211 protein-coding genes, 4 tRNA genes and 1 other RNA gene (1 of these 216 cut by a window edge) are annotated in these 224632 nt (G+C 73.4%); 93 read left to right on the top strand and 123 right to left on the bottom strand.

What is annotated here, in order from left to right; genetic code table 11:
• Nucleotides 1–55 precede the first annotated feature (55 nt).
• Nucleotides 56–664, bottom strand: a complete 609-nt coding sequence (locus tag L6241_RS08915; protein ID WP_201466199.1) for a DsbA family protein — start codon at nucleotides 662–664, stop codon at nucleotides 56–58.
• Nucleotides 665–786: 122 nt separating this feature from the next.
• Between L6241_RS08915 and pepN the strand changes: the two genes are divergently transcribed.
• From pepN to L6241_RS08900, 3 genes are all read left to right on the top strand, one after another.
• Nucleotides 787–3345 (top strand): aminopeptidase N, encoded by a 2559-nt coding sequence (gene pepN, locus L6241_RS08910; protein ID WP_368245825.1) that lies wholly within the window; start codon nucleotides 787–789, stop codon nucleotides 3343–3345.
• A 61-nt stretch (nucleotides 3346–3406) separates the two neighbouring features.
• On the top strand, nucleotides 3407–4291 hold the full coding sequence (locus tag L6241_RS08905; RefSeq protein WP_368245823.1) for a mechanosensitive ion channel family protein: 885 nt from the start codon (nucleotides 3407–3409) through the stop codon (nucleotides 4289–4291).
• Nucleotides 4292–4362: 71 nt separating this feature from the next.
• Nucleotides 4363–4767, top strand: a complete 405-nt coding sequence (locus L6241_RS08900; protein ID WP_251718475.1) for a globin — start codon at nucleotides 4363–4365, stop codon at nucleotides 4765–4767.
• Nucleotides 4768–4843: 76 nt separating this feature from the next.
• Here the strand turns inward: L6241_RS08900 and L6241_RS08895 are convergent, their stop codons facing one another.
• A complete protein-coding gene (locus tag L6241_RS08895; RefSeq protein WP_368246071.1) occupies nucleotides 4844–5779 on the bottom strand; it encodes an NADP-dependent oxidoreductase in 936 nt (311 codons plus the stop codon).
• A 109-nt stretch (nucleotides 5780–5888) separates the two neighbouring features.
• Between L6241_RS08895 and L6241_RS08890 the strand changes: the two genes are divergently transcribed.
• Together L6241_RS08890 and L6241_RS08885 are read left to right on the top strand one after the other, a co-directional pair.
• Nucleotides 5889–7592: a glycoside hydrolase family 13 protein gene (locus tag L6241_RS08890; RefSeq protein WP_368245821.1), complete on the top strand. Its 1704-nt coding sequence runs from the start codon at nucleotides 5889–5891 to the stop codon at nucleotides 7590–7592.
• Complete coding sequence (locus tag L6241_RS08885; RefSeq protein WP_368245820.1) at nucleotides 7592–8410, top strand: glycerophosphodiester phosphodiesterase; 819 nt, start codon at nucleotides 7592–7594, stop codon at nucleotides 8408–8410. Before L6241_RS08890 ends, L6241_RS08885 begins: the two co-directional genes overlap by 1 nt.
• A gap of 122 nt (nucleotides 8411–8532) precedes the next feature.
• Here the strand turns inward: L6241_RS08885 and L6241_RS08880 are convergent, their stop codons facing one another.
• The 3 genes from L6241_RS08880 to L6241_RS08870 are packed head-to-tail and all read right to left on the bottom strand — an operon-like array spanning nucleotide 8533 to nucleotide 10442.
• Nucleotides 8533–9321: an inositol monophosphatase family protein gene (locus L6241_RS08880; RefSeq protein ID WP_224766880.1), complete on the bottom strand. Its 789-nt coding sequence runs from the start codon at nucleotides 9319–9321 to the stop codon at nucleotides 8533–8535.
• Between the two features lie 21 nt (nucleotides 9322–9342).
• On the bottom strand, nucleotides 9343–10002 hold the full coding sequence (locus tag L6241_RS08875) for a hypothetical protein (protein WP_368245818.1): 660 nt from the start codon (nucleotides 10000–10002) through the stop codon (nucleotides 9343–9345).
• Entirely contained in the window at nucleotides 9999–10442 is a 444-nt protein-coding gene (locus L6241_RS08870; RefSeq protein WP_368245816.1) for an acyl-CoA thioesterase, read from the bottom strand. Before L6241_RS08870 ends, L6241_RS08875 begins: the two co-directional genes overlap by 4 nt.
• 117 nt (nucleotides 10443–10559) lie before the next feature.
• Between L6241_RS08870 and L6241_RS08865 the strand changes: the two genes are divergently transcribed.
• From L6241_RS08865 to L6241_RS08850, 4 genes are all read left to right on the top strand, one after another.
• Nucleotides 10560–12722: an ATP-dependent DNA helicase RecQ gene (locus L6241_RS08865; RefSeq protein WP_368245814.1), complete on the top strand. Its 2163-nt coding sequence runs from the start codon at nucleotides 10560–10562 to the stop codon at nucleotides 12720–12722.
• A 770-nt stretch (nucleotides 12723–13492) separates the two neighbouring features.
• Nucleotides 13493–14935, top strand: coding sequence for a PLP-dependent aminotransferase family protein (locus tag L6241_RS08860; protein ID WP_123090960.1), 1443 nt, complete (start codon nucleotides 13493–13495; stop codon nucleotides 14933–14935).
• A gap of 34 nt (nucleotides 14936–14969) precedes the next feature.
• Nucleotides 14970–15923, top strand: coding sequence for an acyl-CoA thioesterase (locus tag L6241_RS08855; protein WP_368245812.1), 954 nt, complete (start codon nucleotides 14970–14972; stop codon nucleotides 15921–15923).
• Nucleotides 15916–16596, top strand: a complete 681-nt coding sequence (locus tag L6241_RS08850) for a GNAT family N-acetyltransferase (RefSeq protein WP_368245810.1) — start codon at nucleotides 15916–15918, stop codon at nucleotides 16594–16596. The genes L6241_RS08855 and L6241_RS08850 overlap by 8 nt, the downstream gene beginning before the upstream one ends.
• A gap of 94 nt (nucleotides 16597–16690) precedes the next feature.
• Here L6241_RS08850 and glgX read toward each other — a convergent pair whose 3' ends face one another.
• The 3 genes from glgX to L6241_RS08835 all read right to left on the bottom strand — a co-directional run bounded on the left by glgX (nucleotide 16691) and on the right by L6241_RS08835 (nucleotide 21780).
• On the bottom strand, nucleotides 16691–18835 hold the full coding sequence (gene glgX, locus L6241_RS08845; protein WP_123090962.1) for a glycogen debranching protein GlgX: 2145 nt from the start codon (nucleotides 18833–18835) through the stop codon (nucleotides 16691–16693).
• A 133-nt stretch (nucleotides 18836–18968) separates the two neighbouring features.
• Nucleotides 18969–20378, bottom strand: a complete 1410-nt coding sequence (locus tag L6241_RS08840; protein WP_123090963.1) for an MFS transporter — start codon at nucleotides 20376–20378, stop codon at nucleotides 18969–18971.
• 34 nt (nucleotides 20379–20412) lie between these two features.
• Nucleotides 20413–21780, bottom strand: a complete 1368-nt coding sequence (locus tag L6241_RS08835) for a nitrate/nitrite transporter (protein ID WP_252974892.1) — start codon at nucleotides 21778–21780, stop codon at nucleotides 20413–20415.
• A gap of 244 nt (nucleotides 21781–22024) precedes the next feature.
• Between L6241_RS08835 and L6241_RS08830 the strand changes: the two genes are divergently transcribed.
• From L6241_RS08830 to L6241_RS08785, 10 genes are read left to right on the top strand one after another with little or no spacing between them, the layout of a single operon-like run.
• The gene (locus tag L6241_RS08830; protein ID WP_068273757.1) at nucleotides 22025–22804 is read left to right on the top strand and encodes a metalloregulator ArsR/SmtB family transcription factor; all 780 of its coding nucleotides are present in this window, start codon (nucleotides 22025–22027) and stop codon (nucleotides 22802–22804) included.
• The gene (locus L6241_RS08825; protein WP_368245809.1) at nucleotides 22801–26544 is read left to right on the top strand and encodes a nitrate reductase subunit alpha; all 3744 of its coding nucleotides are present in this window, start codon (nucleotides 22801–22803) and stop codon (nucleotides 26542–26544) included. The genes L6241_RS08830 and L6241_RS08825 overlap by 4 nt, the downstream gene beginning before the upstream one ends.
• A gap of 1 nt (nucleotide 26545) precedes the next feature.
• Nucleotides 26546–28216: a nitrate reductase subunit beta gene (gene narH / locus L6241_RS08820; protein WP_368245807.1), complete on the top strand. Its 1671-nt coding sequence runs from the start codon at nucleotides 26546–26548 to the stop codon at nucleotides 28214–28216.
• On the top strand, nucleotides 28216–28995 hold the full coding sequence (gene narJ, locus L6241_RS08815) for a nitrate reductase molybdenum cofactor assembly chaperone (protein WP_368245806.1): 780 nt from the start codon (nucleotides 28216–28218) through the stop codon (nucleotides 28993–28995). Before narH ends, narJ begins: the two co-directional genes overlap by 1 nt.
• Nucleotides 28992–29741, top strand: a complete 750-nt coding sequence (narI, locus tag L6241_RS08810) for a respiratory nitrate reductase subunit gamma (RefSeq protein ID WP_229300801.1) — start codon at nucleotides 28992–28994, stop codon at nucleotides 29739–29741. Before narJ ends, narI begins: the two co-directional genes overlap by 4 nt.
• A gap of 50 nt (nucleotides 29742–29791) precedes the next feature.
• Nucleotides 29792–30946 (top strand): ThiF family adenylyltransferase, encoded by a 1155-nt coding sequence (locus L6241_RS08805; protein ID WP_368245805.1) that lies wholly within the window; start codon nucleotides 29792–29794, stop codon nucleotides 30944–30946.
• A gap of 11 nt (nucleotides 30947–30957) precedes the next feature.
• Complete coding sequence (gene glp, locus L6241_RS08800) at nucleotides 30958–32181, top strand: gephyrin-like molybdotransferase Glp (protein ID WP_368245803.1); 1224 nt, start codon at nucleotides 30958–30960, stop codon at nucleotides 32179–32181.
• Nucleotides 32178–32669, top strand: coding sequence for a cyclic pyranopterin monophosphate synthase MoaC (gene moaC, locus L6241_RS08795; RefSeq protein WP_368245802.1), 492 nt, complete (start codon nucleotides 32178–32180; stop codon nucleotides 32667–32669). Before glp ends, moaC begins: the two co-directional genes overlap by 4 nt.
• On the top strand, nucleotides 32666–33571 hold the full coding sequence (locus L6241_RS08790) for an NTP transferase domain-containing protein (RefSeq protein WP_368245801.1): 906 nt from the start codon (nucleotides 32666–32668) through the stop codon (nucleotides 33569–33571). The genes moaC and L6241_RS08790 overlap by 4 nt, the downstream gene beginning before the upstream one ends.
• Nucleotides 33568–33810: a MoaD/ThiS family protein gene (locus tag L6241_RS08785; RefSeq protein ID WP_201466156.1), complete on the top strand. Its 243-nt coding sequence runs from the start codon at nucleotides 33568–33570 to the stop codon at nucleotides 33808–33810. Before L6241_RS08790 ends, L6241_RS08785 begins: the two co-directional genes overlap by 4 nt.
• Here L6241_RS08785 and moaA read toward each other — a convergent pair whose 3' ends face one another.
• Genes moaA through L6241_RS08770 form a run of 3 tightly spaced genes read right to left on the bottom strand, consistent with a single transcriptional unit; the run spans nucleotide 33811 to nucleotide 35743 of the window.
• The gene (moaA, locus tag L6241_RS08780; protein ID WP_229300799.1) at nucleotides 33811–34800 is read right to left on the bottom strand and encodes a GTP 3',8-cyclase MoaA; all 990 of its coding nucleotides are present in this window, start codon (nucleotides 34798–34800) and stop codon (nucleotides 33811–33813) included.
• Nucleotides 34794–35228: a molybdenum cofactor biosynthesis protein MoaE gene (locus tag L6241_RS08775; protein ID WP_068273737.1), complete on the bottom strand. Its 435-nt coding sequence runs from the start codon at nucleotides 35226–35228 to the stop codon at nucleotides 34794–34796. The genes moaA and L6241_RS08775 overlap by 7 nt, the downstream gene beginning before the upstream one ends.
• On the bottom strand, nucleotides 35225–35743 hold the full coding sequence (locus L6241_RS08770; protein WP_368245800.1) for a molybdenum cofactor biosynthesis protein B: 519 nt from the start codon (nucleotides 35741–35743) through the stop codon (nucleotides 35225–35227). The genes L6241_RS08775 and L6241_RS08770 overlap by 4 nt, the downstream gene beginning before the upstream one ends.
• Nucleotides 35744–35863: 120 nt before the next feature.
• On the opposite strand from L6241_RS08770, the gene L6241_RS08765 reads away from it, so the two are divergent.
• From L6241_RS08765 to L6241_RS08755, 3 genes are all read left to right on the top strand, one after another.
• The gene (locus L6241_RS08765) at nucleotides 35864–36217 is read left to right on the top strand and encodes a helix-turn-helix transcriptional regulator (RefSeq protein WP_123090974.1); all 354 of its coding nucleotides are present in this window, start codon (nucleotides 35864–35866) and stop codon (nucleotides 36215–36217) included.
• On the top strand, nucleotides 36214–36714 hold the full coding sequence (locus L6241_RS08760; RefSeq protein ID WP_368245799.1) for an SRPBCC family protein: 501 nt from the start codon (nucleotides 36214–36216) through the stop codon (nucleotides 36712–36714). Before L6241_RS08765 ends, L6241_RS08760 begins: the two co-directional genes overlap by 4 nt.
• Nucleotides 36715–36918: 204 nt before the next feature.
• Nucleotides 36919–37800 (top strand): homocysteine S-methyltransferase family protein, encoded by an 882-nt coding sequence (locus tag L6241_RS08755; protein ID WP_368245798.1) that lies wholly within the window; start codon nucleotides 36919–36921, stop codon nucleotides 37798–37800.
• A 113-nt stretch (nucleotides 37801–37913) separates the two neighbouring features.
• On the opposite strand, the gene L6241_RS08750 is transcribed toward L6241_RS08755, so the two are convergent.
• Nucleotides 37914–39068, bottom strand: a complete 1155-nt coding sequence (locus tag L6241_RS08750; RefSeq protein WP_368245797.1) for an acyl-CoA dehydrogenase family protein — start codon at nucleotides 39066–39068, stop codon at nucleotides 37914–37916.
• Nucleotides 39069–39158: 90 nt separating this feature from the next.
• Here L6241_RS08750 and L6241_RS08745 point away from each other — a divergent pair, with 90 nt between their 5' ends.
• The 3 genes from L6241_RS08745 (at nucleotide 39159) to L6241_RS08735 (ending at nucleotide 42082) form a co-directional block, all read left to right on the top strand.
• A complete protein-coding gene (locus L6241_RS08745; RefSeq protein WP_068273728.1) occupies nucleotides 39159–39773 on the top strand; it encodes a TetR/AcrR family transcriptional regulator in 615 nt (204 codons plus the stop codon).
• A gap of 46 nt (nucleotides 39774–39819) precedes the next feature.
• Nucleotides 39820–40458, top strand: a complete 639-nt coding sequence (locus L6241_RS08740; protein ID WP_368245796.1) for a hypothetical protein — start codon at nucleotides 39820–39822, stop codon at nucleotides 40456–40458.
• 166 nt (nucleotides 40459–40624) lie between these two features.
• Nucleotides 40625–42082, top strand: coding sequence for a PepSY-associated TM helix domain-containing protein (locus L6241_RS08735; protein ID WP_368245795.1), 1458 nt, complete (start codon nucleotides 40625–40627; stop codon nucleotides 42080–42082).
• Between the two features lie 106 nt (nucleotides 42083–42188).
• Here L6241_RS08735 and L6241_RS08730 read toward each other — a convergent pair whose 3' ends face one another.
• Nucleotides 42189–42620, bottom strand: a complete 432-nt coding sequence (locus L6241_RS08730) for a hypothetical protein (protein WP_354587790.1) — start codon at nucleotides 42618–42620, stop codon at nucleotides 42189–42191.
• A 101-nt stretch (nucleotides 42621–42721) separates the two neighbouring features.
• On the opposite strand from L6241_RS08730, the gene L6241_RS08725 reads away from it, so the two are divergent.
• The 3 genes from L6241_RS08725 to L6241_RS08715 are packed head-to-tail and all read left to right on the top strand — an operon-like array spanning nucleotide 42722 to nucleotide 48498.
• Nucleotides 42722–43420 carry a hypothetical protein gene (locus L6241_RS08725; RefSeq protein ID WP_148041522.1) on the top strand — a complete coding sequence of 233 codons (699 nt, stop codon included), beginning with the start codon at nucleotides 42722–42724 and terminating at the stop codon, nucleotides 43418–43420.
• Complete coding sequence (locus L6241_RS08720; protein WP_368245794.1) at nucleotides 43420–44991, top strand: DNA polymerase Y family protein; 1572 nt, start codon at nucleotides 43420–43422, stop codon at nucleotides 44989–44991. The genes L6241_RS08725 and L6241_RS08720 overlap by 1 nt, the downstream gene beginning before the upstream one ends.
• 21 nt (nucleotides 44992–45012) lie before the next feature.
• Nucleotides 45013–48498, top strand: a complete 3486-nt coding sequence (locus L6241_RS08715; protein WP_368245793.1) for an error-prone DNA polymerase — start codon at nucleotides 45013–45015, stop codon at nucleotides 48496–48498.
• A 35-nt stretch (nucleotides 48499–48533) separates the two neighbouring features.
• On the opposite strand, the gene L6241_RS08710 is transcribed toward L6241_RS08715, so the two are convergent.
• On the bottom strand, nucleotides 48534–49910 hold the full coding sequence (locus L6241_RS08710) for an APC family permease (protein ID WP_368245792.1): 1377 nt from the start codon (nucleotides 49908–49910) through the stop codon (nucleotides 48534–48536).
• 166 nt (nucleotides 49911–50076) lie between these two features.
• Here L6241_RS08710 and L6241_RS08705 point away from each other — a divergent pair, with 166 nt between their 5' ends.
• On the top strand, nucleotides 50077–51126 hold the full coding sequence (locus tag L6241_RS08705) for an SGNH/GDSL hydrolase family protein (protein ID WP_368245790.1): 1050 nt from the start codon (nucleotides 50077–50079) through the stop codon (nucleotides 51124–51126).
• A 30-nt stretch (nucleotides 51127–51156) separates the two neighbouring features.
• Here the strand turns inward: L6241_RS08705 and L6241_RS08700 are convergent, their stop codons facing one another.
• On the bottom strand, nucleotides 51157–52251 hold the full coding sequence (locus tag L6241_RS08700; RefSeq protein ID WP_368245788.1) for a CdaR family transcriptional regulator: 1095 nt from the start codon (nucleotides 52249–52251) through the stop codon (nucleotides 51157–51159).
• A 186-nt stretch (nucleotides 52252–52437) separates the two neighbouring features.
• Here L6241_RS08700 and L6241_RS08695 point away from each other — a divergent pair, with 186 nt between their 5' ends.
• Both L6241_RS08695 and L6241_RS08690 read left to right on the top strand, forming a co-directional pair.
• On the top strand, nucleotides 52438–53814 hold the full coding sequence (locus tag L6241_RS08695) for a GntP family permease (RefSeq protein ID WP_368245787.1): 1377 nt from the start codon (nucleotides 52438–52440) through the stop codon (nucleotides 53812–53814).
• An 11-nt stretch (nucleotides 53815–53825) separates the two neighbouring features.
• The gene (locus L6241_RS08690) at nucleotides 53826–54965 is read left to right on the top strand and encodes a glycerate kinase (RefSeq protein ID WP_368245786.1); all 1140 of its coding nucleotides are present in this window, start codon (nucleotides 53826–53828) and stop codon (nucleotides 54963–54965) included.
• A gap of 10 nt (nucleotides 54966–54975) precedes the next feature.
• Here the strand turns inward: L6241_RS08690 and L6241_RS08685 are convergent, their stop codons facing one another.
• On the bottom strand, nucleotides 54976–55581 hold the full coding sequence (locus L6241_RS08685) for a pentapeptide repeat-containing protein (protein WP_368245785.1): 606 nt from the start codon (nucleotides 55579–55581) through the stop codon (nucleotides 54976–54978).
• A gap of 35 nt (nucleotides 55582–55616) precedes the next feature.
• Here L6241_RS08685 and L6241_RS08680 point away from each other — a divergent pair, with 35 nt between their 5' ends.
• Nucleotides 55617–56681, top strand: coding sequence for an SRPBCC family protein (locus L6241_RS08680; protein WP_368245784.1), 1065 nt, complete (start codon nucleotides 55617–55619; stop codon nucleotides 56679–56681).
• An 18-nt stretch (nucleotides 56682–56699) separates the two neighbouring features.
• A complete protein-coding gene (locus L6241_RS08675) occupies nucleotides 56700–57008 on the top strand; it encodes a DUF1731 domain-containing protein (RefSeq protein ID WP_368245782.1) in 309 nt (102 codons plus the stop codon).
• Nucleotides 57009–57086: 78 nt separating this feature from the next.
• On the opposite strand, the gene ettA is transcribed toward L6241_RS08675, so the two are convergent.
• The 4 genes from ettA to L6241_RS08655 form a co-directional block, all read right to left on the bottom strand.
• The gene (ettA, locus tag L6241_RS08670; protein WP_191682323.1) at nucleotides 57087–58769 is read right to left on the bottom strand and encodes an energy-dependent translational throttle protein EttA; all 1683 of its coding nucleotides are present in this window, start codon (nucleotides 58767–58769) and stop codon (nucleotides 57087–57089) included.
• Between the two features lie 53 nt (nucleotides 58770–58822).
• Nucleotides 58823–59359: a single-stranded DNA-binding protein gene (locus tag L6241_RS08665; RefSeq protein WP_068273702.1), complete on the bottom strand. Its 537-nt coding sequence runs from the start codon at nucleotides 59357–59359 to the stop codon at nucleotides 58823–58825.
• Between the two features lie 122 nt (nucleotides 59360–59481).
• Nucleotides 59482–61122, bottom strand: coding sequence for a GTPase (locus tag L6241_RS08660; RefSeq protein WP_368245780.1), 1641 nt, complete (start codon nucleotides 61120–61122; stop codon nucleotides 59482–59484).
• Nucleotides 61119–62840 carry a dynamin family protein gene (locus tag L6241_RS08655; RefSeq protein WP_368245778.1) on the bottom strand — a complete coding sequence of 574 codons (1722 nt, stop codon included), beginning with the start codon at nucleotides 62838–62840 and terminating at the stop codon, nucleotides 61119–61121. Before L6241_RS08655 ends, L6241_RS08660 begins: the two co-directional genes overlap by 4 nt.
• A gap of 187 nt (nucleotides 62841–63027) precedes the next feature.
• On the opposite strand from L6241_RS08655, the gene L6241_RS08650 reads away from it, so the two are divergent.
• Complete coding sequence (locus tag L6241_RS08650) at nucleotides 63028–63975, top strand: cold-shock protein (protein WP_368245776.1); 948 nt, start codon at nucleotides 63028–63030, stop codon at nucleotides 63973–63975.
• A gap of 192 nt (nucleotides 63976–64167) precedes the next feature.
• On the opposite strand, the gene L6241_RS08645 is transcribed toward L6241_RS08650, so the two are convergent.
• A tRNA-Arg gene (locus L6241_RS08645) sits at nucleotides 64168–64241 on the bottom strand.
• A 62-nt stretch (nucleotides 64242–64303) separates the two neighbouring features.
• Between L6241_RS08645 and L6241_RS08640 the strand changes: the two genes are divergently transcribed.
• Complete coding sequence (locus tag L6241_RS08640) at nucleotides 64304–64984, top strand: 4'-phosphopantetheinyl transferase superfamily protein (protein ID WP_368245774.1); 681 nt, start codon at nucleotides 64304–64306, stop codon at nucleotides 64982–64984.
• A 29-nt stretch (nucleotides 64985–65013) separates the two neighbouring features.
• Here the strand turns inward: L6241_RS08640 and L6241_RS08635 are convergent, their stop codons facing one another.
• Nucleotides 65014–66312, bottom strand: coding sequence for a PrsW family intramembrane metalloprotease (locus tag L6241_RS08635; RefSeq protein ID WP_368245772.1), 1299 nt, complete (start codon nucleotides 66310–66312; stop codon nucleotides 65014–65016).
• Between the two features lie 243 nt (nucleotides 66313–66555).
• Between L6241_RS08635 and orn the strand changes: the two genes are divergently transcribed.
• Complete coding sequence (orn, locus tag L6241_RS08630; RefSeq protein WP_083968574.1) at nucleotides 66556–67200, top strand: oligoribonuclease; 645 nt, start codon at nucleotides 66556–66558, stop codon at nucleotides 67198–67200.
• An 84-nt stretch (nucleotides 67201–67284) separates the two neighbouring features.
• On the opposite strand, the gene L6241_RS08625 is transcribed toward orn, so the two are convergent.
• Nucleotides 67285–67360 (bottom strand) — tRNA-His (locus tag L6241_RS08625).
• 115 nt (nucleotides 67361–67475) lie between these two features.
• Between L6241_RS08625 and L6241_RS08620 the strand changes: the two genes are divergently transcribed.
• From L6241_RS08620 to L6241_RS08610, 3 genes are all read left to right on the top strand, one after another.
• Nucleotides 67476–68306, top strand: a complete 831-nt coding sequence (locus L6241_RS08620) for a copper resistance protein CopC (protein WP_368245770.1) — start codon at nucleotides 67476–67478, stop codon at nucleotides 68304–68306.
• Nucleotides 68307–68373: 67 nt separating this feature from the next.
• A tRNA-Lys gene (locus tag L6241_RS08615) sits at nucleotides 68374–68449 on the top strand.
• Nucleotides 68411–69559, top strand: a complete 1149-nt coding sequence (locus L6241_RS08610) for a GDSL-type esterase/lipase family protein (RefSeq protein ID WP_368246070.1) — start codon at nucleotides 68411–68413, stop codon at nucleotides 69557–69559. The genes L6241_RS08615 and L6241_RS08610 overlap by 39 nt, the downstream gene beginning before the upstream one ends.
• A gap of 85 nt (nucleotides 69560–69644) precedes the next feature.
• On the opposite strand, the gene L6241_RS08605 is transcribed toward L6241_RS08610, so the two are convergent.
• Both L6241_RS08605 and bcp read right to left on the bottom strand, forming a co-directional pair.
• A complete protein-coding gene (locus tag L6241_RS08605) occupies nucleotides 69645–69914 on the bottom strand; it encodes a DUF3618 domain-containing protein (protein WP_068273690.1) in 270 nt (89 codons plus the stop codon).
• Between the two features lie 54 nt (nucleotides 69915–69968).
• The gene (bcp, locus tag L6241_RS08600) at nucleotides 69969–70445 is read right to left on the bottom strand and encodes a thioredoxin-dependent thiol peroxidase (protein WP_368245768.1); all 477 of its coding nucleotides are present in this window, start codon (nucleotides 70443–70445) and stop codon (nucleotides 69969–69971) included.
• A gap of 88 nt (nucleotides 70446–70533) precedes the next feature.
• Between bcp and L6241_RS08595 the strand changes: the two genes are divergently transcribed.
• From L6241_RS08595 to L6241_RS08580, 4 genes are read left to right on the top strand one after another with little or no spacing between them, the layout of a single operon-like run.
• Nucleotides 70534–71235: an energy-coupling factor ABC transporter permease gene (locus L6241_RS08595; RefSeq protein WP_191680539.1), complete on the top strand. Its 702-nt coding sequence runs from the start codon at nucleotides 70534–70536 to the stop codon at nucleotides 71233–71235.
• The gene (locus tag L6241_RS08590) at nucleotides 71232–71567 is read left to right on the top strand and encodes a PDGLE domain-containing protein (protein ID WP_252974926.1); all 336 of its coding nucleotides are present in this window, start codon (nucleotides 71232–71234) and stop codon (nucleotides 71565–71567) included. Before L6241_RS08595 ends, L6241_RS08590 begins: the two co-directional genes overlap by 4 nt.
• Nucleotides 71568–72347 carry a cobalt ECF transporter T component CbiQ gene (gene cbiQ, locus L6241_RS08585; RefSeq protein WP_368245766.1) on the top strand — a complete coding sequence of 260 codons (780 nt, stop codon included), beginning with the start codon at nucleotides 71568–71570 and terminating at the stop codon, nucleotides 72345–72347.
• The gene (locus L6241_RS08580; protein WP_368245764.1) at nucleotides 72344–73108 is read left to right on the top strand and encodes an energy-coupling factor ABC transporter ATP-binding protein; all 765 of its coding nucleotides are present in this window, start codon (nucleotides 72344–72346) and stop codon (nucleotides 73106–73108) included. Before cbiQ ends, L6241_RS08580 begins: the two co-directional genes overlap by 4 nt.
• Nucleotides 73109–73215: 107 nt before the next feature.
• Here L6241_RS08580 and L6241_RS08575 read toward each other — a convergent pair whose 3' ends face one another.
• Nucleotides 73216–73473 carry an OsmC family protein gene (locus tag L6241_RS08575; protein ID WP_368245762.1) on the bottom strand — a complete coding sequence of 86 codons (258 nt, stop codon included), beginning with the start codon at nucleotides 73471–73473 and terminating at the stop codon, nucleotides 73216–73218.
• A 234-nt stretch (nucleotides 73474–73707) separates the two neighbouring features.
• On the opposite strand from L6241_RS08575, the gene L6241_RS08570 reads away from it, so the two are divergent.
• Nucleotides 73708–73789, top strand: a tRNA-Leu gene (locus tag L6241_RS08570).
• Between the two features lie 9 nt (nucleotides 73790–73798).
• Here L6241_RS08570 and rdgB read toward each other — a convergent pair.
• The 6 genes from rdgB to clpS form a co-directional block, all read right to left on the bottom strand.
• On the bottom strand, nucleotides 73799–74431 hold the full coding sequence (gene rdgB, locus L6241_RS08565; RefSeq protein WP_251718523.1) for an RdgB/HAM1 family non-canonical purine NTP pyrophosphatase: 633 nt from the start codon (nucleotides 74429–74431) through the stop codon (nucleotides 73799–73801).
• The gene (gene rph / locus L6241_RS08560; RefSeq protein WP_368245760.1) at nucleotides 74428–75198 is read right to left on the bottom strand and encodes a ribonuclease PH; all 771 of its coding nucleotides are present in this window, start codon (nucleotides 75196–75198) and stop codon (nucleotides 74428–74430) included. The genes rdgB and rph overlap by 4 nt, the downstream gene beginning before the upstream one ends.
• Nucleotides 75199–75547: 349 nt before the next feature.
• Entirely contained in the window at nucleotides 75548–76324 is a 777-nt protein-coding gene (locus L6241_RS08555) for an MBL fold metallo-hydrolase (RefSeq protein WP_368245758.1), read from the bottom strand.
• Entirely contained in the window at nucleotides 76321–77124 is an 804-nt protein-coding gene (gene murI, locus L6241_RS08550) for a glutamate racemase (RefSeq protein WP_068273673.1), read from the bottom strand. The genes L6241_RS08555 and murI overlap by 4 nt, the downstream gene beginning before the upstream one ends.
• 10 nt (nucleotides 77125–77134) lie before the next feature.
• The gene (locus tag L6241_RS08545; RefSeq protein WP_123091006.1) at nucleotides 77135–77815 is read right to left on the bottom strand and encodes a DUF2017 domain-containing protein; all 681 of its coding nucleotides are present in this window, start codon (nucleotides 77813–77815) and stop codon (nucleotides 77135–77137) included.
• Nucleotides 77815–78105: an ATP-dependent Clp protease adapter ClpS gene (clpS, locus tag L6241_RS08540; RefSeq protein WP_224767016.1), complete on the bottom strand. Its 291-nt coding sequence runs from the start codon at nucleotides 78103–78105 to the stop codon at nucleotides 77815–77817. Before clpS ends, L6241_RS08545 begins: the two co-directional genes overlap by 1 nt.
• A gap of 23 nt (nucleotides 78106–78128) precedes the next feature.
• Here clpS and L6241_RS08535 point away from each other — a divergent pair, with 23 nt between their 5' ends.
• The 9 genes from L6241_RS08535 (at nucleotide 78129) to L6241_RS08495 (ending at nucleotide 90156) form a co-directional block, all read left to right on the top strand.
• On the top strand, nucleotides 78129–79454 hold the full coding sequence (locus L6241_RS08535) for a nicotinate phosphoribosyltransferase (RefSeq protein WP_368245756.1): 1326 nt from the start codon (nucleotides 78129–78131) through the stop codon (nucleotides 79452–79454).
• 22 nt (nucleotides 79455–79476) lie between these two features.
• Entirely contained in the window at nucleotides 79477–80049 is a 573-nt protein-coding gene (locus L6241_RS08530) for an isochorismatase family protein (RefSeq protein ID WP_368245754.1), read from the top strand.
• Between the two features lie 180 nt (nucleotides 80050–80229).
• On the top strand, nucleotides 80230–81609 hold the full coding sequence (locus L6241_RS08525; protein ID WP_123091010.1) for an MFS transporter: 1380 nt from the start codon (nucleotides 80230–80232) through the stop codon (nucleotides 81607–81609).
• Between the two features lies 1 nt (nucleotide 81610).
• A complete protein-coding gene (locus L6241_RS08520) occupies nucleotides 81611–83797 on the top strand; it encodes a molybdopterin oxidoreductase family protein (RefSeq protein ID WP_368245752.1) in 2187 nt (728 codons plus the stop codon).
• Complete coding sequence (locus L6241_RS08515) at nucleotides 83794–85254, top strand: FAD-dependent oxidoreductase (protein ID WP_368245751.1); 1461 nt, start codon at nucleotides 83794–83796, stop codon at nucleotides 85252–85254. Before L6241_RS08520 ends, L6241_RS08515 begins: the two co-directional genes overlap by 4 nt.
• A 67-nt stretch (nucleotides 85255–85321) precedes the next feature.
• Nucleotides 85322–87892: a nitrite reductase large subunit NirB gene (gene nirB / locus L6241_RS08510; protein ID WP_191564717.1), complete on the top strand. Its 2571-nt coding sequence runs from the start codon at nucleotides 85322–85324 to the stop codon at nucleotides 87890–87892.
• Complete coding sequence (gene nirD, locus L6241_RS08505) at nucleotides 87889–88275, top strand: nitrite reductase small subunit NirD (protein WP_191564718.1); 387 nt, start codon at nucleotides 87889–87891, stop codon at nucleotides 88273–88275. Before nirB ends, nirD begins: the two co-directional genes overlap by 4 nt.
• Before the next feature lie 4 nt (nucleotides 88276–88279).
• A complete protein-coding gene (cobA, locus tag L6241_RS08500) occupies nucleotides 88280–89041 on the top strand; it encodes a uroporphyrinogen-III C-methyltransferase (protein ID WP_368245748.1) in 762 nt (253 codons plus the stop codon).
• On the top strand, nucleotides 89038–90156 hold the full coding sequence (locus L6241_RS08495; protein WP_368245746.1) for a uroporphyrinogen-III synthase: 1119 nt from the start codon (nucleotides 89038–89040) through the stop codon (nucleotides 90154–90156). The genes cobA and L6241_RS08495 overlap by 4 nt, the downstream gene beginning before the upstream one ends.
• 24 nt (nucleotides 90157–90180) lie before the next feature.
• Here L6241_RS08495 and L6241_RS08490 read toward each other — a convergent pair whose 3' ends face one another.
• Both L6241_RS08490 and L6241_RS08485 read right to left on the bottom strand, forming a co-directional pair.
• Nucleotides 90181–91419, bottom strand: coding sequence for a homogentisate 1,2-dioxygenase (locus L6241_RS08490; RefSeq protein WP_191564720.1), 1239 nt, complete (start codon nucleotides 91417–91419; stop codon nucleotides 90181–90183).
• 106 nt (nucleotides 91420–91525) lie between these two features.
• Entirely contained in the window at nucleotides 91526–92197 is a 672-nt protein-coding gene (locus L6241_RS08485; RefSeq protein WP_201466061.1) for an IclR family transcriptional regulator, read from the bottom strand.
• A 117-nt stretch (nucleotides 92198–92314) separates the two neighbouring features.
• On the opposite strand from L6241_RS08485, the gene L6241_RS08480 reads away from it, so the two are divergent.
• Both L6241_RS08480 and fahA read left to right on the top strand, forming a co-directional pair.
• Nucleotides 92315–93154 carry a hypothetical protein gene (locus tag L6241_RS08480; RefSeq protein ID WP_368245744.1) on the top strand — a complete coding sequence of 280 codons (840 nt, stop codon included), beginning with the start codon at nucleotides 92315–92317 and terminating at the stop codon, nucleotides 93152–93154.
• Nucleotides 93151–94350: a fumarylacetoacetase gene (gene fahA / locus L6241_RS08475; RefSeq protein WP_368245742.1), complete on the top strand. Its 1200-nt coding sequence runs from the start codon at nucleotides 93151–93153 to the stop codon at nucleotides 94348–94350. The genes L6241_RS08480 and fahA overlap by 4 nt, the downstream gene beginning before the upstream one ends.
• 51 nt (nucleotides 94351–94401) lie before the next feature.
• Here fahA and L6241_RS08470 read toward each other — a convergent pair whose 3' ends face one another.
• Nucleotides 94402–95190, bottom strand: coding sequence for an RDD family protein (locus L6241_RS08470; protein WP_368245740.1), 789 nt, complete (start codon nucleotides 95188–95190; stop codon nucleotides 94402–94404).
• A gap of 70 nt (nucleotides 95191–95260) precedes the next feature.
• Here L6241_RS08470 and L6241_RS08465 point away from each other — a divergent pair, with 70 nt between their 5' ends.
• Nucleotides 95261–96304, top strand: coding sequence for a saccharopine dehydrogenase (locus L6241_RS08465; RefSeq protein ID WP_368245738.1), 1044 nt, complete (start codon nucleotides 95261–95263; stop codon nucleotides 96302–96304).
• A 6-nt stretch (nucleotides 96305–96310) separates the two neighbouring features.
• Here the strand turns inward: L6241_RS08465 and mnhG are convergent, their stop codons facing one another.
• The 7 genes from mnhG to hppD form a co-directional block, all read right to left on the bottom strand.
• Nucleotides 96311–96670, bottom strand: a complete 360-nt coding sequence (gene mnhG / locus L6241_RS08460) for a monovalent cation/H(+) antiporter subunit G (protein WP_068273640.1) — start codon at nucleotides 96668–96670, stop codon at nucleotides 96311–96313.
• On the bottom strand, nucleotides 96667–97032 hold the full coding sequence (locus tag L6241_RS08455; RefSeq protein ID WP_368245736.1) for a monovalent cation/H+ antiporter complex subunit F: 366 nt from the start codon (nucleotides 97030–97032) through the stop codon (nucleotides 96667–96669). Before L6241_RS08455 ends, mnhG begins: the two co-directional genes overlap by 4 nt.
• Nucleotides 97029–97595 (bottom strand): Na+/H+ antiporter subunit E, encoded by a 567-nt coding sequence (locus L6241_RS08450; protein ID WP_229300762.1) that lies wholly within the window; start codon nucleotides 97593–97595, stop codon nucleotides 97029–97031. Before L6241_RS08450 ends, L6241_RS08455 begins: the two co-directional genes overlap by 4 nt.
• Nucleotides 97592–99331 (bottom strand): Na+/H+ antiporter subunit D, encoded by a 1740-nt coding sequence (locus tag L6241_RS08445; RefSeq protein WP_368245734.1) that lies wholly within the window; start codon nucleotides 99329–99331, stop codon nucleotides 97592–97594. Before L6241_RS08445 ends, L6241_RS08450 begins: the two co-directional genes overlap by 4 nt.
• Nucleotides 99328–99831: a Na(+)/H(+) antiporter subunit C gene (locus tag L6241_RS08440; protein ID WP_068273633.1), complete on the bottom strand. Its 504-nt coding sequence runs from the start codon at nucleotides 99829–99831 to the stop codon at nucleotides 99328–99330. Before L6241_RS08440 ends, L6241_RS08445 begins: the two co-directional genes overlap by 4 nt.
• Nucleotides 99828–102740 (bottom strand): Na+/H+ antiporter subunit A, encoded by a 2913-nt coding sequence (locus L6241_RS08435; RefSeq protein ID WP_225213066.1) that lies wholly within the window; start codon nucleotides 102738–102740, stop codon nucleotides 99828–99830. Before L6241_RS08435 ends, L6241_RS08440 begins: the two co-directional genes overlap by 4 nt.
• Nucleotides 102741–102850: 110 nt before the next feature.
• On the bottom strand, nucleotides 102851–104089 hold the full coding sequence (gene hppD / locus L6241_RS08430; protein WP_368245731.1) for a 4-hydroxyphenylpyruvate dioxygenase: 1239 nt from the start codon (nucleotides 104087–104089) through the stop codon (nucleotides 102851–102853).
• Between the two features lie 107 nt (nucleotides 104090–104196).
• Here hppD and L6241_RS08425 point away from each other — a divergent pair, with 107 nt between their 5' ends.
• A complete protein-coding gene (locus L6241_RS08425) occupies nucleotides 104197–104682 on the top strand; it encodes an Lrp/AsnC family transcriptional regulator (RefSeq protein ID WP_123091026.1) in 486 nt (161 codons plus the stop codon).
• A gap of 4 nt (nucleotides 104683–104686) precedes the next feature.
• Here the strand turns inward: L6241_RS08425 and L6241_RS08420 are convergent, their stop codons facing one another.
• The 7 genes from L6241_RS08420 to ssrA all read right to left on the bottom strand — a co-directional run bounded on the left by L6241_RS08420 (nucleotide 104687) and on the right by ssrA (nucleotide 111822).
• Nucleotides 104687–106447 carry a DEAD/DEAH box helicase gene (locus L6241_RS08420; RefSeq protein ID WP_368245729.1) on the bottom strand — a complete coding sequence of 587 codons (1761 nt, stop codon included), beginning with the start codon at nucleotides 106445–106447 and terminating at the stop codon, nucleotides 104687–104689.
• A gap of 135 nt (nucleotides 106448–106582) precedes the next feature.
• A complete protein-coding gene (locus L6241_RS08415) occupies nucleotides 106583–107572 on the bottom strand; it encodes a zinc metalloprotease (RefSeq protein ID WP_368245727.1) in 990 nt (329 codons plus the stop codon).
• A 140-nt stretch (nucleotides 107573–107712) separates the two neighbouring features.
• Entirely contained in the window at nucleotides 107713–108012 is a 300-nt protein-coding gene (locus L6241_RS08410) for a DUF3039 domain-containing protein (RefSeq protein ID WP_251718545.1), read from the bottom strand.
• A gap of 43 nt (nucleotides 108013–108055) precedes the next feature.
• On the bottom strand, nucleotides 108056–108610 hold the full coding sequence (locus tag L6241_RS08405) for a YqgE/AlgH family protein (protein ID WP_368245725.1): 555 nt from the start codon (nucleotides 108608–108610) through the stop codon (nucleotides 108056–108058).
• Between the two features lie 10 nt (nucleotides 108611–108620).
• The gene (locus L6241_RS08400) at nucleotides 108621–110741 is read right to left on the bottom strand and encodes a DEAD/DEAH box helicase (protein WP_368245724.1); all 2121 of its coding nucleotides are present in this window, start codon (nucleotides 110739–110741) and stop codon (nucleotides 108621–108623) included.
• Nucleotides 110742–110948: 207 nt separating this feature from the next.
• Nucleotides 110949–111341 (bottom strand): VanZ family protein, encoded by a 393-nt coding sequence (locus L6241_RS08395; protein WP_251718548.1) that lies wholly within the window; start codon nucleotides 111339–111341, stop codon nucleotides 110949–110951.
• 115 nt (nucleotides 111342–111456) lie between these two features.
• Nucleotides 111457–111822: a transfer-messenger RNA gene (ssrA, locus tag L6241_RS08390) on the bottom strand.
• Nucleotides 111823–111979: 157 nt separating this feature from the next.
• On the opposite strand from ssrA, the gene L6241_RS08385 reads away from it, so the two are divergent.
• A complete protein-coding gene (locus L6241_RS08385) occupies nucleotides 111980–112150 on the top strand; it encodes a CsbD family protein (protein WP_068273614.1) in 171 nt (56 codons plus the stop codon).
• Between the two features lie 90 nt (nucleotides 112151–112240).
• Here L6241_RS08385 and smpB read toward each other — a convergent pair whose 3' ends face one another.
• The 19 genes from smpB to L6241_RS08290 form a co-directional block, all read right to left on the bottom strand.
• Entirely contained in the window at nucleotides 112241–112720 is a 480-nt protein-coding gene (gene smpB / locus L6241_RS08380; RefSeq protein WP_236571966.1) for an SsrA-binding protein SmpB, read from the bottom strand.
• A gap of 97 nt (nucleotides 112721–112817) precedes the next feature.
• Nucleotides 112818–114179, bottom strand: a complete 1362-nt coding sequence (locus tag L6241_RS08375) for a peptidoglycan DD-metalloendopeptidase family protein (protein ID WP_368245721.1) — start codon at nucleotides 114177–114179, stop codon at nucleotides 112818–112820.
• Nucleotides 114180–114268: 89 nt separating this feature from the next.
• Nucleotides 114269–115177 (bottom strand): permease-like cell division protein FtsX, encoded by a 909-nt coding sequence (gene ftsX / locus L6241_RS08370; RefSeq protein WP_251718551.1) that lies wholly within the window; start codon nucleotides 115175–115177, stop codon nucleotides 114269–114271.
• On the bottom strand, nucleotides 115174–116040 hold the full coding sequence (gene ftsE, locus L6241_RS08365) for a cell division ATP-binding protein FtsE (RefSeq protein WP_251718552.1): 867 nt from the start codon (nucleotides 116038–116040) through the stop codon (nucleotides 115174–115176). The genes ftsX and ftsE overlap by 4 nt, the downstream gene beginning before the upstream one ends.
• Nucleotides 116041–116173: 133 nt before the next feature.
• Entirely contained in the window at nucleotides 116174–116635 is a 462-nt protein-coding gene (locus tag L6241_RS08360) for a hypothetical protein (RefSeq protein WP_368245719.1), read from the bottom strand.
• A gap of 644 nt (nucleotides 116636–117279) precedes the next feature.
• On the bottom strand, nucleotides 117280–117579 hold the full coding sequence (locus L6241_RS08355; protein ID WP_252974954.1) for a hypothetical protein: 300 nt from the start codon (nucleotides 117577–117579) through the stop codon (nucleotides 117280–117282).
• 318 nt (nucleotides 117580–117897) lie between these two features.
• A complete protein-coding gene (locus tag L6241_RS08350; RefSeq protein WP_251718556.1) occupies nucleotides 117898–118257 on the bottom strand; it encodes a hypothetical protein in 360 nt (119 codons plus the stop codon).
• A 7-nt stretch (nucleotides 118258–118264) separates the two neighbouring features.
• Nucleotides 118265–119473: a WXG100 family type VII secretion target gene (locus L6241_RS08345; protein ID WP_368245716.1), complete on the bottom strand. Its 1209-nt coding sequence runs from the start codon at nucleotides 119471–119473 to the stop codon at nucleotides 118265–118267.
• The gene (locus L6241_RS08340) at nucleotides 119470–120348 is read right to left on the bottom strand and encodes a hypothetical protein (protein ID WP_368245714.1); all 879 of its coding nucleotides are present in this window, start codon (nucleotides 120346–120348) and stop codon (nucleotides 119470–119472) included. The genes L6241_RS08345 and L6241_RS08340 overlap by 4 nt, the downstream gene beginning before the upstream one ends.
• Before the next feature lie 144 nt (nucleotides 120349–120492).
• On the bottom strand, nucleotides 120493–121605 hold the full coding sequence (gene prfB, locus L6241_RS08335) for a peptide chain release factor 2 (RefSeq protein WP_252974957.1): 1113 nt from the start codon (nucleotides 121603–121605) through the stop codon (nucleotides 120493–120495).
• A gap of 40 nt (nucleotides 121606–121645) precedes the next feature.
• Entirely contained in the window at nucleotides 121646–122869 is a 1224-nt protein-coding gene (locus tag L6241_RS08330) for an AI-2E family transporter (RefSeq protein WP_368245712.1), read from the bottom strand.
• A 141-nt stretch (nucleotides 122870–123010) separates the two neighbouring features.
• A complete protein-coding gene (locus L6241_RS08325; RefSeq protein ID WP_368245710.1) occupies nucleotides 123011–123310 on the bottom strand; it encodes a hypothetical protein in 300 nt (99 codons plus the stop codon).
• Nucleotides 123307–123789, bottom strand: coding sequence for a pilus assembly protein TadG-related protein (locus L6241_RS08320; protein ID WP_368245709.1), 483 nt, complete (start codon nucleotides 123787–123789; stop codon nucleotides 123307–123309). Before L6241_RS08320 ends, L6241_RS08325 begins: the two co-directional genes overlap by 4 nt.
• Nucleotides 123786–124265, bottom strand: a complete 480-nt coding sequence (locus L6241_RS08315; protein WP_368245707.1) for a TadE/TadG family type IV pilus assembly protein — start codon at nucleotides 124263–124265, stop codon at nucleotides 123786–123788. Before L6241_RS08315 ends, L6241_RS08320 begins: the two co-directional genes overlap by 4 nt.
• On the bottom strand, nucleotides 124262–124648 hold the full coding sequence (locus L6241_RS08310; RefSeq protein ID WP_368245705.1) for a TadE/TadG family type IV pilus assembly protein: 387 nt from the start codon (nucleotides 124646–124648) through the stop codon (nucleotides 124262–124264). Before L6241_RS08310 ends, L6241_RS08315 begins: the two co-directional genes overlap by 4 nt.
• Nucleotides 124645–124866, bottom strand: coding sequence for a hypothetical protein (locus L6241_RS08305; protein WP_068274296.1), 222 nt, complete (start codon nucleotides 124864–124866; stop codon nucleotides 124645–124647). Before L6241_RS08305 ends, L6241_RS08310 begins: the two co-directional genes overlap by 4 nt.
• A 58-nt stretch (nucleotides 124867–124924) precedes the next feature.
• Entirely contained in the window at nucleotides 124925–125878 is a 954-nt protein-coding gene (locus L6241_RS08300; RefSeq protein ID WP_251718564.1) for a type II secretion system F family protein, read from the bottom strand.
• Nucleotides 125875–126735 (bottom strand): type II secretion system F family protein, encoded by an 861-nt coding sequence (locus L6241_RS08295; RefSeq protein ID WP_123091041.1) that lies wholly within the window; start codon nucleotides 126733–126735, stop codon nucleotides 125875–125877. Before L6241_RS08295 ends, L6241_RS08300 begins: the two co-directional genes overlap by 4 nt.
• Nucleotides 126732–127961, bottom strand: coding sequence for an ATPase, T2SS/T4P/T4SS family (locus L6241_RS08290; RefSeq protein ID WP_251718565.1), 1230 nt, complete (start codon nucleotides 127959–127961; stop codon nucleotides 126732–126734). Before L6241_RS08290 ends, L6241_RS08295 begins: the two co-directional genes overlap by 4 nt.
• A gap of 180 nt (nucleotides 127962–128141) precedes the next feature.
• Here L6241_RS08290 and L6241_RS08285 point away from each other — a divergent pair, with 180 nt between their 5' ends.
• Both L6241_RS08285 and L6241_RS08280 read left to right on the top strand, forming a co-directional pair.
• Nucleotides 128142–132239 (top strand): FtsK/SpoIIIE domain-containing protein, encoded by a 4098-nt coding sequence (locus L6241_RS08285; protein ID WP_368245704.1) that lies wholly within the window; start codon nucleotides 128142–128144, stop codon nucleotides 132237–132239.
• Between the two features lie 224 nt (nucleotides 132240–132463).
• Complete coding sequence (locus L6241_RS08280) at nucleotides 132464–132829, top strand: hypothetical protein (RefSeq protein ID WP_368245703.1); 366 nt, start codon at nucleotides 132464–132466, stop codon at nucleotides 132827–132829.
• Between the two features lie 140 nt (nucleotides 132830–132969).
• On the opposite strand, the gene L6241_RS08275 is transcribed toward L6241_RS08280, so the two are convergent.
• On the bottom strand, nucleotides 132970–133383 hold the full coding sequence (locus L6241_RS08275; RefSeq protein ID WP_368245702.1) for a hypothetical protein: 414 nt from the start codon (nucleotides 133381–133383) through the stop codon (nucleotides 132970–132972).
• A 405-nt stretch (nucleotides 133384–133788) separates the two neighbouring features.
• On the opposite strand from L6241_RS08275, the gene L6241_RS08270 reads away from it, so the two are divergent.
• Complete coding sequence (locus L6241_RS08270) at nucleotides 133789–134037, top strand: WhiB family transcriptional regulator (RefSeq protein ID WP_068273570.1); 249 nt, start codon at nucleotides 133789–133791, stop codon at nucleotides 134035–134037.
• Between the two features lie 78 nt (nucleotides 134038–134115).
• Here L6241_RS08270 and L6241_RS08265 read toward each other — a convergent pair whose 3' ends face one another.
• From L6241_RS08265 to L6241_RS08225, 9 genes are all read right to left on the bottom strand, one after another.
• On the bottom strand, nucleotides 134116–135576 hold the full coding sequence (locus L6241_RS08265; RefSeq protein ID WP_368245701.1) for a sensor histidine kinase: 1461 nt from the start codon (nucleotides 135574–135576) through the stop codon (nucleotides 134116–134118).
• The gene (locus L6241_RS08260; RefSeq protein WP_368245700.1) at nucleotides 135573–140357 is read right to left on the bottom strand and encodes an NAD-glutamate dehydrogenase; all 4785 of its coding nucleotides are present in this window, start codon (nucleotides 140355–140357) and stop codon (nucleotides 135573–135575) included. Before L6241_RS08260 ends, L6241_RS08265 begins: the two co-directional genes overlap by 4 nt.
• 86 nt (nucleotides 140358–140443) lie before the next feature.
• Nucleotides 140444–140935: a DUF2505 domain-containing protein gene (locus L6241_RS08255; protein ID WP_068273563.1), complete on the bottom strand. Its 492-nt coding sequence runs from the start codon at nucleotides 140933–140935 to the stop codon at nucleotides 140444–140446.
• A 4-nt stretch (nucleotides 140936–140939) separates the two neighbouring features.
• The gene (locus L6241_RS08250) at nucleotides 140940–141437 is read right to left on the bottom strand and encodes a hypothetical protein (protein ID WP_252974977.1); all 498 of its coding nucleotides are present in this window, start codon (nucleotides 141435–141437) and stop codon (nucleotides 140940–140942) included.
• Entirely contained in the window at nucleotides 141434–141736 is a 303-nt protein-coding gene (locus L6241_RS08245) for a hypothetical protein (protein ID WP_368245699.1), read from the bottom strand. Before L6241_RS08245 ends, L6241_RS08250 begins: the two co-directional genes overlap by 4 nt.
• 65 nt (nucleotides 141737–141801) lie before the next feature.
• Entirely contained in the window at nucleotides 141802–142218 is a 417-nt protein-coding gene (locus tag L6241_RS08240; RefSeq protein ID WP_251718574.1) for a hypothetical protein, read from the bottom strand.
• Nucleotides 142215–143639, bottom strand: a complete 1425-nt coding sequence (locus L6241_RS08235) for a wax ester/triacylglycerol synthase family O-acyltransferase (protein ID WP_368245698.1) — start codon at nucleotides 143637–143639, stop codon at nucleotides 142215–142217. The genes L6241_RS08240 and L6241_RS08235 overlap by 4 nt, the downstream gene beginning before the upstream one ends.
• 29 nt (nucleotides 143640–143668) lie before the next feature.
• Nucleotides 143669–144964 carry a CpaE family protein gene (locus tag L6241_RS08230; protein ID WP_368245697.1) on the bottom strand — a complete coding sequence of 432 codons (1296 nt, stop codon included), beginning with the start codon at nucleotides 144962–144964 and terminating at the stop codon, nucleotides 143669–143671.
• Complete coding sequence (locus L6241_RS08225) at nucleotides 144961–145641, bottom strand: hypothetical protein (RefSeq protein WP_368245696.1); 681 nt, start codon at nucleotides 145639–145641, stop codon at nucleotides 144961–144963. The genes L6241_RS08230 and L6241_RS08225 overlap by 4 nt, the downstream gene beginning before the upstream one ends.
• Nucleotides 145642–145818: 177 nt before the next feature.
• Between L6241_RS08225 and L6241_RS08220 the strand changes: the two genes are divergently transcribed.
• Nucleotides 145819–146031 (top strand): helix-turn-helix domain-containing protein, encoded by a 213-nt coding sequence (locus L6241_RS08220; RefSeq protein WP_368245695.1) that lies wholly within the window; start codon nucleotides 145819–145821, stop codon nucleotides 146029–146031.
• 31 nt (nucleotides 146032–146062) lie between these two features.
• Here the strand turns inward: L6241_RS08220 and L6241_RS08215 are convergent, their stop codons facing one another.
• Complete coding sequence (locus tag L6241_RS08215; RefSeq protein WP_368245694.1) at nucleotides 146063–146605, bottom strand: hypothetical protein; 543 nt, start codon at nucleotides 146603–146605, stop codon at nucleotides 146063–146065.
• Between the two features lie 186 nt (nucleotides 146606–146791).
• Here L6241_RS08215 and L6241_RS08210 point away from each other — a divergent pair, with 186 nt between their 5' ends.
• A complete protein-coding gene (locus L6241_RS08210; protein WP_368245693.1) occupies nucleotides 146792–147616 on the top strand; it encodes a LysM peptidoglycan-binding domain-containing protein in 825 nt (274 codons plus the stop codon).
• A complete protein-coding gene (locus L6241_RS08205; RefSeq protein WP_368245692.1) occupies nucleotides 147613–148143 on the top strand; it encodes an Rv3235 family protein in 531 nt (176 codons plus the stop codon). Before L6241_RS08210 ends, L6241_RS08205 begins: the two co-directional genes overlap by 4 nt.
• Nucleotides 148144–148172: 29 nt before the next feature.
• Here L6241_RS08205 and secA read toward each other — a convergent pair whose 3' ends face one another.
• Nucleotides 148173–150971 (bottom strand): preprotein translocase subunit SecA, encoded by a 2799-nt coding sequence (secA, locus tag L6241_RS08200; protein WP_251718762.1) that lies wholly within the window; start codon nucleotides 150969–150971, stop codon nucleotides 148173–148175.
• A 183-nt stretch (nucleotides 150972–151154) separates the two neighbouring features.
• Here secA and L6241_RS08195 point away from each other — a divergent pair, with 183 nt between their 5' ends.
• Entirely contained in the window at nucleotides 151155–152291 is a 1137-nt protein-coding gene (locus L6241_RS08195) for a GNAT family N-acetyltransferase (protein ID WP_251718580.1), read from the top strand.
• On the opposite strand, the gene L6241_RS08190 is transcribed toward L6241_RS08195, so the two are convergent.
• The 15 genes from L6241_RS08190 to L6241_RS08120 form a co-directional block, all read right to left on the bottom strand.
• Nucleotides 152210–153490 (bottom strand): winged helix-turn-helix domain-containing protein, encoded by a 1281-nt coding sequence (locus L6241_RS08190; RefSeq protein WP_368245690.1) that lies wholly within the window; start codon nucleotides 153488–153490, stop codon nucleotides 152210–152212. The two genes, L6241_RS08195 and L6241_RS08190, sit on opposite strands and share 82 nt — an antisense overlap.
• Nucleotides 153487–154185: a response regulator transcription factor gene (locus L6241_RS08185; protein WP_251718582.1), complete on the bottom strand. Its 699-nt coding sequence runs from the start codon at nucleotides 154183–154185 to the stop codon at nucleotides 153487–153489. The genes L6241_RS08190 and L6241_RS08185 overlap by 4 nt, the downstream gene beginning before the upstream one ends.
• A 76-nt stretch (nucleotides 154186–154261) precedes the next feature.
• A complete protein-coding gene (raiA, locus tag L6241_RS08180) occupies nucleotides 154262–154927 on the bottom strand; it encodes a ribosome-associated translation inhibitor RaiA (RefSeq protein WP_368245689.1) in 666 nt (221 codons plus the stop codon).
• 160 nt (nucleotides 154928–155087) lie between these two features.
• On the bottom strand, nucleotides 155088–155828 hold the full coding sequence (locus tag L6241_RS08175) for a ComF family protein (RefSeq protein ID WP_191563015.1): 741 nt from the start codon (nucleotides 155826–155828) through the stop codon (nucleotides 155088–155090).
• A gap of 129 nt (nucleotides 155829–155957) precedes the next feature.
• Nucleotides 155958–157751: a GerMN domain-containing protein gene (locus tag L6241_RS08170; RefSeq protein ID WP_368245688.1), complete on the bottom strand. Its 1794-nt coding sequence runs from the start codon at nucleotides 157749–157751 to the stop codon at nucleotides 155958–155960.
• On the bottom strand, nucleotides 157748–159448 hold the full coding sequence (gene mtrB, locus L6241_RS08165) for an MtrAB system histidine kinase MtrB (RefSeq protein ID WP_368245687.1): 1701 nt from the start codon (nucleotides 159446–159448) through the stop codon (nucleotides 157748–157750). Before mtrB ends, L6241_RS08170 begins: the two co-directional genes overlap by 4 nt.
• A 2-nt stretch (nucleotides 159449–159450) precedes the next feature.
• Nucleotides 159451–160128, bottom strand: a complete 678-nt coding sequence (gene mtrA / locus L6241_RS08160; RefSeq protein WP_368245686.1) for an MtrAB system response regulator MtrA — start codon at nucleotides 160126–160128, stop codon at nucleotides 159451–159453.
• Nucleotides 160129–160260: 132 nt separating this feature from the next.
• The gene (gene ahcY, locus L6241_RS08155; protein WP_068273525.1) at nucleotides 160261–161694 is read right to left on the bottom strand and encodes an adenosylhomocysteinase; all 1434 of its coding nucleotides are present in this window, start codon (nucleotides 161692–161694) and stop codon (nucleotides 160261–160263) included.
• 214 nt (nucleotides 161695–161908) lie between these two features.
• The gene (locus L6241_RS08150; RefSeq protein WP_368245685.1) at nucleotides 161909–162208 is read right to left on the bottom strand and encodes a GNAT family N-acetyltransferase; all 300 of its coding nucleotides are present in this window, start codon (nucleotides 162206–162208) and stop codon (nucleotides 161909–161911) included.
• A 54-nt stretch (nucleotides 162209–162262) separates the two neighbouring features.
• Nucleotides 162263–163258, bottom strand: a complete 996-nt coding sequence (locus tag L6241_RS08145; RefSeq protein WP_251718588.1) for a DUF808 domain-containing protein — start codon at nucleotides 163256–163258, stop codon at nucleotides 162263–162265.
• 94 nt (nucleotides 163259–163352) lie between these two features.
• Nucleotides 163353–164774 (bottom strand): mycothione reductase, encoded by a 1422-nt coding sequence (locus L6241_RS08140; protein ID WP_368245684.1) that lies wholly within the window; start codon nucleotides 164772–164774, stop codon nucleotides 163353–163355.
• Entirely contained in the window at nucleotides 164775–165950 is a 1176-nt protein-coding gene (locus L6241_RS08135) for an SIS domain-containing protein (RefSeq protein WP_368245683.1), read from the bottom strand. It abuts the gene before it with no gap.
• 10 nt (nucleotides 165951–165960) lie between these two features.
• A complete protein-coding gene (locus L6241_RS08130) occupies nucleotides 165961–166161 on the bottom strand; it encodes a Trm112 family protein (RefSeq protein ID WP_068273517.1) in 201 nt (66 codons plus the stop codon).
• A gap of 45 nt (nucleotides 166162–166206) precedes the next feature.
• Nucleotides 166207–167637 (bottom strand): phosphomannomutase/phosphoglucomutase, encoded by a 1431-nt coding sequence (locus L6241_RS08125; RefSeq protein ID WP_368245682.1) that lies wholly within the window; start codon nucleotides 167635–167637, stop codon nucleotides 166207–166209.
• 43 nt (nucleotides 167638–167680) lie between these two features.
• A complete protein-coding gene (locus L6241_RS08120) occupies nucleotides 167681–168088 on the bottom strand; it encodes a DUF3499 domain-containing protein (RefSeq protein ID WP_191681278.1) in 408 nt (135 codons plus the stop codon).
• A 102-nt stretch (nucleotides 168089–168190) separates the two neighbouring features.
• Between L6241_RS08120 and L6241_RS08115 the strand changes: the two genes are divergently transcribed.
• Complete coding sequence (locus tag L6241_RS08115; RefSeq protein ID WP_224766748.1) at nucleotides 168191–168592, top strand: metallopeptidase family protein; 402 nt, start codon at nucleotides 168191–168193, stop codon at nucleotides 168590–168592.
• Between the two features lie 7 nt (nucleotides 168593–168599).
• Here L6241_RS08115 and L6241_RS08110 read toward each other — a convergent pair whose 3' ends face one another.
• The 3 genes from L6241_RS08110 to L6241_RS08100 are packed head-to-tail and all read right to left on the bottom strand — an operon-like array spanning nucleotide 168600 to nucleotide 173393.
• A complete protein-coding gene (locus L6241_RS08110; protein ID WP_368245681.1) occupies nucleotides 168600–170030 on the bottom strand; it encodes a DUF5719 family protein in 1431 nt (476 codons plus the stop codon).
• The gene (locus L6241_RS08105; protein WP_368245680.1) at nucleotides 170027–173116 is read right to left on the bottom strand and encodes a glycosyltransferase; all 3090 of its coding nucleotides are present in this window, start codon (nucleotides 173114–173116) and stop codon (nucleotides 170027–170029) included. The genes L6241_RS08110 and L6241_RS08105 overlap by 4 nt, the downstream gene beginning before the upstream one ends.
• Nucleotides 173117–173126: 10 nt before the next feature.
• On the bottom strand, nucleotides 173127–173393 hold the full coding sequence (locus L6241_RS08100) for a WhiB family transcriptional regulator (RefSeq protein WP_068273506.1): 267 nt from the start codon (nucleotides 173391–173393) through the stop codon (nucleotides 173127–173129).
• A gap of 262 nt (nucleotides 173394–173655) precedes the next feature.
• On the opposite strand from L6241_RS08100, the gene L6241_RS08095 reads away from it, so the two are divergent.
• Nucleotides 173656–174555 (top strand): 2-phospho-L-lactate transferase CofD family protein, encoded by a 900-nt coding sequence (locus tag L6241_RS08095; protein ID WP_368245679.1) that lies wholly within the window; start codon nucleotides 173656–173658, stop codon nucleotides 174553–174555.
• A 119-nt stretch (nucleotides 174556–174674) separates the two neighbouring features.
• Here the strand turns inward: L6241_RS08095 and L6241_RS08090 are convergent, their stop codons facing one another.
• From L6241_RS08090 to L6241_RS08065, 6 genes are all read right to left on the bottom strand, one after another.
• On the bottom strand, nucleotides 174675–175592 hold the full coding sequence (locus L6241_RS08090; protein ID WP_229300720.1) for a DNA-3-methyladenine glycosylase: 918 nt from the start codon (nucleotides 175590–175592) through the stop codon (nucleotides 174675–174677).
• 2 nt (nucleotides 175593–175594) lie between these two features.
• Nucleotides 175595–176482 (bottom strand): methyltransferase domain-containing protein, encoded by an 888-nt coding sequence (locus tag L6241_RS08085; protein WP_368245678.1) that lies wholly within the window; start codon nucleotides 176480–176482, stop codon nucleotides 175595–175597.
• Nucleotides 176475–177509 (bottom strand): lysylphosphatidylglycerol synthase domain-containing protein, encoded by a 1035-nt coding sequence (locus tag L6241_RS08080; protein ID WP_368245677.1) that lies wholly within the window; start codon nucleotides 177507–177509, stop codon nucleotides 176475–176477. The genes L6241_RS08085 and L6241_RS08080 overlap by 8 nt, the downstream gene beginning before the upstream one ends.
• Nucleotides 177506–179422: a glycosyltransferase gene (locus L6241_RS08075; RefSeq protein ID WP_368245676.1), complete on the bottom strand. Its 1917-nt coding sequence runs from the start codon at nucleotides 179420–179422 to the stop codon at nucleotides 177506–177508. The genes L6241_RS08080 and L6241_RS08075 overlap by 4 nt, the downstream gene beginning before the upstream one ends.
• 3 nt (nucleotides 179423–179425) lie before the next feature.
• The gene (locus L6241_RS08070) at nucleotides 179426–180517 is read right to left on the bottom strand and encodes a glycosyltransferase family 2 protein (protein ID WP_225212872.1); all 1092 of its coding nucleotides are present in this window, start codon (nucleotides 180515–180517) and stop codon (nucleotides 179426–179428) included.
• A 73-nt stretch (nucleotides 180518–180590) separates the two neighbouring features.
• Nucleotides 180591–182732: a hypothetical protein gene (locus tag L6241_RS08065; RefSeq protein ID WP_368245675.1), complete on the bottom strand. Its 2142-nt coding sequence runs from the start codon at nucleotides 182730–182732 to the stop codon at nucleotides 180591–180593.
• A gap of 50 nt (nucleotides 182733–182782) precedes the next feature.
• On the opposite strand from L6241_RS08065, the gene L6241_RS08060 reads away from it, so the two are divergent.
• Nucleotides 182783–183523 carry a TIGR03089 family protein gene (locus L6241_RS08060; RefSeq protein WP_368245673.1) on the top strand — a complete coding sequence of 247 codons (741 nt, stop codon included), beginning with the start codon at nucleotides 182783–182785 and terminating at the stop codon, nucleotides 183521–183523.
• A 37-nt stretch (nucleotides 183524–183560) separates the two neighbouring features.
• On the opposite strand, the gene L6241_RS08055 is transcribed toward L6241_RS08060, so the two are convergent.
• Nucleotides 183561–185132 (bottom strand): peptidoglycan-binding protein, encoded by a 1572-nt coding sequence (locus L6241_RS08055; protein ID WP_368245672.1) that lies wholly within the window; start codon nucleotides 185130–185132, stop codon nucleotides 183561–183563.
• Nucleotides 185133–185401: 269 nt separating this feature from the next.
• Here L6241_RS08055 and L6241_RS08050 point away from each other — a divergent pair, with 269 nt between their 5' ends.
• Complete coding sequence (locus tag L6241_RS08050) at nucleotides 185402–186223, top strand: CoA transferase subunit A (protein WP_251718601.1); 822 nt, start codon at nucleotides 185402–185404, stop codon at nucleotides 186221–186223.
• Nucleotide 186224: 1 nt separating this feature from the next.
• Nucleotides 186225–186863 (top strand): 3-oxoacid CoA-transferase subunit B, encoded by a 639-nt coding sequence (locus L6241_RS08045; RefSeq protein WP_368245671.1) that lies wholly within the window; start codon nucleotides 186225–186227, stop codon nucleotides 186861–186863.
• 176 nt (nucleotides 186864–187039) lie between these two features.
• Here L6241_RS08045 and L6241_RS08040 read toward each other — a convergent pair whose 3' ends face one another.
• Nucleotides 187040–189166, bottom strand: a complete 2127-nt coding sequence (locus L6241_RS08040; protein ID WP_368245670.1) for a cell wall-binding repeat-containing protein — start codon at nucleotides 189164–189166, stop codon at nucleotides 187040–187042.
• A gap of 72 nt (nucleotides 189167–189238) precedes the next feature.
• Nucleotides 189239–190231 (bottom strand): glycosyltransferase family 2 protein, encoded by a 993-nt coding sequence (locus L6241_RS08035; protein ID WP_308222048.1) that lies wholly within the window; start codon nucleotides 190229–190231, stop codon nucleotides 189239–189241.
• A 69-nt stretch (nucleotides 190232–190300) separates the two neighbouring features.
• On the opposite strand from L6241_RS08035, the gene L6241_RS08030 reads away from it, so the two are divergent.
• Nucleotides 190301–191785, top strand: a complete 1485-nt coding sequence (locus L6241_RS08030) for an LCP family protein (protein WP_368245669.1) — start codon at nucleotides 190301–190303, stop codon at nucleotides 191783–191785.
• A 101-nt stretch (nucleotides 191786–191886) separates the two neighbouring features.
• On the top strand, nucleotides 191887–192735 hold the full coding sequence (locus tag L6241_RS08025) for a 3-hydroxybutyryl-CoA dehydrogenase (RefSeq protein WP_068273482.1): 849 nt from the start codon (nucleotides 191887–191889) through the stop codon (nucleotides 192733–192735).
• 126 nt (nucleotides 192736–192861) lie between these two features.
• On the opposite strand, the gene L6241_RS08020 is transcribed toward L6241_RS08025, so the two are convergent.
• Together L6241_RS08020 and L6241_RS08015 are read right to left on the bottom strand one after the other, a co-directional pair.
• Entirely contained in the window at nucleotides 192862–193731 is an 870-nt protein-coding gene (locus tag L6241_RS08020; protein ID WP_308222049.1) for an MFS transporter, read from the bottom strand.
• On the bottom strand, nucleotides 193728–194306 hold the full coding sequence (locus L6241_RS08015; protein WP_368245668.1) for an MFS transporter: 579 nt from the start codon (nucleotides 194304–194306) through the stop codon (nucleotides 193728–193730). The genes L6241_RS08020 and L6241_RS08015 overlap by 4 nt, the downstream gene beginning before the upstream one ends.
• Before the next feature lie 85 nt (nucleotides 194307–194391).
• Here L6241_RS08015 and L6241_RS08010 point away from each other — a divergent pair, with 85 nt between their 5' ends.
• Entirely contained in the window at nucleotides 194392–194850 is a 459-nt protein-coding gene (locus L6241_RS08010; RefSeq protein ID WP_123091119.1) for a MarR family winged helix-turn-helix transcriptional regulator, read from the top strand.
• 56 nt (nucleotides 194851–194906) lie between these two features.
• Here the strand turns inward: L6241_RS08010 and L6241_RS08005 are convergent, their stop codons facing one another.
• Nucleotides 194907–195173 carry a metal-sensitive transcriptional regulator gene (locus tag L6241_RS08005; RefSeq protein ID WP_368245667.1) on the bottom strand — a complete coding sequence of 89 codons (267 nt, stop codon included), beginning with the start codon at nucleotides 195171–195173 and terminating at the stop codon, nucleotides 194907–194909.
• 123 nt (nucleotides 195174–195296) lie between these two features.
• On the opposite strand from L6241_RS08005, the gene L6241_RS08000 reads away from it, so the two are divergent.
• From L6241_RS08000 to L6241_RS07985, 4 genes are all read left to right on the top strand, one after another.
• Nucleotides 195297–196670, top strand: a complete 1374-nt coding sequence (locus L6241_RS08000; protein ID WP_368245666.1) for a rhodanese-like domain-containing protein — start codon at nucleotides 195297–195299, stop codon at nucleotides 196668–196670.
• Nucleotides 196671–196711: 41 nt separating this feature from the next.
• Nucleotides 196712–196891: a hypothetical protein gene (locus tag L6241_RS07995; protein WP_191564565.1), complete on the top strand. Its 180-nt coding sequence runs from the start codon at nucleotides 196712–196714 to the stop codon at nucleotides 196889–196891.
• A gap of 125 nt (nucleotides 196892–197016) precedes the next feature.
• Nucleotides 197017–197823 carry a sulfite exporter TauE/SafE family protein gene (locus tag L6241_RS07990; RefSeq protein WP_368245665.1) on the top strand — a complete coding sequence of 269 codons (807 nt, stop codon included), beginning with the start codon at nucleotides 197017–197019 and terminating at the stop codon, nucleotides 197821–197823.
• A gap of 38 nt (nucleotides 197824–197861) precedes the next feature.
• On the top strand, nucleotides 197862–198440 hold the full coding sequence (locus L6241_RS07985) for a rhodanese-like domain-containing protein (RefSeq protein ID WP_252975012.1): 579 nt from the start codon (nucleotides 197862–197864) through the stop codon (nucleotides 198438–198440).
• A gap of 3 nt (nucleotides 198441–198443) precedes the next feature.
• On the opposite strand, the gene L6241_RS07980 is transcribed toward L6241_RS07985, so the two are convergent.
• Nucleotides 198444–199622: an acyl-CoA dehydrogenase family protein gene (locus L6241_RS07980; RefSeq protein WP_368245664.1), complete on the bottom strand. Its 1179-nt coding sequence runs from the start codon at nucleotides 199620–199622 to the stop codon at nucleotides 198444–198446.
• A 135-nt stretch (nucleotides 199623–199757) separates the two neighbouring features.
• Nucleotides 199758–200933, bottom strand: a complete 1176-nt coding sequence (locus L6241_RS07975; RefSeq protein WP_268884180.1) for a nucleotide sugar dehydrogenase — start codon at nucleotides 200931–200933, stop codon at nucleotides 199758–199760.
• A gap of 117 nt (nucleotides 200934–201050) precedes the next feature.
• Between L6241_RS07975 and L6241_RS07970 the strand changes: the two genes are divergently transcribed.
• On the top strand, nucleotides 201051–201506 hold the full coding sequence (locus tag L6241_RS07970) for a CoA-binding protein (RefSeq protein ID WP_368245663.1): 456 nt from the start codon (nucleotides 201051–201053) through the stop codon (nucleotides 201504–201506).
• 21 nt (nucleotides 201507–201527) lie between these two features.
• Here L6241_RS07970 and purE read toward each other — a convergent pair whose 3' ends face one another.
• Nucleotides 201528–202007: a 5-(carboxyamino)imidazole ribonucleotide mutase gene (gene purE / locus L6241_RS07965; RefSeq protein ID WP_368246067.1), complete on the bottom strand. Its 480-nt coding sequence runs from the start codon at nucleotides 202005–202007 to the stop codon at nucleotides 201528–201530.
• Between the two features lie 25 nt (nucleotides 202008–202032).
• Nucleotides 202033–203205, bottom strand: a complete 1173-nt coding sequence (locus L6241_RS07960; protein WP_368245661.1) for a 5-(carboxyamino)imidazole ribonucleotide synthase — start codon at nucleotides 203203–203205, stop codon at nucleotides 202033–202035.
• A 39-nt stretch (nucleotides 203206–203244) separates the two neighbouring features.
• Between L6241_RS07960 and L6241_RS07955 the strand changes: the two genes are divergently transcribed.
• Nucleotides 203245–203775, top strand: coding sequence for a GtrA family protein (locus tag L6241_RS07955; RefSeq protein ID WP_368245660.1), 531 nt, complete (start codon nucleotides 203245–203247; stop codon nucleotides 203773–203775).
• Here the strand turns inward: L6241_RS07955 and L6241_RS07950 are convergent.
• Genes L6241_RS07950 through L6241_RS07935 form a run of 4 tightly spaced genes read right to left on the bottom strand, consistent with a single transcriptional unit; the run spans nucleotide 203765 to nucleotide 207438 of the window.
• Nucleotides 203765–204778, bottom strand: coding sequence for a HAMP domain-containing sensor histidine kinase (locus L6241_RS07950; protein WP_354587685.1), 1014 nt, complete (start codon nucleotides 204776–204778; stop codon nucleotides 203765–203767). The genes L6241_RS07955 and L6241_RS07950 overlap by 11 nt on opposite strands.
• Nucleotides 204778–205449, bottom strand: coding sequence for a response regulator transcription factor (locus L6241_RS07945; protein WP_068273459.1), 672 nt, complete (start codon nucleotides 205447–205449; stop codon nucleotides 204778–204780). Before L6241_RS07945 ends, L6241_RS07950 begins: the two co-directional genes overlap by 1 nt.
• A gap of 47 nt (nucleotides 205450–205496) precedes the next feature.
• Nucleotides 205497–206615: an adenylate/guanylate cyclase domain-containing protein gene (locus L6241_RS07940; RefSeq protein ID WP_251718613.1), complete on the bottom strand. Its 1119-nt coding sequence runs from the start codon at nucleotides 206613–206615 to the stop codon at nucleotides 205497–205499.
• 16 nt (nucleotides 206616–206631) lie between these two features.
• Complete coding sequence (locus L6241_RS07935) at nucleotides 206632–207438, bottom strand: biotin--[acetyl-CoA-carboxylase] ligase (protein ID WP_368245659.1); 807 nt, start codon at nucleotides 207436–207438, stop codon at nucleotides 206632–206634.
• Nucleotides 207439–207461: 23 nt separating this feature from the next.
• Here L6241_RS07935 and L6241_RS07930 point away from each other — a divergent pair, with 23 nt between their 5' ends.
• Together L6241_RS07930 and L6241_RS07925 are read left to right on the top strand one after the other, a co-directional pair.
• Nucleotides 207462–209096 (top strand): acyl-CoA carboxylase subunit beta, encoded by a 1635-nt coding sequence (locus L6241_RS07930; RefSeq protein ID WP_368245658.1) that lies wholly within the window; start codon nucleotides 207462–207464, stop codon nucleotides 209094–209096.
• A complete protein-coding gene (locus L6241_RS07925) occupies nucleotides 209093–209326 on the top strand; it encodes an acyl-CoA carboxylase subunit epsilon (RefSeq protein WP_068273451.1) in 234 nt (77 codons plus the stop codon). The genes L6241_RS07930 and L6241_RS07925 overlap by 4 nt, the downstream gene beginning before the upstream one ends.
• A 72-nt stretch (nucleotides 209327–209398) precedes the next feature.
• On the opposite strand, the gene L6241_RS07920 is transcribed toward L6241_RS07925, so the two are convergent.
• Nucleotides 209399–210328, bottom strand: coding sequence for a hypothetical protein (locus tag L6241_RS07920; protein WP_368245657.1), 930 nt, complete (start codon nucleotides 210326–210328; stop codon nucleotides 209399–209401).
• Between the two features lie 158 nt (nucleotides 210329–210486).
• On the opposite strand from L6241_RS07920, the gene L6241_RS07915 reads away from it, so the two are divergent.
• The 3 genes from L6241_RS07915 (at nucleotide 210487) to L6241_RS07905 (ending at nucleotide 213779) form a co-directional block, all read left to right on the top strand.
• On the top strand, nucleotides 210487–211155 hold the full coding sequence (locus L6241_RS07915; protein WP_368245656.1) for an MOSC domain-containing protein: 669 nt from the start codon (nucleotides 210487–210489) through the stop codon (nucleotides 211153–211155).
• Between the two features lie 10 nt (nucleotides 211156–211165).
• Nucleotides 211166–212857 (top strand): DUF885 domain-containing protein, encoded by a 1692-nt coding sequence (locus tag L6241_RS07910; protein WP_368245655.1) that lies wholly within the window; start codon nucleotides 211166–211168, stop codon nucleotides 212855–212857.
• 70 nt (nucleotides 212858–212927) lie between these two features.
• The gene (locus L6241_RS07905) at nucleotides 212928–213779 is read left to right on the top strand and encodes a hypothetical protein (RefSeq protein WP_368245654.1); all 852 of its coding nucleotides are present in this window, start codon (nucleotides 212928–212930) and stop codon (nucleotides 213777–213779) included.
• Between the two features lie 78 nt (nucleotides 213780–213857).
• Here L6241_RS07905 and L6241_RS07900 read toward each other — a convergent pair whose 3' ends face one another.
• Nucleotides 213858–215126 carry a lipase family protein gene (locus tag L6241_RS07900; protein ID WP_368245653.1) on the bottom strand — a complete coding sequence of 423 codons (1269 nt, stop codon included), beginning with the start codon at nucleotides 215124–215126 and terminating at the stop codon, nucleotides 213858–213860.
• Between the two features lie 115 nt (nucleotides 215127–215241).
• Here L6241_RS07900 and L6241_RS07895 point away from each other — a divergent pair, with 115 nt between their 5' ends.
• The 3 genes from L6241_RS07895 to L6241_RS07885 all read left to right on the top strand — a co-directional run bounded on the left by L6241_RS07895 (nucleotide 215242) and on the right by L6241_RS07885 (nucleotide 216691).
• Nucleotides 215242–215868 (top strand): nucleoside triphosphate pyrophosphatase, encoded by a 627-nt coding sequence (locus L6241_RS07895; RefSeq protein WP_368245652.1) that lies wholly within the window; start codon nucleotides 215242–215244, stop codon nucleotides 215866–215868.
• A gap of 65 nt (nucleotides 215869–215933) precedes the next feature.
• Entirely contained in the window at nucleotides 215934–216383 is a 450-nt protein-coding gene (locus tag L6241_RS07890; RefSeq protein ID WP_368245651.1) for a hypothetical protein, read from the top strand.
• Complete coding sequence (locus tag L6241_RS07885) at nucleotides 216380–216691, top strand: transcriptional regulator (protein WP_068273435.1); 312 nt, start codon at nucleotides 216380–216382, stop codon at nucleotides 216689–216691. Before L6241_RS07890 ends, L6241_RS07885 begins: the two co-directional genes overlap by 4 nt.
• Nucleotides 216692–216722: 31 nt before the next feature.
• Here L6241_RS07885 and L6241_RS07880 read toward each other — a convergent pair whose 3' ends face one another.
• A complete protein-coding gene (locus L6241_RS07880) occupies nucleotides 216723–218297 on the bottom strand; it encodes an acyl-CoA carboxylase subunit beta (protein ID WP_368245650.1) in 1575 nt (524 codons plus the stop codon).
• Nucleotides 218294–219496, bottom strand: a complete 1203-nt coding sequence (locus tag L6241_RS07875; RefSeq protein ID WP_368245649.1) for an acyl-CoA dehydrogenase family protein — start codon at nucleotides 219494–219496, stop codon at nucleotides 218294–218296. The genes L6241_RS07880 and L6241_RS07875 overlap by 4 nt, the downstream gene beginning before the upstream one ends.
• 71 nt (nucleotides 219497–219567) lie before the next feature.
• Here L6241_RS07875 and L6241_RS07870 point away from each other — a divergent pair, with 71 nt between their 5' ends.
• The 4 genes from L6241_RS07870 to L6241_RS07855 all read left to right on the top strand — a co-directional run bounded on the left by L6241_RS07870 (nucleotide 219568) and on the right by L6241_RS07855 (nucleotide 222653).
• Nucleotides 219568–219990, top strand: coding sequence for a MerR family DNA-binding transcriptional regulator (locus L6241_RS07870; protein ID WP_157090042.1), 423 nt, complete (start codon nucleotides 219568–219570; stop codon nucleotides 219988–219990).
• A 114-nt stretch (nucleotides 219991–220104) separates the two neighbouring features.
• Nucleotides 220105–220896 carry a hypothetical protein gene (locus L6241_RS07865; protein ID WP_368245648.1) on the top strand — a complete coding sequence of 264 codons (792 nt, stop codon included), beginning with the start codon at nucleotides 220105–220107 and terminating at the stop codon, nucleotides 220894–220896.
• Between the two features lie 151 nt (nucleotides 220897–221047).
• Complete coding sequence (locus tag L6241_RS07860; RefSeq protein ID WP_368245647.1) at nucleotides 221048–221839, top strand: hypothetical protein; 792 nt, start codon at nucleotides 221048–221050, stop codon at nucleotides 221837–221839.
• Nucleotides 221840–222014: 175 nt separating this feature from the next.
• A complete protein-coding gene (locus L6241_RS07855; RefSeq protein ID WP_368245646.1) occupies nucleotides 222015–222653 on the top strand; it encodes a class F sortase in 639 nt (212 codons plus the stop codon).
• A 12-nt stretch (nucleotides 222654–222665) separates the two neighbouring features.
• Here the strand turns inward: L6241_RS07855 and L6241_RS07850 are convergent, their stop codons facing one another.
• Nucleotides 222666–223643 carry a PfkB family carbohydrate kinase gene (locus L6241_RS07850; protein WP_368245645.1) on the bottom strand — a complete coding sequence of 326 codons (978 nt, stop codon included), beginning with the start codon at nucleotides 223641–223643 and terminating at the stop codon, nucleotides 222666–222668.
• A 36-nt stretch (nucleotides 223644–223679) separates the two neighbouring features.
• On the opposite strand from L6241_RS07850, the gene L6241_RS07845 reads away from it, so the two are divergent.
• Both L6241_RS07845 and L6241_RS07840 read left to right on the top strand, forming a co-directional pair.
• Nucleotides 223680–224585, top strand: coding sequence for an AAA family ATPase (locus L6241_RS07845; RefSeq protein ID WP_368245644.1), 906 nt, complete (start codon nucleotides 223680–223682; stop codon nucleotides 224583–224585).
• Nucleotides 224572–224632, top strand: the start of a protein-coding gene (locus tag L6241_RS07840; RefSeq protein ID WP_368245643.1) for a VWA domain-containing protein. It continues 1451 nt past the right edge of the window; only the first 61 of its 1512 coding nucleotides appear in the window; its start codon is at nucleotides 224572–224574; its stop codon lies off the right edge, out of view. The genes L6241_RS07845 and L6241_RS07840 overlap by 14 nt, the downstream gene beginning before the upstream one ends.

The raw sequence follows: 224632 nt of genomic DNA, 5'->3' as shown, positions 1-224632 counted from the left end.
GGTGATGCCTCTCGGGTGGGTGCTGCTGGGTGGTGAGGTCCGGGAGCGGACCGGGTCAGACGTCGAAGATCGGGTCGCGGGTGCGCGAGCGCTTGAGCTCGAAGAACCCGTCGGTGCCCGCGACGGCCACGCAGCCGTCCCACAGCCGGCCGGCGGCCTCCCCCTTCGGGGCGGGGCTGACGACCGGGCCGAAGAAGCTCGAGCCGGCCACGGTGATCGTCGGGGTGCCGACGTCGTCGCCGACGAGCTCGCTCACCGCCTGCTTCTTCGCGCGCAGGACGTCGTCGAGCGACTCGTCCTGTGCGGCCTCGAGGAGCGAGGCCGGCAGCCCGACCTGCTCGAGGGCCTCGGCGGTGATCGCGTCGAAGTCGCTGCGGCCCTGGTGGTGGATGCGCTCGCCGAGGGCGTCGTACAGCGGCTTGGCGACCTCGTCGCCGTGCGCGTCGAGCGCCTTGGCCAGGACACGCGACATGCCGTGGATGCGCTCCTGGAACTCGCGGTAGCCCTCGGGGATGTCGCGGCCCTCGTTGAGCGCCCACAGGCTCATCTGCCGCCAGTGGACGTCGACGTCGCGGACCTGCTCCACCTCCATCATCCAACGGGAGGCCATCCATGCCCACGGGCACGCGGGGTCGAAGTAGAAGTCAACGCTCTCGGTCGCCATGGCGGCATCCTGGCAGAAGCCCGGGCCGGTCCGCCCCGCAGGCCCTGTGTCAGCATGAGGAGGATCACCCGACGGCGCCGTGACCCGGCCGCCGTCCCCAGGACGACACCGATGGAGGCCCCGTGCCCGGCACGAACCTGACCCGCGAGGAGGCCGCGACCCGCGCCGGCCTCGTCCGGGTCGAGAGCTATGACGTCACCCTCGACCTCACCGTGTCCGAGGAGACCTTCGCGACGACGTCGACGATCACCTTCTCGGCCACGACCCCGGGCGCCGAGACCTTCGTCGACTTCATCGGCGAGTCGGTCGACGCGGTGACCCTCAACGGCACGACCCTCTCCCCCGGCGAGCTGTACGCCGACTCCCGCCTGCGCGTGCCCGGCCTGGCCGAGCACAACGTGCTGACGATCGAGGCGACCGGGCGCTACATGCACACCGGCGAGGGGCTGCACCGCTTCGTCGACCCGGTCGACGGCGAGGTCTACCTCTACACGCAGTTCGAGGTGCCGGACAGCCGGCGCATGTACCCGGTCTTCGAGCAGCCCGACCTCAAGGCCTCCTTCACCTTCGACGTCACCGCGCCCGCGCACTGGGTGCTCATCTCGAACTCCGCGACGCCGGAGCCGTCGCCCGTGCGCGAGGGGGTCGCCCGCTGGGCCTTCCCCGCCACCGAGCGGATGAGCAGCTACATCACTGCCCTCGTCGCCGGGCCCTACGACGTCGTGCGCGACAGCGTGACCACCCGCGCCGGTGAGGTGCCTCTTGGCATCTTCTGCCGCCGCTCGCTGAGCGCCCACCTCGACGCCGACCACCTCTTCGACCTGACGAAGGCCGGCTTCGCCTTCTTCGAGGAGGAGTTCGACCAGGCCTACCCCTTCCACAAGTACGACCAGGTCTTCACCCCCGAGTACAACGCCGGGGCGATGGAGAACGCCGGCTGCGTGACGCTGCACGAGATGTACGTCTTCCGCTCGAAGGTCCCCGACAGCCTCGTCGAGCGCCGCGCCCTCACCGTGCTCCACGAGCTCGCCCACATGTGGTTCGGCGACCTCGTGACGATGAAGTGGTGGAACGACCTCTGGCTCAACGAGAGCTTCGCCGAGTGGGCGAGCACGACCTGCCAGGCCGAGGCCACCCAGTGGGCCACGGCGTGGACGACCTTCTCGACGCACGAGAAGTCGTGGGCCTACCGCCAGGACCAGCTGAGCACCACCCACCCGATCGTCGCGCCGATCCGCGACCTCGCCGACGTCGAGGTCAACTTCGACGGCATCACCTACGCCAAGGGCGCCTCGGTGCTCAAGCAGCTCGTCGCCTACGTCGGCCGCGAGGCCTTCCGCGACGGGCTGCGCGCGTACTTCGCCAAGCACGCGTGGAGCAACACGACCCTCGGCGACCTCCTCGACGAGCTCGAGGCCACCTCGGGCCGCGACCTGCGCGCGTGGTCGGCGCTGTGGCTCGAGACCGCCGGTGTCGCGACCCTGCGCCCCGTGGTCGAGGTCGACGACCGTGGCGCGATCACCGCGGCGCGCGTCGAGCAGGCCGTCACCGACGAGCACCCGACCCTGCGCCCGCACCGGCTCGCGATCGGCTGCTACGACCTCGTCGACGGCGTCCTCACCCGCACCGAGCGCATCGAGCTCGACGTCGACGGGGCGGTGACCGAGGTGCCCGCGCTCGTCGGCCGCCAGCAGCCCGACCTGCTCCTCGTCAACGACGACGACCTCGCCTACGCGAAGATCCGGCTCGACGCCCGCTCGCTGGCGACCTTCCGCAGCAACCCGCGCGCCTTCGCCGACTCGCTGCCCGAGTCGCTGTGCCTCGCGAGCGCGTGGGACATGACGCGCGACGCCGAGCTGCCCGCCCGCGAGTACGTGCCGATCGCCCTGGCGGCCCTCGAGGGCCAGGACGACTCCACCCTGCTCAAGACGCTCCTGCAGCAGCTGCGCACGGCGGTCCTGTCCTACTCCGACCCGACCGTGCGGGCCGAGCTGCGCACCCAGGTGCGCGACCGGCTCGAAGAGCTGGCCCGGACCGCCGAGCCCGGCAGTGACGCCCAGCTCCAGCTCGTCACCGCGGTCGCCGACCTCACCGCCCCCGGTGACGACACGACCTTCGTCGCCGGTCTGCTCGACGGCTCGCAGGACGCGCGCGGCCTGGCCGTCGACACCGACATGCGCTGGACCCTGCTCACCGCCCTCGTCGCCGCCGGCGAGCGCACCGCGCAGGACGTCGACGCCGAGGCCGGTCAGGACAACACCGCGACCGGTCGCGAGCGCGCCGCCCGGGCCCGGGGCGCGGCCCCGACCCCGGAGGCGAAGGAGGCCGCCTGGCACGCCGGTGTGGAGGACGCGACGACGTCGAACTCCGTCGTCGACGCCCACGCCCTCGGCTTCGGCCGGGTCGGCGACCCGGCGCTGCTCTCCCCCTTCGTCGCCCGCTACCACGACGCGCTGACGCGCGTGTGGTCCGAGCGCACGCACGCGGTCGCCGAGAGCATCGTCGTGCTCTTCTACCCGATGGCCCTCGCCGGCCCCGAGCTGCTCGCCGCCTCCGACGCGTGGCTGGCCGAGCACCCCGACGCCCCGGCCGGGCTGCGCCGCACCCTCACCGAGCAGCGCGACGCCGTCGCGCGCGCGGTGGCGGCCCAGCAGCGCGACGCGCAGAGCACGGGGGCCTGATCTGGTGCGGACGAGCTCGACCCTGTCCCCCGTCAGCGAGGGCGCGAGCAGCATGGCGGCGGTGACCGCCCAGGACGCCTGGGGCTGGATCTCCGGCGTGCCGCTGCAGATCCTCGTCACCGTCGTCGCCGCGGTGGTCGCCCGGGCCGTGCTGCACCGGGCGATCCGCGGCTTCGTCGACACGACCGTCTCGCGTCGCGAGGGCCGCATCGTCGACCGCGGGCGCTCCGCCGTCGGCATGGTGGCGACGAAGGCCGGCATCAACACCGAGCGGCACCGTCAGCGCACGCTGACGCTCGGCTCGTTGCTGCGCTCGGTCGTCACCTTCGTCATCTCGCTCATCACCCTGCTCACGGTGATGGCGCTCCTCGGCATCCCGCTCGCGCCGCTCCTGGCGTCCGCGGGCGTCGGCGGTGTCGCGCTCGGCTTCGGCGCGCAGAGCCTCGTCAAGGACTTCCTCTCCGGGGTCTTCATGATCCTCGAGGACCAGTACGGCGTCGGCGACCTCGTCGACACCGGCGAGGCCGTCGGCACCGTCGAGGAGGTCACCCTGCGGATCACCCGGCTGCGCGACGCGCAGGGGGTCGTCTGGTACGTCCGCAACGGCGAGATCATCCGCATCGCGAACCGCTCGCAGGGGTGGTCGACCGCGACGGTGGACCTGCCCTTCTCCTACCGCGAGGACGTCGACCGGGTGGGTCGGATCATCCGCGAGGCGATCTCCGGTCTCGAGGACGAGCCGGAGTGGTCCGGCGCGGTGCTCGACCCGCCGCAGCTGCTCGGCGTCGAGTCGATCACCGGCGGCACGGTGACGATGCGCGTCCTCGCGAGGTGCGCGCCCGACGAGCACTGGGGCGTCCAGCGCGAGATCCGGCGCCGGGTCAAGGACGCCTTCGACCGCGAAGGGGTCAAGGGCCCGCCCTTCCCCCCGGTCGCCACGGTCTGAGCACGGCGCAGCTCGGGCACGGCACGGGGGCGGGCTCGGCCCGCCCCCGTGCCGCCTGAGAGACTGGACGCATGTTCGTCCAGCCCGGCGAGACCTTCTACTCCCAGGTCGGCGGTCACGAGACCTTCGTCGCCCTCGTCCACGCCTTCTACGAGGGGGTCCGTGAGGACCCCGAGCTGCGCGCCCTCTACCCCGAGGAGGACCTCGGTCCGGCCGAGGTGCGCCTGCGGATGTTCCTCGAGCAGTACTTCGGGGGGCCCTCGACGTACAACGAGCTGCGCGGGCACCCACGCCTGCGGATGCGGCACGTCGACTTCGCCGTGACGCTCGACATGCGCGACCGCTGGTTGCGCCACATGTACGCGGCGATGGACCAGGTCGACCTGCCCGAGGCGCACGCCGAGCAGATGCGCGACTACTTCTTCCGGGCCGCGCACATGCTCGTCAACTCCGACGGCGAGGGCAACCGGCTGTGAGCACGACGCGGTCCTGAGCACGACGAAGGGGGACCCCCGACCGGCGGGTCGGGGGTCCCCCTTCGTGCGTGGTGGGTCAGGCGACGACGGCGTCGCTCACCGAGAGGACGATCTTGCCCGCGGCCGAGCCGTCACGGCTCGCGGCGAAGGCGTCGGCGGTCTGCTCGAAGGGGACCACCCGGTCGACCTCGACGTGCAGACGCCCGGCGGCGACCTCGTCGAGCAGACCGGCCAGCCGGGGGCCGTCGGGGCGCACCCAGACCCAGCGGCCGCCGTGCTCCTCGACCGAGGCGTCCGCGATCGAGGCCAGCCGTCCGCCGTCGCGACGCAGCGCGAGGCTGTCGTCGAGGACCCCGCCGACGAGGTCGGCGACCGCGTCGACCCCCTCGGGCGCGAGCTCGCGGACGCGCTCGACGAGCCCGTCGCCGTACTCGACCGGCTCGACGCCGAGCGCGCGCAGCCGCTCGTGGTTGCGCGCCGAGGCGGTGCCGATGACCCGGGCGCCGGCCGTGACGGCGAGCTGCGAGAGCAGGTGACCGACACCGCCGGACGCGGCGTGGACGAGGACGACGTCACCCGAGCCGATCTCGAGGGTCTCGAGGACGCGCTGGGCGGTCAGGCCCGCGAGCGGCAGCGCCGCGGCGTGGTCGTCGCTCACGGCGTCGGGCACGGCCGCGACGTCGTCGACGGCGACGGTGACGTACTCGGCGAAGGTACCGCCGGAGACGACCTGCTTGCGCGCGTACGCGGCGACCCGGTCGCCGACGGCGTGCTCGGGGGTGTCGGGGCCGACCGCGTCGACGACGCCCGCGACGTCCCAGCCGGGCACGACCGGGAAGTGGGCGTCGAGCATGGGGTCGAGCCCGCCGGACATGATCTTCCAGTCCACGGGGTTGACGCTCGCCCGGGTGACGCGGATGCGGACCTCGCTCGGTCCCACCTTCGGCACCGGTCGCTCGGTGAGCTGCAGGACGCTGTCGTCGCCGTACTGGTCATAGGTGATCGCTCGCATGCTCATGCCAACCCGGCGCGGGGCCGAGCCATTCCGCACTGCCGCGCGGGCCCCGCGAAGGGGGGACGCCCTTTTGCGCCAACGGGTCCCGCGCTGCGACGATCTGCGCATGACTGCGTCCCCGACGACGACCCTGCAGACCACCCCCCTGCACGCCGGCGCCCCGGCCGACGCCGCCTGGTGGCGCGACGCCGTGATCTACCAGGTCTACCCCCGCAGCTGGGCCGACGGGGACGGCGACGGCATCGGGGACCTCGCGGGCATCACCGCCCGCCTGCCCCACCTGCGCGCCCTCGGCGTCGACGCGGTGTGGTTCTCCCCCTTCTACGTCTCGCCGCAGCGCGACGCCGGCTACGACGTCGCCGACTACCGCGACATCGACCCGCTCTTCGGCGACCTCGACGACGTCGACGCGATGATGGCCCGCGCGGCCGAGCTCGACCTCAAGGTCGTCGTCGACCTCGTGCCCAACCACACCTCCGTCGACCACGCGTGGTTCCAGGCCGCGCTGGCCGCCGCGCCCGGCTCCCCCGAGCGGGCCCGCTACATCTTCCGCGAGGGGCGCGGCGACGGCAGCGAGGCGCCGAACGACTGGACCTCCGTCTTCGGCGGGCCCGCGTGGACGCGCGTCACCGAGGCCGACGGCGAGCCCGGCCAGTGGTACCTCCACCTCTTCGACACCGGCCAGCCCGACCTCGACTGGACCAACCCGCAGGTGCGCGCGGAGTTCGAGTCCGTGCTGCGCTTCTGGCTCGACCGGGGCGTCGCGGGCTTCCGCGTCGACGTCGCCCACGGCCTCGTCAAGGCCGAGGGGCTGCCAGACTACGCGCCGCGCGAGCACATGCTCCAGCAGAACAACACCGCCGACAGCCCGTACTGGGATCAGGACGGCGTGCACGAGATCTACCGCGACTGGCGCCGGGTGCTCGACTCTTACACCGAGGGGCCCGAGCGGATCCTGTGCGCCGAGGCGTGGGTGCGCCCGCCGGAGCGTCTCGCCCGGTACGTGCGCCCCGACGAGATGCACCAGGCCTTCAACTTCGACTTCCTCGACACCCGGTGGGACGCCGGCGCCCTGCGCGAGGTCGTCGAGACCTCGCTGCGGGTCTACGACGAGATCGGCGCGCCCTCGACGTGGGTGCTGAGCAACCACGACGTCGTGCGTCACGCGAGCCGCTTCGGGCTGCCGCAGGACGGCCCGCGGCCCAACGGCATCGGCGCCGAGGACCCCCAGCCCGACGCCGAGCTCGGTCTGCGCCGGGCCCGCGCCGCGACGACGCTCATGCTCGCGCTGCCCGGCGGGGCGTACGTCTACCAGGGCGAGGAGCTCGGGCTGCCCGAGCACACGAGCCTGCCCGACGAGTACCGCCAGGACCCGACCTTCCGCCGCACCGGCGGCGAGGAGCTCGGTCGTGACGGCTGCCGCGTGCCGATGCCGTGGGAGGGCGACGCCCCCGGGTACGGCTTCGGCCCGAGCGGGCGCACGTGGCTGCCGCAGCCGCCGACCTACGGCGAGCTCGCCGTCGACCGCCAGACCGGCGTCGAGGGCTCGACCCTCGAGCTCTACCGCCGGCTGCTGTCGGTGCGCCGCGAGCGCGCCCTCGGCCGCAGCTCGCTCGCCCACGTCGACGGGCTCGGCGAGGACGTCGTCGCCTTCGTCGTCGGCGAGAGCACGCTCGTCCTGGCCAACCTCGGTGACGCGCCCGTCGCGCTGCCGGCCGGCGCCGAGGTGCTCGTCGCCTCCGGGCCGCTCGCCGACGGCCAGGTCCCGAGCGACACGGCCGTGTGGGCCGCCCTGGCGAGCGAGGTCTGATGCTCTCGGCCCGGGTGGCCCGACCGGCGTCGGACTACCCGTACTTCCAGGCGCGGACCCCCATCGGGCTCGCGCACCGAGGTGGGGCCGGGTACGAGCCGAACGTCGGGCGCGAGAACACCGCGGCAGCCTTCGAGGAGGCGGTGGCCATGGGCTACCGCTACCTCGAGACCGACGTGCACGCGACGTCCGACGGGCGGCTCGTCGCCTTCCACGACGCGGTGCTCGACCGGGTGACCGACGGGGTCGGCTCGCTCGCCGAGCTGCCGTGGTCGCGCGTGAGCCGGGCCCGCACGCCGGCGGGTGACGCGGTGCCGCTCATGGACGAGCTGCTCGAGCGCTTCCCGACGACCCGCTTCAACATCGACGTCAAGGCGCCCGGCGCGGTTGCGCCGCTCGCCGAGGTCGTGCGCCGCCACGGGGCGATCGACCGGGTGTGCGTCGGGTCCTTCTCCGACGAACGGCTGCGCGCGGCGCGTCGCCTGCTCGGCCCGCGCCTGGCGACGTCGGCCGGCCCGGCGGGTGTCGCCGGCATGCGGCTGCTGCCCGGGGTGCTCTCGCGCCTGCTCCACTCCCCTGCGCAGGCGCTGCAGATCCCCGTCCGGCACCTCCTCGGGCGCCGCCCGATCACCCTCGTCACCCCGGCGCTGCTGCGCGCGGCCCACGCGACCGGCAAGCACGTCCACGTGTGGACGATCGACGACGCCGACGAGATGCACCGCCTCCTCGACCTCGGCGTCGACGGCATCGTCAGCGACCGGATCGAGGTCCTGCGCGACGTCCTCGCCGAGCGCGGCACCCCCCTCGCCGACGACTGACGGACGGGCTCGCCCCCCTTCGCACTTTCCCGCCCAGGGCGGGAAAGCTCGACCTCGGGAAAGAAATGTTCTTGCCCGAGGTCGAATGTTCCCGCCCTGGGCGGGAAAGCTGGGGCGGCGCGTCAGCGGGTGAGGGCGGAGAGGACCTGCTCGACGGCGGTGGGGCGGCCGGCGACGCTCCATGTCGTGCCGCGGACGTCGACCTGGGCCGTGCGCCCGCCCGCGCCGAGGACGAGGGCCTCACCGGGCAGCCAGTCCCACGCGGGCACGAGGGGCTGCGCCCACACGCCGACGCGGCCGGCGGCGACCGCGGCGAGGTCGCACGATCCTGACCCGAGCATGCGCACCGTCGCCGCCCCCTCGCACGCGGCGAGCCACGGCTCGCGCAGGGAGGGGTCGGCCAGGCGCGTCGGGTGGAGGTAGGTCGCGAGGCACACCTGATCGAGCGGCAGGTCGACGAGGGCCTCCAGCGGTGCGCCGTCGAGGCTCGTCGGCAGGTCGCGCCCTCCGAGCCACCGCTCACCCGTCACCGGCTGGTGCACCGCGCCGAGCACGACGCCCGTGTCGTCGCGCAGCGCGAGCGCGCTGCACCAGTAGGCCATCCCGGCCAGGAAGTTGTACGTCCCGTCGACGGGGTCGATGACCCAGGTACGCCCGCTGCGCGAGGGCGCCTCCGCGCCCTCCTCGCCGACGACTCCGTCGTCGGGCCGGAGCCGGGCCAGGACCGAGACGACGAGCTCCTCGGCGGCGTGGTCGGCGGCCGTGACGACGTCGGAGACCGACGTCTTGCGGGCGCCGGTGAGGCCCTCCGCACGCATCGCCGCGGCGAGTGCGCCGGCCCGGTCGACGAGCTCGGCGGCCAGGGCCGCGTCGTCGAGGTCAGCGGGGACGGTCGTGGGGTCGGTGCTCACGGGACCAGCCTACGAAGGGGGTCAGCGCGCGAGGACGTAGCCGGCCCGGGAGGTGAGCCGCACCCACGGGCCCTGCCCGTGGACCGTCACCGGGTCCTCGCCGAGGAAGCCCAGGACGTGCATCCCGAAGGCTGCGCCCGCCGGGACCGACGCGCCGTCAGACCCACCGGGGACCTCGACGCGACGACCCCAGACGCGCGAGCGCAGGTCGGCGACGGCGCTCGAGCCCGCGCCCTGCGGGGTGCCCGTCGCGACCTCGACGATGCCGGCGGTGGCGGTGTCGTACAGCCGCGAGGCGGAGAGCGACCCTACCGGCTCCCAGCCCCCGCGGGGCGGGCTCACGGCCGCCCACGACGCGGCGACGGTCGTCGGCGGCACGGGGAGCTCGGCGGACCCCGTGCCGCTGCGGGCCAGCCGGTCGGTGAGGGCGGCGAGCGCGACGACGGTGTCGAGGGGCTCGGGAGGTGCCCCGAGAGGCAGGGTGCGCAGGCCGAGCACGAGGCCCGCACGGGTCAGACCGGCCCCGGGCAGCACGCACGTCCACACGGCGAGGACGCCGGCGTCGCCCGCGGGCAGGGCCTGCAGCCGGGCGGCGCCGTCCTCGTCATGACGCTTCGCGCGGCCGACGTAGGTGGCCAGGTCGGCGCCGACCTGCTCGTCGGCGAGCACGAGGGCGCTCATCGCCGGCCCCGCAGCGCGACGGGGGCCTCGAGCTGCGCGCGCAGGGCGTCGCGCTCGGTCTGCGGAAGTCGTCGGGGCCGCTCGGTGGCGAGGTCGAAGGCCGCGAGCGCCGTCTCGGCCCGGGCGTACACCGCGTCGCCGACGTCCTCGGGGTCACGCACCTCGTAGCCGACCTCGAAGCTCGCGCCCCCGATCTGGCTCACCCGCAGGTCGATGCGCACGGGGGCGAGGCGGTAGACGAGCGGGCGCAGGTACTCGATCTCCTGGCGCGCGACGATGACCCCGCCCTGGAGCATCTCCTCCGACCCCGACCCGAACCACTGCGCGAAGGCGGTGATCCGCGCCTCCTCGAGCAGGCGCAGGTACTGGACGTTGTTCACGTGCCCGTACGCGTCCATGTCGCTCCAGCGAAGGGGGACGAGGGTCGTGGTGATCGGCATGGCGCCATCCTCCCAGCCCGGCAGGGAGCCCGGCGGCGCTGCCCAGCGGGAGCCGGGCAGCGGTGCCCGGCGGTCGCCCGGGCGGCGGCGTCGCACCCCTCGCCTACGGTGGAGGACATGAGCTCCTCCCCCGCTCCCGCCGACCTCACGAGCACCGACGGCACGCACGTCGACGTCGACCCCCAGGTCGCGCAGGCCGCCCGCGCCGCCCTGCGCCGTCTCGTCGGGCGCGAGGACGTCGACTTCCGCGACGGGCAGCTCGAGGCGATCGCCGCCCTCGTCCAGCACCGGCGCCGGGCGCTCGTCGTGCAGCGCACCGGGTGGGGCAAGTCGGCGGTGTACTTCGTCGCCGCCTCGCTCATGCGCGCCCGGGGCGCGGGCCCGGCGCTCATCGTCTCGCCCCTCATCGCGCTCATGCGCGACCAGGTGGCGGCCGCCCACCGCGCCGGGGTGCGCGCGGTGTCGATGAGCTCGGCCAACGCCCAGGAGTGGGACGACGTGCGCTCGGCGCTGGCCGCCGACGAGGTCGACGTGCTCCTCGTCAGCCCCGAGCGGCTCAACAACCCCCGCTTCCGTGAGGAGCAGCTGCCCGACCTCGTGCGCCGCTGCGGCCTCGTCGTCGTCGACGAGGCGCACTGCATCTCCGACTGGGGCCACGACTTCCGACCGGACTACCGGCGCATCGCCGACCTGCTCGAGCGCCTGCCGCAGGACACCCCGGTGCTCGCGACGACCGCGACCGCCAACGCGCGGGTCGTCGCCGACGTCGCCGAGCAGCTCGGGGCCGGGGGCCACGACGTGACGACGGTGCGCGGGGCGCTGGCCCGCGACTCCCTGCGCCTCGGCGTGCTGCCGGTCGCCGGTCCCGACGAGCACCTCGCCTGGCTGACGACGCACCTGCACGACCTGCCCGGCAGCGGCATCATCTACACCCTCACGGTCTCGGCCGCCGAGGACGTCGCCCGGGCCCTCGGCGACGCCGGCCACACGGTCGCCGCCTACACCGGCCGCACCGATGCCGAGGACCGCGCCCGGCTCGAGGAGGCGCTGCGACGCGACGACGTCAAGGCCCTCGTCGCGACGAGCGCGCTCGGCATGGGCTTCGACAAGCCCGACCTCGGCTTCGTCGTGCACCTCGGAGCACCCTCGTCGCCGGTCGCCTACTACCAGCAGGTCGGTCGTGCCGGCCGCGCCACCGACCGCGCCGACGTCGTGCTCCTGCCCGGCCACGAGGACAGCTCGATCTGGAGCTACTTCGCCTCTGCGTCGATGCCGCGCGAGGACCAGGCCGAGGTCGTCCTGCGCACCCTCGCCGAGGCCGGCCGCCCCCTCTCGACCGCCGCGCTCGAGACCGCCGTCGACATCCGACGCACCCGTCTGGAGCTGCTGCTCAAGGTCCTCGACGTCGACGGCGCCGTGAGCCGTGTCCAGGGCGGGTGGATCAGCACCGGGCAGCCGTGGACCTACGACGGCGAGCGGTACGCCCGGGTCGACCAGGCCCGTCGCGACGAGCAGGACGCGATGCGGCGCTACCTCACCCTGACGACCTGCCGGATGGCCTACCTCCAGGCCTGCCTCGACGACCCGAGCGCGCAGCCGTGCGGGCGGTGCGACGTGTGCGACCCCGGCTGGGTGCCGCAGGGCGTCGCCGCCGACGCCCGCACGAGCGCGAGCCAGGCGCTGCAGCGTCCGGGTGTGCCGCTGGACCCGCGGGTCTCGTGGCCGACCGGGATGCCGCGGCTCGGCGTCGAGGTCAAGGGCCGGATCCCGGCCGAGGAGCAGGTCGAGGAGGGCCGGGCCCTCGCCCGCACGACCGACCTCGGGTGGGGGCCCCGGGTGCGCGAGGTGCTCGCCGCGCCCGACGCGCCCGTGCCCGAGCCGATGACCCGCGCGCTCGTCCAGGTGCTCGCCGCGTGGCCGTGGGCGCAGCGCCCGGTCGGCGTCGTCGCGATGCCCTCGCGGCGTCACCCCCTGCTCGTCGGGTCGGTGGCCGAGCACCTCGCGCAGGTCGGCCGGCTGACGATGCTCGGCACCCTCGACCTCGTCGAGGACGGACCGGTCGGCGAGCCGGGGGGCAACAGCGCCTTCCGGCTCGCCGGGGTGTGGGACCGCCTCTCGGTCGGGCCCGAGCTCGCCTCCGCCCTAGCGACGGCAGGCGGCCCCGTGCTCCTCGTCGACGACGTCGTCCACTCGCGCTGGAGCCTGACCGTCGCCGGCCGGCTGCTGCGCCGCGCAGGTGCCGAGGCCGTCCTGCCCCTCGCCCTCGGGCTCGAGGGCTGAGGCGACCGGCTCGAGCGGGGCGTCGGCCGGCTGGGCGCCCGCGTGCGCAGGACAGCGCCGTGACGCCGACAGGTCGACGGTGACGAAGGGCAGGAAGAGCTGGATCGTCGGTCCGATGAGGACCGCGTAGAGCACGGTGCCCAGGCCCACGACCCCGCCGAGCAGCCAGCCGAGCGCCAGCACGGTGAGCTCGAGCGAGGTGCGCACGAGGCGGATCGACCCGCCGGTGCGCCGGGCGATGCCGGTCATCAGCCCGTCGCGCGGCCCGGGGCCGTACTGGCTGCCGATGTAGAGGGCCCCGGCGAAGCCGTTGACGAGGATGCCGCCGAGGAGCAGGACCCACCGCCACACGAGGCCGTCGGGGGTGTCGAGCAGCGACAGGGTCACGTCGGTGGCCAGGCCTATGACGACGGCGTTGGCGACCGTGCCCAGCCCCGGCCACTGGCGAAGGGGGATCCACAGCACGAGCACGAGGACCCCGACGCCGATGACGATCGTGCCGAAGCTCAGACCCGTGAGACGGCGCACGCCGTCGTGGAAGACGTCCCAGGGGTCGAGGCCGAGCTCGCTGCGCACGAGCATGCCCATCGCGGCGCCGTAGAGGGCCAGACCGACGAAGAGCTGCGGCAGCCGCCGGGCGGTCTGCCCGGCACGGAGCTGCTCGAGAGGGGTCATCGCCTCGAGGGCGACACGGCGTGGTGCGTTCATGACACCGATGGTGCCGTGCCGACCCCTGCCGCAGAAGAGCCAATCATGACAAAGTGGCTCGTATGACCCGCACGATCTCTCCCACCCGGCTGGCGACCCTGCTCGGCCGCGCACCGGAGCGGCACCCCGCCTACCGCTCCGTCGCCGAGGCCCTGCGCCTGCTCGTCGACGACGGCCGGGTCCCGGCCGGCACGCGGCTGCCCAGCGAGCGCGCACTCGCGGAGACCGTCGGGGTGAGCCGGGCGACGGTCACGCGGGCCTACGCCCTGCTCACCGAGCAGGGGTACGCGAGCTCCCGGCGCGGGTCCGGCACCGTCACCGACCTGCCCGACGCCGCGAGCCGCGACGGCCGTGGCGCCCTCATGCCGCGCATCGAGGGCGGCGACACCGGCGTCGTCGACCTCACCTGCGCCGTCATGCCGCCCCCGGTGCAGATGCACACGGCCTACGAGCAGGCCCTCACCCGCTGGCCGACCTATCTCCAGGGATCGGGCTACTACCCGCTCGGGGTGCCCGCCCTGCGCGAGGCCGTCGCCGCGCGGTACACCCAGCGCGGTCTGCCGACGAGCGCGGACGAGGTGATGATCACCAGCGGCGCGGTGGGTGCCCACGCCATCGCGTCGCGCGCCTTCCTCCGGCCCGGCGACCGGCTGCTCCTCGACAGCCCGACCTACCCCAACGGCATGGAGGCCCTGCGCGCCGACGGCGCCCGGCTCGTCGCCATGCCCGTCGACGAGACCGGCTGGGACCTCGACGCCTGGGAGGCCGCCCTGCCGCGCACCGGCGCCCGCGCCACCCTGCTCCTGCCCGACTACCAGAACCCCACCGGCCACCTCATGGGCGAGGGCGAGCGCGCACGGCTGGGTCGGGCGCTCACCCGCCACGACGTGCTGGCCGTCGTCGACGAGACCCTCGTCGAGACCCGGGTCGACGGGCCGGGGGTGCCCTCCCCCTTCGCCGCTCACCACCGCCGCACGATCACCCTCGGCGGCGCGAGCAAGAGCCACTGGTCCGGCCTGCGGGTGGGCTGGCTGCGGGCGCCCGCCCGTCTCATGGGGCCGCTCGCCGCGGCGCGCACGACACTCGACCTCGGCTCCCCCGTGCTCGAGCAGCTCGCCCTGCTCGAGCTCATGGCCCACGACGACGAGATCACCGCCTCGCGCGCCGAGGTCGCCCGCTCCCGGCGCGACACGCTCGTCGCCGCCCTGCACGAGCACCTGCCGCAGTGGCGCACCCGCGTCCCGCACGGCGGGCTGTGCCTGTGGGTGACCCTGCCCGAGCCGGTGTCGACTCCCTTCGTCGTCGCCGCGGAGCGGCACGGGGTGATCCTCGCCCCCGGGCCGCGCTTCGCCCCCGAGCCCGGTCTCGAGCGGCATCTGCGCATCCCCTTCACCCTGCCCGAGCCGACCCTGCGCGACGCCGTGCACCGGATGGCCCGCGCCTGGGCCGAGCTCGACCCGGGGGCGCACGCCCGCCACGACCTCGCCACCCCCCTCATCGCCTAGTCTTCGCCCAGCGCCCCCGACCCGAAGGACCCCCGTGACCGACCAGCGTCCCCTCGCCGAGCGTCAGGCCGCCACCCTGCGCGAGCTGCTCGACGTGCTCACCCTGCGCCCCCTCGGCAGCGCCCGCATCGAGGTGACCGGCATCGACGGCGAGCGCTCGACGAGCCTGGGCACCGAGGGCGCCGACGTCTTCGAGGGCGCGAGCATCAAGCAGCCGCACAACCGGGTCTTCGGCGGCCAGGTGCTCGCCCAGGCCCTCGTCGCGTCGAGCCTCAGCCTGCGCGAGGAGCACCCGCAGCGCCTCCCCCACTCCCTGCACGCGTACTTCATGCGCGCCGGCGACGACACGATGCCCATCCGCTTCGTCGTCGAGCGGATGCGCGACGGCCGCTCCTTCTCCACCCGCCGCGTCCACGCGATCCAGCACGGCCGCCCCATCCTCTCGCTCACCGCGTCCTTCCAGGACCCGGCCGGCGGGCTGGACCACCAGGACCCGATGCCTCAGGTGCCCGGACCCGACAGCCTGCCGTCGATGAACGCCGTCTACGACCAGTACGACGTCCCGCAGGCCAAGCGCCTGGCCGAGCGCCCCTTCGACCACCGCTACCCCGCCGGCGACCTCGCCGGGCCCGCCCACGAGCCGGGCGAGGCGGTCCAGCAGGTGTGGGTGCGGATGATCTCCGAGCCCGTCGAGGACCCCTACCTGCGCTCCGCGCTGCTCGCCTTCGTCTCCGACTTCAGCCTCCTCGAGCCGGTGCTGCGCCGGCACGGCCTCGCGTGGGGCGACCGCCGGCTGCGCCCGGCGAGCCTCGACCACGCCATGTGGTTCCACCGCGACGTCGACCCGACGCAGTGGATGCTCTACGACCAGACCTCGCCGTCCGCGCAGGGCGGGCGCGGGCTCGGGACCGGCCGCTTCTTCACGCAGGACGGCCGGCTCGTCGCCTCCGTCGCGCAGGAGGGCATGATGCGGGTCAAGGGTGAGTGAGCCCGTCGGCCCGTCGCTGCCGGGCTGGACCCCACGCGAGCCGCTGCGCCCGCAGCGTCTCGCCGGACGCACCGTGACGCTGCGCCCGCTGCGCGTCGACGACGCCCCCTCGCTGTGGTCCGCCCTCGGCGGCCCGGCCGCACCCCCGAGTCTCTTCACCTACCTCAAGAACGACCCTCCCAACGACGAGGACGAGCTGCGGGCCGTCCTGCAGGACGCGCTCCGCGCGCCCGCGTCCTGGGCCCTGGCGATCTGCCGCGACGACCTCGTCGTCGGCATGGCGAGCTATCTGCGCACCGACACCGCGGCCGGCAGCGTCGAGGTCGGCAACATCCTCTTCGCCCCGCCGCTGCAGCGCACGACCGCCGCGACCGAGGCGATGCACCTCATGGCCGAGCACGCCTTCGCCGCCGGCTACCGGCGCTACGAGTGGAAGTGCGACTCGCTCAACGCGCCCTCGCGCGCCGCCGCCACCCGGCTTGGCTTCACCCTCGAGGGCACCTTCCGCAACGCGCTCGTCTACAAGGGGCGCAGCCGCGACACGACGTGGTTCTCCATCACCGACGACGAGTGGCCCGCCGTCCGCGACGCCCACCGCCGGTGGCTCGACGAGGCCGTCGCCGGCTCGCCCCGCACCTCGCTCACCGAGCTCACGGCGGCCCTGCGCCCGTAGCGCTCGACCGGCCCGGACGACGCGGCACGCCTCGCGCCCGGACGACGAAGGGGGTCCCGACCGGCTGGTCGGGACCCCCCTTCGTGCCCTCGGGTCAGCCGAGCGGGTTGGCGCCGGTCGGGGTCACCCCGGCGTCGCGCCGGTTGCGCAGCACGACGACGCTGCGGCCGTCGACCTCGACCTGGGCGCCGGCGTCGTGCTCGCCGCCGTCGACGACGTCGGCCGCCGTGTCGATGACGCAGACCCAGCACTGGCCGTACGCCTCGCCGGGGAGCGTGAAGGTCACCGGGTCGGGGCTGGAGTTGAAGAGCATGACGAAGTCGTCGTCGACGAGCGGGTTGCCCCGCTCGTCCGGCTCGGGGATCGCCTGGCCGTTGAGGAAGACCATGATGGCCCCGGAGGCCGAGTCACCCCACTCCTCGTCACCCATGTGCTGGGCGTCGGGACGGAACCACTCGATGTCGCCGATCGCGGACTCACCGCCGTGGTCGGCCCGGCCGGCGAAGAAGCGCCGGCGACGGAAGACGGGGTGCTCGCGGCGCAGCGAGACGACCGCGCGGGTGAACTCGAGCAGCTCCTGGTCGGGCAGCTCGAGCTCCCAGTCCATCCACGAGGTCTCGTTGTCCTGGCAGTAGACGTTGTTGTTGCCGTCCTGGGTGCGACCGAGCTCGTCGCCGTGGGCGATCATCGGCACGCCCTGGCTGAGGAGCAGGGTCGTGAGGATGTTGCGCTGCTGGCGGGCGCGCAGGGCGAGCACCTCGGGGTCGTCGGTCGGCCCCTCGACGCCGCAGTTCCACGAGCGGTTGTGGCTCTCGCCGTCACGCCCGTCCTCGCCGTTGGCCTCGTTGTGCTTGTCGTTGTACGAGACGAGGTCGCGCAGGGTGAAGCCGTCGTGGGCGATGACGAAGTTGATCGACGCGAAGGGGCGGCGGCCCGAGTGCTCGTAGAGGTCAGAGGACCCGGTCAGCCGCGAGGCGAACTCGCCGAGGGTCGCGCCCTCGCCGCGCCAGTAGTCGCGCACGGTGTCGCGGTACTTGCCGTTCCACTCCGTCCACAGGGGCGGGAAGTTGCCGACCTGGTAGCCGCCGTCACCGATGTCCCAGGGCTCGGCGATGAGCTTGACCTGGCTGATGATCGGGTCCTGCTGGATGAGGTCGAAGAAGGCCGAGAGCTTGTCGACCTCGTGGAACTGCCGGGCCAGCGTCGCCGCGAGGTCGAAGCGGAAGCCGTCGACGTGCATCTCGGTGACCCAGTAGCGCAGGCTGTCCATGATGAGCTGGAGCACGTGCGGGCTGCGCATGAGCAGGCTGTTGCCCGTGCCCGTCGTGTCGTAGTAGTGCTGGGGGGCGTCGTCGACGAGGCGGTAGTAGGACGCGTTGTCCAGACCGCGGAAGGCCAGGGTCGGCCCGAGGTGGTTGCCCTCGGCGGTGTGGTTGTAGACGACGTCGAGGATGACCTCGATGTCCGCCTCGTGCAGCGCCTTGACCATCGTCTTGAACTCGGTGACCTGCTGGCCGCGCCCGCTCGAGGCGTAGCCGTTGTGCGGGGCGAGGAAGCCGATGGTGTTGTAGCCCCAGTAGTTCGACAGGCCCTTGTCCTGCAGGCCGGTGTCGTTGACGAACTGGTGCACCGGGAGCAGCTCGATCGCGGTGACCCCGAGGTCGGTGAGGTGGCCGATGATCGCCGGGTGGGCGATGGCCGAGTACGTGCCGCGGATCTCCTCCGGCACGTCGGGGTGAGTCATCGTCAGGCCCTTGACGTGGGCCTCGTAGATGACCGACTCGTGGTACTCGTGGCGCGGCGGGCGGTCGTGGCCCCAGTCGAAGAAGGGGTTGATGACGACGGAGAGCATCGTCTTGCCGGCGCTGTCCTCCTCGTTGCGCACCGAGGGGTCCTCGAAGTCGTAGGAGAAGAGCGCCGGGTCGGTGACGACCTGGCCCTCGATCGCCTTCGCGTACGGGTCGAGGAGCAGCTTGCTCGGGTCGCACCGGTGGCCCTGCTCGGGCTCGTAGGGCCCGTGGACGCGGTAGCCGTAGCGCTGGCCGGGCTGGACCTGCGGCAGGTAGCAGTGCCAGACGAAGGCGTCGACCTCGGTGAGCTCGACGCAGGTCTGCTCGCCGTCGTCGTCGATGAGGCAGAGCTGGACGCGCTCGGCCACCTCGGAGAAGACGGCGAAGTTGACTCCTGACCCGTCGTACGTCGCTCCGAGGGGGTAGGGGGCGCCGGGCCATATCTCCACGCGTGTCTTCTCCTGTGCTGTTGCGGTCGGGGTCGAGGACGCCCTGAGCCTACGGTGCGCAGGCCCCGATCCCGACGACAAGGGCCGCCCGTGCGCTCCCGCACGGACGGCCCCTGCCCCCTGTCCTGCCAGGTCAGCTCTTCTTCGGCGCCCCCGGGCGGGCGTATCGCCACCACGTGATGGCGATGCACATCAGCGCCCAGGCGATGCCGATGCCGTAGAAGGCGAGCGCCCCGAAGGTCGTCACGCCGACCCCGAAGAAGAAGGGCCCGAAGGCCGCGATGGCGGCGGTCCAGCCGATGACGCCACCGGCCTGACGGCGCTCGAAGATCATCGGCATCTGCTTGAAGGTCGAGGCGTTGCCGATGCCCGAGAAGAGGAAGATCGCGAGCATCCCCCACAAGAACTTCGTGAAGCCTGCCTCGAGGGTGGCTGCCGAGGTCGTGTCGGGGGTGAGGGCCGTCATCGTGAAGGCGATCGAGGCGACGAGGCCGATGCCGGAGACGAGCGTCCAGACCGCCCCGCCCATCCGGTCGGTGAGCGGCGCGAAGAGCACGCGCGCGCCGGCGCCGACGAGCGGGCCGAGGAAGACGTACTTGACGACGTCGGGCACCTCGTAGCCCGGGACGAGGAGCTGGGCGCTGGCGCCCGCCCCGGTGACGATCGCGTCGTTGCCGCTGCCGTAGAGGTTGGCCATGAGGAGGCCGAACTGCGCCGACAGGCCAGAGAAGGTGCCGAAGGTCATGATGTAGAGCAGCGTCATCCACCAGGTGTCCTGGTTGCCGAAGATGTCGAACTGCTGACGGATGTTCGCCTGCACCGGCACCGAGCGCAGCATCGTCCACGCGAGGACGGCGCCGAGCACCATGAGCGGGATCCACACGAAGGCGGCGTTCTGGAACCACACCTGCGTCGGCTCCTTGCCCGGCGCCGAGAGCATCTGGCTGCCGCCGAAGATCGCCAGACCGCTGAGCGCGATGAGGTAGGGCGTGAGCAGCTGCACCAGCGAGACGCCGAAGTTGCCCAGCCCGGCCTGCAGCCCCAGGGCGGTGCCCTGCATCCGCTTCGGGAAGAAGTAGCTCGTGCTCGGCATGAAGCCCGAGAAGGCGCCGCCGCCGATGCCGGCGAGGAAGGCGAGGGTCATGAGCTCCCAGTACGGCGCGGTGGGCTGCTGGACCCGCACGCCCCAGCCGAGCGTGGAGAAGACGAGGAGCAGCGTCGTGAGCGCGACCATCTTGCGGGTGCCCATGATCGGGGGCAGCACCATCCACACGAGCCGGAAGAGCCCGGCGGCCAGACCCGGCATCGCGGCCATCCAGTACAGCTGCGAGGCGCTGAGGTCATAGCCGAGCGCCGTGAGCTTGGGGATGATCGCGCTCGGCAGGAACCACGCGACGAAGGCGAGGGTGAGGCAGAAGGTCGTGATCCACAGGGTGCGCCAGGCCAGCGGCTTGTCCCAGCTCTGCTCGTCCTCGGGATCCCAGGACTGGAGCCACTCGCCTCCGGTGCGACCTGCTCGGGCGGTGGGGGTCGTGCTGCTCATCGGTGGTGTCCTTGTCTGCGCGAAGGGGTGAGGATCAGCGGGTGGCGAGGGCGCCCTGCGGCGCCTCGAAGTGGTCGGCGAGCTCGGGCGACTCGTCGTGGAGCATCCGTACGACCGTGAGGTGCATCCACGCGAGGCAGACGGCCGTGAGGACGAAGACGACGAAGAAGGTGCTCGTCGGGAAGCCGCTCCACTGCTTCGTGTAGGCGAAGAGCAGCGGCAGGAAGAAACCCCCGAGCCCGCCGAGCATCCCCACGAGCCCGCCAACCGAGCCGACGTTGTCGGGGAAGTACTCGGGGATGTGCTTGAAGACGGCGGCCTTGCCGATGCCCATCGCGCACCCGAGGAGCACGAGGAGGGCGGTGAAGGGGGCGATGCCCAGGCCGTAGGCGAGGTGCTCGCTCGTCGAGCCGTCGGCGTGGACGACGACGAGGTGCCCGTTCGGCATCATGAGGACGCCGCTCGCGAGGAGCATGACGACGAAGGTCGCGTACATGACCCGCCGGGCCCCGACCCGGTCCGAGACCCAGCCGCCGAGCGGGCGAAGCAGCGAGGCCGGGAAGATGAAGAGCGCGGTGAGCAGGGCTGCCGTGCGCAGCTCGACCCCGAAGGTGGTCACGTAGTAGTGCGGCATCCAGGCCGAGAGCGCGACGTAGGCGCCGAAGACGGCGGCGTAGTAGAGGCTGAAGCGCCACACCCGCAGCTCGCGCAGCGGGGCGAGCATCGCCCGCAGCGGCTTGCCCTGGCCGGCCATCCGGTCCTGCCGGGGCACGACGAGGTAGGTGAGCAGCGCGACGACGACGAGCGCGACCGAGTAGATGGCCGGGATGACCCGCCACCCTCCCTCGACCACGCCGAGATAGGTCGCCCCGGCGGTGGCCGTGAGCAGGCCGGGGGCGAGGACGAGCAGCAGCTTGGTGACCGACGCGCCGACGTTGCCCGCACCGAAGACGCCGAGCGCGAAGCCCTGGTGCTCCTTGGGGGTCCACGCCGAGTTCCACGCGACGCCGACGCTGAAGAGGTTGCCGGCGAAGCCGACGAGGAAGGCGAGGACGAGCAGGGTGGCGTAGCTGCCCGCCTGGGTGACGAGGAAGCACGGGATCGCGGTGAGCAGGAGCATCGCGATCGTCACGACCCGGCCGCCCACCCGGTCGGCGAGCATGCCGGCCGGCAGGCGCCACATCGAGCCGTTGAGCACCGCGACCGCGGAGATCCACGCGAGCTGGGGCTCGCTGAGACCGAGCTCGGCCTGGATCGGCACGCCGAGGACGCCGAACATCAGCCACACCGCGAACATCAGGGTGAAGGCCGTGCTCGACATGACGAGCACGCGGGTGGCCCCGCGGTAGCCGGCGCCGCCGGTCTGCATGGGTGCCGGACGTGCTGCTGGCGCTGCCGCCATGGGTGCTCCTCGTGAGCCCGGACGCCCTCTCGGACGTCTCCTTTTTAATCGCTTAAAAATGACCCTACACCCGGCGCAGACCCCCTTCGACCACGTCTACGACGGCCCGGTCGCAGATGGTTGAACGCGTGACAAACCCTGCCGTAGCAGGGAATTACGACCTCTCAGCGTTGCCAAATAGGGCCGCGGTCGACGCGCCGGACCAGGTGTCCGGTCATTGCTTTTTATCTGCCAGACTGAGCGCGTGAACGTCACCCGACTCCCGTCCCAGCCCCCGGTCCCGCCGGGGGACGAGGGCGCCGGCCTGCTCCGGTCGGCGGTGCGTCGCGACATCGTCGACACGCTCGCCAACCTCGAGCCCGCCGTCCGTGAGGACGGCCTCACCGCCAAGGAGCTCGGCGAGCTCGTCGGCCTGCACACGACGACCGTGCGCTTCCACCTCGACCAGCTCGTCGGGGCCGGCATCCTCACGAGCCACTTCGTGCGCTCCTCGGGCGCCGGACGCCCGAGCAAGCGCTACGCCGTCGCGCCGGGCGAGCTCGAGCCGACGGAGGACGCCGAGGGCTACAAGGTCCTCGCGGGTCTGCTCGCCGAGATGTTCGTGCGCAGCGACGGCGCGCCGATGACGCCCGAGGAGGCCGGCGCGGCATGGGCGCACACCCACGCGCCGTCGCTGGTGCACCACTCCCCCTCGAGCGAGCCGGCTCGCAGCCCCGGGGTGTGGCTGAGCAAGGTCGGCCTGATGATCGACGTCCTGCGCGAGTGGGGCTACACCCCGAACCTGCGCACCGACAGCTCCGGGCGCACCGCCGAGGTCACCCTCGAGAGCTGCCCCTTCCTCTCGCTCGCCCGCACCAACCCCGAGGTGGTGTGCGGGGTCCACCGAGGACTCATGCGCGGCACCCTCGAGGTCTTCGGCGAGACCGAGACCGAGCTCTCGCTCGAGCCCTTCGTCGAGCCCCACCGCTGCCTGGCCCACGTGACGACCCGGGCCCCCTTCTCTCGATCTGGAGGCACCGCATGACCCCTTCGCCCACGCCCTCGACCCCGACGCCCCCGCGCTCGGCCGGTCTCGACGGCCCGATCTCCGAGGCGCTCGTCGGCACCCGCCGCTTCTTCACCCGGGCCGGCATCTCGCCCGACCAGCGCGCGATGTTCGTCGAGGGCGGGCGCAGCGGCGACTCCTTCTACCGCGACCGCTGGAGCCACGACAAGGTCGTGCGCAGCACCCACGGCGTCAACTGCACCGGGTCGTGCTCGTGGAAGGTCTACGTCAAGGACGGGATCATCACGTGGGAGGCGCAGCAGACCGACTACCCGAGCACCGGGGCCGACCGTCCCGAGTACGAGCCGCGCGGGTGCCCCCGCGGTGCCGCCTTCTCCTGGTACACGTACTCGCCCACCCGGGTGCGCTACCCCTACGTCCGCGGCGTGCTGCTCGAGATGTACCGCGAGGCCCGGGCCCGCTACGGCGACCCCGTCGTCGCGTGGGGCTCGGTCGTGCAGGACGAGGAGGCCGCCCGACGCTACAAGAGCGCGCGCGGCAAGGGCGGTCTCGTGCGGGCCACGTGGGAGGAGGTCACCGACATGGTGGCCGCCGCGTACGTCTACACGATCAAGCGCTGGGGCCCGGACCGGATCGCCGGCTTCTCCCCCATCCCCGCGATGTCACCGGTCAGCTACGCCTCCGGCGCCCGCTTCAACGAGCTCATCGGTGCGCCGATGCTCTCCTTCTACGACTGGTACGCGGACCTGCCCAACGCCTCGCCGCAGATGTTCGGCGACCAGACCGACGTCCCCGAGTCGGGTGACTGGTGGGACGCCGGGTACCTCATCATGTGGGGCTCGAACGTCCCGCTCACCCGCACGCCGGACGCGCACTGGATGGCCGAGGCCCGGTACCGCGGTCAGAAGGTCGTCGCGGTCGCCCCGGACTACGCCGAGAACGTCAAGTTCGCCGACGAGTGGGTCGCCGCCGCGCCCGGCACCGACGGCGCCCTCGCGATGGCGATGGGGCACGTCGTGCTCAAGGAGTACTTCGCTGACCGCCAGGTCGACTTCTTCACCGAGTACAACCAGCAGTACACCGACCTGCCCTACCTCGTCAGCCTCGAGGCGGTCACGACGGACGGCGCGACCTCCTACCGCCCGGGCAAGTTCCTCGTCGCCGGCGACATCGACTGCGCCGAGAGCACGAGCGAGAACGCCATGTGGAAGACGGCGGTCATCGACGAGCGCACCGACGAGGTCGTCATCCCCAACGGCTCCATCGGCCACCGCTTCGGCGACGAGGGCGCCGGCCGGTGGAACCTCGAGCTCGGCGACATCCGCCCCCGCCTGTCCCTCTACGGGTCCCCCGACGCGGTCGAGGTCGAGCTGCCCCGCTTCGACAACGTCGCCGGCGCTGTGCGCGAGGAGCGCCGCGGCGTCCCGGTGCGCCGGGTCGGCGACCACCTCGTGACGACCGTCCTCGACCTCATGCTCGCCCAGTACGGCGTCGCCCGCGACGGCCTGCCCGGCGCCTGGCCGACGGGCTACGACGACCCGGGGGTGCCGGCCACCCCCGCGTGGGGCGCCGAGATCTCCGGGGTGCCGGTCGAGCAGATCGTCCGGCTGGCCCGCGAGTGGGCGCAGAACGCGATCGACACGACCGGTCGCGGGATGATCCTCATGGGCGCCGGCACCAACCACTGGTACCACTCCGACCAGATCTACCGCGCGATGCTCGTCCTCACGACGATCACCGGCTGCCAGGGCCGCAACGGCGGGGGCTGGGCGCACTACGTCGGGCAGGAGAAGGTCCGCCCGATCATGGGCTTCCAGCACATGGCCTTCGCGCTGGACTGGATGCGCCCGCCGCGCCACATGAACCAGACGGCGTACTGGTACGTCAACACGAGCCAGTACCGCTACGACACCTTCACCGCCGACGAGGTCAACGGCAGCACCGGCGTCTTCGCCGGCCGATCGACGATGGACCTGCTCGTCCAGTCGGCCCGCCTCGGGTGGACCCCCTCGTACCCGCAGTTCGACCGCAGCTCGCTCGCCGTCTCCGACGAGGCGAAGGAGGCCGGGGTGCCGGTCGGCGAGTACGTCGCCTCCGCGCTCAAGGCCGGCACCCTGCGCCTGGCCGTCGAGGACCCCGAGGCCCCCGACAACCACCCCCGGGTCCTCTCGCTGTGGCGGGCCAACCTCTTCGGCTCCTCGGCGAAGGGCAACGAGTACTTCCTCAAGCACCTCCTCGGCACCGACAACGCCGTGCGTGCCGCCGAGGCGCCCGAGTCGATGCGCCCCGAGGGGGTCGTCTGGCCCGAGCGGGCACCGGAGGGCAAGCTCGACCTGCTCCTGACCCTCGACTTCCGGATGACGAGCTCGACGCTGCTCTCCGACGTCGTCCTCCCGGCCGCGACCTGGTACGAGAAGCACGACATCAACACGACGGACATGCACCCCTTCGTGCACTCCTTCAACCCCGCGATCGCTCCCCCGTGGCAGTCCAAGAGCGACTGGGAGACGTGGAAGACGATCGCCAAGCGCTTCTCCGAGCTCGCCGTCGACCACCTCGGCACCCGCACCGACGTCGTCGCCAAGCCGCTGTGGCACGACACCCCCGAGGCGATGGCGACCGTGCACGGCCGCGTCCAGGACTGGGCGAAGGGGGAGTGCGACCCGGTCCCCGGGAAGACCATGCCGGTCCTCGTCGAGGTCACCCGCGACTACCCCGCGACCTACGAGAAGATGACCTCGATCGGCCCGCTCATGGAGAAGGCCGGGATGCTCACCAAGGGCGTGCGCTACGAGGTGGGGCGCGAGATCGACCTGCTGCGCGGGCGTCACGGAGTCGCCCGCACGGGCGCCGGGGCCGGCCAGCCGCGGATGGAGACCGACATCCAGGTCGCCGACGCGATCCTGCACCTCTCGGGCGTGAGCAACGGCCACCTCGCCACCCAGGGCTTCCGCTTCCTCGAGAAGCGCACCGGGACCCAGCTGCACGACCTCGCGTCGGAGCACGAGGGCAAGCAGATCACCTTCGCCGACACCCAGGCCGCGCCGGTGCCGGTCATCACCTCGCCGGAGTGGTCGGGCAGCGAGTCCGGCGGACGGCGCTACTCCCCCTTCACCATCAACATCGAGCGGCACAAGCCCTTCCACACCCTCACGGGTCGCCAGCAGATGTACGTCGACCACGACTGGATGCTCGGGATGGGCGAGGCGCTGCCGGTCTACCGGCCACCGCTCGACATGACCCGGCTCTTCGGCGAGACCCCGCTCGGCGAGCAGGTCGAGGAGGAGGGCCGCGGCATCGCGCTGTCGGTGCGCTACCTCACCCCGCACAACAAGTGGTCGATCCACTCCGAGTACCAGGACAACCTCTTCATGCTCAGCCTGAGCCGCGGCGGTCAGACGGTGTGGATGTCGGATGTCGACGCGGCGAAGATCGGCGTGCGCGACAACGACTGGATCGAGGCGGTCAACCGCAACGGCGTCGTCGCCGCCCGGGCCGTCGTCAGCCACCGGATGCCCGAGGGCACGGTCTACATGCACCACGCCCAGGACCGGCTCATCGACGTGCCGCTCACGGAGACCGACGGCAAGCGGGGCGGCATCCACAACAGCCTCACGCGGATCCTGCTCAAGCCGAGCCACATCATCGGCGGCTACGCGCAGCTGTCCTACTTCTTCAACTACATCGGCCCGACGGGCAACAACCGCGACGAGGTCACGACGATCCGCCGCCGCACCGACCAGGACGTGGAGTACTGACATGCGAGTCATGGCCCAGATGGCGATGGTGATGAATCTCGACAAGTGCATCGGGTGCCACACGTGCTCGGTCACCTGCAAGCAGGCGTGGACCAACCGAGCCGGCACCGAGTACGTGTGGTTCAACAACGTCGAGACCCGGCCCGGTCTGGGCTACCCCCGCGGGTACGAGGACCAGGACGAGTGGAAGGGCGGCTGGGAGCGCGCCGCCAACGGCCGGCTGCGCCTGCGCGCCGGCGGGCGGCTGAACAAGCTGCTCAACATCTTCTCCAACCCCAAGATGCCGAGCATCCAGGACTACTACGAGCCCTGGACCTACGACTACGAGACCCTCCTCGACGCCCCGGCGCAGAAGACCTTCCCCGTCGCCCGCCCCTACTCGCTCATCTCGGGCAAGGCGATGAACGTCTCGTGGTCGGCGAACTGGGACGACGACCTCGGCGGCAGCATGGAGCACGCCGTGAAGGACCCGATGCTCAAGGGCATCGAGGACAAGGTGAAGTTCGAGTTCGACCAGACCTTCATGTTCTACCTGCCGCGGATCTGCGAGCACTGCCTCAACCCCAGCTGCGCGGCGTCCTGCCCCTCCGGCGCGATCTACAAGCGCGAGGAGGACGGCATCGTCCTCGTCGACCAGGACCGCTGCCGCGGCTGGCGGATGTGCGTCACCGGCTGCCCGTACAAGAAGGTCTACTTCAACCACAAGACCGGCAAGGCCGAGAAGTGCACCTTCTGCTACCCCCGGGTCGAGGTCGGCATCCCCACGGTGTGCGCCGAGACCTGCGTCGGGCGGCTGCGCTACATCGGGATCATGCTCTACGACGCCGACCGCGTCCTCGACGCGGCCTCGGTGGAGGACGACCACGACCTCTACGAGGCGCAGCGCTCGGTCTTCCTCGACCCCTTCGACCCCGAGGTGCAGCGCGAGGCCGAGCGGGCCGGCATCCCCGGTGACTGGGTCGAGGCCGCGAAGGCATCGCCCGTGCGGCGGCTCATCATGGACTACAAGGTGGCCCTGCCCCTGCACCCGGAGTACCGCACGATGCCGATGGTCTGGTACATCCCGCCGCTGTCGCCCGTCGTCGACGTCGTCGCCGAGACCGGGCACGACGGCGAGGACGCGGACAACCTCTTCGCCGCCATCGACACCCTGCGCATCCCCGTCGAGTACCTCGCCAACCTCTTCACCGCCGGCGACGTCCGGCCCGTCGACGAGGTCCTCAAGAAGCTCGCGGCGATGCGCTCCTACATGCGCGACATCAACCTCGGGCGTGACCCGCGCGGTGAGATCCCCGCGGCCGTCGGGATGGAGGAGGAGGAGATGTACGAGATGTTCCGCCTGCTCGCCCTGGCGAAGTACGACGAGCGCTACGTCATCCCCACCGCCCACGGCGAGCAGGCGCACGGGCTCGAGGAGCTCGCGACGGACTGCGCGGTCTCGGGCTACGACACCGAGCTCGACGACCTCTCCGGCCCCTTCGGCGAGGGATCCGGGCGCGGTGGCACGACCCCGGTCGCGGTCGAGAACTTCCACATGCTCGCCGAGCGCCAGACCTCCGACCAGCTCGTCGGCGGCGGCAGCAAGTCCGGGCGCGTCAACCTCCTCAACTGGGACGGCAAGGGCACCCCCGAGGGCATGTTCCCCACCCGCGGGTCGGGTGAGCGGCCGTGATGCCCTGGCGGCGCCACCGCCGCAGCGCGCCTGCCCTCGACGAGCGCGCCCAGGCCGACGCGTGGCAGATCATCTCGCTCCTCCTCGACTACCCCGACGAGCGCCTCCTGACGCTCCTGCCCGTCCTGCGGGAGAGCGCGAATGGGTTGCCCCCCGGCGTCGGCGACCGCCTCACCGGCGTCGTCGACCACCTCGAGGGCACCCCTCTCGGCGAGCTCCAGGCGCAGTACGTCGACACCTTCGACGTCACCCGTCGGTGCGCCCTGCACCTCACGTACTTCTTGCACGGGGACACCCGCAAGCGCGGTGCCGCGCTCGTGCAGTTCAAGCAGGCCTACCGCCGCGCGGGCGTCGAGCTCGCCGACGAGGGCGCGGAGCTGCCCGACCACCTGTGCGTCGTCCTCGAGCTCGGCGCGACCGTCGACGCGGCCACCGCGTGGCGGCTGCTCAACGACCACCGCGTCGGCGTCGAGCTGCTGCACACGGCGCTCAAGGGCAAGGCCTCGCCGTGGCTGCCCGTCGTCCAGGCGCTGCGCGCGACCCTGCCCGCGCTCGGCGACGACGACGAGCAGGCCCTCGCCCGGCTCATCGCGCAGGGCCCGCCCCAGGAGGACGTCGGCATCGACCAGTCCCCCTACACCCACGACCCGGCGGTCGAGGAGCACCTCGCGCGCACCTCGGGCACCACCTGCGGCAGCGCCGCCGCGGACCCCCTTCGCCCCACCCCGCCGCAGGCGCTCACGCCCGGCCCGACCATCCCCGTAGGAGCACCCCGGTGAGCACCTTCCTCTGGGTCATCGTCCCGTACCTCACCCTCGCGACCTTCGTCGTCGGGCACGTCTGGCGCTACCGCTACGACAAGTTCGGGTGGACCACCCGCTCCTCGCAGCTCTACGAGGACCGGCTGCTGCGGATCGGCAGCCCGCTCTTCCACTTCGGGATGCTCGGGGTCGTCGCCGGCCACGTCATCGGCCTCGTCATCCCGAAGGTCGCGACCGACGCGCTGGGCATCAGCGCGCACACGTACCACGTCGTCGCGCTGGCGGGCGGCATCCCCGCGGGGCTGGCCGCCGTCGCCGGGCTCGTCATCCTCGTCTACCGCCGCCGCACCACCGGGCCGGTCTTCAGCGCGACGACGCTCAACGACAAGGTCATGTACCTCTTCCTCGGGCTCGTCATGGTCCTCGGGATCTGGAACACGATCGCGGGCTCGCTCCTGCGCTTCGGCGGCGAGTACGACTACCGCGAAGGGGTGTCGGTGTGGTGGCGCAGCATCTTCACCTTCGCGCCCGAGCCCGATCTCATGGCCGCCGCACCGCTCGGCTTCCAGCTGCACGCGCTCACCGCGATGATCCTCTTCGCGATGTGGCCCTTCACCCGGCTCGTCCACGTCTTCAGCGCACCGATCGGCTACCTCACCCGGCCCTACCTCGTCTACCGGTCGCGCGACAGCCGTCCGGGCCGCGGCACGGGCAGCCGGGCACCCCGCCGCGGGTGGGACAAGCCCGAGCTGACCCGCCGCTGATCACCACCCCGAGCAGCGCGACGCCCCCCGAGACGACGTACCGTCGACCCATGCCCTTCCCCGCCCTCGTCGAGCCAGGACCGCCCCTGAGCCCGGACCAGCTGACCCGGTACGCACGGCACCTGCTGCTGCCGAGCATCGGCGAGACGGGCCAGCGCCGGCTGCTCGCGGCCCGGGTCGCGGTCGTCGGCGCGGGCGGCCTGGGCTCCCCCGCCCTGCTCTACCTCGCGGCCGCCGGGGTCGGCGCGATCACCGTCGTCGACGACGACTCCGTCGACGCGACGAACCTCCAGCGCCAGGTCATCCACGACGCGATGTCGGTCGGCCTGTCGAAGGTCGAGAGCGCCGTCGACCGCGTGCGCGGGCTCAACCCCGACTGCGACGTCGTCGGACGGCACGTGCGCATCACCGACGAGAACGCCCGCGAGGTCCTCGCCGGGCACGACCTCGTCCTCGACGGCAGCGACAACTTCGAGACGCGGTACGCCGTCGACGCCGCCTGCGCCGAGCTCGGCGTGCCGCTCGTGTGGGCCGCCGTGTACCGCACCGCCGCGCACGTGACGACCTTCTGGACCGCTGCGCCCGAGGGGCTGCCCGCGGTCGGCCTGCGCGACCTCTTCCCGGACCCGCCCGAGCCGGGGTCGGTCCCGGCCTGCGGCGACGCCGGGGTGCTCGGTGCGCTCGTCGGGCAGATCGGGTCGATGATGACGAGCGAGGCGATCAAGCTCGTCACCGGGTCCGGGGAGCCGCTGCTGGGCCGCGTCCTGTACGTCGACAGCATGGCGAGCACGCAGCGCTCGATCCCCCTCGCCCCGTCGGGTCGGTACGACGCCGCGGTGCGGCGGCCGGCCGCCCCCGCTCCCCCGGCCGCGCCGGAGACGACGACCGTGAGCGCGACCGCCCTCGCCGCCCTCGTCGAGGCGCCGGGCTCCCCCTTCGTCCTCGACGTGCGCGAGCCGGCCGAGATCGCCTTCGGGATGGTCCCGGGCTCGGCGCACATCCCCCTGGCCACCCTGCGCGACGGCGACCCCGACGCGCTCGGCGTCCCGCGCGACCGCACCGTCGTCCTCGTGTGCAAGGCCGGGCCGCGCGCGACCCTGGCCGCCGCGACCCTGCGAGCCCACGGCTACGAGCAGCTCGAGGTGCTCGATGGCGGCATGCTCGCGTGGGTCGACGAGGTCGACCCCTCCCTCCCCCGCTACTAGGAGCAGGCACCGTGAGCACCACCCGCGAGCTGTTGACGCTCGAGCAGTACGTCGCCGAGGTCCTGCGCCTCGTCCCCGGCCCGACCTCGGTCGAGGTCGTCGCGCTCGACGACGCCCACGGCCGCGTGCTCGCGGGCGCGGTCACCGCGCGCGGCCAGGTCCCCGCCTTCGCCAACTCGGCGATGGACGGCTACGCCGTGCGCTGGGCGGACGTCGCGGACGCGCCCGTCGATCTCGCCGTCGTCGGCGAGGTGCCCGCGGGCTCGCCGCACGACCCGGCGATCGGGCCGGGCGAGTGCGTGCGGATCATGACCGGCGCACCCGTGCCGGGCGACGCCGACACGATCGTGCCCGTCGAGCTCACCGACGGCGGCGAGCAGCGGGTGCACGTCACCGCAGCCCCCGAGCGCGGGCAGGGCGCCCACGTCCGTGGGGCCGGCGAGGACCTCCGGGCCGGCGACCTCGTCGCCGAGCCCGGCACCACGCTCACCGCACGGGTCCTCTCGTCCGTCGCTGCCGCCGGGCACGCCGAGGTGCCGGTGCGCCGCCGACCGGTCGTCGCCGTCGCCGCGACCGGCGACGAGCTCGTCGCCCCCGGTGCCGAGCTGGGGCGTGGTCAGGTCTACGAGTCCAACGCGACGCACCTCGCGGCGACCGCCCGCGAGCAGGGCGCCGACGTCGTCGTGCCGCCCACGGTGCGCGACGACGCCGCCCTCGTCGTGCGGGCCCTCGACGAGCTCGCCGCGCAGGCCGACGTCGTCGTCCTCACCGGTGGGGCGAGCGTCGGCGCCTACGACGTGGCCCGCGACGTGCTCACCGAGCACGCGGGCGCGACCTACCGTCACGTGCGCGTCCAGCCGGGCAAGCCCCAGGGCTGGGCGCTCTGGCAGGGCACCCCGGTCGTCGCGCTGCCGGGCAACCCCGTGAGCGCGGCCATCTCCTTCGAGGTCGTCGTGCGGCCGCTCCTCGACGCGCTGCTCGGCCGGGCGCCGCGCCCGACCACCCGCGCCGTCGCCGCGACCGGGTGGCGCTCGCCGCCCGGTCGGCGCCAGCTCGTCCCGGTGCGCATCACCCAGGGCGAGGACCTGCGCCCTCTCGCCACCCCGTCGCACCGCCGGGGGTCGGCGTCGCACATGGTGACCTCGCTCGCCGGTGCCGACGCGCTCGCCGAGGTGCCCGAGGAGACCACCGAGGTCGCCGCGGGCGACCTCTTGACGATCAGGAGCCTGGCATGAGCCACCCCCTCACCCATCTCGACGAGGGCGGGCACGCCCGCATGGTCGACGTCACCGAGAAGTCGCCGACCGTCCGGGCCGCGACCGCCGCCGGGTCGGTGCGGGTCTCGCCGGAGGTCGTCGCCCTGCTGCGCGACGGCGCCGTGCCGAAGGGGGACGTGCTCGCCGTCGCCCGCGTCGCGGGCATCCAGGCCGCGAAGAAGACCCCGGAGCTGCTCCCCCTGGCCCACGTCATCGGCGTGCACGGGTGCACCGTCGACCTGACGATCACCGACACGGGGGTCGACGTCGTCGCGACGGTGCGCACCGCCGACCGCACCGGTGTCGAGATGGAGGCGCTGACGAGCGTGAGCGTCGCCGCGCTCGCCGTCGTCGACATGGTCAAGGGCGTCGACCGCACCGCCCGCATCACCGACATCCGCGTGCTGAGCAAGCAGGGCGGGCGCTCCGGGTCGTGGACCCGCCCCGAGACGCAGGACCACGCATGAGCGCCGTCGAATACGACGTCGTCGTCGTCGCCGGCGGCGCCGGCTCGCGCCTCGGAGGAGCGGTCAAGGCGGACCTCACGGTCGACGGCGAGCGCCTGCTCGACCGCGTCCTCGCGGCGACCGGGTCGGCGTCGACCCGCGTGCTCGTCGGGCGGGGCATCGACGCCCCCGACGACGTGGTGCGCACCCTCGAGGACCCCCCGTCCGGTGGCCCGGCGGCCGGCACCGACGCCGGGCTGCAGGCCGTGACGAGCCCCGCGCGGTGGACCCTGCTCCTCGCGAGCGACCTCGCCGACCCCGCCGCCGGCATCGCCACCCTGCTCGAGGCGGCGGCCCGCGCGGACGAGGACGGAGAGGACGACGTCGACGGCATCTGCCTGGCCGGTGACGCCGAGCACCCGCAGTGGCTCTTCGGCATCCACCGCACGGCGGCGCTGCGCGGCGCGGTCGAGTCTCTCGACACCGTGCGCAACCGCTCGATGAAGGCCCTGCTGTCCTCGCTGCGCCTCACCACCGTCGCCGTCGACCCGGCCGCGGTCGCCGACATCGACACCCCGACGGACGCCCGGACCTGGCAGGCGCAGCGCCCGGCTGACGCCCCCCGCGAGCCACGGCTGCGGGGCGACGCCGCGACCGTGCAGCGCTGGCGGCAGTGGGTCGAGTTGGCCTGCGAGGCGGTCGCGGTCGACCCCGACCTCGTCGACGTCGCCGGCATCCACATCCTCACCAAGCAGGTCGCCCACGGCTACGACCGGCCGCTCGCGCCCGTGTCGTCCTACGTCCTCGGCCTGGCCGTCGGTGCGGCGCAGGCGCGCGGTGAGGAGGTCGACCAGGTCGCCCTGCGGCGGGCCATCGTCGCGACGATCGAGCAGGCACCCCCGGTGCCGGAGGAGCAGTCATGAGCGTGCAGGTCAGATGGTTCGGCGGGGCGGCGGAGGCCGCCGGCGTCGAGGAGGAGCAGGTGCCCGAGGGCCCGCTGTCCGCGGTGCTCGCCGCGACGGTCGAGCGTCACGGCGACGCCGTGGCGCGCGTGCTGCCGCGGTGCGCGGTGCTCGTCGACGGGCGCAACGCCCAGGGCGAGGACCCGCAGGTGCCGACCGGCTCGGTCGTCGACGTGCTGCCCCCCTTCGCCGGGGGCTGATCAGCCGCCGATCGCGCTCATCGGGCGCGGCGGCTGGAGGAAGCCGGGCTCGTCGATGCCGTGACCGGGGCGCTTGCCCGCGAGGCACGAGTGGAGCAGCGCGGTGACCTCCTCCTCGGAGGAGCCGTCGCGAAGGGGGGTCCTCAGGTCGGTCTCGCCGCGGGCGAAGAGGCACGAGCGCAGCTGGCCGTCGGCGGTGAGGCGCAGCCGGTCGCACGCCCCGCAGAAGGGCATTGTCACCGACGCGATGATCCCGACCGTGCCGGGGCCGCCGTCGACGACGAAGCGCTCGGCCGGGGCCGCCCCGCGACCGGGCATCTCGACGAGGTCGAAGTCCTCGCGCAGCCACCCGAGGATCTCGGCAGCGGTGATCATCTCCGAGCGCTGCCACGTGTGACCGCCGTCGAGCGGCATCTGCTCGATGAAGCGCAGCTCGTAGCCGTGGTCGAGGGCCCACCGCAGCAGGTCGCCGGCCTCGTCGTCGTTGACGCCGCGCATGAGCACGGTGTTGATCTTGATGGGGGCGAGGCCGGCCGCGTCGGCCGCGGCGATGCCGGCCATCGTGTCCTCGAAGCGGTCGCGCCGCGTCATCGAGGCGAAGCGGTCCGCCCGCAGGGTGTCGAGGCTGATGTTGACCCGGGCGAGGCCGGCGTCGGCGAGGGGCTGGGCGAGCTTGGGCAGGCGCAGGGCGTTGGAGGTCAGCGAGACCTCGACCGGGCCGTGCTCGCCGCTCATGGCGGCTACACCGCGGACGACGTCGACGACGTCGGGGCGCAGCAGCGGCTCGCCCCCGGTGAGCCGGACCTCGGTGATGCCGGCCGCGACCGCGACCTCGATGACGCGCAGGAGCTCGTCGGTCGTCAGCAGGTCGGGGGTGGGCAGCCAGGGCATGCCCTCGGCGGGCATGCAGTAGGTGCAGCGCAGGTTGCACCGGTCGGTGAGCGAGACCCGCAGGTCCCGGTGGACGCGTCCGTGGCCGTCGGTCAGCACGAGAGCCCGCTCCACTGGTGGCTGCCGTCGACCTCGTGCTGCTTCTTCCAGATCGGCACGCCGTGCTTGACCGCCTCGACGACGTCGCGGCACAGGGTGATCGCGAGGTCGCGGTGCGCGCTCGCGACGAGCACGACGAGGGCGAGGTCGCCGACCTCGAGGTGGCCGACGCGGTGCACGGCGACGACCTGGGCCTGGCCGTCGGGGTCACCGGCGGCGACCGCGGCGGAGACGACGTCGTCGATGACACGGCCCGCGTCGGGGTGCGCGGAGTAGTCGAGCGAGACGACCTCGCCGGACGCCTCCGGGTCATGGTCGCGGACCTGCCCGACGAAGGTGGAGACAGCCCCGTGCGAGGGACCGCCCACCTCGGCCATGAGGGCCGTCAGGTCGATCGGGTCGGTCGCGATCTGGGCGCGCCAGGTCATCGGTGATCGCCTCCGTGGAGCTGGTCGAGCAGGTGGGCCAGCAGCGGGACGACGACCTCGAGGCCCTCGCGCACCGCCTTCGGGCTGCCGGGCAGGTTGACGACGACGGCACCGGGGTGGTCTGCCGTCGCGTGGACGACGCCGGCGAGACCACGGGTGAGGACGGCGTGCGGGGTCTTAGTCGCGCCGTGGGCGCGGATCGCCTCGGCGACGCCGGGCAGCTCGGCGTCGAGGACCTCGCTCGTGCCCTCGGGCGTGCGGTCGCGCGGGCCGACACCGGTGCCCCCGGTCGAGACCACGACGCGCACCCCCTCGGCGAGCACCCGCCGCAGCTCGTCGCGCACGCTGTCGGCGCCGTCCGGCACGACCGAGGTCGTCACGACGAAGCCGGCGCCCTCGAGGGCCTCGCGACCGGCCGGACCGGACAGGTCCTCGCGCTCACCACGGGCCGAGCGGTCCGACACGGTGAGGACATGGGCGCCCACGGGCGCGGTGGTCGGGGCTGGCTGCGTCATCACCCCCATCCTCTCACCACGCCCTGCGGTCCCGACGCCCCCTGGGGGGTGCGGGGACGGGAGCCGGCGGGACCGGACCAGTCGTTGACCACCTGGTTAATCAACCGCTAGGTTAAGCACATGGCAGACGAGCTGAGCACCACCTTCGCCGCCCTGGCCGACCCGACCCGGCGCGCGATCCTCACGCGCCTGGGCGACGGCGAGGCCACGGTGAGCGAGCTGGCGCAGCCCTTCGCCATGTCCCTGCCCGCCATCTCCAAGCACCTCTCGGTGCTCGAGCGGGCCGGGCTGATCTCGAAGACCCCCGACGCGCAGCGACGCCGCTGCCGCCTGGAGGCCACCCCGCTGCAGGACGCGACGACGTGGCTCGAGCTCTACCGGGAGCACTGGGAGCGACGGCTGGACGACCTCGGCGACTACCTCGCCACCATGAGCACGCCCTCGACGCAGGGCACCACCCAGGAGAAGCCATGAGCACTGCACCCCGAGGCGCCCGCGAGCGCGCCACCGTCACCACCGACGGCCCGGAGCTGGTCGTCACCCGCACCTTCGACGCCCCTGCCGATCTCGTCTTCGAGGTCATGACGACCCCCGAGCACGTGCGGCGGTGGTGGGGCGCCGGCCACGGCGAGGTCACCGTCTGCGAGATCGACCTGCGCGAGGGCGGGGCCTGGCACTTCGCCCAGCGCGCCGGCTCCTCGGGCGAGGAGGTGTCCTTCTCCGGTCACTACCGCACGATCGAGCGACCGGGCCACCTCGTGCACACCGAGCGCTTCGACAACCTCGAGTCGCCCTACTCGCTCGTCGACACGACGTACACCGAGAGCGAGGGACGCACCCACCTGCGCGCGGTCATCACCTACGACTCCCCCGAGACCGTGCAGATGGTCGTCGAGTCGGGCATGGAGGGCGGCCTCCAGAGCTCCTACGACGCGATCGACGACGTCCTCGCGGAACTCTCCTCCCGTTAGCCCCGTCGATGGTCGAGGTGCGAAGGCCCCCCAGGGCCTGAGCCTCGAGACCACCGCCGCGAAGGGGGACCGCTCCCGTCACGGGGGTGGCCCCCTTCGCCCGCCGAGCGGGACACTGCCTGGTCGGGGGGCCGACGGGGAGGGGATCGCCATGCGCACGTCAGCGACGGGGGTCTGGAGACCGACCTCATCTACCACCACGGGGTGGACCTGCCGCACTTCGCGGCCTACGTGCTGCTGCGCGACGCGCACGGCCGCGACCTGCTCCGGCACTACTACGAGGGCTACGCGCAGGTCGCGGAGCGGCACGGCGTCGGGCTGCAGCTCGAGACGCCGACCTGGCGGGCGAGCAGCGACTGGGGAGACCTCCTCGGCGACGACGCGTCGGCCCTCGCCGCCGCCAACGCCGACGCGGTCGCCCTGCTGCGCGAGATCGGCGAGCAGTGGTCCGACCGCGTCCCGGCCGTGCGGGTCGTGGGGCAGCTCGGCCCGAGGGGCGACGGCTACCGGCCGGGGGCACGGGTCGACCCGGACGAGGCCGCGGAGTACCACCGCCCGCAGGTCGCGGCTCTCGCTGGGGCGGGCGCCGACCACGTCGAGGTGCTCACGCTCACCGACGTCGGCGAGGCCGTCGACGTCGTGCGCGCGGCGCACGACGTCGGGGTGCCCGTGTGGGTGGGCTGGACCGTCGAGGTCGACGGGCGCCTGCCCGGTGGGACGAGCCTGCAGGAGGCGGTCGAGGCCACCGACACCCAGGCCGCTCCGGACGCGTACATGGTCACCTGCGCCCACCCGCGGCACGTCGCCGCCGGGCTGAGCGGGCCGTGGGACCGCGTGCGTGGGCTCACGGTCAACGCCTCCGAGCGCAGCCACGAGGAGCTCGACGCGATGACGAGCCTCGACCCCGGCGACCCGGCCGAGCTCGCCGCGGCCCACGTCGAGCTCGAGCGCTCGCTGCCGGCGCTCGAGGTCGTCGGGGGTGCTGCGGCACCGACGCGACCCACGTCGGCGCGATCTGGGCCGCTCGGACGGGGGGCTGCCCCCCCTTCGCCGGTGATTCGAAGAAGGACCGTCACCTCGAGGTGACGGTCCTTCTTCGAATCAGGGGACCTGCTACAGCCCGAGTCGTTGCGGGCTCTTCGTCGACTCCGGCTCGGCCGCGGGCTCGTTCCTCGCCCACGACCTCCCCTGCGCCCTCCTCAGAGCCCGAGGTCGCGGCCGATGAGCTCCTTCATGATCTCGTTCGTGCCGGCCCAGATCTTGTGGACGCGGGCGTCGCGCCAGGCGCGGGCCACGCGGTACTCGGTCATGAAGCCGTACCCGCCGTGCAGCTGGACGCACTCGTCGAGCACGCCGCACTGGACCTCGGCGGCCCACCACTTGGCCTTCGCGGCGTCGACGGCGGTGAGACGGCCCTGCGCGTGCGCGGTGACGCAGTCGTCGACGTAGGCCTGCGTGACCTCGACCTTCGTCACGAGCTCGGCGATCTTGAACTTGTTGTGCTGGAAGGTGCCGATCGGCTGGCCGAAGGCCTTGCGCTCCTTCGTGTACGCGATCGTCTCGCGCAGGATCTGGTCGGCGCCGGCGATGTTGGCGATCGCGTTGCCGAGGCGCTCCTGCGGCAGCTTCTGCATCATCGCGACGAAGCCCATGCCCTCGGGGCCGAGGAGGCGGTCGGCGGGCACGCGCACGTCGTCGAAGAAGAGCTCGGAGGTGTCGGACTCGGGCTGACCGATCTTGTCCAGCGGGTTGCCCTTGGTGAAGCCCGCGTCGCCGGCCTCGAGGACGAAGAGCGAGATGCCCTTGGCCCCCTTCGTCGGGTCGGTCCGCGCGGCGACGACCGCGAGGTCGCACTGGTGGCCGTTGGTGATGAAGGTCTTGCTGCCGTTGATGACCCAGTCGCCCGAGCCGTCGTCGGCGCGCACGGCGGTCGTCTTCAGCGCGGCGAGGTCGGAGCCGCCGGAGGGCTCGGTCATGCCGATCGACAGGATCGTCTCGCCGGTGACGACCGTCGGCAGCCAGCGCTGCTTCTGCTCCTCTGTGCCGAGCGCGACGAGGTACGGCGCGGTGATGTCGGAGTGGATGCCGAAGCACGACGCGGTCGCGGCGTTGAAGGCCGCGAGCTCCTCGGCGAGGACGGCGTTGAAGCGGTAGTCGTCGATGCCCGCGCCGCCGAACTCCTCGGGGATCGTCAGGCCGAAGAAGCCCTGCTTGCCCGCCTCGAGCCACACCTCGCGCGGGATCCGGTGCTCGCGGATCATCTCCTCCGCACGGGGGACGAGCGTTCGTTCGACAAACTCCTTGACGGAGGCGCGGAAGGACTCGTGGTCCTCGTCGTAGATGTTGCGGGGCATGCCTGATGGCCTCTCGCTCGCGGTGGTCGGGACGCGCCCAGCATGGCTAAGCGCTTGCTTAGCGTAGGCGTCGCCGGGCATGCTGGGCAAGTGACGAGCACCTCATCCGCGACGCCGTCGAGCGAGTCGCCCACCGTGTCCCGCCTCTACGAGGCGGCGGCAGATGCCTTCGGCGCGAAGGGGTTCCACGCGACGACGACCCGAGACATCGCCTCTCGGGCCGGGCTGTCCCCCGCGGGCGTGTACGTCCACTTCGCCTCGAAGGAGGACCTGCTCTACCAGCTCTCCCGCGAGGGGCACACCGTCGCCCGCGACGCGCTGGCCCGCGCCGCCGCGCGCTCGAGCGCCCCGGCCGAGACGCTCCGCTCGATGATCGGCGCCTTCGCCCGTTGGCACGCCGAGCAGCACCAGGTGGCTCGGATCGTCCAGTACGAGTTCCGCCACCTCTCCCCCGAGCACCAGCACGAGGTGCTCACCCTGCGTCGTGAGATCGACGCGGTCGTGCGCGGGGTGGTGGACGAAGGGGTGGCCTCGGGCGACTTCGAGGTCGAGGACACCCACGCGGCCGCGCTCGCGCTGCTCTCGCTCGTCGTCGACGTCGCCCGCTGGTACCACCCGGGCGTGCAGCAGACCCCGGAGCAGATCGAGCAGACGTACGGCGCGCTCGCCCTCCGGCTCGTCGGCGCCTCGCCCCACCCGGGCTGATCGCGCCCGACCGGCGCGCCCGGCCCACCTCTGCCATCATCACCGCATGACCAGCCGGGGCGGCGCGATCGCGCGCGGGAGCGCGGCCGCCGCGCTCGCCACCGCGGTCGCCCTGTGCTCGCACGTCCTGGCCGGCGGCGCCGTGCCGCACGTGCTCGGGGTCGTCGTCCCGCTCGCCCTCGCCGTGCCCGCGTGCACCCTGCTCGCCCGGTGGCGCCCGGCCCTGCCGCGCCTGGGCTCCTCGGTGGCCGTGAGCCAGCTGCTCTTCCACACCCTCTTCTCGCTCGGCGCGGCCCCGGGCGGTGCCGGGCACCTCGAGCACGTGCGCCAGACCGGGCACCTCGGCCAGCTCGGGCTCACCGCCCAGGGCGAGGCCCTGCTCACGACCACGGCCGGCGCGCACACGATGCCCTCGAGCACGATGTGGCTCGCGCACCTCGTCGCGGCCGTCGTGACGACCGCGGCGCTGCACCGCGGCGAGGAGGTCTCGCGCCGGCTGCACGTGCTCGCCCTGGCGGTCGCGGCCTTCCTCGCCCCTCCCGCCCCGGTGCACCTCGCCCGACCTGGCACCGACGTGCGACCGGCCCCCGCGCCCCGCGCGCTGCCGACCGCCCGGCTCGTCGAGCTCGCGCAGGAGATCAGCCGCAGGGGCCCGCCGTCGGGCCTCGCCGACTCCTTCGCCTGACCCCCGCCTCCGGCGAGGGGTCGTCGGCGACACCTGCCGTGCCCAGCATGGACGGCCGGTCTCGCCACCCGCGCACCGCGACGGCCTCTCGTCGCGCGAGCGCTCCCCCTTCGTCATCGCGCCGACCCGGCAGCCCGGGCGGCGACGTACCAGGAAGCGACCCCCCATGTCGACGACCACGTCGAGCACGACCTCCCCCACCCCACCCCTGCCATCTGCCGCGCCACCCGGGCGCGACCGCGCCGCACGCGGGTGGCTGCCGCAGCTGCTGCTGCGCCTGCACTTCTACGCCGGGCTGCTCGTCGGCCCCTTCGTCCTCGTCGCCGCGCTCACCGGGGCGATCTACGCGCTGACGCCGAGCATCGAGCGCGTCGTCTACGCCGGGCAGCTGAGCACCGACGGCACCGGCGTGCACCGACCCCTCTCCGAGCAGGTGGCGACGGCCCAGGCGTACACGGGCGGCGAGCGCGTCGCCGCCGTGCGCCCCGCCCCCGACGCCGGGTCGACGACGCGGGTGATGTTCGACGACCCCGGTCTCGGCGAGAGCGAGAGCCGGGCGATCTTCGTCGACCCGTACACGAACGCCGTGCGCGGCGATCTCACCGTCTACGGCACGAGCGGCGCGCTGCCGGTGCGCACCTGGGTCGACCAGCTGCACCGCGGGCTGCACCTCGGCGAGCCCGGACGGCTCTACAGCGAGCTCGCCGCCTCGTGGCTGTGGGTCGTCGCCCTCGCCGGTCTCGGGCTGTGGCTGCGCCGGCTGCGGCGCACCCGCCGGTTGCGCGAGATGTTCCTGCCCCCGCGCGGGCGCGCCGGCTACCGGCGCACCCGCGACCGGCACGCCGCGGTCGGCGCGTGGGTGCTCGTCGGGGCGCTCGGGCTCTCCGCGACGGGCATCACGTGGTCGCAGCTCGCCGGCGAGCAGGTCACCGACCTGCGTGCACAGCTGGGCTGGTCGGCGCCGGCCCTCGACACCGAGCTGTCGGGCGGGACGGCCGCAGCGGGTGCGCACCACGCGGGCCACCACGGCGACGGCGGGTCCGGTGAGGCCCCGCGCGTCGCGCCGGTGAGCTTCGACGCGGTCCTCGGGGCGGCCCGGCAGGCGGGCATCGACGCCGGCCAGGTCGAGGTCTCCGCCCCGGCGGCGGAGGGCAGCGCGTGGGTGGTCTGTGAGATCCGGGCCGCCTACCCCACCGAGGTCGACACCGTCGCCGTCGACGGCGACACCCTCGAGGTGACCGACCGGGTGACCTTCGCCGAGCACCCCTTCGTCGCCAAGCTCGCTCGCTGGGGAATCGACCTGCACATCGGCGCCCTCTTCGGCGTCGCCAACCAGGTGGCGCTCTTCGTCCTCGCGTGCGGCATCGCGGCGAGCGTCGTGTGGGGCTACGCGATGTGGTGGCGACGGGGGACCACCCGGCCCGGACGGGTCGGCGGACGCGCCCCGGCGCGCGGCGCGCTCGCCCGGGCCCCGTGGTGGGGGCTCGTGGGCGTCGCGGCGGTGGCCGTCGTCATCGGCCTGGCCCTGCCGCTCGTCGGGGTCTCGCTGCTCGTCTTCGTGCTCGTCGACTCCGGTCGGGGGCTGCTCGCCCGGCGACGAGAGGTCGGCGCGGCCGCAGGCTGAGCCCCTCCCCCTTCGCACAGCTCGGTCCGGTGAGCGCGGATCGCCGCTACGTCATCGGCGTGACGGCGATTCGTGCTCACTCGATGGAGGCCAGATGTGCCGACGCTCAGTCGAGGAGGAGGACCGCGCCGGCCACGGCGACGAGCGCACCGGCGGTGCGCACGTGGTCGGCGCGGGCCAGCCGGCGCAGCAGACGCGCACGCTCCTGCTCGTCGGGCCCCCGGCCCAGACGACCGTGGGTCGGGGCCGCGACGAGCGCCGTCGTGACGACCGCGACGAGCGTCCCGGCAGCCGCGAGCCAGCCCGCCGCGACGGCCGGGTGCGCGACGAGCTGCCACGCGACGACGAGGACGAGCGGCGGGTAGATCACGGCGACGACCGGGGTGATCCGGCGCGAGTGGGCGGCGTGGGCACCGGCCCACCGCTCGTGCCCGACCTCGGCGAGCGCCGGGTAGACGACGCGGTCGACCGTCAGCTGGAAGCCGAGGTGCGCACCGGCGAGCAGCACGAGCCACGGGGTCGGCTCGAGCAGGCTCATCGGGGCGTCCGCAGGGGCATGGCTGGAGGCTATCCGGCCGCTCGGCGCACGGAGTGGACGCGAGGTTGACCACGCCAGTCGAACAGGTGTTCGATGACGTCATGCCCGAGATCGACATCGCCGCCCTGAGAGACCGGGTGCGTGCGATGGAGCGTACGACGAGCACCCGAGAGCCGCTCTCGCGCTCCGCGGTCGTCGACGCGCTCGTCCCCGGCGGGCTCGTCGCGGGCTGCACCTACGCGGTGCACGGCTCGCACACCCTGCTCCTCAGCCTCCTCGCCGGCGGCTCGGCGCAGGGCCGCTGGTGCGGGCTCGTCGGGCTGCCCGACCTCGGCGTCGAGTCGGCCCGCGGGCTGGGTCTCGACCTGGAGCGCACCCTCGCCGTGCCCTCCCCCGGCGAGACCTGGGTCGAGACGACCGCGACCCTCGTCGAGGCCCTCCCCCTCGTCGCCGTCCGCCCGCCGCACACGCCGTCGCGCGCTGACGTCACGCGGCTCTCCGCCCGGCTGCGTGCCCGCTCCGCCGCCCTCGTCGTCCTGCTCGACGACGCCCCCGGCGAGCAGACCCGGTGGCCCGGGGTCGAGGCGAGCGTGCGCGTGCTCTCGCAGTCGTGGACCGGTCTGGCCGACGGCCGCGGTCGGCTGCTCGGCCGCGAGCTCGTCGCCGAGGTCCGCCCGCGCAGCGCCCCCGTCCGTCAGGTGGCGCTCGTCCAGCGGCCCGACGGCCTCGTCGGCCTGCCGGGCGCGAGCGACGACGCCACGCGGCGCGACCGGCGCGGGCTGCTCGAGGCGGCCAGCTGATGGCCCGCGCCGCCGTGCGCACCGGCACGACCGCGCTCGCCGCCGGCGGCCGACGGCTCGTCCTGTGGTGCCCCGACTGGCCGGTCCGCGCGGCCGTCTGGGACGCGGGCGAGGGCTCCCCCCTTCGCCTGAGCGAGCCGATCGGGCTCGTGGCGAAGGGGGAGATCCACGCCTGCTCCGCCGCGGCCCGCGGGCTCGGCGTGCGGCGCGGGCTGCGCGTGCGCGAGGCGCAGTCGCGCTGCCCCGAGCTGCTCACCCTCACCCACGACCCGGGCGCCGACGAGCGGCTCTTCGCCAGCCTGCTGCCCGACCTCGAGGAGGTCGTCGCCGGGGTCGAGGTCGTCCGTCCGGGCACGGCGACCCTCGTCGTCGACGGCCCGGCCCGCTTCCACGGGGGCGAGGTGCCGGTCGGGGCGCTGCTGTGCGAGCGGCTCGTCGGGCGCGGCGTCGACGACGTGCGGGCCGGTGTCGCCGACACGGTCTTCGCCGCCGAGCAGGTCGCCCGCGTCACCGGGGCCCAGGACTGCGCGGCGCTGCCCGGCGAGCAGACCGCCGACTTCCTCGCGCCGCTGCCCGTCACCGCCCTCGGCGAGCCCGATCTCGCCGACCTGTGGCGCCGTCTCGGGCTGCGCACCCTCGGCGACCTGGCCCTGCTCGACGAGGCCGACGTGCGGGCCCGCTTCGGCGAGCGCGGGGTGCGCTGCCACCGCACGGCGCGGGGTTTCGAGGACGCGACCTTCCTGCCCCGGCGGCCACCGGCGACCCATGAGGAGAGCGCGCACTTCGAGCACGCGCTGCGGCGCGCCGAGCAGGTCGTCACCGGTGCCGGCGCGGCCGCGCAGCGGCTCGTCGACTCCCTCGAGCGCGAGCACCTCGTGTGCACCGCGGTGTGGGTCGAGGTCGTCACCGACTCCGGGCGCACGCTCCAGCGACGCTGGGCCCATCCCCGGTTCTTCGACGCCGCGGCGCTGCTCGACCGGCTCGCGTGGACCCTCGACGCCGAGGCCCCCGGCGCCCCGGTGAGCGAGGTGCGTCTCGTGCCCGACGAGACCGCCGACGTCACCGCCGTCGCCGACGGGCTGTGGTCGGACCCGGCCGGCGAGCAGGTGCGCCAGGCCGCCTCGCGCATCCAGTCCGCCCTCGGGCACGACGCCGTCGGTCGGCCCGAGCCCGTCGGCGGGCGGGGGCCGGCCGAGCGGCAGCGGCTCGTCCCGTGGGGCGTGGCCGCGCCACGTGTCGACGACGCGCCCTGGCCCGGGCACCTGCCGGCGCCCGCGCCGGCGAGCGTCTACACCGCCCCCGCCCCCGCCGAGCTGCTCGACCGCGGCGGCCATCTCGTCGGTGTCACCGAGCGCGGGGCCGTGAGCGCCTCGCCCGCCACGGTCCGGGCGACCCCGGGCGGCCCGGCCCGTCCGGTCCAGGGGTGGGCCGGGCCCTGGCCCGCCGACGAGCGCTGGTGGGCGCCCGACGGGCGGCGCACCGCGCGCCTGCAGGTCGTCGACGTCACCGGTCAGGCCTGGCTGCTCCTGCACGCCGACGGGCAGTGGTGGACCGAGGCCCGGTATGACTGACATCTCGCCCGAGGTCTCCTGATGGGCTGGCACAACCCCCAGCAGAGCTGGTCGCAGCTCGAGCGGGTCCTCTCCGACACCCGGCTCACCCGCGAGGGCCTGCCGTGGCCCGACGGCGGCGACGCGCCGGGGTGGTCGCGCAAGCGCGAGGCGTACACCCCTCCCCCGCGCATCGCCCGGCCCCGTCCCGGGTCGACCCGGCCGTACGCCGAGCTGCACGCGCACTCGCACTTCTCCTTCCTCGACGGCGCGAGCAGCCCCCAGGAGCTCGTCGAGGAGGCGGTGCGGCTCGGGCTCACGGGGCTGGCCGTCACCGACCACGACGGGCTCTACGGCGCGGTGCGCCTCGCCGAGGCCGCCGAGAGCCACGACCTCGGCACGGTCTTCGGCGCCGAGCTCTCCCTCGGGCTGCCCGAGCCGCAGGCCGGGGTCGCCGACCCCGTCGGCGAGCACCTCCTCCTCCTCGCCCGCGGGCCCGAGGGCTACCACCGCCTCTCCGCCACCCTGACGACCGGGCAGCTCGCCGGAGAGAAGGGCCGGCCCGTGCACGACCTGCGCCGGGTCGCCGACGAGCTGGCCGGTCATGTCGTCGTGCTCACCGGCTGTCGCAAGGGCGCGGTGCGCCGGGCCCTCGCCGGACCGGGCGGGGGCGGGTCCCCCGTCGGCCCCCTCGACCTCGACGCCGCCGAGCGGGCGCTGCGCGCCCAGCAGGAGACCTTCGGGCACGACGCCGTGCTCGTCGAGGTGAGCCATCGTGGGCTGCCCGGCGACGACCACCTCGCCGACGCCCTCGCCGAGGTCGCCCGTCGGGCCGGCGCCCCGGTCGTCGCGACGACGGGGGCGCACGTCGCCCGGCCCGACGCCGCCCGGCTCGCCCAGGTCGTCGCCGCGGTGCGCGCCCGGCGCAGCCTCGACGAGCTCGACGGCTGGATCGCCGGCACCGGCGCGGCCCACCTGCGCTCCGGCGAGGAGATGCACCGGCTGCTCGGGCACATCCCCGGCGCGATCGAGCTCACCGTCGACGTCGCCGCCGAGTGCGCCTTCTCGTTGCGCCGGGCCACCCCGCGGCTGCCGCAGCACCACGTGCCCGAGGGCCACACGGCGATGTCGTGGCTGCGCGAGCTCGTCGCCCGGGGCATGCCGCGGCGCTACCCCCACGCGACCGCCGCCCACCACGAGCGGATCGAGCGCGAGCTCTCGGTCATCGAGACCAAGGACTTCGCCGGCTACTTCGTCATCGTCCACGACATCGCCGCCTTCGCCCGCGAGCAGGGGATCCTGCACCAGGGCCGCGGCTCGGCGGCCAACTCCGCGGTCTGCTACGCCCTGGGCATCACGGCGATCGACTCGATCTACTACGACCTGCCCTTCGAGCGCTTCCTCGCGACGACCCGCGACGAGGAGCCCGACATCGACCTCGACCTCGACTCCGACCGCCGCGAGGAGGTCATCCAGTGGGTCTACGCCCGCTACGGCCGGGTCAACGCCGCGCAGGTCGCCAACGTCATCACCTACCGCCCCCGCTCGGCGGTGCGCGACGTCGCCAAGGCGCTCGGCCACTCGACGGGCCAGCAGGACGCGTGGAGCAAGACCATCGACGGGTGGGGTGAGGTCCTCGACGGCCACCACGACATCCCCGCCCCCGTCGTCGAGCTCGCCGAGGAGCTGCTCGGCGCCCCCCGCCACCTCGGCATCCACTCCGGCGGCATGGTGCTCACCGAGCGACCGGTGAGCGAGGTCTGCCCGATCGAGCCGGCCCGGATGGAGGACCGCACCGTCCTGCAGTGGGACAAGGACGACTGCGCGTGGATGGGACTGGTGAAGTTCGACCTGCTCGGGCTGGGGATGCTCGGCTGCATCCAGCACACCTTCGACCACCTGCGTCACCACCTCGGCGAGCAGTGGAGCCTCGAGCGGATCACCAAGGAGGAGGCGGCCGTCTACGACATGCTGTGCCGCGCCGACTCCATCGGCGTCTTCCAGGTCGAGAGCCGGGCGCAGATCGGCACGCTCACCCGGCTGCTGCCGCGCCGCTTCTACGACCTCGTCGTCGAGATCGCGCTCATCCGGCCCGGCCCCATCCAGGGCGGCGCGATCCACCCCTACATCCGCCGGCGCACCGGTGCCGAGCCGGTCACCTACCTCCACCCGAAGCTCGTGCCGGTGCTCGAGCGCACGATGGGCGTCCCGCTCTTCCAGGAGCAGCTCATGCAGATGGCGGTCGCCGTCGGCGGGTGCACCGGTGACGACGCCGACCTGCTGCGCCGGGCGATGGGCTCCAAGCGGGGGGTCGAGAAGATCGCCAGCCTGCGCGAGCGGCTCTACGAGGGCATGGCCGCCAACGGCATCACCGGCGAGGTCGCCGACGACATCTACGCCAAGATCGAGGCCTTCGCGAACTTCGGCTTCGCCGAGAGCCACGCCCTGTCCTTCGGGCTGCTCGTCTACGCGAGCAGCTGGCTCAAGCTGCACTACCCCGCGGCCTTCCTCGCCGGGCTGCTGCGCAGCCAGCCGATGGGCTTCTACTCGCCGCAGACCCTCGTCGCCGACGCCCGCCGGCACGGCGTCGAGGTCGCCCGCCCGTGCCTGCTCGCCTCCTCGGTCCACGCCGATCTCGAGGCGGGCGGCGAGGTGCCCCGGTGGGCGGGTGAGGAGGACCTGACCGGCGAAGGGGGACCCGCCCCTGCCGGCGGGTACGTCCGCCCGAGCGGGATGGAGAGCTGCCTCGAGCGCGAGCAGCCGGCGATCCCTCCCTTCGACCCCGACGCCCCCGAGCCCGGTGCGGCCCACCGGCGCGACGCCCACCTGCGGGTGCGGCTCGGGCTGAGCGACGTCACGGGCATCGACGTGCCGACGGCGGAGCGGGTCGTCGCCGAGCGCGAGGCGAACGGCCCCTTCGTCTCGCTCGTCGACCTCACCCGGCGGGTCGAGCTCACCGCGCCGCAGGTCGAGGCGCTGGCGACGGCCGGGGCCTTCGACGCGCTCGGGCTGACCCGTCGCCAGGCGCTGTGGGGCGCCGGGGCGGCGGCGCGCGAGCGGCCCGGCCAGCTCGAGGTCGTCACCCCCCACGTCGGGGCGCCGGAGCTGCCGGAGATGAGCGCGCGCGAGAGCACCGTCGCCGACCTGTGGTCGACGGGCATCGCGACGGGCGACCACCCGATCGCGCACGAGCGCGGCTTCCTCGACAGCATGGGGGTGCTCTCCGCGCAGGAGCTGCGCACCGCCGAGAGCGACCAGCGGGTCACGGTCGCCGGTCTCGTCACCCACCGTCAGAGGCCCGCGACCGCGCAGGGCGTGACCTTCCTCAGCCTCGAGGACGAGACGGGGATGATCAACGTCATCTGCTCGGTCGGGGTCTTCCGCCGCTACCGACCGCACTCGCGCACGGCCTCCGCGCTGCTCGTGCGCGGCACGCTCGAGCGGCGCTCCGGCGCGATCAACATCGTCGCCGACCGGCTCGAGCGCCTGCCGGTCGCAGCAGCCACCCGGTCGCGGGACTTCCGGTGACCGGGTGGCCGGGTGCTGCTCGGAGAGGGCCGGGCCTAGACGCGGTCCTCCATGCTGCCCTCGGACGTGACCTCACGCTTGCGCGTGGCGCGGGCGACGAGGAAGAGCACGACGCCGACGACGAGGTAGCCGGCACCGACGAGCCAGACCGTCGACTCCATCTGGGTCAGCAGGAGCAGGCTGGCGAGCAGGGCGAGGACCGGCACGACGCTGGGGATGGTGAAGTGGTCGTGGTCGACCGGGTCCTTCTTCTTGAGGACGAGCACCGAGACGTTGGCCGAGATGAAGACGAGGACGAGCAGGAGCACCGTCGTGTCCGCGAGCTGGCTGACGTCGCCGATCATGCTCATGGCCATCGTCGCGCCGCCCACCACGAGGATCGCGACCCAGGGGGTGCGACGGCCCTCGAGCACCTCGCCGAAGACGCTCGGCAGCAGGCCCACCTCGGCGAGCCCGTAGGTCGCGCGGCTGGCCATGACCATGAAGAGCAGCGCGCCGTTGGTGATCGCGACGAGCGCGATCGCCGAGAACAGCCAGGACGGGACGCCGATGCCCGATGCCTTGACGACCTCGAGCAGCGGTCCGGTCGACTCCGCCATCGTCGTGGGGTCGACGACGATCGCCGCTCCGAGCGCGATGAGCAGGTAGACCGTGGCGGCGGTGAGGATCGCGCCGAAGAGGGCCCTCGGGTAGGCCCGGGTCGGCTCCTTGACCTCCTCGGCCATGTTGGCGGCGGCCTCGAAGCCGAGGAAGGAGAAGAAGGCGGTGATCGACGCCGCGAAGGCCCCGCTCAGCAGCGGCGTGTCCGAGGCCGGGGTGAGGATGCGGCTGGGGTCGCCGTCGCCGCTGCCGAAGACGATCGCCGCGAGCACGATGACGAGGACGAGCCCGGAGACCTCGATGCAGGTGAAGACGACGTTGGCCGACAGCGACTCGCGCACCCCGCGCAGGTTGACCGCGATGAGGACAGCGAGGAAGACCAGCCGCACCGGGATGGCGACCGACGAGGGCAGGCTCTCGTCGCCGAAGAACGAGGCGAGGTAGTCGCCGGCGAAGGCGTTGGCCAGCGCCGCCGACGTCGTGATGCCCGAGGACAGCATGAGGAAGCCGATGATGAAGGTGACGAAGGGCTTGTCGAAGGCACGGTCGGCGTACCGCGAGGCTCCTCCGGCGTGGGGGTACTTCGTGATGAGCTCGGCGTACGTGCCGGCCGTGAGCAGCGCCAGCACGAGCGCGATGACGAGCGGGAGCCAGAGCATCCCGCCGACATCGGTGGCCATCGTGCCCACGAGCGTGTAGATGCCGGCACCGAGGGTGTCACCGACGATGAAGAAGAAGAGCAGCGTCGTCGTGATGCTGCGACTGAGCCTGGTGTCGTGCTCGGAGCTGTCCGGGGCTGTCGTCGTCGCCATCGGGCGAGCATGGCAGAGCGGAGCGCCCTGATCCGGGTCGCGAAGGGGGGTCGATGAGGTCACGGTATGGGGCCGGTCACGACTTCACCCGGACTTGGCAAGGGCTCGACCGCAGCCGCCGGGGCTGCCCTACGGTGCGACGGAACCCCGCGTCGAAGGAGATGCCGTGCGCCCTGTCCGTACCCTCGCCACGCTGGCCAGCCTCACCCTCGTGAGCACCCTGGCCGTCACCGACGCCGGGGCCGCGGCCACCGGTGGCTACGTCGCCCTCGGCGACTCCTACTCCTCGGGCACCGGCACGCGCGACTACCTCGCCGACGGCACGTCGTGCCAGCGCTCGGCCCGGGCCTACCCCTCGCTCATCGCCTCGGCGCGCGGTCTCGACCTCAACTTCCGGGCCTGCTCGGGGGCGACGACGGCGGACGTCACGAGCACCCAGCTCTCCGCGCTCAGCACGACGACGAGCCGGGTGAGCATCTCCGTCGGCGGCAACGACGCGGGCTTCGCCGACGTGCTCACCGAGTGCGCGCTGCCGGCCTGGGCGAGCAGCTGCAACGCCGCGATCGACAAGGCGACGACCTTCATCAACGGCACCCTGCCCGGCCGGCTCAGCACGCTCTACGGCTCGATCCGCGCCAAGGCCCCCGACGCCACCGTCGTCGTCGTGGGCTATCCCCGGATCTTCATGGGCGAGGACTGCAACGCCCTCACGTGGTTCTCCGCCACCGAGCAGAGCCGCCTCAACGCGACCGCCGACCTGCTCAACTCGCGCATCCGCACGGCGGCGAGCGCGCGGGGCTTCGCCTTCGCCAACCCCACGAGCGCCTTCACCGGTCACGCCGTGTGCGACGACGTCGAGTGGCTCAACGGGCTCTCCAGCCCGATCAGCGAGAGCTACCACCCGAACGTCGCGGGCCACCGCAGCGGGTACACCCCGCTCGTCAGCACGCCGCTCACCGGCACGACGGTGCGCGCCACCAGCACGACCGTGCAGCGCGCCGACTTCCTCGCCGGCGAGCAGGCGCAGCGCCAGCGCGGCTATGCCGAGCAGGACCGCACGATCACCCCGAAGCGGATGCGGCTGCCCGACCTCGACTCGCCGAGGGTGCGCCGGGCCGCCGAGCGCGCCGGTGTCGACCTGGGCTCGCGGCGCAGCATCGACGCCGCCGACCGGACGTGGTCGGCGCGGCAGTCCGCAGCGCTCGTGCGCCGCTGACCGCTCCCTCCCAGGTCGAGACCACGCCCCTCAGCTCGAGACGGGTCCCTCGTCGAGCAGCGGACCGAGGTAGAGCTGGAGCAGCGACGGCACGCGCCGCACGTCGAGCCCCGTGATCGTCTCCACGCGGGACAGCCGCAGGCGCAGGGTGTTGCGGTGCACGTGGAGGTCCGCCGCACACCGGGCGACGTCGAGGTCGTGCGCGAGCCACGAGCGCACCGTGCGCTGCAGCTCGCCGTGGCGGTCCTGCTCGACGAGGCGTCGCCACGGCGCGGCGACACCCGCGCCGCGCCAGTCGCCCCGCAGCCCGACGAGCAGGGCGAGGAGGGCGAGGTCCTGGGGGTCGTAGCCCCCGCCCGGCAGGGTGGTCACCCGCAGGGACTCGTGCGCGGAGACGAAGGCGCGGTGCACCCCTTCGCCACCGCTGTGCTCCTCTCCCGTCACGACGGCGGTGCCCGCCAGGGCCCCGAGCGCCGCGACCGGTGACGGACCCGCCGGCCACCACACCGCGAGCTCCTGGTCGCCGACGGCGCCCACCCGCGCCGCGCCCGCCTGCTCCGGCAGCAGACCGGCGACCCTGCGCTGGAGCGCGAGGAGGTCGACATGGGCCTCGCCCGTGGGTCGCAGGACGGTGCACCTGCGGGGCACGGCGAGGTCCCAGCCGAGCGCCTCGGCCATCTCGGTCGTCGCGTCCGCGTCGAGCAGGCCGCCCGCGGCCGCGACGAGGAAGTCCTCGCGCCGGCGCTCGCGCCACCGACCGACCTCGAGCGCCGCCGCCTGCTCGACCACGAGCTCGGCGGTCACGCGGATGAGGTCGCCGAGGACCTCGACCTCCTGGGGCGGCCCGGAGATGCCGACGACCCCGACGACGGCGCCGCGGTGGTGCAGGGGCAGGTTGACCCCCGGCTGCACCCCGCGCAGCAAGAGCTCGTGGACGTCGTCGATGACGACCGTGCGGTCCTGCTCCGCGGCGAGCAGCGCGCCCTCGTGGCGGGCGTGCACCCGCTCCGGCTGACCACTGGCGAGGATGACGCCCCGCTCGTCCATGACGTTGACGTTGCGGTCGACGACCGCCATCGTCCGCTCGACGATCCGGGCGGCGAGGGCCGCGGTCAGCGTGGTCACGAGGAGACGCTAGCCGTCCGGTGTGCAGATGCATCGCGAAGGGGTCATCAGGTGACCGATCCCTGTGCAGTCGACCATGGTCGAGGCGAGCGGTGTCCGCCACGCTGTCCGGGTCCGGTCATTCGGACGTCCCGACGCCCGCCGTGCCCCACGGCCCGGGCGCGACTCAAGGCAAGGAGGCCTCCCATGGTCGACGTCGTCATCCTCGTCGGCGTGGTCGTCGCGCTCGTCGTGGCCGCCAGCGTGCTCAAGCTCCACCCCTTCCTCGCGCTGCTCCTCGCGGCCCTGCTCGGCGGGCTCGCCTTCACGCTGCCGCTCCCGCCCGTCGGTGAGGACCCCGGGCTCATCGGGATCATCAGCACCGGCTTCGGCACGACCCTGGGCAACATCGGTCTCGTCATCGCGCTCGGCACGATCATCGGGGTCGTCCTCGACACGTCGGGTGCCGCCATCACGATGGCCGACCTCGTCGTGCGCAAGATCGGCGAGAAGCACCCGACGATCACCGTCTCGGTCATCGGCTACATCGTCTCGATCCCCGTCTTCTGCGACTCCGGGTACGTCATCCTCAACTCGCTCAAGGAGTCGATCGCCACCCGGGCGCGCACCTCGCCGGTCGCGATGTCCGTCGCCCTGGCCACCGGCCTGTACGCGACGCACACCCTCGTGCCGCCGACCCCCGGACCGATCGCCGCGGCCGGCAACCTCGGTCTCGAGAGCCAGCTCGGGCTCGTCATCCTCGTCGGCCTGCCCATCGCCGCGGTCTCGGCTGTCGCGGGCAACCTGTGGGCGACCCGCTTCCGCCACGAGACCCCGGACGGCGTGAGCTCGGCCGAGGTCGAGGAGAAGATCCGCGAGTTCGAGAGCATGCGTGAGTCCGCCGGACGGCTGCCCAGCCCCGGCGCGGCCTTCGCCCCGATCTTCGTCCCGCTCGTCCTCATCATGCTCGGGTCGATCGCCGCCCTGCCGAGCGCGCCGCTCGGCAGCTCCACCGCCACCGAGGTCCTGCGCTTCGTCGGCCTGCCGGTCGTCGCCCTCCTCATCGGGCTCGTGTGCTCCCTCGCCCTGCTGCCGCGGCGCGGCTTCATGGCGGCCTTCGAGGAGCGCGTCGGCGAGGGCATCGTCGCCGCCGCCCCGATCCTGCTCATCACCGGTGCGGGCGGCGCCTTCGGCGCTGTCATCACCGCGACCGATGTCGGGACCTACCTCGGCGAGCAGCTCTCCGAGCTCGGCATCGGGGTCCTCGTCCCCTTCCTCGTCGCCGCGGCGCTCAAGACCGCGCAGGGCTCCTCGACCGTGGCCCTCGTGACGACCTCGGCGCTCATGGCACCGCTCGTCGGAGACCTCGGTCTCGACACCGACCTCGGCCGCGTCCTCGTCGTCATGGCGATCGGCGCCGGCGCGATGACCGTCTCGCACGCCAACGACAGCTACTTCTGGGTGGTCAGTCAGTTCAGCCGGATGAGCGTCAAGCAGGCCTACCGGGCGCAGACGATGGCCACCCTCGTGCAGGGTCTCACCGCCATCGCGGTCGTCTGGGTCCTCTCGCTCGTCGTCGTGTGAGCAGGCGGCCCGTGAGAGTCGTCATCGCCCCTGACTCCTTCAAGGAGAGCCTCGGCAGCCCCGCCGTCGCCGCAGCGCTCGCCCAGGGCTGGCGCGAGGGTGACCCGTCGGCGACCGTCGTCGAGGTCCCCATGGCCGACGGCGGCGAGGGCACCGTCGAAGCGGTGCTCGGCGCCACCGGTGGCACGCGGCGCGCGCTCGAGGTGCCCGACCCGCTCGGGCGCCCGGTCGCCGCGACCTACGCGCTGCTGCCCGACGGCCGGACGGCTGTCGTCGAGGTCGCCGCCGCCACCGGCCTCGCGCTCGTCGAGCCCGGGCTGCGCGACGCCGGACGCGCGTCGTCCTACGGCACCGGCGCGCTCCTCGCCCGGGCCCTGGACGACGGCGTGAGCAGCGTCGTGCTGGGGCTGGGCGGGAGCGCGTCGACCGACGGCGGTGCCGGTCTGTGCCAGGCGCTGGGCATCCGGCTGCTCGACGACCGGGGCGAGACGATCCCGCCCGGTGGCGACGGGCTCGCCGAGCTCGCGACCGTCGACCTGTCCGGGGCTCATCCGCGTCTGCGGGAGGTCGACCTCGTCGCCGCGTGCGACGTGGACAACCCGCTGTGCGGGACCCGCGGTGCCGCGGCCGTCTTCGGCCCGCAGAAGGGTGCTGACCCCGCGGACGTCGACCGGCTCGACGACGCCCTGCGTCGTCTGGCTGACGTGGTGCAGCGCCACCACCCTCGCGCCGATCCCGAGGTCGCCGGTGCAGGGGCCGCGGGCGGCATCGGCTTCGCGGTCGTCGCGCTGCTCGGAGGGCGCCTCGCGACCGGAGTCGACCTCGTCGCGCAGGCCGTCGGGCTCGAGGACCATGTGCGTGGCGCCGACCTCGTCGTCACCGGCGAGGGGCGGCTCGACGGTCAGAGCCTGTCCGGCAAGACCCCCGTCGGGGTGCTGCGCGTCGCGCAGCGGCACGGGGTGCCGACGATCGCGGTCGCCGGTCAGCTCGGCCCTGACGTGGATCGGCTCGTAGACGCCGGCGTCACCGCCGTCTTCGCCGCCGCCCCCGGCCCGGTGACCCTGGAGCAGGCGATGGCGGACGCCCCGCAGGACCTGCGTCGGCTCGCCCGCCAGCTCGCCGCGACCTGGGCCGCGGCCAGCATGTCCTGACCGGGTCGGGTCAGCCCACCTCGATGCCGAAGGGGGTGAGCAGCCCCACCGCGCCGACGAGGTCGACCTGCAGCCCCGCGACCTCGTTGTCGCGCGGGTCGAGGACGTAGCCGTGGCTGCCGCGCAGGTCGGCCTCGCGCAGATCGGCCCGGATGACCCGGGTCCCCCGCAGGTCGCAGTCGTCCAGCCGGGCACCGCGCAGGACCACGCCGTCGAGATCGGCCTCTACGAGCGAGCAGCGCTCGAACCTGGCGCCGGTGAGGTCCGCGCCACCGAAGGAGCCGAGGTCGAGCCGGCAGCCGGTCCACGTGCTCGGGTCCGGCGAGATGGTCAGGCGGGCCAAGGAGCTCCAGGCGGTGCCGAGGGCCCGGACGTCGACGAGACGGCAGCCGTCGAGGACGGTGTCCGGCAGACGGGTGCCCGAGAGGTCCACCCCCTCGAAGGTGCAGTCCTCGAAGCGGCACCGCGCGACGACCGCGTGCGCCCAGACCGAGCCGGTGATGGTGCACCCGACGAAGGTCACCCCTTCGAGCCGCTCCTGCTCCGCGAGGTCCCCACGGAGCTCCTCGTCCTCGACGAGGTCCCGTCCTGCCAGCAACTCGTGCAGCCCGCTCATGCCGGCCACGCTACGGCGTGGGACAGGATGGCCGCATGGCGTGGACCCGGACGACCTCAGCCCAGCTCGACCTCCCCCCGGCCCAGGTCTGGTCGGTGATCTCGGACCTCTCGCGCTGGTCTCGGTGGCAGCCGGCGGTGTCCGGGGCCAGGCTCGACGGGCCCGTCGCCGTGGGTGCCACCGGCTCGTACTCGCTGAGCAGCCGGGCCTTCCGCGCCCTGCACGAGCGCACCGCGCCGCCGCTGCAGGTCACCGCGCACGAGGAGGGCCGCGTCCTCGAGATCAGCCAGCCCAACCCGACCGGGGAGATGCGGGTGCGCTGGATCCTCGACGCGGTCGACGACGCGACCCGGCTCGAGCAGGTCGTCTCGGTGCACGGGGCGATGACCCCGGCCGTCGTGCTCGGCGTCGCCGGCGCGCTGGCGCAGGACTTCTCGACGACCGCCGCCCGCCTCGCTCTCGAGTGCGGCCTCTCCCCCGACCCGTCGCGGGTGAAGGTCGTCGTCGCGGGCGGGTCCGGGGCGCTCGGCCGGCTCCTCGCCGGCGACCTGCTGCGCCACCGGCACGAGGTCGTCCTGCTCACCCGGTCGCCCGACGCCTCCCTGCCGTACCGGCAGGTGCAGTGGGACGGCCGCACGGTGGGCGCGTGGGCCGACGAGCTCGAGGCGGCCGCAGATGCCGGCGTGGCGCTCGTCAACCTCGCCGGCCGTCTCGTCGACGTGCGTCCCTCCCCTGCGAACATCGCCTCCTTGCGCACCTCCCGCGTCGAGCCCACCCATGCCCTCGTGAGCGCCAGCCAGCAGCTCCAGCGCCCGCTCGTCAGCTGGCTGCAGGCCTCGACGACCGCCATCTGGTCCGACAGCGGCGAGGAGCGCATCACCGAGACCACCCCGCTGCCCGCCGACGGCGGTCTGCCGCAGATGACCGGGGTGGCCCAGCCGTGGGAGGCGGCCGTCGACGGAGCACGCGCCGAGCACGTGCACCTGCTGCGCACCTCGATCGTCCTCGACCGCGACGCCCCGGCGCTGCAGGTCCTCGCCCGCCTCACGCGGGCCGGTCTCGGCGGGCGGGTCGGGTCCGGGCGGCAGTGGTTCAGCTGAATCCACCGCGACGACTGGGTGCGGGTCGCCCGGGCCGCGCTCGGCCTCGAGCCCGGCACGACGCTGCCCGACGGACCGGTCGTCGCCGCCGCGCCGGAGCCGGTGCGCAACGCCGAGCTCATGGCCGCCCTGCGCCGGGTGCTGCACCGGCCGGCGGCTCCCCCGACCCCGGCCGCCCTGCTGCACGTCGGGGCGGTCGCCCTTCGCTCCGACCCGGCGCTGGCCCTCACCGGCCGGCACTGCACCTCGCAGGTGCTCGCCGACGCCGGTTTCGTCTTCGAGCACCCCCGTCTCGACGACGCCCTCGCCGAGCTCTACCGGGGCTGACGCCCCGGCACCCTGCCGAACGACGACGGCCGCCGCTGCCCGGGTGGGCGGCGGCGGCCGTCGTCGTGGTGAGGCGGGTCAGTCGCGCGTCAGGCGACGGTAGGTGACCCGGTGCGGGCGGGCCGCGTCCTCGCCGAGGCGCTCGACCTTGTTCTTCTCGTAGGCCTCGAAGTTGCCCTCGAACCAGTACCAGCTCGCCGGCGACTGCTCGGTGCCCTCGTAGGCGAGGATGTGCGTCGCGACGCGGTCGAGGAACCACCGGTCGTGGCTGATGACCACGGCGCAGCCCGGGAACTCGAGCAGGGCGTTCTCGAGCGAGCCGAGGGTCTCGACGTCGAGGTCGTTGGTGGGCTCGTCGAGGAGCAGCAGGTTGCCGCCCTCCTTGAGCGTCAGCGCGAGGTTGAGACGGTTGCGCTCACCACCGGAGAGCACCCCGGCCTTCTTCTGCTGGTCCGGGCCCTTGAAGCCGAACTGGCTGACGTAGGCGCGGCTGGGGATCTCGACCTGGCCGACCTGGATGTGGTCGAGACCGTCGGAGACGACCTCCCACAACGACTTCTCCGGGTCGATGCCGCCGCGGCTCTGGTCGACGTAGCTGATCTCGACGGTGTCGCCGATGTCGACGGTGCCGGAGTCGGGCTGCTCGAAGCCGACGATGGTCTTGAAGAGCGTCGTCTTGCCCACGCCGTTGGGGCCGATGACTCCGACGATGCCGTTGCGCGGCAGGGTGAAGCTCAGGCCGTCGATCAGGACGCGGTCGCCGAAGCCCTTCGTGAGGTCGCGGACCTCGATGACCTTGCTGCCCAGGCGCGGGCCCGGCGGGATCTGGATCTCCTCGAAGTCGAGCTTGCGGGTGCGCTCGGCCTCCGCAGCCATCTCCTCGTAGCGCTGGAGACGGGCCTTGCTCTTCGTCTGCCGCGCCTTGGCGTTGGAGCGGACCCACTCGAGCTCGGAGGCGAGGCGCTTGGCGAGCTTCGCGTCCTTCTTGCCCTGGACCTGCAGACGCTCCTGCTTCTTCTCCAGGTAGGTCGAGTAGTTGCCCTCGTAGGGGTAGAGCCGGCCGCGGTCGACCTCGGCGATCCACTGCGCGACGTTGTCCATGAAGTACCGGTCGTGCGTCACGGCGACGACGGCGCCGGGGTACGCGGCGAGGTGCTGCTCGAGCCACAGGACCGACTCGGCGTCGAGGTGGTTGGTGGGCTCGTCGAGGAGCAGCAGGTCGGGCTTGGAGAGCAGCAGCTTGCACAGCGCGACGCGACGGCGCTCACCACCGGACAGGACGGTGACGTCGGCGTCCGGCGGCGGGCAGCGCAGCGCGTCCATCGCCTGCTCGAGCTGGGAGTCGAGGTCCCACGCGTCGGCGTGGTCGATCTCCTCCTGCAGCGAGCCCATCTCGGCCATGAGGGCGTCGAAGTCGGCGTCGGGCTCCGTCATCTCCTCGGAGATGGCGTTGTAGCGGTCGAGCTTGGCCTTGATCTCGCCCAGGCCCTCCTCGACGTTGCCGAGGACGGTCTTGTCCTCGGTGAGCGGCGGCTCCTGCAGGAGGATGCCGACGGAGGCACCCTTGGCCAGCTGCGCCTCGCCGTTGCTCGGCTGGTCCAGCCCGGCCATGATCTTGAGGATCGTCGACTTGCCGGCGCCGTTCGGGCCGACCATGCCGATCTTGGCGCCGGGGTAGAACGACATCGTGACGTCGTCGAGGATGACCTTCTCGTTGTGCGCCTTGCGGGCACGGGTCATGGTGTAGATGAACTCGGGCATGGTGCCAGGCTATCGGCCTGGCACCCCGCGCCCGAATCCGCCGACCGCCCCGCTCACGCGCTCTGCGCGACCGGCTCCTCGAGCACCTCCTGCTCGTCGTCGCCCTCGGGCCCGGAGCCCTCGTGCTCGTGCCGCGCATCGCCGATCTCGCCGCTCAGCCGGTCGACGAGCCCGACGCCGGGGACGGCCTCCTCGCCGCCGAAGCCGGCCTCGACGACGTCGCTCTCGTCGCGCACCGGACGGGAGAAGACCGTCTGGCCCCACAGCAGGTCGTGACCGACGTGCATCGCCTCGACCTCGACCGAGGTCCCGTAGCTCTCGTCGGAGCGCTGGTACTGACGCACGCGCTGGCGGCCGACGACGACCACCGGCTCACCCTTGTGCAGCGCCGTGCGCGTGTTGACGCCGAGCGCCCGGTAGGCGGCGACGTTGTAGAAGGAGGTCGGCCCGTCCTCGAAGACCCCGTCGCGGGTGCGCCGCCGCTCGCTCGTCGCGAGCCGGAAGGTCGTGAAGACCTGGCCCGCTCGCGTCGTGCGGGTCTCGGGGTCGGCGACGAGCCGGCCGGTGATCGTCACATAGGTCTCGTACATGTCGTGCCCTCACTGCTCGAAGTGGTCCGTGCACGCCCACTGTCCGGCGGTGCACCCGGACGCACCACGGGCCGCCGTCCGGCTGTGGACGGCGGCCCGGGCGAGAGCGGGGCTGTGGACGACTACCGGGCGTGGGCCCGGGCGACCGCCTCGCGAGCGCGGCGGTGGCGGGCGAGCACGGCTCGCACCGGCTCGACGACGACGCGGTCGGCGACCTCGCGGATCGCCTCGCGCAGCCGCTTGTCCGCGGCGGCACCACGCCGTCGGGCCCCGGCCCGGGCCATGACCCGCCCGAGACCGGCGACGAGCAGGCCGCCGATCAGCCCCCCGACGAGCAGGACGAAGGGGGTGGCGAAGGGCCCGATGTCGTAGGTGGGCAGGTCCGGCAGCTGGAGCCAGCCGGCCACCGCGATGACGACGAGCCAGAGCAGCCCGACGACCGCCGCCGCGGCGAGGAGCAGCTGCAGCGCCCCGAGCAGCCCCCACCACAGCGGGTCGCGCCCGCGCAGCGAGGTGCGCAGGACCGACTGGTCGAGCTCGTCGGCGAGACGCTCGTCGTAGGGCGCCGCCGCATCGGCGACGGCGTCGGCCCAGCGCGTCGGCAGGCCCTGCCCGGCGTGCTCGCCGAGCCGGCGAGCAGCGAGGTCGACGGCGGCGCGGGCCGAGCGGGTGGGTGGCGGGATCGAGGAGCGGCCGAGCACGGCGCGCACGTCGGCATCGGTGATGCCGGCCTCGGCGCGGTCGAGGCGCAGCCGCTTCAGCGGCGCGGCCCGCAGCCCTTGCACCCACCGGGTGAGGGGCCAGCCCGTGCGAGCCGCGGACTGCATGAGGTAGTCGCGCTCGACGGCGGCGACGACGGTGGGCACGCCGGCGGCGCGGGCCAGCGCGTCGACGAGCTCGCCGGAACCGAGCCGGTCGACCTCCACCTCGCGCTCCCCCACCGAGGGGGCGAGACGACGGGCGCTGTCAGCGAGGTCGAGACCGAGGCGGTGGCGGCTCGCGTCGGCCGCGGCGACGGCGACGTGGAGCCGCTCGCCGAGGGCGTCGATGCCCTCGCCGGTGCGGGTCGAGGTCGCGATGACCTTCGAGCCCGGGATGCCGTCGCGCTCGAGCAGCCGGGCGAGGTCGGCGGTCACCCGGGCGACCCCGTCGCCGCGCAGGCGGTCGGCCTGGTTGAGCACGACGATGGTCACGGCGCCGTACTCGCGCAGCACGGCGACGTACTCGTCGTGGAGCACCGCGTCGGCGTACTTCTGCGGGTCGGTCACCCACACGAAGACGTCGACGAGCTCGAGGACGCGGCGGGCCTCTTCGCGGTTGGCCGACTCCCGCGAGTCGAAGTCGGGCAGGTCGAGCAGCACGAGCCCCTCGAGGTCGTCACGCCCCTGCACCGTGTGCCGGCGGCCGACGCCGAGCCAGTCGAGCAGGTCGCCGACGGGCTCCTCGCCCCAGACCGCAGCAGTCGGCGTCGAGGTCGTCGGGCGGCGCATGCCGGCCTGGGCGACCTCCTCGCCGACGAGCGCGTTGAAGAGCGAGGACTTGCCCGAGCCGGTCGCCCCGGCGAGCGCGACGACGGTGCGACCGCCGACGAGACGGGTGCGCTCGTCGACCTTGGCGCTCACCTCGCGGGCACGCGCCGACGCCGTCGGGTCGAGGAGGTCTCCCCCTTCGTCCAGCGCCTCGCGCAGGCTCGCAGAGCGCTCGCGCAGCTCCTCGACCGACAGCGCCCTCGCCCTCGACCGGCCCGGCAGCAGCGGGCTCATCGCGCCGCCCGCACGGCCTCGGCGGCCTGGCCCAGCCGGCGGACCTGGCCGTCGGAGATCGTCATCGCGCCGAGCGCCTGCTCGTAGCGCTCGCGCTCGGCGGCGTAGATGCCCTGGACGCGCTCGAGGAGGAGGACGCGGGCCTTCGTCGACATCTCGCGGACCGCCTGGTCGCCGAAGATCGCCTCGAGGACCTTCTGCGCGACGGCGGTCGTCCCACCGGCGATGGCGACCTCGGGGGCGACGAGGACACCGCCGGTGTGGGCGAAGCTCACGAGCATGAGGAAGAGCCCGATCCCGTTGACCCCGTAAGCGGCGATCCGGGCGTTGGTGCGACGGTTGCTGCCCTCGGCGCGCACGATGTCGAGCACGTCGCCCTGCCAGTCGCGCACCGCCCGCTCGATCTGCTCCTGCAGGTCGGCGGAGGAGCGGGCGAGGTCGGGGCGGGCGTCGAGGAGCGCGGGCCCGGCCTCGGTGCTGCGCCAGCGCCGGGCGACCGTCGCGGCGGCGGCGTCGGCCTCGGCCTGCACGAGGGTGGCGACCCCGTCGTGGAGGGCCTCGTCGAGCGGCTTGGACGGGGCGGGGGCGCCGCGGAAGGCGGCGCCGATGCGGTCGCGGACGCGCGAGACGCCGGCCTCGACCTTCTTGAAGAGCTCGCCGGTGCCGACGAACTCCTGCCAGCGCGCGAGGACCTCGCCGCGCAGCAGCTGGCCGTCACTCATGCCGTCCTTGACCTGCTCCTCGGCCTTGTCGTACGCGGCGAAGGCCGCTCCCTTGAGGTCGAAGACCGCGCTCTGCTGCGTCGACAGGGCGGCCACGAGCTCGTCGGTGCGGGTGTCGAGCGAGCGCAGCGCGCCGTCGAGGGTCTGCCGGATGACGATGGTGCGGGCGCGCTGGTCGCCGGCGAGCGCGCCGAGCCACGAGCGCAGCCGCGCGATGTCCGGCTCGGGGATGAGGCCCGCGCGGTCGAGGTCGACCTCGGGCACGGTGAAGACCGGCGAGGTCTCCAGCCCCTGCTCGCGCAGCATCTCCACGAGGTGGCCGCGCACCTCGCCCATCGCGGCCGGGTCGACGCGGTCGAGGACGATCGCGACGGCGGTGCCCCGCTCGGAGGCCTGGCGCAGCAGCTCCCACGGCACGGCGTCGGCATAGCGGGCGGCGGTCGTCACGAAGAGCCAGAGGTCGGCGGCCTGGAGCAGCTGGGTGGCCAGGCTGCGGTTCGCGGCGACGACGGAGTCGATGTCGGGGGCGTCGAGGAGCGCGAGCCCCGCGGGCAGGGTGTCCGAGGGGACGAGCCGCACGGTGCCCGGCTGCGGGTCGGAGGGCGAGCCGGTGACCCGGGCGAGCGACGGCAGGACCCGGGCGTCGCGGAACCACCGCTCGTCACCGGGGTGGTGGATGAGCACGGGGCTCGTCGTCGTCGGTCGGATGACGCCGACGGCGCTCACCTCGCGGCGCAGGACGGAGTTGACGAGGGTTGACTTGCCGGCGCCCGTCGAGCCCCCGACGACCGCGAGCAGGGGCGCGTCGATCGAGGCCAGACGGGGGATGACGTAGTCGTCGAGCTGGGCGAGCAGCGCAGCCCGGCCCTCGCGGGCGGCGTCGGTCGAGGGGATGTCGAGGGGGAGCTCGGCGCGCTCCACCTCGTCGCGCAGGACCCTGACCTGAGAGAGGAGGTCGCTGCTCGGGAGCCCCTGCGCGGGGGGTGTGGCGGCCATGGCCCAAACCTAGCCCAGTAGCCCCCCTTCGCCCCGCACGGCACCGTCGCTGACCTGCGCGAAGGGGGACGCCGCCCGGCGTCTCCCGGCTCGCCCCCGCGAGCGGGTGGGCGACGCGGTCGGTCCGGTGCGCCCGCGTCGGGGACACTGGGGTGACAGCAGTGGCAGCACGAAGAAGGAGTCAGCCATGACCGAGGGAACCGTCCGCTGGTTCGACACCGAGCGAGGGTTCGGCTTCATCGCCCTCGCAGACGGGGGCGAGGACCTCTACGTCCACGCCTCCGAGATCGTCGGTGGCGACGGCACGAGGGTGCTCCGAGAGGGGCAGGTCGTCGAGCTCGAGATCGGCGAGGGCGACCGCGGCCCGCAGGCGCGCCGTGTCCGGGTGACCGCAGACCAGGCCGCAGACGCGCTCGGCGTCCTCGGCACCGTGGCCTGGTACGAGCCCGCGAAGGGGTACGGCTTCGTCACGCCCGACGGGGAGAGCACCGAGGTCTTCGTGCACAGCTCGGCCGTCCTCGGGGGCGGCGTGCTCTCCGAGGGCATGCGGGCTGCCTTCTTCGTCGTCGAGGGCGAGAAGGGCCTGCAGGCCGAGAACCTCATCCCCCTGGGGGCGCAGGCCGGCCGCGAGGCCGGGCCGTCCGACGGCGCCGACGGCACGGTGTCCTGGTACGACGACGACAAGGGCTTCGGCTTCATCGAGCCGGACACCGGCGGTGACGACGTCTTCGCGCACGTCCGGTCGCTGGCCGACGGGCTCCCCGGGCTCGTCGAGGGCGACCGCGTGGCCTACGAGGTCGTCGAGGGCGACCGGGGCCCGCAGGCCCGCGACGTGCGCCTCGTGCGCGAGGCGCCGCGCAGCGCACCCCCGCGCAACGCCCCGCCGTCGCGTGGGCGCTCGGACGACCGGCGCGGCTCGGACGGCCCCCCGGCACGAGGTGGCGAAGGGGTCGTCGCACGCTACGACGACGAGCGCGGCTTCGGCTTCATCACGCCCGACGCGGGAGGCGCGGACCTCTTCGTCCACGTCTCGGTGATCCGCGGCGCCGACCCGCTGCGCCCCGGTGACCGGGTGCGCTACCAGGTGCGCCAGAGCGACCGCGGGCCTCAGGCGGACCGCGTCGAGCTCATGTGACCGAGTCGGTGGTGTCCCAGCGGCGCTCTCACTGCGTTCGAGCACCTGTTGACTTCTGCCAGGCGCGCTCGGCGCAGCCCGCAGAGCGGGCTTGCGCCCAGCGCCCCCGCGGCGCTCTCACGTCGTTCGAGCACCTGTTCACCTCTGCCTGAGTCGCTGCCGTTCCAGACCGCGTGCGGTCTGGAACGGCAGCGCCCCCGGCAGGACTCGAACCTGCGACCTCGGGATTAGAAGGCCCTTGCTCTGTCCAGCTGAGCTACGGGGGCTCGCGGGCGTGCCCGCGCGAGGGTCAGTGTACGAGCGCGGACGACCTGCCATGATGCGAGCCATGGTCCTGCGTGTGAGCCTCGCCGAGACGGAGGTCGTCGACGACCCCGCCCTGCGGGACCTCCTCGACGACGCCGAGCGCGCGCGGGCCGACCGCAAGCGCGCGCCCTCCCCCTTCGTCACCGCCCACGCCCACGTCCGGCGCGTCCTCGGCGACCTGCTCGGCGTCGACCCGGCGTCCCTCGCCTTCGACCGCCACTGCCCGACGTGCGGCTCGACCCAGCACGGCAAGCCGACGATCGTCGGCCACCCGCAGTGGTCGTTCTCCTTGTCCTACACAGACGCCCTAGCCGTCGTCGCGGTGGCCCAGGGGCCCGAGCTCGGCGTCGACGTCGAGCACGTGACGGAGGCCGACTTCGGCGGCTTCGCCCAGGTGACGCTCGCGCCGGAGGAGGCCAGCGGCTTCGCCGGGCACGAGGGCGAGGCGCTGCTCGCCGCCCGCGCCCAGGTCTGGGCGCGCAAGGAGGCGATCCTCAAGGCGACCGGTCACGGTCTCGTCGTCGACCCCACCGAGGTCGTCGTCACCGGGCCGGACGAGGCCCCGGCGCTCACCGACTGGCGGGCCCGCGAGGAGCGACCCACGGCCGTGACGCTCGCCGACGTCGTCCTGCGCTGCCCCGACCACCGGGCGAGCGTCGCCGCGCTCACCGACGAACCCGTCGAGGTGGTCACCCTCCCCTGACCGAGATCAGCGGATCGGGCCCTCTGCGATCAGCGGATCGACATCCCGGCGAACTCGCGACGGCGGGCGGTCATCGAGTCCAGGAGCACGCGCTCCTTCGAGATCGACGCGTCGTCGACCCGGTGGTTGTGCATCCGGGCGCGCAGCAGCGCCAGCTCGGAGGCGGTGTCCTGGAAGGCGCGCATCGAGCTCAGGCTCTGCGGACCGCCGTTGAGCTTGGCCCACGTGCGCGCCTCACGCCGCTGACGCATCGAGGACAGCATCGTCACCTCGCCGGGGGCGAGCCAGCCGGTCTGCACGTAGGGCTGGAGGAAGTGACCGATGATCCGGCCCTCGCGACCGCGCGCCCACACGATGAAGATGATGAAGGCGATGAGCAGCAGGAAGCCCACGCCGTAGCCGAGGACGAAGCCGATGAGCCCGTTGCTCGCCGAGAGGTTCCACCCGGCGTGGAGGAGCACCGCGGCGCACCAGCCGACGAAGGGGGCGACGACCTTGACGGCCGTGCTGCGGGTCGACGCGGCCAGGCCGACGCCGATGCCGGTCATCGCCGTGAACATCGGGTGGCAGAAGGGAGACATGACCCCGCGCAGCACGAAGATCGTCGCGAAGGCCTCGCCGCCCATCTCGGAGTAGCCACGAGCGAGGTAGAGGATGTTCTCGGTGAAGGCGAAGCCGGCCGCGCACAGCCCGGCGTAGGTCACGCCGTCGGCCAGGCCGTTGAGCTGGTTGCGCCGGAAGATCAGCATGACGACGAGGAAGAGCCCCTTGAAGGTCTCCTCGACCAGGGGTGCGACGACGACGGCGCCGACCGTGTTGGCCGAGGTCGCGTCGAGCGAGGACGCGACGACGACGGTGGCCGCCGTGTTGAGGACGATGGAGGGCAGCGTGGCGGCGAGCGCTCCCCAGAGGAAGGCGACGAGCAGGTAGCGCCACGGCTCGGCCTCGAAGCGGTCGAGCCACAAGAAGATCGGGATGACGATGCCGAGCGGGATGATCGCGAAGAGCAGGCCGAGCAGGGTCGCGATGACCCCGAAGCTCAGCGAGAAGTACGCGGCGAACATCAGCGCGATGACCGAGAAGGCGGTCGCGATCAGCCCGCCGATGACCCAGCGGCGCACGCCCGGGCGCACAGTCGGGTTGTGCTGGGCCTGCGCGGTGACGTACTGCGGGTCGTAGTGCTGCTGCACGGGCTGCTGGTGGCCGCGCTGCTCGTAGCCCCACGCCTCCTTGAGCGGCTTGCTCCAGTGCTCCTGGGGCTCGGAGTACGGCTCGACCCAGTCGTGCTGGCCGTGCTGGGGCGCGGGCGGGCCCGGGCGCGACGACACCGGCGCGGGGGGACCGCTGCGGGCTGGCGGGCCGCTCGGTGCGGGCGGGCCGGAGGGCGCGGGCGGGCCGGAGGGGGCGGGCGGGCCTCTGCGGGCGGGCGCGCCGGGGGCCGGGGGCTGCCCGGTGGGGGGCTGGGGGTGCCCGCCCGACGGGGGCTGCTGCGGCCAACTCATGCGCGAAGGGTAGTCGAGCCCGCCGACGGCGCCCCGGGCCGCGCCGACCCCAGTGGCTAGAGTCGTCGCGTGACCTCCGATACGCCCGCCCCGTCCGCCCGGTCGACGAACGACCGCATCGTCTGGATCGACTGCGAGATGACCGGGCTGTCCCTCGAGCACGACGCGCTCGTCGAGGTGGCGGCGCTCGTCACCGACTACGAGCTCACGGTGCTCGGCGAGGGTGTCGACGTCGTGGTCCGCCCGCCGGAGGCAGCCCTGGCCCAGATGGGTGACTTCGTACGCGAGATGCACACGAGCTCGGGCCTGCTCGACCAGCTCGCCGAGGGCACGACCCTGCAGGACGCCCAGGAGCAGGTCCTCGCCTACGTCCGCGAGCACGCGCCCGAGGCCCGCAAGGCCCCGCTCGGCGGCAACACCGTCGCGACCGACCGCGGATTCCTCGCTCGCGACATGCCCGAGCTCGATGGGCACCTGCACTACCGGATCATCGACGTCTCCTCGATCAAGGAGCTCGCCCGCCGCTGGTACCCCCGCGCCTACTTCGCCTCCCCCGAGAAGCAGGGCGGCCACCGCGCTCTCGCCGACATCACCGAGTCGATCGCCGAGCTGCGCTACTACCGAGAGGCCGTCTTCGTGCCCCCGCCCGGCCTCGACAGCGAGACCCTGCGCGGCATCGCCGCCCGCCACCAGGTCGGCTCGCCGCAGGCCTGATCGGTCGGCCCCGCCGACGTCGGACGGGGTCTGCACGAGACGCACGAAGGGGACCCGGTCGGCTCGACCGGGTCCCCTTCGTCATGGGGTGAGTGACGGGGCTTGAACCCGCGACCCCCGCGACCACAACGCGGTGCTCTACCAGCTGAGCTACACCCACCACGACCTGCTGGGCGGAGCGCCCAGCACGACGGCGACGATCCTACCTGCTCGTCAGGGGTGCTCCGACCACCCCCTCGCAGGCGCCTGTCAGGGGCCTCGGGCAGGATGGTCACGTGACCTCAGCTCGCGCCGTCATCTCGCCCACCAGCGCCCTGCGCGCCGCCCTCGTCGCCTGCGTCGCCGCGGTGCTCGCCCTCGCCGGCGCGCTGCCCGCCTCGGCCCACGCGGCGCTGGTCCGCTCGAGCCCGACCTCGGGCTCGACGCTCACGGCGGTGCCGCCGGAGGTCGCGCTGACCTTCAACGAGTCGATCGACCCCCAGTTCACCTCGGTGAGCGTGAGGTCCGGCAGCACGACGGCGAGCACGGGCAAGCCCACGGTCGAGGGCCCGACCGTCTACCAGTCCCTCGACCCGCGCATGGACGAGGGCACGTACACCGTCTCCTACCGCGTGACGAGCGCCGACGGCCACCCGGTGTCGGGGTCCTACACCTTCACCTACAAGTCTTCGGGCGGCGAGGACCCGGAGCCCTCCGGCAGCTCGACCTCCGAGCCGTCGACGACGTCGAGCACCAGCGAGCCCTCCACCTCCTCGACGAGCGAGCCGTCGAGCAGCTCGACGAGCGAGCCCTCCTCGACCTCGACGACGACGTCCAGCTCGTCCTCCTCCAGCTCGACGCCGAGCACGTCCGACACCCCGAGCAGCAGCTCGACGACGACCCCGAGCGAGACGACGACGGAGCCCAGCACGACGAGCTCGAGCCCCTCGACCGACGAGCCTGTCGAGAGCACCGCGGACGGCGCCCAGGACGGCACCCCGTGGTGGGTCTGGCTGCTCGTCGCCCTCGGCGGGCTGGCCCTGCTCGGCGCTCTCGTGGCCTACCTGCGAGGTCGCAGCGAGCGCCAGGACGACGAGTACGACTTCCGCGACGACGACCTGCGCTGACCGCGAGGAGGCAGGGCCCGCAGCCGATTTCACCCTCCGTTGCACCGGTGCTACTGTCTCTTCTCGCGCGCCATTAGCTCAATTGGCAGAGCAGCTGACTCTTAATCAGCGGGTTCGGGGTTCGAGTCCCTGATGGCGCACCACACCCGAAGGGCCCCGGTCGACGACCGGGGCCCTTCGCCGTCTCGAGCAAGGACGTCACGACCCGCTTCCCCGACCCGCAGCTGCTATCGATGCAGGCGCAGCCGAGCGGGGTCCGGGTGGCGATGACGACGACCGCCGGGGTCGTCGAGCTCGTCACCCACCCGACACGGACCGCCTACCGCGGGCTGCCGCGCCCACGCGGTCAGGTCGACCTCGTCGTCGACGGCGCTCTCGTCGCCACGGACGAGCTCACGGGCGGCGACACCGTGCTCGTCGACCTCGCGACGCGCAGCACGCAGACGAGCGCGGGCGAGGCGCACGTGTCGCGCTTCGAGGGGCTGCCGGCCGGGGAGAAGCGCGTCGAGCTCTGGCTCCCCCACAACGAGGTCGTCGACCTCGTCGAGCTGCGCGCCGACGCCCCGGTCGCCCCGGTCGAGCCCGTCGGGCCACGCTGGCTGCACCACGGCAGCTCCATCAGCCAGGGGTCGAACGCGACCTCCCCCGCGCGGACCTGGCCCTCGTTCGTCGCCCGCGGCGCCGGGGTCGAGCTGCGCAACCTCGGCCTGGGCGGCAGCGCCCTCGTCGACCCCTTCATGGCGCGCGTCATGCGGGACACCCCGGCCGACCTCGTCAGCGTCGCGCTCGGCATCAACGTCGTGAACGGCGACGTCATGCGGCTGCGCTCCTTCGTGCCCGCCGTGCACGGCTTCCTCGACACGATCCGCGACGGCCACCCCTCGACGCCGCTCGTCCTCGTCACCCCGATCCACTGCGGGATCCACGAGGACACGTCCGGCCCGGGTGCCTTCGACGTCGAGCGGCTGCAGCGTGGTGAAGTGGGCTTCGTCGCCACCGGTCCGGTCGGCGGCGACGAGCTTGGCCGGCTCACCCTGCGCCGCGTGCGCGAGGCCCTCGCGGAGGTCGTCACGCGCCGGGACGACCCCCACCTGCACCTCCTCGACGGGCTCTCGCTCTACGGCGAGCAGGACGAGGCCGAGCACCCGCTCCCCGACGCCCTCCACCCCGACACGCGGACCCACGAGGTCATCGCCACCCGCTTCGCAGAGCGCGTCTTCGGCGAGGGCGGCCCCTTCACCGGCGAGCGCTGACCCGAGCACGACGAAGGGCCCCGGTCGGCTGACCGGGGCCCGTCGTGCTCCCCCCTCGCGCTGGTGGGCGAAGGGGTGAGCGCGCCTACCAGCGGTTGCGGCGGCTCGAGATGATCTTCAGCGCGACGACACCGACGACGAGGGCGGCGGCGATCGCGACGCGGTCGGTGCGCAGCTGTCCGTCGGGGGTGCGGGTGGCGTTGTAGAACGACGCCTTCGCCGACTCCTTCTGGCGGGCGACGACGTTCTTCGGGGCGGCGCGGTCGGCCAGCTCGTCGATCGAGCGGGCGAGGCGATCGCGCAGCGCCGAGATGTCGTTCTCCAGGGCCGTCTGGCTCGGGGTGGTGTTGCTCATGTCAGGCTCGTCCGTCCTTCTCGCGGTGACTTGCGGTCAAGTATGGGGGCTGCGTCAGGCGGTCTGGAGCCCGAGGTCACGCTGGATCTTCGCGACGTGGCCGGTGGCCTTGACGTTGTACATCGCGTGCGTCACCTCGCCCTGCTCGTCGACGACGACGGTCGAGCGGATGACCCCGGTGACGGTCTTGCCGTAGAGCTTCTTCTCGCCGTAGGCGCCGTAGCGGGTCATCACCTCGCGGTCGGGGTCGGAGAGCAGCGTGATCCGCAGGTGCTCCTTCTCGCGGAAGGTCGCGAGCTTGTCCGGGCTGTCCGGCGAGATGCCGAGGACCGTGTAGCCCTGGTCCTGCAGGACGTCGATGCGGTCGGTGAAGTCGCACGCCTGCGTCGTGCAGCCCGGCGTCATCGCGGCCGGGTAGAAGTAGACGATGACCTTGCGACCGCGCAGGTCGGACAGCGTGACCTGCTTGCCGCGGTCGTCGGTGAGGGTGAAGTCGGGGGCGGCATCCCCGGGGCTGAGTCGTGCGGCCATCGGCCGTCTCCCTTCGCTAGGTGCAACAGAACTGCAATAAGATCTCGAGGTCCACCTGCCAACGTACCCAACGCGACGGAGCGACCCTGTGCACGTCCCCGACGGATTCCTCGACATCCCGACCTCGGTCGGGACCGCAGCGGTCGCGGCCGGCGCGATCGCCCTCTCGCTCGCCCGGTCCCGGCGCGAGCTCGACGACCGCGCCGCCCCGCTCGCCGGGCTCGTCGCGGTCTTCGTCTTCGCCGCGCAGATGCTCAACTTCCCCGTCGGCGTCGGGGTGAGCGGGCACCTCCTCGGCGGCGCCCTCGCCGCCGTGCTCGTGGGGCCCTGGGTGGCGACGCTCGCCGTGACGGTCGTCCTCGTCGTGCAGGCGCTCGTCTTCGCCGACGGCGGCATCACCGCGCTCGGCACGAACGTCCTGCTCATGGCCGTCGCGGGCGTGTGGATCGGCTGGACGGTCTTCGTCGCGGTGCGCTCGGTCCTCCCCCGCCGCCTGGCGATGGTCACCCCGGCGGCCGCCGTCGCCGCCGCCGTCTCCGTGCCGGCGACCGCCCTCGTCTTCACCCTGCTCTTCGCCGTCGGCGGTCAGGCGCCGGTCGACCTCTCCACGATGGTCGGGCTCATGGTGACCTGGCACGCCGTCATCGGCATCGGCGAGGCGGTCATCACCGCGCTCGTCGTCTCCGCCGTGCTCGCGACGCGGCCCGACCTCGTGCGCGGCGCCGTGCCCGCGCTCGCCCGGCAGCGCGAGCAGCGCCTCGCCCCGACGACCCCGGAGGTCACCCGATGACCCGCCCCGCCGTGCAGACCCAGGGCACCGGCCGCCGGATCTCGACCCGCACCCTCGTCGTCGTCGGCCTCCTCGTCTCGCTCCTGCTCGCCGGGGTCGTCTCCGGCTGGGCCTCCTCGCACCCCGACGGCCTCGAGCACGTCGCGAGCCAGGTCGGCTTCGGCGACACCGCGCAGGAGAGCCCGACCGCCGACTCCCCCATGGCCGAGTACGAGACCCGCGGCGTCGAGGGACGGCTCGGCGGCGCGCTCGCCGGCGTCGTCGGCGTCGTGCTCACCGCCGTGCTCATGGGTGGGCTGCTGCTCCTGCTGCGCCGCCGGCGGGAGGAGTAGGTGGGCGGCCCCCACGGCCACACCCTGCACTTCCACGGCCACTCCCCCCTGCACCGAGCCCCCGCGCACGTCAAGGTCGTCGCCACCCTCGGCTTCGTCCTCGCCGTCGTCGCCACGCCGCGCGAGGCGGTCTGGGCCTTCGCGGTCCACCTCGCGCTGCTCGTCGGCGTCGCGGTCGTCTCGAGCGTCCCCCCGCGCTACCTCGCCCGACGGCTCGTCGTCGAGATCCCCTTCGTGCTGCTCGCCGCGACGATGCCCTTCATCGCCACGGGCCCGACGGTGCCGGTCGGCCCCCTCGAGCTCTCGCAGGCCGGTCTGTGGGCAGGGTGGGGACTCTTCGCGAAGGGGTCGCTCGGCGCCCTCGCCGCGGTCCTGCTCGCCGCGACGACCGAGGCCGGCGACCTCGTGAGCGGGCTGGCTCGGTTGCGCGTCCCGCGCCAGCTCGTGCTCGTCCTGTCCTTCATGATCCGCTACCTCGACGTCGTGAGCGGCGAGATGCGCCGGATGCGCGTCGCCCGCGAGAGCCGCGGCTTCCGCACCGGCGGGCTGCGGTCCTGGCCCGTCCTCGGCTCGACGGCGGGCGCGCTCTTCGTGCGCAGCTACGAGCGCGGCGAGCGGGTGCACCTCGCGATGCTCTCGCGGGGCTTCCAGGGCCGGGTCGACCTCGACGACGGCGTCGCCGTGCGGGCGACGACCTGGTCCGCAGCGCTCGTCGTGCCCGCCGCGGCCGTCGTCGTCGCGACGACCGCGTGGGCGCTCACCGGCGGGGGCGTGCGATGAGCGCGCCGGTGCTCGACCTCAGCGGGGTGCACCACGCCTATCCCGACGGCCACCACGCGTTGCGCGGCGTCGACCTGCACGTCCACGCCGGCGAGCGGGTGGCCCTCCTCGGCCCGAACGGCGCCGGCAAGACGACCCTCGTGCTCCACCTCAACGGCATCCTCGTGCCCGAGGCGGGCAGCGTGCGCGTCTCCGGGCTGCCCGTCGACGGCGAGCACATGCTCGAGGTCCGTCGCCGCGTCGGCGTCGTCTTCCAGGACCCCGACGACCAGCTCTTCATGCCGACGGTGCGCCAGGACGTCGCCTTCGGCCCGCGCAACCTCGGGCTGCGCGGCGACGCGCTCGACGCCCGGGTGCACGCGGCGCTCGCGGCGGTCGACATGAGCGAGCACGCCGACCGCGCGCCGCATCACCTGTCCTTCGGGCAGCGGCGCCGCGTCGCGGTGGCCACGGTGCTCGCGATGGAGCCGGAGATCCTCGTGCTCGACGAGCCGAGCAGCAACCTCGACCCGGCGTCGCGGCGCGAGCTCGCCGAGATCGTCGACTCGCTCGACGTCACCGTGCTCATGGTCACCCACGACCTGCCGTACGCCCTGCAGCTGTGCGAGCGCTCCGTCGTCCTCGCCGCGGGGCAGGTCGTCGCGGACGGCGCGACGGCGCAGGTGCTCGGCGACGACGCGCTGATGACGCGTCACCGTCTCGAGCTGCCCTACGGCTTCGACCCCTCGTCGGTCCCCGCCCGCACCCGTCGGGCCGGCTGACTCCCCCTTCGCCCCCCTTCGCCCCTGCCCGACGGCCACGCCGCGGCCCCCGGCTACCACGCAGTACTGGTCGTGATCACGACCAGTACTGCGTCGTAGCAGGCGGTCTAGGTGGCACGGACGACGGTCGCCTCGATGACGACCTCGCTCGTCAGCGAGCGGGCGACGAAGCACTCGCGGTGGGCCACCTCGAGCAGGTGGTGGATGCGGGAGTCGGGCACGTCGCCGCGCACCGTCACCTCGGGGCGAAGGGTGATCCGCCCGACGCGAAGAGGTGGGTCGGCCTCGTCCATGACGGCCTGCGCCGCGTCGCGGTAGCCGACGACGTCGAGCCGCGCCCGCGCGGCGACGGCGAGGAAGGACACAGCTGGCAGCTGCTCGCCGCCGCGAGCAGCAGCTGCTCGGGGTTGAGCCGCGCCGGGTCACCGCCGAAGGAGGGGTCAGCGCTCAGCTCGAGCTGCTCACCGCCGACCCCGGCGGCGTGGCCGCGGTCGTAGTGCTCGTAGCCGAGCGCCGTGGACCCCTCCCAGGCGAGGGTCGCGGTGTAGTCGTGGGTCGTCACCCCCATAGACTCCCACCGCGCCCACGACGGGCGTCGCGCCGAAGTGGTGGAACTGGCAGACACGCGAGATTTAGGTTCTCGTGCCCTCGGGTGTGCGGGTTCAAGTCCCGCCTTCGGCACCGGTGAGATCAGGCGAGGTGCTCGCGCAGCAGCGGCACCATCGCGCGGAAGGCCGCGCCGCGGTGGCTGATCGCGTTCTTCTCCTCGTCGGAGTGCTCGGCGAGCGTGCGGGTCCCGCCGTCGGGCACGAAGACCGGGTCGTACCCGAAGCCGTTCTCCCCCACGGGCTCCCGCACGACGACGCCCTCGACCCGACCCTCGGTCGACACGACGTCCTCGGCACCGGGCAGGGCGAGGACCGCGGCGCAGCGGAAGGCCGCCCGTCGGTGCTCGTCGGGCACGTCGGCGAGCTGGTCGAGGAGCAGCTGGATGTTGCGGCGGTCGCGCTCGGCGCGGGGCAGGTCCTCGCCGCCGTGCAGACCGGACCACCGCGCGGAGAAGACCCCCGGAGAGCCGCCGAGCACGTCGACACTCAGGCCCGAGTCGTCGGCGAGGGCCGGCAGACCGGTCGCGGCGGCCACCGCGCGCGCCTTGAGCGTGGCGTTGCCGACGAAGGTCACCTCGGTCTCGGGCACCTCGCCGACCTCGGGGTAGGCGGCCATCGAGACGACCTCGAGACCGAGGTCGCCGAGCGGGCCGGAGAGGATCTGCTGCAGCTCCTCGACCTTGTGCTCGTTGTGCGTGGCGAGGACGACCCTCATCGCACGCGCTCGCGCGCCGGGGCCTCGAGGGCCTGCTGCTGCAGGACGGTGAGCTGGGCGCAGCCGGCCGCGCCGAGGTCGAGCAGCTGGTCGAGGAGCGCGCGGTCGAAGGGGGCACCCTCGGCCGTGCCCTGCACCTCGACGAAGTCGCCGGTGCCGGTCATGACGACGTTCATGTCGGTCTGCGCGGTCGAGTCCTCGGGGTAGTCGAGGTCGCACACGGCGCGGCCGTCGACGACGCCCACCGAGACGGCGGCGAGCGAGCCGGTGAGCGGCTGGGCGGAGGCGGGGATGAGGCCGCGGGCGCGGGCATCGGCCAGCGCGTCGGCGAGGGCGACATACGCGCCGGTGATGGCCGCGGTGCGGGTGCCGCCGTCGGCCTGGAGCACGTCGCAGTCGACGACGACGGTGTTCTCGCCGAGCGCCGAGGTGTCGATGACGGCGCGCAGGCTGCGCCCGATGAGCCGGCTGATCTCGTGGGTGCGGCCGCCGACCTTGCCGCGGCGCGACTCGCGGTCGCTGCGGGTGTTCGTCGAGCGGGGCAGCATCTCGTACTCGGCGGTGACCCAGCCGGTGCCGCGGCCCTTGAGCCAGCGCGGCACCCCTTCGGTGAAGCTCGCGGCGACGAGCACGCGGGTGCGCCCGAACTCGACGAGCACCGAGCCCTCGGCGTGGTCGAGCCAGTTGCGGGTGATGCGGACCTCGCGGAGGTCGCCGGGGGCGCGGCCGTCGTGGCGCGCAGGTGCTGCGGAGGTGGCGTCGGTCATGCCCTCCAGGCTAAGGGTCCCGTGAGGCCGGACGTGACCCGCCGTGGACAGCCCCACCGCCCGCTTCGCCCCCTGAGCGACGCCCCACGAACCACAAGATTCTCGGGTCACCCGATAAACCCCTGCTCAGCATGGGTAAGAGACTCATGCTGAGCAGGGGTAAGTCTTGCTGAGCACCGCCCGCACCGACGCGGCGTCACATGCGTCACACGATTCTCGGGTGACCCGATAAACGAGGGGTTGGTGTGACGTGCCGAGCGGGGGTGACTCGACGTGCCTGGGGCTTGTGCTCGTGCGACTCGAAGCGGGCCGGTGCGGCTCGTCCCGTGGACCCGCCCGAAGGGGGAGCTCAGACCTCGTAAATCGCGTCGGGCTCGGCGAGCTCGACCTCGCGACCCTCGCCGCACCACACCGCGGCGGCCTGGGCGCGGCAGACCTCGGGGTCGTTCCACGCGGGGATGTGGGTGAGCACGAGGCGACCCACTCCCCCGGCGTCGACCGCGGCCTGCGCGGCCCGCGACCCGGAGAGGTGGATGTCGGGGATGTGGTCGCGCCCGTCGACGAAGGCGGAGTCGGCGAGCACGAGGTCGGCGTCGCGCATGAGCCGCGTCAGCGCCGGGCACGCGTCGGTGTCGCCCGTGTACGCGAGCACCCGCCCACCGCTCTCGACGCGGAAGCCGTACGCCTCGACCGGGTGGTTGACGCGGTACGGGGTGATGACGAAGGGGCCGATGTGCACGGGGATCGTGTCGGAGAGCCGCCGGAAGTCGAGCTCGCGCGTCATCCCGACGTCGTCGATGCCCTCGTACGCCGCGGCGAGGCGGTCGGCCGTGCCGGCGGGGCCGTACACGGGCAGGCGGGTCGGCAGCGGCCCCTGCGGGCGGTAGCGCCGGGTGACGTACAGACCGGTGACGTCCATGCAGTGGTCGGGGTGCAAGTGGGTGAGCAGCAGCGCGTCGAGCGAGGCGGGGTCGACGTGGCGCTGCAGCGCACCGAGCGCGCCGTTGCCGAGGTCGAGCGCGACCCGCCACGTCCGCTGCCCGTCGTCGGCGCTCAGCAGGTAGCACGACGCGGGCGAGGCCGGGCCCGCGAAGGACCCGGAGCACCCGACGACCGTGAGCCTCACGCGACACCTCTCATGTTGCCGAAGACGCTGCCGACCTCGGGCCCGAGGAAGCGACGGGCCAGTCGCCGGAACTCCTCGGCGTCACCGGTCGTGGTGAAGCCGTGCCCCGGCGGCGGGGCGTCGTCGGGTCGCAGCAGGTCCCTGTCGGCAAGCACACGGTAGACGTCCTTGGCCGTCTCCTCGGCCGACGAGACGAGCGTCACCCCGTCGCCCATGACGTAGGAGATGACACCGGTGAGCAAGGGGTAGTGCGTGCAGCCGAGCACGAGCGTGTCGACCTCCGCGGCCCGCAGCGGCTCGAGGTACTCGCGGGCGACGGCGATGAGCTCCTGCCCACCGGTCGTCCCCGACTCGACGAACTCGACGAAGCGGGGGCACGGCTGCGAGAGCACCCGCAGGTGCGGCGCCGCCGTGAAGGCGTCGACGTACGCCCCGGACTGGTGCGTGCCGACGGTCGAGATCACCCCGACCCGGTCGGTCCGCGTGGCGAGCACCGCGCGGCGCACCGCCGGGCGGATCACCTCGACGACCGGCACGTCGTAGCGCTCACGGGCGTCGTGCAGGACGGCGGCGGAGGCGGTGTTGCACGCGATGACGAGCACCTTGACCCCGTGCTCGACGAGCCGGTCGAGGCACTCGAGCGCGTACTGGCGGGTCTGCGCGATCGGCCGCGGGCCGTACGGCGCCCGGGCGGTGTCGCCGAAGTAGGTCGTCGCCTCCTGCGGCAGCTGGTCGAGGACCGCCCGCAGCACGGTGAGGCCGCCGTACCCGGAGTCGAAGATCCCGATCGGCGCGTCCACGGCGCTCACCCTACGCAGCACCCCCGGCGCGCCCGGCGCCCCCGCGCGGCGGCCCGGCCGGCAGCGTGCGGCCGAGCGACTCCTGCAGCCAGGTGAGGAAGTCGTAGAGCATGAGCGCGAAGGCCGCCGGGTCCTCGTCGTCGAGATCGGCGACGACCCGCTCGAGCCGGTCGGCGTCGTCGTCGGTGCGCAGGCCGAGCCGCTCGCCCATGACGAGCCGGATGTCGGTGAGCGCGACGAGCACGGCGACGGCCTCGCCGCGGTCGAGCACGACCGCCTCGGGGTCGCCCGGGTCGGCCGAGGGGCGCAGGACCGCCTGCGCGAGGGTGCGCAGGTTGCCCGCCTTGCGCTGGCGCAGCCCGCCCTCGGTGAGCCGGCGGAACTCGCGGGCCTCCTCGGGGTCACCGCGGTGCCCCGCGGGGAAGAGCCGGTCGAGCGCGGGGTCGCGCTCCTCGTCCAGGCCCGCCGAGCGCTCGGGGTCGGGGGTGCCCGTGTCGGTGCTCAAGGTCCCCAGGCCTGCGACGATCGCGTCGAAGGGGTCGACCTCCCCTTCGCCCGCCGTCACCGGGCCGTCGTCCTGCGGCGAGACGACGTCGAGGACCTGCTCGGCGAGCTGGGCGAGGACCTCGCGCTCGTCGGCGTCGAGCCAGGCGACGACGTCCTCGCCACGGCGCTGGAAGGCGCGGGCCATCAGTCGTCCTTCTGGTAGGTGGCCCACAGGCCGTAGCCCTGCATCGCCTCGGTGTCGAGCTCCATCTGCTCCTTCGGCCCGGTGGAGACGACGGCGCGGCCCTTCGTGTGCACGTCCATCATGAGCTTCGTCGCGTGCTGCTCGGTGTAGCCGAAGTGCGTCTGGAAGACCCAGGTCACGTACGACATGAGGTTCACCGGGTCGTTCCACACGAGCGTGATCCACGGGACGTCGGGGTCGACGACGAGATCGGGCTCGTGCACCTGCTGGTCCACCGGCGCTGCACTCACCCGCACAACCATAGAGTGACGCCGTGACGACGACCGACCCCAGCACCGGCCTGCTCACCGACCACTACGAGCTGACGATGCTCCAGGCCGCGCTGCGCAGCGGCGCGGCGAGCCGTCGCTGCGTCTTCGAGGTCTTCGCCCGCCGCCTGCCCGACGGGCGGCGCTACGGCGTCGTCGCGGGCACCGGGCGTCTCCTCGACGCCATCGCGTCCTTCCGCTTCGACGAGGCGGAGATCGCCGACCTGCGCTCGCGCGGCGTCGTCGACGAGGCGACGCTCGACTTCCTCGCCGGCTACCGCTTCGACGGCGACGTGTGGGGCTACGCCGAGGGCGACGCGTACTTCCCGTACTCGCCGATCCTCGTCGTCGAGGCCGACTTCGCCCACGGGGTCATCCTCGAGACGGTCATCCTCTCGATCCTCAACCACGACAGCGCGATCGCCTCCGCGGCCTCGCGGATGACCGGCGCCGCCGGCACCCGCCCGTGCATCGAGATGGGCTCGCGACGCACGCACGAGGAGGCGGCCGTCGCCGCCGCCCGCGCCGCCTACATCGCCGGCTTCGCCTCGACCTCCAACCTCGAGGCCGGCCGCCGCCACGGCGTGCCGACGGTGGGCACCTCCGCCCACGCCTTCACCCTCCTGCACGACGACGAGCGCACCGCCTTCCAGGCCCAGGTCGACGCCCTCGGCGCGAGCACCACCCTGCTCGTCGACACCTACGACGTCACCGACGGGGTGCGCACGGCCGTCGAGGTCGCCGGCACCGGGCTGGGGGGCGTGCGCCTGGACTCCGGTGACCTCGTCGTGCAGGCCCAGGAGGTCCGCGACCAGCTCGACTCCTTGGGCGCGACGAGCACCCGGATCACCGTGACCTCCGATCTCGACGAGTACGCGATCGCGGCGCTGGCCGCAGCACCGGTCGACGGCTACGGCGTCGGCACCCGGGTCGTCACCGGCTCGGGCCACCCGACGGCGTCGATGGTCTACAAGCTCGTCGCCCGCGAGGACGAGAGCGGCGAGATGATCGGCGTCGTCAAGAAGAGCAAGGACAAGCAGTCCGTCGGCGGGCGCAAGTACGCCCTGCGCCGCCTCGACGCCCATGGCATCGCCTCCGCCGAGCTCATCGGCGTCGACGAGCTCCCCGAGGACGACGGCGAAGGGGTCGGCGACCGCGAGCTGCTCGTCCCCCTCGTGCGTGACGGCGTCGTCGTCGGTCGCGAGACGTGCACCGTCGCCGCAGCCCGCGAGCGTCACGAGGCCTCGATGGCCGAGCTGCCCCGCTCCGCGCACCAGCTGAGCGCCGGCCGTCCCGCGGTCGAGACGGTCTTCGTCACCGAGACCCCCTGAGCCGGGCGGTAGCGTCGGGCGCATGGCCCGTGCGCTCGTGCTCGTCGACATCCAGCGTGACTTCTGCGAAGGGGGATCCCTCGCCGTGACCGGGGGCGCCGAGGTGGCCCGCCGGGCCGCCGAGCGGGTCCTGAGCACGAAGGGCGAGTACGCCGCCGTCGTCGCGACGGCGGACTGGCACGTCGACCCGGGCTCGCACTGGGCCGCGCCGGGCACCGAGCCGGACTTCGTCGACAGCTGGCCCGTGCACTGCGAGGTCGGCACGGCCGGCGCCGACTTCCACCCGGCCCTCGCGCCTGCGCTCCCCCACGTCGACGCCGTCTTCCGCAAGGGCCGCCACGAGGCCGCGTACAGCGGCTTCGAGGGCACGAGCGAGGACGGCACCGGTCTGGCGGCGTGGCTGCGCGAGCGCGACGTCGACGCGGTCGACGTGTGCGGCATCGCGACCGACTACTGCGTGCGCGCCACGGTGCTCGACGCCGTCGGCGCCGGTCTGCAGGTCCGCCTGCTCGAGGACCTGTGCGCCGGCGTCGCCCCGGAGAGCACGCAGCGGGCGCTCGCCGAGATGGCCGCCGCGGGCGTCGCCCGCGCCTGACCGCGCCCCCCGCGGCGCGACTTCTCACACCGACGCGCCCGCCGGTGTGCGCGCAGCGTTACGCCCCTTTCACCGCGGCACGCGTCGGCCGGTAACACCGGCTCGGCAGTCTCGGCGAGGACAGCCCGCACGACGACGAGGTCAGGTGGGCCCCCCTTCGCACGAGAAGTCGAGGCCAGCATGTCCACCACCGCACTGCCCGGGAGCGCCGCTCCCGACGAGGCGCTCGCGCCGCCGCAGACCTCGCCCGCCCCGACCGGCCCCGTCGTCGGACCGGGCCGGTGGGTCGAGCACTGGGACCCGGAGGACCCGGTCGCCTGGGAGCACGGCGGCCGACGGCTGGCCCGGCGCAACCTCGGGCTCTCGGTCTACGCCGAGTTCCTCGGCTTCTGTGTCTGGGCGCTGTGGAGCGTCGTCGTGCCCCAGCTGCCGGCGGCCGGCATCCCGGTGACGCTCGGCGAGCAGTTCTGGCTCGTCTCGCTCCCCGCGCTCGTCGGCGCGACCCTGCGCGTGCCCTACTCCTTCGCGGTGACGAAGGTCGGCGGGCGCAACTGGACCGTCGTCTCGGCGCTCCTGCTCCTCCTGCCGACCCTCGCGCTCGCCTGGTCGGTGAGCACCCAGCAGGGCTTCGGGGTGCTCCTCGCGTGCGCCGCGCTCGCCGGGCTCGGCGGCGGCAACTTCGCCTCGTCGATGACGAACATCTCCTTCTTCTTCCCCGAGGCCGCGAAGGGCCGGGCGCTCGGCATCAACGCCGCAGGCGGCAACCTCGGCACCGGCATCGTCCAGATGGTCATCCCCGCCGTCGTCGCCGTCGGCGCGGGCATCCACCTCGAGTACGCGGGGCTCGTCATGGTGCCGCTCGTGCTCCTCGCCGCCGTCCTCGCCTGGCGCGGCATGGACAACCTGCGCGAGGCCCGCTCCGACCTCGGCTCCTACCGCGACGCGTGCCGCCGGCGCGACACGTGGGTCATCTCCGTGCTCTACATCGGCACCTTCGGCTCCTTCGTCGGCTACTCCGCCGCCTTCCCCACGCTGCTCGTCAGCCAGTTCCCCGAGCAGTCGCCCTACGTCGCCTTCGTCGGCGCGGTCGTCGGTGCGCTCACCCGACCGCTCGGCGGGTCCGTCGCCGACCGGCTCGGCGGCGCCCGGGTGACGATCGCCGCCTTCGCCGTCATGGCGGCCGGGGCGGTCGGGGCGGTCCTCGCGCTCGCCCAGCACTCCTTCGTCCTCTTCGTCGCGAGCTTCGTCGTGATGTTCGCCGGCTCGGGCATCGGCAACGGCGCCACCTACCGGATGATCCCCGCCGTCTTCCGCGCCGGGGTCTCGGCCGCCGACCTGCCCCGGGCCCGTCGCGCCGCCGCCGCCTGCATCGGCATCGCCGGGGCGGTCGGCGCGTACGGCGGCTTCCTCATCCCGCAGGGCCTGCGCCTGGCGCGCACCGAGCTCGGCTCGCTCGTGCCCGCGCTGTGGGTCTTCGTCGCCGCCTACGTGCTCATGGGCCTGCTCACCTGGGCGCGCTACGCCCGCCGCGGCAGCGCCCTCGCCGAGCACACCGTCTGACATGACCGGCACCCGAGCCACTGACACCCACTGCCCCTACTGCGCGCTGCAGTGCGCGCAGCGGCTGACCGTCGGCGCGGACGGCGCCGTCGAGCCCGCCGGGCGTGCCTTCCCGACGTCGAAGGGAGGGATGTGCCAGAAGGGGTGGACCTCGCCGGCGCTGCTGCGGGCCCCCGACCGTCTCGTCGAGCCGCTCGTGCGCGGCGCCGACGGCGTGCTGGCACCGGCGTCGTGGGACGACGCGCTGGACCTCGTCGCCGACCGGCTGGCGGACCTGCGCCGCGAGCACGGCGCCGACAGCGTCGCCGTCTTCGGCGGCGGCGGTCTGACGAACGAGAAGGCCTACGTCCTGGGCAAGCTCGCCCGGGTCGCCCTCGGCACGGCGATGGTCGACTACAACGGCCGCTTCTGCATGAGCTCGGCGGCGGCGGCCACGAACCGCAGCCTCGGTCTCGACCGCGGCCTGCCCTTCCCCCTCGCCGACCTCGCCGGCGCCGACGCGGTCCTGCTCCTCGGCTCCAACCTCGCCGAGACCTCGCCCCCCGCGGTGGCCCACCTCACCGGGGTGCGCCGGCGGGGTGGCCTCGTCGTCGCCGACCCGCGGCACAGCGCGACCGCCGCGCTCGCCGACGACGGCGCGGGCATCCACCTGCAGCCCCTGCCGGGCACCGACCTCGTCGTCCTGCTGGCCCTGGCCCACGTCGTCCTCGCCGACCGGCTCCTCGACGAGCGGTACGTCACCGAGCGCACGAGCGGGCTCGACGCGCTCCGCTCGGCGGTCGCCCCGTGGTGGCCCGAGCGCGCCGAGCAGGTCTGCGGGGTGCCGGCGCGCACGCTGCGGCGCACCGCCCACCTGCTCGCCGCGGCCTCTCCACACCGCGGCGGCGCGGGCGCCTACGTGCTCACCGGGCGAGGCGTCGAGCAGTCCCGCCAGGGCACCGACACGGTGAGCGCGGCGATCGCGCTGGCGCTGCTCCTCGGTCTCGTCGGCCGGGTCGGCAGCGGCTACGGCGCGATCACCGGGCAAGGCAACGGCCAGGGCGGTCGGGAGCACGGCCAGAAGTGCGACCAGCTGCCCGGGTACCGCTCGATCACCGACCCCGCGGCCCGCGCGCACGTCGCCCAGGTGTGGGGCGTCGACCCCGACGACCTGCCCGGCCCCGGCCTCCCCGCCGTGGCGCTCCTCGACGCCCTCGGCCGACCGGGCGGACCACGCGCCCTGCTCGTCCACGGCTCGAACCCCGCCGTCAGCGTGCCGGGCAGCTCTGACGTCCGCGACCGTCTCGCCGCGCTCGACCTGCTCGTCGTGTGCGACCTCGTGCCGTCCGAGACCGCGCTGCTCGCCGACGTCGCCCTGCCGGTGACCCAGTGGGCCGAGGAGGAGGGCACGATGACGAGCCTCGAGGGCCGGGTCCTGCGACGCCGGGCCGCGGTGCGCCCACCGGCCGGCGTGCGCTCCGAGCTGTGGGTGTGGGCCGAGCTGGCCCGCCGGCTCGGGGCGCCCGGCACGTGGTCGAGCGACCCCGCCGAGGTCTTCGACGAGCTGGCCCGCGCCTCCGCCGGGGGCGTCGCCGACTACTCCGGTCTCAGCCACGCCCGGCTCGACGCGGCCGAGGCGAGCGGTGCGGACGACGGCGGCACCGCGCTGCACTGGCCGTGCCCAGCGACGCCGGACGGCACCCCCGATCACCCGGGCACCCCGCGTCTCTTCCTCGACCGCTTCCCCACCCCCGACGGGCGAGCCCGCCTCGTGCCGGTCCGCCACCGCGGGCCGTCCGACGACCTCGGCCCGACCACCCCGGTCTACCTCGTCACCGGTCGGGTGCTCGCGCACTACCAGTCCGGCGCGCAGACCCGTCGGGTGCCCGAGCTCGTCGAGGCGGCCGGTGACCCCTTCGTCGAGGTCCACCCCCTCCTCGCCGAGCGCACCGGCGTCGCTGACGGCGACCTCGTCCACCTCGACGGCCTGCGCGGGCGGGTCACCGCCCGGGTGAGGGTCGACGCCGGGACCCGACCGGACACGGTCTTCATGGCCTTCCACTGGGCCGGGCCGGGCGGCGTCAACGAGATCACCTCGCCCGTCGTCGACCCCGTCTCCTCGATGCCCGAGCTCAAGGTGTGCACGGTCTCGCTCACCCCTGCCGCCGACGCCCCCGGCACGGCCGACCTCGCGGGGGCCGTGCGATGACCCGCGTGCTCGTCGTCGGCGCCGGCATGGTCGGGGCGCGGGTCGCCGACGACCTGCTCGCCGCCGACTCCGCCGGCCGGCTCGACATCACGGTCCTCGGCGCCGAGGCGACGACCCCCTACAACCGCGTCCTGCTCTCCGACGTCGTCGCCGGGCGGTACGCGGCGAGCGAGATCGGCCTGCCGCCGCTGCCGCACGACCGCCTCGCGGTGCACGAAGGGGTCGCGGTCACCTCGGTCGACCGGGCGGACCGGTCCGTGACGACGGCCGACGGCCGCCGGCTGCGCTACGACTTCCTCGTCCTCGCCACCGGCGCGCGGGCCCGCGTGCCCGACCTGCCCGGTCTGCGCGGCGGCGAGGGCGGCATGCTGCCCGCCGGCGTCCACCCGCTGCGCACCCTCGGCGACGCGACCGCCGTCGTCGCCGCGAGCCGCACGGCCCGTCACGCCGTCGTCCTCGGCGGTGGGGTCCTCGGGCTCGAGGTCGCGACCGGTCTGCGACGCCGCGGTCTCGCGGTCGTCGTCGTCCACCCCGGCGCCGGTCTCATGGACCGCCAGCTCGGCAGCCAGGCCGCGGACGTGCTCGCCCGCTCCCTGCACGACCTCGGCGTCGGGCACCGGCTCGGCCGAGGCGCGACGGAGGTCGTCACGACGGCGGGCGCCGACGGCCGGCGCGCCGTCGAGGGAGTGCGCCTCTCCGACGGCGAGGTCGTCCCCGCCGACCTGCTCGTCGTCACGGCGGGCACGGTCCCCGACACCGACCTGGCCCGCGGCGCCGGGCTCGCCGTCGGGCGCGGCGTGCTCGTCGACGAGCACAGCCGCACGGCCGACCCCCGGGTCTTCGCCGTCGGCGACTGCGCCGAGCCGCCCGAGGGCGGCACCGGCCTCGTCGCCCAGGGCTGGGCGCAGTCGGCGCGGCTCGCCGAGCTCCTCACGAGCGGGACGAGACCCCCGGCCCCGGCTCCCACCCCCGCTGGGGACGACGTCGTCCGGGTCAAGGCCCACGGAGTCGACGTGGTGACGATGGGGGTGAGCGGCGGCGCCGACGCGCGCACGGTCGCGCTCAGCGACCCCGCCGCCGGGCGGCACGTCGAGGTGAGCGTCGTCGGCGACCGTCTCGTCGGCGCCACGTGCATCGGCAGCCCGGACGTCGCCGCCGACCTCGTCGTCGCGTACACACGCCGGACCCCGCTGCCCACCGACCCCGCGCGGCTCCTCCTCACCGCCCCCGCCGGCGAGCCCGTCGCCCGCGTGCCCGTCACCGAGCTGCCCGACGAGGGCGTGGTCTGCCGCTGCTCGAGCGTGACGAAGGGGGCGATCCGCGCCGCCGTCGCCGACGGCGCTCACGACGTCGCCGAGGTCGCCGCCCGCACCCGCGCCAGCACCGGGTGCGGCTCCTGCCGCGCCGACGTCTGCGCTCTCCTCGCCGCCCTCACACCCGCCGACGCACCCGCGTGAGCACACCGTGACGACGGCGAAACCGCGACTGACACCCGACGACACGTCCGACCGAGAGGCTCCTGCCATGACCCACCACCCGAAGCAGCTCGTCGTCGTCGGCGGCGGCATGGTCGCCCGCCGGCTCGTCGACGCCCTGCGCGAGCGCGACACCGACGGCCGCTGGGCGATCACCCTCCTGTGCGAGGAGCCCCGTGCGCCGTACGACCGCGTCGCGCTGACGTCGTACTTCTCCGGGCGCGACCCCGACGACCTCTCCCTCGGCGGCGCGGAGATCTGGGACGACCCGCTCGTGACGATCCGACGTGGCGTGGCCGCCACCCGGGTCGACCGCGAGATGCGCGAGGTGACGTGCAGCGACGGCAGGGTCCTCCCCTTCGACGAGCTCGTCCTCGCGACCGGCTCCTCGGCAGCGGTGCCCCCGGTGCCCGGCACCGACCTCCAGGGCTGCTTCGTCTACCGCACCATCGACGACGTCGCGGCGCTGCGGCAGTGGGTCGAGGCGCTGCGCGAGCGCCACGACCGGCCGCTGCGCGGTGCGGTCGTCGGCGGCGGCCTGCTCGGGCTCGAGGCCGCCGGCGCCCTGCAGGCGCTCGAGGTCGCCAGCCACGTCGTCGAGTTCGCGCCGCGGCTCATGCCGATCCAGGTCGACGACGGCGGTGGCGAGGCCCTGCGGCGCCTCATCACCGGGCTCGGCGTCGACGTGCGCACGGGCACGGCCACGTCACGCATCAGCGGAGAGCGCGGACGGGTGCACCGGATGCACTTCGCCGACGGGCCCGCCCTGCCCGTCGACGTCGTCGTGCTCGCGACGGGGGTCAGGCCCCGCGACGAGCTGGCCCGCGCGTGCGGGCTCGAGATCGGCGAGCGCGGCGGCGTCGTCGTCGACGACGCGTGCCGGACCACCGACCCGGCGATCTCCGCGATCGGCGAGGTCGCCTGCATCGAGGGCCGGGTGTGGGGCATCGTCGCCCCCGGCTACGCGATGGCCGAGGTCACCGCCGACCGCCTCCTCGGCGGAGCCGCGACCTTCCCGGGCGCCGACACGGCGACGAAGCTCAAGCTGCTCGGTGTCGACGTCGCGAGCTTCGGCGACGCCTTCGGCACCGAGCCCGGCAGCCTCGACGTCGTCGTCTCCGACCCGGTCGCCGGGGTGTACAAGAAGCTCGTCCTGTCCGACGACGCCCGCACCCTGCGCGGCGGCATCCTCGTCGGTGACGCCTCCGCCTACGCCGGGCTGCGCCCGATGCTCGGCCGCGAGCTGCCCGGCGACCCCGTCTCCTACCTCCTGCCCGAAGGTGTGGGCGCTGCTCCCTCGGCCGAGCTGCCCGACGACGCGACGGTGTGCTCGTGCAACAACGTCAGCGCCGGCACCGTGCGCGGGGCGGTCACCGAGCACGCGTGCACCGACCTGCCGGCCGTCAAGGCGTGCACCCGTGCGGGCACGAGCTGCGGGTCCTGCCTGCCGCTCGTCAAGCGCCTCATGACGACCGAGCTCGAGCGCTCCGGCGTCGAGGTGAGCGACGCGCTGTGCGAGCACATCGACCTCTCGCGCGCCCAGCTCTTCGACGTCGTGCGGGTCGGGCAGCTGCGCTCCTTCACCGAGGTCATCGAGCGGCACGGGCGCGGGCAGGGCTGCGACATCTGCAAGCCGGTCGTCGCCTCGGTGCTCGCGTCCCTGTGGAACGAGCACCCGCTGACGCAGGGGCGTGCCGGTCTGCAGGACACGAACGACCGCTACCTCGCGAACATGCAGAAGGACGGCTCCTACTCCGTCGTCCCGCGCATCCCCGGAGGCGAGATCACCCCCGAGGGGCTCATCGTCATCGGCGAGATCGCCCGCGACTTCGGGCTCTACACGAAGATCACCGGTGGCCAGCGGATCGACCTCTTCGGGGCCCGGCTCGACCAGCTGCCCGACATCTGGCGCCGGCTCGTCGACGCAGGCTTCGAGTCCGGGCACGCCTACGGCAAGTCGCTGCGCACGGTGAAGTCCTGCGTCGGCTCGACGTGGTGCCGCTACGGGGTGCAGGACTCGGTCGGCCTGGCCATCGCTCTCGAGGAGCGCTACCGGGGCCTGCGCAGCCCGCACAAGATCAAGCTCGGGGTCTCCGGCTGCGCCCGGGAGTGCGCCGAGGCGCGCGGCAAGGACGTCGGCGTCATCGCCACCGACCACGGCTGGAACCTCTACGTCGGCGGCAACGGCGGCTTCACCCCGCGCCACGCCCAGCTGCTCGCCGAGGACCTCCCCACCGACGAGCTCGTCCGCGCGATCGACCGCTACCTCATGTACTACGTGCGCACGGCAGACCGCCTCCAGCGCACCGCGGCCTGGCAGGAGGACCACGAGGGCGGTCTCGACGCGATCCGGGCGGTCGTCCTCGAGGACTCGCTGGGCATCGCCGCCGACCTCGACGCCGCGATGGCCCAGCACGTCGACACCTACGTCGACGAGTGGGCGGCGGCGCTGGAGGACCCGAAGACCCTGGCGCGCTTCACGACCTTCGTCAACGCGCCCGACGCGCACGACGACACCCTCGCCTACGTCGCCGAGCGCGGCCAGGCCCGGCCGGCGACGCCGGCCGAACGATCCGGCCCGGTGCTCGTCGCCGGCACGACCCTGGAGGTGCGCTCATGAGCTGGACGACGGTGTGCGACGTCGAGACCATCGGTCTCGACGAGGCGGTGCTCGCCCTCGTCGACGGCGAGCAGGTCGCCGTCGTGCGCACGGCCGGCGGCGAGGTCTTCGCCGTCGACCAGCGCGACCCGTACAGCGGCGCCCACGTCATGGCTCGCGGCATCGTCGGCACGCGCGGCGACCGGCCGTGCCTCGTGTCGCCGATGTACAAGCAGGTCTTCGACCTGCGCACCGGGGCCTGCCTCGACACCGTCGGCGGGGAGGAGCGGGTGCTGCCGACCTGGCCGGTGCGGGTCGAGGCGGGACGGGTCCTCGTCGGGAGCGGCCGAAACACGGGCGCAACACCGACGTCATCGCCGGAGCCGTCGTCCGTCGGAGCATGAGGTGATGGCACCTCGACACACGCCGGGCCGCGTCGTCCTCGTCGGCGGCGGACCGGGCGACCCCGACCTGCTGACCGTGCGCGCTCTGCGCCACCTGCGCAGCGCCGACGTCGTCGTTGCCGACCGGCTCGGCCCGACCTCCGTGCTCGACGACCTGCCGCTGCGGGTCGAGATCATCGACGTCGGCAAGGCCCCGGGCCAGCACGCGATGAGCCAGGAGCGGATCGACGAGCTCATCGTCGAGCGGGCCCGGCGCGGTCAGGTGGTGGTGCGGCTCAAGGGCGGCGACCCCTTCGTCTTCGGGCGCGGGGGCGAGGAGGTCCTCGCCTGCCGCGACGCGGGCGTCGAGGTCGAGGTGGTGCCCGGCATCTCCAGCGCCCTCGCGGTCCCCGCGCTCGCCGGGGTGCCGAGCACCCACCGGGGGGTCGTCGGCGCCGTCCACGTCACCCACGGGCACGAGCCCCTCACCGCGACCGCGACGAGCGCCGTCGTCACCGGCGAGGCCACGCTCGTCGTCCTCATGGGCGTCGCCCGCCTGGCCGAGCACGCCGCCTCGCTGCTCGCGGCCGGTGCCGCGCCCTCCATCCCCGTCGCCGTCGTCGAGTCCGGCAGCACGCCCGACGAGCGGGTCACCCGTGCGCCCCTGTCGCAGGTCGCCGCCGTCGCCGCGCAGATCGGTGTGCGCTCCCCCGCGGTGGTCGTCGTCGGGGCGGTGGCTGCGGAGGGCTTCCTCGACGCGCGGGCCCTCGTCGAGGCCGTCGCGTGAGCACCGCGCTCCCGGCAGTCCTCGCCGGCTGCGTCGTCCTCGTCACCGCGGACCGCCGTTCGGCCGACCTCGCCGCCGCGCTGGAGCGTCGCGGCGCGAGCGTGCGGCACGCCCCGGCGCTGACGATCGTGCCGCACACCGACGACGCGCAGCTGCTGCGTGCCACCCGTGACCTCGTCGCGGCCCCGCCCGACGTGCTCGTCGTGACGACCGGGGTCGGCTTCCGCGGCTGGCTCGAGGCCGCCGACGCCGGCGGTCTGGGCGCCGAGCTGCACGAGGTGCTCGCCGGCACGCGCGTCGTCGCCCGCGGCCCGAAGGCCAAGGGTGCGATCATGGCCGCCGGCCTCACCCCCGACTGGGTCGCCGAGTCCGAGACCTCGGCGGAGATCCTGCGTCTGCTCCTCGACGAAGGGGTGAGCGGCCTGCGCGTCGCGATCCAGCACCACGGGGCGGGCGCGGACGGGCTCGACGTCGCGCTCGCCGACGCCGGGGCGGACGTCGCCCCCTTCGTCGTCTACCGCTGGGGACCGCCGCGAGACCCCGAGGCGGTCGCGGCCTCCGTGCGCGACAGCGCCGCCGGGGCGATCGACTGCGTCGTCTTCACCTCTGCCCCGGGGGCGCAGGCGTGGCTCGACGCGGCCCGGGGCGAAGGGGTCCTCGGCGACCTCGTCTCCCGGGCGGCGAGCGGCGACCTCGTCGCCGCGGCCGTCGGGCCGGTCACCGCCGCACCCCTGCGCGAGGCGGGCATCGAGCCCGTCGTCCCCGAGCGGGGCCGCCTCGGCGCGCTCGTGCGCGCCGTGCTCGCCCACTACTCCGGCGCCCGGTGCCCGGCCGTGACGACCGTCGCCGGCGAGCTGCAGGTGCGCGGCACGGCGGCCATCCTCGGCGAGCGCGTGCTGCCGCTCTCGCCGAGCGGGCTGGCCGTGCTGCGCGCCCTCGTCGACGCCCAGGGCGCCGTCGTCTCCCGCGAGCAGCTGCTGGGCGTGCTCCCCGGCGACTCCACCGACCCGCACGCGGCCGAGGTCGCCGTGTCACGGGTGCGCGAGGCCGCCGGCCGGCGTGACCTCGTGCAGACCGTCGTCAAGCGGGGCTACCGCCTCGGCGTCCCCGTCTGAGCGCGACCGGGACCGGCCGAGCGGTCAGCGCCCGCCGGTCCAGCTCCAGGCGTACCGGCCGTCGTCGCAGGCCAGTCCCCCTTCGCCGATCTCGAGGGGCCGGAAGGTGTCCACCATGACGGCCGTCTCGTCGAAGTACTCGATGCCGATCGACTTCTCGTAGGCGCCCGGCTGCGGCCCGTGGGCGTGCCCGCCGGGGTGCAGGCTGATCGAGCCGCGCCCGATGCCCGAGCCCTTGCGCGCCTCGTAGTCGCCGTCGACGTAGAACATCACCTCGTCGCTGTCGACGTTCGAGTGGTAGTACGGCACCGGGATCGACAGCGGGTGGTAGTCGACCTTGCGCGGCACGAAGTTGCACACGACGAAGTTCCACCCCTCCCACACCTGGTGCACGGGCGGCGGCTGGTGGACCCGGCCGGTGATCGGCTCGTAGTCGGCGATGTTGAAGACGTAGGGGTAGAGGCAGCCGTCCCAGCCGACGACGTCGAGCGGGTGGAAGGGGTAGGTGAAGCGGGTGCCGACGACCCCGCCGGGCCCGTTGCCACGATGGCGCACGAGCACCTCGGTGCTCTCGCCGCGCTCGGCACCGATGTCCTCGGCGAGCAGGGGCCCCTGGGGGCCGCGCAGGTCGCGCTCGCAGTACGGGGCGTGCTCGAGCAGCTGGCCGTGCTTCGAGAGGTAGCGCTTCGGCGGCTGGATGTGGCTGCTCGCCTCGCAGACGTACAGGCGCAGCACGGACCCGTCGGCCGCGTCGGCCGAGGACGCGGGCAGCCAGCGGTGGGTCGTCGCGCGGGGCATGACGACGTAGTCGCCCTTCGCCACCTCGAGCGAGCCGAAGACCGTCTCGACGCGTCCGGCGCCGCGCTCGACGTAGACGAGCTCGTCGCCGACGGCGTTGCGGTACCAGGGGCTCACCGCGCCGGCGACGACGTAGGAGATCCGCACGTCACCGTTGCCGAGGAGGAGGCGGCGGCCCTGCACGGCGTCGACCTCGGCCACTGCGGCGTCGTCCTCGCCGAAGAGGCGGTGCGGCTGCAGGTGCATGGGCTTGAGCGGGTGGTTGGCCGTGAGGGTCTGGTCGGGCAGCTCCCAGATCTCGCTCGCGGTGATCTCGCTGGGGATCTCGCGGTGGTAGAGCAGCGAGCTGTCGCTCGAGAAGCCCTCCTCGCCCATGAGCTCCTCGTAGTAGAGCCCGCCCTCGCCGTCCGGGTGCTGGGTGTGCCGCTTGGGCGGGATGCTGCCCGTCGCGCGGTAGTACGCCATCGCAGACCTCCTGAGCCACCGTCCGACTATCGGACGACTATGTCCTTCTTCCGGACTCATGGTCGCGAGGTCGCCCGGCCCTGTCAAGACGGGGGCGAAGGGGGGGTCAGCCCAGTCGCGCGGCGACCTCGGCCGCCGCGGCGACGATCCTCGGGCCGACCGACGCGAGGTCGAGCTCGCCGAGCGAGACGACCCCGACGGAGCCCTCGACACCGCACCCGGGCGGCAGCGGCGCGGCGACCCCGACGGCCCCCGACTGCAGCTCCCCCTTCGTCATCACGGCCCCGAGGTCACCCGCCCGGCCGGCGAGGACCGCCCGGCCGGCGGCGCCCTCGTCGAGGGCGTGCCGGGTGCCGACGCGGTAGGCGACGTGCAGATCGGTCCACGACGGCTCGACGACGACCGCGGCGGCTGCCTCCCCGCTCTCGAGGAGGGTGAGGTGGGCGGTCGCACCGACCTCGTCGGCCAGACGGCGCAGGGTCGGGGTGGCGCTCGCCCGGATCCGCGGGCCGAGCGAGCCCGCGAGCTGGGTCAGCCCCATGCCGAGCCGGCAGCGCCCGTCTCCTGCCCGTCCGACGAGGCCGTGGTCGGCGAGGGTCTCGACGAGGCGGTAGACGACGGTGCGCCCCACGCCGAGCTCACGGGCGAGCTCGGCGACGGTCAGGCCACCGGCCGCCTCGGGGCGGGCGAGGACCTCGAGCACGCGCAGCCCCCGGTCGAGGGTCTGGACGGACTCGCGCGGCCGCACCGCGCCCTGGCTGTGCTCCGCGTCGGGCATGGGGGCACCCTATGTCCGTGACGGAGGTCGTGCGCTTGACATCGACCCGGGCGGCGCACCACGGTGGAGTCCGCTGCACGGATGATCTCGACCGATAAACGGACACCAGGAGACGCGATGACACCCGCCCCACCCGCCGCGCTCTTCGCCGGGCTCGTCGACGACGCCGCCGTCTTCCCCCCGGGTCAGGCCCCCCTCCCCCGCGCCCTCGCCGAGCACCACGAGCACCGCGCCGCCTGGTACGCCGCGATGGTCGGGCCGCTCCTCGTCCCCGCCTCCGGCGTCGGCGAGCTCGTGACCCTCGCCGGCGGCACCCCGGTCGGGGTCGTCGTCGTCGCCCGGCCGGGCACGCCCGCCGCAGACGTGAGCGCCGCGCTCGACGCCACCCACGGCACGGCGCTCGACGTGCGCGGCGTCGAGATCGGCTGGCAGGCCGACTGGCGCTCCTTCCCCTTCGCCGACCGCCCCCTCGTGCTCGAGATCCCGCGTGGCGCCGACCGCGACCGCGCCCTCGCCGACGTCCGCGACGGTCAGCAGGAGGGCCACGCCGTCCAGGCGAAGCTGCGCACCGGCGCCACCCCCACGTGGGAGTGGCCCGACGAGCACGAGCTGGCCCGGCACATCACCGACGTCGTCCAGCTGGGCATCTCGACCAAGCTCACCGGCGGTCTGCACCACGTCGTGCGCGGCGACCACGACGGCGGTCCGCAGCACGGGCTGCTCGACGTGCTCGTCGCCGTCGACGCCGCGATCACCGACGCCCTGGCACCCGACACCGACCGGCTCGCCGAGATCCTCGCCGAGCGCGACCCCGCCGTCCTCGCCGCCGCCGTGCGCACCTGGGACGCCGACCGCACCGACCGCGTCCGCCGCACCCTCACCGCCTACGGGTGCTGCGGCGTCACCGACCCCATCACCGAGCTCGCCGAGCTCGACCTCGTGGCAGGAGCAGCATGACCACCCACCCCTGGCTCGCCGTCGGCACCGACCACCCCTTCGGCCCCCACCACCTGCCCTACGGGTCCTTCTCCGTCGGAGCCGGTGCACCCCGTCTCGGCGTGCGCATCGGCGAGCAGGTGCTCGACGTCGCCGCGGCCGCGCAGGTCTGCCACCGCGACGCACGGCCGTACTCGGGGGGGGACCTCACGGCCCTGCTCGAGGTGCCCCAGGAGTGGGAGCCGACCCGTGCGTGGCTCACCGAGCTCGTCGCCGACGAGGACCGCGCCCTGGTGCTCGCCGAGCACGTGCACGACCTCGACGACGTGACCCTGCACCTGCCCTTCGCCGTCGCCGACTACGTCGACTTCTACGCCAGCGAGCACCACGCCTCGAACGTCGGGCGGATCTTCCGCCCCGACTCCGAGCCGCTCACCCCGAACTGGCGTCACCTGCCGATCGGCTACCACGGCCGCTCGAGCACCGTCGTCGTCTCCGGCACCGACGTGCGTCGCCCCCACGGCCAGCGCAAGGCCCCGGGCGACGCCGCCCCGACCTTCGGCCCGAGCATCAAGCTCGACATCGAGGCCGAGCTCGGTCTCGTCGTCGGCGGGAGCACACAGATCGGGCAGAGCCTGAGCGTCGACGAGGCCGCCGAGCACCTCTTCGGCGTCGTGCTGCTCGACGACTGGTCGGCCCGCGACATCCAGGCCTGGGAGTACGTGCCGCTCGGCCCCTTCCTCGGCAAGTCCTTCGCGACGACGATCTCGGCCTGGGTCACCCCGATGGTCGCGCTCGAGCCGGCCCGCGTGCCGCTGCCGGCGCAGGACCCGCAGCCGCTGCCCTACCTCACCGGAGCCGCGGCCCGCGGCATCGACCTCGAGTACGAGGTGGAGTGGAACGGCACCGTCGTCTCCCGCCCGCCGTACCGCACGATGTACTGGGCGCCCGAGCAGATGCTCGCCCACCTCAGCGTCAACGGCGCGAAGGTGAGCGCCGGTGACCTCTTCGGGTCGGGCACCATCTCGGGCCCGGAGGCCGGCACCCGCGGCAGCTTCCTCGAGCTGTCGTGGAACGGCACCGAGCCGGTCACCCTCGACGACGGGTCGACCCGCACCTTCCTCGAGGACGGCGACACGGTCACCCTGCGTGCGAGTGCACCGGGCGCCGGCGGCCGGATCGGCCTCGGCGAGTGCACGGGGACCATCCGCGGCTGACCGGCCCTCCCCGTCGCCCCCGCATGTCGGGCGGCGACGGGGTGCCGCGGCTCAGCGCTGGACGACCTCGGTCCCCGCGAGCTTGTCGTGGATGGTCTGGCGCTGCGGGTCGCGCGCGGCCCACACGTGGTCGACGACGAGCGCCGGCACCGCGAACCAGGAGACCAGCGGCACGCTGCACAGCAGCCACAGCAGCACGACGAGGCTCGTGCGGCGGATCGCCGCGCTCGCCGGGAGCGGGCCGACCGGCTGGCCGACGACGCGCACGGTCGTGCTCGTCGCGAGCTTGCCGACGGTCCCGCCGCGCCGGGTGAGCATGAGCACGTGGTAGAGCCAGGCGGTGAGCGCCATGAGCCCGATGGCGATGGTGAACCAGCGCCAGTCGAAGAACGCGACGAGGTCGTCGGGGTCGAGGCGCTGCACCGCGTCGGGGTCACCGACGTTGTCGACGGCGAAGGCGACGTAGTCGGCCATCCACAGCCAGAAGGCCCAGCCTGCGGTGACGACGCCGATCGCCCACACGACGAGCAGGTCGATGAGCCCCGAGGCCAGGCGCAGCCCGAAGCCCGCGAGCGGGCGGCCGTCGGCGGCCACCCCGCCCGCGCCGGGCGCGGTGCGGGGGCCGTCCTGCCACGAGGCCTGCGGCGCCGGCTGGCGCGGGAAGCCGACCGGGGTCTGGTCGACGTGACCCGGGACGGGCGAAGGGGTGGGCTCGGGCTGCCGGACCGGGGCGCGCTTGGGCACGACCCGCTGCGACCACACGATGCCGTCGAAGTAGCGCAGCTGCTCCGGGTCCTCCGGGTCGTCGTACCAGCCGGCGCGCTCGGGGCTCTGCGTCATGGGCACAGGTTCTCACGACGGCCTGCAGGCCTCCGGCCCGGGCGGCGTCCGGGTGGGGCAGCATGGGCGCGTGACTGACGCGATGCACCTGTGGATGCGGCACGAGACCCGGAGCACGGAACGACGTGCCCCCCTCACCCCGGCCGACGCGGCTCGCGTCGTCGCCGCCGGGCACGCCCTGACCGTCGAGCGCTCCCCGCAGCGGGTCTTCGCCGACGACGAGTACGCCGACGCGGGCGCGACGCTCGCGGACGCGCTGTCGTGGGTGGACGCGCCCGACGACGCCGTCGTGCTCGGGCTCAAGGAGCTGCCCGAGGAGCCCGCGGAGCTGCGCCACACCCACGTCTTCTTCGGTCACGCCTACAAGGGCCAGACCGGGGCCCAGGAGCTGCTCGCCCGCTTCCGTCGCGGCGGGGGCCGGCTGCTCGACATCGAGTACCTCACGGTCGACGGCCGGCGGGTCGTCGCCTTCGGCTACTGGGCCGGCTACGTCGGCGCGGCCCTCGCGGCACTGAGCACGCGGGGCGCGCTCGAGACGCCGCTGCGCCCGATGGAGCGCGACGAGCTCGACGCGCGCCTGCGCGCGAGCACGGGGCAGGACGAGCGCTACCTCGTGACAGGGGCGCTCGGGCGCAGCGGCACCGGTGCGCGCGACGCGATCGCCGTCGCCGGCTCGCAGGCCACCGCCTGGGACCTCGCGGAGACGGCCGTCCTCGACCGCGAGGCCCTCCTCGCCCACGACGTGCTCGTCAACTGCGTCATGGTCACGGCGCCGGCTCCCCCCTTCGTCACCGACGCCGACCTCGACGACCCGGCACGACGCCTGCGCACGGTCGCCGACGTCACCGCCGACTTCACCAGCGAGCTCAACCTCGTGCCGGTCGTCACCGAGGAGACGACGTGGGAGCAGCCCGTGCGAAGGGTCCGCGACGACGGCGCCGGCCCCGCCGTCGACGTCATCGCGATTGACAACCTGCCCTCGCTGCTGCCCCGCGAGGCGAGCACGACCTTCTCGGCCGACCTCCTGCCGACCCTGCTGCAGCTGCCCGGGGGCAGCCCGGCGTGGACGGCGGCGCAGCGCTCCTTCGAGCAGGCCATGGGCGCACGCGCCTGAGCGGGCTCACGGGGCGCCGCGGGGCTCCTCGCCCTGGAGCGTCTCCGTGAGGTCGTCGACGACGAGGAGGTCGGAGCGCACCTGACGGGCACGGAAGGACGCCCGCCCGACCATGTGCGAGGCGATGGGCGCTGTGACGCCCTGGAAGACCGCGACGAAGACGAGCAGGACCGCGACGGGGATGCTGCGCAACGACAGCGCGAGCCCGAGCAGCGCGAGACCGAGGCCCACGACCTGCGGCTTGGTGCCTGCGTGCATCCGGCTCAGCAGGTCGGGGAAGCGGAACATGCCGATCGCGGAGACGAGGGCGAAGAAGCACGCGAGGACGAAGCACACCGAGGCGAGGACGTCGAGGACCTGGGTCATCGCATCTCCCCTCGGGCCACGCCCTCCACGGGCGAGTCGTCGAGCGCCTCGCCCTCCGCGTCCCGGCCGTCGCCGGCCGGCTGCTCCTCGCCGTCGTCGTCCACGCTCGTCGGGTCGATGAAGCGGGCGACGGTCACCGAGCCGATGAAGCCGACGAGGGTGAGCACGACGAGCAGGACGAGGCTGTCGGTCGAGCGCACGACCGCGGCGTGCAGGCAGATGCCGATGATCGCGAAGGCGACCATGACGTCGAAGCTCACGGTGCGGTCGAGCACCGTCGGACCGATGGTCATCCGGGCCAGCAGGAGCAGCAGCCCGACGCCGAGCATGGCGACGCAGATGCCGACGACGACGGTGCTCATGAGGGCTCCCGCGGGGTGATGGTCTGGCCGAAGGCCCGGATCAGCTGCTCCTCGGTGCGCAGCACGCGCTCGCGCTCCCGCTCGACGGCCTCGTCGTCGTCGACGCCGAGGGCGTGGATGAAGAGGCTGTGCGTCGAGCGCCGCGCCTCGACGACCACCGAGCCGGGGATGAGCGAGGTGACGATCGCGACGAGCGTGAGGATGAAGTCGGACTCGCTGCGCAGGTCGACCTCCATGACGGCGTTGCGCGGTGTCGTGCGCAGGCTGAGGACGTGCCGCGCGACGACGACGCTCGCGACGAGCGTCTGCCAGACGAAGCCGACGAGGAAGGTCGTCAGGGCCACCGGGTGCACGCGTCCGTCGATGCGCAGCGGCGGCAGCGGCAGGAGCACCTGCACGCCGACGGCGACGAGCAGCCCGGCGACGACGTTGTAGACGTTGAGCTCGCCCCACAGCGCCACCCACAGCGCCGTGAGGACGACGAGGAGGAAGGGGTTGACGCGCGTGCGCCGCGAGGGCGTCTTCGCAGAGGTGGCCACCGCGCCGTGGTCTCGGGTGCTCATCGCGACTCCACCGTCGGCAGGACCGCCTGGACGTAGTCCTGCGGGTCGAGCAGGTCGGCCGAGGCCCGGTCGGCGAGCCCGTACAACGGCCCGCCGATGACGCTGAGCATGACGCTCGCGGCGACGAGCGCGACCGTCGCCCCGACCATCGAGCGCGGGAGCTGGTGGCTCGCGCCGCGCAGCTCGCGCTCGTAGAGCGTCTCGTCGTCCTCGGTGTCGAAGGCCTCGGGCCCCGCCTCCGAGTCCTTGCGGCGGCGCTCGTCGTCGGCCTCCTCGCGCTGCAGGGTGAAGGACTCGGCCTCGACGAGGGCGTCGGACTGCCAGCGCCCGCTGCTGCCGACCGCGACCGAGGTCGTCTCGACCGCGTCGTCGGTGGTCTGCTCGTGCGCGACGATGGCGACCGCGAGCTCGTGCGCCTGGGCCGGGGTGCGCCAGAAGGCCAGGCTCCACGCCTTGGCGATGGCGTAGAGGGTGAGCAGCGAGGTCACGGCGCTCGCCGCGACGAGGACGTAGGCGAGCGGGGTGCCCGTCTCGACGCCGGCGCTCATCAGCCCGATCTTGCCGATGAAGCCCGACAGCGGCGGGATGCCCGCGAGGTTCATCGCGGGCACGAAGAAGAGCACCGCGATGAGCGGGGCGATCCGGGCGAGCCCGCCGAGGCGCACGAGCGAGGTCGAGCCCGCCCGGCGCTCGAGCAGGCCGAGCACGAGGAAGAGCGCGGTCTGGATGGTGATGTGGTGCGCGACGTAGAAGACGGCGCCCGACACTCCCCCCTTCGTCGCCAGCGCGATGCCGAAGATCATGTAGCCGATGTGGCTGACGAGGGTGAAGGACAGCAGTCGCTTGAGGTCGCTCTGCGCGACGGCGCCGAGGATGCCGACGACCATCGTCAGCACCGCGACGACGAGGAGCAGGTCGGTGAGCGGGCGGTCGGGGAAGAGCAGCGTCTGCGTGCGCAGGATCGCGTAGACACCGACCTTCGTCAGCAGGCCGGCGAAGACCGCGGTGACCGGCGCGGGGGCCGTCGGGTAGCTGTCCGGCAGCCAGAAGCCGAGCGGGAACATCGCCGCCTTGACGCCGAAGGTCGTGAGGAGCAGGAGCTGCAGGGTGAGCGCGACGGGGTCGGGCAGCTGGGCGAGGCTCTCGTGGAGCCGGGCGAGGTTGACCGACCCGGTCGCCCCGTAGACCGCCGCGATGGAGATGAGGAAGAGCATCGAGCTGAGCATGTTGACGACGACGTAGATCGTCCCGGCGCGGATCCGGCTCTCGGTGCCGCCGAGGGTGAGCAGCACGTACGAGGCGAAGAGCAGCATCTCGAAGCTGACGAAGATGTTGAAGAGGTCGCCGGCGAGGAAGGCGTTGCTCACCCCGGCGACGAGCACGAGGAAGGTCGGGTGGTAGATCGAGACCGGCGCGCTCTCGTCGTCGTCGATCATGCCCTGGCCGATCGAGTACACGAGGACGGCGAGCGCGACCGAGCTGCTCACGAGGAGCATGAGGGTCGAGAGCCGGTCGGCGACGAGCGAGATGCCGAGCGGCGCCTCCCAGCCGCCGACCCAGACGGCCATCGTGCCGTGCTCGTCGACGGCCCAGAGCAGGTAGGCCGCGAGGGCGACGACGGTCACGAGTACCGCGACCGAGACCGCGCGCTGGGCCCGCGGCCGGTGCACGAGCACGAGCGTCAGGCCCGCGCCGAGCAGCGGCAGCAGGACGGGGACGGGGATCAGGGAATTCATCGGGTCTCCTGGGCGGTCGCGCGCGGACCGGCCCCGTCGTGGTCGGGCCCCTCGGGCTCGTCGCCCTCCTCGTCGAAGACCTCGAGGGCGTCGTCGGTCGTCTCGCCGGCGGCGAGGTCGTAGCCGTCGGACATCTGGTCCTCGTGGGCCAGTCGGCGGATCGCGGCGTCCTCGACGTCGTCCTTGACGTCGTCGTTGCCGCTCAGCTGCCAGCTGCGGTAGGCCATGGCGAGCAGGAAGGCGGTCGTGCCCAGGGTGATGACGATCGCGGTGAGCACGAAGGCCTGGGGCAGCGGGTCGGAGATCTCGGAGACGTCATAGCGGTCGACGAGCGGGGGGCGTCCGCTCGGTCCGCTGACGACGAGGAAGCCGAGGTTGACGCCGTTGCTCAGCAGCACGAGCCCGACGAGGACGCGGGTCAGCGAGCGCTCGAGCATGAGGTAGACGCCGCAGCCGACGAGGATCATCGTCGCGAGGACGAGCGTGAGGTTGACGGTCATGCTGCGGCCTCCTCCTCTCGTTGGCGCTGCTCTCGTCGGATGTGCCGGTCGATGCCGGAGCCGAGCGAGCGCAGCAGGTCGAGCACGAGCCCGATGATGACGAGGAAGACCCCGATGTCGAAGAAGAGCGAGCTGACGAGCTTGACGTGGCCGAGGAGCGGGACGTCGGTCTCGAGCACGAAGGACTGGAGCACCTGGCCGCCGAAGGCGAGCGGCGACAGCGCCGAGATCGCGGCGACGAAGAGCCCGGCACCGAGGACGACACCGGCGTCGACCGGCATCGCCTCGTCGAGCTCGTAGCGGCCGCCGGCGAGGTAGCGCACGACGAGCGCGAGCCCGACGACGATGCCCCCGGCGAAGCCGCCGCCGGGGTTGTTGTGCCCGGCGAAGAGCAGGTAGACCCCGATGAGGAGCATCGGGTGGAAGATCAGCCGGGTGACGACCTCGAAGAGGATCGAGCGGTTCTCCGGCGCGAGGGTGCGCGGGGCCGGCAGCCACGCGCGGCGGCCGGGCTGGCTCGGCAGCTTCTTCACCCCCTTCGGGTAGGGGATGTCGGCGACCCGTCGGATGCCCGCGCTGCGGGTGTCGATGAAGAGCAGCGAGGCGACGCCGGTGGCGGCGACGAGGAGCACCGAGATCTCGCCGAAGGTGTCCCACGCGCGCACGTCGACGAGGGTGACGTTGACGACGTTGTAGCCCGCGCCGAAGTCGATGGCGCCCGCGACGAGCTCGGGGGTGAGCGGTGCCTGGGTGCGGTACATCGTCGCGGCGGTGAGGATCGCGCCGACGACGACGGCGACCGCGGTGGCCAGCGCCATCCGCCAGTAGCGCGTGCGCGTCAGCGGGCGGTCGGTGAAGTGCTGCGGCAGACGGCGCAGGACGAGGACGAAGACGACGAGGCTGATCGTCTCGACGAGCACCTGGGTCAGGGCGAGGTCGACCGCGCCGTGCAGGAGGAAGAGCAGGGCGCAGCCGTACCCGGTGACGCTCACGAGGATGACGGCGCGCAGACGACGACGAGAGCGGGTCGTCACGAGCGCCGCGAGGACGATGACGAGGGCGACGAGCAGCTGCGCCGGGGTGTCGTAGGCGATGACCCCGCCGCCCTGCTCGACGGTCCACACGACGGTGCCGGGCACCGCGACGACGACGACGAGGGCGACGGCGAGGTAGATCGCCACCGAGCCCCGCTGGGCCAGACCGGTCGTCTCGACCGCGGCCCGCTCGAGACCGCGGATCGACCAGCCGTACGCGCGCTCGGCGCTCCAGCCGAAGGACAGCGCGCCCTGCAGCTGGCCGAAGGTCTTGCGCCCGAGGAAGAGCAGGACGCCCCCGAGGGTCGCGAGGACCGACAGCAGGAGCGGTCCCCCGACGCCGTGCCACAGGGCCAGCTCCTCGGGGTGCAGGGCCGGCTCGAGCTGCTCGGCGTAGGGCCAGATGTGCTCGCTGAGCACCGCGCCGCTGAAGCCGAGACCGAGGCTGAGCAGGGCGAGGACGCCCGGGACGGCCCAGTAGCGCGGCGAGACGTGGGTGCAGGGCGTGTCCTCGTCGGCCGGGCCACGGCCCCAGAAGGCGCCGTGCAGGAAGCGCAGGGTGTACGCGACGGTGAGCACCGTGCCAAGGACGAGGGCGACGACGACGGCCCACCCGGCCCACCCGCGAAGGGGGGTCCCGTCCCCTTCGGTCGCGACGGCGAGCAGCGCCGCCCAGATGCTCTCCTTGCCGATGAAGCCGATGAGCGGGGGCAGCCCGGCCATCGACATGCTCGCGAGCACCGCGAAGGCGAAGACGAGCGGCATGCGGTGCCGCAGCCCGTGCAGCTTGCGGATGTCGCGAGTGCCGGCGTGCTTGTCGATGATGCCGACGACGAGGAAGAGCGTGGCCTTGAAGAGCGCGTGCGCGAGCACCATCGCCATGCCGGCGAAGGCGGTCATCTGCGAGCCGACCCCGAGGACGGTGAGCAGGAAGCCGAGCTGGGAGACCGTGCCGTAGGCGAGGAGCAGCTTGATGTCGTACTGGCGAAGGGAGCGCCACCCGCCGATGAGCATCGTCAGGGCGCCCAGGGGCAGGAGCAGCTCGCGCCAGCCCGGGACGTCGGCGAAGGCGGGGACGAGCAGCGCGACGAGGAAGACGCCGGCCTTGACCATCGCGGCGGCGTGGAGGTAGGCGCTCACCGGGGTCGGCGCGGCCATCGCCCCGGGCAGCCAGAAGTGGAAGGGGAAGAGCGCCGACTTGCTCAGCGCGCCGAGGAGGAGCAGCACGACCGCCGCGGACAGGGCGCCGGAGCTGGCCGGTGGCGAGGCGAGGATCCCGCTGATCGAGTAGGTGCCCGACAGACCGCCGAGGACGAGGATGCCGACGAGCATGGCGAGCCCGCCGAGGGTCGTGACGACGAGGGCGGTCGTCGCGGCGGCGCGCGCGGAGCGCTTGGCCGGGTCGAAGCCGATGAGCAAGAAGCTGAAGACCGTCGTCAGCTCCCAGAAGACGTAGGTGATGAGCAGGTTGTCGGCCCACACCAGACCGAGCATCGCGCCGGCGAAGGCGACGAGCGTGCCGGCGAGCAGACCGCGCCCGGCCTCGCCCTCGCCGAAGTAGGCGGCGCAGTACGCGAGGACCAGGGCCCCCACCCCGGCGACGACGAGCGTCATCAACCACTGGAGCGGCCCCATGACGAGCGTGACGCTCATGTCGAGGGCCGGGACCCACGTCAGCTGCTGGGTGACCTCCCCGCGCATCGCGGCGTCGGTCTGGGCCAGGGCCCACACCGTCGTGGCGGCCGGTCCGAGGGCCAGCACGTAGAACGCGCGACTCCCCATCCGGCCGATGAGCACGGGCGCCAGCACGGCGAGGACGACGTGCGCGGCGAGAAGGGGGAGCAGAAGGGGCCTCCGGCTGTCGTGCAGATGCAAGCATCGGCGGTCGGTGGGTCAGCCCAAGTTTACGTCAGGGACGACGGCGCCCCGTCGGCCGTGGGGGCCGACGGGGCGTCGAGGTCTCCTGGGGGCCGCGCGGCGGCGCCTCAGAGGTTGCCGCGCTTGTCCTGCTCGCGCTCGATGGACTCGAAGAGCGCCTTGAAGTTGCCCTTGCCGAAGCCGAGCGAGCCGTGGCGCTCGATGATCTCGAAGAAGACCGTCGGGCGGTCGCCGAGCGGCTTGGTGAAGATCTGGAGCAGGTAGCCGTCCTCGTCGCGGTCGACGAGGATGCCGCGCGCCTTGAGCTCGTCGATGGGGACGCGGACCTCGCCGATGCGCGCACGCATCTGCGGGTCGTCGTAGTACGCGTCCGGGGTGTCGAGGAACTCCACGCCCTCGGTGCGCAGCTCGTCGACCGTGCGCAGGATGTCGTTCGTCGCCAGGGCGAGGTGCTGGGCACCGGGACCGGCGTAGAAGTCGAGGTACTCGTCGATCTGGCTGCGCTTCTTGGCGATGGCCGGCTCGTTGAGGGGGAACTTCACGCGGTGGTTGCCGTTGGCGACGACCTTGCTCATGAGCGCCGAGTACTCGGTGGCGATGTCGTCGCCGATGAACTCGGCCATGTTCACGAAGCCCATGACCCGGTTGTAGAAGCCGACCCACTCGTCCATCCGGCCGAGCTCGACGTTGCCGACGATGTGGTCGAGGGCCTGGAAGAGGCGCTTCGGGGCGCCATCGCGCTTGACGAAGCCGGAGGTCCTCGCGACGTAGCCGGGCAGGTACGGGCCGGCGTAGGTCTGGCCGTCGACGACGCGCTGCACGAGGGTGTGGCGGGTCTCGCCGTACGTGGCGATGGCGGCGACGCGGATCGCGCCGTGCTCGTCGGTGACGGTCTCCGGCTCCTGGAGCACGGTCGCCCCGGCGGCCTTGGCCTGGGCGATGCACCGGTCGACGTCGGGCACCTCGAGCGAGATGTCGACGACGCCGTCGCCGTGCGTCGCGTGGTGGGCGATGAGCGGGCTGTCGGGGCTCACGGCGCCCTTGACGACGAAGCGGATCGAGCCGGACTTCAGGACGAAGGCCTTGTGGTCGCGGTTGCCGTTCTCCGGGCCGGAGTAGGCGACGAGCTCCATGCCCCACGCGGACTGGTAGTAGTGCGCCGTCTGGGTCGCGTTGCCGACGACGAAGACGATGGCGTCCCACCCGGTCACCGGGAAGGGGTCGGTGCTCTCGTCGTACTCGACGAGACCGACGAGCTGCTTGAGCTGGTCGAGGTCCAGGTCGGCCTGGCGCTCCTGCTCGGTGAGGTCGAGGGGCGGGGTCGACGTCGCTGTCGTGTCAGTCATGAGCCGAGGGTCCAACCGACATGCAGTCTGCGCAAGGGAAGCATCCGACACTGGACAGGCTGTCCAGGACCTTGCGACATACATCGGCACGCGAGCACAATGTGACCATGGCCAGACCCGACGGCATCGACGAGCTCGACGCACGCCTGCTCGACCTGCTGACGCAGCAGCCGCAGATCGGCGTGCTCGGCGCCTCGCGCGAGCTCGGGGTCGCCCGCGGCACCGTGCAGGCGCGTCTGGACCGGTTGCAGACGACCGGGGTCATCGCCTCGCTCGCACCCCAGGTCGACCCGGAGGCGCTCGGCTTCCCCGTCACCGCCTTCTGCACCCTCGAGATCAACCAGCGCCAGGGTCACGGGCCGGTCGTCGCGCACCTCAGCGGGCTGCCGCAGGTCCTCGAGATCCACTCGACGACCGGTGACGGCGACCTCATCGTGCGGGTCGTGGCGCGCGACAACGCCGATCTCGGCCGCGTCATCGACGAGATGATCGACGACGTCCATGTCATCCGGGCGAGCACCGCGATCGCGCTCGTCACCCACCTACCGATGCGCACCGGCCCCCTCGTCCACCGGGCCGCCGGCCTCGTGTGACAGCTCACCGACGGCCGACGAACCAGCGCCGGATCGTCTCGATCCGCTCGGTGACCTGCTCGCTCGTCGCCGTGGCCAGCTCCGGCCCGCCGCACGCCCGGCGCAGGTCCATGTGGACGTTCGCGTGGGCGACGGACTTCTTGGTCGCGTAGGCCGAGACGAGCGAGTTGAGCTCCTTGCGCTGGCTGGCCAGCGCCCGGTGCGCCGAGACCGTCTGCGGCTCGGCCGGGCGCTTCCGACCCGTCTTCGCGGACTGCTTGCTCTGCCGCTCGGAGAGCAGCGCGTGCACCTGGTCGGGCTCGAGCAGACCGGGCAGGCCGAGGTAGTCCTGCTCGTCGTCGGAGCCGACGTCGGCGTGCAGGCCCCACTGCTTGCTGTCGTAGAGCACGTGGTCGAAGTGGGCGTCGGACTCGAGCGCCTCGAAGCTGCCGAGCAGGTCGTCGCTCGCGCCCTCGTCGCGGTTGGCCTCCTCGAGCAGGCCCTCCTCCTCCGACCAGATCTGCTCCTCGCCGGCCTCGGGCTCGGGGCGGTCGAGGGCGTGGTCGCGCTCGACCTCCATCGTCCCGGCGTGGGCGAGGATCACCGGCACGCTCGGCAGGAAGACCGAGGCGGTCTCGCCGCGCTTGCGCGCCCGCACGAAGCGCCCGACGGCCTGGGCGAAGTACAGCGGCGTCGAGGTCGACGTCGCGTAGACCCCGACGCACAGGCGCGGGACGTCCACCCCTTCGGACACCATGCGCACCGCGACCATCCACCGCGAGCTGCTCGCGGCGAAGGTCTCGATGCGCGCCGAGCTGCCCGGGTCGTCGGACAGCACGACGGTGGGCTTCTCGCCGGTGATCGACTCGAGGATGCGCGCGTAGGCGCGGGCCTGGGTCTGGTTGCTCGCGATGACGAGCCCCCCGGCGTCCTCGACGTGCCGACGCACCTCGGTGAGCCGCTTGTCGGCGGCCGAGAGGACCGAGGGGACCCACTCCCCCTTCGGGTCGAGCGCGGTGCGCCAGGCCTGCGCCGCGAGGTCCTTGGTCATCGGCTCGCCGAGGCGGGCGGCGACCTCGTCGCCCGCGCGGGTGCGCCAGCGCATGCCGCCGCCGTAGGCCATGAAGAGCACGGGGCGCACGACGTGGTCGGCGAGCGCCTGGGCGTAGCCGTAGGTGTAGTCGGCCGAGGAGCGCAGGATCCCGTCGTCGCCGTACTCGTAGGTGACGAAGGGGATGGGGTTGGTGTCGGAGCGGAAGGGCGTGCCGGTGAGGGCGAGGCGGCGGGTTGCCGGCTCGAAGGCCTCGCGGATCGCGCTGCCCCACGACTTGTTGTCGCCGCCGTGGTGGATCTCGTCGAGGATGACGAAGGTGCGCCGCGACCTCGTGCGGGCCTCGTGGACCGAGGCGCGCGAGGCGACCTGGGCGTAGGTGACGGCGACGCCGTCGTAGTCGCTGCTCGTCGAGCCGACGGCGTTGGAGAACCTCGGGTCGAGGTGGATGCCCACGCGGGCCGCGGCGTCGGCCCACTGCGTCTTGAGGTGCTCGGTGGGCGCGACGACCGTCACGGCCTCGATCTCGCCGCGGGTCAGCAGCTCGGCGGCGACCCGCAGGGCGAAGGTCGTCTTGCCCGCTCCCGGGGTCGCGACGGCGAGGAAGTCGCGCGCGCCGCTGCCGAGGTACTTCTCCAGCGCCTCGGCCTGCCAGGCCCGCAGCGCGCCGGCGGTCCCCCATGCTGCCCGCTCCGGGAAGGCGGGGGGCAGGTTCGACGCGGCGTGCTGGCTCATGACGCCGACCAGGGTAAGCCGCCGCACCGACTGCGACGAAAGCGTGCCCGGCGAGACCGCCGACGGCACGGCGGGACGGCACGACGAAGGGGGCGTCGCACGACCTCGTGCGGCGCCCCCGTCGTCGGGGTCGGGTCAGCTCGCCCGGTAGGTCACCCACTGGTTCTGCATGCGGGTCACCTGGTTGGCGGTGAAGTGGTCCATGCACGCGTCGTCGGAGTAGTCCATGAAGTTGCGGATCGGGTCGAGACCGGGCTTCGCGGGGCAGGTGTCGGCGCCGGTCGGGCAGCCGGAGGCGGGCTGGGCCTCGGCCGGGGTGTCGGCGACGTAGTCGCCGTCCTGGCAGCCGCCCTGGAAGGTGTGGTAGAGCCCGAGCCAGTGGCCGACCTCGTGGGTGCCGGTGTCGCCGAGGTTGTACGGCGCGGCGTTGCCGCCGGGCACCGAGCCGTCGAGGATGACGACGCCGTCCTTGCTGCCGATGTTCCGGGTGGGGAAGGTCGCCCAGCCGAGCAGACCGCCGGCGAGGTCGGCGCTGTAGACGTTGAGGGCGTTCTTGCCGCCCTTGCGCAGGGCGCTCTTCATCTGCGACTCGGCGGTCGAGCCGTGGTCGAGGCCGTTGTACCAGGTGGAGTTCACCGTGGTGTCGGTGCCGGCGAGGGTGAAGGAGAAGCCCGAGCCCGCGTAGGCGTCGTTGAGGACCTTGACCTGCGAGCTGATCTGGGTCGAGGTGAGCTTGCCGTTCGTCCCGTCGGTGATGACGTGGAAGTACACGGGGATGTTCGTCGAGGCGAACTGCGCGGTGCCGGGCTTGCCCTTCGCGGCGACCTTGCCGGTCGGGCTGAGCCGCAGGCCCTTGTCGACGAGGGCGTCCTGGAAGGCGTCCTCGCGGATGTCGACCTGCGCCTGGCTCAGGGTGTGCGGGTCCTTGACCTTGCCGCCCTTGCCGGTGCTGCGGGCGGTCGCGGAGACCTCCTCGTCGCAGTGCTCGTCGGCGTGCGAGGCCGAGACGCGGGAGGCGCCCGCGTCGGCGGCGTCCGCGCCGGCGAGGGCGGGCAGAGCGGGGGCGGACCCGGTCAGGGCCAGGGCGAGCAGGGCGGGGGCGACAAGGGCGCGCGTGGACTTCACAGGCTCTCCATCAGGGGTGACGGGCCAGGTGTGTCCCGGCCGTTACCTCGGACGCTAGGAGCCCGATGGTCAGGGCGGCACCCCGTCTGCACCCAGGAGTTGACAAAGGTTCGGCCAAGCGCTCCCGGGTGCCAGAGGGGTCAGTCCTCGCCGTCCTGGGGGTCGCGCAGACCCTGGTAGATCTCCTTGCAGATCGGGCACACCGGGAACTTGTCGGGGTTGCGACCGGGGATCCACTTCTTGCCGCACAGGGCCGTCACGGGCTCGCCGGACAGCGCCGACTCGAGGATCTTCTCCTTGCGCACGTAGTGCGAGAAGCGCTCGTGGTCGCCCGGCTCCTGCAGCTGCGGGGTGACCTCCGTGCGCTCGAGCAACCCGGTGGAGGTCCCCGGAGAGGTGGGGTCGACGTCGGGCCCGCTCGGGGGCAGTGGCTCGCTCATGGGGGCGAGTCTAGGACGAGGCGCGACGGGGGTCAGCCCCGCGTCAGTTCTGGGTCGGGTCCTCGGGGTAGGTCGAGACCCAGGCCATGACGCCGCGCTGACGACGCAGGACCCGACGCCACAGCGTCGCCGGGTCCGCGTCGAAGACGTCGCCGATCTCGGCGTCGCAGACGAACCAGCCGCCCCGCTCGATCTCGCCGGCGAGCTGCGGGGCGGTCCACCCCGCGTACCCGGCGAAGATGCGCAGCGCGCTGATCACGGGCCACACGCTCTCCTGCGGGGCGTCGAGGTCGACCAGGCCGATCCCGCCGAAGAGGCGCTTGACCCCCACGGGGGGCTCCCCGTCGCCGGGGACGCCGACGAGCCCGACCGCCGAGTCGGTCTGGACGGGCCCGCCCTGGAAGACCTTCTGCGGCTCGCTCGCGCCGTCCTGCCACCCTGGCAGGACGGCGTCGATCGGCGCCTGGACGGGCTTGTTGATGACGACGCCCTCGGCGGACTCCTCGTCATGGGCCAGCACGAGCACGATGCTGCGGTCGAAGACCCCGTCGGTGATCTCAGGGGTGCTCACGAGCAGACGTCCGGCCAGGCTGTCCATGCCTACATCATCACCCGTGACGCGGTCCGCGGCGCTGGCCGCCGCCCCGGTACTGCCCACCGGTGCGTGCACCACGCGGGCCGCCGGTACCACCGTGGCGCCGTGCGGGCCGGGGGTCGAGCAGCTTGCGGAAGTCGGCCTCGTCGATGGGCACGCCGCTCACGGGCGCCGCACCGGCGGCCTCGAGGACCTCGTCGCCGGGGGCCGCCTTGACCGGGCGGGCCTCCAAGCCCGCGTCGGTCGCCATGCGCTCCATCATCTTGCGCTGGTGCGGCAGGGCGAGGGTGACCACGGTGCCGCGCTCGCCGGCGCGGGCGGTGCGGCCCGCGCGGTGGAGGTAGTCCTTGTGGTCCGCGGGCGGGTCCGCCTGCAGGACGACCGAGACGTCGTCGACGTGGATGCCGCGGGCAGCGACGTCGGTGGCGACGAGCACGGGGATCCGACCGGTGCGGAAGGCCCCGAGCACCTTGTTGCGGGCGCCCTGGGTGAGACCGCCGTGGAGGGCCGCGGCGCGGACACCGGACTCGCGCAGCTGCAGCGCGACCCGGTCGGCACCGAGCTTGGTGCGGCAGAAGACGACGGTGCGGCCCTCGCGGTTGGCCACCTCCGCGGTGATGACCTTCTTGTGCTGCGGGTCGATGACGAGGATGTGGTGCTCCATCGTGTCGACCGACGCGGTGGCGTCGTTCGTCGAGTGGGTCACCGGGTCGACGAGGTAGCGCTGGACCAGGGTGTCGACACCCTTGTCGAGCGTCGCCGAGAAGAGCAGGCGCTGCCCGCCCTCGGGGACCTCGTCGAGGACGCGGGTCACGGCCGGGACGAAGCCCATGTCGGCCATGTGGTCGGCCTCGTCGAGGATCGTCACCTCGATGGAGTCGAGGATGACGGCCTCGCGGTCGAGCAGGTCGACGAGACGGCCCGGGGTCGCGATGAGCAGGTCGACGCCCTTGTCGAGCGCGGCGATCTGACCCGTGTAGGACAGGCCACCGGCGACGAGCTTGTGACGCAGCCCGGCGACGTGCACGAGCGGCTCGAGCGAGTCGCTCACCTGCATCGCGAGCTCACGCGTCGGCACGAGGACGAGGGCACGGGGGCGGCGGGGCTTCGAGCGCTCGCCGGAGAGGCGGGCGATCGTCGGCAGGCCGAAGGCGAGCGTCTTGCCCGACCCGGTCTGGCCACGGCCGAGGACGTCCTTGCCGGCCAGGGCGTCGGGGATCGTCGCCTCCTGGATCGGGAAGGGGCTCGAGATGCCCTCGCGGGCGAGCCGCTCGACGAGGCGCTCGGGCAGGCCGAGCGCGGCGAAGCCGTTGTCCTCGGCGACCGTCACGGGCTCGGTGGTCGTCGTGCGGGCCGCGGAGACCCAGCTGTCGGCCTCCATCCGCTCCGCCTCGGCGTCCTGGTGGTGGTCCTGCGAGGTCTGCTCGCGGTCGAAGCGGGGACGGTAGCCCTGGCGCTCGTCTCGGGGACCGCGACGGAAGCCCTCGCGGGACCCGCCCCGGCGGTCGTCGGAGCGGAAGCCGCCGTCACGGCGGTCGTCGCTGCGATAGCCGCCACGGCGGTCGTCGGTACGACGGTCGTCCGAGCGGAAGCCGCCACCACGACGGTCATCGGTACGACGGTCGTCGCCGCGGAAGCCACCGCGACGATCGTCGGTACGACGGTCGTCGCCGCGGAAGCCACCGCGACGATCGTCGGTACGACGGTCGTCGCCGCGGAAGCCACCACGACGGTCATCGCTGCGACGGTCGTCCGAGCGGAAACCGCCACCGCGGCGGTCGTCGCTGCGGAAGCCGCCGTCGCGACGGTCATCGGAGCGGAAGCCACCACGACGGTCGTCGCTGCGACGGTCGTCGCCGCGGAAGCCGCCACCACGACGGTCGTCGGATCGGAAGCCACCGGGGCGGGTGTCCTCGCGGCGCTCCCAACGACGCTGGCCCTGGTCCTCGGCGCCGTCCTTGCGGACGCGACGCGGGCGGTCCTCGGCGGCGCGCACGGGACGCTTGGCGCCGCGGGGGGCGTCATCCGCCGGCTTCTGGCCGCGATGGTAGGGCTTCTTCGGCCCCTTCGTGCTGGCAGCAGCCTTCTCGGCAGCGCTCCAGCGGGCCTTCTTGTTCGGGTTCTTCGCGGGCATGTCAACATCACCTTCTGGCTCGAGCAGACACGTCTCGAGCCACCACGAAGGGGTGACCGCACCAGACGAGTCTCAGGCGCTCTGCGGCGCCCATGGACCGGGCGGCATCCGTGCGGCCCGGCGGTCGTCACGGGTGAGGGATCATCAGCGACCGGGAGCGATCGCGGGGCGCAGCAGTGCGCAGTCCGTGACGACGAAGGTACGAGTCTACCAGCGCCGGGACGGTGCTCCTGACACCCTGCTCAGGCGGCGGGCGACGAGCGCGCCGAGCACCACGCCGACGAGGTCGGCGACGACGTCGAAGGGGTCGCCGCTTCGGGCGGGCAGGGCCAGGCCCTGGACGATCTCGCTCACCGGGGCGTGCACGGCCACGACCGCGGCCACCCACACCCACCGCAGCCCGGCCCAGCCGGCGAGCGCGACGGGCATGCCGAAGACGAGCGCGTGGACCACCTTGTCGGCGAAGGGGATGTCCCCTCCCCCGGCGGGGCTCGGGTCGTAGAGCACGACCAGCTGGACGAGGACGGCGACCCCGGTGAGGACGACGGCCAGAGGCCGCCGACCGGTCTGGACGGGGCGTCCCGTCGTCGAGGTGCTCACGAGCCTCATCCCAGCACACCGGGCCACGCACCCTTCGCCCTCCCCGGGCATGCCGACGGCCGCCCGCTCGAGAGATCTCGTGCGGGCGGCCGTCGGCTGCTGACGTGGGTCACGGTGGTGGAGGTGGCGGGAATCGAACCCGCGTCCACTGGTAGACGAGCAGGACTTCTCCGGGTGCAGTGCGCTATGGATTTTCTCGGCCTCAGGGCTCGCACGCACACGTCCCCTGACAGGCCCAGTCGAGAAGGAGTCCCGCGCAGCGTCCCGACACCGCTGCGCAGCAAGATCTCTAGCTGACGCTGGCTACTGAGCCGAGATCGAGCTCAGACCAACGGACTTCGGGCTCGCTCAGGCGGCGAGGGCGAAGTCGGTGCGCTTGGAATCGGCACCTATTGATGTGCACGGGGCGTTGACGAGATGACCGTGCATCCTCGACCCGCTTCTCCTGCAGGACCGACCAATGTCGAAACCGATCACCCCCGTGAGGGTGTCCACGTCACGCTGTTGAGTTGTGGGGTGAGACTACCGTCCTCAACCGCGGGGCCGCCAACCGCATTCCCCTCCCCCGCTGCCACCAAATGCCCAGGCAGGCCGCCTAGTGTCGAGGAGCACGGACCACCACACCCCAGGAGGCACATATGGGTATCGGCGACAAGATCGAGAACGCGAAGGACCAGCTGGCCGGCAAGGCCAAGCAGGCTGCGGGCGACGCCAAGGACGACCCGGAGATGCAGGCCGAGGGCCAGGCTCAGGAGAGCAAGGGCAACCTCAAGGCCGCTGGCGAGAACGTCAAGGACACCTTCAAGTGATCCTCTGACCCTGATCAGCGCGAAGGGGTGGCCCGCCGACTCGGCGGGCCACCCCTTCGTCGTGCTCGACCCGGTGCGACCGGGCGCAGGTCACTCCCCGCGGTGCCGCCCGAAGACCGCGCGCTCGGTCTCGCGACGGTCCTGGCGCTCGCGCAGGGCGTGGCGCTTGTCGTAGTGCTTCTTGCCGGTGGCGACGGCGATCTCGACCTTGACGACGCTGCCGGAGAAGTACAACGAGAGCGGCACGATGGTCCGCCCGCTCGCGTGGACGGCGGCGTGCAGCTTGTCGAGCTCGCGGCGGTGCAGGAGGAGCTTGCGACGGCGGCGCGGGGTGTGGTTGGTCCACGAGCCGTTGAGGTACTCGGGGATGTGCACGCCCTCGAGGTAGAGCTCGTCGCGGTAGAAGGTCGCGTAGCCGTCGACGAGGTTGGCCCGGCCCATGCGCAGCGCCTTGACCTCGGTACCCATGAGCGCCAGCCCGGCCTCGTAGGTGTCCTCGATGAGGTAGTCGTGCCGCGCCTTGCGGTTGCTGGCGATGACCTTGCGGCCCGCCTGGCCCTTGTCGGCCACCGATCTCACCCGTCCTCGCTCGTTGTACGTCGTGCCCCTGCCGGGGAGCATCACGCTACCTGGCGGCGCGGGCGGGACCTACTCGGTTGTCCGGGGCTCAGAGCCAGCGGCGCGGGTCGACCGGGGTGCCGTTCTCGTAGGTCTCGAAGTGGAGGTGGCAGCCGGTCGAGGTCCCGGTCGTGCCGACGTAGCCGATGAGCTCGCCGCGCTTGACCGTGCCGGAGGTGCGGGCGAAGGCCTGCAGGTGGTTGTACGTCGTCGAGAGCAGCACGCCGCGCTTGACCCCGTGGTCGACAGCGATCTGGTTGCCGTACCCGCCGGCGACGCCCGCCGAGACGATCGTGCCGTCGGCCGCCGCGCGGACCGGGGCGCCGCACGCGCCGCCGTAGTCGCGGCCTGCGTGCAGGCGCCAGTAGCTGAGGATCGGGTGGAAGCGCAGCCCGAACTCGGAGGTGATCGGCGCGTTGACCGGGGCCGCGAGGACCCCCGAGCTCGTCGCGGGAGGCGTCGGGTTGGGGTCGGCGGCCTCGGGCTCCGGGGCTGCGGCGGCCCGACGACGGGCCTCGGCCTGCCGGGCCTGCTCGGCCTCGCGGGCGGCCTTGATCTTCGCGGCCTTGACCCAAGCCTTGCGGGCGCGCTCCTCGAGGATCTTGCCGAGGCGGTCGGACTCGGCGCGCAGACCGGTGAGCCGGCCCTGCTCCTTGGCCCGCTCGGTGCGCAGCGTCTTGGCCTGGCTCGTCTGGTCGGCCTCGAGCGACTCGAGGTCCGCCTCGGCCTCGTCGGCCTCGGTCTTGGCGACCTTCGCGTCCGACAGCGCGGTGCTCGCGTCGTCGCGGGCCTGCTGGGTCTGGTCCTTGAGCGCCTCGAGCCGGTCCTGCTGGGTGACGAGGTCGGCGCGCGAGGTCGTCAGCGAGTCCAGCGAGTCGGACTGGGCCCCGCCGGCGGAGTCGGCGATGACCATGCGGTCGATGACCTCGCCGGGCGACTCGGCCCCGAGCGCGACGGAGAGGTCTCCCAGACCCTGCTGCTGGTAGACCTCGCCGGCGAAGCCCGCGACGTCGGAGCGGGCACGGGTGATCTTCGTGCTCGTCGTGCGGATGTCCTTGCGCGCCTTGGCCTCGTCGGCCTTGGCCACGCGCAGGTCGGCGGCCGCGTCGTCGTACTTGCTCTGCGCGGCGGTCTCGACCTCCTCGGCCTGCTTCGCCTTCGAGCGCGCGGCGGGCAGCTTGGCCCGGGTGATCTTCAGCGAGTCGTAGGCCTCGACGAGCTCGGCGGAGGTGTCGCTGAGGTCGGCCTTCGTCGCGCTGATGCTGTCGTCGACCGTGCGCTTCTTGTCGGCGGGGTCGGGCTCGCCGGCGGCCCACGAGGCCGTCGCGAGACCCGCGGCGAGGCAGACCGCCAGGGCCGAGCTGGTCGCGGCCCGGCTCGTACGGCCGGCCCGGGGTGCGAAGCGCTTCATCGCGTCGAACGATAGCGGCGCCGCCTGGGAGGCGAAGGGAGGTCAGCGCACCCCGCGTGTCACACGGGTCCCAGACGTCCCACGCCGACCTAGACGCGCAGGTATCTCCACAGCGTGATCGTCGAGGTGCCGATGGCGAGCACGCCGACGAGCCCGAAGAGCGCGGGCGCGATGACGAGGACCTCGGAGCTGCTGATGAGCGCGGTGCCCGTCGTCTCCTGGATGAGGTACTCGTCGAAGAGGCTCCACGCCGAGAACCACAGCATGCCGACGGCCAGGCCCGTGCCGACGAGCCCGGCGACGAGGGTCTCGATGATGAAGGGCGTGCGGATCGTGCTGTTGCTCGCGCCGACGAGCTTCATGATCGCGATCTCTCGTCGCCTCGTGAAGGCGGCCTGGCGGATCGTCGTCGCCATGAGCAGCACGGCGCTGACGAGCGTGAGCAAGGACAGCGCGACCATGACGGCCGAGGCGATGTTGATCGCCTGGAAGAGCTTGCTGAAGACCTGCCGCAGGTCGGGCACGCTCGCCACCCCGGGCGCGTTCTCGAACGCCGAGGCCACGGTCTCGTACTGCTCGGGGTCGCTCAGCTGCACGCGATAGCTCGGAGGGATGTCGCCCACGCGGATGTTCTTGCTGAGCGGCGAGTTCTTGTAGTCCTCGCGGAAGCGGTCGAAGGCCTCCTGCTCGCTCTCGAAGTAGACCTCCTTGACGAGCGGGCGGGACTCCTCGAGCTGGGCCTCGATCGTCTCGCGCTGCTCGTCGGTCACCGCACCCTCGGCGCAGTTGGGCTGGCTCGAGCTGTCGGTGCACAGGTAGATCGAGACCTGGACCCGGTCGTACCAGTAGCCCTTCATCGTCGTGACCTGGCGCTGGGCGAGGACCCCGACGCCGAGGAGGTACATCGAGATCATCGTCACGAGGACGACGGAGATGGCGATCGACTTGTTGCGACGCAGGCCCTGCCATGCGTCGACGAGGACGTTGGTCGGCCTCATCGCGCCTCCTCCTCGTCCCAGTCGTCCCACTCGGTGCTCTGCACCGCCACGGGCTCGGCGTCCTGCTCGGCCCGGCGCTCGGCCTCGGCCTGCTCCTCGTCGGGGTCGCGGCGCTCCTCGAGCAGGTCGTCGTCGTCGCGCTCGGCCACCCGCTCCTCGCGGTCGACCGAGTCGACGACCTTGGGCACGTAGCCGCCGGTGGCCTCGTCGCGGATGATGACGCCGTCCTCGATCTCGACGACACGCTGCTGCATGCTGTCGACGATCGTGTTGTCGTGGGTGGCCATGAGGATGGTCGTGCCCGAGTCGTGGATGCGCTTGAGCAGCCGCACGATGTCGAGCGAGGTCGCCGGGTCGAGGTTGCCGGTGGGCTCGTCGGCGAGCAGGACCGGGGGGCGGTTGACGACGGCCCGGGCGATCGCGACGCGCTGCTGCTCACCGCCGGAGAGCTCGTGGGGGAATCTCTTGGCCATGCCGTTGAGCCCGACGAGGTCGAGGGTCTCGGGCACGAGCGCGCGGATCGCGCGGCGCGGGCGACCGATGACCTGCAGGGCGAAGGCGATGTTCTGCTCGACGGTCTTGTTCGGCAGCAGGCGGAAGTCCTGGAAGACCGATCCGATCTGGCGGCGCAGCTGGGGCACCTTGCGGTTCGGCAGCCGGGAGAGGTCGTGCCCGCCGACGAGGAGGCGACCCGTGCTCACCTGCTCCTCGCGGATCGCCAGGCGCAGCATCGTCGACTTGCCCGAGCCGGAGGCGCCGACGAGGAAGACGAACTCCCCCCTCGCGATCTCCAGGCTCACCCCGCCGAGCGCGGGGTGCTGCTGGCGGGGGTAGAGCTTGGTGACGTCTTCGAAGCGGATCATCGCGTGGTACGAGCCTCAGGGGTTGCGCGGGCGGGCCGCTACCGAGGATATGTTGGCCCGGTGGGTGCCCCGACGCACCCCCAGATGTCGGGCGCGTCAGGCCCCTGGTCCACGAGGTGCGGCGAGCTCCAGCTCAGCCGGCGTCGGAGGGTTGCGAGCTCTCGTACATGACGACGGTGGGGCCGTACTGCTCGACGACCTCGACGACGACCTCTCGGCCGGGGAACTGCTCCGCAGCCCGAGCCCGCCAGCACGACGCGACGAACTCGGCGGCCATGTCGTCGACCGCGTCGACCCGGTCGCCGTCGGTCCTCAGCTCGTCCCACACGACGAAGTTGTTGACGGTGCGAGCCAGCGCGGCCCGGTCCTCGCCGAGACGTGCGCGCCACCGGTCGAGGGATTCCGAGCTGTAGCGCGCCTCGATGAGGACCATGCCGTCTACCTCGACGAGCTTCGGCATGCACACCTCCGCAACCGCCAGCAGTCCTGAAGCACGCACGACCTCCTGCAGGTAGAGGTGCGCATCACCCTTCGGCTCGAGCTCCTGGCACCACGCCCTCACCGTCGGGTCGGTCATCGCGTCGAAGTCGGTCATCTGTCCCCATCGCCTGTGTCTCGGTGGTCCAATGATGATCGTTGCTCACCTCTGCCGTCGTGCGAGCACGACATCGCCATCGCCATCGGAGACGACACGCACCAGGAGCCCACCGTCAAGTCGGGCCTCGGCCTAGACATCGATCATGGGCTCCATCGCTCCTCGACGACGTAGAGCGGCCCGTCCTCACGGGCGAGGGAGTAGACACCCACTCTCTGCGTCGCGACGGTCAGCCAGCCCCTGCTCTCCGACACGGCGACGACCGTCTCGCCGACAGCCTCCGCGACGAGGGTCAGATCGTCGCCCGGTGCGACCCGGTCGACGCCACCCGGCGCGGTCGAGGAGGCATGGCCCGGTGACCGGGTTATGTGCGTCTGCCGCGATGATCTCTTCCGCGGTGCCGAAGTACTCCTCGTACCCTTCGACGAACCCGCCGGAGACGAGCTGGCCGAGCGTCGGGAAATCGCCTCGCGCTGTCATGTACTGCACTTCTCAGGGAATCGGGAAGGACGTGATGATCCGATAGCCCTTCGGCATGGACGGATCTCGAACGACCGTTCGCAGAACCGGTCGACGACGAGGCGTCCGCGCCGGGCATGTTGCCTCGGACATCCGTCGCTGCAGGCTCGATCCGCCACCGACGCCTATGCACGCCGTCCTTCGTAGTCGACCTTACGGTTCGTCAGGTCATGGAGCGCCTGCGCCACGGCAGCCCTCTCCTGATCTGCGTCGATGCTGTCCTCGACCTGCAGCTCGGGGTCGGGTTCGTAGTCCTCCATTGCGTAGAAGACTCGCTGGAGGATGTCGTACCTGTCGTCGTCTACCCGGTCGTCGCTGGAGTACAGGGACCAGAACTGCACCAAGAACGCGTCGAGCCGCGCGCCACCGGTGACGAGTTGCGAGAAGAGCTCCCGGTAGGTGGAGTCGGATACGTCGTGCGTCACAGTGACCCTCGCTCTGGATGCTTCTTGCCTCGACCGGCGTGACCTCCCAGCCGCTAACGAACTCACCCGACGGCTAGCGGACGATGACGGACTGAGTGGGCCCTGCGACTCCCGTGCGGCGAGCACCGGCTATGGGCGCGCCCCGCGTCGGGCACTGATGTCTCCCGAGCCGGCGGCCCGTCTTCCCGGGCCAGGGAGCGGACCTGCACCCGCTGAGCCGCGACGGTCAGAAGCACCTTGCTGGCATCACGGCCCGGTCTCTGCCGTTGCTGTCAGACGACGAAGGACTCGGCGGGCCGGCCATGCATCATCTTCGCCTCAAGAGTGTGATGTGCTCTGGCCGGCGCGAGCGTCACCAGCCTCGGTGGAGTCGAACCACGCGACCTCGCCCCAGTTCACATCCGGCTGGGCTGCCCCGAGCCACGCCTCACGAAGCCGCGCGACCGACTCCTGGGGGCTGAGATCCCACGCGACGAACCCTGATCGAGTCAGATCGCCGGCCACCAGCAGACCCTGCTCGACCCCACCCGCGGCAACCTCGATCGCCGCCGCTCTTACGTCAACCGGGTCGGGGTCGTGCCCAGCCTCTTCCGACATGGCCTCGAGGCAGAGCGAGTAGATCTCGACCTCGGCCACCCAGTCGTCCTGGACTGCACTCAAGACCTCATCGAGGATCACCTGTGAATCACTCAACGTGCACCTTCTCAGTTCTCCCGTCCGGGTACTTGATGTCGATTGTCGTCCCACCTGACTTCGAGGAGTCGCGTATGCGTACGACCGTGCCATCGGGTCGCTCGACCACCCTGCCTGGATAACCCTTCGGGTCGACCTCTCGACCCCCGGCCGCGAGACGGTCGAAGAGGTCGCGCGCCTCTTGGTCGCTCTTCACGGTGTAGACGTTCTTGCTCTTACCCGGCGGGAGCTTGTGGACCTCGTCCCGCACCTTCCCATCAGGGATCGGGTCTACCTTCGGCGCGCGCCCACCTCGGAGCTTCTCGATCAGATCGTCGACCTTGGACCGCAGCTCGTCCACCTTGCGCCGCACCCACCCCCCGATCTCGTCGCCCTTCCTCTTCAACCAGGGAGCGGCCTTCTCGAGCAGCTCCTTGGTCGGCTTGCGGAAGCGCCCGAGGAGCTTGCCGATCCCGAAGGGCAGGAAGCCGATGCCCAGCCAGATGAGGTCGTCGAGCGCGGCGAGCGGGTCGTCGAGGAACTTCTCGATCGCCGCCTCGGGGTCGCGCAGGAACCCCGCGACCGCGTCGAGCATGTCGAGGATCGTCATGACGATGCCGGCGACCGTGGCGATCGCGGCGACGATGGCCAGCGCGCCGAGGATCTCCACACCGGCGAGGATGACGACGACGACGATGACTGCGGCGGCGACGACCCCGATGACGATCTGGGCCCAGATCGGCAGGTCGTCCCACCAGTCCCCGATGTCCTCCAGCACGTCGAGGAAGCCCTCCCACAGGCCGCCCCAGTCGATGTCCGGCCAGGAGAAGAAGGCCGGGACCTCCCAGCCCATCCCGTCGAAGGGGTTGCCGAGGTCGGGGAAGTCGAGATCAGGCAGGTCGAGGTGGGGCCACCCCCAGCCGCCGTCGTCACCTCCGCCGCCGCTGCCCTCACCGCCCGAGGCCGCGACCTGGTCCCCGACCTGACGGCGGAGGCCCTCGCCCGCCCCGCGCAGACCCTCGGCGGCCTCGCTCAGTCGCGGCCCCGCGTCCTCCCAGCCCTGCTGGAAGCGGACGACGTCGTCGCCCTCCCAGACCCCGGCAAGCGCCCGGAGCATCGCCGACCCGGAGTCGCGGACGCCGTCCGCCCGGGCGGCCAGCTCGAGCATCGCCCCGGCGACGTCCCGGACCGCGTCGGTCTCCATGCCCTCCCGCAGGCTCATGCCGACCCCCCGAAGGCATCCGCGACGTCGAGCGGGTCCGGCAGGTCCCCGGCGACGAGGCACCGGATCGCGCGCACGAGGTCACCCGGCGCCACCCCCAGCACGTCGAAGCCCCCGCGGTCGGCGCGGACGCAGACGAGACCGTGCTCGGTGACCACCCAGTGCCGCAGGGCGAGCCCGCCGAGCAGCGCCAGGACGTCCTCCCCCGAGGTGGGCCGCGGCCGTCCCGGGGCGAGGGTCACCGTCACCTCTGTCTCGGCCGACGCGGCGAGCGCGACCAGGCGGGGGTCGAGGCCGGGCACTGCGCTCAGCAGGCCGACGACCTCACCCTCGTCGAGGTCGTGGTCCTCGGGCACGTCGTCGAGGGCGGCCGCCACCCCTTCGGCCTCGGCGCGGGCCGGGCGCACCGACTCGCGGGTGGGATCCGTGCGCAGCTCCTCCGTCGTGAGCCACGGGCCCCGAGGGCCGGGCTCGTCCAGGCCCAGGTCGACGAGCGGGACGACGACCGGGCTGCGGCCCATCGCCCCGTCGTCGGCGCGCAGGTCGGCGACGGGTGGCAGGTGGGGCAGCAGCGCCGGGACCACCTCGTCGGGCGGGACGACCTGGACGAGGACGAGGGGCTCGCCGGTCACCCCTTCGTCGCCGGCATGGATCCGGCGGGTCGCCATCACCGCGACCCGCCCGAGGAGGGTGATGCGGGTCTGGTAGCGCAGCGCGCCATGGCGCGCCAGGACCTCGACGGTCGGCGCGGTGCCGAGGGCCGCGGCGACCTGCTGCCACGTCGGGGCGAGACGGTCCCCCTTCGCCATCCCCCGGGCGGCGAGCTCGGCCCACGCCTCGGAGGGGACGTCGGCGCGACGGCCCGCGTCGAGCACGACCCCCCACGCCCTCGCGCTGAGGCGCGTCGCCCTGACCCTGGCCCCTGACCGTGCCCCACCCATGCCGCTCCCCTGCCGCCGTATGACGACGACGCTAGGGGCTCGGGGCGGCGGGCGCCATGGGGAGAGCTCCCCCTTCGCTCAGTCCTCGGCCTTGGCCTGCTCGATGCGCCAGCGCACGCCGGCCTCGATGAACTCGTCGATCTCGCCGTCGAAGACGGCGGTGGGGTTGCCGGTCTCGTGCTCGGTGCGCAGGTCCTTGACCATCTGGTACGGGTTGAGGACGTAGGAGCGCATCTGGTCGCCCCAGCTGGCCTTGATGTCGCCGGCGAGCTCCTTGCGCTCCGCGGCCTCCTCGGCCTTCTTGAGCAGCAGCAGGCGCGACTGCATGACGCGCAGCGCGGCGGCGCGGTTCTGGATCTGGCTCTTCTCGTTCTGCATCGACACGACGGTGCCGGTGGGGATGTGCGTCATGCGCACGGCCGAGTCGGTCGTGTTGACCGACTGACCACCGGGGCCCGAAGAACGGAAGACGTCGATCTTGAGGTCGTTCTCCGGGATGTCGATGGAGTCGGTGCCCTCGATGAGCGGGATGACCTCGACGGCGGCGAAGGAGGTCTGGCGGCGCCCCTGGTTGTCGAAGGGGGAGATCCGCACGAGCCGGTGGGTGCCGCCCTCGACGGAGAGGTTGCCGTAGGCGTAGGGCACGTTGACCTCGAAGGTCACCGACTTCAGGCCGGCCTCCTCCGCGTAGGAGGTGTCCATGACCTTCGTCGGGTAGCCGTGGCGCTCGGCCCAGCGCAGGTACATCCGCATGAGCATCTCGGCGAAGTCGGCGGCGTCGACACCACCGGCGCCGGCGCGGATCGTCACGACCGCGGAGCGCTCGTCGTACTCGCCGGAGAGCAGGGTGCGGACCTCGAGCTCGCCGACGGCCTTGCGCACGGCCTTGAGCTCGCGCTCGGCCTCGGCGAGGGTCTCGGCGTCGTTCTCCTCCTGCCCCATCTCGACGAGCGCCTCGACGTCGTCGATGCGGCTGTCCATGCCGGTGATCCGGTCGATCTCGGCGCGGGCGCGCTGCATGGCCGAGGTGACCTTCTGCGCGTTGTCCGGGTCATCCCAGATCGAGGGGTCCGAAGACTGCCGCTCGAGCTCCTCGACCTGCGCCTGGAGCTTGGGGACGTCGCTCACCTCGCGCACCGAGCTCATCGTCGTGCGTAGGTCTTGGATCTCCTGGGTGAAGTCGACAGCCACGATCAGCAAGAGTACGGCAGCCCCGCCGGGCCGCCCGCCGCTACACCGGTTGGGCCGACGAGGACTGGTCGGGGTTGGAGGCGATGAACTGGTTGAGCCAGCGCGCGTCGGGGTCGCGGTCGACGAGCAGGCTCTTGACGAGCAGGGTGAAGGGGATGGCGAGCAGGGCCCCGAGCGCGCCGAAGACGTAGCTCCAGAAGATGAGGGAGAGGAAGGCGGTCGTCGCGTTGATACCCACGGCGTCGCCGGTGAACTTCGGCTGGAGCACGGTCTGGATGACGAAGTTGACGACGCTGTAGACGACGACCACCCAGACGAGCTTCTCCACTCCCCCGTCGAGCAGGGCGAGCAGCGCCGGCGGCACGAGGCCGATGACGAAGCCGATGTTGGGGATGTAGTTCGTCACGAAGGCGAGCAGCCCGAAGGTCAGCGGCAGCGGCACGTCGAGGGCCATGAGCGCGAGCGCGTCGATGACGGCGACGACGATGCCGAAGGTCGTCGAGACGACCCAGTACTTGCGCACCCGCTCGGCGAAGTCGGCCAGGGCGTCGGCGATGTCGGGCTTGACGACGTGCACCCGGGTGAGCCGCTTGGGGAAGCCGCCGGCGTCCATGGTGAGGAAGAGCATCACCGTGAGCAGGAAGAGCATCGAGGAGGTCAGCCCGGTGAGGGCGTTGGCCAGGCCGCGGGCGATGCCGGAGAGGTCGCGGATGTCGAAGTTCGTCATCGCGTTGTCGATCTGGTCCTGCCCGACGCCCCACCCGATGAGCGTGCTGCGGCCGGACTCGACGAGGTCGTCGAAGGTGTCGCCGTACTTCGGCAGCTCGGTCGCCAGCTTGCCCGCCGCGAGCCCGATCGAGCCGACGAGCAGGAAGAGCAGACCGTAGAGGAGCAGGAGCATGACGACGGCGCCGAGGGCACGGGGCAGCACGGCGGCGATGGCCCGGTAGACCGGGTAGACGGCGATGATGAGGGTGATCGCGAGGAAGGTCGGCGCGATGATCGAGGCCACGGACTTCAGCCCCCCGATGGCGACGACCGCCCCGGCGATGCCGATGAGCAGGGTGAGCGTCGGGGGCAGGACGGTGCGGATCTCCCGGCGCGGGGGCTTCGGGTGCTCGTGCTCCCGGTCGACGGTGGCGACCTCCGCGACGGGGACCGTGTCCTCCCCCTTCGCCGGCTCGGTCTCGACGCTCCCGTCCGTCCGGTGGGCGACCTCGTCCGCCGGCTCAGCGGGCTTGTCGGGGTCGGGCGTGGTCGTCACGGGGCGCCTCACAGGTCGGGTCAGGGCGAAGGGGTGTCCGCCACGGCGATTGTGACCGACACCCCCGACCGCGCGCACCCGGGTCCCGGTGATCGCTGGTTCGAAGAGGAGCTGTCACCTCGACGTGACTCCCTCTTCGAGTCAGAGGTCGCGGACGAAGGTCCACTCCCCCGGCAGGTCGCCGAGGTCCCGCTCGACCTCGAGCGCCGAGTACACCCGCTGCATGACGAAGCTCATCCCGTCGGCCCCGCGGTGGCCGAAGGCCGCCCTGGCTCCGGGGCCGGCGCGGCGCACCGCCTCGCGCAGCTCGTCCTCGCTCACCACCCACCACGCGTACGGGACCCCGTCGCGCTCGAAGACGACCCGCCGCCCGACATAGCGGGCCTCACGCTCGCCGTCCTCCTCGAGACCCTCGATGAGGCGGTCGATCGTCGCCGTCACGGCGCAGCCGCCGGGACGCGTGCCTGCGCCCTGGACTCGACGGTCACGGTGACGGAGCCGCCGAGCTCGCGGATGAGCCCGCCGACGAGCGGGAGGTCGGCCTCTCCGGTGAGTCGCACGACGGCAGTCTGCCCGTCCGCTGCGCCGGTGCCCGGCGCGACCTGCCACGACCTCAGGCCGGCGGGCATCTCGCGGCCGGCGAGCGTCTCGGCCGCGGTGCGCTGCACCGCCTCGTCGCTCACCGGGACGACCTGGTCGATGCCCTCGGAGTAGATGCTCGCCTCGTCCTCGTCGGCCGCGTCGAGAGCGGCGGTGTCCGCCGCGTCGAGCAGGCGCATGCGGGTGACCTGCACCGAGGTGACGGCCATGGCACCGAGGATCAACGTCAGTGCGATGACGGTGAGGCCGAGGACGAGGAGCGAGAGCTGGCCGTCCTCCCCCTTCGCCCGTCGCACCGAAGCCCGCCACAGCGCGCTCATCCGGTCCGCACCTCGTAGCGCGGCACGACGGAGATCTGGGTGGCGCTCACCGGCACCTCGAGGGGGATGACGTCGCGGGCGAAGGTGGGGACGAGCGGGAGGGGGACGCTCACCGTGGCGGTGGAGCGGATCTCGCCCTCGGGGGTCAGGCAGGGCGTCTGCGTGCACGTCACCTGCAGCTGCCCCTCGCCGGCGAAGCCCTGGTCCTCGAAGGCGATGTCCGCAGCGGCCGCGGCCCGCGCGGGCGCAGCGTCCTCTGACGTCGAGGTGACGAAGGCTCGGCCCGACTCGCGCGCCGCCTGGGTCACTGCGTACGTCCCGGCCTGCAGCCGCGCGAGCATGAGGACGAGGTAGATGAGGGGGACGAGCAGCACGACGGCGAGGGTGACGAACTCGACGACGGCCGACCCCCTGTCGTCCGCGGCCCGGTCGCGCAGGACACGTCCCACCTCGCGCAGCCGGCACCCCGGTCTCATTGGTTCTCCACGAACGCACGACCGGTGACGTCGAGGGCGCCGTCGGGTCCGAGCGGTCCGATGACGGGCAGGGGTGCGCTCACCCGCACGACGACCACCTGCACCCCGGCGGCGGTCTGCTCGGTCGTCACGCTGACGTCGTCGGCATAGCTGTCGGAGATCGAGCGGCTGATGAGGTCCCGGGTCCGGTCGGCGCCTGCGTCAGGGCTGGAGCCGATCTTGGCCCCATGACGTGCGCCCTCGGACGCGCACGAGATGAGGGTGTTGCGGATGTGCAGCGCCGCACCCAGCTGGAGGACGGCGACGAAGACGAGCGCGAGCAGGCCCGACGTCAGCGCGAAGTCGACGACGGCCGCACCGGTCTCGTCGCGCAGCCGTCTCATCGGGGGTCGTCGGGACCCGTGACGCCGCTGAGCGCGTCCTCGAAGATCGTCTGCAGCTGGTCACCCGCGATGGCCCACAGCCCGACGACGAGCGCCGCCGTCATGAGCGTGATGAGGACCCAGCCGGGCACGTCGCCGCGCTCGCTGCGGGTCGCGGCGGCAGCGCGGGCCGCCGATGCGCGCAGGGCCTGGTGCCCGCGGATGAGGTGTGCGGTCATGATCTGTGCCTCCCTGTCGGTGCCCGGTCGGGCGGTGGTGCTGTCGTGCATGCCTGGGTCACATCTCGAAGCGGAAGAACTCGATGCCGGGGAAGATCGCGAAGAGGATGGTGATGGGCAGGACGAGGAAGACGACCGGCACCATCATCGCGATCTCCTTCTTCCCACCCTCCTCCATGAGCTGGCGCCGCCCCTCTTCGCGGACGTCCTGCGCCTGGGCCCGCAGCACGTCGGCCAGCGGCGTGCCCCGCTCGACGGCGATGACGATCCCGTCGACGAAGCGGGCCAGGCTCGTCAGGCCGGTGCGGTCGGCCAGCCCCTGCAGCGCCTGCGGCAGGTTGGCCCCGGCGCGTGCGTCGGCAAGGCAGGTCCGCAGCTCGTCGGCCAGCTCGCCGTGCGACATCCGGCCGACGCGCTCGAGCGCCCCGACCGCGCCCTCCCCGGCACCGACCGCGAGCGCCAGGAGCTCGGCCACGGTCGGGAACTCGGTGAGCATGCGCTGCTCCCGACGGGTGGCGGCGCGGGTGAGCATCGTGTCACGGGCGAGGACACCGACGCAGAAACCGAGACCGACGAGGGCGACGAGCACGACCCACGACGAGCCCCGGGCCGCCACCGACAGGACGCCGACGGCTCCCCCGCCGACGGCGAAGACGACCCCGGTGAGCACCTGCTCGGCCCGGAACTGGTCGGTGTCGGGCTCCCGACCGGCGCGCAGCAGCCGGCGGCGCACCGACGCGTTGCCCCCGACGACCCGCTCGACCCGCCCTGCCGCGGAGATCACGAGAGGACGCAGCAGCGCCGGGACGGCCCCGGTGACGCCCACCCCCTTCGGCATGAGCAGGCGCGACGGGCGCGGCGTGTCCCTCAGGTAGGGGGCGATGCGGTCGTCGAGGGTCGCGCGCCGGTGACGCGGCAGCCCCTGGTGCACGAGGAGCACCCCGAGGGCGAAGACCAGGCCGAGCAGGGCGCCGCTGCGCCCCAGCCCGACGTCGTGGAGCAGCTCGCTCATCGCAGCACCCGGGCTTCCTCGGGCAGCCGTCCGAGCCGCATCATCAGCCGGTACGCGAGCACCGACGAGATCGCGCCGAAGGCGAGCACGACGGCCCCGGCACGGCTGTCGTACGCGGCGACCGACTCGGGCCTCGTGCACAGCAGCGCGAGGACGACCCACGGGGCGGCCACCGCGAGGCGGGCCGCGTTGACCGTCCACGACTGCCGCGCCTCGAGCTCGGCACGGGTGCGCGCGTCCTCGCGCAGGAAGGTGCTCAGGGTCCGCAGCAGCGACCCGAGATCGGTGCCGCCGACCTCGCGCGCGATGCGCAGCGACTCGACGATCCGGTCGCCGACGGGGTCGGCGAGACGGTCCTTGAGACGGTCGAGGGCCTCGGCGAAGCGCCCGCTCGTGCGGTAGTCGTTCGCGAAGTCGGCGAAGGCGGGACGCAGCTCCTCGGGACCGCGGTGAGCGAGCTGAGCGAGGGCCTCCGGCAGCGCCATCCCCGCGCGCACGGCTGACGTGATGTTGTCGACGACGTCGGGCCACAGGTCGCGCAGCTGGGCGCGTCGTGCCCGGGCCCGCATCCGCACCGTGGCGAAGGGGACCCACGCGGCCATCGCCGCGAAACACAGGGAGACCGTGAGCACGGTGGTGAGCACGAGGACGAGCAGCAGGGCGGCGCCGCCGAGGAGGAGGCAGGACGCGACGAGCACCTGCGGGGACACCGTGTGGTACCCCGCCTGGGCGAGCTCGTCGCGCAACCGGTCCATGACGACGGACTCACGACGTCGCCGCGGTGTGCGCGGCCAGGTCGACCACCAGATGCAGAAGAGCCCGCACCCTAGTAGCAGGCCGACGAGGACCCCGGTCATGCCTCGCTCCTGGCGAGGATGCCGGCGATGTCGTACCCGGCACGCTCGAAGCGGTCGCGGTGCGGCGGGAAGCCGTCGGCGCGCACGAGCCGCCCGTCACGCTGGGTGAAGATGTCGGCGGTCTCGACGACGTCGGCCTCGACCCGGCCGGGCAGGGCGACGATCTCGCGGACGCGCCGGACCCCGTCGCCCTCCAGCGCGGCGTGGACGACGACGTCGATCGAGGAGGCCACGGTCGGCACGACGAACTTCGCGCCGACGTTCTCCCCGGCGAGGAGCGGCAGGGTGCACATCTTCGTCACCGCCTCGCGCGCGCTGTTCGCGTGGATCGTGCACATCCCGGGCAGCCCGGAGTTGAGGGCGATGAGCAGGTCGAGGCTCTCGGACTGGCGCACCTCGCCGACGATGATGCGGCTGGGCCGCATCCGCAGGGCCTCCTTGACGAGGCGCCGCAGCGGCACCTCGCCCGTGCCCTCGAGGCTGGGCTGGCGGCACTGCATCGCGGCGACGTCGCGCAGCGGCAGCTTGAGCTCGAAGACCTCCTCGCAGGTCACGACCCGCTCGCGGGCGGGGATCGCCGCGGCGAGGCAGTTGAGCAGGGTCGTCTTGCCCGCCTGCGTGCCGCCGGCGACGAGGACGTTGAGCCCCGACGCGACGGCGGCCTGCAGGAAGGTCGATGCGTGCTGCGTCAGCGTGCCGAGACGGACGAGGTCGTCGAGGTGGTCGGCCTTGACGACGAACTTGCGCACGTTGACGAGCCAGTGCTCGCGGCTGATGTCGGGGATCGTCACGTGGAGGCGGCTGCCGTCGGGCAGCACCGCGTCGACGAAGGGGGACGACAGGTCCACCCGTCGGCCGGAGGACTTGAGCATCTTCTCGACGAGGTCTCGCACCCCGTCGGCGGTGAGGATCGTGCTCGTCAGCTCGGCGATCCCCTGGCGTGCTACGAAGACCTGGCTCGGGGCGTTGATCCAGATCTCCTCGACCTCCGGGTCGTCGAAGTACTGCTGCAGCGGGCCGAAGCCGGCCACCGCGTCCATGACCTGCTTGACCGCCGCCTCGAAGTTGCCGAGCAGCGGCAGGCCCCCGTGCATCGAGCGCTCGTCGTAGTCGGTCACCGCCTCGCGCACGAGCTCGCTCACGGACCGGTGGTCGCGCACGGGGTCCACCCCGCTGCGCCGGATCAGCTCCCTGACCTCTGCCTCGACGACCGCGTGCGCCTCCACGCCATCCCCTTCCGCTGCGTCCCCGTCTCCCCACGGCCCCCCGGCCGATCACAAGAAGGTAGTGCTTCGAGCCTCTCCTGGCGCGGCGAGATCCACAGGACACCCGCGCGGACGGCACCACGGGGCACCTGTGGACAGCGCAGGTCGCCGGTCGGCCGACCTCGTCTACCGTCCCCGCACATGCACCTCGGCCTCACCCTCTCCACGACCGACGGCCGCACCCACGAGGTCACCGTCGACGTGGCCGGGGCTCACGACGGCCGCTGCCTGACCGAGGCGCTCCTCGAGGCGCTCCACCTCGACCCCACGAGCGAGGTCTGGGCCGGCGATGAGGTCGTCGACGAGCAGATGGCGGTCGGCTCTCCGCCGCTCCTCCACGGCGCGCACCTCCTCGTCCGGCCGGCCGGCCACGTCCAGCTCGGCGGGGCGCGCGGCTCCCCCCTTCGCCTCGCGGTCGTCGGTGGGCCGGACGCCGGTCACGACATCGCCCTGACCCACGGCAGCTGGACCGTGGGCCGCTCCCCCTCGTGCGACCTGACCCTCGACGACCCCTCGCTCTCCCGGACCCATCTCGTCGTCGAGGTGGGCTCCTCGGGGGTGCACGTGCGACCCGCGTCGACGACCAACCCCACGCGGCTCGACGACCGCGACCTCGACGACGCCAGCGAGACCCTCACGGCAGGCTCCGTCCTGACCGCCGGGGCTCACCGGCTCGCCGTCCGCGGGACGCACGGACGACGTCTGACCGTCGTCCCGACCGGGGACGGGACGCTGCGGGTGAGCACCCAGCCGCTCCCGGCTCCCCCGGAGCCGGCCCGGGCCGTCGCCTTCCCCGCCGAGCCGCGAGCACCGCGGGCCCGGCGTCTGCCGTGGGTCATGCTCGTGGCACCGCTGCCGCTGGCCGGCGCGATGGCCTACCTCTTCGGTCCCCGCATGCTGCTGCTCGCGCTGCTGTCGCCGGTGATGATGCTCGGCACCCACCTCTCGGACCGGATCGGCTCCCGCGCCGACGCCCGCCGCGAGCGCGCCGACTGGGCGGCCGCCAGCCGTCGCGCCCGCGTGCGCCTCGAGGCGGCGCTGCAGGACGAGACCTCCCGGCTCGAGCGGTCCTTGCCCGACCCCTACGAGCTACGGCTCGTGGCCGCCGGGCCGGGCACCCGGCTCTGGGAACGACGACGCGACCACGCCGGCGCGTGCCTGGTGCGCGTCGGCATCGGGGAGACCGCGGCGCACCTCCAGGTCACGGCTCCTGGCGCCGACGCGACGCACCCCCGTCTCACGGGCGTGCCGGTCGCTCTCGACTTCGACGAGCACCCGGTCCTCGGCGTCGAGGGCGACCCGGCCGAGGTGGCCAGGGTCGCCCGCTGGGTGGTCGGGCAGCTGCTCGTCCTGCACCCTCCCTCCGAGGTCGAGGTGCTCGTGCTGGGCCGGGTGGGGTGGATGGGCGGGCTCGTCCGCGCCCCGCACGTCTCGTCCGTGGGCGCCGACGGCCTGAACTCCCTGGCGGAGGAGGTACGGCGCCGTGACCCACGATCCACCCACGACCTGACCCTCGTCGTCGTCGACGACCCCGGGCCGTGGCGACGCTCCGAGGCCTGGCGCACCGTGGTCGACGACGGCCCGGTGGTCGGGGTCCGGGTCCTGCTCGCCCCCACCGGCGGGGGCGAGCTGCCCCACGAGTGCCGCACCGTGCTCGCCCTGCGCGAGGGGCGGGGGGTCGTGCGCGGCCCCGGTCGGCACGACGCTTTCGTCGCGGACGGGGTCGACCTGTCGTGGGCGGAGGAGGTCGGCCGCGCGCTGGCGCCCCTGCGCGACGCGGCACCCGGTCGTCGTCGTTCACGTCTGCCTGCCGTCGTCGCCCTGACCGACGTCGCCGACGTGCCGACGGACCCCGGCGCCCTCCTCGAGCGGTGGCGGGCCCCGTCGTCGGGCCTTGCGGCCGTCCTCGGCGCGGGCGAAGGGGGACCCCTCACCGTCGACCTCGTGACGGACGGCCCCCACGTCCTCGTCGGCGGCACCACCGGCTCCGGCAAGTCCGAGCTGCTCCAGTCCTGGATCTGCTCCCTCGCCCTCGCGCACGGACCGGACCGGCTCACCTTCGTCCTCGTCGACTACAAGGGCGGTGCCGCCCTCGCCGCGTGCGCGCAGCTGCCCCACACCGTCGGGGTGCTCACCGATCTCGACCCCGACGGCGCGCAGCGGGCCCTCGCCAGCCTCGGCGCCGAGCTCCGCCGGCGCGAGGCCCTGCTCGCCGAGCTCGGGGCAGCCGACATCACCGCCTACCGCGAGGCCGGGGGGACCCTGCCCCGGCTCGTCGTGGTCGTCGACGAGTTCCGGGTCCTCGCCCAGGAGCAGCCCGACGTCCTCAGCGGCATGGTGCGTCTCGCCGCGGTCGGGCGCTCGCTCGGCATCCACCTCGTCCTGGCGACGCAGCGGCCGGCCGGCATCATCACCCCGGAGATCAAGGCCAACGTCAACCTGCGGATCTCGCTGCGGGTCCGCGACCGTGTCGACAGCGACGACGTCATCGGGTGCGCTGACGCCGCGAGCATCCCGGAGGGGATGCCCGGACGCGGGCTGCTGCGGACCGGTGACGGCCCGCCGACCGTCGTCCAGGCGGCGTACGTCGGTGGACGGGGCGGCGGCGGTGACCATCTCACCGTCCGCGGCGAAGGGGGCGAGCTCCTGTGGTCTCGAGCAGACCCGGTGCCCGCGGGGGCCGGCAGCGACCTGAGCGAGGCGGTCGACATCGCGTGCCAGGCGTGGGAGAGCACCGGCGCACCCCCGCCGCACCGGCCGTGGCTCCCCCCGCTGCCCGCGGTCGTCGACACGGTGCCGTCGGCACCGCCGGACGTCGTGGTGTGGGGGCTGACCGACCACCCCGACGAGCAGCGGCAGGACCCGTTGACCTGGGCGCTCGGCGACGGTCATCTGCTCGTCGCCGGCGGCCCGAGGACAGGTCGCACGACCGCTCTGCACTCCCTCGTGAGCCGGATGGGCTCCGCCCTGCGCTCTCACGTCGTCGTGCACCTCGTCGCGCCGCCGTCCCCGGCGACCGACCGCGCCCGGGCGCAGCCGCACGTGGCGTCCGTCGTCGACCCCGGCGACCGGTCCACGACCCGCCGGCTGGTCTCCCGCCTGCGCGAGGACATCGACCTGCGGCGCGACGCGCTGCGGGCGAGCGGCCGCCCCGGCTACGAGCAGTGGTGGGCTGACTGGCGACGGGGAGAGGCGGACCGGCCGCCGCCCGTGCTCGTCGTCGCCGTCGACGGCTGGTCGCTGGTGGCCCGGGCGCCAGACCAGCCCGACGTCGAGAGCGCCGACGCGCTGGAGTCCGTGGCGCGCGACGGCGCGTCCCTGGGCATCCGCCTCGTCGTCGCCGGCGGACGGGAGCTGTCCTCGGGACGGCTCGGGTCGCTGGCTCGTCGCCGTCTCGTGCTCCACCTGCCCGACCGAGGCGACGTCCTGGCCGCCGGTGCGCCGCCGTCACTGATGCCCGCTGACGCGGTGCCCGGTCGTGGAGCCCTGCTGCCCGACGGCGTCCTCGCCCAGGTGGCGCTGCCCGTGCCACCGGGACGATCGGCCACCGACTCCTCCGACCCGTGGCGGTGGCGCGTCGTCGAGCTGCCGGCGAGCGTCGCGCTCGAGGACCTGCCGCACGCGGAGGGTCTCGTGCTCGGCCACTCCGGCGACCCGGACCGGCCCGTCCTCGTCGAGGTCGACGGCGGGCCCTGGGTGGCCGTCGGGCCCGGCCGGTCGGGACGCACCACGGCCTTGCAGCTCCTCGGCGAGCAGCTGGCGAAGGGGGGTCGGCCCGTCCTCGAGGTCTCCTCACTGGCGACCCGGCTCGTCGCGTCCTCGCTCGCCGTCATCGGTCCCGAGGAGGTCGACCCCTTCGTCCGCGCCGTGCAGTCGCACGAGGACCTCGTCGTCCTCGTCGACGACCTCGACACCCTCGACGAGACACCCCTCGACCCGGTCTTGCGCAGCTACACCAGCCACTGCGCGCGCTCGGGCGACGTCCTCCTCGCCGCGAGCAGCTCGACCGCGGCGTCGTCCTTCAGGGGGCTCACCGCGACGATGTGCCGGTCGCGCCGGGGCCTGCTGCTGCAGCCCCAGGCCCGCTCCGACGGTGACGTCCTGGGCGTCCGGGTCTCGGCCTCGCCGCGGGTCCCGGGCCGGGGCTACCTCGTCGACCGCGGGGTCGCCACCGAGGTGCAGGTCGCGCTCCCGGCCCTGATGGCGGGACCGTCACCTGCTGCGGCAGGATGGCCGTGACCACGGCGTGCGAAGGGGGCCGGATGCGACTCAGGCGGTACGGCGACGGCCCGAGGATGACCGGTTGGCGCCAGCTCCGGGGGCTGTCGAGCGAGCGCGACCTGTGGGTGGTCCCCCAGGGGCCGACTCGACCCGAGCTGGGTCCTTGGGTCACCCCGGACGGTCGTCGCGTCTGGGATCTCGTCGCCACCGGTCGTGCGGGCGAGCTCCCGTTCCCCGTCTGGATGGAGCAGCCCGACGCAGGAGGCGATCGCCGCGGCGACATGCTGTGGACCCAGGGCGTCCCGATCACCGTGGTCTCCGACGACTTCGTGGAGGGCCTGGAGACCCTGGGGGTGCGGGGGTGGCATACCTATCACCTCGACCTGCTCGACCTCTCCGGTCAGGACATTCCTGGGTACTGCGGCCTCATCCCCGACGCCACGGGGACCAGCGATCTCGTCTCGGGCTGGTGGCCGCGCGCCGCGCCCACCTATGAGCTGCTCGCCACCGATGACCTGTGCCTCAGCCTCAAACACATGGGGCTGCTCTTCGACCACGAGCCGGTGACTGACCGACGCCGCGTCGAGGGCCTCACCGCGACGTCGTGACCCACCGCGATGACGTCCTCAGCGCCGTCCTCGTCGGCGCCTTCGTCGTTCGAAGAAGATCTGTCACCTCGACGTGACGATTCTTCTTCGAACCACCAGGGCGGGTGCACCCATCGACCGCCGCCGTGGCTGGCACCGCCTCAGTGGACGGTGTCCTCCGGCAGGTCGGCGGCGGGCGAGGACATCGCGGCGAGCAGACCGGCGATCGACAGCACCGCGAGCGGGGCGGCGACGAGCAGGCCGTTGGAGGTGTTGAGGGTCCAGATCGCCGGCAGGGTGAGCAGGCACCACACGACCGTCGGGGTGCGGGGCCAGCGGCGGCCGGAGAACCACCCGCGGGCCATGGCGGCGAGCAGCACGGTGAAGATCGCGGTGACGACGAGCGAGAGCGCCGCGGCGGAGGCGACGTCGGTCGTACCGGTGACGAGCTCGCGCAGGTACAGGCCGGCCGCGACGAGCAGGGCGAGCGCGTACACCGCGCACACCGCCCCCGCGACGAGGGCAGCGGGGGCCAGGCCCGTCCGGGCGCCGTCAGGTCGTGGTGCGGTGCTCACAGTCCGCACCCTACGACTCCGCCCCGGCACCAGCCCCGGGTGAGCGTCGGCCGCCCCTCACGGGCGACCCGGTGGGCGCGTCGTCGGACCCCCGTGATGGGGTGGGACGGCCACGGGGCCGAGACACGCCGGCAACTCACCGGCCGCTACCCCTAGCGGGACATGCCCGTCCCCGGCTAATATCGAGGGTCGCCCCCGATACAGGCTCCTGCCTGCCCTCACGCGCCCCGGCCCGGAACATCGAGCCTGCGTGGATCGTTGGCACAGGGTGTCCCCGACCGGGACTCCCGAGCGAGCACCGTCCGTCAACGCCGATCGACTGGTGATCCACCCCTGACCCCTGCCCGGGTCAGGATCCCAGGCCACCACCGCTAGGCCCCACAGACAGACAAGGAGCACGACTACATGGATTGGCGCGACCGGTCAGCCTGCCTCGACGAGGACCCCGAGCTGTTCTTCCCCATCGGCAACACCGGCCCTGCGATCGCCCAGATCGAGGAGGCCAAGAAGGTGTGCCGCCGCTGCGAGGTCATCGACACCTGCCTCAAGTGGGCCATCGAGTCCGGCCAGGACGCCGGTGTCTGGGGCGGTCTGTCCGAGGACGAGCGCCGCGCGCTCAAGCGTCGTAACGCCCGCGCCCGCCGCGCCGGCTGAGACGCCCATACACCTGCACGACCCGAGCCGGCGGCCAGCTCCTCACGGAGCGGCCACCGGCTCTCCCGTCGCCCGGGGTCAGCTGCGCTGACGCAGCCGGGCGCTGAAGCGCACGGTCGTCCCGCCCTGGGGGTTGTCCTCCCAGCGGATCGTGCCGCGCAGGTCCTGCACCATCGAGGTGACGATCCGGGTGCCGAGCCCGGCCCGGCTGGGCCGGAAGCCCGCCGGCAGTCCCGCCCCGTCGTCGGTGATGCTCACCCGAAGGATGTCCTCGCCGTCCGCCGCGGTGCGCTCGGCCCGCACGACGATCGCTCCCCCGTCGGGCACGCCGTGCTCGACGGCGTTCTGGATGAGCTCGGAGAGGATGAGCGCGACGGAGGTCGCCTCGTTCGGGCCCATCCAGCCGAAGCTGCCCTCGACCCGTGAGTCGAGCGAGCCCTGGGTGCGCGCGACCTCGATGATGCCGCGCAGCCCGCGCACGGCGATCTCGTCGAAGTCGGCCTCCTCGGAGAAGCCGGTGCTCAGCGTCTCGTAGACCATCGCGATGACCCCGACGCGGCGCTCCGCCTCGCGCAGCGCCTGACGACCCTCGCCGTCCTCGACCCGACGCCCCTGCATCCGCAGCAGCGCCGCCACAGTCTGCAGGTTGTTCTTCACCCGGTGGTGGATCTCGCGGATCGTCTGGTCCTTGCTGAGCACCTGCTCGTCGCGGTGCCGCAGGTCGGAGATGTCGCGGATGAACACGATCGCGCCCTGCCGGACGCCGCCCCGGGTCAGCGGGAGGGCCCGCAGGGTCGCCGCCTGACCGCCCGCCGTCACCTCGGCCCGCCACGCGGCGCGGCCCATGACGACGATGGCCAGGCCCTCGTCGAGCGGGCCGTCGAGACGGGGCAGGCCGCCGATCGCCTGCGCGAGCACCGCGCCGAGGATCTGGCCGTCGTGCCCGAGGCGGCGCATCGCGCTCACGGCGTTCGGGCTGGCGAAGAGGACCTCGCCCCGCTCGTCGAGCTGGATGACCCCGTCGGCGACCCGGGGCGCCCCGCGGCGCTGGCCCGTCGGGGCCGACGCCGAGGGCCACTCCCCCCGCACGAGCATCTCGCTCAGCGTGTCCGTGAGCTCGCCGTAGGTGCGCTCGAGCGGGCTGGTCGAGCGGTCACGACCACCCGGCTGGTGCCGGGTGACGACGCCGACCGTGCGCCCGCCGAGCCGCACGGGCACGGCGGCGACCTTCGTCGTGCCCTCGAGGCCGTCGGCGTCGATGCACTGCCCCGCGTCCGCAGCGGCGTCGATGACCTCGCGCAGGTCGTCGAAGGCGTGGCGCCCGATCATGTCGTCGACGAAGGCCATCGGCCCCGTCATCGGGCGGGCGTGGGCCACGGCGACCCAGCCCTCGTCGAGGCACACCCACATGACGAGGTCGCAGAAGCCGAGGTCGGCGAGCAGCTGCCAGTCCTCGAGGACCAGCCGCAGCCGCTCGACCTCGGCCTGCGTCAGACCGCTGGCCGCGAAGACCTCGGTCGTCGTGCGGACTGGGGTCACCGCGTCACCGAGCGCAGCATCCTCAGCGCGACGGACAGGGCGGCGACGGTCGGCGCCGACAGCGCGCGGATGCCGGCGAGCGAGGTGCGCACGCGCTCCCACGACTCGTCGTGCCCGTCGAGCCAGCTCTGCCACCGCTCCTCGGGCGTCGGGTCGCTGAGCTCGGAGCTCGACTCGAGCACCGAGCGGGTGAGCGCCTGCAGCGTCGCGTAGAGGTCGTCGCGCAGCGCACCGCGGGCCAGGCTGTCCCACCGCTCGACGCGCGGCAGCGCGGTGACGCGCAGCAGCAGGTCGTCGATGCCGAAGCGCTCCGAGACGAGGTAGTACAGCTCGGCGACCTGCTCCGGCGTCTGCCCCGAGTCGGCGGCGATGTCGGTGATGTCGAGCAGCGAGTAGCCGTCGAGCAGCGACGCGGCCCGGGCCGCGAGCTGCTCGGGGACGCCCCGCTCGACGAGGTCGGCCGTGTTGTCCTCGAGCCGCTTCGCCTCCGAGCCCTGGAGCATGCCGCCGACGCTCGAGCCGAGCTCGGCGACGACCGGCGCGAAGCGCTCGATCTCCTCGCGGATCGCCAGCCGACCCGGGCGCGCGGCGAGCAGCCAACGCACCCCGCGGTCGAGCAGCCGACGGAACTCGAGGTAGAGCCGCGTCTGCACCTCGGTCGGCACGACGGTGTCGAGCGCCTCGACCTCGGCGACGTAGTCGTCGAGACCGAAGACCTCACGGATGACGACGTAGGCCCGGGCGACCTGCTCGGGCGTCGCACCGGTCTCGGTGACCGCGCGGTGCACGAAGGTGATGCCGCCGCGGTTGACGACGTCGTTGGCCAGGACGGTCGTGACGATCTGGCGGCGAAGGGGGTGCGCGAGCACCTGGTCGCCGTACTCGTCCCGGATGCGCTGCGGGAAGTACGAGAGCAGCATGTCCTCGGTCGCCGGGTCGTCCGGCGTCGCGGACTCGAGCAGGTCGGCCTTGAGCGCGAGCTTGCTGTAGGCGAGGAGCACGGACAGCTCGGGCGAGGTGAGCCCCTGCCCGGCCTCCTGACGGCGGGCGACCTCGGTCTTGCTCGGCAGGAACTCGAGCTCGCGGTCGAGCTCGCCGCGCTCCTCGAGATCGGTCATGAAGGTCTCGTGCACCGAGAGCATCGAGCCGCCCTGGGCGCGCGCGTTGCCGAGCAGGACGTTCTGCTCGTAGTTGTCGCGCAGGACCATCTCGCCGACCTCGTCGGTCATCGAGGCGAGCAGGTCGACGCGCGCCGGCTCGTCGAGACCGCCCTCGCGCACGACGTCGCCGAGGAGGACCTTGATGTTGACCTCGTGGTCGCTCGTGTCGACGCCGGCCGAGTTGTCGACGGCGTCGGTGTTGATCCGCACGCCGCTCTGCGCGGCCTCGATGCGACCGCGCTGGGTGGCGCCGAGGTTGCCGCCCTCGCCGACGACCTTCGCCCGCAGCTGGGCGCCGTCGACGCGGTAGGCGTCGCCGGAGCGGTCGCCGACCTCGTCGTGGCTCTCGCTCTGCGCCTTGACGTAGGTGCCGATGCCGCCGTTCCACAGCAGGTCGGCCGGCGCGAGGAGGATCGCGCGGATGAGGTCGTTCGGCGCGAGCGAGGTCGCGCCGTCGAGACCGAGCGCGGCCGCGGCCTGCTCGCTCACGGGGATCGACTTCGCCGAGCGCGGCCACACGCCGCCGCCCTCGCTGATGAGCGAGGTGTCGTAGTCGGCCCACGAGCTGCGCGGCAGGTCGAAGAGCCGCCGGCGCTCGGCGAAGGAGCTCGCCGCGTCGGGGTCCGGGTCGAGGAAGACGTGGCGGTGGTCGAAGGCCGCGAGCAGGCGGATGTGCTCGGACAGGAGCATCCCGTTGCCGAAGACGTCGCCGGACATGTCGCCGATGCCGACGACGGTGAAGTCCTCGCTCTGGGTGTCGACGCCCATCTCGCGGAAGTGCCGCTTGACCGACTCCCACGCGCCACGGGCCGTGATGCCCATGCCCTTGTGGTCGTAGCCGATCGAGCCGCCGGAGGCGAAGGCGTCGTCGAGCCAGAAGCCGTACTCCTGCGCGACGGAGTTCGCCAGGTCGGAGAAGGTGGCCGTGCCCTTGTCGGCCGCGACGACGAGGTAGGGGTCGTCGCCGTCGACGCGGACGACGCGCTCGGGCGGGACGACCTCGGAGCCGACCCGGTTGTCGGTGATGTCGAGCAGACCGGAGATGAACTGCCGGTACGCGGCCCGGCCGGCCTCCATCCACGCCTCGCGGTCGGCGGAGACGTCGGGCAGCTGCTTGCCGTAGAAGCCGCCCTTGCTGCCGGTCGGCACGATGACGGCGTTCTTGACCATCTGCGCCTTGACGAGGCCGAGCACCTCGGTGCGGAAGTCGTCGCGCCGGTCGCTCCAGCGCAGACCGCCACGGGCGACCGCGCCGAAGCGCAGGTGCACGCCCTCGACCATCGGCGAGCACACCCAGATCTCGTAGGCGGGCCACGGCTTGGGCATGTCGGGCACCTTGCGCGGCTCGAGCTTGAGGCTGATCCGCGGCAGCGGCTCGCCCTGCTCGTCGTGCTGGTAGTAGCTCGTGCGCAGCGTCGCGGCGATCACGCCGACGAAGGAACGGATGACCCGGTCGTGCGCCAGCGAGGCGACGTCGTCGAGCAGCTCGTCGATCCGGCCGCGGATCTCGGCCTGGGCCGCCTCGCGCGCCTGCACGTCACCGTCGACATCGGGGTCGAATCGGGCGTCGAAGAGCGCGACGAGCTCACGGGCGATCTGTGTGTGCTCGGTGAGCGCCTCGGCGAGCGAGCGCAGGCTCCACGTCGTGCGGGTCTGGCGCAGGTAGCGCGCGACGGTCCGCAGCAGGGCGACCTGGCGCCAGGTGAGACCGGCGGAGACGACGAGCGAGTTGAGCGCGTCGGACTCGGCGCGGCCCGACCAGACCGCGGTGACGGCGCTCTCGACGAGCTCGCGGAGCTCCTCGTGGGTGTGCTGCTCCCACAGCCCCGCGTCGTCGACCCGCAGGCCGAAGTCGTAGACGCCGATGCGCTCGCCGTCGGAGCGGGTGACGACGTAGGGCTCCTCGTCGACGACCTCGAGCCCGAGGTCGTGGAAGAGCGGCATGACGCGGGCCAGGGAGACCCGGTCGATGCTGAAGAGCTTGAAGCGGCGCACCGTCGCGCCGTCGTCGCGACCGTGGCCGCGACGGGGGTCGTACAGGACGCACTCGAAGCGGTGGTCCTCGTCGATGGAGACGAGGTTCTTGAGATCGGCGACGGTCTGCGCGGCGTCGAAGTCGTCCTGGTAGTCGACGGGGAAGCCGTGGACGAAGGGGGCGAGCATCGCCTCTGCGCGATCGCCCAGGCGCTCCTCGGCGGCGGCGGCGAGGTGCTCGGTCCACGTGCGCGAGGCGGCGGCGACCCGGTCGCCGAGCGACCCGGCCTCGTCCGAGGACGGGGTGTAGACCGGTTTGCCGTCGGTGCGGCGCAGGACGTAGTACAGCCGCGCGAGGGAGTCCTCGCTCACGTGGGCGGTGAAGGTCGCCTCGTCGGCCCCGATCGCGGTGAGCAGGACCTCCTCGATGCGGTGGCGCACCGTCGTCGTGTAGCGGTCGCGCGAGAGGTAGACGAGGGCGGTGACGTACTGGCGCTGCGCGTCGCCGCGCAGGTAGAGCGAGGTCTGGCGCAGGGTCTCGATGCGCAGGATCGAGTGCACGACCTGGTCGAGGTGCTCGACGTCGTCCTGGAAGAGCTCGTCGCGGGGGAAGGTCTCGAGCAGGCGCAGGACCCGGTTGCCGGAGTGCGAGTCCTCGCTCCACCCGGCGGTGTGCAGGATCGAGGTGACCTTGGCCGAGACGACGGGGATCGTGATGACCGGCTCGGTGTAGGCGCTCGAGGTGAAGAGCCCGACGACGCGGGTCTCGCGCAGCGAGCCGTCGCTGCCCTGCCACCGCACGGCGACGTGGTCGGGGTAGGCGGTGCGGTGCACGGTCGAGCGTGCGCTGCCCTTGCCGATGCGCACGCCGACGCGGTCCTGCGCCAGGCGCCGCTCGGCCTCGTTGAGGGTGTACGCGTCGTCGGCGAGCAGACCGAGACCGGACCCTGCGACGGGCTCCATGCCGGCGTCGGTCACGGTGTAGTCGCGGATGCCGAGGAAGGTGAGGTGGTCGCGGGTCAGCCAGCGCAGCAGCTCGGCGGCCTCGTCAGGCTCGTCGTGGTCACCGGACGCGGCGATCTCGTCGGCGCGCTCCAGCGCGCGCTGCTGCATGGCCTCCCAGTCCTGGACGGCGCAGCGCACGTCGTCGAGGACGTCGCGCACCGTCGTCGTCAGCACCTCGTCGTCGGCGGCGGACGCGGAGGTCTCGACGTGCATCCACGACTCGGCGAGCTCGCCGGCGGCGACGCCCTGACCGCCCGTCGGGGCGTCGCGCAGGTCGACGATGCGGCCGTCGTCGTCGCGGCGGACGGCGAACTGCGGGTGGATGACGAGGGTGACCCGGTGGCCCAGGCGCTCGAGCGCCCCGACGACGGAGTCGACGAGGAAGGGACGGTCGTCGGTGACGACGTCGACCGAGCCGGCGCTCACGTGGAGGTGGGACTGCCCGGCCGAGCGCCGCTCGGCGGCAGAGCGGTGCCGGCTCGCGAGGGCGAGCAGGTCCTCGGGTGGTCGGCCGGAGACCTCGGCCGGGTCCACGTGCCGCAGGTAGCGGCGGACGAAGGTGGGGTCCTCACCCGCCGCGGCGGCCGCCGTGGCGGCCCCCTCGGCGACGGTGGAGGACGAGTCGGCGGAGAGCGGAACCATGTGCTCGGGCATCCTTGATCTGCGGTCTCGACGGCGGGTGGCCGACGTCCTCGTCGGCTCGCAGCACCCAGCCTAGCGCCGTGCCGTCACGCGCCGAGACGCCGCCTGACCGCGCGTGCCTCGCTGTCGACGAAGCCCCCGATGACCTCGGCGATCTGACCCTCGAGCGAGCGCCCGACGAGCGGGATGGAGCACTTGAGGTCGCCCTCGACGACGAGGCTGCAGCCCTGCCCCTCGGGCGTGAGGGAGAGGGTGCCGTCCATCGTCACGGGCGCGCCCTTGACCCGCACGACGACCGTGCCGCGTCGGGCGCCGTCGGACGCGGCGTCGCTCTCCCAGCGGCGGTCGTCGGTGACGGTGAGGGAGTCGCCGAGGAACTTCTTCGCCGGGCCGGGCGCACCGTCGGTGGGCAGGTTGAGCACGATGCTCACGACGTCGGCATCGGAGCCGCGGGTGACCTCGGCGCGGGGGTCGGTCCCGGTCCGGGCGACCCGCTCGCGCTGGAAGCCCTCGTCCATCAGCAGGTCGTAGACCTGCTCGCAGGGGGCGTCGAAGCTGTAGGCACGGTGGAAGCGCATGGCCTCACGGTAGCCATCTCGAGACCTCCTCGGCGCGGTGGGCCAGGGCCGCTCGGCGGCGCTCGAGCAGGACCGCGCTGCGCTGCAGCCGTCGGCCCAGCCGCTCGGCCGTCTCGGCACGCTCGGCGTCCGCGCTGCCGTCGGCCTCGCCGGAGATGCCCCACCCGGGCAGCACCTGCCCGTCCTGCACGACGAGCCCGTGCGAGCGGGCCTCGTCGCTCGCGCGGCGCAGGTCGTGCTGCGCCTCGCCGAGCGCTGCGGCGAAGTCGTCGAGGGCGTCGGCGAGCTCTCGCATCCGCGCAGCCGCACCGCGGCTGGCCGCCGTCACGGCGTCGACCCGGCGGCGGTGCCCGACGGCCACGCGACCGACCCACCCCGGCCCTGCGGCGACGTGGGCGCCGTCGGCCTCGTCGGCCCGGATCTCGAGGTCGCCGGCCCGTCGTCGCAAGGACGCGACGAGGGCCGAGACCGACGCGGCGTCACCCAGCAGCGCGGCGCTCATCGGACCTCTCGGGCGTGGCCCTCGGTGCGCCCCGCCGCGCTGGAGGCGCCGCGGCCCGCCTCGCCCCGGGTGCCGGTGCTGCCGAGGACGTAGGCCAGCTCGGCGCACTCGGCGTCGACCCCGCGCAGCTCGCTCACGAGGGCGTCGACCGCGTCGTCGACGACCCGTTGGGTGCCGTGGTCGCCCACCATGACGAGGCTGTCGAGGAGCTCGTCGCCGGCGGCCCGGGCGAGCCGCCCGAGACCGCCGACCTCGGTGGCGAGCTCGGTCAGACGCTGCGGCTCGGGGTGTCCTGGCATGGTGCCGTCAGCGTATCCGTCACGTCGCCGACGGCCGCCGGGTCGCCCACAGGGCCGCCCGCCGGTCAGCCCGCCTCGGCCACGAGCTGGTCGAGCTCGGTGACGTCGTACCAGAGGAGGTCGTCGTAGCCCTCACCGAGCGCGGTGCCGGTGCTCTCCTCGACGTGGAAGGACACCACGTCGGACAGGGCGACGGGGGCCTCGACGACGACGGTCCACGCGTCCTGCTCGACCACCGACGCGACGTCGGCGGCGATGACGACGCGGCGCTCACCCGTCGTCCGGCGGCGATCTGCGGCGCTGTCGAGGGCCTGGCAGGTCGCCTCGAACTCGAGGTCCTCCTCGTCCTCGCCCGGGTGGTCTGCCCGGTCGCCCGCTGTCACGGCGTGCGCGGTCCGGCGCGCAGAGAGCGGGACCGCGCCGGAGGTCTGCACGGCGGCGAGGTCGGACATGACCAGCGGCAGGTAGACGCGCACGCTCACGACCGGCCCCCGCCCCGCGGGCTCTCCCGCAGCTCCGTGAGAGCCTCGTCGACCGCCTGGGCGAGCACGTCGAGGTCGGGCATCGCGTGACGATCGGCGTTGAGCCCGAAGTAGACCGACCCGTCGTAGGAGGTCAGCCCCACGGCGAGCGCCTGCCCGCGCGAGAGAGGCATGACGGGGTAGGTCGCGAGCAGCCGCGCTCCCCCGGCGTACAGGGGCTGCTGGGGGCCGGGCACGTTGGTCACGACGAGGTTGAAGAGGCGCCGGGTCATCGCCGCTCCGGTCCGGGCGCCGAGCGAGTGCAGGGTGGGCGGCGCGAAGCCGCCGAGCGAGGACAGCGAGGCGGCGTCGACCGCCTGCGTGGTCTCCATCTGCTGGCGCATCGAGAAGGCGATCTGGTGCAGGCGCATCGACGGGCTGGCCTCGCCGACGGGCAGGTCGACGAAGCACGCGGTGAGGCGCGAGCCGGAGCGGTGGTCGCCGGACTCGTCGTAGACGCTCACCGGGACCATCACGCGGATGACGGCGGTCGAGCTGAGGTGCTCGCCGCGGTTCTGCATCCACGTGCGCAGCGCACCGGTGATCGTCGCGAGGACGACGTCGTTGATCGTCACGTCCTCGACGTAGCGCCCACGGGTCAGGCTGGTCCGGATGCGGCGGTAGTCCGCGAGGTCCGTGCGCACCATGACCCACCGACGGGTGCCCGACACGGTGACGTCGAGCGGCGACTGCGGGGCCGGGCGCGTGCCGACCTGGGCGAGGGTCGAGACGAGCCCGCCGGCCAGGCCGAGGGCGCGCCGCCCGGTCTCGGAGACGTCGCGCAGACCCCCGCGGACGTTGTCGGCGACCTGGCTGGGTCGGCGCACCGAGTCCATGACGGCGTCGGCGACGAGGCGAAGGGGGCTGGGAGACCCGGTGGGGCGGCGGGTCTCCTCGCCCGGGTGGACCCCGTCGGGGTCGAGAAGGAGGTGCCCGACGTCGACGGCGTTGATGCCGTCGACGAGCGACTGGTGCGCCTTGCTGACGATCGCGAAGCGGCCGCCAGTCAGCCCCTCGACGAAGTAGAGCTCCCACAGCGGACGGCTGCGGTCGAGCGGGCGCGAGGTGATCCGCGCGACGAACTCCTCGAGCTGCTCGTCGTCACCCGGACGCGGGAGCGCGGAGCGGCGCACGTGGTAGGTGAGGTCGAAGTCCTCGTCGTCGACCCACACGGGGTTCGCGAGCCGCGCGGGCACGCTCTGGACGCGCTGGCGGTAGCGCGGCGAGCTCGCGATGCGCTCGGCGATGAGCTCGACGAGGCTGTCGTAGTCGAAGCCGTCACGTGGGGGCTCGAAGATCATCACCGACCCGACGTGCATCGGCAGCGTGGCGTCCTCGAGGTAGAGGAACGACGAGTCGAGGGCGGACAGTCGTTGGCTCACCGGGTCATCGTCGCACGGGGCCTGCCTGCTCACCTGCTCCTCGTGCGGGCCCGCCGCAGCCCACGCCGCTCGTGGCGCTCGGCCCGCGGCACCTCGACGTCGAGGAGGTCGGCGGCCAGCGCCCGCAGGGCCAGACGGACCGGGCTGCTCGGGGCGCTCTCGGCGAGGGTCGCACCCGCGAGCATCGCCGCGTCCGTCGCCGCGGGGTCGTCCGGGACGAAGACGAGCCCGGTCAGGCCGGCGAAGCGCTCGAGCGACTCGGAGATCCGTCGCTGCGGGTCGGGCCCGACCGCGGCGGCGCGGACCCTGTTGACGACGGTGCGTGGCTGCGGGCTCGGCACCGACGCCAACGACTGCACCGCCCGGACGAGCCGTTGCAGGCCGACGGGGTCACCCGCACCGACGACGAGGAGGTCGTCGGCGACCGCGAGCGCGGTGAGGGTCGTCGCGTTGCGACGCGGCGCCGCCGTGTCGTAGGAGAGCTCCTCGTCTTCCTCGACGCAGAAGCCGAGGTCGAGGACGACGAGCGGGGCGAGCCCCCGCGCCAGCTCGAGGACCTGCTCGACCGCCGAGGCACGCAGCTCGGGCCATCGCTGCGGGCTGACGACGCCGGAGACGACCCGCAGCCCCGGGGCGACCTCGGGGGCGAGGCGCGCGAGCGAGACGAGGTCGAGGGTGCCCAGCTCGGACGCCCGGGCCGCCGCCGCGATGCCCGGCGACTCGTCGAGCATCGACAGCGCCTGGGCGACCGAGGCACCGTACGTGTCGAGGTCGAGCAGCACGGTCGGCACCCCGAGCGCCGCCGCCTCGCTGGCCACCCCGACCGCCACGGTGGTGCGGCCGGGCGCACCGGTCGGGCCCCAGACCGCGACTACCCGGCCACGGACCGGCTCGTCGTCGGTCACGGTGTCGTCGTCGCCCACCCCGCCGGGCCCGACGGCGTCGGCCTCCGTCTCGTCGGCGCGTCGGCCGATGCTGCGGGCTGCCGTGCCCAGGCGCTCGCGCAGCTCGTCGCGGTCGAGACCCGGGTGGACGACGGTCTCGACGCCGAGCTGGCGCAGGACTCGCTCCGAGGGCTCGTCCCCCTCCGCCGACGCCCCGACGACGGCCACGCCGTCGCCCGACATCCGGGCGACGGCGTCGCGTCCGACGCCCCGCAGGTCGGCCGAGACGATGGCGACGTCGCCGTGGCCGGCGGCGACGGCGGCGAGCAGGTCGGCCAGGTCCGGGCACCGCCGCGCCACCCGGACCCCGGGGACCTCGTCGATCGCGGTGACCAGCCGGCTCTCCCAGCCGTGGCCGACCGCGACGAGGACGTCGATCACTCCGCGACCTCGGCGAGGGTGCCGCCGTTGGCGACGACGCGAAGGGGTGGGTCGGCGTCGGTGTCCGCGGAGAGCACCCGCTCGACCTCGTCCTCGGGGATGAGCAGCTCGACGGAGGAGTCCGCGCTGCTGCCGCCGATGACGGTGCCGCCCTGCGTCGGCACGCGGTGCACCGTCACCGGGCTGAGCAGCTCGGTGTACTCGGGTCGCCTGCCCGCCTGCTTGTCCTGCGAGGTGAGGGGCGCGGCGGCGTAGATCGCGACGCGGGACCCCTTCGCCAGTCCGCTGAGATCGGTCGCGGGGACGTGGACGACGGTCGGGAAGACGGTGAGGTCGCCGCGGTCGATGAGCGCGGAGCGGGGCACGAGCTCGCCCTGGCGCAGCTCGCGGTCGATCGTCGCGCCCTGGGGGAACTCGTGCCCGGTCTGCAGGTACTTGCCCGCCTGGTCACCGAGCGAGACGTCCACGCGCACGAGGTCGCTCTCGCGCACGGGGTCGCCCGGGGTCATGTCCGAGGCCGCGGCCCACACCCCGACCCGCTCGTCGGCCGCGCCGATCGCCAGGGCCCCGAGCACGACAGAGGCGAGCACGAGCACGATGCCGACGAGCAGACGGCTGTCCTTCCAGCTCGGCGCGGAGAGTCGTCGGGCGGTCGGTGCAGGCAGATCGGCGCTCACGGTGCTCCCCTGGCTCTCGTCGGTGACGGGCGGGTGTCCTCGGCGACGCCCGCAGGCTGCGTGCCCCACTATGGCCCAGGTCGGGGCCCGCGGCACGCGGTCTCCACAGGCTCCGGCGCACCCCGCCCGAGCAGTGGCAGACTGACGGCTCCCGTCCTGCCCGTCGTGCGAGAGACCATGGCCAAGAGATTCGTCCCGCTGAGCGATGTCGCCGAGACCCTCGACATCTCCGCTGCCCAGGCGTACGCCCTCGTGCGCAGCGGAGAGCTGCCGGCGATCAAGGTCGGCGGGCGCGGCCAGTGGCGCGTCGAGCTCACCGAGCTCGACGCCTACATCGAGCGGATGTACTCGCAGACCAAGGCCTTCGTCGACTCCCAGCGCGACGGCTGACCCCGCCTGCTCGCCCAGGGGCTGAGCACCCTCACCCCGCGTCGGCGACGGCCGCGAGGGCCGCCAGCGGCAGGACCCGCACCGAGCGCACGTCGCCCGCCCGCCGCGGCACGTCCACGGGGTGCTCGCCGACGTCGACGACGTCGGCCCCGACCCCGTCGATCGTGCCCGTCGTCAGCCCTCCCCCGACGTCGTGCACGTGCACGACCCGGCGGTCCCGGCTCACCCCTCGCAGCGCGTAGCCCAGGGTCAGCCGCCGTGCGCTCGCCGTGCTGCGCGGCCGCCGGGCCAGCCCGGACAGGGAGACGACGGCGCCGGTGACGACGAGCGTCGGGCGCGAGCGCGCCTCGAGCACGAACCACCCCGACCCCGCGTCGACGAGCACCCCCTCGAGCCGCCGCCCGCCGAGCAGGTGCACTCCGACGACAGCTCCCGTCGACCCCACCAGCCGGTCGGTGAGCGACACCTTCGAGCGCTCGAGGCGGGTGCGCTCGGCGACCTCGCTGTCGAGCTCGAGACGCTCCTGGGCGGCGAGCTGCGACTCGAGGTCGTCGAAGAGACGGTCCCAGCGCATGAGCGACATCCTGCCCGCGCGCCGGCTCCCCCGCCGGGCGCGCGCGCAGAGGCGTGGGCTGCGCGACGTGACGACCGCTCGTCGCTCACCCTGTTGCCCGATGCCATTTGGTGCTGTTTGCTGTCGTTTGACGGCGATTGATGATCGCCGGCAGATCACCAGCCCGGCGACGCAGAGGTGAGGACGATGAGCACGAAGACCGGCCGAGGAGCGCTCTTCGGCTTCTTCGTCGCCGCCACGGCGGCGACGGTCGCACTCGCCGCCGCCTGCCGGACGACGCTCGCTCAGCTCGATCGCTCCGATCCCGGCTCGGTCCTGCTCGCCCTGTGCGCCGTCGCGGCCTGCGCGGGTGCCGGATGGCTCTGCGCGCTGAGCGGGCTCCACGTCGCCGCCCGGCTGCCGGGCCGGCTCGGGCGCCTCGTGGCGCGCCTGGCCGACCGGGTCACCCCCGCCGTCCTGCGCCAGGGGCTCGCCCTCGTCGTCACGACGAGCAGCGTCGCCGTAGTCCTGCCCGGTGCGAGCGTGTCCGCGAGCGCCGCGACGACCGGCACGCCCGGCCCTGGCGAGCACCCCGGAGGCTCACCCTCGGCCTCCGCTCCCGACCCGGGGTGGCGCGCCACCGCGCCCACCGCGGTCCCCGACGCCTCGTGGCGGGCGACGGCGGTGCCGCACGAGAGGTCGGCCGCTCCCCCCGCCGTCGCGCCGTCGGCGGGCTGGACCCCTCACCGCCCGCGGCCGGTGCAGCAGCCCTCGCTCGAGGTCATCGGCGGTCGAGCGGCCCCGGCGCACGAGCCGGGCGAGACCCACGTCGTGCGCCGCGGCGACTGCCTGTGGGACGTCGTCGAGCGTCACCTCGGGTCCCGCGCGACCCCGGCGGAGGTCGCCGCGGCCGTGCCGCACTGGTACGAGACCAATCGGTCCGTCATCGGCGACGACCCCGACCTCGTGCTGCCGGGCACCGTCCTGCACGCACCCGACCCGCTGCCCGCCGCGGGGTGGACCGCGCGATGAGCACGCCGATCCACATCGTGCCCGCGCCCTCGGCGCGCCCGGTCGGCGTCCCGCTCCCCACCCCCGACGAGGCAGACCGGCGCGACCCACGCACCCCGTACGTCCAGGACGCGCTGGCCGTCGACTTCCGGATGGCCAGCGACGAGGCCGTCTTCGGCATCCAGCCGACCCCGGCCGACGAGCTCCCCGACGCGCAGGCCTGGGCGGCCCACGTGGGCCAGGCCGTCGTCGAGGTCATGCACGGGGCGCGGCCGCCGGCGCAGGTGCTGCGGTGGACCTCACCCGAGGTCTACACCGTCGTCGCCCGGCGTGGCGCCCTCGCCGCCCGACGGGCAGGTCACCCCCTTCGTCAGGGCGAAGGCGTGGTCCGCCGCGTCCGGGTCCGCACCGCGCGGGTCTGCCACCCGCGCGACGACGTCGCCGAGGCCAGCCTGGTCGTGCACGACGGCGGGCGGCTGCGCGCCATGGCGATACGGCTGGAGGGCCGTGACGGACGCTGGGTCGTCACGGCCCTACAGGTGGCCTGAGCGCGGGTCTCGCCCCGTCGCGCTGCTCGTCAGCGCTTCTTGCGCTGCTTCTTCGCGGCGGCGCGACGCTCCGAGCGCGAGCTGCCGGCGGTGACGGTCTCGTCGTCGCGCTCCTCGACGCTGCCGTCCTCGGACGGGGCCGAGTAGTGCAGGTTGCGGGCGCTCGGCTCGTCCTCGAGCCCCTTCGCCCGGATCGCCGGACGCTCGTGGGCGACGTCGCCCTCGCTGTCGCCCGAGCCGGACCCGATGAGGTCGGAGACGCTCATCGGGGCGGCGCCGACGCTCGTGCGCCGGTCGACCTCGACCTCGGCGTTGAAGAGGTAGCCGACGCTCTCCTCCTTGATCGCCTCGTTCATCGCCTCGAAGAGCTGGAAGCCCTCGCGCTGGTACTCGACGAGCGGGTCGCGCTGGGCCATCGCCCGCAGGCCGATGCCCTCCTTGAGGTAGTCCATCTCGTAGAGGTGCTCGCGCCACTTGCGGTCGAGGACCGACAGCACGACGCGTCGCTCGAGCTCGCGCGCCACCGGCGGGGTCAGCTCGGCCTCGCGGCGGTCGTACGCCTCGTGGATGTCGGTGACGACCTCCTCGCGCAGGTTCGTCGCCGTGAGCTTGGTGAGACCGCCGGCCCGCTCGAGCAGGTCGTCCTTGGTGAAGGAGATGGGGTAGACCGCGCCGAGCGCCGTGAGGAGCCGGTCGAGGTCCCAGTCCTCGGCGAAGCCCGCCGAGGTCTCCGCGTCGACGTAACCGCCGGCGACGTCGGTCATGAAGTGACGGACCTGCTCCTCGAGGTCCTCTCCCTTGAGCACCCGGCGGCGCTCGTCGTAGACGACGGTGCGCTGGCGGTTGAGGACGTCGTCGTACTTGAGGACGTTCTTGCGGGTCTCGAAGTTCTGCCCCTCGAGCTGGCTCTGCGCCGACTCGATCGAGCGCGAGAGCAGCTTGCCCTCGATGGGGGTGTCGTCGTCGATCTTCGCCGTCGCCATGACGCGGTCGACGAAGCCGGCGTTGAAGAGCCGCATGAGGCTGTCCTGCAGCGAGAGGTAGAAGCGGGACTCGCCCGGGTCTCCCTGACGGCCGGAGCGACCGCGCAGCTGGTTGTCGATGCGGCGCGACTCGTGCCGCTCGGTGCCCAGGACGTACAGGCCACCGAGCTCGGTGACCTCCTCGTGCTCGGACTCGACGGCCTTCTCGGCGGCGGCGAGCGCGTCGTCCCACGCGGCCTCGTACTCCTCCGGGGTCTCCTCGGGGTCCAGGCCGCGCTTCTTCAGCTCGGCGACCGCGCGGAACTCCGGGTTGCCGCCGAGCATGATGTCGGTGCCTCGACCGGCCATGTTCGTCGCGACGGTGACGGCGCCCTTGCGCCCCGCGTCGGCGACGATGGCGGCCTCGCGCTCGTGGTGCTTGGCGTTGAGGACCTCGTGCTTGACGCCGCGCTTCTTCAGCTCGGCGGAGAGGTACTCGCTCTTCTCGACGCTCGTCGTGCCGACGAGGACCGGCTGGCCCTCCTCGTACTTGTCGGCGATGTCGTCGACGACCGCGCGGAACTTCGCCTCCTCCGTGCGGTAGACGAGGTCGGCCTGGTCCTGGCGGACCATCGGGCGGTTCGTGCGGATCGGCACGACACCGAGCTGGTAGATCGAGTGCAGCTCGGCGGCCTCGGTCTGGGCGGTGCCCGTCATGCCGGAGAGCTTGTCGTAGAGCCGGAAGTAGTTCTGCAGGGTGATCGTCGCCAGGGTCTGGTTCTCGTTCTTGATCTCCACACCCTCCTTGGCCTCGATCGCCTGGTGCATGCCCTCGTTGTAGCGACGCCCCTTGAGGATGCGGCCCGTGTGCTCGTCGACGATGAGGACCTCGCCGTCGATGACGACGTAGTCCTTGTCGCGCTTGAAGAGCTCCTTGGCCTTGATCGCGTTGTTGAGGTACCCGATGAGGGGGGTGTTGACGCTCTCGTAGAGGTTGTCGATGCCGAGGGCGTCCTCGATCTTCTCGATGCCCGGCTCGAGCACGCCGATCGTGCGCTTCTTCTCGTCGACCTCGTAGTCGCCGGTCGCCGCGATGCCCTTGAGGGTGTCGGCGGCGGTGCCGCGCTCGAGCTTCGTGACGAGCTTGGCGAACTCGACGTACCACTTCGTCGGCTGGTCGGCCGGCCCCGAGATGATGAGCGGCGTGCGCGCCTCGTCGATGAGGATCGAGTCGACCTCGTCGACGATGCAGAAGTTGTGGCCGCGCTGGACGAGGTCGTCGACCTTGTTGGCCATGTTGTCGCGCAGGTAGTCGAAGCCGAACTCGTTGTTCGTGCCGTAGGTGATGTCCTTCGCGTACTCCGCGCGGCGCTCCTCCGGCGTCATGTGCGACAGGATGCAGCCCGTCTCGAGCCCCAGCGCGCGGTGGACGCGGCCCATGAGGTCGGCCTGGTACTGCGCGAGGTAGTCGTTGACGGTGATGACGTGCACGCCCTTGCCCTCGAGCGCGTTGAGATAGCTCGGCAGGGTGGCGACGAGGGTCTTGCCCTCACCGGTCTTCATCTCCGCGACGTTGCCCAGGTGAAGCGCGGCGCCACCCATGACCTGCACGTCGAAGTGGCGCTTGCCGATGGTGCGGCGGGACGCCTCGCGCACGGCCGCGAAGGCCTCGGGGAGGATGTCGTCCAGCGTCTCGCCGTCGGCGAGGCGAGCGCGGAACTTCTCCGTCTCACCTCGCAGCTCGGCGTCGCTCATCGCCTCGAAGTCCTCCTCGACGGCGGCGACCTGCGCGGCGATGCCCTCCAGCCGCTTGACGACCCGGCCCTCACCGGCACGCAGCAGCTTCTCGACGATCTTCACGGGTATGTCTCTCCTGACGACGACATCCGACCCGCGGCGAGACCCTGCAGCCTCGGGGGTCGTGGACTGTGGGTCAGGTTAGTCCCTCGCCACAGCAGCGCCCAACGAAGAGGGTCGCGCGGCGGTTCCCCCTTCGCCCGCGGGGCAATTGACTTGCCCCCCACGGGGACGGGCGGCGAGGGTGACGCCATGACGAGCAGCTACCCGCAGTGCGTGCCGGTCCTCGACGACGGGCGCGTCCGGCTGCGCGCGATGACGCCGGCCGACCTGCCGGCCGTCGTCGAGCAGAGCACCGACCCCGAGACCCTGCGGTGGACCACCGTGCCGAGCCCGTACGGCCCGGACGACGCCGCCGACTTCCTCGAGCACATCGGCTCGCAGTGGGAGGACGAAGGGGGTGTGCGCATCTTCGCCGTCGAGCTCGCCGGCGCCGACGGCGAGGAGGGAGCCCCCTTCGCCGGCTTCATCGACCTGCGCCCCGGCGCCTCCCCGCAGCACCCGTGGGAGGTCGGCTTCGCCACCCACCCGGCGGTGCGCGGTCGGGGGGTGATGACGGCCGCGATGCGTCTCGGGGCGGCGTGGGCCTTCGAGCAGGGCGCGCCGAGCCTGTACTGGTACGCGAACGTCGGCAACTGGGGCTCGCGGCGCGTCGCGTGGCGGGTCGGCATGACCGACCACGGCACGCTCCCCCAGCGCGTCCCCGGCCGGGACGGGGCGGTGATGGACGCGTGGTGCGCCTCGCTGCTCCCCGGGCAGGAGATGAGCCCGCGCACCCCGTGGATCACCCCGCCGGTGCTCGAGGAGGGCTCGCTGCGGCTGCGCGAGCTCGGCGAGGACGACGCCGAGCACGTCGAGACCGTCACCTTCGAGCCTCACTGGATGCCGTCGGGCGGCCTGACCCCGGAGGGCTTCTCCGGCTTCCTCCTGCGGCGTGGCGAAGGGGCGAGCCTGGGGAAGGTGTGCGGCTGGGGCGTGGTCGACCGCCAGAGCGACCGACCGCTCGGCGAGATCGGCATCTTCGCCCGGTCCGGGACGCTCGCGGCCGGGGGCGTGGCCGAGCTCGGCTACCAGCTCTTCCCCTCGGCGCGCGGTCGCGGCGTCGCGACGGCGGCGAGCCGGATGGCGATCGCCCACGCCTTCGCGCCGGTGGCCGACGGCGGGCTCGGGCTGCGCCGGCTCGTCGCCGAGACCGCGGCCGACAACGAGGCCAGCAACGCCGTGCTGCGCGCCTGCGGCTTCGTCGTCTACGGGCGCGAGACCGGCTGCGACGTGCTCGCCGACGGGTCGAGCGGCGACGCGCTGCACTGGGAGCTCGCCCGCGGCTGAGGTCCGTGCCCGAGCTCGAGCCAGCGCGCCATGAGGTCGAGCTCGGCGTCGAGCTCCGCCCGGTCCTGCGCTCCCCCGCGCCCGCTCTCCCAGCCGACCCGGTGCACCCGGAGGACGCCCGCGGCGCGGTCGGCCTTGAGGTCGACCCGCCCGACGAGGGCGTCGCCGAGGAGGAAGGGCAGGACGTAGTAGCCGTGCACGCGCTTCGCGGCCGGGGTGTAGATCTCGAGGCGGTAGTGGAAGTCGAAGAGCGCCTCGAGCCGGGGCCGGTGCCAGACGGCGGAGTCGAAGGGGGACAGCAGCGCGCGCCCGGAGACCGACCGGGGGCGACGGGCGGCGGCGTGGAGGTAGGCCGAGGCCGACCAGCCCTCGACCCGCACCTCCTCGACCTCGCCCGCGGCGACGAGCCGCTCCAGCGCCGGGGCTGCGTGCTCGCGCCGGATGCGGAAGTAGTCGGCGATGCTCGCGAGGTCGGCGACACCGAGTGCACGCGTCGAGATGCGCACGAGCTCGTCGTACGCGTCCTGCGGGCCGAGCCGCTGCGAGGGGTCGAGCCAGCGGGCGGCGTCCGCCGGCGGCACGACGCGGGACAGGCCGGCGTACCGCCGCTCGAACTGGCGGGTGCGGCCGGCGCTGGAGATCCGCCCGGTCCAGAAGAGGTGCTCGAGCGCGTTCTTCACGAGCGACCAGTTCCACCCCCAGCCGCCCTCGGCACGCGGGGCGTCGCGCTCGAGCGCGACCTCGATCTCGCGAGCGGTGCGGGGGCGGCCGGCCTCGACCTCGGCGAGGACCGCGGCCACGAGATCGGGGTGCTCCTGGGCGACCCTGCGCATGCCGCCCCACGAGTCCTCCTCGCCGCGACGCATCCGCGGGTGCTCCATGAGCGGCCACGTGCTCGGCGGCAGCAGGCTCGCCTCGTGCGCCCAGTACTCGACCATGCGCCGGGGTGCCCGGTCGCGCATGCGGTCGAGCAGCCCCGTGTCGTAGGGGCCGAGCCGCGAGAAGAAGGGCAGGTAGTGGCTGCGGGTGAGGACGTTGACGCTGTCGATCTGGACCAGGCCCACGGTGTCGAGCACGCGCCCGAGGTCACGCACGGTCACCGGCCGCTGCGGTCGCGGCGTCGCCAGCCCCTGCGCGGCGAGGGCGACGCGACGGGCAGCGGGCAGGCCGAGACGGCGGGGCCCGGGGACGGCGCTCACGCGCGCCGGACGTCGCCGGGACGCTCGGCGGTCACGCCGTGACGAAGGGCGTACGTCGCCGCCTCGACGCGCGAGGTGAGCACGAGCTTGTCGAGGATGTTGCGCACGTGGTTCTTCACGGTGTTCTCCGCGATGAAGAGCTCCTGGGCGATGTCGCGGTTGCGCCGGCCCAGGGCCAGCAGGGCGAGGACCTCGCGCTCCCGGGCGGTCAGCTCGCGCTGCTGCACTGGCTCGCGGACCGGCTCGCCGTGGCTGACCATCGTCAGCTTCATCGAGTCGTACGCGGCGAGCAGCAGCGGGCCGAGGTCCTCGGCAGCCACCGGCTCGCCCGCGTGCACGGCGCACACCGCGGCGAGGAGCTCCTCGCCGGTGCACTCGCGCAGCAGGTAGCCCGCCGCGGGCGGGACCCCTTCGCCGAAGACGTGCTCGTCGGTCACCGAGACGAGGACGAGCACCCGCGCCGAGGGGCAGGCGTGCTGCAGCCGCGAGAGCAGGTCCGCCAGGAGCATGCCGACGACGTTGCTGTCGACGACGACGACGTGCGGCTCGAGCTCGGGGGCGACGGCCAGGGCCTCGGCACCCGTGGCGGCGTCGACGACCTCGTCGAAGGCGTCCGCTCCGCCGAGCGCGGCGCGCAGGCCCAGGCGGTACAGGGGGTACCTGCACACGAGGAGCACCCGGATCGGCTCGGCCATGCAGGACATCATGCAGGAGCGGGGACGCGCCGACCGGCGTCGTCCCCGCCCCTTGTGCGTGCAGGCTCTGCTCGACCTAGCCGCGGGCTCCCTGGCCGGCGGTGGCCGGCTCGGGCGCGGGCGCGCCGTCGGCGGCGGCCTCGAGGTGCAGGACGCCGTAGGACCAGCCGCGGCGGCGGTAGACCACGCTCGGCCGGTCGGTGTCGCTGTCGTGGAAGAGGTAGAAGTCGTGGCCGACGAGCTCCATCTCGCGCAGCGCGGCCTCGAGGGTCATCGGAGCGCTGACGTGGACCTTCTCGCGGACCTCGATGGGGCTGTTGCCGACCGCGCCGAAGAGGTCGGGCCCGTCGTCGGTCGTGCTGTCCCCGTCGAGCACGGGCTCGGGCGCCTGCAGCCCGGCCGTCGCCTCCGCCACGGAGACCGGGGCCTTGCGTCCGCGGTGCACCTTGCGGCGGTCGTGCGCGCGACGCAGCCGCTCCAGGAGCTTGTCGGTCGCGAGGTCGACGGCTGCCTGCCGGTCGTCATGACACGCCTCGGCTCTGATCACCGGACCCTTCGAGCGACAGGTGATCTCGACGCGCTCCGAGGTCTTGGACTGCCGGGGGTTGGTCTCGTGGCTCACGAGCACCTCCACCCTCTGCATCCGTGGCTCGAGCTGGGTCACCTTGTCGAGCTTCTCGGCGACGTACTCGCGCAGTCGGTCGGAAACGTTGACGTGCCGTCCGGTGACGACGATCTCCATCGGTCCTCCTTGGGACGAGGGGGTACGTGGGGGTGGCGTGCTAGGCCTGACGCGCTGGGTCCCACCCCCTTCGCCGCCGCCGCCGACCACTGGTCGGGGCAGACGCAGAGAACCCCCGTGGTCCGCGGTCGCCGCGTGCCTGGGGGTCCATGACGACACGTTAGACCCCGACGGGTGCACTCGCCAGGGCGGGTCCCTCCCTGTCTGAGCGCAGCGGGGTCGCGAGGGCGCAGGCAGCGACGACACGGGCCGCCCCGGCTCGCCGCAGGGCCCGCGTCGCCTCGGCCAGGGTGCTGCCGGAGGTGACGACGTCGTCGACGAGCACGCACGTCGCGCCGACGAGCAGCCCTGTGCCACAGGGGCTCACGTGCATCGCCCCGTCGAGGTTGGCTCGGCGCCCGGCTCCGCCGAGGGTCGCCTGGTCACGGACCCCGCGGCGCAGCCGGAGCAGGTCGACGACGCGCGCCTCCTCGGGTCGCAGGCCGGCGACCGCACGTCGTGCGAGCGCCTGGACCGGTCGGTCGCCGCGGGCGCGAGCGGTGCCCGGCGCGCTCGGGGCCGGCACGACGAGGAGACCCCCGCCGGCCGCGGCTCGGGCGGTCGTCGGGTCGGCTCGCAGCACCGCGTCGAGCGCACGGGCCAGCGGCAGGGCGAGGACCGGCGCGAGGTCACGCCGGTCACCGTCCTTGTAGGCGCGCACGAGGGCCGCGGCCACCCCTTCGTAGGCCCCGCCGGCCCAGCACGGCGGCCACCCCGGTGGCATCGGCCGGGGCACGACGACGCGCGGACGCGGCGAGAGCGCGGCGGCGCACGACGCGCACAGCGGGGCACCGGTGTCCCCGCAGCCCGGGCACGCGGCGGGCAGGACGAGGTCGAGGGCCGCGGCGAGGAGGTCTCTCACCCCGCCATCCTCGTGCGGCGCTCCTCCGCCGCGGGAGCGGACGACGGCGGTGTGGACGACGGCTCGGCGCAGCGAGGTCCTGTGGACGGACCCGTGGTGGGGGGTACCGCGGTCAGGGGATGCTGCGAGTCAGGACGACGGGACGACGACGGTGCCGGTGACGCCGAGCGCGCTCCAGCTCGCCCCGACCCGGCTGTACGTGCGACCCGACGAGGTCGTCACGTAGAGCTCGCGCTCGCCACCGGTCGTCGCGATCGAGCGGGCCGATGTCACCGCGGCAAGGGCCTCGATCTGGCCGCCGACCTCGACGATGAGCGGGCGCACGGCCTTGTCCGTCGACCGGCGTCCGAGGACGCCCAGCGTCGTCGGGGTGATCCACGTGAGGTCTCTCGCCTGCTCGACCGACGCCGCGACCTGCAGCGACTGGGTCGCCGTCGACGTCGGCAGGCCGTTGGGCTGGCGGGCGATGCCGCTCACCTGGATCTGCACGTCGCCACCCCCGTCGTCGGTCGAGATCGCGGCGAGGCAGGTGCTGTCCGGGCTCACCGAGATCGCGATCGGCCGGCGGCCGGTGAGCCACGGCGCAGGCACCTCCGCCGGCTCGGCGTCGGGCTCGGAGGGGTCGACGGCGGTGTTGATGACCCACAGCCGCGAGGAGTCGAGCTCGCCGCGCCCGGCGACCCACAGCACCCCCGACGCGTCGTAGACGGGGCGGGTCATGTGGGTGGCGAACTGCTCGACGGGCACCGAGGTCTTGTCGTCGAACCAGCGCACGAGCTCCAGGCCGGAGCCACGGACCCCGGCGATCTCCTTGCCGTCGAGGCTCACCGCGAGCCGGGCCCAGCGGGTCGGCACGTCTGAGAAGGGGCTCTCCCGGGCAGCGACGTCGGTGTCCGTGGCCGCGCCCACCTGCCGCAGCGGCACGGGCACGGCCCGCTCGTCCTCGCGCACGATCGCGTACTGGCCGTCCGGCGAGCCGACCTCGACGAAGTCGAACTGCGCCGGGCTCGTGAGCGGCGGCTCGATGCCGGGCAGGTCGAGGGTGGAGCCGGCGACGCTCAGGGCGACCTGGGTGACGGCCGGCAGCTGCATGAGAGAGGCGACGAGCTGGGCGGCGAAGTTCTTGCGCACCGTCGGGTCGCTCGACAGGTCGGTCTTGAGGTCGACCTGGGCGACGCCGTCGATGACCGGCACCGCGTCGACCGTGAGGCGCGCGTCGGCGTCGGTCTGGACCGCCCCGGCCAGGTAGCCCGGCACGTCGCCGAGCTGGGCCCGCACGAGACGGGTGGCCTCCTGGTCGCTGGGGATCCAGCGCAGGTCGGGCACGAGCCTGTTCCACCCGATCGCCGCGTAGTGCACGCGGTAGCGCCGGTACATCTGGTCGACGCGCGAGGAGGGCAGCAGCCGCCCGAAGTCCTGCTGGACCTTCGAGATCCGCCACTCCCCGTCGACCCGGCTCACCCCGAAGCGCACGATCGCGCCGTCGCTGGCCTTGGCGAGCGAGTAGCGGCCGTCGGCGTCGATGCGCGCGGCGACACGGGTCTGCACGTGCATCGTGCCGTCGCCCTCGGAGCGGATCTGGGGCAGGTCCTGCGCCTGGACGATGGTCTGCGCGTCGTCCGGGTTCCACGCGCTCGACGCCTCGGGCGTGAGATAGCTGCGCGCCACCGACAGCCCGCTGCCGGTCGACGCGCCGGCGAGCAGGAAGCCCTGGACGAGCTCGGCCGGGGTCATGCCCGCACGCGGCGGCTCGGGCTGGTACTGGATCTCCTCGCGATCCTGGGCCGCGTCGACCTCGAGCCCCGGGCGCACGGTGTCGTCGACCGACAGACCGCACGAGCTGAGGGCCCCGACGCCGCCGGCGCCGAGCGCGAGGCGCAGGACGGCCCGCCGCGGCAGGCCCGGCCGCTCGACGGGGGTCATGGGGTCCCCCCTTCGCTCCTCGCCAGACGCGGCGAGGGGTCCGCCGCCATCTCCGTGGGCGTGAGCGGGAGGGCGGCCGTCTGGATGCGCGACTCCGGGGTCTTGGGCAGGGTGAGACGGAAACGCGAGCCCTGGCCCGGCTCGCCCCACGCCTGGAGCCAGCCGTGGTGGAGGCGGGCGTCCTCGAGCGAGATCGCCAGCCCGAGCCCGGTGCCGCCCGTCGTGCGGGCGCGAGCCGGGTCGGCTCGCCAGAAGCGGTTGAAGACGAGCGAGGCCTCGCCGGGCCGCAGGCCGACGCCGTGGTCCTCGACGACGACGCTCACCGAGTCGTCGTTCTCGCCGACGTGCACCGTCACCGGACGGCCCTCGCCGTGCTCGACGGCGTTGACGACGAGGTTGCGCAGGATCCGCTCGATGCGGCGGCTGTCGACCTCGGCGATGGCGGTCGAGCCGGTCCGCACGACGCCCACCTCGGACCCGCGCACGCGGGCGATCGGCTCGGCCGAGGCGATGGCGCGGTCGACGACGGCGTAGATATCGGTGGGCTCGAGCTCGAGCACCGCGGCGCCGGCGTCGTGGCGGCTGATCTCGAGCAGGTCGGCGAGCAGCGCCTCGAAGCGCTCGAGCTCGGTGACGAGCAGCTCGGCCGAGCGGGCCGCGACGGGGTCGAGCTCGTCCTTGCTCGACATGAGGACGTCGGCCGCCATGGTGATCGTCGTCAGCGGGGTGCGCAGCTCGTGCGAGACATCGGAGACGAAGCGCTGCTGGACGCGTGAGAGCCCCTCGAGCTGACGGATCTGGGCCTGGAGGCCGTCGGCCATGTCGTTGAAGGAGCGGCCGAGCTGGGCGAGGTCGTCGTGGCCGCGCGCGCTCATCCGCTCGTTGAGGTGGCCCGAGGACAGGCGCTCGGAGACCGCGGCCGCGCGACGCACCGGCGAGACGACCTGCCGGGTGACGACGAAGGCGACGGCCGAGACGAGCAGGACGAGCGAGAGCGCGCCGAGGACGAAGGAGCGCGTGATCGTCGCGAGCGTGCGCTTTTCCTGCTCCATCGGGTAGACGAGGTAGACGTCGTAGGCACCGGCGGTCGGCACGGTGATCTGCGAGCCGACGACGACGGCGGGGATGGTCTCCTCGCTCGACAGCCCCGTGAGCGCGCCCGCGCTCTGCCCCTCGCGGCGCAGGTCGATCGTCGTCGTCTGCTGACGCTCCGGGTCGGCGGCCACGGCCTGGCGCAGCTCGGGCGGGATGTCGTCGAGGTCGACGCCGCTGCCCTTGATGAATCGCGTCTCGAGCGCCGGGCCGGGCTCGTCGTTGTTCTGCGAGCGCGCGAAGACGAAGTAGCGCGAGCGGTCGTCGGCCGGCGGGGCGAGGGTGGAGTTGACGATGTCGTTGACCGCCTGCGACAGCTTCGCGGGGGTCTCCGTCTGGTCGGTCTGGTCGAGCGTCTCCTGCGCGTCCCCGGCGAGCTGACGGGCCTGGGCCTGCGAGGCGCTCACCCGGTCGGCGATGAGCCCCTCGGCGATGGAGCGGTACATCGCCGCGCTGATGAGCGAGACGGTGATGATGCCGAGGACGACGGTCGTCGTCACGACGCGCAGCTGGAGGCTGCGCCGCCACAGGGCGACGATCCGGCGGACCGCTCGGACCGGCAGCGCCGGACGACTCGGCGGCTCGGGGAGGAGACCCCCGGCCATGGTCAGGCCGGGCCCGCCTTGTAGCCGACGCCCCGGACGGTGACGACGATCTGCGGGTTCTCGGGGTCCTGCTCGATCTTGCTGCGCAGGCGCTGCACGTGGACGTTCACCAGACGGGTGTCACCGGCGTGCCGGTAGCCCCACACCTGCTCGAGGAGGACCTCGCGGGAGAAGACCTGCCACGGCTTGCGGGCGAGGGCGACGAGGAGGTCGAACTCGAGCGGGGTGAGCGAGAGCGGGGTGTCGCCGCGGCGCACGGAGTGACCGGCGACGTCGATGACGAGGTCGCCGATCTGCAGGCGCTCGGGCTCGGGCTCGTCGCCGCGGCGCAGACGGGCGCGCAGCCGGGCGATGAGCTCCTGGGGCTTGAAGGGCTTGACGACGTAGTCGTCGGCACCGGACTCGAGACCGACGACGACGTCGACGGTGTCGGTGCGCGCGGTGAGCATGACGATCGGGACGCCGGACTCCTGACGGATGCGGCGGCAGATCTCGATGCCGTCCATCCCGGGGAGCATGACGTCGAGCAGCACGAGGTCGGGACGCACGTCGCGGAAGACCTCGACAGCCTTCGCCCCGTCGGCGACGTGGCTGACCTCAAGATCTTCCTTCTGGAGCACGATGCCGAGCATCTCGGCGAGCGCCTGGTCGTCGTCGACGACGAGGACACGTCCCTTCACGTCTGTCCCTCCTACGGGTCCCTGCTACCTGTACGGGTCGGCCCCATGGTCGCACAACGGCGGGCCCGGGACTCCCAGGCCCGCCGTCGGCGGAGGCGTCGAAGGGGGACCCGGCGGGGTCCCCCTTCGCGCTCAGTAGCGGTAGTGCTCGGGCTTGTACGGGCCCGCGACGTCCACGCCGATGTACTCGGCCTGGGCCTTGGTCAGCTCGGTGAGCTCGGCGCCGATGGCGTCGAGGTGCAGCCGCGCGACCTTCTCGTCGAGGTGCTTGGGCAGCACGTAGACCTGCTTGTCGTACTCCCCCGGCTTCGTGAAGAGCTCGATCTGCGCGATCGTCTGGTTCGCGAAGGAGTTGCTCATGACGAAGCTCGGGTGGCCCGTCGCGTTGCCGAGGTTGAACAGGCGACCCTCGGACAGGACGATGATCGAGCTGCCGCTCTCGAAGGTCCACTCGTGGACCTGCGCCTTGATCTCGGTCTTGACGACGCCGGGGACCTTCGCCAGGCCGGCGATGTCGATCTCGTTGTCGAAGTGGCCGATGTTGGCGACGATCGCCTTGTTCTTCATCTTCTGCATGTGCTCGGCAGTGATGATGTCGAAGTTGCCGGTCGTCGTGATGTAGATGTCGGCGGTCTCGAGGAGGTCCTCGAGACGGGCGACCTGGTAGCCCTCCATCGCGGCCTGCAGCGCGCAGATGGGGTCGACCTCGGTGACGATGACGCGGGCGCCCTGGCCGCGCAGCGCCTCGGCGCAGCCCTTGCCGACGTCGCCGTAGCCGCAGACCACCGCGACCTTGCCGGCGATGAGCACGTCGGTGGCGCGGTTGAGGCCGTCGATGACGGAGTGGCGGCAGCCGTACTTGTTGTCGAACTTCGACTTCGTGACGGAGTCGTTGACGTTGATCGCCGGGAAGAGCAGCTCGCCGGCGCGGGCCAGCTCGTAGAGGCGGTGCACGCCGGTCGTCGTCTCCTCGGTGACGCCCTGGATCTCACCGGCGACGGTGGTCCACTTCTGGGCGTCCTGCTCGAGGGTGCGGCGCACGAGCGCCTTGAAGACGGAGAACTCCTCGGAGTCGTCCTCGGTCGTCGGGGGCACCTGACCGGCGGCCTCCCACTCGCGACCCTTGTGGACGAGCATCGTGGCGTCGCCGCCGTCGTCGAGGATCATGTTCGCGCCCTCGCCGGGCCAGGTGAGGATCTGCTCGGTGCAGTCCCAGTACTCCTCGAGGGTCTCGCCCTTCCAGGCGAAGACCGGCACGCCCTGGGGGTCGTCGGCCGTGCCGTGCGGGCCGACGACGACGGCCGCGGCGGCCTCGTCCTGGGTGGAGTAGATGTTGCACGAGGCCCAGCGGACCTCGGCGCCGAGCGCGGTGAGCGTCTCGATGAGCACGGCGGTCTGCACGGTCATGTGCAGCGAGCCGGCGATGCGCGCGCCAGCGAGGGGCTGGCTGTCGCCGTACTCCTCGCGCAGGCTCATCAGGCCGGGCATCTCGTGCTCGGCGAGACGGATCTGGTGGCGGCCGGCCTCGGCGAGGCCCAGGTCGGCGACCTTGTAGTCGAAGGACACGGGTGTGCTCCTTGGGTGTCGGGTACACGGACCCGGCGCGCCCCTCTGGGCTCCACGGGTCATCACCCACGCCGGCCCCTCCAGTGTAGGACCGGCGACGGGGTGCCCCGTCCGCCCGCGGGCGAAGGGGGCCCCCCTTCGCCCGACCCCTCCGACAAAACCCTGCTGGCTGCCTTTCGACGAGCCAGGACCCCTTCGAGACCCTGCTGGGTCGTCAAGACCCAGCCAGCAGGGTTTCGTAGCACCACGGATCCCCGGCGAAGGGGGTGTCGCGCACCATCCGCAGCTCGTCGGCGCCGAGCGCGGTGGCGACCCCGCGACGCTGATGCGCCGGGTCGACGGAGAGCGAGCACATCTCGAGGGCAGGTGCGTCCTCGTCGCGGGGCGGTCCGGTCGTGCACCACCCCACGGGCCGACCGTCGAGGCGGGCGACGAGGGTCCGGGCGCCCGCGGGCGACAGGGAGCGGGCGACGGGTGGCTCCCCCTTCGCCGCGGTTCGAAGAAGGATCGTCACCTCGAGGTGACGATCCTTCTTCGAACGACCGCTGCCGGTGGGGGCCGGCCCCCGTCAGTGGGTGCGGGGCGTCGTCGGCTCGTCGGGGGCGTCGTGACCGGCGTCCTCGCCCTTGCCCTTGCCGAAGGGCAGGACGTGCATGACGGCGACGATGACCGCGCCCCACGCGACGCCGAGGAGGAAGGAGAAGAAGGTGTTGGTCAGCCAGCCGAGCACACCGCCGAGCGCGCCCGTCGCCTCGTGGACGGCCTCCTCGAGGTGGTGGACCCACTCGTAGGGCGCCGCCCACCAGCCCGACTCCTCGAGCCCGACGAGGATGATGTGCCCGCCGACCCAGAGCATCGCCACGGTGCCGATGACCGAGATCGCGGCGAGGACCTTCGGCATCGCGGCGACGAGACCGCGCCCGAGACGCTCGGAGCTCGGGTTCTTCGCCAGGCGCAGGCCGATGTCGTCCATCTTGACGATGAGCGCGACGACGCCGTAGACGACGAGGGTGATGAGCACCGCGACGACCGTGAGGATCACCGCGCGCGAGACGAAGCCCTCGGAGGCGACCTCCTTGAGCGCGATGATCATGATCTCGGCCGAGAGGATGAAGTCGGTGCGGATCGCGTTCGAGGTGACCGCGGCCTCCTGGGCCGCCGCGTCCTCCCCCTTCGCCGCGACGGGGTCGCCGTGCCCGCCGCCGTGGCCGGAGACCTTCTCCCAGATCTTCTCGGCGCCCTCGTAGCAGAGGTAGGAGCCGCCGAGCATGAGGATCGGGCTGATGATCCACGGCACGAACTGGCTGAGCAGCAGTGCCGCCGGGAGGATGAAGAGGATCTTGTTGCGCAGCGAGCCGATCGCGATCTTCTTGATCATCGGCAGCTCGCGGCTGGGGTCGACGCCCTGGAGGTACTGCGGGGTGACCGCCGTGTCGTCGACGACGACGCCGGCCGACTTCGCCGAGGCACGGCCGGCCGCCGCCGCGACGTCGTCGACACTCGCCGCGGCGAGACGGGCGAGCGCCGCGATGTCGTCGAGCAGGGCGAAGAGGCCGCCGCTCATCGCCGCGCCCCCGGGGTCAGCCGGCGGGCCGGCGAGAGGGGCGCGATGACGAGCGGGTCCGTGAGCACGCTCGCAGGGTACTGCCGAAGGGGGATCAGCCCGGGGTCTGCGCGGAGGCGATGCTCTCCGGGTCCTCGGTCTGCATCGTCTCGAGCAGCCCGAGCGCGGCGTTCTCGACGACCTCGGTGAGCGCCGGGTGGATCCAGTACTGCCCACGGGCGAGGTCGAGCAGCGAGCTGCCGAGCGCGAGGGTCTGCACGACCGGCTGGATGAGGCTCGAGGCCTGCGGCCCCACGACGTGCCCGCCGAGCAGCGCCCCCGTGCGGCGGTCGCCGACGAGCACGCATCGGCTGGTCCGGTCCTCGAGGGCCCACCCGTACGCGGTCGAGCCGTACTCCTGGACCTTGACGACGACGTCGTGACCCGCGTCGCGCGCCTCCTGCGTCGTCATCCCGACCGAGGCGACCTGCGGGTGGGTGAAGACGGCGTACGGCACGGCGTCGTGGATGAAGCAGTGGAGGTCCTCGGGGTGGGCGAGGTTGTGCGCGACGACCCGGGCCTCGTGGTTGGCGACGTGCTTGAGCATGTACGGCGACGAGACGTCGCCGAGCGCCCACACGCCCTCGGCCGTCGTGCGGCCGTGCTCGTCGACGACGACCCGGCCGTCCTGGCGCAGGTCGACACCGGCGAGCTCGGCGCCGAGGTCGTCGGTGCTCGGGCGGCGGCCGGTCGCGACGAGTACCTCGTCGACGACGACCTCGGCGCCGTCGGTGAGGGTGGCGTGGATGCCGTCGTCCTCGCGCCGCAGCGCGGTGACGCTCACCCCCGTGCGCACGTCGTAGCGCTCACGCGCAGCGGCGGTGACGACGGCGCGCACGACGTCGTCGGCCTCGCGCAGCAGGTCCTCGCCGCGCACCGCGAGGGTGACGGCAGACCCGAAGGCCTCGAAGACGTGGGCCATCTCGAGCGCGATGTACCCGCCGCCGACGACGAGCAGGCGCTCGGGGAGCTCCTCGAGACGCATGATCGTGTCCGAGGTGTGGGTCTCGACGTCGCTCTGCGCGATCTCCGGGGGCACGAAGGCGTGCGACCCGGCGGCGATGACGACCTGGTCGGCCGTGACCTCGACCGCCCCCTCGGGCAGGTCGACGACGAGGCGCCGCGGCCCGACGAAACGGGCGTGCCCGCGGTAGAGGGTCGTGTGCTCCCCGTCGCGGCGGTAGGCCTCGCCGGAGGCTGCGATGGGGTCGATCCGCCCGAAGACCCGGTCACGGATCGCCGGCCAGTCGGCGCCGTCGAAGCGCGTGCGCACCCCGAGACGCTCCCCCGTCTGCGCGTCGATCGCACGGTCGGCGGGCAGGACGAACATCTTCGTCGGGATGCAGCCGACGTTGAGGCAGGTCCCGCCGAACCACGGTGCGCCCTCGATGATCGCGATGTCGGCGTCGGCGAGCTCGGGCGTGACGAGCGAGTTGCCCGACCCTGACCCGATGATGACGATGTCGTGGTGGGGCATTCAGGCCCTCTCTCCTGTGATGTCGTCCAGACCGGGCACCCGGCCTGGGTCGAGCCCGTGACCGAGCGCGAGGTAGGCGGTGGCGAGGTCGAGCATCGCCGCCAGCGAGGCGACCCGCACGAGGTCGGCGCCGGGGCGGGCGTGCTGCTCGACGACCGGGACCCCGCTGTGCTCCGCCGCCCGGCGCACCGAGCGGGTGAGGCCGTGGTCGACGCCCTCGACCTCGACGCCCTCGGTCTCGCGCAGGAGCACCAGGGCCAGCGGGCGGGCCGGCGCAGCGCCGTCGAGGTAGGGGTCGGCGAAGACCCCGCCGCCGGACCCGTCGGGCGAGCCCGCGGCCGGCCCGGACAGGCAGGCGACGATCTCGCCCGCGTCGTCGGGCAGCCGGCCCCAGGAGGCCGGCACCCGTGAGGTGCGGTGGAGCATCGCGGCCGCCCGGGAGGCGGCGACGGAGGTCACCGGCCCGTCGGCGAGGACGAGCGGCGAGCGGTCCGCGAGGTCGAGCGCGAGGGTCTTGGCCGGGTTGACGAAGTACTCCGCGTCCGGGCGTGCGCGCTCGGCGACCTCGTCGAGGGTGTCGGCGAGCTCGTCGAAGGGGGTGGCCCCCGCCTCGAGCAGACCGGCGAGCTGGAGGGCGCGCAGCACGGGCACGGCGGCGGCCCAGGCGGCGGTGCGCGAGCGGGCGACCCGGTGGGTGTGGTCGCTGCGGCCGGTGACCTCGACGTGCACGCCGCGGGCTCGGGCGGCGGCGTCGGCGAGCGGGCCGCCGGGCGCACCGACGGTGAGCACGCTCGCGCCGCGGCGGGCGGCCTCGTAGGCCTGGGCGACGGGTCCGTCCGCCGCGCCGCTCAGCGAGATCGCGACGACGAGGTCGAGCGGGCCGATCCAGCCGGGCAGGGCGCTGCCCGCACCCGTCGTCACGAGGACACCGGAGTGCCGGGTCAGCGAGCAGGCGAGGTCGGCAGCCAGCCGGGTGCCCCCGACGGCGACGACGTGCACGGCGCGCGGACGGTCGGCCGCGAGACGCCGCAGCGGGTCGGCGAGGTCGCCGTCGACACGACCGGTGACCTCGCGCACGAGCGCACCTGCCCCGGCGAGCGAGCGCAGGTAGTCCGTGCGGTCCACCTCGTCCCGACGACCGGGGTCGTCGAGGAGGGTCTCGTCGAAGGGGTGCACGGCCGGGGGCCTAGGAGCCGTCGGTCCCGGGTCGGCGGGCCTCGTCGACGAGCAGCACGGGGATGCCGTCCTCGACCCGGTAGGCCAGGCCGCACGTCGGGTCGACGCAGACGAGCTCGGGCCCGGCGGGCCCCTGCTCGTCGCGCAGCTCGCTGCGGCAGGCGGGGCAGCGCAGGATCTCGCGCAGCCAGGGCTCGATGGTGGTGCTCATGGGTCGTGCTCCCTTCGTCGGTCGGGGCGCTCGCCCCGCCGCAGGTCAGGCTCGGACGCGGGCGAGGACCTCGTCACGGATCTGGGTCATGGTCGCCTCGTCGGCGGCCTCGACGTTGAGCCGCAGCAGCGGCTCGGTGTTGCTCGGGCGCAGGTTGAACCACCACATCGGCTCGCCGTCGTCCTCGCGGTGGGTGACCGTCATGCCGTCGAGCTCGTCGATCTCGACCGTGCTGCGCTGCTCGACCCAGGCGCGCACGTCAGCGGCGACCGCGGCCGCGTCGTCGACGGTCGAGTTGATCTCGCCCGAGGCCGGGTAGCGGTCGTAGGGCGCCATGACCTCGCTCAGCGGGGCCGGCGTCTCGCCGAGGGCGGCGAGCACGTGCATCGCCGCGAGCATGCCGGTGTCGGCGAAGAAGAAGTCGCGGAAGTAGTAGTGCGCCGAGTGCTCGCCCCCGAAGACCGCGTCGTGCTCGCTCATCTGCGCCTTGACGAAGGAGTGCCCGACCCGGCCGCGCACGGGCCGGGCGCCGTGCTCGGCGATGATCTCGGGCACGGCCGCCGAGGTGATCGCGTTGTGCACGACCCGCACGTCGGCGGCAGAGCGACCGGCGGCGACCTCACGGGCGATCTCGCGCGCGGCGATCATCGCGGTGATGGCGCTCGGCGAGACCGGCTCGCCGCGCTCGTCGACGACGAAGCACCGGTCGGCGTCGCCGTCGAAGGCGATGCCGATGTCGGCGCCGTGCTCGCGCACGGCGGCCTGGAGGTCGACGAGGTTCTTCGGCTCCAGCGGGTTGGCCTCGTGGTTGGGGAAGGTGCCGTCGAGCTCGAAGTACATCTCCTCGACGCGCAGGGGCAGCTCGGGCAGCCCCGCCGCGGTGCCCAGGACGGCGGGCACGGTGAGCCCGCCCATGCCGTTCGCCGCGTCGACGACGACGTGGAGCGGGCGCGACCCGGACAGGTCGACGAGCGAGCGCAGGAAGCCGGCGTAGTCGGCGAGCACGTCGCGGTGGCTCACGCGGCCGTGCGGCCCGTCGAAGCCGGACCGGCCGGCGTCGAGGTGCCCCTGGGCGACCTCGCGGATGCGGTCGAGACCGCTGTCCTGGCCGACGGGGCGGGCGCCCGCGCGGCACAGCTTGATGCCGTTGTAGCGGGCCGGGTTGTGGCTCGCGGTGAACATCGCGCCGGGCATGTCGAGCGCGCCGCTGGCGTAGTAGAGGCCGTCGGTGCTCGCCAGGCCGATGAGGACGACGTCGACCCCGCGGGCGGTGATGCCGGCGGCGAGGGCCTCGACGAGCTCGGGCGAGGAGGGCCGCATGTCGTGGCCGACGACCACCGTGGACGCACCCTCGGCCTGCGCGACGACCTCGGCGAAGGCGGCGCCCAGCGCCCACACGACGTCGACGTTCAGCTGGTCGGGCACCGTGCCCCGGACGTCGTAGGCCTTGACGAAGGCCCGCAGGTCGATGCTCACGCCGACAGCCTAGACGGCGGCCGGAGCGCCTCCGGCACGCGCCTCAGCCCTGGTCGCGCAGGACCCGCAGGTGACCGCGACGGCCGGTCTCGCGCAGACCGCTCGCCTGCTCGCTCGCCTGCGAGGTCGGGCGGGCGGTGGCGGGTGCGGAGGTGGCGACGGGGCCGCGCGACGACGGCGCGGCGCCCGGCCGACGGCGCACGGCCTCGGCGATGGCGACGAGGTCGTCGTGCGAGTCGGGGGCCGGGGCACCGGAGTCCAGGCGCACGACGTCCCACCCGCGCGGTGCGGTGAGCCGGGCGGCGTGGTCGGTGCACAGGTCGTAGGCGTGCGGCTCGGCGTAGGTCGCCAGCGGTCCGAGCACGGCGGTCGAGTCCGCGTACACGTAGGTGAGGGTCGCCGTCGCCGGGAGGGAGCAGGCGGCTCGGGAGCACAGACGGGAGACACTCACGCCGGTCAATGTAGGCCACGACGGCGACAGCCGTGGGCGGCGCGCCGGGAGCACCCGGCGCGGGACCTCCCCGGGGGCGCCGTGGCGACCTAGGGTGGCCCGGTGAGCACGGGCAGGGACCGACGCGGTCGTGGGCGACGCGGACCGCTCGCGTGGCCGGCGGTCCCGGCCATGGTGAGCCGGGCCGTCGCCTTCGACGAGCTCGTCCTCGACTGCGCGCAGCGCTACGAAGGGGTCCTCGGCGCCCGGTGGGCGGACGTCGAGCTCGCCGTCGCGGACGTGCCCCCGACCGACCCCGCACCATGGGAGGACGGCCCCGCGCTGGCCCGGATCTTCCCCGCCGAGGGCGCGCACCCGCACCGGGTCGTCGTCTACCGCCGTCCGGTCGAGACCCTCGCCGCGCGCGAGGGCGACCTGGCCAGCGTCGTCGAGCTCGTCGTGGCCCGCCAGCTCGCCGAGCTGCTGGGCGTGGACGTCGAGGACATCGACCCCGAGCTCGGCTGAGCCGGGCTCACGGGACGGGCAGCACCTCGACGGTGCGGTCGGCCACCCGGGCTCGCAGCAGCGGCGTCACCGAGAGCACGGGGGTCCCGGGTCCGGTCTCCCCCTTCGTCAGCAGCGACGCGTGCACGTCGCCGGAGACCCGCCGCACCCAGACGGCGTCGACGTCCTCGAGCGGCACGACCGTGCTGCGGTCGCGCTCGAGCGAGACCGTCGTCGTCGTCGCCTCGCCGGCGTACACGCTGACGACCTCGGCCTCGGCGGCGCCGGACGGCGCGGTGAGCTGGACGTGGCGCGGAAGTCCCGCGACGGCGTTCGGCACCACTGCTCCGACGAGGTCGCGCACGGCCGGGGTCGCGGTGCTCCACGACATGTCCTGGCCGCCCGTGCGCGACGCGGAGCCGACGACCTCCGCCGCGGCGACGACCGGCTCGTCGGAGGTGACGGTGTAGGCGACGACGCCGCTCTCGACGTCGACGTCGACGCTGCGGCTGGTGCCGGCGGGCACGGTCGCCACCGCGACCGAGCGGGCGCGGTCGGAGCCGACGGCACGCACCTTGACGACGGCGTCCCGGCTGCCGGGGGCGCCGACGACGACGCGGGCCGACTCCCCCTTCGAGATGGCGCCGAGGACCTGCTCACGGCTCGGGCCGCCGGTCGCGGGCACGACCTCGAGACCGCGCGGCTCGAGGCCGTCGACCCAGTGGTCGACCACCCAGGCGGCGACGGGCCCGCCGGTCGCGCGGACGCGGACGACCTGCGAGGCGCTCGCCCCGGTGATGCCGTCGAGGAGCAGCGCGACCCGCGAGCGCGGCGGCACGGTGACGTCCTGGCCGGCCGGCGGGGTCTGCGGGCGTCGCTCGCCGAGACCGGTGACGTCGACGGAGACGGGGTTCTCGCCCGGGTTGCTCACGAGGAGGCGCTCCTGACGGCCTGCTCCGGAGCCGCCCGCGACGAGCCACTGGTCGGCGCTCGTCACCACGCACGGCGCGGTGCTCGCACCGCGCACCTGGTCGTTCGACGCGACGACCTCCTCCGCGCCGACGAGACCGGGGGCGTGGTCGCCCGTGCCGGTGATCGTCGCCCCCTGGGCGAGGGACCCGCCACGGGCGACGCGGTCTCGCTCGACGGGTCGGTCGGCCTCGCCGCCGAGCGGGCTCACCTGGAGACGGCCCTGCTCGTCCGGCGGGCGGACGAGGCGGCGCACGAGGTCGTCGGTGGCGGACTGACCGGCGACGACGCCCGACGTGCGCACGTCCTCGACGCCGTCGACCCCTGCGAGCGGCGAGCCCGGGCAGACGAGCTCGGCCTGCGTGGCCGGCACGCTCGCGCGCGGCGCGGCCCCCGACGGGCCCGTGGGCTCCGGGCGGGTGGCGGCCTGGGCACCGGCGACGGTGCCGCCGGCGAGGACGGCGACGAGGACGAGCCGCAGCGGCTTCACTGCTCCTCCTGCGGGTCGGGTCGGCGCTCGGTGGGCAGGGCGAGGTAGAGACCGACGACGAGCGAGCCGAGGACGAGCCACTTCCAGGCCGCGTGCCCTGTGCGCACGTCGATCTCGACCTCACGGGTGCCGGCGGGCACGGCGTAGGTGGGCACGCTGCTGCGGGTGTCGAGGACGAGCGGCGCGCCGTCGCCGGTGACGACCGCGTGCTCGGTCCAGCCGATGGGCTCGCCGACGACGACCCGGCCCTGGCCGGGTACCCGCAGGACCCCGGTGCTCTCGCTGTGGTCGCGCAGACCGACGAGGTTGCGCGCGCCGTCGGCTCCCCCGACGTAGCGCACCCGCGACGGCGTCGTCGAGCCGGTCGACTCCGGGCGCACCGACCACGTCGTCGTGCCGGCGCTCGTCGACAGCCGACGCAGACCGGGGGTGGCGTCGACGGCGACCTGGTCGTCGCTCGAGGGGTCGTGCATCGTCACGAAGCCCACGCCCCACGCGCCGAGCGCGGCGTCGACCGGGGTGCGGCCCGACGGCCCGACCCCGAGCAGGGCTGCGACGTCGTCGCTCAGCCCCTCGTCGACGAGGGGTGCCGGCAGGTCCCGGACGAGGTCGGGCGCCTCACGGCCGACGAGGCGGTAGGTGATCGCGCCGTCGTCGGTGCGGCCGAGCGAGAGGGTCCGGCCGGCGAGCGGGCCCTCGGCGGCGTCGACGGCGATCTGCGGCCGGTCGTCGCGCCAGGTCGTCAGCTCGTCGCCGAAGCCGGTGTCGGCCACGAGCGCCGCGCTGCCGACCACCCCGCCGGCGAGGACGAGCACGGGCAGCACCTGCAGGGCGCGACGGGCGCGTGAGGTCGCGGCCGGCAGGGCCGCGAGGCCGAGCCCGGCCAGCGAGAGGACCCCGAGCGCGACGAGCAGCCCGCCGACGCCCGGCCACGGGCGCACCTCGGCGCCCGCGTCCGCCAGCCCGGCCGGGACCTCGCCGAGGACGACGAAGGGGGACCCGACCGCGGCGGCCGCCCCGAGGACGACGACGAGACCGGCCGCCCAGGGCAACGGGCCGCGGGCGAGCAGGAGACCGAGCAGCGCGAGGAGAGCCACGGGCAGGTACCACCACAGCGGGATCTCGCCGGGCCCCCCGGGCGCCGCGGCGGCGAGCCGCCACGCCTCCGGGAGGGGCCCGCGGGCGGTGGCTCCCCAGCCGGCGAGCAGCCGCTCGGGCTCGGCACGCAGGGTGAGCAGCCAGGGGCCGGCGAGCAGGAGCGGGAGGGCGAGGAGGACGACCCCGCGCCCGCGCCGGCCCGGTCGGCCGAGGAGGAGCAGGGCGACGCCGACGAGGAGCACCGGCACGGCGAGGGCGGGCACGAGGGAGCCGAGGACGGCGGCCCACAGCGCGGTGCGCACGGCGTCGCTGATCCCCGGGCCACGGCGGGCGGCCCGGACGAGACCGGCGGCGACCCGCGGCAGCAGGACGACGGCGAGCAGCGGGCCGACCCGGCCCTCGCCCGCGGCGGCCGCGGCGGCCGGGGTGCTGATCCACCCGAGGGCGAGCAGGGCGCGCACCCACCGGGCGGTCGTGACGACGCGCGCGCTGCGGTAGGCGACGACGGCACCCAGGGGCAGCGCGGCGAGGACGAAGAGGCTGAGCGCGACGCCTGCGGGCGAGTCGGCGTCACCGCCGCCGGGGACGTGCTCGACGACCCAGCTCGCCGCCGCCAGCAGCAGCACCGCCGGGCTGCGCTCGAGGTCCGATCCCGCGCCGGCACCGGACCACGCGTCGCGCCAGCTCGCGAGGAGAGACCCCGAGGTCGCCCGGCCGCCGAGCAGCTCTCCGCCGACGAGCCCCGCGTCGAAGCGGTGGCGCAGCTCACCGGTGATCTGGCGACCTGCCCAGGCAGACATCGCGACCGCGGCGAGGAGCAGGAGGGGCACCGGGCTGCGCAGCAGCCCGGTGGCCTCGGCGCCGGACGCACGGGCGTCGACGCCGCCGCCGGGGTGATGACCGCGGATGTCGTCGGCCAGGCGCTGGCGGGCCTGGGCGGCCGGCACGAAGAGGGTCGCGAGCTCGCGCCGGTCGACGGTGGGCCGCCCGCCGCGGCGCCGCAGCGAGGTGAGGGTGCGGGGGTCGAGCGAGCCGCGCACGAGCGCGAGCTCCTCCCGGGCCAGCCCGGGGCGCTTGAGCAGCAGCAGGCCGAGCGCGGTGAGCAGCGCGAGCAGCGCCCCGCCGAGAGCTCGGACGGGTGCCGCCCACAGCGGGCCGCGAGCCAGGGCGACGCGCCGGGCCTGGGCGCGGTGCCGCAGCCCCGGCCGGCGCTCGACCGGCCACGGGCGGACGGCGAGGACGGCGGTCGGCACCGCGACGACGCGGTGCCCGCACCGCTGCGCTCGCCAGCCGAGGTCGAGATCGCCCCCGAGGTCGCCGAGGCCGGGGTCGTGACCGCCGAGCGCGAGGTACTCGTCGCGGTCGAGGAGCAGACCTTCGAGGGGGCCCGCGAGCACGTCGACGGAGTCGTCGTGCTGGCCCTGGTCGCGCTCGCCGCACACGGGTGTCGGGACGAGGCGCCCGGCCCGGGTCACCTGCAGGCCCTGGCGCACGAGGACACCCTCGTCGGCGACGTCGACGACCTTCGGCGTCGCCATGGCCACCCCGCGGCTGACGGCGGCGACGAGCGCGTGGAGGGCGTCGGGACGGGGCCGGCAGCGGCTCGTGAGGACCCACACGAGGTCACGCCGGTCGGCGTGGGTCGGCAGGCTCTCGACGAGCTCGGGCAGCGAGCGCCGCAGACCACGCCGGGGGTCGAGCCGGGTGGACAGGGCGGGCAGCCCGGCCTCGCGCACCGGGGCGAGGACGGCGTCGACGTCGAGCCCCGAGGGGCTGGCGTCGACGAGGAGCACCGTGTGCTGCTGACGGTCTGCGGCCCCGGGGGCGTCGTCGAGGTGCGACTGGGCCAGGAGGCCCGCGACGGTCTCTGCGGCGTCGTCCGCGGACCGTGCGAGCAGGACGGTGGCGACGGCAGGGGGCGCCTCAGGAGCGCGGCGGGAGGGGGCCGCGGTGGTCTCGGGCGCGTGCTGGGGTGGTGCCGGTGTCACGAGGAGCGCGTCAGACGGCGCGCTTCTTGAGCTTGCGACGCTCGCGCTCGGACAGACCGCCCCAGATGCCGAAGCGCTCGTCGTTGGCCAGGGCGTACTCGAGGCACTCCTGGCGCACCTCGCACCCGACGCACACCTTCTTCGCCTCGCGGGTGGACCCGCCCTTCTCCGGGAAGAAGGCCTCGGGATCCGTCTGAGCGCACAGGGAGCGCTCCTGCCAGGACATCTCCTCGGCCTCGTCGTCCTGGATCGGGTTGAGCATCAGCAGGTCGTGCATCCGGATCCCTCCTCGACATATCGCACCTCGACCCACGCGATCTCGCGCGTGCGATGTCCACGACCTGCTCGCAAGCAGAAAGACATCACCGAAATTACACGCGTGTCATCCACGATTAGTCAAGCCGAAGGGGTTATACGGTCCCCTGTCCAGGGTCTGCGGCACGGATCGGGTCGATCCGCGCGGGCAGCGGGTCTCCAGCGCCCGGCGCGGTGCTGCGACGTGGTACTGGGCGCCCCGCGCGTCGGGAGAGACTGGACCCATGCACGTCGTCGTCATCGCCCCCTCGCCCACCAGCGCACCGGTCGTCGCTGCCCTCGTCGACGGGCTCCTCGCGCGCGACGAGAGCACCGCGGTCGACGTCGTCGTCGCGACCGCCGAGGACGTCACCGCGCTCGGCCTGCGCGTCAGCGCGACGAGCGACGCGGTCCTCGACGCGCTCGCGGGCCGTCCCGAGCCCGTCGGCACGACCGTGCAGGACGGCCTGCGAGAGACCGGGTCGGGTCCGGGCTGGCTCGAGCTGCCCGATACCGCCGTGGCGACCCACCTGGCCCGCAGCGCGTGGCTGGCCCAGGGCGCGACGCCGAGCGAGGTCCTCGCGCGTCTCGCCGGCGCCGCGGGCCTGCCCGACCGCGTCCGGCTGCGCCCGGTGACCGACGTGCCCGTCGAGACCCACGTCGTCCTCGACGTGCCGGACGGCGAGGCGCCCCAGAGCGCCGTCCACGTGCGGGAGTGGCGCGAGGGCATGGCCGGGCAGCCGACCCCCACCCGCGTCGTCGTCGCCGGGCTCGACCGGGCACCGGCGGCACCGGGCGTCCTCGACGCCGTGCGCTCCGCCGACGCCGTCGTCATCGCCCCGGGCGACCCCGTCCTGCAGGTCGGCCCGGTGCTCGGGGTGCCCGGCATGTCCGACGCGCTGCGCGGCACCTCGGCCGACGTCGTCGTGCTCGACCCGCGCCTGGGCCCCGGCACCGCGTTCGTCGGTCTCGAGGTCGCCGGGCTGCCCGCGACCGGGCCGGCCGCCGCCGGCATCTACCGCGACATCGCCGACGCCTGGGTCACCCCGGTGCCCGAGACGGGCTACGCCCGCGCGCTGCGCGTCGTCCCCACCGCTGCGGCGACCCCCTTCGCCCTGGCCGCCGAGGTCCTCGCCCTCCTCTGAGCGCGCCCCACCTCAGCTTTCCCGCCCAGGGCGGGAAAGTGCGACCTCGGGAAGGAACGGTTCTTGCCCGAGGTCGAAGCTTCCTTCCCGAGGTCACCTGACTCGCGGGCGAAGGGGGATCAGAAGCGGGTCGGGAGGTGGGTCGGCAGCGAGCGGCGGGGGCCGCGGCGCGGGGGTGCTCCCCCGACGGCGCTGATGATCCGGCAGGCGCGGAAGCGGTGCCCGGCGTAGGGGGCGACGAGCTCGGCGAGCTCGTCGTCGTCGCCGATCCGACCGGTGAGCGACCACGTGACGTTGCGGGCGAGGTGGTAGTCGCCGAAGGACACGGCGTCGGCGTCGCCCAGGGCGCGCTGGGCGACCTCGGCGGTCGTCCAGACCCCGACGCCGGGCAGCGCCCGGAGCCGGCGGGTCGCGGCGTCCCGGTCGAGCTCGGCGCACTCCTCGAGCCGGCCGGCGACCTTCGCGGCGTTGACGACGACCCGACTGCGCGCGCCCTCGACCCCGGCCTGCAGCCAGGCCCACGACGGCACGTTCCCCCACCCCGACGCCGTCGGCGGGCAGATCATGCCCTGCTCCCCCGCCGGCCCCGGCGCCGGCTCGCCGAAGCGCGTGACGAGCTGGCGGTAGGACGAGAAGGCCTCACGACCGGTGACCCGTTGCTCGATGACGGCGGGCACGAAGACCTGGAAGACCAGCCGCGACGCGGGCACGCGGTAGCCCGACCACGACGGCCAGCCGGCGGCGACGAGGTCGTGGTGGGGCTCGAATCCCGTCGGGTCGTCGCGCCCGCCGAGCAGATCGGGCAGCGCGTCGAGGAACCACTGCGCACCAGCGCCCCACGCGTGAGCGGTGACCTCGTCACCGGGCACGAGGTGAGCCCCGACGGGGCCGTCGGGCGTCGTCCAGGCGAGCCACCAGTCGCGCCCGACCCGGCGCGAGGTCGGGTCGCCGGCGCCCCGGCGGAAGGGCCCGAGCACGCGGTCCAGCGACACCGGGGCGTCCAGCCCCGGCGGCTGGTGGCGCCGGGTCGCGGTCATGCTCAGATCTTGCGGAAGGTCAGCAGGACGAAGGTGTAGTCGAGGTCGACCCGGGTCCAGTGCACGGGCCGCTCGTCGTGCGCGAGGAGCTCGTCGCTCAGCTCGCCGACGAGCTCGAGGCCGTGACGGCGGGCGGTCGCGACGAGCTCGCGGATCTCCTCCGGCGAGAAGATGTGCACCTGCGAGCCGTAGATGTGCTTGCCGGTCGTGTCCGGCGGGCTCTGGTCGTAGTCGGTGGACAGGACGAGGACGCCGCCGGGGCGCAGCACCCGGGCGGACTCGGCGAGGAAGCCCTCGACGGGGACCCCGTGCTCGATGACCGACATGCACGTGATCGCGTCGAGCGCCCCGTCCTCGAGCCCGGTCGCCGTGACGTCGCCGTAGCGGAAGACCACGCCGTCGCGCGTGACGACGTCGCCGAACTCGAGGTTGATGCCGAGGAGCGACTCCGGCTGCTCGCCGAAGCCGTAGAGGCGCAGCCAGGGCAGGACCGGCGAGTACCGGGCGCTGCCCGCGTCCATGATGCGCGCCCGGCGCGAGCCGTCGTCGACGAGCGAGAGGATCGCGCCGACGGCTCCGAGGGCGTCCCAGTTCTTCGGCAGGTCGCGGTGCAGCGGCAGGCGCAACGAGCGGGCCTCGGCCGTCGCGCGCTCCCACGTCGCCTTGTCGCCGAGCACCGCCGTCGGCGCCACCGAGGTCGGTGCCGGGCGTCCGCCGCCGACCCCGCGCCGGCCCTCGAGCCGGCGCTGCCCCGCGACGCGGCCCCACAGCGCGAGCTCGGCACCGCGCTTGGCGACGGCGAGCAGACGACCTCCGGGAGGTGCGGCCACCTGGCCGGTCGGCTCCGCGGCAGGGGTGCCGGTGGGTCGGTCGGGGTGGACGTCAGACATGGGTATCAACCTTCGAGTCGGGCAGGAGGTGGTGCGCACGTGCCCAGAGCCAGCCGATGCCGGCCCAGGCGACGTCGGCGACGACGCTGTAGAAGCGTGCCACGACGACGACGGCGGTCGCCGCGGCGACCGGCATCGACGTCGCGAGGAGCACGACGAGGACCCCGTCACGCACGCCGACACCAGCGGGCACGACGAAGGAGAACATGCCGATGCCCGCGGCGAGGAGGTAGCCGCAGATGCTCACGAGCGCGAGATGACCGGGGTCGGCGCCGGCGTCGGCGAGCGAGGTCGCCATGACCCAGATCGACGCGCCACCGGCGAGCCACGACAGCGTGAACCACATCGTCGACAGCGCGACCGCGGCGAGCGAGAGGTCGTGCTCGAGCGGCTCACGGCGCAGGAGGCGGAAGAGCAGGGCGATCGCCCGGTTGAGCACCGGGGGCCACAGCGCGACGAGCAGCCCGCCGACGACGAGCACGAGGAACCACGTCGGCAGGTTGGCCTGGCCACGGGTCAGCAGGGCCGGCAGCGCGGGCAGGCCGACGACGATGCCGCACAGCGCCGACAGCGCGATGGTGATGAGCGCGACCACGGCGGTGCGCCGGCGCGGGACCCCTAGCCGGCGGGCCATGTCGGCCTGGGCGACGACCGACCACACCGAGCCGGGCAGGTACTTGCCGAGCTGGCCGACGAAGAAGACGCCGCTCGCCGGGGCGAGGTGCAGCCGTGAGCCGAGGTCGGCGAGCAGCACCCGCCAACCGAGCACGGTGAGGGCCGGCGACACGAGCGCGAGGACGAGCCCGAGCGCGAGCGACCCGGTGCCGATCCGTCGGAAGGACGCGGAGACGTCGTCCCAGCCCCGGGTCAGGGCGTACCCGACCGCGAGGAGGACGAGGGCGAGGAAGGCGACGCGCACGGCGTCGACGACGCGCTTGCGGTTCGACCGGGTGGTGGGCGGGGGCGGCTCGGTGGCGGGCGCGGCCGCTTCAGCAGCACCCGGCTCGGGCGCGACGGGCTCGCTCATCGGCGGCGCAGGGTCAGCCGGACGACGGCGTAGGCGTCCTCGGCGTCGCGGCCCGAGGTGCCCGCGGCGACGTCGGCGGCCCGGCGCAGCCGCGCGGTGAGATCGCCGTCGAGGTCGCCGACGAGCGCGAGACCGGCGTCGTCGGCCCGGGCGATGACGCCGCGCAGGTCCGCGGGCCCGACCGCGTCGTCGTCGGAGCCGCCGACCGCGAGGGTGAGCACGAGGATCCCTCGGGCGCGCAGCGCCCACGACGCGACGGTGACGAGCTCGTCGACGTCACCGGCCGCGGCCCCACCGGGGTGCAGGGCGGTGATGACGTCGAGGCTGGCCGTGTCGAGGTCGAGCAGGTCGAAGGGCGAGCGCCCGCCGGACAGCTCGACCTCGACCGGTGCGTAGCCGAGCGATCGTGCCCACCGGGCGAAGGGGGACCCGGGCCCGGAGAAGTCGAGGACCGTCGCCGAGCGGGCGGTGTCGCCGCCGACGGACAGCAGCGCCGAGACCGCGCCGAGCGCGGCCCAGCCGGCGATCCGGTCGCCGCGGCCGGGCAGGCCGAGCGAGCCGGCGAGCTCGTGGGCCGCCTCGGCCTCGTCGTCGACGCCGAGGACGTCGGTGGGTCGCACCCAGTCGGGCAGGTCGCGGTCGCGCAGGTCCAGGCGCGGCTCCCGGCGGCGCCGGGCCGCCCGGGCGAGGTCGCGCACCGCGCCGAGGCGACGGGCGAAGGGGGCGGCCGAGGGCGCCTCGTCCGGCCCGTCGGAGGCGTCGGGGATCGCGACGGCGCCGTCGGCGGCGACCGCCTCGAGGGTGCCGACGTAGCGGGCCCACGGGCCGTAGAGGTCCGGCGGGCGGACCCCCGCGCGCAGCCGCTCGACCTCGTCGGGGTCGGCGAGGCGCTCGAGAGCGGTGACGAGCGCGTCCTCGTCGTCGGGCGCGACGAGCAGCCCGTCGACGTCGTCGCGGACCTGCTCGGCGAAGGTCCCCACCCGCGAGGCGAGCGCGGGCAGCCCGTGCTGGTGGGCGAGCAGGACGTTCTGCGAGGCGGTCGCGCTGCGGTAGGTCAGGGCGAGGACGTCGTGGTCGGCGAGCAGGGGCGCGATCCGCTCGGCGGGCACGTACCCGCCGTGGATCTCGACCCGTCCGGCGAGCCGGGGGTCCTGCGCGAGCTCACGGATCTGCGCGCCCGCGTCGCCCCACATCTCCCCGGCGACGGTGAGGCTCACGCCCGGCACCCGGGTCATCGCGCGCATGAGGACGTCGATGCCCTTGTAGCCGCGCACCAGCCCGAGGGCAAGGATGCGGGCCGGGCCCCGGTGGGCGGGCCGCTCGACGGGCGCTCCCCCGGGCAGGTGCGGGGGCAGCTCGGAGACGACGACGTGCGAGGCGCCGAGCTCGCGCGCGAGCCGGGCCTGCTCGCCGGAGTGCACGACGACCGCGTCGACGCGGGCGAAGAGCCCGCGCATGATCGCGGCGTCGCCGGGGTGCGGCTCGTGCGGCAGCACGTTGTGGCAGATGACGACGCTGCGCGGGCCGCGACCCGTGCTCGACGTGCGCCCGGCGCCCGCCGCCCGCAGGAGCAGCAGGTGGAGCGGCACGACCGGCGGGATGACGTGGACGACGACGACGACGTCGACGTCGCGCAGCGCACGACCGGCCCGCACGAGCGTGTCCGGGCGCGCCCACGACAGCGAGTGCTCGGTGCCCGGGAAGGGCTCGACGTCGGGCGCCCCGCCCGCGGGGACCGACTGCTCCCCCGGGTAGAGGAAGCTCGGGTACAGGTGCCGCCACGAGACGAGCCGGACGTCGTGCCCGGCGTCGCTCAGCTCGTGGGCGAGCGTCGTCGTGTGGCTGGCGACCCCGCCCTTGTACGGGTGGGTCGGCCCGACGACGGCGACCCGCAGGCGCGCCTGGTCGCTCACGGGCTAGACCGCGTCGCGCGAGCGGACGAGCAGGTCGGCCATGAGCGCGAGGGACCCGATGAGGATGCCGCTCACGACGAGCAGGATCGTGCTCGCCGGGACGTAGAAGGGGTGGCGCACCATGTCGACGACGAGCTTGAGCCCGCCGATGAGCACGAGCCACAGCGCGGGCGGCATGAGCACCCGCAGCGGGTCGAAGTACATGACCATGCGCAGCACCTGGAGGATGTAGCGGTAGGCGTCCTTGAAGAACTTGAACTTCGAGGTGCCGGCCCGCTTCGCGTACGACGTGTAGACGTACTTGATGTCGTGCTGGTTCATGAGGAAGGCCAGCGTGATCGTCGTGACGCACGAGAAGCCGGGGGGCAGCAGGCGCAGGTAGGGCAGCGCGACGGAGCGGCGGATCGCCCGCAGACCGGAGTTGAGGTCCGGGATCCGCTGGCGCGAGAGCCACTCGGCGATCTTGCGGATGACGAACTTCGCCGGGACGCGCGCCCACTTGTGGGTGCCCTCCTCGGTGGTGCGCGCGCCGACGACCTGGTCGTAGGACGGGTCGTCGAGGAGCACCTGGACGAGCTCGGGGATGCGCTCGTTCTCGTAGGTCATGTCGGCGTCGGTCCACACGACGATCTCGCCGCGGGCCTGCTGGGTGCCGATGCGACGCGCGGTGCCCGAGCCGCCGTTGCGGCGGAAGGCGAGGATGCGGATGGCCGGGTAGTCCACGGCCGCGGCGGTGAGCACCTCGAGGGTGTCGTCCGTCGACGCGTCGTCGATGCACAGCAGCTCGTAGCTCAGCCCGCTCTCGTCGAGGACGCGGCTGATCCGCTCGATCTCGAGCATGACGTGCTCGGCCTCGTTGTAGCAGGGCAGGACGACGGTGACGAGCGGGTCGCCCGGCTCGCGCTCGACCGGCTCGCCGGCCCCGACGTGCTCGACGACGGGGTTGCGCCGACCGGGGTGACCGGCGACGGCCGGCGTGACGACGTGGTCCCCGTCGTCGCGCACGGCACCGCTGCGCCCCGGCTGCGGGACCGGGACGGTCGGGTCGGACGACGGGACGGGGGTGGGCCCGGGGCCCTGCATGTGCTCGCTCATCTCGTGAGCGAGGGTATCGCCCGCCGGGTCGGCGGGCCGCATCGTGCCCGAAGGGGTGGTCGGCCCGCCGTGCTCAGCCGGCCGGGGCGAGCCAGACCTGGAGGGGCAGCGGGGTCGTCCCGTCGGGGCGGTCCTCGAGGATGCGCATGTCCTCCTGCACGGTGACGTCGAGGACGAGCTCGCCCGCGGGCAGACCGAGCTCGGGCAGCGACTGCGGACCGCGCGAGGCCACGAGGACGAGACGCCCGCCGGAGGCCTCGACCCGCTCGGCGAGGTCGTCGACGGCGGCCCGCAGCTCCTGCGGGTCGTCGCGCAGCAGGCCCTGGGTGGCGACGGCCGGCACGTCGCACATGCCCCGCGTCACCTGGGCCCACTGGTTGACCGCCCAGTCGTCCGCCGCGAGCACGAGCGTGGCCCCGCTGTCGTGCACGGCACGGCAGTAGGCGTCGACCGCGGCCAGCTCGCCCTGCTCGATGCGCTCGGAGCGGTGCGGCCAGGTCGCCGCGGCGGTGGGGACGGCGGCGGCGAGGAGGACGACCGCGACGGCCGCTGCGGCCAGCCCCCGGCCCGCGGCCCCCGGGGCAGTCGCGAGCAGCCGGCGGCCGAGCCAGGCGGCCGCCACGACGACGAGGAGGAGCACGAGGGGCAGGACGACGAGGAGCCGGCGGTCGGCCCACGGGTGGTCGGGGGTGATGCCGGGTCGCCACAGGGTGAGCAGGCTCGACCCGGTCGCGACGAAGAGCGGGCCGGCCCACGACGGGTAGGGGTCCCCCTTCGCCCACGTCGAGCCCAGCCGCCCCCACAGGGCGGCGAGCGCGAGGAGGGCGACGACGAGGGCCACCGGGCCCACCCACCACGACAGCCACTCGACGGAGTGCTCGGCGTAGGTGCGTCCGCCGTCGACCGGCAGGCCCTGCGCGGCCTGCATCCGCGCGACGTACGTCGCGCCGGGGTCGCTCGGGTCCTGGCGCACCGTCATGACGAGCGGGCGCAGCGCGAGACCGACGCCGACGAGGACGACGAGCGGCGCGAGCACGCGCGGCAGGGTCTTCGTGAGGCGCGTCGGCAGCGACCAGCCGCGCGCCGAGCGGCGCAGCAGGTACCAGCACAGCAGGCCCATGAGGACGACGAGCCCGACGAGGGGCAGCAGGGAGGCGCCGATCTCGCCGAGGTAGCGCCAGCTCATGACGCCCGCGACGGCGAAGCCCGCGAGCGTCGCCCCGACGGAGCCGACGAGCAGCGGCCGCCCCCACGAGCGGCCGCGCGCGAGGAGCAGTGCGGCGACGGGGACGAGGAGCATCGTCTCGCGCAGGGCGTCGATGCGCACGATGCTCGTGCCGCCGACGAGCACCCCGGCGAGCAGCGCGGTGCGCGCGACGCGCACCGCCGTCGGACCGGAGGCCCCGCGGCCGTCGTCTCGCGTCGCGAGGGCCAGGGCGAGGAAGCCGCCGGCGAGGGTGAGCGCGGCGAGCGGCTCGGAGTACGTGCTGCGCGAGGTGTGCAGCCACGGGAAGCACGCCCCGACGAGGAGCACCCCCGGCGTGGCGAGCCAGGCGCCGGCCCGGCCCCGGATGCCGAGGGCCAGGAGCAGCCCGAGCCCGAGCAGCGCGGGACCGGCGAGCACGGCCGGCGCCCACATCGCGAGGTCCGGCCCGCCGAGACGAAGGGGGATCGAGTACGTCAGGGCGGGGCCGGGCATGAACTGCGGCTGGACCGAGGGGTCGTCCGGCGAGCCGATCTCGTAGAAGGCCGGGGACTCCAGCGTCAGCCCCGGCACCGCGAGGGTCTCCGGGCCGCCGATGTCGGCAGGGTCGACGGGCACCGGCCGGCGCGACTCGCGGGCCAGCTGCTCGGTCGCCTGGTAGTAGCTCGCGGAGTCGCGGCGGGGCAGCACCTGCTCGCTGCGGGTCGTGCCGGTCCACACGGTGATTGCGAGGACGGCGAGGACGAGGAGCGCCGCCGGGGCTGCCGGCATCGCGACGGCGGGCAGGTCACGGGTCCCGCGCACGGCCGCGGCGGCGGCGACGACGGCGGTGACGACGCCGACGAGCGGGGTCCAGGCCCCGACCCAGGCGAAGACCGCGCCGACGAAGCCGAGGAGGACGAGCCACAGGGCCGCGGCGAGCACCACGCGGGTGAGCACGGCACCGGCGTCGGTCGTGGTGCGGGAGGCGGTCCGCTCGCGGTCGTCAGGAGCGGTCGCGGCGGCAGTCACGCGCGCCACGGTATCCCGACCACCTCGACCCGACGTGGCACGGTGGTGCCATGCCAGCCGCCTCCCCCGCCGACCTCCTGCCCGCTCTCCTGGCCGACGACCCGGCCCGTCCGCGGATCACCTGCTACGACGACCTGCCCGGCGCGACGGCCGGCGAGCGGGTCGAGCTGTCCGCCCGCGTCCTCGACAAGTGGGTCTCGAAGGCTGCGAACGCGCTCCAGGAGGAGTGGGACGTCGCCCCCGGCTCGGTCGTCGTGCTCGCCGCCCGGCCGCACTGGCGCGTCGCCTACTGGGCTCTCGCGACGTGGGCCGTCGGTGCGACGCTCTCGCTCGTCGAGGTCGACGACGCCGAGGTGGCCGTGAGCGACACCCTGCCCGGCCCGGACGCGGCGACGAGCGTCTACCTCACCCGCGCCTCGCTCGCCCGCTCGAGCGACGTCTCGCTGCCCCCGGGCGTCGTCGACGAGGCGGCCGACGTGTCGGGCTACGGCGACTTCTTCGCCCCCTGGTCGACGCCCGAGCCCGACGGCACCGCGCTCGTCACCGGCACCGAGGAGCTCACCTACGCAGAGCTCGTCGAGGCGGCGGTCCGGCGCTGGCCGGACCTGCCCCGGGGCGGTCGCGTCGACATCGCCCCGGCGAGCACGCGGGACCTCCTCCTCGCGCTCGTGGCCGCGTGGTCCGCGCGAGGCTCTCTCGTCGTCCACGTCGGCGGCACCGACCCCGCGGTGCGGGCGCGCCGGGCCCAGGCCGAAGGGGTGGACCACCAGATCGAGGTCGACCCGGCCTGAGCCGGGTCGACCTCGTCGTGGGTGGTGCGGGGGTGCGTCAGCCGGCGCGGCGGGCGCGCAGCTCGAGCTCGAGGGCCTGCCACGTCATGCCGCCGACGACCCCGGTGCGGGCCATGCCCCGTCGGCCCTGGAGCGCCTTGACAGCCTCGACGGTCTTCGGCCCGTAGGAGCCGTCCGCCCGGACGCCGAGGTAGCGCTGCAGGGTGGTGACGGCGTACCCCTTCGAGCCGGGCTTGATGACCGTCGTGCGGTACTTGAGGAAGGGGTAGTCGCGGGCCTCGAGCGCGTCCCAGGTCTTCGCGTCGACGACGCCGGTGACCTTGAGCTTGCTCGCCCACTGGAAGGAGCGGACGGCCTTCTCCGTGGCCGCGCCGTAGGAGCCGTCGACGCCGATGGCGAGGGCGCGCTGCAGCGTCTTCACCGCGGCACCGCGGGCGCCGGGGGCCAGGACCGTCGACTTCAGGCCGGAGTACTCCGTCGTCGAGCGCACGGTCGGGGTGACCGGCGTCGGCTTCGGGGTCTGGGTCGAGCCGTTCTTCTTGTACGGCAGCCCGGCGAGCGCACGCCAGGCGTTCTCGCCGACGACCCCGTCGACCTTGAGGGTCATCTTGCGCTGGAAGGAGCGCACCGCGGTCGCGGTCTTCTCGCCGTAGCTGCCGTCGGCGGTGATCCCCAGCTTCTTCTGTGCGGCCTTGACCGCCTCACCGGTCGAGCCGAGGCGCAGGGTGGTCTTGAAGTACTTCGCCAGGCTCTCCATGCCGCCGCGCGCGGGGATCTCGCCCAGCGCCACCATCCGTTCCCACGTGCGGGTGTCGAGCACACCCGTGACCGGGATGGACTGCGCCGACTGCCAGCGGCGCAGCGCGGTCTGCGTCGCGGGGCCGAAGGCGCCGTCGGCGGTGACGCCGATGACCTTCTGCGCGAGCTTGACGTCATCCCCCTTCGCGCCGATCTTGAGGGTCGGGTAGCTGTCCGGGGTGACGACCGGGGGTGTGACGGGGGTGCCGCTCGACCCGCCGGGGGTGCTCGTGACGCTCGTCCACGCCTTGCCCGTCCACCACGACGTGCGCTGCATCGCGCCGTCCCAGCTGAAGGAGAAGTGGATGTGGTCGGTGTGCGGGCTCGACCCGTAGTACGGGCGCCAGCCGACGCCCATGTTGTACGTGCCCCAGATCTTGCGGTCCCAGATGATGTACATGACGCCGAAGCGGCGGGCCATCGCGCCGGGGCGGCCTTGCGCGTCGGGGGCGACGAGCCATGCGACGACCGAGTCGGCGATCTCGCGCTGGCGGGGGTCGTTCTTGTTGAGCATCCAGTCCAGGGCGCGCCCCTCGGAGTGCTCCGTCAGACCGGCGTTGCAGTTGCGGCTGATGCCGTAGTTGAGCTGGCTGTAGTGCTGCGACATCAGACGGGCGAAGGCGGTGACGCCCGGCTTGGCCACGGGGTCGCAGACCGTCTGGGGCAGGTACGGCGAGGCGACGTCGAGGTCACCGGGCAGGTTGTTGTTGACGGGCGGCCTCGGGGCGTCCGCCGCGGCGAGCGGGGCCATGACGGGGATGGTCACGGCGGGGACGACGAGGGCACCAAGAACGCGGGCGCTGAGGGACACGCCGGATCCTCCGTTTCAGCAGGCAGATCCGCTGGGCCAGGGGGAGCCCAACGGCGTCTGGCATCAGGTGTCACAGAGGTCCCTGGCGCCACAACGTGCACAGATATCTCACGGCGCACTCCCGACGCGCCAGACCCTCGGGGTGAATTACGTCCCTGTCGTTCCGTGGACGAGCCCACGGCGCGGTGCTGCGGGAGGACACTGCTGCCCGGCCCGTCGGGCCCGCGCCCTGCCCGGGACCGTCCGTCGAGGGCCACTAGCCTGGCGCCATGGACAAGGTCGTCTCCACTGCTGCCGAGGCCGTCGACGGGATCCGTGACGGCGCCTCCCTGGCCGTGGGCGGGTTCGGGTTGTGCGGCATCCCGAGCGTGCTCATCGCCGAGCTGCGACGGACGGGGGTGAAGCACCTGCGCTGCGTGAGCAACAACTGCGGCGTCGACGACTGGGGGCTGGGCCTGCTCCTCGCCGGTGGCCAGATCGACCGGATGACCTCCTCCTACGTCGGGGAGAACAAGGAGTTCGCCCGCCAGTACCTCTCCGGCGAGCTCGAGGTCGAGCTCACCCCTCAGGGCACGCTCGCGGAGAAGCTGCGGGCCGGTGGCGCCGGGATCGCCGCCTTCTACACGCGCACCGGGGTCGGCACGCAGATCGCCGACGGCGGTCTGCCGTGGCGCTACGACGCCGAGGGCGGCATCGCCCTCGCCTCGCCGCCCAAGGAGGTGCGCCCCTTCGCCGTGACGAGCCGCGACGCCGAGGCCGAGGACGGCCGCCGGGTCGAGGAGCACGAGTTCGTCCTCGAGGAGGCGATCTCGACCGACTTCGCCCTCGTGCGCGCCTGGAAGGGCGACCGCCACGGCAACCTCGTCTTCCGCACGAGCTCGCGCAACTTCAACCCGCTGTGCGCCATGGCCGGCCGGCTGACGATCGCCGAGGTCGAGGAGCTCGTCGAGCCCGGCGAGCTCGACCCCGACGAGGTGCACCTGCCGGGCATCTACGTCCAGCGGGTGCTGCCGCTGACGGCCGAGCAGGCCGCCGACAAGCGCATCGAGAAGCGCACGGTCACCCCCACCCCCACGACGCAGGAGGCCTGAGATGCCGTTGACCCGTGTGCAGATGGCCGCACGTGCCGCCCAGGAGCTCGCCGACGGCGACTACGTCAACCTCGGCATCGGGCTGCCCACGCTCGTGCCGAACTACGTGCCCGACGACGTCGAGATCGTCCTGCAGTCCGAGAACGGCATCCTCGGCGTCGGGGCCTACCCCGCCGAGGACGCCGTCGACCCCGATCTCATCAACGCGGGCAAGGAGACGGTCACCCTGCGCAAGGGGGCGAGCATCTTCGACTCCGCGACGTCCTTCGGGATGATCCGCGGCGGCAAGGTCGACGCGGCGATCCTCGGTGCCATGCAGGTCGCGGCCAACGGCGACATCGCCAACTGGATGATCCCCGGCAAGATGGTCAAGGGCATGGGCGGCGCGATGGACCTCGTCCACGGGGCCCGCAAGGTCATCGTCCTCATGGAGCACGTCGCCAAGGACGGCTCGCACAAGATCGTCGCCGAGTGCGACCTGCCGCTCACCGGCAAGGGCGTCGTGCAGCGGGTCATCACCGACCTCGCCGTCATGGACCTCACCGAGGACGGCGTTGTCGTGCGCGAGCTCTTCGACATCTCCCCCACGGACCTACAGGACAAGACGGGCGTGGCGCTGACCTTCGACCTCGAGGGCTGACCCCCTCGCCGGTCGAGGTGCGACGAAGGAGCCTCGAGACACCCAGCCACCTTCGCTGGCCGAGCCTCAAGACCACCCAGCCCCCCTCGCTGGTCGAGGTGCGAGACCACCCAGCCCTCCTCGCTGGTCGAGGTGCGAGGGCGCTCAGCGCCCGAGCCTCGAGGCCACCCGGCGGCTCACGACTCCCGCGCGGCCCACAGCCAGGCCGTCGGCACCTCCTGCGTCGTGCCGACGGCCCGCACGCGGACCCACGACGGCGCGCGCTGGAGGGCGGCCGCCGTGGCACCCGGCAGCGGAGCGGCCCCGACGAGCACGACCTCGCCGAGCCCTCCGGCGACCGCCCGATGGAGGACCCGGGCCGAACCCGCCGGGGCGAGGACGACCTCGGTGCCGCCGACGGAGCGCACGAAGTGCTCCCCGACCCGGCCGGCGACCTCGGCGTCGTCGTCACCCGGCAGACGGACCGTCCTCAGACCCGCCCCGGTGAGCGAGTCCTCGACGGCCTCCGAGACGTGCGCGGTACCGCCGAGCAGGTGCGCCGACGTCACCCCCGCTCGGCCCACCGCCGCCCGGGTGCGCCACGGCAGCTGCGTGCTGCCCGCGACGACGACCGGCTCGCGCAGACGTCGCGCCGCCCCGGAGAAGGCCGCACCGGCCGAGCGCCCCGTCGTCGTCGTCACCGCGACCGCCCGCACGGTGCGCCGCGCGGAGATCTGCTGCAGGACCGCGGCAGCCACCGAGTCGACGTCCGAGCCGCCGAGGCGCACGACGACGAGGCCCCGCGAGCGCAGCGCGCGCAGCACCCCGTCCTCGACCGTCGCGTGCCCACCGACGACGTAGGCGGTGCGTATGCGGCTCCCCCGCCGGTCCAGCTCCGCCGTCGTCGCAGACCCCAGGCCGCGGCGACCGGTGAGGAGCAGCGGGGCGTCGAGGGTGCCGGCGAGCGGCTGGGCGACGAGGGCGTGCAGCGCGTCCTGCTCGTACTGGCTGGCGAGGACCACGCTCGTCGCGCTCGTGGGGACCGACCGCGCGATCGCGACGGCCAGCCCGGGAGCGCCCGCGCCCGACGTCCGCGCGTCGGCACGGCGCAGCGCCGTCGACGGGAGGCCGAGGGACTGACGGAGCGCGACCCCGGTCAGCGTCGCCGTCGCGCCGCCCGAGGAGGTCGCCCTCGCGGTGGCCGCGGCATGGCCGGTCGCCCGGTCGGAGAGGTCGAGGCGCACGACGTCGGGCAGGCCGAAGGCCGCCGCGAGGCTCGACTGCGAGATCGTCCGGGTCCACGAGCGGTAGGGGTTCTCCGCGCCGAGGCTCGCGGGGTCGTAGCGGCTGCGCAGGTAGGGCCGCGCCGCTCCGAAGACCTCTCCCCCGTCGAGCGACCACCCGCCGTTGCTCGACGAGTACAGCGCCTCGATCACCTGGCCGCCGTAGCGCGGGACGTACCCCGTCGAGGACGAGCCGGTCGCCCGCACGGCCGCCTGCCAGCGCGGCCAGGCGGTGAGCTCGCCGCCCGTGGGCACGGGGTGGAAGACCTGGTCGGCGACGGTGTCGGTGACGTGGCAGGCGCACTCCGGGCGCAGCCCGGCGGAGATCTTGCGCATCGCGTACGCCCGTGCGGCGGCGGCCTGCGCCTGGAGTGCCGACGACGGCCAGCTCCACGGCACCTCGCGGATCTGGTCGAGGTACTCGTCGTGCAGCCGGACCCAGAGGACGGCGTGCACTCCCGCGCCGGCCGAGGGGGTGAGGACGAGGCGGCCGTACCGGTAGAGCGACCCCGAGACCTCGAGATCGGTCCGGGCCGCCCAGGTCGTCGCGGTGATGCTCGACCCGGTGAGCGGCGCCCAGGAGCAGGACGAACAGCTCGCGACGACCGACGAGCCGCTGCGGGTGACGACGACCGTCGCGCCGCCCGGGGCGCTCACGGTGCGCGAGCCGGCGATGAGGGTGAGGGTGCCCCCTCCGCTCGCCGTCGCGCGCCCGACGAGCCGCGACTGCGCCACCGACTGCTCGAGCGAGACCGCGACCTGCTGGGTGTCCGGGACGGCGTCGTAGGTCGTGCCGGCGTAGTAGTGCGCGAGGATCTGGCGCGCGCTCCAGCCCTCGTCGGCGAGGTGCTTCGCCCCGTACTGGCTCATGCCCACGCCGTGCCCGAAGCCCGACCCGCTGATCTGCCACTGCGCCGGCACGACGACCGCCGCGTCCGCGGCCGGCGCACGGCCCGGTGGCGCGGCGGAGGTCGGCGCCGCCATCGGCACGAGGAGCACAGCGGCGAGGAGCAGGGCGGGCAGTGTGCGAGGCGAGATCATGGCGGGACCGGCTGCTCGAAGGGATCTGCGGGGCATCGATCGTAGTCCCGCGGGCCGCCCCGCGACAGGCCCTCAGCGGATCTGGTCGTCCCCGCCGTCGGCGAGCGAGGCGGGGCTGGTGAGGAAGCCGATCCCCCACGCCCAGTGCATCGTCGCGATCGCCAGGGGCACCCGGGCCCGCACGGCGGGGGTCTCCCCCTTCGCCACCACCCAGCCGCCCACGGTGACGGCCGCGGCGTAGCCGAGCGGCACGACGAGGGCGGGCCGCCAGCGCAGCCCGACGACGGTCGCGGCGAGGGTGCCGGCGACCATGACCGGCGGGGCGAGGTAGCGCGCGTTGGCCGTGCCCGGGTGACGACGGGCGACGACCCGGCGCCACCGGCCGTAGCCGCGGTACTGCGCGGCGAGCCGGCGCACCGTGCTGCGCGGGCGGTAGGTGACGACGAGGTCGGGGGTGAACCACACGCGGCGGCCCTGCTGGCGGAGGCGGTGGTTCATCTCCCAGTCCTGGGCCCGCGAGAAGTGGGGGTCGTACCCGCCGACGGACTCGAGGGCCTCCCGCCGGAAGACCCCGAGGTAGACCGTGTCGGCCTCGCCCGCGCCCCCGCCGACGTGGAAGCGGCTGCCGCCGACGCCGAGCGGGCTGCGCATCGCCGTCGCGACCGCCCGCTCGAAGGGGGTCGTCCCCCGGGCGTCCATGATCCCGCCGACGTTGTCGGCGCCCGTCTCGTCCAGGACGCGGACGGCGGTCGAGATGTACGACGGGGGGATCTCGGCGTGGGCGTCGACGCGGGCGACGACCTCGCCGGAGGCCGCGGCGATGGCGGCGTTGAGCCCGTCGGGGGTGCGTCCGCTGGGGTTGGGCACGGTGAGCACCCGCGGGTCGGCGGCGGCAAGACGTGCGGCGAGCTCCTCGGTCCGGTCCGAGGAGGGCCCGACGGCGAGCACGACCTCGACCCGGCCCTCGTAGTCCTGCTCGAGGACCTGGCGCACAGAGGCCTCGAGGTGACGCTCCTCGTCGAGGACGGGCATGACGACGCTGACGGCGGGGAGGGGGTGCGGCACGGGCCCAGTATGGCCGTCCACGGTGTTGCTGCGAGCGAGCACACGGCTGCGCCTCGTACCCTGTCCGGCATGCCTGAGCACCCCCGCCGGCCCCGCCGCCCCGAGGACGGACGTCGCGACGACGACGCGATGACCTTCGACGTGCGGCGCGGCCGCTCCCGCTCCACCGGGGGTTCGCCGACCCCTCGCGAGCGGCCGCAGCGGCCTCAGCGCCCCGCCCAGGGCGCGGCCAAGCCCGCCCCCAAGCCCACCTCGAAGCCTGCGCCGAAGCAGCCCGCCGACCGCCCGCGCCGCCGTCCTGAGCCGGCCTCGGGCCGCGCCGACGACACCGCCCGCGCCATCCCGACCGGCAGCCGCGCTGCCCGTCCCGCGGGGTCACGCCCCCAGGGCCAGTCCCGCCCGCGCCAGCAGGGCCGGCCCGACGAGGGGGCCGAGCCGCGCACCCGCGTCATGCCGGTGGCCGGCCAGGCCCAGTCGCCGCGCCCGGAGCGGCCCCGCCGTCCGGAGCGGCCCCGCCGTCCGGAGCGGCCCGCGACCGACGACCGGGGTCGTCCCGGGGGCCCGACCGGCCCGACGAGCACCGGTGGGGGCCGGCGCCGCCGCCCCCTTCGCACCGCCGGGATCGTGCTGCTCTGCCTCGCCCTCGTGTGGGGCGGGGCGACGTACTGGGCCGTGAGCTCGGCGTGGGGCGAGGTCAACAAGGTCGACGCGACCCCGAGCGGCGACCGCGTCGCCGAGGGCGACGGGCGCAACGTCCTGCTCGTCGGCAGCGACTCCCGCGAGGGCATGACCCGCGAGGAGCGCAACCGGCTGGGCACCGGCCAGGCCGAGGGCAAGCGCACCGACTCGATCATCGTGCTGCACACCGGCGGCGACCGGCCGGTCCTGCTGTCGATCCCCCGCGACTCCTACGTCGAGATCCCCGGCCACGGGATGAACAAGATCAACGCCGCCTACTCGATCGGCGGGGCCAAGCTGCTCGGCGAGACGATCGAGGCCAACACCGGTCTGCACATGGACGGGTACATGGAGATCGGCTTCGGCGGCTTCGCGCAGGTGGTCGACGCCGTCGACGGGGTGTGGATCTGCGTCCAGCGCGACATGGACGACCCCAAGGCGCACATCGACCTCAAGAAGGGCTGCCAGACCCTCGACGGCAAGACGGCCCTCGGCTACGTCCGGGCGCGCTACTCCGACCCCGAGGGCGACATCGGCCGCGCGAAGCGTCAGCGCCAGTTCCTCGGCTCGCTCATGGGCGAGATCGCGACGCCGGGCACCCTGGTCCAGCCCTGGAAGCTGCGCTCCCTGGGCCAGCAGTCGGGCGGCGCCCTCACCGTCGGCGAGGACGACTCGATGATCGAGACCGGTCGCGCCTTCTGGGCGATCCGCTCGGTGTCGAAGGGGGAGGGCGACTCGATCGTCGTCCCGATCTCGAACAGCAACCTGCCCACCCCCGTCGGCTCCGCCGTGCAGTGGGACACCGAGAAGGCCCCCCAGCTCTTCGACGACCTCAACCACAACCGCCCCCTGAGCATCGACCCCTCGAAGGGCTGAGCCGTCAGACCCTGGCGGGCCGTCGCACCTCGACCACCACGGCCCCCTTCGGTCTCCACCCGATGCGCTCCGCGCCACGACTGCCCGGTAGCGTCGCGCCCATGCAGAAGATCGGTGTCGTCGGGTGCGGGCTCATGGGTGCGGGCATCGCGGAGGTGTGCGCGCGAGCAGGCAGCGAGGTCGTCGTCGTCGAGTCCGACGACGCGCGCGCCGAGTCGGGCCGCGCCCGCCTCGAGAAGTCCCTGCGCCGGGCCCAGGAGCGCGGCAAGCTCGACGACGCCGGCGCCGTGCTCGAGCGGATCCGGGTCGTCACCGATCTCACCGAGCTCGCCGACCGCGACATGGTCGTCGAGGCGATCCTCGAGGAGGAGTCGGCGAAGGTCGCCCTCTTCAAGCAGCTCGACGAGATCGTCACCAGCCCGGACGCGATCCTCGCCTCGAACACGAGCTCGATCCCGATCATGAAGCTCGCGACGGTCACGAAGCGCCCCAGCCACGTCCTCGGCGTCCACTTCTTCAACCCGGTCCCGGTGCTCAAGCTCGTCGAGCTCGTCCCCTCCCTCATGACCGACGCGCAGACGACCGAGCGCGCCCGCGACTACGTCGACAACACCCTGGGCAAGCAGGCCATCACCTGCCAGGACCGCGCCGGCTTCGTCGTCAACAGCCTGCTCATCCCCTTCATCCTCAGCGCGATCCGGATGTACGAGTCCGGCTTCGCGACCGCCGAGGACATCGACTCCGGCCTCGTCCTCGGCGCCGCCCACCCGCAGGGCCCCCTCGCCCTGGCCGACCTCATCGGTCTCGACACGACGATGGCCGTCGCCCAGTCGCTCTACGAGGAGTTCAAGGAGCCGCTCTACGCTCCCCCGCCGCTGCTCGCGCGCATGGTCGACGCCGGCCTCCTCGGTCGCAAGACCGGCCGCGGCTTCTACACCTACGAGCAGTAGACCGAAGGGGGACGCCCCCAGGTCGCGCAGAAGCCCCCGCCGGTCTCGGCGGGGGCTTCTGCGATGTCCGACGAAGGGGTGTCGGGCACACCGGGGTCTCGGCTGGGCGGGGAGGACGCCGGCCGGTCAGGCGCGAGCCGGCTCCACCGGGCTCTCGATGCTCTCCTCCGCGGCGCGTGCGGCGCGCTGCGGGATGAGCAGGGCGACCCCCGCGGCGAGCGCGGCAGCGGCGGCGCCGAGCAGGAGGCCGACCTGGAAGCCGGACTCGCTGGGCAGCGGCACTCCCCCGAGGTCGGTCGTCATGTGCGAGAGGACGACGCCGATGACCGCGGACGACACCGTGGTGCCGATGGAGCGCATGAGCGTGTTGACGCTGTTCGCCGACGCGGTCTCGGAGATCGGGACCGAGCCCATGATGAGCGCGGGCATGGCGCCGTATGCGAAGCCGACACCGGAGCTCATGAGGCACACGGCGACGAGCAGCCCCCACGTCGAGCCCATGAGCGCGATCGCGCTGAGGTACCCGAGCGAGACGATCAGCGCACCGAGGGCAAGAGTCGTGCGCGGGCCACGGGCGTGCGAGAGCCGGGCGCCGACCGGCGAAACGAGCATCATGACGATGCCGCCCGGGGCCATCCACAGCCCCATCTGGAGCATGTCCTGGCCGAGCCCGTACCCGGTCTGGGTGGGCAGCTGGAGCAGCTGCGGGACGACGAGGCCCTGGGCGTACATCGCGAAGCCGACGACGACCGAGGCGAGGTTGGTGAGCAGCACGACCGGCCGGGCGGTGACCCGCAGGTCGACGAGCGGCTCGGGCGTGCGCAGCTCGTAGGCGCCCCAGACGAGCAGGACGACGATGCCGACCACGAGCGGGACGAGGGTCCGGCCGCTCGCCCAGCCCCAGTCCGCCCCCTTCGTGATCGGCAGCAGCACGCAGATGAGGCCGACGCCCAGGCCCAGCGCGCCGACGACGTCGAAGCGACCGCCCGCGGTCACCCCGGACGCGGCAGGAAGCGGTGGACGAGGAAGGCCACGACGAGCGCGAGCACCGCCGCGCCCCAGAAGAGACCGCGCCAGCTGCCGTACTCGGCGACGGCCGCGGCTGCCGGCAGGCCGAGCGCTCCGCCGATGCCGAGCGAGGCGCTCATGAGGGCGATCGAGCTGCCCAGCCGCTCCGGCGGCAGCAGGTCGCGCATGACGCTGATGCCGAGCGGGATGAGACCCATCGCGGCCCCCTGGAAGGCGCGCCCGACGATCATCGGCACGACGCTCGAGGCGGTGGCGCACACGACCGACCCGACGACGAGCAGGGCGGTGCACCCGAGCATCACCGGTCGCTTGCCGTAGAGGTCGCCGAGGCGTCCGCTCACCGGCGTGACGACGGCGGCGGCGAGCAGCGTCGCGGTGATGACCCACGTCGCGTCGGTGGCCGTCGTGCCGAGCAGCTGCGGGAGGTCCCCGATGAGCGGGACGACGAGGGTCTGCATGAGGGCGGCGACGATGCCGGCGAAGGCGAGGACGGGGACGATCGCGCGCGGCGACGCCGCGGGCGCGGGGAGGGTCTGTGACACGGATGTGTACGGTACATAGGATGTGCACGATGCACAAAGCCGGGTGAGTGCGCCCGCACCCGCTCCGCCGACGAGGGACGAGGCCATGACGCACGACGGGCGCCACGAGGCGCTGGAGCTCGAGACGATGCTCCTCAGCCGCTACCTCCTGCCCGGGCGGCGCCCGCCGAAGCGGGTGCGCCACCTCGAGCGCAGCGCCTACACGCTGCTGCGACGCCTCCAGTCGCAGGGCCCGATGACCATCGCCGAGCTCAGCGAGGCCCTCGACCTCGACGTCTCCACCCTCAACCGGCAGACCGCCGCGATGCTGCGCTGCGGAGACCTCGAGCGCGTGCCCGACCCCGACGGCGGGGTCGCACGCAAGTTCCGCCCCACGCCGGCCGGCGAGGAGCACCTGCGGCACGACCTCGGCGCGAACGTCGACGGCCTGCGCCGGGTCGTCGGCGACTGGCCCGAGGAGGACCTCGACGACCTCGTCCGGCTGCTGCGCCGCTTCAACGGCGACATCGAGCGCCTCCACGGACGCCCCTGGCCCCGCGGCTGACGCCGCCCACGCGGGACGGTCTCCCCCGTCAGGACGGCGAAGGGGCGCCCGTCACCTCACGCGAGGGTGAGGAAGAGCTTCTCCATGGCCTCGCGGTCGGCAGGGTCCACGCCCTCGGGCGCCGTGAGGCACTGCTCGAGACCGGTGGCGACGATCGCGAAGCCGGCGCGGTGCAGCGCGCGGCTCGCCGCAGCGAGCTGGGTGACGACGTCCTTGCAGTCGCGACCCTCCTCGATGAGGCGGATGACCCCGCCGATCTGCCCCTGCGCCCGGCGCAGCCGGTTGATGACCGGACCCATCTCCTCGATGTCCAGCACGACCATGTCAGCCCTCTTCTCTCGTCCGCATCACCTGTCGCCAGGCCTGCTCCGGACCGTACCCGCCGACGACCGGCGGATCGATCTCCGCTTTGACAATTATACCCCCGGGGGTATCTACTCATCGATATGACACCGCAGATCGTCACCATCGAGACCCCGAGCCTCGGCGACCGCTCCTACCTCGCCCACGACGGGCAGGTCGCGGTCGTCGTCGACCCGCAGCGCGACTTCGACCGCATGCTCGCCGCCGCCGAGGAGGCGGGTGTGCGCATCACCGACGTCTTCGAGACGCACATCCACAACGACTACGTCACCGGCGGTCTCGCGCTGGCCGAGCGACTCGGCGCGCGCTACCACGTCAACGCCGAGGACGAGGTCGCATTCGAGCGCGAGCCGATCCGCGACGGCGACGTCATCGAGGTCTCGCCGTCGATGCGGGTGCGCGCGATCTCCACACCGGGTCACACCTACACGCACCTCTCCTACGCGCTGGAGTCCGTCGACGAGACCGGCGAGGTCGCCACCGCGGTCTTCACCGGCGGGTCGCTGCTCTTCGGGGCCACCGGCCGGCCCGACCTGCTCGGCGCCGACCACACCCACGACCTCGTGCACCACCAGTACGCGTCCGCGCAGCGCCTCGCGCAGGAGCTGCCCGACCAGACCGAGGTCCTGCCCACCCACGGCTTCGGGTCCTTCTGCTCGGCCGGCTCGACCGGGGGCTCGACCGAGTCGACGATCGGGGTGGAGAAGCGGCGGAACCCCGCGCTCACCCAGGACGAGGAGGCCTGGGTGGCGAGCACCCTCGCCGGTCTCGACGCCTACCCGACGTACTACGCCCACATGGCTCCGTCGAACAGCGCCGGTCCGGACGCCCCCGACCTCTCCGCGCCGGAGACGGCCGACAAGGAGACGCTCGCGTCGCGGATCGCGGCGGGCGAGTGGGTCGTCGACCTGCGCACCCGCACGGCCTTCGCCGCCGGTCACGTCGGCGGGACCCTGAACTTCGGCCTCGACGGCCAGTTCGCCACCTACCTCGGCTGGCTCATCCCGTGGGGGACCCCGCTCACCCTGCTCGGCGAGAGCCCGGAGCAGGTCGAGCAGGCGCAGCGCGAGCTCGTCCGGATCGGCATCGACCTGCTCGAGGGCGCGGCCACCGGGACCCCTTCGGACTGGACCGACGAGCCGCTCGGCAGCTTCGAGCGCGCGGTCTTCGCCGATCTCGCCCAGGTGCGCCACCACCGCCCGGTCCAGGTCCTCGACGTGCGTCGCGCGAGCGAGCACGCGGGCGGGCACGTCGACGGTGCGCTGAACATCCCCCTGCAGGAGCTCCTCGACCGCCTCGACGAGGTCCCGGCCGGAGAGCTCTGGGTGCACTGCGCGGGCGGCTACCGCGCCTCGGTCGCCGCCTCGGTGCTCGCCGCGCACGGCAGCACCGTCGTCGCGGTCGACGACAGCTTCGACGAGGCCGGGCCCGCCGGGCTGCCCGTCGTCACCGGCTGACCCAGCACCACCCCTCACCCCACCCAAGAAGGAGATCCATCATGTGCCGACAGGCCACCTGCCGCGTGTGCGGCAAGACCACCTGGGCCGGTTGCGGCCAGCACGTCGACCAGGTCATGGCCGGCGTCCCCCGCGCCGACCGCTGCCCCGGCCACGCCGCCGAGGCCAAGACCACCACCCCCGGCGCCGGAGTCCTCTCCCGCCTGCTCGGCCGCGGCTGAGCCACCCGAGACCCCGTCGGGGGCGTGTCCCCCCTGTCCGCCTCCGACGGCCTCCCCCCTCGACCCCGTCGGGGGCGTGTCCCCCTGTCGCGCCTCCGGCGGCCTCTCCCCCAAGGAGCCACCCCATGCCCCTCGTCGTCATCCCGCTCGGGTTGCTCGTCGGGCTCGCCCTCGGCGCGCTCGGCGGGGGCGGGTCGGTGCTCACCGTGCCCGCGCTGGTCCAGGTGCTCGGCGTCGAGCCGGCCGTCGCGACGACGAGCTCGCTCGTCATCGTCGGCATCACCGCGCTGCTCTCGCTGCCCTCGCACCACCGCGCCGGCCGCGTCCGGGTCGGGCAGGGTCTGACCTTCGGGCTGCTCGGCACCGCCGGCTCGCTCGCCGGGTCGACCGCCGCCCGGTCGGTGCCCCCGGCGGTGCTCATGACCGCCTTCGCGGCGCTCATGGTGCTCGTCGCCACCCTCATGCTGCGCCGCAGCGGACGAGCGGCCGGGCAGGCCGACCCCTCCCCCTTCGAGCCGATGATCACCCTCCGCCCGCTCACCTGCGCCTGCCCCCGCGTCCTGCAGCTGCTCGCGGCGGCGACGCTCGTCGGCCTGCTCACGGGCTTCCTCGGCGTGGGCGGGGGCTTCGTCCTCGTGCCGGTGCTCGTGCTCGTGCTCGGCTTCACCATGCCCGTGGCCGTCGGCACCTCGCTGCTCGTCGTCTCCGTCAACAGCGCGACCGCGCTCGCCGCCCGCCTGCACCAGGGCGCCGGCGACCTGCCGTGGGGCGTCGTCCTCGGCTTCTCGGCCGTCGCGGTCGTCGGCAGCGTCCTCGGCAGCCGGGTCGCCGACCGCGTCCCCGCCGGCCGCCTCTCGCAGGCCTTCGCCGTGCTCGTCCTGGTCGTCGCGGCGATCACCGCGGTGCAGCACGTGCCCGACCTCCTCGCCTGACCCGCTCCCCCTTCGGCCCCTCCTCGAGGAGGACACCCATGACCTCCACCGACACCCGTCCCACCACCCTCGACGCCGCCCAGGTCCGCACCTGGCTCGAGCAGCCCGACGGACCGCGCGTGCTCGACGTGCGCACGCCCGGCGAGTTCGCCGCAGCGCACATCCCCGGCTCGTACAACGTCCCGCTCGACCTCGTCACCGAGCACCGCCGCGAGCTCGCGGAGCAGATCGACGAGGACGTCGTGCTCGTGTGCCGCTCCGGCGCACGCGCCACCCGGGCCGGCGAGGCCCTCTCCTCGACCGGCCTGCCCCACCTGCACGTCCTCGACGGAGGGGTCCAGGCCTGGGAGGCCGCGGGCGGCGACCTCGTGCGCGGCGACGGCACGTGGGACCTCGAGCGTCAGGTCCGCCTCGTCGCCGGCGGCATCGTCCTCACCGGCGTGCTCGCCAGCACCGTGCTCCCCGCCGCGAAGTGGGTCTCCGCCGGGATCGGCGCGGGCCTGACCGGAGCAGCCCTCACCGACACGTGCGCGATGGGCATGCTGCTCTCGCGCCTGCCGCACAACCGGCGGCACTCCCCCGAGCTCGAGGACGTCCTCGAGCAGCTGCGGGACTAGCGCTCAGCCCTTCGCCAGGCCCTGGAGCAGCTGACGTGCCATCACCACTCGCTGGATCTGGTTGGTGCCCTCGTAGATCTGGGTGATCTTCGCGTCGCGCATCATCCGCTCCAGCGGGAAGTCACGGGTGTAGCCCGCCCCGCCGAGGAGCTGGACCGCGTCGGTCGTCACCCGCATCGCCATGTCCGAGGCGTAGGCCTTCGCGGCCGCGCCGAAGAAGGTGAGGTCGGCGTCGCCGCGCTCGGACTTCGCGGCCGCGACGTAGACCATCTGCCGAGCGGCCTCGAGCTCCATCGCCATGTCGGCGAGCATGAACTGGATGCCCTGGAAGTCGGCGACGGCCTTGCCGAACTGCGAGCGCTCCTTGACGTAGGCCAGCGCGTGGTCGAGCGCGCCCTGGGCGATGCCCACGGCCTGCGCGCCGATGGTGATGCGGGTGTGGTCCAGGGTCCGCAGGGCGATCTTCAGCCCCTCGCCCTCGGCGCCGACGATGCGGTCGCCGGGCAGACGCACGTCGTCGAAGTGCAGCTCACGGGTCGGGCTGCCCTTGATGCCGAGCTTGCGCTCCTTCTCGCCGAAGGTGAAGCCCTCGTCGGACTTCTCCACGACGAAGGCGCTGATGTTGCGCCCGCGCTCGCCGTCGGGGTCGGTGACCGCGAGCACCGTGTAGTACTCCGAGACGCCGGCGCCCGTGATCCACGCCTTGCTGCCCCGCAGCACCCAGTCCTCGCCGTCCTTCGTGGCCCGGCAGCGCATGCCCGCGGTGTCCGAGCCGGCCTCGCGCTCGGAGAGCCCGTAGGAGAAAAAGCCCTCGCCGGAGGCGAGCTTGGGCATGTACCGCGCGTTGATCTCCGGCGAGCCGCCGAGGATGACCGGCAGCGAGCCGAGCTTGTTGACCGCGGGGATGAGCGAGGAGCTCGCGCAGACGCGCGCGACCTCCTCGATGATGATGCAGACCGCGAGCGCGTCGGCGCCGACGCCGTCGTGCTCCTCGGCGACGTGCGCCGCGTGGAAGTCGGCCGCGACGAGGGCGTCGTGCGCCTCCTGCGGGTAGCGGCTCTCCTCGTCGACGGCAGCGGCGAAGGGGGCGATCTTCGCCTCGGAGACCGCACGCACCGCCTCTCGGAGGGCCTCGTGGTCCTCGCTCGTGCGGAAGAGGTCGAAGTCGGCGTCAGCGCTCACGAGCCCGATGCTACGTCCGGCCGGCGCGAGACCGGCACGCCCCCCGCCCGGAGGTGAGCAATCGCTCACTCACCGGGTCGAAGAAGGAGCGTCACCTCGAGGTGACGCTCCTTCGTCGAACCAGGGCGGGTCGGCTCAGGAGTCGGAGCCGAAGAGGTCGCGGGTGTAGATCTTGTCGTCGACGTCGGCGAGGTCGTCGGTGCGGCGGTTGGCGACGATGACGTCGGACATGGCCTTGAACTCGTCGAGGTCGCGGATGACGCGCGAGCCGTAGAAGGAGTCGTCGGTGAGCTCGGGCTCGAAGACGACGACGTCGACGCCCTTGGCCTTGATCCGCTTCATGATCCCCTGGATCGAGGAGGCCCGGAAGTTGTCCGAGCCGGCCTTCATGATGAGGCGGTGGATGCCCACGACACGGGGGCTGCGGGCCAGGACGTCCTCGGCGACGAAGTCCTTGCGGGTGCGGTTGGAGTCGACGATCGCCTGCATGAGGTTCTGCGGGACGTCCTGGTAGTTGGCGAGCATCTGCTTGGTGTCCTTGGGCAGGCAGTAGCCGCCGTAGCCGAAGCTCGGGTTGTTGTAGTGCGTGCCGATGCGGGGGTCGTGGCCGACGCCCTCGATGATCTGGCGGGTGTTGAGCCCGTGGGTCGCGGCGAAGGTGTCGAGCTCGTTGAAGTAGGCGACGCGCATCGCGAGGTAGGTGTTGGCGAAGAGCTTGATCGCCTCGGCCTCGGTGGAGTCGGTGAGCAGCACCGGGATGTCGCTGTCCTCGGCGGCCTCGACGAGCAGGTCGGCGAAGCGGCGCGCACGGTCGCTGATCTCGCCGACGACGATGCGCGAGGGGTGGAGGTTGTCGTAGAGGGCCCGGCCCTCGCGCAGGAACTCCGGCGAGAAGATGACGTCGGGGGTGCCCAGGCGCTCGCGCACGCCAGCGGTGTAGCCGACGGGGATCGTGGACTTGATGACCATCGTCGCGCCCGGGGCGTGCTCCATGACGTCGGCGATGACGCCCTCGACGGTGGAGGTGTTGAAGTAGTTCGTCTGCGGGTCGTAGTCCGTGGGCGTGGCGATGACGACGTACTCGGCGCCGGCGTAGGCCTCGGCCTTGTCGAGCGTGAAGCGCAGGTCGAGCTCGCGGTGGGCGAGGAAGTCGACGATCTCGGGGTCCGCTATCGGGCTGCGCCGGTCGTTGAGGGCCTCGACCCGGTCGGGCGCGATGTCGAAGCCGACCACCTCGTTGTGCTGCGCGAGGAGGACGGCCATGGACAGGCCGACGTAACCGGTGCCGACGACGGCGATGCGAGTGCTCACGGGGTCCCTGTCTACCTGGGGGTGCGGACACGGCATTATCACCCGCCCCCCGACCCGCTCCGAAATGACCCGGCGCGCCCCTCCCTACGACCGGGTCGGAAGGCAGAGACTGACCCGATGAGCCTGACCCATCAGAACGACGACGACCTCATGCGAGAGCTCATGGCCGACCCGGGCATCTGGGTGGTCGTGGGGCTGTCCAACAACACCGAGCGTGACGCCTACCGCGTCGCCCGCTGGCTGAAGTACGAGCTCGGCAAGGGCATCATCCCGGTGCACCCCGACGCCGAGGACGTCGACGGCGACACGGGCTACGCCTCGCTCGCCGACATCCCGGACGGCACCGACGTCAAGGTCGTCGACTGCTTCGTCAACAGCACCGAGGTCGGGTCGGTCGTCGACCAGGCGATTGCGCACAAGGACCGGCTGCAGATCGACGCGATCTGGATGCAGCTCGGCGTCGTCGACGCCGCCGCGGCCGACCGCGCCCGCGCCGTCGGTCTCGACGTCGTCATGGACACATGCCCGAAGATCCAGGCCCGTCGGCTGCGCACCATGGGCTCCCACCGCTAGGACACCGGCGGCGAAGGGGGGTCAGCGCTGCGCGCGCAGCGCCTCCCCCTTCGCCCGGGCGGACGCCTCGAGGTCGGCGGCGAAGTCGACGAGCGCCGAGCGCAGGCGCGCCGCCTCCTCGCCCTTGCCCGCCCCGAGGATCCGCGCGGCGAGCAGGCCCGCGTTGCGGGCGCCGCCGACGGCGACGGTCGCGACGGGGATGCCCGCGGGCATCTGGACGATGGAGAGCAGGCTGTCCATGCCGTCGAGGTACTTCAGCGGGACCGGCACGCCGATGACCGGCAGCGGCGTCACCGACGCGAGCATGCCCGGCAGATGAGCCGCTCCGCCGGCGCCGGCGATGATGACGCGCAGCCCGCGCTCGGCGGCCTGCTGCCCGTACTCGATCATCGCCGTCGGCATGCGGTGCGCCGAGACGACGTCGGCCTCGTGGGCGACGCCGAGCCCGTCGAGCACCTCGGAGGCGGCCCGCATGACGGGCCAGTCGCTGTCGCTGCCCATGACGACCCCGACGACCGGCTGCTGCTCACTCACGGATGGCTCCTTCGATGTAGTCGGCGGCGTGCCGGGCCCGCTCACGCAGGTCGGCGAGGTCCTCGCCGCTGAGGTTGACGTGCCCGATCTTGCGGCCCGGGCGGACCGCCTTGCCGTAGAGGTGGACCTTGAGCTCGGGGTCGCGGGCCATGACGTGGCGGTACGTCGGGTAGAGGTCGACGTCGACGCCGCCGAGCACGTTGGCCATGACCGTCCAGCGCGCCCGGGCCCGCGGCGAGCCGAGCGGCAGGTCGAGGACCGCCCGCAGGTGCTGCTCGAACTGCCCCGTCGTCGCGCCGTCCATGCTCCAGTGCCCGGAGTTGTGCGGGCGCATCGCCAGCTCGTTGACGACGACGTGCCCCTCGGCGAGCTCGAAGAGCTCGACGGCGAAGACCCCGGTGACGTCGAGCTCGGCGGCGATGCCGAGCGCGACGTCGCTCGCCCGCTCGGCCAGCTCGGGGGTGAGCCCCGGCGCCGGGGCGAGCACCTCGGTGCAGATGCCCCCGGACTGCACGGTCTCGACGACCGGCCACACGCTGGCCTGGCCGGAGGGCGCGCGGGCGACGAGGACGGCGAGCTCGCGCACGAAGGGGACGCGCTCCTCGACGAGCAGCGGCTCGCCGGCGGCGGCCGCCCGGGCCAGCCACTCGGCGGCGTCCTCCGGCTGGGTCGCGACGAGCACGCCCTTGCCGTCGTACCCCCCGCGGGGGGTCTTGAGCACGACCGGCCAGCCGTGCTGGTCCGCGAAGGCGAGCAGCCCCCCTTCGTCACGCACCTCCGCCCACGCCGGGCACGGGATGCCGGCCGCGGAGAGCCGCTCGCGCATCGCGAGCTTGTCCTGCGCGTAGCGCAGCGCGGAGGGGCGCGGGTGGAGGGTCGCGCCGTCGGCCTCGAGGGCCGCGAGCACCTCGGCCGGCACCTGCTCGTGGTCGAAGGTCACGACGTCGCAGGCCCGGGCGAAGGCCCGGACCGCCTCGAGGTCGGTGTGCTCGCCGACGGGGGCGCTGGGGACGACGAGAGCGGCGCTGTCGTGGGCGTCGGCGGCCAGGACGGACAGCGTCACCCCCAGCTCGACGGCCGGTCCCGCGCACATCCGGGCGAGCTGACCACCACCGATGATGCCGACGACGGGGAAGCCTCCAGGAGCACGGCGCGGTGATGTCACGAATCGCAGAATAACGAGGTCACGCACTAGGCTCCCCCGGTGCCCACCGCGCCAGACACCCCGACAGGGGACGCGCCGACGCAGGGCCCTGCCCGCACGGGCCTGCGCGGCCTCGTCGACACCATCTGGCACGAGGTCGCGAAGTTCGGGGTCATCGGCCTCATCTCCTTCGTCATCGACCTCGGCGGGATGAACCTGCTCACGCACACCGTGCTCGAGGAGAAGCCGACGACGGCTCGCATCCTCAGCGGTGTCGCGGCGACGATGTTCGCGTGGTTCGGCAACCGCAGCTGGACCTTCGCCCACCGGCGCAGCCGCCCGGTCGCCCACGAGGTCACCCTCTTCTTCGTCGTCAACGGCATCGCGCTCGTCATCTCGACGCTCACGCTCGTCATCTCGCACTACGTCATGGGCCTCGAGTCGCGCCTGGCCGACAACATCTCGACGATCTTCGGCATCGGCCTCGGCACGCTCTTCCGCTTCTGGGCCTACCGGCGCTTCGTCTTCGCCAACGAGCCGCTCGACGTCGACACCTCTCCCCTGGCGGAGGACGAGCCCGTCAGCGGGTGACGTGCCCGTCCGAGAGGTAGACCTCGAAGACGGCCGGCTGGGTCTGCACGAGCTGGAGGCGACCCCCGTTGCGCTCGGCGAGGTCGCGCGCGAGCGCCAGCCCCAGGCCCGTGCCCTGCGAGGTCACCGAGCGCTCGAAGATGTGCGGCGCGATCGCCATGGGGATCCCCCGGCCCTCGTCGCGCGCCTCGACGACGATGCTCGGACCGCTGCGCCGCGGCACGACCGAGACGGTGCCCGCACCGTGCTTGAGGCCGTTCTCGACGAGCGCGCCGATGATCTGGCTGAGGTCGGAGGGGCGCACGCGGACCATGAGCCCGCGCTGGCCGGCGACCCGGATGCTGCGCTGCTCCGCGGCGAAGGCGGGCAGGTACTCGCGCTGGATCGAGGCGAGCACCGAGTCCAACGAGATGACCGGCAGCTCGACCTCGTCGGTGCGCGTGCGGGCCCGCAGGTCCTCGACGACCCCGCCGAGGCGCACCACCTGGGCGATGGCGACCTGCGCCTCCTCGTGCACCTCGTCGACGTCGTCCATGATCGCCAGCTCCTCGAGCCGCATGAGCAGCGCGGTGAGCGGGGTGCGCAGCTGGTGCGCGGCGTCGGCGGTGAAGTCGCGGTCGGTCGCGGTGCGCCGGCTCAGCTCGACGTCGCGCGCGGTGATGACCTGCGCCAGCCGGTCGATCTCCGCGACGTCCGAGCGGGGGGCGGGCGCTCCCCCTTCGCCCAGGGTCCGCACGCGCTGCGTGAGCTCGCCGATGGTGCCGGTGAGCTCGTCGGCGAGCCGGTCGCTCGCCCGGCGGGCGAGCATCGCGCTGCCGGCGACGACGAGGGCGACCCAGGCCAGGCCGACGGCGGCCCACCCGGCGAGGTGACCGGGCTCGACCTGCAGGGCCCGCTCGGGGTCGCTCGCGGCGACGAAGAGCGCGGCGACGAGCGGCAGACCCAGCCCGACGGCGAGGACGACGAGGGGCAGCGTCGTCGCGGAGAGGGCGCGGCGCCTCATCAGCCGGCGTCGAAGCGGAAGCCGACCCCCCGCACGGTCGTGATGTACCGGGGGTTGGAGGCGTCGTCACCGAGCTTCCGGCGCAGCACGGAGATGTGCATGTCGAGGGTCTTCGTCGAGCCGAACCACTCGGTCTCCCACACCTCCGCCATGAGGCGGTCGCGGGGCACGACGCGGCCGGACTCGCGCACGAGGACCGAGAGGACCTCGAACTCCTTGACCGTGAGGGCGAGCTCCTCGCCGTGGAACCACGCGCGGCGGGCCTCGGCGTCGATGCGCAGCACGCTCTCGGCGGAGGCCTCCTCGGCGGAGGTGCGACGCAGCAGGGCGCGCACGCGCGCCATGAGCTCGGCGAGCCGGAAGGGCTTGGTCACGTAGTCGTCGGCGCCGGCGTCGAGCCCCACGACCGTGTCGACCTCGTCGGCCCGGGCGGTGAGGATGAGGACGGGGACCGCCGATCCGCTCGCCCGCACGCGGCGACACACCTCGAGCCCGTCGAGCGTCGGCAGCCCGAGGTCGAGGATGAGCAGGTCGGGTCCCGAGGCGACGACGGCGTCCAGCGCCTCGCGCCCGTCGACGAACGCGTCGACGTCGTAGCCCTCCCGACGCAGAGCACGGGTCAACGGGTCGGCGATGGCTGTGTCGTCCTCGGCCAGCAGCACTCGCGTCATGGGGCCTGAGTGTAGGGGGGGGATCTGCGATCCGCCGACCGGAGCGCTCAGGGGTGCGCGGTGACGTCGATGCGGTCCCGGACACCGGTGACGCGCACGAGCCTGGAGGGGGTCACGGTGCCGATCCCGCGCAGCGAGCGCTGCCGGGTGCGGATCGTCGTGAAGCCGCTGAGGGGGGCGAGCTGGCGGGCGAGGGAGTCGTCGACGAAGACGCCGTTCGAGGGTGCGACGGCGGTCAGCCGGCTCGCGCGGTTGACGGTCGTGCCGAAGACGTCGCCGAGCCGGTTGACGACCGGGCCGTGCGCCATGCCGATGCGCACCTCGGGCAGGAGCGGCTCCTCGGTCATCGCCTCGACGAGGTCGAGCGCGATGGCGGCGGCGGGCGCGGCGTCACCGGTGAGGTACATGACCTCGTCGCCGACGGTCTTGACGACCCGCCCGCCGTGGGCGGTGACGACGTCGCTGGCGAGGATCTCGAAGCGCTGGACCATGTCGGCGAGCTCGCGCTCGGACAGCCGTCGCACGACGGCGGTGAAGTTCACGAGGTCGGCGAAGCCGACGACCCGCGGGACGCCGGTGCCGTCGGCCTCCGGGGCGTCGGCGAGGCTGCGGTTGATCGCCGCGGTGAGCTGGCGGCGCCACACGTAGACGAGGAGCGGCTCGAGCTCGTCGGCGAGCTCGGCCATCCGCACCGCGGTCTCCTCGAGCACCGGCTGCGAGGACGCGAGGTCGTAGGCGGGCACGTCGTCGCCGCCGAGCTCGGCGACCTCCTCGGCGATCGCCTCGGCGACGAGCTGGGTCTGCCAGATGGCGAGCCGGTCGAGGGTGCGGGCGAGCGCCCGGGCCATCGACAGGGCGAACTCCTCGGGGACCCCGCTGCGCACGAGCTCGGCGACCTGGCGCAGCGCCTCGAGGTCGGCCTCGGTGAACATCGCGTCCTCCTCCCCCACGAGGGGGAAGCCGAGCGCGTGCCAGAACTTGCGGGCGGAGCGGATCGAGACGCCGGCGCCGCGGGAGACCTCACGGCGACCCATCGACGCGGGGCGTCCGAGGAGGGCGCGCTCGAGGGCGTCGGGGTTGGGGTCGAGGACCGCGGGCGGGTCGAGACCGGGGTCGGGCTCGGGGTGCGGGTCCGCGCCGGGTGCCGGGGGCCGGGCCTGAGGCATGGCGCTCCCTTCGGGCCTACGACGGTGGTTGGTGACGCAGGTGGTGCACGTCACCCGCGCTCACCGTAGCCGAGCCCTGGGGACCGGCGACACGGAGCCGACCGTCGTCGTCGACCCCCTCGGCGCGGGCCCGCTGCACGCTCCCGTCGGGCAGGTGGACGTCGACCTCGCGCCCGAGGGTCGCGCAGGCCTCGCCGTAGTCGCGGCGAAGGGAGGTGAGGTCCAGCGGGTCGAGCCGGTCGCGCAGCGCGTCGAGGAGCGCGGGGACGACCTCGTCGCGGGTGGGGGCGGGCCGGCCGGCCGCCCGGGCGAGGAGGCGAAGGGAGGTCGCGGTCGGCACCGGCAGATCGGGGGCCTCGTGGTCGAGGTTGACGCCGACGCCGACGACGACGCGAGGGGGCTCCCCCTTCGAGCTCGGCGGGAGGGCCTCGCAGAGGATCCCGCAGACCTTCTGCTCGGCCGGGCCGGCGAGGACGTCGTTGGGCCACTTCAGGGCTGCGTCGAGACCGAGAGAGGCGAGGCAGTCGCGCACGGCGAGCCCGGTGCCCAGGGGGACCCAGCCGAGCGCCCCGTCGCCCTGGCCGTCGACGTCGACCTCGGCGAGGAGGGAGCACGCGATGCCGTGGCCCTCGGTGTCGGACCACGCGCGGCCGCGGCGTCCGCGCCCGGCGCTCTGGCGGCGTGCGACGACCGCCGACCAGACCGGCAGGCCGCGCACCTCGAGGTTGGTCGAGCCCACCTCGTCGACGAGGCGGACCTCGCCCCAGGCGCGCCCCGGGCGCAGTGCGGCGAGGGTCTCACGGACGACAGGTGTGGGCTCCACACGACAAGGCTAGGCTCCGGCCCATGTCCCAGAGCACCGACACCGCAGCGTCCCTCGGCGGCACCGACGTCCCCGCCGACATCGACGTGCACACCACGGCCGGCAAGCTCGCCGACCTCAAGCGCCGTGTGGCCGAGGTGGCCCACGCCGGGTCCGAGCGCGCGGTCGAGAAGCAGCACGCGAAGGGCAAGAAGACTGCCCGCGAGCGGATCGCGCTGCTCCTCGACGAGGGCACCTTCGTCGAGATGGACAAGTACGCGCGACACCGCAGCGTCGCCTTCGGGCAGGAGGCCAACCGGCCCTACGGCGACGGCGTCGTCACGGGCTACGGCACGGTCGACGGGCGCACGATCGCGGTCTTCGCGCAGGACTTCACCGTCTTCGGCGGGTCCCTCGGCGAGGTCTTCGGCGAGAAGATCACCAAGGTCATGGACTTCGCGATGAAGGTCGGCTGCCCCGTCGTCGGGCTCAACGACTCCGGCGGCGCGCGCATCCAGGAGGGCGTCGTCTCGCTCGGCCTCTACGGCGAGATCTTCCGCCGCAACGTCCACGCCTCCGGCGTCGTCCCGCAGATCTCGCTCGTCATGGGCCCGTGCGCCGGCGGCGCCGTGTACTCGCCGGCCGTCACCGACTTCACCGTCATGGTCGACCAGACCTCGCACATGTTCATCACCGGCCCCGACGTCATCAAGACCGTCACCGGCGAGGACGTGGAGTTCGAGGACCTCGGCGGTGCCCGCACGCACAACACGAAGTCCGGCGTCGCGCACTACATGGGCAGCGACGAGGAGGACGCCATCGAGTACGTCAAGGCGCTGCTGTCCTACCTGCCGAGCAACAACCTCGAGGACCCGCCCGTGCTCGGGGACGAGCTCGACCTCGAGGTCACGGATCTCGACCGCGAGCTCGACACGATCGTGCCGGACTCGGCGAACATGCCCTACGACATGCACAAGGTCATCGAGGTCGTCCTCGACGACGGCGAGTTCCTCGAGACCCAGCCGCTCTTCGCCCCGAACATCATCTGCGGCTTCGGCCGGGTCGAGGGGCGATCGGTCGGCGTCGTCGCGAACAACCCGATGCAGTTCGCCGGGACCCTCGACATCGACGCGTCCGAGAAGGCTGCGCGCTTCGTGCGCACGTGCGACGCCTTCAACGTGCCGGTGCTGACCTTCGTCGACGTGCCCGGCTTCCTGCCCGGCACCGACCAGGAGTGGGACGGCATCATCCGCCGCGGAGCGAAGCTCATCTACGCGTACGCCGAGGCCACCGTGCCGCTCGTCACCGTCATCACGCGCAAGGCGTACGGCGGCGCGTACGACGTCATGGGCTCCAAGCACCTCGGGGCCGACATCAACCTCGCGTGGCCGACCGCCCAGATCGCGGTCATGGGAGCGCAGGGCGCCGTCAACATCCTCTACCGCAAGCAGCTCGCCGCCGCGCAGGCCGCGGGCGAGGACGTCGACGCGGCCCGCCAGGCCTTCATCACCGAGTACGAGGACGCGCTGGCCAACCCCTACGTCGCGGCCGAGCGCGGGTACGTCGACACCGTCATCACCCCGAGCAACACCCGGATGAACGTCAGCCGCGCCCTGCGGGCCCTGCGCACCAAGCGCGAGACCCTGCCGGCGAAGAAGCACGGGAACATCCCGCTGTGACGGCCGACGACACCTCTGCGCAGGAGACGTCTGCGCAGGCCGTCGAGATCGTCGGCGACGCGACGCCCGAGCAGGTCGCCGCGCTCGTCGCCGTCCTCTCGGGCCTCGGTGGCGGCGAGGAGGAGCCCGCCCCGGCGAGCACCTCGCGCTGGGCGAGCCGCGAGCGCCTCGTGCGCCGCGACGTCCACGCCGGCCCCGGCGGCTGGCGCGCCTCGGCCCTCCCCCGCTGACCCCCTTCGCCCCCTCCCCCTTCGCGCGTTCGAAGACGCCCCGCACGTCCGGTCGTGCAGGGTGTCTTCGACTCATCGCGGTGCCCGCCCCCGCAGGAGCGTGAGGGCTGCCTCGACCTGGTCGACGAAGGCGTCCGGCTCGAGCCTCATCCCCAGCAGAGGGATCCGCAGGACGACGTCGCCTGACATGCTCACGGAGTTCTGGCGCAGCATGTCCTGGACCGGAGCCAGCCCCTCGAGGTGCTGGCGTCCGTCGACCTCGACCACGAGCCCCTCACGCCAGCGGACGTCGAGGTAGCACCGGCCCCCGGAGCCGGTCACGACGACCTGCCTCTCGGGCTCGGGCAGACGACGTCGGCGGCACAGCGCGGCGAAGTCGAGCTCCCCGAGCGAGTGCGCTCCGTCGACGAGGTCGGCGACGATCGTCGCCACGAAGGCCCGACGCCTCCGGCCCGGGTACTGCTCCAGCGCTGCCTCCAGCTGAGCTCCGGTCACGAGACGCTGCTGGACCGGCACGGCGAGGTAGAGGGCGGCCTGCCGATCGCTCACCGCCCACTGGGCCGCGCGCAGGGCAGCGATCGCCGGCCGGGTGCGCGGGAGACCGGCTCCCGCCGCTTCCCCCTCGACGCGCCTCGACACCTTGTGCACGGCGACGCCGTCCACGCTGGGTGAGCGCTGCAGGCTGTGGACCGAGACATGCACGACCGAGCCGACGAGCCCGCTCACCCCTGCGGCGCGCAGCGCGCTCACGCCGTCGACGAGGGCACCCCCGCCGACCTCGTGCACCGCGCGCCAGCACGCACCGACGAGCTCCACCTCGGCGCAATGGGTCACCACGCTGTGCCGCCCCCATGCCGCCCACCGGCGGTCACGCACCAAGCGCGCGGTCACCCCTCGCTCGATGCCCAGGCTGCGCAGCTGGCCCCGGCTCAGCACTCCGCCATGGTCGAGCGAGAGACGTTCGGCGCGCTCGACCCGTCGACGGGTGGTCTCCGAGATCATGCGGCGAGGATGGAGCGGCCGGCCACCGCGCGCGGGTGGCCACCTCGTGCCTGGGGAGGGCGGCAGTCCGAGACGGCCCCCTGTGGACGACGCAGTCGAAGACGTCGTGCACGCCCGGTCGTGCGCACCGTCTTCGACCCCCGGATACTCTCGCCCCCATGCAGCCCCAGGTCATCTCCGTCAACGTCGGGCGGCCGATGCACCAGCGGGTCCCGAAGGACAAGGCCACCGGCATCGGCAAGGTCCCCGTCGACGTCGTCACCGTGACCGACCCCGGGCGCAAGCGCGTCGAGGACGGGCACGGGGTGTCGGGGGTCGAGGGCGACTTCATCGGCAACGGCCGCCACCACGGCGGGAGCGACCAGGCGGTGTACGCCTTCGCCCGCGAGGAGCTCGAGCGGTGGGGAGCAGAGCTCGGCCGCGACCTCGCCCCCGGCCTCTTCGGCGAGAACCTCACGACGCAGGGCCTCGACGTCGACGCCGCCGAGATCGGCGACACGTGGCGGGTCGGCGGCGCGGTGCTCCAGGTCTCCGGGCCCCGGGTGCCGTGCGCGACCTTCGCCGCCCGCATGGAGGAGCGCGGCTGGGTCAAGCGCTTCGCCCAGCGTGGACGCTCCGGGGCCTACCTGCGCGTGATCGAGCCCGGCGACATCCGCCCCGGCGACACCGTCGTCGTCGAGCCGTCCGCCAGCGGCCTCGACGTGCCGACGACGCTGCGGGCGCTCATGGGCGACCCGGACGCCGCTCGACTCGTCCTCGCGACCGGCCTCTTCGAGGGCAGCACCGAGGCGACGACGATGCGGCGGGTCGTGCGCACGAAGGGGTAGCGTCCGCCGCGTGACGTCACCCACCGACACCCCGCGCCAGCGCACCGAGATCGACCGCATCGCCGAGGACTACCTCGACGCCTCCGTCGAGCTGAGCCCGCTCGAGGCGACCTACCTCGGGGTACCGGGACGCGAGGACGCCCTCGACGACCTCTCCCCCGCGGGCCTGGCCGCCCACAGCGAGCTGCGCCGCCGCACCCTCGCCGAGCTCGAGGCCGCCACCCCCGTCGACGACGTCGACCGCGTCACGGTCGAGGCCATGCGCGAGCGGCTCGGCCTGGCCGAGGAGATCCACGCCGCCGGCCTCGACGCGATGGAGCTCAACAACATCGCCTCGCCCATGCAGGCCGTGCGCGACGTCCTCGACCTCATGCCCACCGACACCGAGGAGCAGTGGGCGACGATCAGCCGTCGCATCGCCGCGATCCCGACGGCGCTGTCGCAGTACGCCGAGTCGCTGCGCCACGCCGCCGACCGCGGTCTCGTCGCCTCGCGCCGCCAGGTCGACGTGTGCGCCGAGCAGGCCCGCGAGCTCGCCGCCGACGACTCCTACCTCGGGACCCTGCCGAGCAGCGCCCGGGTCGGCGACGCGGAGCCGAGCGCCCCCCTTCGCTCCGATCTCGAGACCTCGACGGCCGCCGCGCGCCAGGCCTACCTCGACCTCGCCGACGCCCTCGTCGCGCTGCGCGAGCAGGCGCCCGACACCCTCGGCTGCGGCCGCGAGCGCTACGCCCTGCACTCCCGCGCCTTCCTCGGCAGCGAGGTCGATCTCGAGGAGACCTACGCGTGGGGCCAGGAGGAGCTCGCCCGGATCACCGCGCAGATGGAGCAGGTCGCCGAGCAGATCCGCCCCGGCGCCTCGGTCAAGGAGGCCATCGCGATCCTCGAGGAGGATCCCGCGTACCGCCTCGAGGGGACCGACGCCCTGCGCGCGTGGATGCAGGGCAAGGCCGACGAGGCCGTGAGCGCGCTCGGCGGCTCCCACTTCGACATCCCCGACCCGGTGCGCACCATCGAGTGCCGCATCGCGCCGACGCAGACCGGCGGCATCTACTACACCGGTCCCAGCGACGACTTCGCCCGCCCCGGCCGGATGTGGTGGTCGGTGCCGAAGGGGGTCACGACCTTCGGCACGTGGCGCGAGCTGACGACCGTCTACCACGAGGGCGTCCCGGGCCATCACCTCCAGGTCGGCCAGACGGTCTACCGCCGCGAGCTGCTCAACCGCTGGCGCCGCCTCGCGGCGTGGACCTCCGGGCACGGCGAGGGTTGGGCGCTGTACGCCGAGTGGCTCATGGCCGAGCTCGGCTACATGGACCACCCGGGCAACCGCATGGGCCTGCTCGACGGGCAGAGCCTGCGGGCCGCGCGCGTCGTCATCGACATCGGCGTGCACTGCGGCTTCGAGGCCCCCGCCGAGGTCGGCGGTGGCGAGTGGACCTACGAGAAGGCCTGGACCTTCCTCGACACGCACGCCAACCAGGGCACCGAGCAGCTGCGCTTCGAGCTCGACCGCTACCTCGGCTGGCCGGGCCAGGCCCCGAGCTACAAGATCGGCGAGCGGCTGTGGATGGAGCTGCGCGACGAGGTCGCCCGCCGCGAGGGCGACGACTTCGACCTCGCCGCCTTCCACCGTCGCTCGCTCGACATCGGCGGCGTCGGCCTGGACACCCTGCGCCGGGCGGTCCTCCAGGAGCTCTGAGAAAAGCCCTCGGGGACAGGCGGCACCCCAATACCGTGGGCTGACACACGCCACGACCCTGAGGTGCTCCATGCCTGAGCCGCACATGATCCTCGTCCCCTGCGCAGTGCTCATCGCACTGGCCGGGTGCTCGTCGGGCTCCGGCCCGCAGGCGACCGCTACCCAGACCGTCATCGTCTCCGAGCGGACCGTGACGGAGACGGCGGCGCCGAGCAGCACGTCGTCTCGGCCCACCACGCCGAGGAGCACGTCGGCCTCTCGAAGCACGACGACCACCGCAGTCCCCGCAGCGGACCTGCCGACAGGGGCAGGCGCCTACGCGGACGAGCTGGTCCAGGCGTGGGGCATCGGTGACCGCGCGGGGGCAGACACGTACGCGACGAGCGACACGGTCGCCACGCTCTTCGCGAGCTCGTCACGCGGCGGGGGCGACTGGGTCCGTGGAGCCAGCCTCGTCCAGGACGCCCGGACCCAGGTGAAGTACGAGCGCACCAGCACCGACAAGGTCATCTACCTCGTCGTCGACACCGCGACCGCCGCACGAGGTGACGAGGACGCCGTCGTCGGCCTGAGCTTCGACTGGGAGGGTGCCGACTACTCCGCCGAGGACTACTCGGAGAACTATCTCGCAGCCGGGCTCCCGACGGGCGCCGGAGAGTACTCGGACGGCTTCGTCCGCGCATGGGGCGCGGGTCGCACGACGGACGCCGACACCTACGCGTGGTCCTCGGTCATGGACACCGTGGGGGCGTACGACGGACCGGGCGGCGGCGACTGGGCGCGCACGGGAACAGGACCAGGTGAGGTCACGTCGGCCACGTACAAGAACTCGTCCGGGTGGACCCTGACCCTCTACCTGGACCCGTCCGCCCTCGCCGTCGGGGCGCAGGACGCGATCACCTACGCGGAGTTCACGCACTGACCCGACCACCCCATGGCGAAGGGGGACCCCCACGACCTCGTGGGGGTCCCCCTTCGTCGCGCGCGGGGCGCCGCTCCCTCAGAGCCGCCAGCAGCTGCTCGGCTGGTTGAGCCCGGCGAAGCGCGCCTCGAAGAAGAGCATCGACTTCTCCACGTGCGGGAGGAAGCCGCCGAGGTGGGTCGGGGTGATGCCCGCGTTGAAGGTGACGCGGCTGCCGCGGTCGCACCAGTCGCTGCCGAGCTGCTTGCCCCCGGCGTAGGGGATGACGTCGTCCGCGACGGCGTGGTTGATGACGACCGGCGCGTTCGGCGTGCGCCGCCCGATGCGCTGCTCGTCGACGGCGCTCGCGAAGGGCTCGCGCCCGAGCAGCTCGGTGAGCGAGGACCCGTCAGCGGTGTACCTGCGGCTGTCCTTGAAGGAGTAGTCGAAGAGGTCGAAGACGCATGCACCCTCGACCTTCGAGGTCAGGGCGACGCCGTCGGCGTTCAGGTACGGCTCGGGGTCGATGCCCGCGTCCTGGGCGACGCCCAGGAGCGCGAAGGTCGCGAAGGCGAAGTAGAAGGAGCTGTCGATGTTCGCCCCCACCGAGGCGAGGTCGGCCGTCGGGGCGCCGATCGCCGAGCCCTTGATCGCGAGCTCCGGGGCGTACGTCCCCGCCAGCTCGGCCGCCGAGGCCGCCGCGCCACCGCCCTGCGAGTAGCCCATGAGGCCGACCGGCGTCGAGCTCGTCACGCCGCTGCCCTGGAGGTTGCGCGCGGCGCGCGCCATGTCGAGCACTGCGTGGCCCTGCGCCCCGCGGGCGACGTACGTGTGGGTGCCGGGGGTGCCCAGACCCTGGTAGTCGGTGATGCCGACCGCGTAGCCGCGACCGATCGTGCGCGTGAGCCCGATGCCCTCGTACTCGACGAGCTCGGCCATCTGGCGCGACGGGGCGCACCGGTCGGCCAACCCCTGGGTGCCGGGGGCGTAGGAGACGAAGGGGCGACGCGACGCCCCGATGTAGGGGGTCTTCGGCACGAAGATCGTGCCCGTCACGGCGATCGGGCGCCCGGTGCTGTCGGTCGAGGAGTACATCACGCGGGTCGCGGTGACGACCGAGCCCGACAGGCCCAGCGGGTCGAGGAGCAGCGGAGCCGGCTCGGAGCGGATGATCGTGCCGGGCGTGGCCGGGATCGTCGCCGGCGGCTCGTAGAAGGCCGGGCGGGCCGGCTCCGGCGTGCCCGTGAGCGTCTGCGCACCGGCGGTGCCGGGGACGTCCCCGGGTCCGGCGCTCGCCACCGGGGCGGCGACGAGGGCGAGGGCGGCGGCCACGGCGAGCGCGGGCACGGTACGGCGGCGTGTCTTCATCGACGGTCCTCCACGGTGAGGCAGCCCGGTGGTCCGAGCCGGCCCGTTCGACGCTATTGATGAGTTACAAGACCGGCAACCGCTCGAGACGTGCCCTGCGTCATACGGTGCACGCGTGCGCCCCCTCGTCCTCGCCTCCGCCTCACCCGCCCGCCGCGAGCTCCTCGAGCGTGCCGGCGTTCGCCCGACGACCCGGCCGAGCGCGGTCGACGAGGACGCCGTCGAGCGAGCCGCACGCGCGGCGGACCCCGGGCTGGACGCCGCCGGCCTCGTCGTCGAGCTCGCCCGGGCGAAGGGCGAGCACGTCGCCTCGTCGTGGCCGCGGGACGACGAGGCGCCGGTCGTCGTCGCGTGCGACTCCGTCCTCGAGGTCGGCGGTGCGGTCGTCGGCAAGCCCCACGAGCCGCACGTCGCCGTCGAGCGGTGGCGGCAGATGCGCGGTGGCGAAGGGGTGCTCCACACCGGTCAGTGGGTGCGAGACCTCGCCACCGGCGCGACGACCTCGGCGGCGGCCTCGACGCGGCTGCGCTTCGCCGAGCTCTCCGACGACGAGATCGAGGCCTACGTCGCGACGGGCGAGCCGCTCGAGGTGGCGGGCGCCTTCACCATCGACGGGCTCGGCTCCCCCTTCGTCGAGGTGCTCGAGGGCGACCACGGCACGGTCATCGGGCTCAGCCTGCCGCTGCTGCGCCGGATGCTGCTCGACCTCGGCGTCGGGTGGTTCGAGGTCGTCTCGCACTGACGTCGCCGCGGTCCACCACCAACAACTACTTTCCAAAGACGAAAGTAGTTGTTACTGTGCTTCCCATGGACATCGAGCAGCCGACCCCCACCCCGGAGCAGGCCCGCGACGCGCTCGCCGAGGCCGAGGCCAACGCCGTGCGAGACCACCGCGACGTCCAGGTGCACGCCCTGGCGGTCGCCGGCTTCGGCACCCTCATCGGGCTCTTCGTCGCCGCCCGAGAGCTGTTCAGCGGCCCGTGGACGGGCCTGCTCACCGCCGCCTACCTCGCCGGTCTCGTCGGCCTGGCCACGTGGCAGACCCGCGCACCGCGCTCGGCGCCGCGCCACAGCAAGCGCACCGGCTACCTCGGTCTCGCCGGCACCCTCGTCATGGTCGTCGTCTCGGTCGGGCTGCTCAACTGGCGCGGCCACGACCGCCAGCCCGAGCTGTGGCTCGTGCTCCTGTCAGCCCTGCTCGTCGCGGCCCCGATGCTCCTGGCGGCCGCCCGCATCTACCGCGCCGCGCGTCGATGAGCGCACCCGGCCGGCACGCCCGCCACCGGCTCGACGAGACGATCCACGCCCCGGTGCGCTTCAGCATCGTCACGACCCTCGCCGGGTCCGACGAGGTCGAGTTCTCCGCCGTGCGCGACACCGTCGAGGTGAGCGACTCGGTCCTCTCGCGCCAGGTGAGCACGCTCGAGGCCGCGGGCTACGTCAAGGTCCGCAAGGGCTACGTCGGCAAGCGTCCCCGCACCTGGCTCTCGCTCACCGCCGCCGGACGACGCGCGCTCACCGCCCACCTCGACGCCCTGCGCGAGATCGCCGGCGGCCGTCCCTGACCGGGATCAGGACCAGAACCGGGACCGACGGTCAGACCGGGGGGATCCCCCGGCGCCGCTCGGAGAAGCGACGGTCCCGACCGCGCGCGTGCGCGAGCCGCCGGACGACGTCGGCACGCAGCTGCTCGGGCTCGACGACGTCGTCGATGACGAGGTCGGCGGCGAGCCGCTCGAGGTCGACGTCCTGCAGGTACTCCGCCCGCCGCGCCTCGACGAAGGCGTCGCGGGCCTCCACCCCTTCGCTGCTCTCGATCTCGGCGATCTTGTTCGCGTACACCGCGTTGATCGCCGCCTCGGGACCCATGACGGCGATCCGCGCGGTCGGCAGCGCGATCGTCGCGTCGGGCCCGAAGCCCGGGCCGCCCATCGCGTACAGCCCCGCCCCGTACGCCTTGCGCACGACGACGCACAGCTGCGGCACGGTGGCCGACGAGACCGCGGAGACCATCTTCGCGCCGTGCCGGATGATGCCGGCGCGCTCGACCTCGGAGCCGATCATGAAGCCCGGCACGTCGGCGAGGTAGACGAGCGGGATCGAGTACGCGTCGCACAGCCAGATGAAGCGGGCCGCCTTGTCGGCGCTGTCGGAGAAGAGGACGCCCCCCTTCGCCATCGAGTTGTTCGCGACGATGCCGACGCTCTCGCCGGCGACACGACCGATGCCCACGACGAGCTCGGGCGCGAAGAGGGGCTTGACCTCGAAGAAGGAGTCGTCGTCGACGAGCCCGTCGATGACGTCGTGGATGTCGAAGGGCTGGCTCTCGCGCTCGGGGATGTCGGCCGCGGTGAGCGGGCGCGCGGGCTCCTCCGGCTCGTAGGTCGGCAGGTCGGAGCGCCAGCTGAGCGGCAGGTAGGAGAACCACAGCCGGGCCAGCTCGATCGCCTCGGCGTCGTCCTGGACGAGGAGGTCGCCGACGCCGGAGACGGTGCAGTGCATGCGCGCCCCGCCCATCTCCTCGAGCGAGACCCGCTCCCCCACGACCATCTCGGCCATGCGCGGGCTGCCGAGGTACATCGAGGCGTTCCCCTCGACCATGATGACGAGATCGGTGAAGGACGGGATGTACGCGCCGCCGGCCGCGCTCGGCCCGAAGAGGCAGCAGATCTGCGGCACCTTGCCCGACAGCGCGACCTGGTTGTGGAAGATCCGTCCGGCACCGCGTCGACCGGGGAACATCTCGACCTGGTCGGTGATCCGCGCACCGGCGGAGTCGACGAACCAGAAGACGGGCAGCTCCTCGCGCAGCGCGGTCTCGGTGGCACGCACGATCTTCTCGACCGTGCGAGCGCCCCATGACCCCGCCTTGACCGTCGGGTCGTTCGCGATGACGATCACGGGCCGGCCGTCGACGAGGCCGCGTCCGGTGACGACGCCGTCGGCGGGGAGCCCGCTCGCCAGGGCGTTCGCGTACCGCCCGTCCTCGACGAAGGTCCCCTCGTCGAGGAGGAGGTCGATCCGGTCGCGCACGTAGAGCTTGCCCTGGTCGTCGAGCTTGGCCCTCGCCCGCTCGGTCGGCGCGGCCGAGGCGGCGTGCGCGGCACGCAGCCGCTCCCGGACCTCGGCGACCTTCGGGTCGGCGGGGTACCCGGGCGAAGGGGGCGTCACGCCGGCAGCCCGAGGTGGCGGGCGATGACCATGCGCTGCACCTCGGAGGTGCCCTCGCCGATCTCGAGGATCTTCGCGTCGCGGTAGAAGCGGGCGACCGGGTACTCCTCCATGAAGCCGTTGCCGCCGAAGACCTGGGTGGCGATCCGGGTCGCGGAGACCGCGGCCTCGGAGGTGTAGAGCTTGGCGATGCTCGCGGCCTTGGCGACCTCGGTGGCCGAGCGGCGCCCGCGGTCGTGCTCGTCCTTGAGCCACGCGGCCTTGTAGGTGAGCACGCGTGAGGTCTCGGCCATGAGGGCGAGATCGGCGACCTGGAAGCTGACGCCCTGGTTGGCGCCGATGGGGCGACCGAAGGCGGTGCGGGTCTTCGCGTACTCGGTCGACAGCTCGAGCATGCGCTGGGTGAGCCCGCACGCGAGCGCGGAGATCGCGATGCGCCCGTCATCGAGGGTCTTGAGGAACTGGCGGAAGCCGCGCCCCTCCTCGCCGAGGAGGTTCGCCTCGGGCACCCGGCAGCCGGCGAAGGTCAGGCCGTGCGTGTCGGAGATGTGCCAGCCGAGCTTGTCGTAGGGCGCCTCGACCGTGAAGCCCGGCGTGCCGCTCGGCACGAGGATCGCGCTGATCTGGGGGCGGCCGTCCTCTCCGGTGCCGGTGCGTGCGGTGACCGTGACGACCGAGGTGATGTCGGTGCCGGAGTTGGTGATGAAGGCCTTCGCCCCGTCGATGACCCAGTCCTCGCCGTCGCGCACGGCGCGGGTGCGGGTGCCCCCGGCGTCGGAGCCGGCGTCGGGCTCGGTGAGGCCGAAGCCGGCGAGGGCGCGCCCGCCGACGAGGTCGGGCAGCCAGGTCTGCTTCTGCTCGTCGGTGCCGTACGTGAGGATCGGGTTGATGCCCAGGCCCACGCCCGCCGAGAGGGTGATGCCGATCGACTGGTCGACGCGGCCGAGCTCCTCGATGGCGACGCACAGGGCGGTGAAGTCGCCGACGACCCGGCCGTCGCTCGTCTGCTCGTCGGCGCTGCCGCCGTACTCCGTCGGCACGACGAGGCCGAAGAGCCCCAGCTCACCCATCCGCGGCACGACCTCGGTCGGGAAGTGGTGGTCACGGTCCCACTGCGCGACGTGCGGCTCGACCTCGCTCTGCGCGAAGTCGCGCACCGCGACGCGGAAGTCCTCGTGGTCCTGGCTCAGCTCGAACATCGTCGTCCTCACGCTCTCTCTGGGGTCGCCAGTGCTTGACGTTGACGTCAACGTAAAGCACGATGCGGGCCATGACAAGTCCTCCCGCTCCCCCGTCGTCGGACCCCGACGAGCGGTCCCGGACGTGGACGATCCGCGAGATCGCCGAGGAGTTCGGCATCACGCACCGCACGGTGCGCCACTACGAGGAGCTCGGTCTCATCAGCCCCGAGCGGGTGGGCACGACCCGCGTCTACCGGCGCCGTGACCGCACCCGGCTCGCGCTCGTTCTGCGCGGGCGGCGCCTGGGCTTCCCGCTGGACGAGATCGCCAAGATCATCGACCTCTACGACGCGCCGCGCGGGCGGGCCAGCCAGCTCGAGTACGTCCTGGGGCAGATCGAGGAGCGCCGCGACGACCTCGAGCAGCGCCGCCGCGACATCGAGGACGCCCTCGCCGAGCTCGACACCTTCGAGCGGCGCTGCCGCGAGGACCTCGGGTCCCTCGCCCGCTGACCCCGACTTTCGTCGACGGGGCACGAGGCCCCCCTTCGCCCGCGTAGGGTGCGACGACATCGTGACGGCCGGACCCACCGGGGGGAGACGGCCGTCGGAGACGAAGGAGTCACGATGCGCACTGCGATCTCTGCTGCCCTCGCGGTCCCGACCGCGGCCACGCTGCTCGTCCTCGGGGGGACGAGCGCGAGCGCCGAGGACCGCTACACGATGACGCTCCGCGACACGATGGGCAACGGCAGCGGCGCCACGGCCACCGTGATCATGGACATCCACGACGACGAGATGACCCTGAAGATCACCGGCAAGGGCTTCGTGCCGAACGCGCCGCACGCCCAGCACTTCCACGGGTCCTTCGACGTCAACCAGGACTTCACCTGCCCGACGCCCGCGGCCGACGCGGACGGCGACGGCCAGGTGACGACGGAGGAGGGCCTGCCGACGTACGGCGACATCATCATCTCGCTGACGACGGAGGGCGACACGAGCCCGAAGAGCGGTCTGGCCGTCGACCGGATGCCCGTCGCGGACGCGAAGGGACGTCTCACGTACGAGCGCACCTTCCCCCTGCCGAACGGCTCGGGGCGCAAGCTGCGCAACCTCCACGTCGTCCAGCACGGCCTCGACTCCAACGGCAACGGGAAGTACGACCTCGGGGCCCTCGGCGAGTCGAGCTTCGCGCGCTCGGCCGGGGTGAAGGGCATCCCCGAGGAGGCGACGAACCCCGCGACGTGCGGCACCGTGAGCGGCGCCGCGGTCGGGGCGGCCCCGAGCGGTGGCGTCGACACCGGCGGCGGGTCGAGCGACGGGCTCGAGGCGAAGGGGGCCCTGGGCGGGGGCGCCGTCGCCATCCTCGCGGCCGGCGCGCTCGTCGCCTGCCGCCGGCGCCTGACCGGGGAGGGCTGAGCAGGCCCGGGCGGGCCCCCTTCGCGTCCCGTTGCTGCGGGGTGCTCAAGAAAAGATGCAACCTGTCCCATCCGACCTCGTGAGGACTCCGAACCCCTGTCACGACCGACCGACCCCAGGGGCCGGTCGACACCACGACAAGGGAGTCACGATGCGTACCCTGACCAAGGCCAGCATGGTCGTCCCGGCAGCGGCTGCGATGCTGCTCGCCAGCGCCACGGGCGCGAGCGCCGAGGACCGCTACTCGATGAAGCTGCTCGACACCATGGGCAACAACAGCGGCTCGTCCTCGACCGCCGACGTCACCGTCGACGGCGACGAGATGACGATCAAGATCCAGGGCAGCGGCTTCACCCCCAACTCGCCCCACGCCCAGCACTTCCACGGGTCCTTCGACGCCAACAAGGACTTCACCTGCCCCACCGCCGCGGACGACGCGGACGGCGACGGCCAGGTCAACACCGAGGAGGGTCTGCCTCGCTACGGCGACGTCATGATCTCGCTGACGACGAAGGGCGACACGAGCGCCAAGAGCGGCCTGGCCGTCGACCGCATGCCGGTCGCCGACGCCGACGGCAACCTCAGCTACGAGCGCACCATCGCGCTGCCGGCCGGTGCCGGCGCGAAGCTGAAGAACCTCCACGTCGTCCAGCACGGCCTGGACGCGAACGGCAACGACAAGTACGACATGGAGGCGCTCGGCGAGTCCAGCTTCGCCAAGTCGCTCGGCGTCGACGGCATCCCGGAGGAGGCCACGAACCCGGCCACCTGCGGCACCGTGAGCGGCGCTGCGGTCGGCGCGGCCCCGACCGGTGGCGTCGACACCGGTGGCGGCACGACCGACGGCGTGGAGTCGAAGGGGGCGCTCGGCGCCGGTGCCTTCGCGATCCTCGCCGCGGGCGCGATCGTCGCCACGCGTCGTCGTCCGGCCACAGAGCGCTGAGCGAGCCGTGTCGAAGCACGCCACTGACCGCAGTCGCCGCGCCACCGGCGTGGCGGCTGCGGTCGCGGCCCTCACCCTCGGTGGCGGGGGGCTGGTCGCCTACGGTCTGAGCCAGCAGGAGACGCGTGACCCCGCCTGGGTCGCCTCGTCCGACGGGTCGCACGAGGGTCATGGGATGTCGTCCTCGGCCGCCGAGCCGAGCGGCGCGAGCACCTCTGGGTCCTCGTCCGGCTCCGCGGGCTCCGCTGACCCCCACGCCGGGCACATGGGCATGGGCGGGTCCAGCTCGTCGGGCTCCTCGAGCCCCACCGCGGCGAAGAAGCCGGCCGCACGCTACGTCCGCCCCAGCGGCGAGACCCTCGCGCGCTCCCAGCCGACGAAGGTCCGCATCCCCTCCCTCGACGTCTCGAGCACGATCGGCGAGCTCGGTCTGCAGCAGGACAAGCGGATGGAGGTGCCGCAGGACGGCACGAGCACCGGGTGGTACACGGGCAGCCCCACTCCGGGCGAGCTCGGCCCGTCGGTCCTCGCTGCCCACGTCACGTGGGACAAGAAGCCCGCGGTCTTCTTCGACCTCGGGGCGATGAAGAAGGGCCAGAAGATCGAGGTCGACCGCAAGGACGGCACGACCGCGATCTTCTCCGTCGAGGACGTCGGGCAGTACCCGAAGTCCGACTTCCCGACCGACGACGTCTACGGCACCGTCGACCACGCCGCGCTGCGGCTCATCACGTGCGGCGGGTTCTTCGACGGCGAGACCGGCCATCACGTCGACAACGTCGTCGTCTACGCGAAGCTCGTCGGCTCGCGCTGACGACGCAGGGACTCAGCCCCGGGGGGAGGCTGAGCCGGAGGGGACTGAGCCGCAGGGGGGCTCAGCCGGCAACCGGTCGAGATAGCTGTCGATCTCGGCCGCGGTGGGGGCGGTCGCCGGTCCGCGCCGGGTGACCTTGATGGCACCCGCGGCGTTGGACCGGCGGCACGCCTCGACCCAGTCGGTGCCCCGGGCGCGCTCCGCGACGAGGACACCGGTGTGGCAGTCGCCGGCGCCGTTGGTGTCCACCGCCCGCTCCGGGTAGCCCGGCACGAGGGTCGCCGGCAGGTCGCCCGAGGCGACGGCGCACCCCTTCGCCCCGTCACGCACGACCGCCACCGCTCCCGGCGCGAGGTGCGAGAGAGCCGCCTGAGCGGCCATCGTCATCTCGCTCTCGCCGGTGAGCGCCTCGCCCTCCTCGGCGTTCGAGGTCCACACGTCGGTGAGGGCCAGCACACGGCGCCGCACCGGCTTCTCGAGCTCGGCGAAGATCGCCCCCGGGTCGAGCACGACGTGCACCTGCGCGGGCAGGCCCTCCAGCCAGCCGAGCAGCGGGTCGCGGGTGCGCCCGACGAGGCTGTAGCCGCTGACGCACACGAGGTCCCCCGCGACGGGCTGCGCGGTCTGAAGGGACTCGACGGTGATCTCGCGCTCGGCGAGCTGTGTCGTGACGAAGGTCCGCTCGCCGCCCGGCTCGAGCATGACGACGCAGATGCCGGTGTCCTCACCACGCACGACGGGCGCCGACACGCTCACCCCCTCGGCGGCGAGCGCCTCGCGCACGAGGTCGCCGTTGGGGCCCTCGCCGTGGGCGCCGGCGTGGACGCACGTCGCGCCCGAGCGGGCGGCCGCGAGCAGGATGTTGACCGCTCCCCCGGCGTAGCGCTCGTAGCCCGAGGCCATGGAGTTCGCGCCCCGGCGCGGCAGCGCGGGCACCTCGAGCACGGCGTCGACGAGGGCCTGTGCGGTGTGGATCACCCGGGGTGGCATGCGGCGATCGTAGGCGCAGCGGGCACACTGACGGCCATGACCGCCGCGCGCCGCTTCACCTCCGTCGAGCACACCTCGGCCGCCCTCGCGGAGGCGGGGTACATCGCCTCCGACGCCATCGCGACGACGGTGTACCTCGCCGACGTCCTCGGCAAGCCGCTGCTCGTCGAGGGGCCCGCGGGCGTGGGCAAGACCGAGCTGAGCAAGGCGGTCGCCACGGCGACCGGCGCCGAGCTCATCCGGCTGCAGTGCTACGAAGGGGTCGACGAGGCCCGCGCCCTCTACGAGTGGAACCACGCGAAGCAGCTGCTGCGCATCACCGCCGCCGGCGCGCACCACGACACCACCGGCGCGGACGAGGCCGACTGGCATCACGTGCGCGACGACATCTTCACCGACGAGTTCCTCCTCGACCGCCCGCTGCTCAAGGCGGTCCGCTCCGAGCACCCGAGCGTGCTCCTCGTCGACGAGCTCGACAAGGCCGACGTCGAGATCGAGGGGCTGCTCCTGGAGATCCTCTCCGACTTCGCCGTGACCGTCCCCGAGCTCGGCACGATCACCGCACGGCACACCCCCTTCGTCGTCCTCACCTCCAACGCGACGCGCGAGCTCTCCGAGGCGCTGCGGCGCCGGTGCCTCTACCTGCACATCGACTACCCCGAGGCCGCGCTCGAGCAGCGCATCGTCTCGCTCAAGGTCCCCGAGCTCGACGCGACGCTCGCCGAGTCGGTCGTCCGTCTCGTGGGCGCGCTGCGCGAGATGCGGCTGCGCAAGTCGCCGTCGGTGGCTGAGACCATCGACTGGGCACGCACCCTCATCGCCCTCGGCGGCGACAGCCTCGACCCCGAGCTCGTGCGCTCCAGCCTCGGCGTCCTGCTCAAGCACCAGGAGGACATCGACACCGCGACCGCGCGGCTGGACCTCACCCGTGCCCTCGCCTGACCTCGACGCGACGACGGGCGACCCGCTGACGCGGCGGGTCGTCGACC

The sequence above is a fragment of the Janibacter sp. Y6 genome, from assembly GCF_040900765.1.
GTDB lineage: Bacteria > Actinomycetota > Actinomycetes > Actinomycetales > Dermatophilaceae > Marihabitans > Marihabitans melonis.
This window is presented reverse-complemented; position numbering and strand designations above follow the sequence as displayed.

Excerpts from the sequence above, each read along its gene's own strand:
- L6241_RS08915 (WP_201466199.1), bottom strand. The coding sequence starts at position 664 with ATGGCGACCGAGAGCGTTGACTTCTACTTCGACCCCGCGTGCCCGTGG.
- L6241_RS08900 (WP_251718475.1), top strand. The coding sequence starts at position 4,363 with ATGTTCGTCCAGCCCGGCGAGACCTTCTACTCCCAGGTCGGCGGTCAC.
- L6241_RS08895 (WP_368246071.1), bottom strand. The coding sequence starts at position 5,779 with ATGCGAGCGATCACCTATGACCAGTACGGCGACGACAGCGTCCTGCAG.
- L6241_RS08890 (WP_368245821.1), top strand. The coding sequence starts at position 5,889 with ATGACTGCGTCCCCGACGACGACCCTGCAGACCACCCCCCTGCACGCC.
- L6241_RS08885 (WP_368245820.1), top strand. The coding sequence starts at position 7,592 with ATGCTCTCGGCCCGGGTGGCCCGACCGGCGTCGGACTACCCGTACTTC.
- L6241_RS08875 (WP_368245818.1), bottom strand. The coding sequence starts at position 10,002 with ATGAGCGCCCTCGTGCTCGCCGACGAGCAGGTCGGCGCCGACCTGGCC.
- L6241_RS08870 (WP_368245816.1), bottom strand. The coding sequence starts at position 10,442 with ATGCCGATCACCACGACCCTCGTCCCCCTTCGCTGGAGCGACATGGAC.
- L6241_RS08865 (WP_368245814.1), top strand. The coding sequence starts at position 10,560 with ATGAGCTCCTCCCCCGCTCCCGCCGACCTCACGAGCACCGACGGCACG.
- L6241_RS08860 (WP_123090960.1), top strand. The coding sequence starts at position 13,493 with ATGACCCGCACGATCTCTCCCACCCGGCTGGCGACCCTGCTCGGCCGC.
- L6241_RS08840 (WP_123090963.1), bottom strand. The coding sequence starts at position 20,378 with ATGAGCAGCACGACCCCCACCGCCCGAGCAGGTCGCACCGGAGGCGAG.
- L6241_RS08835 (WP_252974892.1), bottom strand. The coding sequence starts at position 21,780 with ATGGCGGCAGCGCCAGCAGCACGTCCGGCACCCATGCAGACCGGCGGC.
- L6241_RS08825 (WP_368245809.1), top strand. The coding sequence starts at position 22,801 with ATGACCCCTTCGCCCACGCCCTCGACCCCGACGCCCCCGCGCTCGGCC.
- narH (WP_368245807.1), top strand. The coding sequence starts at position 26,546 with ATGCGAGTCATGGCCCAGATGGCGATGGTGATGAATCTCGACAAGTGC.
- narJ (WP_368245806.1), top strand. The coding sequence starts at position 28,216 with ATGCCCTGGCGGCGCCACCGCCGCAGCGCGCCTGCCCTCGACGAGCGC.
- L6241_RS08805 (WP_368245805.1), top strand. The coding sequence starts at position 29,792 with ATGCCCTTCCCCGCCCTCGTCGAGCCAGGACCGCCCCTGAGCCCGGAC.
- moaC (WP_368245802.1), top strand. The coding sequence starts at position 32,178 with ATGAGCCACCCCCTCACCCATCTCGACGAGGGCGGGCACGCCCGCATG.
- L6241_RS08790 (WP_368245801.1), top strand. The coding sequence starts at position 32,666 with ATGAGCGCCGTCGAATACGACGTCGTCGTCGTCGCCGGCGGCGCCGGC.
- L6241_RS08785 (WP_201466156.1), top strand. The coding sequence starts at position 33,568 with ATGAGCGTGCAGGTCAGATGGTTCGGCGGGGCGGCGGAGGCCGCCGGC.
- L6241_RS08775 (WP_068273737.1), bottom strand. The coding sequence starts at position 35,228 with ATGACCTGGCGCGCCCAGATCGCGACCGACCCGATCGACCTGACGGCC.
- L6241_RS08770 (WP_368245800.1), bottom strand. The coding sequence starts at position 35,743 with ATGACGCAGCCAGCCCCGACCACCGCGCCCGTGGGCGCCCATGTCCTC.
- L6241_RS08765 (WP_123090974.1), top strand. The coding sequence starts at position 35,864 with ATGGCAGACGAGCTGAGCACCACCTTCGCCGCCCTGGCCGACCCGACC.
- L6241_RS08760 (WP_368245799.1), top strand. The coding sequence starts at position 36,214 with ATGAGCACTGCACCCCGAGGCGCCCGCGAGCGCGCCACCGTCACCACC.
- L6241_RS08750 (WP_368245797.1), bottom strand. The coding sequence starts at position 39,068 with ATGCCCCGCAACATCTACGACGAGGACCACGAGTCCTTCCGCGCCTCC.
- L6241_RS08740 (WP_368245796.1), top strand. The coding sequence starts at position 39,820 with ATGACCAGCCGGGGCGGCGCGATCGCGCGCGGGAGCGCGGCCGCCGCG.
- L6241_RS08735 (WP_368245795.1), top strand. The coding sequence starts at position 40,625 with ATGTCGACGACCACGTCGAGCACGACCTCCCCCACCCCACCCCTGCCA.
- L6241_RS08730 (WP_354587790.1), bottom strand. The coding sequence starts at position 42,620 with ATGAGCCTGCTCGAGCCGACCCCGTGGCTCGTGCTGCTCGCCGGTGCG.
- L6241_RS08725 (WP_148041522.1), top strand. The coding sequence starts at position 42,722 with ATGCCCGAGATCGACATCGCCGCCCTGAGAGACCGGGTGCGTGCGATG.
- L6241_RS08720 (WP_368245794.1), top strand. The coding sequence starts at position 43,420 with ATGGCCCGCGCCGCCGTGCGCACCGGCACGACCGCGCTCGCCGCCGGC.
- L6241_RS08715 (WP_368245793.1), top strand. The coding sequence starts at position 45,013 with ATGGGCTGGCACAACCCCCAGCAGAGCTGGTCGCAGCTCGAGCGGGTC.
- L6241_RS08710 (WP_368245792.1), bottom strand. The coding sequence starts at position 49,910 with ATGGCGACGACGACAGCCCCGGACAGCTCCGAGCACGACACCAGGCTC.
- L6241_RS08695 (WP_368245787.1), top strand. The coding sequence starts at position 52,438 with ATGGTCGACGTCGTCATCCTCGTCGGCGTGGTCGTCGCGCTCGTCGTG.
- L6241_RS08685 (WP_368245785.1), bottom strand. The coding sequence starts at position 55,581 with ATGAGCGGGCTGCACGAGTTGCTGGCAGGACGGGACCTCGTCGAGGAC.
- L6241_RS08680 (WP_368245784.1), top strand. The coding sequence starts at position 55,617 with ATGGCGTGGACCCGGACGACCTCAGCCCAGCTCGACCTCCCCCCGGCC.
- ettA (WP_191682323.1), bottom strand. The coding sequence starts at position 58,769 with ATGCCCGAGTTCATCTACACCATGACCCGTGCCCGCAAGGCGCACAAC.
- L6241_RS08665 (WP_068273702.1), bottom strand. The coding sequence starts at position 59,359 with ATGTACGAGACCTATGTGACGATCACCGGCCGGCTCGTCGCCGACCCC.
- L6241_RS08660 (WP_368245780.1), bottom strand. The coding sequence starts at position 61,122 with ATGAGCCCGCTGCTGCCGGGCCGGTCGAGGGCGAGGGCGCTGTCGGTC.
- L6241_RS08655 (WP_368245778.1), bottom strand. The coding sequence starts at position 62,840 with ATGGCCGCCACACCCCCCGCGCAGGGGCTCCCGAGCAGCGACCTCCTC.
- L6241_RS08650 (WP_368245776.1), top strand. The coding sequence starts at position 63,028 with ATGACCGAGGGAACCGTCCGCTGGTTCGACACCGAGCGAGGGTTCGGC.
- L6241_RS08640 (WP_368245774.1), top strand. The coding sequence starts at position 64,304 with ATGGTCCTGCGTGTGAGCCTCGCCGAGACGGAGGTCGTCGACGACCCC.
- L6241_RS08605 (WP_068273690.1), bottom strand. The coding sequence starts at position 69,914 with ATGAGCAACACCACCCCGAGCCAGACGGCCCTGGAGAACGACATCTCG.
- bcp (WP_368245768.1), bottom strand. The coding sequence starts at position 70,445 with ATGGCCGCACGACTCAGCCCCGGGGATGCCGCCCCCGACTTCACCCTC.
- L6241_RS08590 (WP_252974926.1), top strand. The coding sequence starts at position 71,232 with ATGACCCGCCCCGCCGTGCAGACCCAGGGCACCGGCCGCCGGATCTCG.
- L6241_RS08580 (WP_368245764.1), top strand. The coding sequence starts at position 72,344 with ATGAGCGCGCCGGTGCTCGACCTCAGCGGGGTGCACCACGCCTATCCC.
- rdgB (WP_251718523.1), bottom strand. The coding sequence starts at position 74,431 with ATGAGGGTCGTCCTCGCCACGCACAACGAGCACAAGGTCGAGGAGCTG.
- rph (WP_368245760.1), bottom strand. The coding sequence starts at position 75,198 with ATGACCGACGCCACCTCCGCAGCACCTGCGCGCCACGACGGCCGCGCC.
- L6241_RS08545 (WP_123091006.1), bottom strand. The coding sequence starts at position 77,815 with ATGGCCCGCGCCTTCCAGCGCCGTGGCGAGGACGTCGTCGCCTGGCTC.
- L6241_RS08530 (WP_368245754.1), top strand. The coding sequence starts at position 79,477 with ATGGCCCGTGCGCTCGTGCTCGTCGACATCCAGCGTGACTTCTGCGAA.
- L6241_RS08525 (WP_123091010.1), top strand. The coding sequence starts at position 80,230 with ATGTCCACCACCGCACTGCCCGGGAGCGCCGCTCCCGACGAGGCGCTC.
- L6241_RS08520 (WP_368245752.1), top strand. The coding sequence starts at position 81,611 with ATGACCGGCACCCGAGCCACTGACACCCACTGCCCCTACTGCGCGCTG.
- L6241_RS08515 (WP_368245751.1), top strand. The coding sequence starts at position 83,794 with ATGACCCGCGTGCTCGTCGTCGGCGCCGGCATGGTCGGGGCGCGGGTC.
- nirB (WP_191564717.1), top strand. The coding sequence starts at position 85,322 with ATGACCCACCACCCGAAGCAGCTCGTCGTCGTCGGCGGCGGCATGGTC.
- nirD (WP_191564718.1), top strand. The coding sequence starts at position 87,889 with ATGAGCTGGACGACGGTGTGCGACGTCGAGACCATCGGTCTCGACGAG.
- cobA (WP_368245748.1), top strand. The coding sequence starts at position 88,280 with ATGGCACCTCGACACACGCCGGGCCGCGTCGTCCTCGTCGGCGGCGGA.
- L6241_RS08490 (WP_191564720.1), bottom strand. The coding sequence starts at position 91,419 with ATGGCGTACTACCGCGCGACGGGCAGCATCCCGCCCAAGCGGCACACC.
- L6241_RS08485 (WP_201466061.1), bottom strand. The coding sequence starts at position 92,197 with ATGCCCGACGCGGAGCACAGCCAGGGCGCGGTGCGGCCGCGCGAGTCC.
- L6241_RS08480 (WP_368245744.1), top strand. The coding sequence starts at position 92,315 with ATGACACCCGCCCCACCCGCCGCGCTCTTCGCCGGGCTCGTCGACGAC.
- fahA (WP_368245742.1), top strand. The coding sequence starts at position 93,151 with ATGACCACCCACCCCTGGCTCGCCGTCGGCACCGACCACCCCTTCGGC.
- L6241_RS08470 (WP_368245740.1), bottom strand. The coding sequence starts at position 95,190 with ATGACGCAGAGCCCCGAGCGCGCCGGCTGGTACGACGACCCGGAGGAC.
- mnhG (WP_068273640.1), bottom strand. The coding sequence starts at position 96,670 with ATGACCCAGGTCCTCGACGTCCTCGCCTCGGTGTGCTTCGTCCTCGCG.
- L6241_RS08455 (WP_368245736.1), bottom strand. The coding sequence starts at position 97,032 with ATGAGCACCGTCGTCGTCGGCATCTGCGTCGCCATGCTCGGCGTCGGG.
- L6241_RS08450 (WP_229300762.1), bottom strand. The coding sequence starts at position 97,595 with ATGAGCACCCGAGACCACGGCGCGGTGGCCACCTCTGCGAAGACGCCC.
- L6241_RS08445 (WP_368245734.1), bottom strand. The coding sequence starts at position 99,331 with ATGAATTCCCTGATCCCCGTCCCCGTCCTGCTGCCGCTGCTCGGCGCG.
- L6241_RS08440 (WP_068273633.1), bottom strand. The coding sequence starts at position 99,831 with ATGACCGTCAACCTCACGCTCGTCCTCGCGACGATGATCCTCGTCGGC.
- hppD (WP_368245731.1), bottom strand. The coding sequence starts at position 104,089 with ATGACTGACACGACAGCGACGTCGACCCCGCCCCTCGACCTCACCGAG.
- L6241_RS08425 (WP_123091026.1), top strand. The coding sequence starts at position 104,197 with ATGGCCAGACCCGACGGCATCGACGAGCTCGACGCACGCCTGCTCGAC.
- L6241_RS08420 (WP_368245729.1), bottom strand. The coding sequence starts at position 106,447 with ATGAGCCAGCACGCCGCGTCGAACCTGCCCCCCGCCTTCCCGGAGCGG.
- L6241_RS08410 (WP_251718545.1), bottom strand. The coding sequence starts at position 108,012 with ATGAGCGAGCCACTGCCCCCGAGCGGGCCCGACGTCGACCCCACCTCT.
- L6241_RS08405 (WP_368245725.1), bottom strand. The coding sequence starts at position 108,610 with ATGGACAGCCTGGCCGGACGTCTGCTCGTGAGCACCCCTGAGATCACC.
- L6241_RS08400 (WP_368245724.1), bottom strand. The coding sequence starts at position 110,741 with ATGCCCGCGAAGAACCCGAACAAGAAGGCCCGCTGGAGCGCTGCCGAG.
- L6241_RS08385 (WP_068273614.1), top strand. The coding sequence starts at position 111,980 with ATGGGTATCGGCGACAAGATCGAGAACGCGAAGGACCAGCTGGCCGGC.
- L6241_RS08375 (WP_368245721.1), bottom strand. The coding sequence starts at position 114,179 with ATGAAGCGCTTCGCACCCCGGGCCGGCCGTACGAGCCGGGCCGCGACC.
- ftsX (WP_251718551.1), bottom strand. The coding sequence starts at position 115,177 with ATGAGGCCGACCAACGTCCTCGTCGACGCATGGCAGGGCCTGCGTCGC.
- ftsE (WP_251718552.1), bottom strand. The coding sequence starts at position 116,040 with ATGATCCGCTTCGAAGACGTCACCAAGCTCTACCCCCGCCAGCAGCAC.
- L6241_RS08360 (WP_368245719.1), bottom strand. The coding sequence starts at position 116,635 with ATGACCGACTTCGACGCGATGACCGACCCGACGGTGAGGGCGTGGTGC.
- L6241_RS08345 (WP_368245716.1), bottom strand. The coding sequence starts at position 119,473 with ATGAGCCTGCGGGAGGGCATGGAGACCGACGCGGTCCGGGACGTCGCC.
- L6241_RS08320 (WP_368245709.1), bottom strand. The coding sequence starts at position 123,789 with ATGAGCGCGCTGTGGCGGGCTTCGGTGCGACGGGCGAAGGGGGAGGAC.
- L6241_RS08315 (WP_368245707.1), bottom strand. The coding sequence starts at position 124,265 with ATGAGACCGGGGTGCCGGCTGCGCGAGGTGGGACGTGTCCTGCGCGAC.
- L6241_RS08310 (WP_368245705.1), bottom strand. The coding sequence starts at position 124,648 with ATGAGACGGCTGCGCGACGAGACCGGTGCGGCCGTCGTCGACTTCGCG.
- L6241_RS08305 (WP_068274296.1), bottom strand. The coding sequence starts at position 124,866 with ATGACCGCACACCTCATCCGCGGGCACCAGGCCCTGCGCGCATCGGCG.
- L6241_RS08300 (WP_251718564.1), bottom strand. The coding sequence starts at position 125,878 with ATGAGCGAGCTGCTCCACGACGTCGGGCTGGGGCGCAGCGGCGCCCTG.
- L6241_RS08295 (WP_123091041.1), bottom strand. The coding sequence starts at position 126,735 with ATGACCGGGGTCCTCGTCGGCCTGCTACTAGGGTGCGGGCTCTTCTGC.
- L6241_RS08285 (WP_368245704.1), top strand. The coding sequence starts at position 128,142 with ATGCACCTCGGCCTCACCCTCTCCACGACCGACGGCCGCACCCACGAG.
- L6241_RS08280 (WP_368245703.1), top strand. The coding sequence starts at position 132,464 with ATGGAGCAGCCCGACGCAGGAGGCGATCGCCGCGGCGACATGCTGTGG.
- L6241_RS08270 (WP_068273570.1), top strand. The coding sequence starts at position 133,789 with ATGGATTGGCGCGACCGGTCAGCCTGCCTCGACGAGGACCCCGAGCTG.
- L6241_RS08260 (WP_368245700.1), bottom strand. The coding sequence starts at position 140,357 with ATGGTTCCGCTCTCCGCCGACTCGTCCTCCACCGTCGCCGAGGGGGCC.
- L6241_RS08255 (WP_068273563.1), bottom strand. The coding sequence starts at position 140,935 with ATGCGCTTCCACCGTGCCTACAGCTTCGACGCCCCCTGCGAGCAGGTC.
- L6241_RS08250 (WP_252974977.1), bottom strand. The coding sequence starts at position 141,437 with ATGAGCGCCGCGCTGCTGGGTGACGCCGCGTCGGTCTCGGCCCTCGTC.
- L6241_RS08245 (WP_368245699.1), bottom strand. The coding sequence starts at position 141,736 with ATGCCAGGACACCCCGAGCCGCAGCGTCTGACCGAGCTCGCCACCGAG.
- L6241_RS08220 (WP_368245695.1), top strand. The coding sequence starts at position 145,819 with ATGGCCAAGAGATTCGTCCCGCTGAGCGATGTCGCCGAGACCCTCGAC.
- L6241_RS08215 (WP_368245694.1), bottom strand. The coding sequence starts at position 146,605 with ATGCGCTGGGACCGTCTCTTCGACGACCTCGAGTCGCAGCTCGCCGCC.
- L6241_RS08210 (WP_368245693.1), top strand. The coding sequence starts at position 146,792 with ATGAGCACGAAGACCGGCCGAGGAGCGCTCTTCGGCTTCTTCGTCGCC.
- L6241_RS08205 (WP_368245692.1), top strand. The coding sequence starts at position 147,613 with ATGAGCACGCCGATCCACATCGTGCCCGCGCCCTCGGCGCGCCCGGTC.
- L6241_RS08195 (WP_251718580.1), top strand. The coding sequence starts at position 151,155 with ATGACGAGCAGCTACCCGCAGTGCGTGCCGGTCCTCGACGACGGGCGC.
- L6241_RS08185 (WP_251718582.1), bottom strand. The coding sequence starts at position 154,185 with ATGGCCGAGCCGATCCGGGTGCTCCTCGTGTGCAGGTACCCCCTGTAC.
- raiA (WP_368245689.1), bottom strand. The coding sequence starts at position 154,927 with ATGGAGATCGTCGTCACCGGACGGCACGTCAACGTTTCCGACCGACTG.
- L6241_RS08170 (WP_368245688.1), bottom strand. The coding sequence starts at position 157,751 with ATGACCCCCGTCGAGCGGCCGGGCCTGCCGCGGCGGGCCGTCCTGCGC.
- mtrB (WP_368245687.1), bottom strand. The coding sequence starts at position 159,448 with ATGGCCGGGGGTCTCCTCCCCGAGCCGCCGAGTCGTCCGGCGCTGCCG.
- L6241_RS08145 (WP_251718588.1), bottom strand. The coding sequence starts at position 163,258 with ATGAGCGGCGGCCTCTTCGCCCTGCTCGACGACATCGCGGCGCTCGCC.
- L6241_RS08140 (WP_368245684.1), bottom strand. The coding sequence starts at position 164,774 with ATGCCCCACCACGACATCGTCATCATCGGGTCAGGGTCGGGCAACTCG.
- L6241_RS08130 (WP_068273517.1), bottom strand. The coding sequence starts at position 166,161 with ATGAGCACCACCATCGAGCCCTGGCTGCGCGAGATCCTGCGCTGCCCC.
- L6241_RS08100 (WP_068273506.1), bottom strand. The coding sequence starts at position 173,393 with ATGCACGACCTGCTGATGCTCAACCCGATCCAGGACGACGAGGCCGAG.
- L6241_RS08095 (WP_368245679.1), top strand. The coding sequence starts at position 173,656 with ATGCACGTCGTCGTCATCGCCCCCTCGCCCACCAGCGCACCGGTCGTC.
- L6241_RS08090 (WP_229300720.1), bottom strand. The coding sequence starts at position 175,592 with ATGACCGCGACCCGGCGCCACCAGCCGCCGGGGCTGGACGCCCCGGTG.
- L6241_RS08085 (WP_368245678.1), bottom strand. The coding sequence starts at position 176,482 with ATGTCTGACGTCCACCCCGACCGACCCACCGGCACCCCTGCCGCGGAG.
- L6241_RS08080 (WP_368245677.1), bottom strand. The coding sequence starts at position 177,509 with ATGAGCGAGCCCGTCGCGCCCGAGCCGGGTGCTGCTGAAGCGGCCGCG.
- L6241_RS08070 (WP_225212872.1), bottom strand. The coding sequence starts at position 180,517 with ATGAGCGAGCACATGCAGGGCCCCGGGCCCACCCCCGTCCCGTCGTCC.
- L6241_RS08060 (WP_368245673.1), top strand. The coding sequence starts at position 182,783 with ATGCCAGCCGCCTCCCCCGCCGACCTCCTGCCCGCTCTCCTGGCCGAC.
- L6241_RS08050 (WP_251718601.1), top strand. The coding sequence starts at position 185,402 with ATGGACAAGGTCGTCTCCACTGCTGCCGAGGCCGTCGACGGGATCCGT.
- L6241_RS08045 (WP_368245671.1), top strand. The coding sequence starts at position 186,225 with ATGCCGTTGACCCGTGTGCAGATGGCCGCACGTGCCGCCCAGGAGCTC.
- L6241_RS08040 (WP_368245670.1), bottom strand. The coding sequence starts at position 189,166 with ATGATCTCGCCTCGCACACTGCCCGCCCTGCTCCTCGCCGCTGTGCTC.
- L6241_RS08030 (WP_368245669.1), top strand. The coding sequence starts at position 190,301 with ATGCCTGAGCACCCCCGCCGGCCCCGCCGCCCCGAGGACGGACGTCGC.
- L6241_RS08025 (WP_068273482.1), top strand. The coding sequence starts at position 191,887 with ATGCAGAAGATCGGTGTCGTCGGGTGCGGGCTCATGGGTGCGGGCATC.
- L6241_RS08010 (WP_123091119.1), top strand. The coding sequence starts at position 194,392 with ATGACGCACGACGGGCGCCACGAGGCGCTGGAGCTCGAGACGATGCTC.
- L6241_RS08005 (WP_368245667.1), bottom strand. The coding sequence starts at position 195,173 with ATGGTCGTGCTGGACATCGAGGAGATGGGTCCGGTCATCAACCGGCTG.
- L6241_RS08000 (WP_368245666.1), top strand. The coding sequence starts at position 195,297 with ATGACACCGCAGATCGTCACCATCGAGACCCCGAGCCTCGGCGACCGC.
- L6241_RS07995 (WP_191564565.1), top strand. The coding sequence starts at position 196,712 with ATGTGCCGACAGGCCACCTGCCGCGTGTGCGGCAAGACCACCTGGGCC.
- L6241_RS07990 (WP_368245665.1), top strand. The coding sequence starts at position 197,017 with ATGCCCCTCGTCGTCATCCCGCTCGGGTTGCTCGTCGGGCTCGCCCTC.
- L6241_RS07985 (WP_252975012.1), top strand. The coding sequence starts at position 197,862 with ATGACCTCCACCGACACCCGTCCCACCACCCTCGACGCCGCCCAGGTC.
- L6241_RS07970 (WP_368245663.1), top strand. The coding sequence starts at position 201,051 with ATGAGCCTGACCCATCAGAACGACGACGACCTCATGCGAGAGCTCATG.
- purE (WP_368246067.1), bottom strand. The coding sequence starts at position 202,007 with ATGGGCAGCGACAGCGACTGGCCCGTCATGCGGGCCGCCTCCGAGGTG.
- L6241_RS07950 (WP_354587685.1), bottom strand. The coding sequence starts at position 204,778 with ATGAGGCGCCGCGCCCTCTCCGCGACGACGCTGCCCCTCGTCGTCCTC.
- L6241_RS07945 (WP_068273459.1), bottom strand. The coding sequence starts at position 205,449 with ATGACGCGAGTGCTGCTGGCCGAGGACGACACAGCCATCGCCGACCCG.
- L6241_RS07940 (WP_251718613.1), bottom strand. The coding sequence starts at position 206,615 with ATGCCTCAGGCCCGGCCCCCGGCACCCGGCGCGGACCCGCACCCCGAG.
- L6241_RS07930 (WP_368245658.1), top strand. The coding sequence starts at position 207,462 with ATGTCCCAGAGCACCGACACCGCAGCGTCCCTCGGCGGCACCGACGTC.
- L6241_RS07920 (WP_368245657.1), bottom strand. The coding sequence starts at position 210,328 with ATGATCTCGGAGACCACCCGTCGACGGGTCGAGCGCGCCGAACGTCTC.
- L6241_RS07915 (WP_368245656.1), top strand. The coding sequence starts at position 210,487 with ATGCAGCCCCAGGTCATCTCCGTCAACGTCGGGCGGCCGATGCACCAG.
- L6241_RS07905 (WP_368245654.1), top strand. The coding sequence starts at position 212,928 with ATGCCTGAGCCGCACATGATCCTCGTCCCCTGCGCAGTGCTCATCGCA.
- L6241_RS07900 (WP_368245653.1), bottom strand. The coding sequence starts at position 215,126 with ATGAAGACACGCCGCCGTACCGTGCCCGCGCTCGCCGTGGCCGCCGCC.
- L6241_RS07890 (WP_368245651.1), top strand. The coding sequence starts at position 215,934 with ATGGACATCGAGCAGCCGACCCCCACCCCGGAGCAGGCCCGCGACGCG.
- L6241_RS07885 (WP_068273435.1), top strand. The coding sequence starts at position 216,380 with ATGAGCGCACCCGGCCGGCACGCCCGCCACCGGCTCGACGAGACGATC.
- L6241_RS07875 (WP_368245649.1), bottom strand. The coding sequence starts at position 219,496 with ATGTTCGAGCTGAGCCAGGACCACGAGGACTTCCGCGTCGCGGTGCGC.
- L6241_RS07870 (WP_157090042.1), top strand. The coding sequence starts at position 219,568 with ATGACAAGTCCTCCCGCTCCCCCGTCGTCGGACCCCGACGAGCGGTCC.
- L6241_RS07865 (WP_368245648.1), top strand. The coding sequence starts at position 220,105 with ATGCGCACTGCGATCTCTGCTGCCCTCGCGGTCCCGACCGCGGCCACG.
- L6241_RS07860 (WP_368245647.1), top strand. The coding sequence starts at position 221,048 with ATGCGTACCCTGACCAAGGCCAGCATGGTCGTCCCGGCAGCGGCTGCG.
- L6241_RS07855 (WP_368245646.1), top strand. The coding sequence starts at position 222,015 with ATGTCGTCCTCGGCCGCCGAGCCGAGCGGCGCGAGCACCTCTGGGTCC.
- L6241_RS07850 (WP_368245645.1), bottom strand. The coding sequence starts at position 223,643 with ATGCCACCCCGGGTGATCCACACCGCACAGGCCCTCGTCGACGCCGTG.
- L6241_RS07845 (WP_368245644.1), top strand. The coding sequence starts at position 223,680 with ATGACCGCCGCGCGCCGCTTCACCTCCGTCGAGCACACCTCGGCCGCC.